Here is a 230,686-nt window from a genome sequence, read left to right as displayed (position 1 = left end):
CTAGAGGCTCCGATAAGAGTCCTTGACACACTCGACAGTGTTATGGAAAATGACCGTCTTTCTCGTCAAGTAGCAAACTCTGTTATTGAATCTAGTGCTTAAGAATAAAACCTTCATTTTATGCAAGCCTTTTTTGCTTGCATTTTTTTTAATTTTCTCGCTAATAGCCTCCCCATCTCATGCAAATGGGAAGCATGATTTTATTTTTGAAGTATCAAGTGGTGATGCGTTTTATAAATTTTTCTATAAAACAGGTCTGTCTGCAAAACTTCTTACAAAACTAATAGCTTCAGATAAAAGCGCTCAAAATTTAAACAAAATATACCCTGGTGATAAATTTAGAATAATTCTTAATGATAAACATGGCTTAGAGCAAATTATATTTAGTCCTGTAAACTCAAGCCCCCTTTATATCAGCTATGAAAATAACAAATTTCGCTTTAATAATGAAAATAATCAGCCTAAAGGTCGATTATCACACAAAACTATAATAATTGATAAATCGCTAAATTATGACGCCAAGAAAGCGGGCATAGACGCTGAGATTGTTAAATTAATGGTGGATAATTTTTCATGGGAGATTGACTTTAGCAGAGACCTAAGAAAAGGTGATAAGTTTATTTTATCTTGGGATGGCGAGAAAAAGCCACATGCAATGATTTATGTAAATAACAAAAAAATAATTGCTCTTTTTGGTTATAAAAACAACTTAGGACAAAAAATATACTACACAGCAGAAGGTTATACTTTAAATGATTCGTTCACTTTTGCACCAGTTAAATATAGTCGTATTAGCTCAAGATTTACTCTGCGTCGCTTACATCCAACACTTAAAGTTTATAGGCCTCACAGAGGAACTGATTTTGTGGCTCCTTCAGGCACCCCCATCTATGCGCCCGCAAAAGGAGTAATTAAATATACAAAAACGTTAAATGGCTATGGTAATGTGATCTACTTAAAACACGGGTCTGAACTTTTAACTGTCTATGCTCATCTATCTAATTTTGCTAAGGGCCTTAAGCCTGGAAAAAGAATTTCAAAAGGGGCGCTAATTGGATATGTTGGAAGTACTGGCGCATCAACTGGGCCTCATCTCCACTATGAAATACGAATCAATGGCGTTCATCAAGATGCTGAAAAAGTCAAGCTTCCCAGCAAGCTATTAGTGCCTAAAAGCGAGATGGCTGAGTTTCAATCTCAAGCAAAAGATACTCTTATAAGTCTTGGCATAAAACCTCGCTTTTAAAGTTAGCTTTTTAACAAGGCCCCATTAGCACAACATTCGATTAAAATTATAACTTTATATGGTTTTAGGAGGGCTATGTCGTCTCTAATGAAGGCCAAGCTAAGCTTGCCACTCCTTCATCGTGGAAAAGTTAGAGATATTTTTGATATCGATGAAAAACATATGCTTATAGTTACAACTGATAGGCTCTCGGCTTTTGATGTTGTTTTTGATGAGCCTATTCCAGAAAAAGGAAAAATTCTTACCTCCATTGCTAATTACTGGTTTAAAAAAACCAATCATATTATTCAAAACCACCTTACAGAAATCAACGTTAATGAGGTTTTATCTTATAAAGAGTCTGAGCTACTTAAAGATCGAGCAATTGTAGTTAAAAAACTAAAGCCCATTCCAATTGAAGCAGTTGTTCGAGGCTACCTAATAGGCTCTGGTTGGAAAGAATATGCAAATACAGGGGCAGTTTGTGGGATAAGACTGCCAAAGCAAATGAGGCTTGCTGAAAAACTTGACCAGGCTATTTTTACCCCTTCTTCTAAGGCAGACGTTGGAAAACATGATGAAAATATCTCATTTATTGAAACAAAAAATATAGTTGGAGAGGAGCTTGCAACTCAAATAAAAAATACTAGTATTAGGCTCTATGATTTTGCCTCAAAACATTCTATTAAGCGTGGCATTATAATTGCTGACACAAAGTTTGAATTTGGCCTAGACACTGAGGGCCAATTAACCTTAATGGATGAAGTGTTAACTCCTGACTCCTCAAGATTTTGGCCTTTACAGGACCACAAGCCTGGATTAAGCCCAAAAAGCTTTGACAAGCAAATTATTCGAGACTATCTAGAAACCTTAGGCTGGAATAAGGAGCCTCCAGCTCCCATTATTCCTGAATCAATTATGGCTCAAACTGCACAAAAGTATAAAGCCATTCAGTCTAAATTATGCAATTAAATGGCAATATTAAAATGATGGAAACCTCTCTAAATGAGGGTAATGCTTGTTATTATTTGCCAATTGGTGATGCCGCGGTAGACATGAATGCTTTAGTGGGTGAGAGCATTGAGCTTACTTTCAATCAGATTATTAACTGCGTAAATTGTGGCAAAAAAACTAATAAAAGTTACTCACAGGGATACTGTTATCTTTGTGGTGTAAACGAAGGCACAGCTCTTGCAAGATGTGACATGTGCATAATGAAACCTGAAACTTGTCATTATCATCTAGGAACCTGCAGAGAACCAGAGTGGGGGGTGGAAAACTGCTTTCAGCCAACTATAGTTTACCTAGCAAACTCATCTGGAATTAAGGTTGGAATCACTCGTAAAACTAATACTCCTAATAGGTGGATTGATCAAGGTGCGATTTCTGCCTTACCAATTCTTGAGGTTGGTTCTCGCATAAAATCTGGCCAAATTGAGGTCGCTCTAAAATCATTTATTGCAGATAAAACTAATTGGCGTAATATGTTAAAAAATGAAGTTGTAGTTTCAGACCTTAACTCTATGAAATCCTCTTTGTTGCAAAAAGTTACTAACGAAATTAATATGACTGAGGCAATAACTCTGGAAGACGATGTCGTTACTATTAATTACCCTGTGATAAAATACCCAACCAAAGTTGTATCCTTAAACTTTGATAAAACGCCTGTTATCTCTGGGGTTTTAGAAGGAATTAAGGGGCAATATTTATTACTTGATGTTGGTGTTCTTAACATAAGAAAGTTTAGCTCTTACAACCTAACACTTTCAACTTGAGGGTCTAAACTTTATAAAAAAATGGCTATTTCGCGCGAACAATTTAATAGTGAAAAGAATAAGCGTCTAACTCTGCTCGGTATGTCGGGTGTAGGAAAAACACATCTTGCAAAACTTCTTAATAAAGATGGGGGCTGGTTCCACTTTTCTGGCGATTATAGGATAGGAACCGCCCACCTAAAAGATGCCATTATAAACAATGTATCGCTTAAAATGAAAAAAGACCCTTGGCTTAAGCCCCTTTTAGAGAACAACTCTATAAGCATAAATAGTCAAGTTACTTTCGACAATCTAGAACCAATTGCTGCGTTTCTTGGTAAGGTAGGAAATCCAGAAGAAGGTGGTCTTCCTATTGACGAGTTTGTTCATCGACAAAGCCTTTTTTTGGCCGCAGAAAAGAATACTATGCAAGAGGTGCCTGATTTTATTCTTCGGTCTCAAGCTGAAGGTTATGCTCATTTTATAAATGATGCTGGAGGAAGCTTATGTGAGTTAGGAGACAAAAAGCTCTATGCGATGCTTGCAGATAAAACGCTTATTGTTTATATAAAATCAAGCAAAAAGCATGAACAAGCTCTTATTGATAGAGCCAAAAGCCAGCCTAAGCCAGTCTACTACCATCCAGTTTTCTTTGAAACTGCAATAAAGAACTATCTGAAAGACAATAACCTAAGCTATGCTGCTGAAGTTAATCCAGATGCTTTTGTCGGCTGGGTTTTTCCAAGGCTAATAGAAGATAGGCTTGCCAAGTACCAAACAATTGCTGACGAGTATGGCTGTACTATTAAGAGTGATGAGCTTCATGCGTGCAGTTCCGCTAAAGAAGTTATCTCCCTAATTGCAAAAGCCTTGAAATAATATGCCATTAATTGCTCACTCAAACCTGCCCTCATTCGATCGACTTAAACAACAAGGTGAAACAATTCTCTCAAATGATAAAGCTAAGCATCAGGATATTCGGGGGCTACATATTGGGCTGCTAAACATGATGCCAGACGCTGCACTCGAAGCAACTGAGAGACAATTTTTTAGGTTGGTTGGACACTCTAATCAAATATCTCAATTTTATATGCATCCTTTCTCCCTGCCCAGCATTGATAGAGGTGCAGTCGCAAAAGAGCATCTACAAAAGCACTATAAGACCTTTGAGGAAATTAAATCTCATGGCTTAGATGCCCTTATCATAAGTGGTGCCAACGTGACTCAGCCTGATCTCAAGCTTGCCCCATTTTATAAGGAGCTAAAAGAAGTTGTAAATTGGTCTTATGAAAACGTTACTTCAACTTTATGCTCTTGCCTCGCAACGCATGCAGTTTTGGAATTTAAATATGGGCAAAAGCGTCTTCCTGTCGGAAAAAAGCACTGGGGAGTGTTTCCTCATAAAGTCGTTAATAGGACTCATCCACTTGTTAAAGGTGTCAACACTCGGTTTGATGTTCCACACTCAAGATTTAATGAAATATCTATAGATCAATTTGCAGAGGCAGGTGTATCAGTTCTTGCTGAAAGCTCTATTGGCGCTCACTTAGCAGTTAGTGAAGACCTCTTTAGGCTTGTGTTTTTTCAAGGCCATCCTGAATATGATTCTATTAGCCTTCTAAAAGAATATAAACGAGAAATTTCTCTTTTCCTAGAAAATAATAAGCTTGGCTACCCGCCAACTCCATCCAACTACCTTTCTGAACAAAATATAGCAATACTTAATGAATTTCAAACAAAGTTGTTATCTAAGAAAGCCACTTTAAAGGATTTTCCTGAAAGCTTGATTTTAAAGACACTTGATAATACATGGCATGATAGCGCTAATGCAGTAATCAATAATTGGGTTGGTTGTGTATACCAAACAACTAATGAAAATATTACCAAGCCTTTTATGAGTGGCATTGACCCAACTGACCCTCTAAATATTAAGCAGTGACGAAACTGTCTGATGACCTATTAGATTGGTTTAAAAAACATGGTAGAAAAAACCTTCCCTGGCAATCAAGTCCAGTCAATGTTTATCATATTTGGGTTTCTGAAGTTATGCTTCAGCAAACTCAAGTAGCTACAGTTATTGAGTACTTTAAAAGATTTATATTTAATTTCCCAAATATAGCTGCTCTTGCTCAAGCACATGAGGATGATGTTTTGGCATTATGGGCTGGGTTAGGATATTACAGCCGTGCAAGGAATCTACATAAAAGTGCAAATATTATTGTTTCTAAATATGGTGGTGATTTCCCACAAAACTACCCTGAGGTTCTTGCTTTGCCTGGAGTTGGTGATTCAACTGCTGGAGCAATCTTGTCTCTGGCATACAACCAGCCGCTTCCAATTCTTGATGGAAATGTTAAGCGGGTTTTGTCAAGATATCATAGGGTCAATGGGCATTATAGCTCGAGTGATGTTTTAAAAAAATTATGGGCACTTGCAAGTCACCATACGCCTCAAAAGAATACAGCCAAATATACCCAAGCTATTATGGATCTTGGAGCAACTGTTTGCACTCAGAGATCTCCAAGCTGTATCAGCTGTCCAATATGTAAACACTGTGAGGCCTATATAACTGAAACTCAGTTGAACTATCCACACAAAAAATTAAAGAAGGTAAGGCCTGAAAAAACTATAGTATTCTTAATCTATCAGAATGAAAAAAATGAGGTTTACCTAGAGAAAAGGCCTAATAAAGGCATTTGGGGTGGCTTATGGAGCTTTGAAGAGTGCAATGAAAACGACCATGACATTAATGAAGCAATTAAAAATCATAATAAAGACGCAAAGATACTGGCATCATTAACAAGATTTAAACACAGCTTCAGCCATTATCATTTATGGATTAACCCTATTGTTGTGTTTTCTCCTGGAGGTTTAGATGGTTATTACCAAACAAAAAATCTTAGTTTAGGTGTGCCTGCGCCAGTTAAAAAAATAATGATATTGCTTGATTCAATAAACTAAAAACTTTGGCAATGAGTAAAATAAAACAATGCAATTAATTCGTGGCCTTCATAATCTTGATAATCAACCTGAGTGTGTCGTAACTATTGGAAACTTTGATGGTATCCATATAGGCCATCAAGAAATTATCTCAAAGCTTGTCTCTACCGCTCAAAAAAAAGGCATTCCCTCAATGGTTATTTCTTTTTCCGTAACGCCTGAATCTTTTTTTGGTCGTCCCAAGGCACGCCTAAGTAGCTTCAGAGACAAACATCTATTTTTGAAGTCAATGGGCATCAATAAACACCTACTTATAAAATTTAATAAGTCTTTTTCAGAAATAAGTGCCTCATCCTTTATTGAAGACATACTTGTAAAAAAAATTAATGTTAAGCACTGCTATATTGGAGATGACTTTCGTTTTGGAAAAGACCGAGCTGGTGACTTTAGCTTGCTTGAGAAATATGCGGTGGATTATAAATTTGTTATTGAAAAAGTTGATGGCATATACATAGATGACCAACGAGTAAGTAGCTCAGCAATCAGGGGGTTTTTGTCAACAGGCTCTTTTGAAATGTCTAAAAAGCTTCTTGGAAGGGCTTTTTCAATTAGTGGTCGAGTTGAACATGGTGATAAACAAGGTAGGACAATTGGCTTTCCTACAGCAAATATACCCATCAGAAGACAGCTTAGCCCTGTTCTGGGGGTATTCTGTGTAGTCGTTCGTAAAGATAATAAAAACTTCAATGGTGTCTGTAATGTTGGAAATAGACCAACAAGGGGAGGAACCAAGGTTCTTCTAGAGGTATACATTTTGGATTTTAACCAAGAAATCTATGGCGAATATGTAGAGGTTATTTTTAAGAAAAAAATTAGAGATGAGATAAAGTTTAGCTCATTTGAGGAACTAAAAAGCCAAATTAAAAAAGACACTCAAAGTGCGCTTCAATACTTTAGTTCTTCCAGTTAAAGAATATAAGACTCCTAGTCTAACAGCTTCCAGGATAGCTCTGAACCAGCAAAAAATGGAACAACCTTTGCTCCAGAAAAGTCATAGCTTTTAGGCACAGTCCAAGACAACTTTTCTAAAGTAATTTTTTCTGTATTGCGTGGTAAACCATAAAAGTCTGCGCCAAAGAATGATGAGAAGCCTTCTAGCATTTGCATTTGCTTGTGCTTATCAAAAACCTCAGCATAGAGCTCAATAGCTGCGTTGGCACTGAAAATACCAGCACATCCACATGCCGACTCTTTCTCGTTTTTATAGTGGGGAGCGGAGTCTGTTCCTAAAAAAAACTTATTGCTTCCTGATATTGCAGCTGCAACCAAAGCATCCTGATGCGGGTACTCTCTTTTTAAGATTGGCAGGCAATAAAAATGAGGCCTAATTCCTCCAGAGAGCATATGGTTTCTATTAGCCAAAAGGTGGTGTGGCGTTATAGTTGCCGCTATGTTTTTATCACTTCCCTTGACATAATCTACAGCATCTTTTGTTGTAATGTGCTCAAGCACAATCTTTAGTTCAGGAAAGTCTCTGACAACTTTGCTAAGTACTTTATCTATAAAAACAGCCTCTCTATCAAAGATATCAACAGAAGGATCAGTCACCTCTCCATGAATCAAAAGTGGAATTTTTTCTTTCTGCATAATTTCAAGTACTGAATAAATTTTTCTTATATTGGTTACACCATTACTCGAGTTTGTTGTTGCTCCAGCTGGGTAGAGCTTTGCAGCATATACTTCAGGCGTCTTGCTTGCTTCAAGCATTTCATTTTTGCTTGTTTCATCAGTCAAATAAAGAACCATTAGGGGCTTAAAAATTGTTTCTTTTGGTAAAGATTCAATAATACGATCATGGTAGTCTTTGGCCTGAGCTGCACTTGTTATTGGCGGAGAAAGGTTAGGCATAATAATTGCCCTTCCCATCTGCTTAGCGCTCATACCAACAACAGACTTCATGGCTTCACCATCCCTTAAATGAAGGTGCCAATCATCAGGCTTGGTTAAGGTTATTCTGTTCACTGATTATTAGCGTTTAGCAATTAACCATGACATTGCTTATATTTTTTTCCTGAGCCACATGGGCATGGATCATTTCTTCCTATCTTTTTTAATCTAGCTGATTTTTGGGCTCTAACTGGCCTCTGTGAAACAAGATTTTTTTTCTGAATATTGGTCTGTTGAACTGACTTGTTTTGTTCTTGTTGTTGATTATCATTTTGCTCTATATTGAGTGTACTAAGGGCTTTAACCATCTCAACATTAATAGTTTCTAAAAGGGTGGTAAACATTGAAAATGATTCTCTCTTAAATTCTTGGACTGGATTTTTCTGACCATAGCCTCTTAGATTAACACTTTGCCTGAGGTGGTCCATGACTGAAAGATGTTCTTTCCAGTGAACGTCCAAGGCTCTTAGCATAACAGCTTTTTCAAAGGTCCTCATGGTGTCAGAACCAATAGCTTGCTCCTTAGTTGAATGGGCTAAGGCAAAACCATCAAGAATTGTCTTTAATATTTCATCAACATCAAGCCCATTATCAACAAACTCTTGAATTGGAATATTAGAATTAAAATCTGAAATCAAGGCTTGGTGTAACCCCTCTACATCCCAATCCTCTTCGAGAACCGAAGGAGAAATAAATTCAGAAAAAAGATCGCTAATTACTGACTCTCTAATAATCTCATAGCGCTCCCTTACATCTTCTGTTCCCATTAATTCATCTCTGAGCTGATATATTACCTTTCTTTGATCATTGGCCACATCATCATACTCAAGAAGGTGTTTGCGCGCATCATAATGCATACCCTCTACTTTTTTCTGTGCGTTAGCTATTGTCTTATTTAGCCAGCTATGCTCTAAAGCCTCGCCCTCTTTCATGCCAAGCTTTTTCATCATACTAGCTGTTTTTTCTGAGGCAAAAATCTTCATTAAACTGTCCTCTAAGGACAGGTAAAACCTTGTTGATCCAACATCTCCCTGTCTACCTGAGCGGCCTCGTAATTGATTGTCTACTCTTCGTGACTCATTTCGCTCTGTTCCAATAATATGAAGACCACCTGACTTAATTACACCTTCATGCTTATCTTTCCATAGGCTTTTTTCAGCTTCAGATGCTTCTTCAGGCAATCGACCCCCCAAGACTATGTCTGTCCCCCTGCCAGCCATATTAGTAGATATCGTTACAGCCCCTGGCGCACCTGCATTTGCAATAATTTCAGCCTCTCTCTCGTGTTGTTTTGCATTGAGCACTTCGTGTTTAATATTATTTTTCTTGAGAAGAGACGACACCCCTTCAGAGCTTTCTATACTGCTAGTACCAACCAAAACTGGCTGCTCTAGCTTTTGACACTCCCTAATATCACTTACTACCGCCTCAAGTTTTTCATTCATTGTTCCATATATCAAGTCTGAATTGTCGGTACGCGTAGACTTTGTATTAGGAGGCACTACTACAACTTCTAGCCCATAAATATCTTGTAACTCTGAAGCCTCAGTCTCAGCCGTTCCAGTCATTCCAGCAAGTTTTGTATAAAGCCTAAAATAGTTTTGATAAGTTATGGAAGCAAGAGTTTGGTTTTCTTTTTTAATACTCACCCCTTCCTTTGCCTCTATTGCCTGATGCAACCCCTCTGACCACCTTCTTCCTTCCATAGTTCTGCCAGTAAACTCATCAACAATGACAACTTCATCATCTTTAACTAAATAATCGACATTTTTTTGAAACAGAAGATGTGCTCTTAGCCCAGATAATAAGTGGCCCATTAAAATGATATTTCCAGGATCATAAAGACTAGAGCCCTCTGCTAAGTGGCCTGACTTTATCAACATTTCTTCAGCCTTTATGTGGCCATCATCTGAAAGAAAGACTTGCTTATGCTTTTCATCAATAGTGTAGTCCCCTGGAATTTCCACAACCGTGTCTTTACCCTCACCAGATTCCGTTTGCAGTGTAAAGCTTGGAATCATCTTATCTATAGAGTTATAAACCTCTGCATGGTCTCCTGTTGGTCCAGAAATTACAAGTGGCGTTCTAGCCTCATCAATTAAAATTGAATCGACTTCGTCAATAATTGCATAACTTAGATCTTTTTGGCTTTTTTGTTCGTTAGAAAAAGCCATATTGTCCCTTAAATAGTCAAATCCAAGCTCATTATTAGTAGCGTAAGTTATGTCACAAGAATATGCTTGTTGTTTTTCTTCACCAGACATTCCTGAAATTGCTACACCAACCTCAAGCCCAAGAAAAGCGAACACTTTTCCCATCCACTCAGCATCTCGCTTTGCTAGATAGTCATTAACTGTGACGATGTGTACTCCTTTCCCAGTAAGTGCGTTAAGGTATGCGGGAAGTGTTGCAACTAAAGTTTTTCCTTCACCTGTACCCATTTCAGCAATACTGCCCTCATTCAAGACCATACCACCAATGAGTTGAACATCGTAGTGCCTGAGACCAAGGACTCTTTGACTAGCCTCTCGAACAACGGCAAAGGCTTCTGGCAAAACATCTATCAATGGCTCTTTATTAGCTACTCTTTCTTTTAGTTCGGTTGTTTTTAACGAAAGCTCAGAATCCTCAAGGCCTTGCAACTGAGACTCAAGGGAGTTAATTTTTTCAACAAGCCCCTTATACTTTTTGATTAGCCTCTCATTGTGAGAGCCAACCATTTTTGACAAAACATTATTTATAATACTCATGTGGCAAAAAATATAGTAATAAGAAACTGGGGTATTTTCTCATATATGGGGGTCAATGTTTGAAAAAGCAAGCAGCATCGTCGAGCTTTAAAGGTTTAAAGCCTCATAAAGACCTAGGCGCATTGCTTGAAAAGGCAAAATTACATAATCATTTGAATCTCCTGCTTCAGGAAAAGTTGCCGGCTCAATTTAAAGGGATAGCCCTGTGCCTAGTTGAAGATAAAAAAGTCACTTTAATTGCGGGAAACTCGTCTTTAGCCTTTCGTGCTGAAAAGCAAAAAAAAATGTTATTAGCCATTGTTCAGCAACTAGAAAGCCTTTCTCAAACTAAATTCATTTCGATCAAAGTTGATAAAAAAAAATACTAGGCTATGTGTGTAGTTTTTACTTTTAAATATCTGTCATATACTTTATAATAGTGCGGCTTTTCAACTAAAATCATTCGGAATTTTAATGTCAGAACAAACAATAGACCTAAATAAAAGACGCTTTTTAACAAAAGCAACAGGTGTTGTTGGTGCCGTTGGATTTGGTTTCGCTGCATGGCCTTTTTTATCAACTTGGAAGCCATCATCAAAAGCCAAAGCGGCTGGTGCTCCGGTTGATGTTGATATATCAAAGCTTGAGTCAGGGCAGCTTGTTCGTGTTTTATGGCGCAAAAAACCGATTTGGATATTTAAAAGAGATGAAAAAGCCCTTAAAGAACTGAATTCTGTCGAGGTAGTTGATAATTTAGCTGATCCTAATGGAACTGGTAATTCAAAAAATCAACAACCCTCTTATGTAACAAAAAAATTTAGGTCTATTGAAAATAAAGAAAGTGTTGCTGTAATTGTTGGCGTTTGCACTCATCTTGGCTGCTCGCCCACTTATCGTCCTGAGCCAGGTGCTGCAGACCTTGGTGGAAGCAGCTGGAAAGGTGGCTTTTATTGTCCTTGTCATGGTTCAAAATTTGACCTTGCCGGGAGAGTATATGCTGGAGTACCAGCGCCAACGAATCTTGTAATACCGCCATATAAATATATGACTGATACGCTTATTCGTATTGGTATTGACCCAGAAATAGTATAAAAAAATGAATAATAAACAAAGCTGGATAGACCAAAGATTTCCGTTGACTAAAGTTTTTAACGAACATTTAGCTGAATACTACACACCAAGAAACTTCAATATTTGGTATTTTTTTGGTGGACTTGCAATTTTAATGCTTGGCATGCAATTGCTTACTGGAATCTTCCTTACAATGCACTATAAGCCTGATGCTGAATACGCCTTTGCATCAGTTGAGTACATTATGCGTGATGTAGAATGGGGTTGGTTTATTCGTTATTTACACTCAACAGGGGCTTCCGCCTTTTTTATTATTATCTATCTACATATGATGCGAGCTCTTTTGTATGGTTCTTATAAAGGCCCAAGGGAATTAATATGGATTCTTGGGATGGTGCTATACATCCTATTATTAGCAGAGGCCTTCTTTGGCTATGTTTTACCATGGGGACAAATGTCGTTTTGGGGAGCTCAAGTAATTATCTCGCTTTTTGGCTCGGTTCCAGTTGTTGGTCCAGATTTATTAGTGTGGATCTTAGGTGACTATGCTGTTGGTGATGCAACCTTGAATCGCTTCTTCTCCTTGCATGTTGTTGTTCTTCCGCTTATTCTTGTTGTTTTAGTTTTTCTTCATATCGTAGCGCTTCATACAGTTGGCTCGAATAATCCTGATGGTATTGAGATAAAGAAGAACAAAGATAAGGATGGTATTCCTAAAGATGGTATTCCATTCCACCCCTATTTCACCGTGAAAGACGCTATGGGTGCTGTTGCATTTTTATGGATTTTTTGTGCTGTAGTCTTTTATGCCCCAGCTCTAAATGGCTACTTTCTTGAGGCTCCAAATTTTATTGAGGCTAACCCACTTAAGACTCCAGAACATATTGCACCTCTATGGTACCTAACCCCTTATTACTCTGTTTTAAGAGCAATACCTCCATTGTTTGGCTCTCAATTTCCAGGCGTATTAGCCATGTTTGCGGCCTTATTAGTATTTTTCTTCCTGCCGTGGTTAGATAGAAGTCCAGTTAAATCTATTCGCTATCGAAGCCCAATCTATAAATGGATTCTTGGAATTTTTGTAGTCAGTTTTATAATGTTAGGTTGGCTTGGAGTTCAACCAGTTACCCCTTTGTATGTATTACTAGCTCGAATTTTTACAGGCCTATATTTTGCATTTTTCCTCTTAATGCCTTGGTATAGCACTCTTGGAAAAACAAAAGAAGTTCCTGATAGGGTAACTGCCTAGTTATGGGAAAAAACTTTAAATTATTATTTGTTTTTTTTACTCTGCTGCTCTCTGCAAATATTTATGCTGCTAGCAAGGTTCAGTTAGATCATGCAAATACTGATATTTTTGATGAAGCCTCTTTACAAAATGGCGCAAAACTTTTTATGAACTATTGTTCAGGCTGTCATGCCATAAGTTTTATGCGCTATAACCGCATTGCTAAAGACCTTAATCTTACTGAAGAACAAGTTGCTACAAACCTAATGTTTGCTGGCAAAAAAGTAGGTGAGTCGGTCACAACGGCAATGCCAGAGGATGGAGCTTCAAAATGGTTTGGTGGAGTTCCTCCCGACCTCTCTTTGGTTGCAAGGTCAAAAGGAACTGATTGGATTTATACCTACCTTCGCAGCTTTTATACTGATGAGTCTAGGATATTTGGGGTAAACAATACGGTCCTTGTTAATGCCTCAATGCCTCATGTACTATGGCCACTTCAAGAGGGACAGTCTGAGGCTGGTTTCGATAATGATGTTAGAGATATCACTAACTTTCTAGATTATGTTGGTGAGCCTGCGAAACTAATTAGACTAACCCTTGGAAAATGGGTTTTACTTTTTTTAGGAATTCTCTTTATACTAACCTATATGCTTAAAAAAGAATATTGGAAAGATGTTAAGTATGGAGTTTGGCGCTCACGGGACTAGTCTCTGACAAATATCTTTTTTAATTGGCTCTTATTAATAGAATAGCCTTATTTTTTTTTAATTTTTTTTTGGTAAATACTTATGCTAACTAAACCTAATCCAGCTTCAACTACACTTTACTCTGCATCTCAAGAGCTAGAGTCTCATGCAGTGCGCTTTATAATGGCTCACAAATCTATTGAAAGGGAAGTCTTAGAAGTAAAACTAGACGAAATGCCAGAAGAAGTTTTAGAGCTTAATCCCTGTGAAACTCTTCCAACTCTTTTTGATAGGGGCATGGTCCTGTATGATCTTTCTGTAATTATGGAGTACTTAGATGAGCGCTTTCCTTTTCCTCCTTTACTCCCTGTGGATCCAATTGAAAAAGCTGCAAAAAGACTCTTGATCTATCGCTTTACAAGAGCTGAAGGCTGTTGGTATGAGCTAGTCGATACAATTCTTAACGGCAGCAAAAAGGAGTCTGATGCTGCCAGAAAAGCTCTTCACGGAAACCTTATAGAACTCTTACCATTCTTTTCTCATAAGCCTTATTTCAATAGCGAATCGATGACTTTAGTTGATGTCTGTATTGCCCCAATTCTTTGGCGTTTAGACCTTTTAGGAATTTCGTTGGATCAAAAGGCAAAACCAATTACTGCTTATGCAAACAGACTTTTTGAAAAAGAAGGTTTTCATGAAAGTCTTACTTTTGCAGAAAAGGATTTTAACTAAGGATTAGCTTATGCCTGGAGTCATTCCTTATCTAATCCGCGCCTATTGTAGTTGGATTGAAGACTCTAACCTCACACCTTATTTGTTAGTAGATTGTTCGGTAGATGGTGTTTTTGTTCCTAAAGGCTTTATTAAGAAAGGCAAGATTGTACTCAATATAGGCACATCTGCAGCTTCTGACAAACAAATAACAAATGAACAAATTACTTTTAGAGCAAGGTTTAATGGTAAGTCTGAAAAAATTATAGTGCCTTGTCACGCAGTGCTGTCAATCTATGCACAAGAAAATGGGGAGGGCATGGTTTTTGCAAATAAGACTGAAGATGACGCCAAAAAACCAGGCTTAAAAATCCTAGAATAAACCCTCAATATCAGAATAAAAACGCCCCATCCTCTTTTTAGAAAATGAAATAACAGGAACATTTGTATATTTAATAAGGCCTTTTTTATTAGAAAGACTATTGGGTATTATTTCATTTAATATTACGCAAGAAACCTCAAGATTATTTTTCTTAGCGGCATCGATTGACATAAGTGCTTGGCTAATGGCCCCTAACTCATCACGTATTACAATTACAATTGGCACCTTAAGTTGTATGGCTAAATCTGAATTTAAAGCGCCATCTGCTATTGGTGAATATAGTCCTCCTGCTCCTTCGATTACAACAAAACTACCTTTAACACCAGTGTGGCATGCATCTGATAACTGGTCTAGACTAATTGGCGTCCCCACATCTAAGCTCGCATCTTCTGGGCTCGCCTCGAGCTCAAAGCAAAAAGGGCATACTTTATTGAGTGGCTCCTGTTTAAAACAAGCATTATTAAGTGCTTCAGCATCTCTGGGTAAATAATTGCCATTAACTATTTGACAGTTTGTTTCAACAGGCTTTCGAGCCTTAACAGAGCGAGTCTTACTTAGGAACTTAATAATCTCAATGCCAACAATTGTTTTTCCAACATTTGTATTACTGCCAGTAATAAACACTCCATTCATAACAATATTTTAGCCGAAGTTAATGGATGCAAAGTCATCATAAAAGTATAATGGCGACAATGCAAAAAAATCTTCATACAAGTTTTTGTGGGATGTCGCTAAACTCGCCTATAGTTTTGCTTTCTGGTTGTGTTGGTTTTGGTGAAGAATACACAAGAATTAAAGGCTTTTCTAACTCAGATATTGGGGCTGTTTGCCTTAAAGGAACAACCCTTGATGCCCGCTTAGGAAACAAACTCCATAGAATAGCTGAAACCCCCAATGGAATGCTTAATGCTATCGGCCTTCAAAACCCTGGAACACAAGCGGTAATTGAGGAGATTATGCCTGGTCTAGATAAAACTGAAGCAAAGTTTATTATTAATATATCTGGCTCAAGCGTAGAGGAGTACGGGGAAATTGCCAGGCATTTTGATGATACTGATATCGACGCAATTGAAATTAATATTTCTTGCCCAAATGTAAAGGAGGGTGGCGTAGCATTTGGAAATGATCCAGAAATGTCTTTTAGAGTAGTTGAAATTTGCCGAAAAAACACCTCCAAGCCAATCATAACCAAACTCTCACCAAACCAAACTGATATTGCTCATAATGCTCTTCGCTGCATAGATGCTGGGAGTGATGGTCTTGCCGTTATAAATACCGTTATGGGTATGGCAATCGATATTAAAAGTAAAAAACCAATTATCGGAAACAATCGAGGAGGCTTGTCTGGGCCAGCAATAAAACCAATTGCTCTTCTGAAGGTTCATCAGGTTTATGAGGCAAGCAAGAAACACAATATTCCAATAATTGGCCAAGGTGGAATTATTAACTCAAAAGATGCAATCGAATTTATTATTGCCGGTGCTAATACGGTTGGTGTTGGAACTGCTTTGTTTTATGATCCCCTAGTTTGCAAAGAAATTAATAATGGTATCAGCCAATATCTAGATGATCATGGGTTGGAAAATGTAAGCTCTTTAGTTGGCTCTCTTAAACTTAATTAACTATTCTCAATAACTTAAATAATGCACGAATATAACGCCAAGAAAATAGAGAAAGATGCTCAAAATTATTGGGAGAAAAATGCTTCTTTCGTTGTTGTTGAAGATGCAACCAAAGAAAAGTACTACTGCCTTTCTATGCTGCCATATCCATCTGGCAAACTTCATATGGGACACGTAAGAAATTATAGTATTGGTGATGTCATTTCTAGATATCAGAAAATGCTTGGGAAAAATGTAATGCAACCAATTGGTTGGGATGCTTTTGGTCTACCAGCTGAAAATGCAGCAATGCAAAACAAGGTTCCTCCTGCTCAATGGACTTATAAGAATATCGAGCATATGAAAACCCAGCTGGTTCAACTGGGTTTTGGATATGACTGGTCAAGGGAACTAGCAACATGTCATCCAAAATACTATCGCTGGGAGCAATGGTTTTTTATTAAGCTATTTGAAAAGGGCTTGGTTTATAAGAAAAAAGCAGTTGTTAACTGGGATCCTGTTGATCAAACTGTTCTTGCGAATGAACAAGTTATTGATGGTTGTGGCTGGCGCTCAGGTGTCCCCGTCGAGAAAAAAGAGATTTCACAATGGTATATGAAGATAACCGATTATGCTGATGAGCTACTTACTGATATTGAAAAACTAGAAGGCTGGCCAGAAGCAGTTAAGATGATGCAAACAAACTGGATTGGTAAATCTGTTGGAGTAGATATTGACTTCAAACTTTTAAACAATGAGGCTTTAACTGTTTACACTACCCGACCAGATACTCTACTTGGGGTAACTTATCTTGCCATTGCCTCAGAACACCCACTTGCGATTCAAGCTAGCAAAAAAAATGACAAGATTAAGGCTTTCTTAGATGAATGTAAAAAGATGGAAACATCTGAGGCGGCGATGGAAACTATGGAAAAAAAGGGTGTTAATTCTGGTTTGGTTTGTACCCATCCAATAACTGGTGATGATGTTCCTATTTGGATTGCAAATTTTGTACTTATGGGTTATGGAACTGGAGCAGTAATGAGCGTACCAGCTCATGATCAAAGGGACTATGAGTTTGCAAAAAAATATGAAATTCCAGTTTATGAGGTTATAAAACCAGTAACTGGTGAGGCCGACATAACAAAAAATGCATTCGTTGAAAAAGGTCTTCTTATAAACTCTGGAGAGTTTAATGGCATGGACTTTAGTAAGGCTTTTAGTGCTATAAGCACCAAACTTGCTGAAAAAGGTCTTGGTAAACTAAAAACTAACTACCGCTTACGTGACTGGGGAGTTTCAAGACAGAGATACTGGGGCTGTCCAATACCAATAATCAACTGTCCATCATGTGGCTCTGTAGCATCAAGCACTGCCGATTTACCAATAAAACTTCCTGAAAATATTACAATTGATGGTGTTGGCTCTCCCCTAGAGAAGGTCCCTGAATTCTGTAAAACGACATGCCCCAAATGTGGCCTGCCTGCTAAGAGAGAAACTGATACCTTAGATACTTTTTTTGAATCTTCGTGGTACTACGCAAGATATGCTTGTGTTGATCAAGACCAAAGCATCTTAGATGAGAGGGCAAATTATTGGCTGCCTGTTGATCAATATATAGGAGGAATTGAACATGCCATTCTGCACCTTTTATACTCAAGATTCTTTACTAAACTCCTAAGAGACGCTGGAATAGTTTCAAGCAGTGAGCCTTTTACAAACCTTCTTACTCAGGGAATGGTCTTAAAGGATGGTGCAAAAATGAGTAAATCAAAAGGTAATACGGTCGATCCACAAGATATGATTGAAAAGTATGGGGCTGATACAGCTCGTTTGTTTATATTATTTGCTGCCCCACCAACCCAAGATCTAGAATGGTCAGACTCTGGAATTGAAGGTGCCCATAGATTTATAAGTAAATTTTATCGTCTTGTCATCAGCTTTATTGAAAAAAAGGATGCTGCAATAAGTTATAAGCTTGAAGCCTCTTCTTTAAACGAAGAACAAAAAGATATGAGACAAAAAACACATCAAGCACTTAAGAAAGTTGGCGATGACTTTGGTAGAAGACACTCTTTTAATACAGCAATCGCCACTATGATGGAACTCAACAATACTCTTTCCAAATTTAATGATAAGTCAAACCAGGGTATTGCTATTATGCAAGAAACTATTGAGATTATGGTGAAATCACTTAGTCCTGTTATCCCTCACCTATGTCACCATTTATGGTTTTTACTTGGAGGGACAGATGCTATTGTTAATGAGCTTTGGCCAACAGTTGATGAGTCGGCACTTATCCAAGATAGCGTCCAAATTATTGTTCAGGTAAATGGAAAGCTTAGGGCAAAAATAATGTCTCCACTAAATTCATCACAAGAACATGTTGAGAGTTTAGTTTTTTCTGATGAATCGATAACGAGATTTACCAATGGAAAAGAAATAGTGCGAGTTATTATGGTTCCTAACAAATTAGTTAATGTAGTTATAAAATAACTACTTAAATGAAGTCGCTGGTGGTTTAAATCCTAGAAATCTAAATTATCGACCTTTAGCGCATTATTTTCAATAAAGTTTCTCCTTGGCTCAACCTCGTCACCCATTAGTGTTGAGAAAACATCATTAGAAGCAATCGCATCCTCAATCTTAACACGAAGCATGGTTCGTGTTTCTGGATTCATGGTTGTATCCCATAATTGGTCTGGATTCATTTCACCAAGGCCCTTATAACGCTGGAAACCCTGCCCTTTTTTAGCCTCAACAAGCAGAAAGTCTAATACAGAAGAAAAACTATTAGCTTTTTGGTCTTTAGCACCCTTTTGCACATATGAGTCATCACTAAACATTCCCTCTACTTCATCAGAGTAGGTCTCAATCTTTTTATAGTCTGCTGAATTAAAAAAGCCTTCATCTAAACAAACACTAACAACCTCAACCCCATATGTTTTCATAACGTAGTAGACCGCGCCATTTTTAAACTCAACACTATGTGTTTCTGACATAGAGCTTATTCCATTCATTTTTTCTTGAAGATTCAAGCACCATTCAACCATTTTTTTTGCATCCTTAATTTCTACCTTTGGAAGGCCAAGAGTCGCCTGAATCAATATTTCGTTATATTTTTTTCCAAGTTTCTCAATGATATTCATTGTTTTTTGGTGTGAAGAGACTATTTTCTCTAGGGCTGCCCCTTCTATTGCTGGAGCATCTTTGCTTACAAATAAACTTGCATCATGAATTGCCTCTTGTAAAAGATATTCATTAAGCTCAGTATCGTCTTTAAGATAACGCTCTTGTTTTCCTTTCTTAATTTTGTATAGTGGTGGTTGTGCAATGAAAAGATAGCCGTTCTCAACAAGTTCAGGAAAGTGACGATAAAAAAATGTTAATAATAAGGTTCTAATATGGGCACCGTCAACATCGGCATCAGTCATGATAACAATTTTATGATATCTAAGTTTTTCAATGTCATACTCTTCCTTTCCAATTCCACACCCAAGGGCAGTAATAAGAGTCCCCACCTCTTGTGATGAAAGAATTTTCTCAAAACGTGCTTTTTCAACATTTAATATCTTTCCTTTAAGAGGTAAGATCGCTTGTGTCCTCCTGTCTCTTCCTTGTTTTGCTGAGCCTCCAGCAGAGTCACCCTCTACCAAGAAAATTTCTGATTCTGCTGGGTCTTTAGTCTGACAATCACTTAGCTTCCCAGGGAGCCCTGCAATATCAAGAGCGCCTTTTCTACGTGTCATTTCACGAGCCTTTCTCGCAGCATCTCTTGCTCTAGAAGCTTCAAATATTTTACTAATTATAATTTTTGCTTCTGCTGGGTTTTCTAACAAATACTCACCAAGTTTTTCATTAACAGAAGACTCAACTGGGGCCCTTACTTCGGAAGAGACAAGCTTGTCTTTAGTTTGTGATGAAAACTTCGGATCAGGAACCTTAATTGAGAGAATTGCAGTTAAGCCTTCCCTTGTATCCTCACCAGTTATTGCAGCCTTCTCTTTTTTAGCTAGGCCAGACGCATCAATAAAGTTATTTAGTGTTCGAGTTAATGCAGCCCTTAAACCAGCTAGGTGGGCCCCTCCATCTCTTTGTGGAATATTATTTGTAAAACAATAAACGCTTTCTTGATAAGAGTCACTCCACTGTAAAGCCACATCAACAACAATATCGTCTTTTTCTGATGACATCGTAATTATGTCATTATGGATTGGATTTTTAGATTTGTTTAAATGTTCTACAAAAGCTGATATGCCGCCTTCATAAACAAAAACATCTTTTTTGTCTGAGCGCAGATCATTTATTTCTATGTGAACCCCTGAATTTAAAAAAGAAAGCTCGCGTAAACGATTTGAGAGAGTCTCAAATTTATATACTGTTTCAGTAAATATTTCAGGGCTTGGTTTAAAATGAATTGTCGTTCCTGTTTTATCGGTTTTTCCAGTTGCTTTGATCTCTGCTACTGGGACGCCAAGAACATAATCTTGTTCATAAATCTCTCCAGACCTATGAATTTCAAGATGAAGGGATTCAGATAAAGCATTAACAACAGAAACACCAACACCGTGTAAGCCTCCAGAAACCTTATATGAATTATCATCAAACTTTCCACCAGCATGGAGAACTGTCATGATAACTTCGGCAGCAGAAATTTTTTCTTCTGGGTGAAGGTCTACGGGTATTCCCCTTCCGTCGTCGGTGACAGATATAGAATCATTCTCATGGATTACAACTTCTATTTTAGAACAGTGTCCTGCAAGTGCTTCGTCTATAGAGTTATCAACAACCTCAAATACCATGTGGTGTAAACCTGTGCCATCATCTGTGTCACCAATATACATTCCAGGGCGCTTTCTAACAGCGTCTAGCCCTTTTAAAACCTTAATATTGGAAGCTTGGTATTCTTCAGCCATAATGACCCCCTATAAATAAAATTATTATACCATGAATGGGCACTTTTCAGCCTACTGATAGGTTGGTATTTTTGTGTTTTCTTACAGTGCTTTCTTTCAAAAAGATCAGTGTTCCTTTCTTGTTATATGGCCATTATTTATTTCAAAAGTTGTTGCGTTTTTTTCATCAATAGAAATTAAAGTATTACCAATATCTGTTATAAATATTTGAACATCTAGGCCAACAAAAAAGTCGATAAGCAGATTAATTTTTTTTTGATCAAGCTCTGATGAAATGTCATCAATTAAAATAATTGGACTGTTGTTTTGTTCAACCAAAATTAAAACTTGGAGTATCCAGAAAACTATTGAAGCCGTTTTTTGCTCACCTCTTGAAAGAAAAACTTCGTCTTGTTTATTTAAAGAAAAATCTATGCTGGCCTTGTGAGGCCCATGGCTTAAATATTTTGTCTTAATATATAACGCTTTATTGTTAACAAGATGATCATAGACCTTCTCTTTTTCCAGACCATCTAGATCTTTTGTCCATCCTGACTGAAGCCTTAATTCAAATCTACTGTTTAAGTCCAGAAGCCCGCTTAGTTTTTTAAAATGGTTACTGTCGAGAATTTTTACAAGCTTATCAATATATTTTTTTCTTGCTATCGATATTTCAACAGACAGTGGTGCAATCTGTACAAACCAGTCTTCCAGGGCACTACTATTTTTTGAAAGCAAAATGTTTATATTTTTAAGGCCCTTGTTGTAGTCCCTATAAGTTTTTGAAATTTCAGTTTTTTCGTGATAAACACCCCAGTCTAGATAAGATCTCTTCAGCTTCGGGGTTCCACCAACTACAAAACCCCTATCTGGGGATATAATTTGGATTGGAAGGTGTTGAGTGAGCTTGCTATTTGTCGCAATTTTTTGATCATCTATTAATATAGAATTTGTAGTTTTTGATTTTTTAAGCACAACCTTTAAGCTGTCAACAAATGCACTTATTTGAATAAAATCTTCATTAAACGGAATCAACTCCCTTGTGTTTTTGGTTTTGAAAGACCTATTGTGGCTTAAATAATAAATTGACTCTATTAAATTTGTTTTACCCTGTCCATTTTCACCAAGAAATAGATTTATCTTTTTATTGGGCTCAAGGTACTGATCGTTTAAATTTCTGAATCGTAAAATATGTAGCTTTTCAATGCTCGCCATTAGAATGCGAACGTTATATTTTCATTGGCATAATTATATATTGATAACTTTCATCATCAGTAGCACTAATAAGGCAAGACTTGTTTTCTCCGCCAGGTATCACCATATTAATTTCCCTGGTTGTTAATTTTTCTAAGACTGAAATGAGGTAGTGAATATTAAAGGCTATTTCTAACTCTTTTTCTTGTTTGGTAACCTCAAGTTGCGTTTCAGCTCTTCCTCTTTCTGAGTGTGAGAAAATACTTAATTTGTCGTCTCTAAAAACAAGTTTAACGCCCTTTGTTCTTTCGTCTACAAATATAGACGCCTGCTGAAGGCTTGAGAGAAAATCGGTCCTATTAATAACAATAGTATTGCTAAAGTCGGTAGGCATCACTTGTTTGTAGTTTGGAAAATTACCATCAATTAACCGGCTAATTATTTTAGTATCTACGTCAATAAGTGAAAAGTAATTATCGGATAAATGTATTTCAGCATTACTTTGAGAGCTTTTGTTAAGAAGTTTTGTTAACTCTAAAACAGCTTTTCTAGGAAGAATTACAGTTTTTCTTTCCTCTAAATTATTGTCTTGTTTAACCTCTCCAATAGATAATCGGTGTCCATCAGTTGCAACAACTGTTAATGAATTTTGATCAAGCTCAAAAAATAAACCGTTTAAGTATGCCCTGATATCTTGGTTGCCCATAGAAAAACTTGTATTTTCAATTAGCTCTTTGAGCAGTTCTTGTTTTATGTTTATCACACTTGTATTCTGAGTCTTTGGAAGTGCAGGAAAGTCTAGATGATCAAATGTATTTAGTTCAAATGTATTCTTATTGGCATTTAGGTATATTTTCTTTTCTTCAATCTTGAACTTAATTAAAGTTTTTTCTGGCAGTTTTCTTACTATGTCAATTAAATCTTTTGCATATATTGTAAAGGTAACCTCGCTATCACTTTTAATCTTGCTTGAAGCGCTTATTTCTAGCTCCATATCTGTTGTAGTAAGCGTTAGTTTCTTTTCTTTTAGTTGAATTAAAACATGAGATAGAATTGGTAACGTTTGTTTTTTTTCGACAACACCAATCACTGTTTGTAATGGATCTAAAAGTTCTTCTACACTTAGTTCGGTATTCATATGCTTTCTTTAATTAATTATTATTATTATTAGTATGGCCTATTTCCGTTAACTATTCTCTATTTCTTAACAATATCAATAACTTATTATGTTTATATCTTGTTAGTATGCTATTTTAATTTCTTTAATAAGTTTTATTATTGTTCTAATTATAAGATGTTTTTAATGTTACTAACACCTCAACTTTTAACACGATGTTTATATGTTGGTTATTTTAATTTTTATGTTTTCAACATCGTTTCTTATTTCTTCATTTGTTTCCATAAGTTTATTAAGTTTCTCACAAGAATAAAGCACCGTGGAGTGATCTCTGTTTCCAAAGTTTTGGCCAATTTTTGCTAATGAAAGGGACGTAAGGCTGTGGCTTAAATACATTGCCATTTGTCTTGCTTTAACTAGGTGTTGTTTTCTGGAGTTAGAAACCAGATCTGAAACAGTAATACCATAATATTTACTTACAGTTTTCTGCACCTCATTTATCTCAATAAAAAGTTTTTTTGGCTTAATAAGATCTCCAAGCGCACCTTCAATGACATCTTTTGTTATAAAAGAGTGGTCAATCTTTGAGAAATCAACAAATGCCTTAAGTTTTAAAAGGGCTCCCTCCAGATCACGAACATTCGATACTACGTGGCTTGCAATAAAAAGCGCCATGTCTTCACTTAAATCAAGTGAAATTTTTGAGTTTTGAGATTTTTTTAAAAGTATAGCTGCACGCATCTCCAATTCGGGTGGAGAAAGCTGTAAATTAAGTCCTTGTGAAAATCTAGTTTTAAGCCTATTTTCTAGGTCTTTTATATTTTTTGGTGGCTGGTCACAAGTGAAAATAATTTGTTTTTTTGTGCTAAACAAAAAATTAAAAATATGAAAAAATTCTTCCTGAGACTTATCTTTCCCTGCAATTAAATGAATGTCATCAACTAACAATAAGTCTGCTGATTGATAAAAAAACTTAACACTTTCAATTGTATTATGTCTTAAGCTACTTGTAATATTTCTTACAAAGTCCATTAAAGGTACGTAGAGTATCTTTGCTTTTGGATTTTTCTTCAAAGCAAGGTGTCCTGCAGCTTGCATTAGGTGAGTTTTACCAAGACCAGATTCTCCATAAATAATAAAAGGGTTGTAAGGAGAGGCGCCTATTTTCTCTGCAATTTGCCTGCTGGCTAGAGCTGCCACTTGGTTTGCATTTCCTAGAACTAGGTTGTCAAATGTATACTCCGGAAATAAGGGAGTTGTTTGCTGTTTTTTTAAATCGACAGGTTTTTTGGTTTTGTCTTCAACACCAAAACTAACTTTAAGTTTTTTGTCAAAATCTGCAACGGCAAGAAGAACTGCAGACTCAATATTTTTATGATTATTAATATACTTAAGAGCTGATGCGCTCGGGGCAAAAAGATGAAGTGTTTCATTCCTTTCAACAGCCTTTAAGGGCTTTATCCAGACGCTGTACTCTCCTAGAGGAAGAGAGTTCTTAAGGGATTCTAAGCTACGCGCCCAGGTTTCAGACATACTAGTAAACACTAAAAATATAAATAATATAGTAATGATACATGCATATTACCAAGAGGTGTTTAAAGCATTTTGGAGAAAACAATATAAAATCCACTCAGGGAATTCAGGTTCTTTTAGAGGTTGCCAAACTATATAATTCATTTAAATTATTACGGAAAAAAAGGAAGCTGAGTAATGGAAAAATCTCCTTATGATATTTTATTTGAGCCAGTAAAAATCGGGCCTGTTGTTACAAAGAACCGTTTTTACCAAGTCCCACATTGTTGTGGAATGGGCCACTTGAGACCCCAAGCTCATGCAGCAATGCGAGGCGTTAAGGCAAAAGGAGGATGGGGTGTTGTCTCTACTGAGGAGGCAGAAATTCATCCTAGTTCTGATTTAGCACCATATGTTGAACAGAGGATTTGGGACAAAAGAGATATCCCAGCACTGCGATTAATGACAGAGGCTGTTCATGAACATGGAGCTTTGGCCGCAATTGAGTTAACGCATAGTGGACATAATGCTATAAATCTTTACTCAAGAATTCCAACGATGTCTGCAGTCGATCACCCAATTAATTTTCTGTATCCAAAACAAGCAAGAAAAATGAGCAAAAAAGATATTGCTAACTTTAGAATGTGGCATCGAAATGCGGCGCTTAATGCAAAAGAGGCGGGCTTTGACATTGTTTATGTTTATGCTGGACATGGAATGTCAGTTGCACAACAATTTATTCTACCAAATATGAATACACGTTCTGATGAATATGGAGGTAGCCTGGAGAATCGTATCCGATTGACAAGAGAGCTTCTTGAAGAAACTGTAGAAGCTATTGGAGACAGTTGTGGCGTTGCTTTTCGTTTTGCAGTTGATGAGTTAAAGGGTAAGGATGGTATGCAATTCCAGGAAGAAGGAAAGGCTGTCGTTGAGCTTCTTGCTGAACACCCTGATTTATGGGATGTTAATGTTTCAGATTGGGCAAATGATTCAAAAACATCAAGGTTTGAGCCAAATGAAGGCTATCAATTGCCTTATGTTGAGTTCGTAAAGGGCTTAACCTCTAAGCCAGTTGTTGGGGTGGGCAGACTCACCTCTCCAGACTTAATGGCCTCTCTTGTAAAAAAAGGAACGTTAGACCTTATTGGTGCTGCAAGACCCTCAATAGCAGACCCTTATCTTCCAAACAAAATTAAAAATGCACAAATTGACCAAATAAAGGAGTGTATAGGTTGTAATATTTGTGTATCGAGTGATAATTTTTCCGTTCCAATTCGATGTACTCAAAACCCAACTATGGGAGAAGAATGGAGGAGAGGTTGGGATCCAGAAACAACAAAACCAAAGATAAGCGAACAACAAGCTTTAGTAATTGGTTCTGGACCAGCAGGCCTAGAATGCAGCGTGCAGCTAGCTCGACGCGGTTATCAAGTAATCCTAGCAGAGTCTAAAAAGCAGCTTGGTGGGAGAGTTCTTTTTGAGTCTAGCCTTAAAGGGTTGTCTGCATGGAAGCGGGTTGTTGATAACAGACTTTATGAAATACAACAAAATAATAATATAGAACTTTATAAAGATAGCGAGCTTTCCCTTGCCCATATAAACGAGCTCGGAATTGAAAATATATTTTTAGCAACTGGCTCAAGCTGGCGGACTGATGGTGTTGGAAGAAGCACCAGAGCCCCAATTAATGGGCTTGATAAAATTAATGTTTTGTCACCAGATGATGCTATCAAAGACATTGATGCGCTTAAGGGGCCAATTGTTATTTATGATGATGAGCAAGGATACCTGGCTGGAGTTGTTGCTGACCATTTAAGTGCAGAAGGGGTAAAAGTCAACTTTGTTACTCCTGCCAGCATGGTTTCGCCGTGGACAGACTCCACCCTTGAGCAAGCAAGAGTTCAAAGAGCACTTTTGACACAAGGTGTTGAAGTAATTTGTAATAAAAGTATTGTAGGTGGAGAAGGCTATAACCTTATTGCCCAATGTGTTTTTACTGGAAGCAAAACAACTATTGCTTGTAAAACCATCATTATGGTTACAGAGAGAATTCCTAATTGTGGTTTGTATGATAAATTGATCGAGCAAGAAGAAGCGCTTGGTGAAAATTCAAAAAAACACATAAAATTAATTGGTGATGCAGAGGCGCCTGGACTTATTGCTGATGCTATTTTTTCTGGCCACCTTGCTGCAGAAAATTTTGAAGCACCTGCTGAGGAAATAGAGAAAGCTATATATATGCGTGAAATGCCAAGTCTTAAATAATTCTCGCATAAGAAAGCGCTAGAAAGGCCTCTGCAAATTGATTTTATGTTTATTTTAGAGTATCATTGCCCTCTTTTTGGTAAGTGTAAAAAGGATGCGTAAAACGATTGTAGCAGGCAACTGGAAAATGAATGCAAGCAAAGACTCAGTTGATAATCTAATAAAGGATCTTTTGACTGGGATGGATGGTATTACTAGTGAAGTCTTGGTCTGTGCGCCTTTTCCATATTTAGCCCAGGTTGAGCTTTTGATTCAAGGAAGCAAGGTTATGTTAGGAGCACAAAACCTTAATACAAATGCATCTGGAGCATATACTGGCGAGGTTAGTGCAGATATGATCAAAGACTTCGGAGCTCGACATGTTATAGTTGGCCATTCAGAAAGACGAAGCCTATATGGTGAGACAAGCGCCATGGTTGCTGAAAAAACTAAGGCAGCACTTAATGCGGGTTTGACACCACTCTTATGCATTGGTGAGTCCATTGAACAAAGAGATTCTGGTAATACAGAAGCGGTTATCGAAAAACAGTTGAGCGCAGTAATTGAGTTAGTTGGCATAGAGGCTTTCAACCAAATTATTATTGCATATGAGCCAGTATGGGCAATTGGAACAGGTGTGACGGCCACTCCAGAACAAGCTCAAGAGGCTCATTTATTTATCCGAAGCTTATTAGCAAAGAATGACGAAAGTGTCGCACAAAAAACACCAATACTTTATGGTGGCAGCATGAATGCTAGCAATGCTAGTGAGTTAATCTCTTGTGCTGACATTGATGGTGGACTGATTGGCGGTGCTGCTCTTAAGGCAGAAGATTTTTTACAAATTTGTAAGGTAGGTTAATATGACGTTTCAAATAATTTTAGTAATTCATGTTTTAATAGCTCTAGGTTTGGTTGGCTTGATTTTGATCCAACATGGTAAGGGAGCGGATGCAGGAGCGGCCTTTGGTTCTGGCGCAGCGGGCTCTGTCTTTGGTGCACGAGGTGCGCACTCTTTTTTATACAAACTAACAGCGGCTTTGGCCATAGCTTTTTTTGTAACAAGTATTAGTCTTGCTTATTTTGCAACCAGTGAGAGAGCTGCTTCAGATCCTGGGCAAAGCATTATGACACAAGAGCTTCCAAATGATGAGGGCCTAGGTTCAGATTCAAGCGAAATACCTAGTAGTTAAGAAAAAAGCCGTCGTGGTGAAATTGGTAGACACGCAGCCTTGAGGGGGCTGTAGCGCAAGCTGTGACGGTTCGACTCCGTCCGACGGCACCAAATTAATATATCTTGCTCTGCTGGTGTTGTACAATCGACACAGTTTCTTTGAGCTAACCTAATGAATCTTTCTAATAAAACTGTACTAAAAGGAATTGGTCTTATGCTTCTGGCAATGAGTACTGTGCCTTTTTTAGATATTTTTGCCAAACTTTTGAGCGAAGATTATTCAGTTATGCAGGTTACATGGACAAGATTTTTCTTCCATGCATTTTGGCTGCTTCCAATAATTTTTTGGCAGAAGGTTAGCATCAAAACCCTGCCAGAAAATCCTGGTCTCCAGTTTTTAAGAGGGGTAATGTTGACAATGGCAACACTATTCTTTTTTGCTGCAATTAAAGACAATCCTATTCCTAATGCACTGACACTTCTTTTTATTTCTCCATTTATTGTCGCTATTCTTTCACCATTTATATTGGGCGAGCGCTTTGACTTTTATATAGGAATCGGTGTTGTTATTGGATTTATGGGGGTTATAGTTGTGCTGCAACCAAACAGTGATGAGTTTCAGCCTAGTTTACTATTTGCTATTGTTGCAGGCGTCTGCTACGGGCTTTATATAATCCTTACAAAAAAGTTGTCATTTCGGGCGCCACCAGTACTTACGCTGTTTTACTCTGCAATGGTGGGCCTTCTTATATTGACGCCCCTAGTAATTCCATCATGGAAGGCGCCAGACCTAAGTGGAGTTTTGTTGGGGGCTGCAATGGGGTTTTCTGCAGCAGCGTCTCATTTTATGATAATAAAAGCTTTTGAATTTGCTAGTGCTTCTGAGCTTAGCCCATTTAATTATTTTGAAATTGTGGGAGCTATCTTATTAAGTTATTTGGTATTTGGTTTTATTCCAAACTTTCAAGCAATACTTGGCCTGGTTATTATTATTGGAAGTGGTCTTTACGTTTCTTGGAGGGTTATGAAAAAAAATCAAGACCAAGACAACCACCAAGACAATATTATAGAGCCATTGTAATTTTATTTAATCTAGCCATTTCTAAGTTTATAAACACAAGAAAGCCATTATTTTTTTGGTGGATTTTTACGTGAAAAAAACTGATTAATTACCATATAATAATTTGGCTTTAATTTCATTATTAAAGCCCATATATACTCTTCAAATTATAAATAAAAATTTTAAAATGAACTGGCGAATTAAAGCAGAAACTAAAATTGAGTCCTTCTCAGATTGGCTCTTTGAAAACTCAAATAAAACAATTCTTGTTGTCGTTCTTTTTGTAATTGCTATTGGATCGCAGCTTCCCTTTCTTAAGATAGATACAACTACAGAAGGCTTCTTACATAAGACAGACCCAATGCGAGTCGAATATGACTTGTTTAGGGATCAGTTTGGCAGGGATGAGAAGCTAATGATAGCAGTCAAAACTAAGAATATTTTTGATAAAGGATTTCTTAAAAAGCTTGATAGTTTTCATAGCACCCTAGAGAACGAACTTCCTAATATTAAAGGGGTTGATTCTTTAATAAATGCCAGAAATACATATGGGGTTGAGGGAGAGCTCATTGTTGAGCCCTTGATCATTAGTCTGCCTGAAACTGATGAAGAGTTATCGCAACTTAAAAAAACAGTCTCTAATAACAGTCTTTATGAAAACTCTTTGTATAGTGAAGATTTCACAATGACCACTGTCACTATTGATACACAGACCTATTCAAATGTAATTCTAAACAGTGAGCCAATTAGTCTTGGTTTTGATGATGGCCTAGAGTTTGATGATGGCCTAGAGTTTGATGATGGCCTAGAGTTTGATGATGGCCTAGAGTTTGATGATAATTCGGAAGGCGGTCAGCGAGTGTATCTAACTGATGCCGAAAATGACGAAATAATTCTAAAAACACAACAAATAATGGAGCGTTTTGATAGTGATGAATTCGAAATATATTTGTCAGGTTCTGCCGCTATAGCTGGTATTTTTAAGCAAGCACTATTGAATGACTCTGTAGTTTTTATCAGCCTAATGATGGTAGTTATTATGGTTGTTTTATTCGCCCTATTTAGAAGAGTATCAGGTGTAATATTGCCCCTAACCTGCGTGTTTTTGACTTTGCTGACGACAGTTTCTATGATGTCTATTTTTTCTGCACCCTTTACCATGGCAACTCAAATTATGCCAACATTTTTATTGGCTGTTGTAACCAGTGCATCGATACATTTATTAGCGGTTTTTTATAAAGACTTTTCTAAAACAAAAGATAAAAAAAGCTCATTAAGATACGCAATGGGACATTCTGGTTTAGCAATCATCATGACCTCTCTTACAACAGCTGTTGGGCTTTGGTCGTTTTCATTTTCTGGCGTAGCGCCAGTTGCTGATCTTGGTATTTTTGCAAGTAGTGGGGTAATGATTGGCTTGCTATTTACCCTTGTTCTTCTTCCAGCACTTATTTCATCAACAAACTTTGCTCACATAAAGAAAAAGAAAGATGTTGAGGGATACACCTTAATGGACAGGTCTTTACTGGGCATAAGTCGTGTTGCTACTGGTCGACCAAAGACCATAGTGGCAATTAGCTCAGTATTAATAATCTGTGCGGCAATAGTTGCAAGCCAGATAAAGTTTTCTCACTTCCCCCTTGAATGGCTTCCTGAAGATAACTTTGCAAGAATTGCAACAGAAGCAGTTGACGAAAACCTCAAGGGATCACTTACCCTGGAAGTAATTGTTGATACAGGCAAAATAAATGGATTATATAATCCTGAGCTTTTGAGAGTTATTGAAGATGTATCTGAAAATATAAATACAGTAAGTACTGGCAATATGTTTGTTGGAAAGGTCTTCAGTTACATTGATGTTATTAAAGAGACAAACAGGGCTTTAAATGAAAATCAAGAGGCTTTCTATGTCATTCCAGACGACCCAGACCTTATTGCTCAGGAATTTCTACTGTTTGAGAGTAGTGGTAATAATGATCTTGCTAGCTTAGTTGATGCCAACTACTCTAAAGCACGACTAACCTTGAAAACGCCATTTATAGATGCCCTTGAAGCTAATATTTTTATAGATGATGCACAAATATACCTTGATCAAAAGTTTGGAAATCTTGCTCAAGTTTCCTTCACTGGTATTGGAACTCTTATGACTGTGACCTTTGAGGAGGCAATATACAGCAGTGCAACAAGCTATGTGCTGGCATTTTCACTTATTACAGTTCTGATGGTGTTATTAATTGGCAATTTGAAAATTGGCCTTATAAGTATGATTCCAAACCTATTGCCAATTATTTTTCTATCAACAATCATGGTTATCTTTAAGATGCCACTGGACATGTTTACTCTTTTAATTGGGGCAATTGCGCTAGGACTAGCTGTTGATGATACGGTGCATTTTATGCATAATTTTAGAAGATATGAGCTGCAGTTTAACGATGTTGATAAAGCCGTAAGACTTACTCTAATGGGAACAGGAAGGGCAATTACACTTACATCAATCGTGCTTGCACTTGGATTTCTTGTGCTTACTTTCTCAGAGATGAATAATATGTTTGATTTTGGCGTGTTAACTGCTAGCGCAATTTTGGTTGCTCTCTTGGCTGATTTTTTCCTTATGCCTGCAATAATGAAGCTTATTATTAAGGAAAAAGAAAGCACCTAGCTATGACTCTGTGAAGTGCTTCTTACTAAGAAGTAATAGCTGTAAAAGAAGCTTTCCTTTCTATTTAACAATATTTTTGCTTCAATTACAGTACAAAGAGAAAAATCAAATAAAAGTAAAAAAAATTACATATTTTTCTTTGATGACTTTGCTTCGAACTCACGAGTCAGAATTAGCGTTTGAGCAAGATTCAATAAGTTAGAAAACTCAGGGTTTACAAGAAGTGCATTACAATAGTTGCTCCAAGATTCCAACATTGGTTTGGTTGGACGAAAGTCATTTCGACGGCGATCATTTATACTAGAAACTTCTTCAAGATAACCAAGACTTAATGCTTCATATACTGTTGAATTTACTGTTGGACGGCTAAATTCAGATACTTTTAAGAGGTCTGATATTGTAAAGCTACCTTTAGAAAAATAAAAATTCATCATGTAACGACGAAGCTCAAATGCAGTGAAGCTAGTATTGAAGAATCTGCGTACTTGGCCTGGTCCATGTTCACGCCTATACAATTGTCTAGAGCTTTCATAAGAAGCCTGCGCTGAGCAGAAGTGGTCGAATATTTCTTCAGATTTAGACATAAGAAGCCTCAATATTATATAAAAATAATTACATTTTATTATTAAAACGTGTATAAAACGTTCTTAATACTTATTATAAGAGTTAAAAAATATATATGACGATCTTTCATAAATTCCAATTTGGTAGAGGCTCATTCGAATGTTAAGTTTGCCAGAGCTAGAGTACTTTTCATACAAGGATGGTCGACTTGCATATCGTGAAAAAGGGGTTGGCCCTGCTTTATTTTTGCTGCATGGCATGAATGGTAGTAGCAAGAGTTGGACTTATTTGTTTCAGTCCCTAGCAACTTCTTTCCGTGTTGTTGCATGGGATGCACCAAGTTTTGGCGCATCTAATACTTTTGGCGACAGCATAGAAGATTATAAAAATGCAGCTAAAGCTCTGATGAACAATCTAGAGCTCAGAGATGCAGTAGTAGTAGGCCATTCAATGGGTGGTGTGGTAGCTTTAAACTTAGCCGCAGATCAAGATGCTTTAATTGCTGGTCTAATTCTTTCTTCAACCCATCTTGGATTTGGACAACCTAAAGGTAATCCACTTATTCCGCGTTACGCTCATCGTATTGAGCGTATGAACTCAGTGGGCGTGGATATCGACTATGGCATCAATCGTGCAAAGGGCATGACTCCTCAAGATACATCTGATAGCGTTATCCATTTTCTGGCTGAAATTGCCATGGGCTCAAGGATTGAAGGGGCCCGTGATGGAGGTCGAATGAGCCAAGAGACTAACAATGCGGATATTTGCTCGCAAGTAAGTGTCCCAGTTCTTATCTTGTCAGGTGAAAAAGATACTGTCATCTCAAATGAAATGCATATGGATCTTGTTGCTGCTCTGCCTGAAGCTAAGCAACACGTATTCCCCAACACTGGCCACGCCTCATACGCAGAATATCCTCACCTCTTCAATGATCATGTCAAAGATTTCGCAATGAAAGTCTGGCCTGGTGATAGAAACAAAACAATCAAAACATCTATAAAAGGAGTAAGACTATGAAAATTATAAGGAGTAAAACTATGAAAATATCGATATTAAAGCCTATTTTTATGACTATCTTGGCTTGTAGTCTTGGATTTTGGGGGGGTTCCGCCTCTGCAGAAAATCTCAAAGTAGCACTTGCAGCTGAACCTACATCTATGGACCCACATTATCAGAACCTGACAATAAATAACTCATTTGCCACACAGGTCTATAACGCTCTAGTCCTACAGGACGTTAACCAGAATTTGATCCCTGGCCTTGCGACATCTTGGGAGCCAATTGACAGTAATACTTGGGAGTTCAAGCTGCGTGCTGGTGTAAAGTTTCACAATGGTTCGACATTTAGCGCTGAAGACGTTGTGGCATCAATGCAACGTGCGGCAAATGTGCCTAATAGCCCATCCAGTTTTGCGACCTTTATCAAAGGCAAGAGCTTTGAAGTTGTTGATGACTTGACCTTGCATATCTCGACTGAGAAACCTAACCCCTTCATACCGAATGACATGTCGCGAGTTTCTATTATTGACTCAGCTTTTGTAGATGCAACTACCGAAGATTTCAATACTGGCGTTGCTTCTTTTGGAACAGGACCATTCACTCTTACCAAATGGCTGCCGGGAGACTTGCTCGAGATTAAGCGTAATGATAGCTATTGGGGTAATGCAGTGGAATGGGATAATATCATCATTCGTACTATCGGCGATGGAACAACTCGGACAGCGGCGCTTATAACAGGAGATGTAGATTTTATTGAGCGAGTATCGCCATCTGATCTACCAAACCTAGAAAGCCGGGAGGGAATTTCAGTCTTTAAATCAGTTTCTAACCGTCTGCTGTATTTAACGCTTCATATGACTGATAATCCTATTAAACCTTTTGTTACAGATAACAATGGAAACCCGATTACATCACCTTTCCAGGATATTAACATGCGCAAAGCGGTATCACTGGCGATAAATCGACAGGCTATCGCAGACCGTGTAATGGATGGGCTGTCCTCACCAGCAGGTCAGTTTTCGCCAGAAGGTTACATTGGATATTCGAATAATTTACAAGCGGATGCCTATGATCCGGAACGCGCAAAAGAGTTAATAGCTGCAGCAGGCTATGCGGATGGTTTTAAATTGACTATTCATGGCCCAGCTGGTCGCTATACAAACGATACACGCATACTAGAAGCCATCGCGCAGATGCTATCGCGTGTTGGTATCGATACGAGTGTAGAGACTATGCCCGCCTCTGTCTTTTTCAAGCGCTTTGCAAGTGGCGGAGTGGATAAAAAACCAGAGTTCACCGCTGCTGTATCAGGTTATGCCAATGGCTCTGGTGAACCATCACATCCTCTGCGGATATTCATTCATACAAAACAGAAAGAACGTGGTTATGGACCTGGAAACCGAAATGGGTATAGTAATGTTGATGTTGACAAGTTAATCGAAGATGGCCGGTCCTCAATGGATATTGCTAAAGGAGAAAAAGCCTTCATAGCGGCAACTGATATTGCGATGCAGGAATATGCTCTTGTTCCCATACATCATGAGATTGCCACTTGGGCAGCACGTGAGGGAATCACATATGAGCTTGGAGCATTAGATAGTACCTTTCTACACTTCATTCGATCGCAAGAATAAAATAAGGATGGCTCGCTTCGCATTTGTTGCGGGCCAACCAACGAAAGTATTTGTATAAAATAAGAATGGCCCGCTGCGCATTTGTTGAGGGCTAACCAATGGGAGTTTTCCAATGTTAACCTTTGCTATTAAACGTATTATGCAAAGTGTAGTCGTCCTATTTGTAATGTCTCTGATTGTATTTTCTATGGTCAATTTGATAGGCGACCCAGTTGATATGCTAGTCAACCCTGAAAGCCTACCTGAGGAAATTGACAGAGTTCGCCAAGACTTCGGCCTTGATCAACCAGTTCACATCCAATACTGGAAGTTTCTTGCAGGCGCGATGTCGGGAGACTTGGGAAATTCATTTATTTTCGGAAGACCTGCTTTGACTCTTATAATTGAACGTTTTCCTGCAACTCTTGAGCTTGCAACATCCGCACTCATTATTGCTATAATTGTGGGCCTTCCTTTGGGAATTTATGCTGGCTTAAACCCAGATGGATGGGGCGCACGCATCATTATGGGGGGCTCGGTATTAGGTATTTCCATCCCAACCTTCTGGCTCGGTTTGATGATGATAATAGTCTTCTCGGTCTTGTTAGGATGGCTACCAGTATCTGGTCGAGGTGAGACTGCCAATTTTCTAGGTATCGAAAGTAGTATATTTACGCTTGATGGTTTACGACATCTTATTATGCCTGCCTTTAATCTAGCACTTTTCAAGATTTCGGTAGTTATCCGCTTGGCGCGGGCTGGGGTAGAGGAGGTTATGGCGCTTGATTTCATCAAATTCGCTCGCGCAAGAGGGCTTTCGTCTCAACGCATAGTGCGCTCTCATCTTCTGCCTAATATTCTTATTCCAATAATCACTGTCTTAGCGATTGAGTTTGGTACCCTTATTGCTTTTGCAACTGTGACAGAATCAGTTTTTGCATGGCCCGGCCTTGGTAAACTCGTAATCGATGCTATTGTAAACCTAGACCGTCCTATCGTTGTTGCTTATTTACTGTTTGTAGTAACTTTGTTTTTAGTTCTAAATCTGATTGTGGACATAATTTATGCAGCACTTGATCCACGGGTACGTTTTCAGGGAGATGTTCTATGAAAAAGATACAGGCTACTCCTATGATAAAAAAAAATAACAGAAAATTTACAAATGTGATACTCAAAAACCTTTCACAGCCTGCAACTCTAGTTTCAGGTATTCTACTTTTATTAATTGCGTTATGCGCAATATTTGCACCACTCATTGCTCCAACTAATCCCTATGATCTGGCTGTTGTGAGCATTATGGATGGTAGGCTTGCGCCTGGTGAAACAATGTTTGATGGCACCGTTGCTTGGCTTGGCACAGATGGTGCGGGGCGAGATGTTTTAAGCGCTATTATCTATGGTCTGCGAACTAGTCTTACCGTTGCAGTGTGCAGCGCACTTATTGCCTTGACTATTGGACTATTAGTTGGAATGACCGCAGCTTTCTTTGGTGGGCGAGTAGATGCATTTTTAATGAGGATTGTTGATATTCAGTTGTCCTTTCCAGCTATTTTAGTCGCTCTTGTTCTATTAGCTTTGTTAGGAAAAGGTATTGATAAAGTTATAATTGCCCTCGCTATAGTCCAGTGGGCAATCTACGCTCGCACTGTTCGTGCTTCTGCGATAGTTGAACGTCGCAAAGAATATATAGAGGCTGCTAACTGCTTAGGGCTTAGTAGCTTCCGCATCATCTGGAAACATCTTTTACCTAATAGCATCTCACCGCTAATCGTGTTGGCGACTTTGCAAACAGCCCACTCTATTTCAATCGAAGCGACGCTCAGCTTCTTAGGCGTCGGGGTCCCTATAACAGAGCCTTCGCTAGGCTCATTAATTGCAAATGGCTTTGATTACATTTTATCAGGCGCATACTGGATCACCTTCTTTCCTGGCATTATGCTGCTGGCAACAGTAGCTGCTATTAATATCTTTGGAGATCATTTGAGGGTGCTTCTAAATCCAAGGCTTTCTAAATGATTAATAGGGCCAAGCTTTTAGAGATTAATGGGCTTGATGTAAGCTTTTCCAGTAGCCAAGAAACCATTTATGCTGTTCGTGATGTATCCATTACGCTTAATCCTGGCGAAGTTTTAGGGATTGTGGGTGAAAGTGGTGCTGGCAAATCTACCATTGGGAATGCAATTATTAATCTTATAGAACCGCCAGGAAAAATTATAAATGGTGAAATTTTATTTCAAGATCTAAACCTCAGGAATCTAAATGATCAGGAAATGCTCAATATCCGAGGTCATAAGATTGGAATGATTTTTCAGGACCCTCAGACCTCCCTCAATCCTCTAATGACAATAGGTGCGCAGCTCCTAGAAACAATCAACACGACAAAAAAACTTTTCGGTAAAGAAGCGCAGGAAAAATCAATTGAACTTCTTCAATCTGTAGGCATTGAGCAGCCTGAGACTCGAATGAAATCCTATCCACATCAGTTTTCTGGAGGTATGCGTCAGCGCGTTGTTATAGCTTTGGCACTTGCAGGAGATCCTGATCTCATAATTGCAGATGAACCGACTACTGCTCTTGATGTCTCTACTCAAGCTCAAATTCTTGATCTTATAAAGGCTATTTGCAGAAAACGAAAGCTTGGGGTAATAATCATAACGCATGACATTGGCGTGATTTCTAATATAGCACACCGCGTTGCAGTTATGTTTAACGGATCTGTCGTTGAGACTGGTGATGTAAAAAAAATTCTAAGTTCTCCAGACCATGAATATACAAAAAGTCTTATTGCAGCTGTGCCAAGTGGAAAAGTTAAGGTTGACCGGTTTACATCAATTGACTATATTGAAGGAGGCGCCAAGACACAAAAACGAATTGATGTTAAAGAACATTGGTTGGGAGAGAGGCTGGTTGATACAAAATCAGAAATAGCAATTTCTGTTGAAGATCTTAATAAGGAATTTGTTCTTAAAAAGGCTATGTTTAAAAGAAATCGCTCAAACCTTCATGCTGTTAAAGATGTTTCTTTTTCGATCAAGACAGGAGAGACATTTGGACTTGTTGGAGAGTCTGGTTCCGGCAAAAGTACAGTTGCAAGACTTATTGCAGGTTTGCTCCACATTGATAAAGGTACCGTGAAGCTTTTTGATAAAGACGTCACAAACAACTTTAAAGGTATGGAGGCTGTTGCTGCCCAACGCAGCTTGCAAATGATATTTCAGGATCCTTTCTCTTCTTTGAATGCAAGGATGTCAGTAGAAGACATTGTTGCAGAACCCATTCATTACTATAAAACAGCTACCTCTAATCGTCAAGTGAAACAAATTGTACGTGACCTTTTAGATCATGTTGGCTTAGGTACAAATGCCATGATTAAGTATCCTCATGAATTCTCTGGAGGTCAGCGGCAGAGGATTTCAATTGCACGAGCCCTTGCCTCTCGACCCAAAATTCTAATTTGTGATGAACCTACCTCTGCGCTTGATGTATCGGTGCAAGCGCATATTTTGAACCTGCTAAAAGATCTCCAAGATGAGCTGAACCTCACAATGCTTTTTATATCCCACGACTTACCAGTAATTCACCAAATGTGTGATCGTGTCGCTGTTATGCGCCAAGGTTCAATTTGCGAAATAGCTACAACCAATGATTTGTTTAATGCTCCAAATCATACCTACTCTAAACACCTAATTAAACTTATGCCCGCTTAAGGGCTTATATAGCTATAAAAAAAGGCACCAATGGTGCCTTTTGTTGTGTGCATAGTAATTAGCTTCCTTGGGCCTGAGCCATAACCTCTTCAACAAAGTTATCCTCTTTCTTTTCTATGCCCTCACCAACTTCATAGCGAACAAATGACTCAACCTCTGAGCTTTTAGACTTAACAAGAGCTCCAACTGTCATATCAGGATCTTTAACAAAAGACTGGCCATAAAGCGTAACTTCATTAACAAACTTTTTCATCCTGCCAACAATCATTTTTTCAATAATATCATCTGGCTTTCCACTTTCTTTTGCTTGCTCAATAAAAATAGCCTTCTCCCTCTCAAGCAGGTCTGCTGAAAGCTCATCTTCACTTACACATTCTGGTTTAGAGGCGGCAATATGCATTGCAATGTCTTTTGCTAGATCTTCATCAGAACCAGTTAAAACGGTAAGAACCGCAATACGATCACCGTGCTTGTAAGCACCCAAAACACCCTTTCCAGAGTTGATACTTTGAACCCTTCTTACTGATATATTTTCACCAATCTTAGCAATTATTCCTTCTCTAGCCTGATCAACAGTTTCACCTGAGTCTAAAGTTTGTGTTAAAAACTCCTCTACAGAGGCGGGCTTATTTTTTAACGCAAGCGCCCCGAGCTCATTAACAAAATCGATAAAGGCAGAGCCCTTAGTAACAAAGTCTGTTTCAGAATTAACTTCAAGGATAACTGCGTCTCTATTATCATCACTAGTTGTAACATTGACAAGGCCTTCTGAAGCTACTCGCCCCGCCTTTTTGGCTGCTTTTGCAGCACCTGAGGCTCGCATAAGATCTATGGCTGCTTCAAGATCAGCATTAGTTTCTACCAATGCCTTCTTGCAGTCCATCATTCCTGCACCAGTTCTTTCTCGTAATTCTTTGACTAAAGCGGCCGTAATTGCCATAATCTATCTCCTCTTATTGCGCTCTATATTGTTTATTTAGTATCAGCTTTCTTTGCAGCTGGTTTCTTTGCCGCAGGCTTCGTTGCAGCAGGCTTCTTTGCAGCAGGTTTTTTAGTATCAGCTTTCTTTGCAGCTGGTTTCTTTGCAGCAGCTTTCTTTGCAGCTGGTTTCTTTGCCGCAGGTTTCTTTGCCGCAGGCTCCTTAGTCTCAACAGGCTCTTTGGCTTCAGCGCCCACTTTTTGACTAGCAGGTTGCTTAGTATCATCATCTGCCTCTGCTTTGGAAGCCTCATCAGGCACCAAAGTAACATCCTCTGTTTTTTTAGCTACAGGCTTCTTTGCAGTCACGTCTTGTTTAGCATTTTTTTCAGAAGCTTTTGGCGTTGGCATTGAAGCTTTAGCTTCAAGGACTGCATTAGCAATCTCTCGAGCATAATAGCTAATAGCCCGAATTGAATCATCATTACCAGCTATGACATAGTCTATGCCTTCTGGGTTATGATTTGAATCAACAACACCAATAATTGGTAAGCGAAGTGTTTGAGCTTCTCTAACAGCATTTTTCTCATGTCCGATATCAACAACAAAAACAACATCAGGAATACTTCCCAAGTCCTTAATACCACCAAGACTTCTCTCAAGCTTTTCCATTTCACGACTCATCAGAAGGGCTTCTTTTTTTGTAAACTGAGAAAAGTTTTCTTCAGCTAAAAACTCAAGATCCTTAAGTCGTTTAATCGACGCTTTAATGGTCTTATAATTTGTCATCATGCCACCTAGCCAACGATGATTAACATAAGGCATACCGCAGCGGATCGCCTCTTCTTTAATAATATTACTAGCAGCCCTTTTTGTTCCAACAAAAAGAATTGATCCACCTTGCGCAGCAGTTTTGCTCGCAAAATTAAGCACATCGTTCATCTGTGGTAGGGTTTTTTCTAGGTTAATTATGTGAACACCATTACGTGTTCCATAGATAAATGGCTCCATTTTTGGATGCCAAAAACGAGAACGGTGACCAAAATGAACACCAGCCTCTAACATTTTTTTCATTGACGCTTTCGCCATAAAACTTCTCCTTGGGTTAAGACTTCCACGTCGCCTAACAATCAACCCCTCATGAAGGGCACCCTGACTGTTATTGGGGCTCCGTGTGATACATTAAATTACTTGCTGAATAGTTGTTCAGCAAATCCTGTTCCATACTTAATTTCTGGAAGCCGGTGATTATCCCATATTTTTTTTGATTTAGCAAAGACTATTTTTTGATAAAAGCCCCTAGATCTGGGGCTTAATAAAGCCTATGAATAAAAAACATGCATTGGATTAACACCCTATATAATTATGTCTTTTTAACTAAATCAACAGTAATTGTTGGTTATTATATGTTTCTAGCCTAAAAGGGAGGCGACAAACACAAAGCTGGCTGTAAAGAAATGAAAATTGCTATTATCGGAAGTGGAATATCAGGTCTAACTGTAGCCCATCTTTTATGTAAAGATTATGACGTAACTGTTTTTGAAGCCAATGACTATATAGGCGGACATACGCATACTCATGAGATAAAAATAGACAACAAGTCTTGGCATATAGATTCAGGATTTATTGTGTACAATGAGAGAACCTACCCTAATTTTATTAAGTTGCTTAATAAGCTAAAGGTTAAAACACAAAAAACATCTATGGGCTTTAGTGTGAAGTCACCATCTTCAGGGCTTGAATATTCTGGAGGCTCCTTAAACTCTCTTTTCGCCCAAAGACTTAATCTTTTAAAACCATCATTCTATGTGATGATTAAAGATATATTAAAGTTTAATCGTATTGCTGTTTCAGAGCTAGAGGGAATAAACAGAACGACTACGATAAATGATTTCTTAAAAAAACACAAGTTTAGTTCTCAATTTATTGATAACTATATTATCCCAATGGGGGCAGCAATATGGTCTACTTCAGCCTCAATGACGACAGAAATGCCAGCAGCTTTTTATATTAGGTTTTTTAAAAACCATGGCCTTCTGCAAATATTTAATCGCCCCCAATGGTTTGTTATAAGTGGTGGCTCAAAAAGCTATATTGAAAAAATAGTTAGGGGCTATAAAGAAAATATTAAGCTTTCAACTCCAGTTCAAAAGGTAAGGCGAAGTGATAAGGGCATAGAGGTTTTCTACGGAGATCACGGCTCTGCTGAGATCTTTGATAAAGTAGTTTTTGCAACACATAGTGACCAGGCGCTTGAGCTTTTAGAAGATCCAAGCCTAGAAGAAACTAATATTTTAGGGTCGCTCCCCTATCAAAAAAATGAGGCAGTATTGCATACCGACTCTAGAATACTGCCAAAGAAAAAGATAACGTGGTCTAGTTGGAATTTTTTGAACACCGACAAAAGTAAACCTGTGTCACTAACTTATAATATGAATATCTTACAGTCACTAGAAACAGAAATAGATTTCTTGGTAACACTTAATGGTGATGAACAAATTGACCCAAAAAAAATTATCAAGAGAATCTTATACCATCACCCTCTTTTCACAGTTGATGGAATAGAAGCGCAAAAGAAAAAACATCAAATAAGTGGGGTAAATAATACTTTTTATTGTGGGGCTTATTGGGGTAATGGCTTTCATGAAGATGGAGTCAATAGCGCCCTAGACGTTTGTAATTCTTTTAATAAAGCCCTATGAGCCTTTCAAAAAAACATCATTTATATTGGGGTACTATTTTTCATCGACGCCATACGCCGTTTACTAGGTTTTTTAAATACCCAATATTTATGGCATACATTGATATTACATCTTTGAGCACAACAATGAGCCCATCTTTACTATGGAATATAAATAAGCCTGCGATAGTTTCATTTAGAAGGAGTGATTATCATGGTGACCCCCAAGTTGATTTAGAAGATGCAGTTCGTTTAACTCTTTTAGAGAAAACTGGTAGAAGTTTTAATGGGCCAATTAGGCTTCTAACAAACCTGCGGTATTTTGGCTATTGTTTTAATCCAGTAAGTTTTTATTATTGCTTTAATGAGGCTGATGATAAAGTTGAGGCAATCATGGCTGAAGTTACGAATACGCCATGGAAAGAAAGATATGCATACGTAATTGAAAAACAGAATCAAACAAATAATAAGCCAAGATTGGTAGCATCACCAAAAAAACAACTCCATGTTAGCCCTTTCTGGGGAATGGACCATGACTATGATTGGTCTTTTTCTCAACCAGAAAGTAACTTGAGTGTCTACATGAGAAACTTTAAAGAAGATAAAATGGTCTTTGATGTCGCGCTTAACTTAAAGAGGAAGGTTTTTTCAAATAGGAGCCTTTTTAAGGCTATACTTCGTTTTCCATTTATTACCTTGATGGTAGTTTATAGAATACATTGGCAAGCCTTTATACTTTATATCAAGAGGGCGCCATTTTTCACACACCCAGATAAATTATGAGTTCAAATAAAAAAAATAGTTCAAAGTTATCAGTTGATGTCCTTGTTAAAGACATTCAAAAAATCCATAGAGCCACCTGGACAACTTCTATATTTAAAAACATACTTCTTAAAAAGCTCAAAGGGCTTAAGATTGGAGGCCTAACTATAATTGATGGCTCTACAGAACATAAATTTGGTGATCCAGATGCTAAGCTCCATGCTACTGTTAACGTACTATCACAAGAGTTTTATGTTTTCTTGGGAAGTGGAGGTATTAATGGTGCTGCAGAGGCTTATACCGCCGGTTACTGGTCATCAGACGACTTAGTTAAACTAGTTCAAGTGATTATAAAGAACAAAAAAATAATGGTAGGGCTTGAGTCTGGGCTTGCCCGGCTCACCAACCCTATAACTAAAATAATTCATAAGAAAAGGCAAAATACTTTGCAAGGTAGTAAGAATAATATCCTAGCTCACTATGATTTAAGTAATGACTTTTATAAGCTATGGCTTGATTCAACAATGACATACTCAAGTGGAATTTTTTTAAATAAAGGCTCTAGTATGAAAGATGCGTCCGTTGAAAAACTAGATAGGTTTTGCAGAAAACTCAAGCTTTCGAAAGAGGACAGTGTTCTTGAGATTGGAACTGGCTGGGGTAGCTTTGCAATACATGCAGCTAAAAACTATGGGTGTAATGTTACAACTACTACAATCTCAGATAGTCAGTTTAACTATGCTGCAGAATTGATCAAGAGAGAAGGGCTAGAGAATCAAATAACCCTTTTGAATAAGGACTATCGTGAACTTGAAGGGTCTTTTGATAAGGTAATATCAATAGAGATGATTGAGGCTGTAGGTTCAGAATATGTCCCAGGATTTTTTGAGAAGGCCTCTTCCTTATTAAAACAAAATGGCCTTATGGCGCTGCAGGGTATAACCTACAACGATCCTGATTTTGATGCCTATAAAAACTCAGTAGACTTTATTAGAAAATATATTTTCCCAGGCTCATGCCTTGTTTCAATGCCTCAGATTAAAGGTGCAATAAAAACAAAAACAGATTTAGCATTAGTGGATGTTGAGGATATTACAAGACACTATGCGCGAACTTTAGAGATTTGGAGAGAAGATTTTAAAAAGGTTTTGCCACAAGTAAAAGAACTTGGTTTTTCAGAATCTTTTATAAGAATTTGGGAGTTTTACCTTATATATTGTGAAGCAGGTTTTCTGGAAAACTTAATAGGCGACTTTCAATTTATTTTTGCAAAGCCAGACGCCAAAGACATTCAGATTTCATATTAAATATGATTAAGTTATTAATTAAACTTGCTGAAAAAGGAATATTGCCTGATTTTTTTATTAGGCTTGGAATAAGTAAACTTTGTGGGCAAAGACTTAAAGATGCAAATGACTTAAGCCTTAAAGCTAGGGAAGAAAAACACCAAAAATGGGTAGACATATTAATGGAAAGCCCTATTGCGCTGGTTCCTGAAAAGGCAAATGAGCAACACTATGAGGTCCCCCCAAGGTTGTTTGAGCTGGTTTTAGGCGCAAAACTAAAATATAGTTCTGGTTATTGGCCACAGGGGACTTCGACACTGGATGACTCAGAAGTTGAGATGTTAAAACTTACTAGTAAAAGGGCGGCTCTTTCTGATGGACAAGAGGTTTTGGAGCTAGGATGTGGTTGGGGCTCATTAACTTTTCATATGGCACTAACTTATCCTAATAGTAAAATAACTGCTGTAAGTAACTCAAATGATCAGAGGCAATTTATTGAAAAAAAATGTGATGAGCTTAAGATTAAAAATATTAAAGTTATCACTGCTGATATGAATGACTTTTCCTCTGAAAAGACCTTTGATCGAGTAGTTTCTATTGAAATGTTTGAACACATGCGCAACTATGATGAGCTTCTTAAGAGAGTAAGCGAGTGGTTAAAAAAAGATGGAAAGCTTTTTGTTCATATTTTCTCTCATAAGGAAATTGCCTATCCATTTGAAGACAAAGGTGAAGGTGACTGGATGGCCAGAGAATTTTTTAGTGGAGGACAAATGCCTTCTCATAAGCTTTTGACTTGCTTTTCTAATCGGATGAAAATTGAAAAAGACTGGAAGGTAGAGGGCACTCATTATGAAAAAACCTCTCTTGCCTGGCTTAATAAAATGGATGAAAATAAAAAGGAAGTGCTCAAACTATTTGAAAAGACTTACGGTAAAAATGAAGCAAGCACGTGGTTTCAAAGGTGGCGCATTTTTTTCATGTCATGTGAGGTTCTCTTTGGTTTTAATAAAGGCTCAGAGTGGGGCGTTTCCCACTATCTTTTTGAGAAGCCATAATGAAAGATAATACCAAGGATCTAATTGCCATTATTGCCTGTATTTTGACGGCCTACTTTGTTGCAAGCGCTGCAACAGTTGAGGGTGCAACTCTTTACGGAGTGCCAGTAATTCTTTTTTGTGCTGTGGTTAGTTTCGTTGTGCATTGGGTTGTTGCAATTCCCTCTCTTTTAACAAGCTCAGAAAAATATTTTGACTTTACAGGGATGATTGCAACCCTTCTAATAGTTTCTACAGCGATTCTTGCGATCTTTAGTTTGGGACAGCAAGCATCTATCCGCTCAATTATTGTGGCTATTTTTGTATCAATTTGGACACTTAGACTTGGAACTTTTCTCTATAAAAGAATAGTTAAGAGTGGAGAAGACAAAAGGTTTAGAGAGATCAAGAAGTCATTGTTAAAGTTTTTAATGACATGGACTTTATCTGCTTTATGGGTTTTCTTAACAACAGTAAACGCTGTTACCATTATTGTTTTAAATCACCAGGGGACGCTTGATTTATTTTTTATGGCAGGTTTTACTCTCTGGGTTCTAGGATTTGCTTTTGAGGCCATTGCTGATAAACAAAAAAAGAGCTTTAGTGAAATTCCTGAAAATAAGGATAAGTTTATAACAATTGGTCTTTGGTCTATATCTCGACATCCAAACTATTTTGGAGAGATTGTTCTTTGGATGGGGATTGCAATTATATCTTTACCACTTCTTTCTGGCTGGCAGCTCATAACGCTTGTATCACCAGTTTTTGTATATCTTCTTTTAACGAAAATAAGCGGACTACCATTTTTAGAAGAAAAAGCTGAAAAAAAATGGGGTAAGGATAAGGACTATCTTAAGTACAAGAGCATGACACCAATATTGATTCCTTTGCTTGGAAAAAAAAATACAGAATAAAAAATGGCCATTGAAACCCCTGAATATAAAATAATCTCTAAATATGAAGGCTTTGAAGTTCGTCATTATAGTGATATGGTTATTGCTACAACAAAAGTTCAGGCTGATTTCAAAAGCTCAACTTCTGCTGGGTTTAGAAGAGTTGCAAGCTATATTTTTGGTGGTAATGATAAAGGAATGAAAATCGCTATGACTGCCCCTGTAATTTCTGACTGCCCTGCTGAAGGACTAAATACTTTTAATATTTCTTTTGTTATGCCTAAAGCGCACTCTATGAGAGATCTTCCAGCGGCCAACACAAGTGAAGTATCAATTCAGAAAGAAAGTCTTGGTGAGGTTGCTGTACTATCTTTTGGTGGATGGGCTACGGAGTCACGAAGCATGAGCTATCAAAAAAAACTTTCAGAGCTTATTGCTGATAATAAGATTGAGATAAAAGGCGGTTATATGGTTGCTCAGTTTAATTCTCCTTGGGCACTTCCAATGTTTCGTAAAAACGAAATAATGGTTAGAATTAAAAGCTAAAAACTACTCAGAGGCAGCACATATTGTTGCGAAGTTAGCCAAATATCTCGGCAAGATAAAGTCTAAAAAGTGTTTTACAGTTTCGGTCTTTTCTTCTAAAAATTCAGAAGACACAGAGTTATTTTTAAAAGCATTTTTTGCTTTTTCTAGGCTTTTAATCATTTGCCATGCAGCTGCAATCGTGCCAAGCATCATTAGTGTATCAAAGGCAACTTTTCCAGAGTGATTGTTGTCTTCTGAGTTCTTAAGTATTAGTGAGGCTGCAGTCTCAAGATCGTCAAGAGACTTGTCAAACCTAGCTATCTGAGAACTTGAAATAAGATCTTCTAATATCTTGTTATTAGAGCACTCTTTCATCTCTGCGATTAGCTCGGTGAGTCCTTGCCCACCATCACTAATTAATTTTCTTCCAATTAGATCCATTGCTTGAATCCCATTTGTCCCTTCATAGATAGGGAGTATGCGCGCATCCCTTAAAATCTGGGCAATTCCAGTCTCTTCAACATAGCCCATTCCACCGTGACACTGAAGGCTGACAGAGGCAACCTCTTGAGCAGTTTCCGTACACCAGCCCTTTACAACAGGCGTTAAAATACCAAGCTTTCTTTTATGTTTTTCTAGCAATTCTTTTGGCATAGCGCCTCCAGAATAATCAACCTCTGCACATGCAGAATAAGCTAATGCTCTGGATGCTTCAGTTATTGATTTCATATTTGATAACATTCTTTTCACATCAGGGTGTCTAATGATTGGCCCAGGTTCTTGAAATCCTGGAGCAACGCCTTGAACTCTTTCATTGCAGAAGTTAAGTGCTTGCTGATATGCTCGTTCTGAAACCGATACTCCTTGAAGGCCAACTGTGAGCCTTGCATTATTCATCATAGTGAACATACACTGTATGCCTCTATTTTCCTCACCAACTAAATATCCAATTGCACCATCTTCTTCTCCATAGCTCATGACACATGTAGGGCAAGCATGAATTCCAATTTTATGCTCAATAGATAGTGCTTTTAAGTCGTTTGGTTGACCAAGAGACCCGTCATCATTGACAAGAATCTTTGGCACTAAAAATAAAGAGATGCCTTTAACTCCTTCAGGAGAGTCTGGCAATCGGGCTAATACTAAATGAATGATATTATCAGCCATATCGTGTTCACCCCATGTGATATAAATTTTTTGGCCACGAATTAAATAATGGTCATCTTTTGGAGTTGCACGAGTTTTAAGTGAGCCAACATCTGTTCCTGCATCTCCCTCAGTAAGATTCATCGTGCCACTCCACTCACCAGATATTAGCTTTGGAAGGTAGCGCTGTTTTAGCTCCTCATTTGCATTTAAAGTTATTGCTTCAACCGCACCTTGAGTTAGAAGTGGGCACAGACCCCATGACATATTTGCTGAATGCCACATCTCTTGAACACTGGCAGCAACAACAAATGGGACTCCCTGTCCACCATAATTAGGTGAGAATTGTAATGACCCCCAACCTCCTTCAACAAAATGCTGGTAAGCCTCTTTAAAGCCATTAGCGGTTGTGACTTTACCAGAGCTGTCAATTTTTAAACCTTCTGAATCACCAGTTTTGTTGATTGGCTCTATTTCTTCTTTTGCAAGCTTTCCTGCAGCATCTAAAACAGTATCAATTATTTCAACTGTTGAAGTATCAAGGCCAGTCTCATTGCAAAGTTTTTCAATCTCAACAACTTCCTTCAATACAAAGCTCATATCCTCAACAGGCGCTGTGTAGTTTGACATTATTTCTCCCCCAGGTTTTTAACCGATGCTCTAAGCTCGTGTTTTTGAATTTTCCCAGTCGCAGTTTTTGGGAGTGGACCAAAAACTACTTTTTTTGGTCTTTTAAATTTAGCCATATTATTCTTGCAAAATTCTATAAGCTCTTTTTCAGAAGCTTGTTGGTTAGACTTAAGCTCTACAAAGGCACATGGCACCTCTCCCCAGGTCTCATCTGGCATTGCTACTACTGCTGCTTCTCCAACTGCAGAGTGTTGATAAAGTACATTTTCAACTTCTACGGATGAAATATTTTCACCACCTGATATGATGATATCCTTCGACCTATCTTTGATTTGAATATAGCCATCAGCATAGATTACAGCTAAGTCGCCACTATGAAACCAGCCATCTGCAAAGGCTTCTTCTGTTGCCTCAGGGTTATTCCAATAACCCATCATGCAGGTGTTACACCTTATAACAATTTCACCAATTGCCTCACCATTATGAGGAACATGCCGTCCAGTTTCCTGATCAATTACACTTACATCTTCAGTCATTGGGAACCTTACGCCTTGCCTTGAACTAAGTTTGGCAAGTTCAGCTGGGTTCTTGTTAAGCCAAGAGGCCTGAGGCGCTGCTTGAAGAATATGCCCATAGGTTTCAGTCAGACCATATACATGCATAACATTGAATCCAAGCGACATCATTCCTTCTAGAACTTTGGCTGGGGGTGGTGCTCCAGCAGTCATAACCTTAACTTCTCTTGTAAAAGATTTTTGTATTTCTTTAGGGGCATTAGCAAGCATGTTTAGCATTATAGGAGCCCCTCCAAAATGAGTTACATTGTGCTGGTCAAGGAGACTAAAAACTTTTTCAGGGGCAAATGACCTAAGGCAAATAATAGTTCCAGCGAGCGCTGCCATTGTCCAGGCATGACCCCAGCCATTGCAGTGAAACAATGGAACAGAGTATAAATAAACAGGATGGTTTGGAAGGTTCCATCCAATTACGGTACCCATGCTCATTAGGTAGGAACCTCTATGATGATAGACAACACCTTTAGGCTTTCCAGTTGTTCCAGAGGTATAACTCAATGAAAGTGGGCTCCATTCATCATCTGGCATTTGCCAATCATATAGCGGGTCTCCATCCATAACAAGAGACTCATAGTCAGTTATATCTGAAGAAACATCAGGCTGTGATTCAGCAAAAGAGTCGTTAATTACTACAATTTTTGGGCTAACTGAGGCGATAGAGAGTGCTTCTGATGCAACACTAAAAAGCTCTCTATCAACAAAGAGCATCTTTGCATTGCTGTCGTCAAAAATATATGCAATTGTTGCAGCATCAAGTCTAATATTTATAGTATTTAAAATTGCTCCAGCCATTGGAATTGAAAAATGCGACTCAAACATTTCTGGAGTATTAAATGCAAGTACTGAGACAGTATCACCTGTTTTTATGCCATAATCTTTTAGGCTTGATGCAATACGCACACACCTTTCTCTTGACTCACTCCAGGTGTATGATCTGTCCTCATAAACAACCGATGGGTAGTCTGCATAAATGTCTGCTGTTCTATGTAAGAAAGAAATGGGGCTTAGTGGAACAAAATTAGCAGGATTTTTATTCATAGTCTTGACTGTTAATTTCTAAGAGTAATGCCATTATCTAGCATGGAAACAATTCTTGCTTGAGTTTCTTGAGTTTGAGCAAGAGTAATAAAGGAGGAACGCTCAGCATCTAGGATTCTTTGTTCAGAAAAAATAGTTCCAGCTTTACACTCACCACCCGACATAATTCTTCCAATTTCAGTTCCAACGGTAACATCGTGAGGAGTAAGCATGCCCTTTTTGTGGTTTACTTCAAGCCATTCAAGCATCTCTTGAAATTGCTCATTTCCAGATAGAGTAAGCGGCTCTCTTTTGGTAGCTTTTTTAGTGCTATCAATTGATGAAAGAGCAATATTCAATATCCTATCACGGTTCATATGAAAAACATCACCTGATCTTCGCATTGATAAGCCATCAGCCTCTTGTGGTGAGTTGGCTTTTCTTCCTAGACCAATATTCATAAAAGATTTCCAAGCACCCTTTTTAGAATCTTCTAGTTTTTCTGTCCAGCGATATAGCGTCTCTTTGCATCCTCCTCCAGCAGGCACAACACCTACAAAAGATTCGACCAGTCCCATGACTGAGTTTGCGTGACTGACTACATGGTCTGCATGCAGAACAACCTCAAATCCTCCACCAATAGACATACCAACAGGCGCTGCAATAACTGGAAGCTTTGAGTTTCTCATTTGCAGCATAGTGTTTTGAAAGTAAGTTAGAAAGGCATCAAGACCATCAAAGTCATTTTTTTCAAAGTAGTTTCTGACACTCCATAGACTGACTCCACACGAAAAATGCTGGAAGTCATTATGAATTATTACACCCCTAAGCCCTTTCTTTTCAGACTCAATAATGGCATCAGAGATCATATCTAAGCTTTCACTATCAAGTGCGTTAGCCTTTGAATGAAACTCAACAATTGCCGCACCTTCATACTCAAACCAACTACCAGACTCATTAGAGTTAACAGGCTTTAAGGTTTGCCTTGCCTCAGAAAATCTTAGAACACCTTTAGATCTTTGAATTGGATTCAAACGTCCAGAAGGCGAAAGGGCACTGAGTATTGAGTTTGGGCTGCTATAAAATTTTTTACTAGCGCTATTCATAAGGAATTCTGGAACCTCTTTTCCACTACTTTGAAGTCTGTTGATAAAGTATTCAATGCCTATTTCATCAATTAGCTCAAACGGACCTTTAATCCAATTATAGCCAAGCTTCATTGCATCATCAATTTGGGTAAGATCTTCTGTGACCTCTGGAACTAGAGAGGCAGCATAACAAAGAGTTTCAGAGAGTACATCCCAAATATAGAGACCATAACTACTTTTATCGTTAATAATTGCAGTTACTCCGAGCTTTTCTGCCTTATCAAGTAGGGGCATTTTTAACCGCTCATGGTTAATATAGTCACCGCTAGAAAGATCAATTACTTTCTTATCATCACCAACTTGCTTATAAAAACCCTGATCATTTTTATTTCCAGTTTGACCATTAGCAATCATTGCAGACACAAATGCAATTGGCGATGAATATCGATGAAAAGGGTCGTTCTGTGGAAGGATATTTTCAAGACTTTTAGCAACATCAGCCATGAGGTCGATACCAATTAAATCATAAAGACCAAAGACTCCAGTTTTAGGAAGGCCAAGTGGCCTTCCAAAAAAAGCGTCAGCTTCTGTTGGCGAAAGTTTGTATTCAAATGCTTTGTGAAGAGCGCACTGGATTGCAAAAACACCAACTCTATTTGCAAGAAATCCAGGAGTGTCAGAGCAAGAGACAACCCCTTTTCCAAGCATTGTTTCACAAAATGTATCAAGTGTCTCCATAACATCTTTCCTTGTTTGCTCTCCTCGAACTAGCTCTAAGAGCCTCATAAAGCGAACAGGATTGAAGAAGTGAGTAATTGCAAAGCGCTCACAAAAGCTTAGTGGCATTCCTTTTGTCAATAGGCTTATTGGAATTGTTGAGGTGTTAGAAGTAATGATCGTTGACTCTTTACAGTTATCATTGAGTTGCTTGTAAAGCGCCTGTTTAACATCCAGTCTTTCTACAACGGCCTCAGCAATCCAGTCACAATCTTTTAATTGATCAAAATGATCTCTAGTATTTCCCAATTTAATAAGTTGTTCAGCATGTTTGCTCATGAGTCCAGGCATATCTGGGTCTTTAAGTCTTTCTAGTCCTCTTTGTGAAAGCATGTTTACATTTTCACCATCACTGGGAAGATCTAAAAGCCAAACCTCAATTCCTGCGTTAGCAACTTGGCCTGCAATTCCAGCCCCCATTGTGCCGGCGCCAATAACGCCAACTTTTTTTATTTGATTTTTCATTCTGATTTTTTTAAGATAAATGATTTAATTGCATCAAGAGTATTCTTTGGAGCCTCTATCGGCAACATATGTCCTGCATTAGAAATAGTAGAGGTTTCAGCTTTTAATAAGTCTGCTAATTCTAGTCCAAATCGATAGGGCGTATTTTTGTCTTCAGTTGCAAGGATAACATGGGAAGGAATATTTACATTTTTCGCACAATTTATTCCATTTTCATATTTAGTACAGGCAATAAGGTCTTCAGCTAATGGATTTTTAGACATAATTTGTCGACCAATTCCAATAGGTTGCATCCCTGGAATGGCACTGACTCCTGCGTGTGACTTACTTCCAAATCCCCATTTGAGTAGCATATCAGCTGCATCAAGAGGTGTTTTTTTTGCTGCTTCAACCAAAGCTTCATTTACAGGTATAGAGGATGCACTTGCAACTGCAGTTAACGTTTTTAATTTATCCCCTAATACGCTAGCCGCTTCTAGAGCAACTAGAAACCCTTGTGAATGTCCCACAAGATGAATAGATTCACAGCCTGATACTTTTAATGCTTTTACAATCCACTTTCCCATGCCTTCAATAGATTTGATTGGTTCACCCTCTGAAAGACTATGACCTGGAAGGTCAGGTGCAAATACCGAGAACCCATGAAATGCAAACCATCTTGACTGGAGAGCCCATGATCTATGATCCAGACCACTTCCATGAATAAATACTACTGTTGGTTTTTTTGGATCAAAGGCACAGCCACCAGTCGCTACAAAGGCGTTGCTTCCATCTACAACAATATTCATTATGAAATAGCCTTGTCTACTGCTTTAAGACCAGCCTTAAAGTCATTAATGATATCTTCAATAGATTCAATTCCCACTGACACACGAATTAAGTCTGGGCTTGTACCAGAAGCCTTCATAGCTTCATCGTCAAGGCGCGAGTGAGTGGTTGTGGCTGGATGAAGAACTAGTGTTCTAGCGTCACCAACATTTGCTAAATTAGACGACAATTTAACTCCATTAATAAATGCCGCACCACCTTCTCTGCCTCCTTTAACTCCAAAGCACAACATTGAACCAGCACCATTTGGAAAAAGTTTTTTGGCAATTTCATAAGTTGGATTTTCTGGCAGATCTGGATGATTTACCCACATTACAGGTGACTGCTCTAAAAGCCACTTAGAGAGCTTAATAGCATTTTTTACATGTTGATTCATACGCAAAGCAAGGGTTTCAATGCCTTGAAGAAGTAAAAATGCACTATGTGGGCTCATAGCAGGACCAAAATCTCTCATAGATTCTGCTCTAATTTTCATAGATAGTGCGGAAGGACCAAACTCCTCCCAGAAGTTTATTCCGTGAAAAGGCTCATATGGCGTTGTCAGAGTAGGGTGTTTGTTGCTTGATCCCCAGTCAAAAGTTCCACCATCAACAATTACTCCTCCAACAGCAACACCATGTCCTCCAATCCATTTTGTTGCAGAGTGGATTACAATGTCAACGCCATGATCTATGGGTTTACAAAGAGCTGGAGTTGCAAAAGTAGCATCAATTACAAGCGGTAAATTATTTTTATGGGCTATTTTAGAAATCTTAGGAAGGTCTGATACCTCTAAGCCTGGATTTCCAATTGACTCACAAAAGACAAGTTTTGTATTTTCTTGAATTGCGTCTTTCAGTGCTTTTTCATCATTTATAGATATAAAAGTACAGTCAATATTAAATCTTTTAAGTGTATGTTTTAAGAGAGTAGCAGTTGATCCATATATCTGTGAAGCACTTACAATGTGATCACCAGCAGAGCAAAGAGTCATAAGCGTTACAAATATTGCACTCATCCCTGAAGCTGTACATATTGCTCCAACACCACCTTCAAGTGCAGCAATTCGTTGTTCTAAAACGGCTACAGTTGGATTCGTCATACGACTATATATATGGCCACCTTTTTCAATATTAAAAAGAGCAGCAGCCTCATCGACTGTTTCAAAAACATACGAGGTTGTTTGGTAAACAGGAACTGCACGACTTCCAAACGCTGGATCTGGCTCATAGCCAGTATGCAATGATATTGTTTCAGGACCAAAGAAAGACGACTTGCCCATAAACCCTCAGATTAAATCAAAGAGAATATTTTCTCATAATTGCTAGAAGAGTAGTCTTAAAATTTAGTATTAAGAGTTATTTTGCAAACGCTAATTCAGCTCGCATTTCATCAATCGTTGATTTGTAATTTTCGGTATTAAAGATTGCTGATCCGGCAACAAAGGTATCTGCACCAGCAGCAGAAATTTCTTGTATATTATTGATTTTAACACCTCCATCAATCTCCAGTCTAGTATGGAGGCCTCTATCATCAATCATCTTTCTAACTTCGCTAAGCTTTTGAAGTGAGGCAGGAATAAAAGATTGGCCACCAAATCCAGGATTCACTGACATTAATAAAACCATGTCAAGCTGATTAATAACATGATCAAGATAATGTAATGAAGTTGCGGGGTTAAAAACTAATCCTACCTTACAGCCATTATCTTTTATGAGTCCAATGGTTCTGTCAATGTGTTCAGAGGCTTCAGGATGAAAGGTAATATATGATGCACCTGCCTTCGCAAAATCTGGAATGATCCTATCTACAGGTTTAATCATTAAGTGAACATCAATTGGTGCTGTTACCCCATGACTTCTGAGGGCATCACAAACTAGAGGGCCTATTGTTAGGTTGGGGACATAGTGATTATCCATTACATCAAAATGAACAATATCAGCACCAGCAGCAAGAACAGCGTCTACCTCTTCACCTAGTTTTGCAAAGTTTGCAGAAAGTATAGAGGGCGCAATAAAATTTTGTTGCTTCATAGTGATCTCCGTTCTACTCTTTAATAAGGCTTTGGCCTGTCATTTCTTTAGGCTGTTCAATCTTCATAATTGCCAAGATTGTAGGCGCTATGTCTGCAAGTGTACCAAGATGTGGCTCTTGAAGCGAGACATTCTTATTTCCAATATAAATGAATGGAACTGGATTGGTAGTATGAGCAGTATGGTGATTGTGTGTCTCAGGGTTTATCATTTGCTCTACATTGCCATGATCAGCAGTTATAAGAATTTCAACACCACTTTTTTTGGCAGTTTGATAGATTTCACCTAGACACTTATCAACTGCTTCAACAGCTTTAATAGCTGCGCTGAGATTCCCTGAATGGCCAACCATATCGGTGTTTGCAAAATTACAGACGATGAGCTCATGTTTTTCTAGTTTTAATGCGGCAACTAAATTTTCAGTTAATTCAAAAGCACTCATTTCAGGCTTTAGATCATAAGTTTTAACATTAGGAGATTTGATTAATTTCCTTTCTTCTCCAGGAAGTTTTTCTTCTTCACCACCATTAAAAAAGAAGGTCACATGTGCATACTTTTCTGTTTCAGCAATTCTTAATTGTTTAAAGCCAAGGCTGGAAAGATAGAAGCCCAGAGTATTCTTAACTTTAACAGGAGGATAGGCGCTTTCTAGGCTAAAGTCTTTGTTGTATTCAGTAAGACAAATAAAATTGCTAGATTTAAAAGAGTCTCTCTCAAAGCCTTTAAATTTTGGTAAGGCCAGGGCTTGTGTTAGCTCTCTAGTTCTATCGGCTCGATAGTTCATAAAAATTATAGTATCACCCTCTTTAACAGATATGTGATCACCTATTGTTGTTGGGGCTATAAACTCATCAGTTTCACCTTCCGCATAAGCCATTTGAATTGCATTTTTTGCTGAAACTGCCTTTCTATCTCCTTTTCCAGAGGCAATTAATTTGTATGCTTTAGCCACCCTGTCCCATCGATTGTCTCTATCCATTGCATAGAATCTACCTACTATAGATACAATTCTGCCAGTTTGGAGCGTATTAATTTTTGATTCTAAAAGCTCAATAAATTCTATGGCACTATTTGGAGGAGTATCGCGCCCATCAGTAAAAACATGAACATAAACCTCCTTACACTCTTTTTGTTTTGCTAAGGCTAATACCGCATGAATATGATCCTGATGAGAGTGGACTCCACCATCCGATAAAAGCCCAAGTATATGAACAGCTTTAAGATTTTTATTGGCTTTATCAAGCGCATTACAGAGGGTGCTATTTTTATAAAATTCTCTACTTTTGATATCCTTTTCAACTCTAGTAAAGTCTTGTTCAATAATTCTGCCAGACCCAATTGTTAAATGCCCCACTTCTGAGTTACCCATTTGACCTTCTGGGAGTCCAACACTTGGGCCAGATGTTCCTAAAAGAGTGTTAGGATATTCACTAATAAAATAATCCCAGTTGGGAGTATGAGCCATTGCAATTGCATTATTTTCAGAAGATGGAGAGTAACCCCAGCCATCTAAAATCATTAGTAATTTTGTATTTTTCATTTTAAATCTAGTCGTTATACATTAAATAAAAAATGAACTACATCGCCGTCTTGCACAATATATTCTTTTCCTTCGGAGCGTAATTTTCCAGCATCTTTTGATCCTTTTTCACCCTTATAATCTATAAAGTCTTTGTATGAAATAGTTTCAGCTCTTATAAAGCCTTTTTCAAAGTCACCATGAATTTTACCTGCAGCAACTGGTGCAGAATCTCCAACATTAATTGTCCAAGCCCTAACTTCTTTTACACCAGCAGTAAAATATGTTTGAAGGCCAAGTAATCCATAACCCGCTTTAATTAGGCGATCAAGCCCAGATTCTTTCTGTCCCATTTCATCTAAAAAGCCTTGTTTATCATCATCATCTAGTTCTGCTATTTCTGCCTCAATATCAGCACATACTGCCACAACTTCACTATTTTGATTTTTTGCATAGTCCTTTAGCTCTTCTAAATGAGGATTATTGACAAAGCCTGAGTCGCTAACATTTGCAACATAAAGAACAGGTTTTGAGGTGAGTAGTTGTAAGCTCTTTATTAGTTTGTGTTCATCAGGATTAAATTCTACTGATCTAATTGCAATGCCTTCTTCAAGCTTTGGAAGAATTTTTTCAAGTAAATTTTTTAATGGCAAGCCTTCTTTTTGTCCAGCCTTAGAGTTTTTAATAGCCTTTTGATAAGACTTCTCAGCACTTAAAAGATCTGCTAAAGCAAGTTCTGTATTTATTGTATCTACATCATCAAGAGGATTAACCTTGCCTGATACATGAATAATATCTTCATCTTCAAAGCATCTAACTACGTGGAGAATTGCATCTGTTTCGCGAATATTTGAAAGAAACTGATTTCCAAGCCCCTCTCCTTTAGAGGCTCCTTCAACTAAGCCAGCAATATCGACAAACTCCATTGTAGTTGGCAATATTTTCTCAGGGGATACTATATTTGCAAGGCTTTGAAGTCGAGAATCATTCACTGGGACAATTCCAATATTAGGCTCAATTGTACAAAAAGGATAGTTTTCTGAATCTATTCCAGCTTTTGTGAGCGCATTAAAAAGTGTTGACTTTCCTACGTTAGGAAGCCCAACAATACCACATTTAAATCCCATTAAGGCTCCTCATTATTCGGTATGAAGACGAAGCATAGCATCTTCAAAATCACCATTAGCAAGTGAATCAACGACTTCAATTGCATTATTCATACTGCTTTCAATATGCTTCAATTCCGAAATGCCTGGAGAACTCAATACAAAGTCAACAACATCATCTTTAGTGCCTGGATGGCCAATTCCAATTCTTAGGCGATAAAAATTATTAGTATCAAGTGCCTTAATTGTATCTCTTAGTCCATTATGTCCACCATGACCGCCACTCATTTTTAATTTAACGGTTCCAATAGGAAGATCAAGCTCATCATGTGCAACCAAAATTTCATCAGATTTTATATTGTAATAGTTTGCGAGGCTTTTAATTGATCCACCTGAGTTATTCATGAAGGTCTTTGGCTTCAAAAGGTGAGTTAATTTATTCCCTAGAGTAATTGAACTGGACTCACCTAGAAATTTTGATTTAGCAGTAAATTGAACATCAAATTTGGTTGCTAATGAGTCAACGAACCAGAAGCCAGCGTTGTGACGATGTGTTTGATAATCCTTTCCTGGGTTACCCAGTCCAACAATTAATTTAATCATTACAACGCTTCGTTTTTATACTTATTGAGTCAATAAGAATAGTAACATTTTATTCCTCTTCTGCGTCACCATCTTTTGAATCACCTGAGTCTTCAGATTGGTCTTCACCACCCTCTGCCTCTGATTCATCTGTATCTATAATTTCTTCCTCTTCTTCTATAACCTTAGGCTCAGAAACAGAGCATATAGTTTGGTCATGAGCTTCAATATCATCATGTTGAAGTGCAGTCATAATAACGCCTTCTGGCATGATGAGGTTAGTTAAAGAGATGTGTTCACCTAGAGCAAGATTAGTTACATCAACATTAATTCCATTTGGTAGGTCTTTTGGTAGGCATGATATTTCAACAGAAACAACAAATTGATTTAGCATATTACCAAGCCTTAAAGCTTCATTTTCTTCCATACCCACAAAGTGTAATGGAGTATTAGTTACAAGAGCTTGTTTGGCATCAACACGTAAAAAGTCTACGTGATTAATAGTATTTTTAGCAGGATGACGTTGAACGTCTTTTAATACTACTGACTCTTCAAGTTTGTCAACCATTAAGTCTAAAACAGAGGTGAAAGTATGTTCATCTTCTAGAAGATGCGTAATTTCATGAATGTTAAGTGAAATCATTATCGGCTCTTTTTTCCCACCATAGATAATGCTTGGTACCATTTCTTTTTTTCTCAGGCGGCGGCTCGCACCTTTCCCCTGATCTTCACGCAAAATAGCGTTTACAGTTATACTCATTTTGAGATCTCCAATAAATAAAAAAACACCACATTAAGCGATGTAACAAATACAACTCGTCTTGCGACCAGACAAGCTGGAGGATGATTTTACCCGATATTTCCTCTTTTTGTAAGGCTTCCTTTTTAGCGTGACCTCAGCCATATAAGAAAACTTAAGCTTGAGCTAACCCCTGCAAAGAGCCACATTGACTGAGTTGCTAAAATTCCTGCAAGTATGACCAGAGACGCTGCGAATATTGCCGATCTTTGTTTTGACAAATTTGATTGGAGCTGAGAAATAATTGCTTCTGTCTGTTTTTTTGAATTTTCTTGTTTATGAGCCCCACTTTCAATTTGTTTTAAGGCGTTAATAACAAGCATTGGCAACTCTGGCAACTCGGAAACAAGTTCAGGAAGCTTATCTGAGATTTTTTTTAAAGAGCCCTTTATGCTATATTTATCTTTAGTAAGTTTCTCAAGATATGGTTTTGCAGTTGCCCATAAATCTAGATTTGGATACAAAGTTCTCCCTAGCCCTTCAATATTAAATAATGTTTTATACAGAAGAAGCAACTGAGGTTGTATTGTCATATCAAAGCGTCTTGCCTCCTTCGCAAGACTTAAAAGAACTTGCGCAAAAGAAATTTCATTTAGTGGCTTTTGAAATATTGGCTCACAAACGCTTCTAATGGCATTCTCAAACTCAAGAACATTTGTGCCTTCAGGTATCCATCCTGACTCAAGATGAACTTGGGCTACTCTTTTGTAGTCTTGGTTAAAAAATGCTAAAAAGTTTTGAGCAAGAAAATATTGATCCTCTTCACTCAATGTCCCCATAATTCCAAAGTCAACACCAGTATATTGATCATTTTTTCCAACAAAAATATTTCCTGGATGCATATCTGCATGGAAAAAATTATGATCGAAGACTTGGGTGAAGAAAATAATAACTCCATTTTCAGCAAGAACTTTAAGATCTGTCTTATTCTCTATAAGGGCCTCAATGTTATTTACTGGAGTTCCATAAATGCGTTCAGTAACTAATATATTGGAACGACAAAACTCCCAATGAACTTTTGGGACATACAGAAGGTCAGAGTCGCTAAAGTTTTTGCCAAGAAGTGAGGCGTTAGCTGCTTCAATCATCATGTTGAGCTCGTTATAAATAATCCCTTCAAATTCTTCAATTACTTCTTTTGGTCTAAGTCTTTTGCCTATTGGATGGCTTTCTGCCAAACTAGCAAATGCATACAGTAAACCTACATCACGCTTGATGAGCTTCTCAATGCCTGGCCTAACAACCTTAATAATTATTTCTTCATTGTTGTGTGTTGTGGCAGTATGGACTTGGGCAATTGATGCTGAAGCAAGTGGCTTATCATCAAAAGATTTAAATAGTTCACCAACACTGGAGCCTAGGTTTTTTTCGATAATTGATTTAGACTCTTTCTCAGAGAATGGTGGACAAGTATCTTGAAGTTTTGCTAGTTCATCACCAATGTCATCTGGAAGAAGATCCCGTCTCGTAGATAAAGTTTGACCAAATTTTATAAAGACAGGGCCTAGCTCTTCAAGTGCCAATCGAATTCTTTCACCACGCGAAAGTTTTTTACTTGGAAAATAATGCCATGGTGTAAGATATACCAAGGGCTTGAAGCTTTTTAAGAGCGAGCTTGATAAGATAAGATAATCTAGGCGATATTTTATAAGAGTCCTCAGGATGCGAAGGAATTGAAAAAAATTTCTCATTTAAAAGGCCTCTTTTTAAAAATACTTGATTTACCAGGCGCCACTAAAAGAGTGGTCAATTCATTCTTACAGCTTTCAATAATATCCAAATTGCCCTCTACTGACTTTTCTTTAATAGCTCGGAGAGTCTTGCCTAACTGGTGAGCAATAATATCACCCGTATATTGAGAAATAAGCTCCTCCATATCGATGGAAGAAAGGGCCATTAAATCAGCTAATTGTTGAGCTGTTTTAATGCTTCCATTAATTTCAATCTCATCAGTTTCAATCAGTTCTTCAAAGGAAATACCTTTAAATAAAGATAAAAAAGCTGTTTTGTTAAGTGAAATATCAACATCTACAGGTTCTTGTCCATTATTCTCAATTACAAAAACTCGAGAATTTGAAAACATAAAAAATAATTTCAAGTCAATATCATTAACCCTAATCCCAATAAGCTTGTTATTCATTCGATCAGTATTAATACTATTGGTATTAATCATATGGTTTAGCGCTTTTTCTATAGCAAGCTGAAACATTTTTAGGTTTTGATTGCTTTATGAAGTGCAACAATACCACCAGTTAGATTATGATATTCACAAAAGCCAAATCCAGCATCAAGCACCATTGCTTTAAGAGTTTCCTGGTCTGGGTGCTTACGTATGGATTCTGCAAGATATTGATAACTATCTTCATCATTTGCAAAAAATTCACCAAACTTAGGTATTAAATTAAATGAATAAAGATCATATATTTTTTCAAGCATTTCATTCTCAACTTTAGAAAATTCTAAAACTAGCAATGTCCCACCTTTTTTTAAAATGCGATACATCTGTTGAAGGGCTATATCTTTATTAGTCACATTCCTCAAGCCAAAAGCAATACTTACGCAATCAAAGGTATTATCTTCAAATGGAAGCATCTCAGCATTTGCTTGAACAAATTCGACATCAATGATGCCATGATTTATAAGATTTCTTCTGCCCTCATCTAGCATTGAGTTATTAATATCAGACAATATGACCTTACCTGAGGCCCCAACTTTCTTTCGAAACTTTATCGCTAGATCTCCAGTACCACCTGCAATATCAAGTACATGATCACCTTTAGTGACATTACTACTTGCTATTGTGTAATTCTTCCATAAGCGATGTGTTCCTAATGACATAACGTCATTCATAAGATCATATTTTCCAGCTACTGAGTCAAATACCTCTCTGACAAGGCCTTGTTTTTTTTCAACATCGACTTCTCTATAGCCAAAGTGAGTAGTCTTAGCCATTACTAACTTGAGGGGTAGTCTCTAAAGTCAGCACCAGTATATATCTGTGTTGGTCTAAAGATTCTATTATGGCTAACCTGCTCATGCCAATGAGCAACCCATCCAGCTGAACGAGCCATGGCAAAGATAGGAGTAAAGTGTTCTTTGGTAAAGTTAAATATCTCTGAATATAAGATGCCGGAATAAAAATCGACATTAGGGTAGACTCCTTTTTGTGATAATAACTCATCACAAATTTTTTCAACTTCAAGCGCTGTTTCGAAGCGGTTAGATAAGCTGAGGCCATTCTTCTTAATATAAGTTTTAATCATTTTCTCAAGAATTGTAGCTCTAGGATCTTTGGTTTTATATTCTCGATGACCCATTCCCCAAATAACTTGTTTATTCTTGAGTCTGTTTTCAATCCAACCACGGGCATTTTTTGCAGAACCAATTTCATCAAGCATTAGGAGTACATTTTCATTTGCATTGCCATGCAAAGGTCCAGCAAGAGTTCCAACTCCAGAGGCAATTGAAGAAAAAGGATTGGCAAGCGTAGACGCTGTTACCATAGTTGAAAACGTGGAAGCATTGATTGTATGTTCCGCATGTAAAATTAAACAAGCATCCAAAAGACGAACAATTTCTGGGTCAGATTCCTCTCCAAAACACATGTACATAAAATTTTCAGCATATGACATTTTGTTGCTTGGTGGAATTGGATCATATCCTCTACTGATGCGAGTCCACATTGCGACTAATGTGCTCATATTTGAAATTATCTTAATGAGTGCATTTTGGGTATAAGCAGAATCTGGATCTGCTGCACCAGCATCTGGGTAGAAAGTCGCCATCGCAGCCATTGCAGTTTGAAGCACATCCATTGAGTGCCCTGTTGGTGGAAGTGACCAAAGTAAATGACGTATTTTGCGTTTTACTTCGTTTCTTTTTTGTAAAATATTTTTAAAGTCTGAAAGTTCATTTGTTGAAGGAAGTTCACCATTCATTAATAATAAAGCAGTTTCTTCAAATGAAGAGTGTTTGACAAGGTCCTGAATAGAGTAGCCTCTGTATGCAAGTACCCCTTTTTCCCCATCAATCGAAGAGATTGCTGATTTAGTGGCTGGAACACCAGCTAGGCCTGGGATATATTCGGTCATAGTATTATTATTAAATTGAAAAAGAAGAGCCACAACCACAAGTGGTTTTAGCATTAGGATTGGTTACAACAAATCGAGCACCCTGAAGGTCTTCTAGGTAGTCAACAGTTGAACCCATAAGATATTGATAGCTCATTGGATCAATTACAAGCTCTACACCCTGCTTATTGACACCACTATCACCCTCTTTGAGGTTTTCATCAAAAGTAAAGCCATATGAAAATCCAGAGCAGCCACCGCCCGTAATATATACACGTAACCTTAAGGCCGGATTTTTCTCCTCTTTGATGAGCTGTGCAACTCTCGTTGCAGCACTATCACTAAAGACTATATCGGCTTCATCTTGAATTTCGACAGCTAGTGTAGACATTTCTCGTTAATTCCTATTTTTATAAATAACATTTAAGGCAGTAAGCCAACTTGTTTTAGGCCTTCCTGCTCATTAAGGCCAAACATAAGATTCATGTTCTGTATTGCTTGACCAGCAGCTCCTTTCACTAAGTTATCAATTACCGACATAATTACGAGTTTATTGCTGTGTTCAATATACTCGATTGAAATTTGGCAATAATTCGAGGACTTAACAGAGCGTGTTTCAGGATAAGCACCTTTTGGTAATATTTTAACAAATTCTTCATTTTTGTAGGCATTTTCGAAATAAGATTGAATATCAACATTCGAATCAAGTAAGTCGACATAAATTGTAGCCTCAATGCCCCGGATCATTGGAATGAGATGAGGGACAAATGTAAGTCCAATAGGACCTTTCGCAATAAGTTCAAGTTCTTGTTTAATCTCAGGAAAATGACGATGCCCACTAACTCCATAAGCCCTAAAATTTTCAGAGGCTTCGCTAAGAAGCATTTTTTGATTTGCGATACGACCAGCTCCACTGGCTCCAGATTTACAGTCAGCTATAATGTTTGATGGATCAATTAAATTATTCTCAAGAAGTGGCTTTAGTGCAAGAAGAACTGCAGTAGGGTAACAACCAGGATTAGCAATAAGTCGAGCCTCCTTGATTAGATTTCTTCTAATTTCAGGTTGACCATAGACGGCCTCTTTTAAAAGAGAGCTTTGAGTATGCTCCATGTTGTACCACTCAGACCATAGATCTGCATCATTAATTCTAAAATCAGCACCTAAATCAACAACCTTAATGCCTTTATTGATAAATGAGTTGGCGCTATTCATTGCAACCCCATGAGGTGTTGCAAAGAAAATTATATTACATTCATAAAGGGCTTTATCATCTGGCAATGAGTATTCTAAATCTGATATTCCTGACATACTTGGAAAAATTTCTGAAACTTTTTTACCTTCAAGTGCCCTTGAGGTAATTACAGCAACTTTGGCACTTTTATGAAGATGAAGGATGCGCAGAAGTTCGATGCCTGTATATCCTGAGCCACCAATAATCCCAACTTTAATATTCATGATTCATCTTCTCCAAGCATCTTTTCAAGATAGTGGATGTTCATTCCACCTTTTTTAAATGTTTTGTCATTCATAATTTTTCTTTGAAGTGGAATGTTTGTTTTAATTCCATTAATAACCATTTCATCAAGAGCATTTTGCATTTTAATAATTGTATTAGCTCTATTTTCACCAAAAGTAATCACTTTTCCAATCATCGAGTCATAGTGAGGCGGAACATTATAACCGTTATAAACATGTGAATCTATCCTAACGCCTAGTCCACCAGCTGCATGATACTGAGTAATTTTTCCCGGAGAAGGCATAAAGGTTTCTGGGTCTTCTGCATTAATTCTACATTCTATTGCATGGCCTTTAATCTCAACTTGCTCTTGGGTGAGCGATAATTTTTCGCCTCCTGCTATAAGAATTTGCTCACGGACAATATCAACTCCAGTAATCATTTCTGTTACAGGGTGTTCAACCTGAACTCTGGTATTCATTTCAATAAAATAAAACTTATTTTTATCAAAAAGAAACTCAAAAGTTCCAGCACCGCGATAGTTAATTTTTTTACATGCATCAGAACAAATTGTCCCAATCTGATTTCTTAATTTCATGCTAATTCCTGGGGCTGGTGCTTCCTCAACAACTTTTTGATGACGTCGTTGCATTGAGCAGTCTCTTTCACCAAGATGAATAGCATTGCCATGTTGGTCTGCTAGAACCTGCACCTCTACATGTCTTGGTGTAGTAAGAAATTTTTCCATGTAGACCTCTTCATTTCCAAAAAAACTTAGAGCCTCTGTTTTTGTTAATTCAATAGAGCCTTCCAATTCATCTTCAGACTCAACAATTCTCATACCACGACCACCCCCTCCACCTGAGGCTTTTATTATTATAGGAAATCCAATTTCCTTGGCAATCTTGACGCTTCTCTTGGTGTTTTTATCAAGAGCTCCATCCGAGCCTGGAACACAGGGAACACCTGAGCTTTGCATTGCTTCAATTGCCGCAACTTTATCACCCATAACTCTAATATTCTCAGGCCGAGGTCCAATAAAAATAAAACCACTTTCTTCCACCTGCTGAGCAAAATCAGCATTTTCAGAAAGAAATCCATAGCCTGGGTGAATAGCATCAGCATGAGTAAGTTCAGCTGCACTAATAATTGCTGGAATGTTAAGATAGCTCTTGACAGAAGGATGAGGGCCAATACAAACTGCTTCATCTGCTAATTTAACATGCTTTAAATCTTTATCAGCTGTTGAATATACAGCAACAGTTTGAATTTCAAGCTCTTTGCATGCCCTTAAAATACGCAATGCAATCTCACCACGATTGGCAATTAAGACTTTTTTAATTGAACTCATTCTATTACAATAAGAGGTTGTCCAAATTCAACGGCATCTCCATCCTTAACAAGGATATTAACAACAACTCCTGATTGATCTGCTTCAATTTGGTTCATTATTTTCATAGCCTCAATAATTCCTATAGTATCACCCTCTTTAACCTGTTGACCAATTGAAACAAAGGGCTTGGCAGTAGGTGATGGAGCTGAATAATAAGTGCCTACCATCGGTGAAGTTATAGAATTAATATTGAGTGATAAAGCTTCAGTAGTTGAGGAAGGGGGAGCAGCATTGGCTTGAGACGTTGGCAGTGGCTGTTGAATAAATGATTGAGGTTGTAATGGGGTATTGCCATATCTTGAAATTTTTACAGATTCCTCACCTTCTTTTATTTCAATTTCTGACATACCAGACTGCTCTAGAAGCTCCATCAATTTTTTTACTTTACGAATATCCATTTCCTCTCCCTTAAAATTTTTTGTAATGGGTAATTACAATAACAACAAATAATCACATCATCCTTTAAGGCATGAAATGACACCCAGTTTGTTTTTTAGCTTAGGATATTTGACTGCAAAAGGACCCTAAGGCAAGACTTTTTAATTTTAAATCAGTAAATGAATTTTACCAGCTATTTAGCTCAAAATAGACCCCATTCAATGCATTTAGAAGATATTAGTGCAAATTTATTTGATTTTCTCTAGATGGGTAATAAAATCTTTAGCACTCATTTCCCCAATAATCCTATAAGCCCTTAATTCCTCACCATTTTTAAAAAATAATAGTGCTGGAGGCCCAACAAGTGAGAACCGCGCTAACATTGATTGATTAAAGCGATTATTTTCAGTGACATCAAGTGTAGATCTTAAAGAGCCTTTTAAGACATCCTTAACTAGCTTATTTGAAAAGACAACTCTTTCAAGCTTATTACAAGCAATACACCAGTCAGCATAAAATTTAACGATCAGAAGCTTACTAGTATTTTTAGTTTTAGCTATTTCAGCATTTAGCTGAGCTTCATTTAAAACTGTTTCAAATTCGATACTTTTTGAAGAGCTGATATTTTCACCATAAATTATTGAGTCAATTGGTTGTTGAATATCACCACCCCCTTTTGCAACAAGCGCCCAAAGCAATATTCCATAAATAAATATAATTAAACCAGAAAGTTTAAATAGTAAATCCCATAGTTTAATTGACCTTGTTAGATTTTTAAAGATACCAAGTTTAATAGGAGCATAAGTTAATAAAAGAGCCCAAAAAATAAGTGATAAGAGTGGACTAAGAATTCGATCCAGAAGGAATAGGGCAACAGCTATCATTAGGAAACCAAAAATTCTTTTCACATTTTCCATCCATGGCCCAGCTTTAGGGATTGCATTAACCCCCCACCCACATATGATTATTAATGGAACACCCATCCCCAAGCCCATTGCAAAAAGACTTATTCCACCTTTTAAGGCGCTTCCACCAGCAATAACGTAGCTTAAGGCTGTAGCTAAAAATGGAGTTACACATGGCCCAACAATTAGGGCAGAGAGAAAACCCATGATGCTGACACCAACAAAATTTCCACCATTTTGATTATTGCTAATACTTGTAATTTTGTTTTGAAATTTAGAAGGTAGCTGAATATCATAAAAACCAAACATTGAAAAAGCAAGAACGATAAAAATTAAACTAAAAGTTACTAAAACCCAAGGCGTTTGCATTATTGCCTGAAGATTTATTCCTGCCCCAAAGAATCCTGCAGTAGCACCAATTAAACCATAAGCTACTGACATTGACAGAACAAACACTAATGACATTAAGATAGCTTTAAAATTACTAGGAGCATGCTTCTGCCCAATGATAATTCCAGATAATATTGGCACCATTGGATATACACATGGAGTCCAGGATAAGGCTAGTCCAGCTATAAATGCAGCAATAAATAAAGCTAACCCACCTTGCTGAAACTTTTCTTTAACACTAAGTTCACTAGTAGTTATCTGTTCTAATAAAGGACTGGGGTATGCCTTAGATCCAGTTAAATCAACCTTAATTTGATCACTCTGGGGAGGGTAGCAAACGCCACCATTCCAACAGCCCTGATGATTAATTATTAAATCAATAGGGTTGCTAGTTATATTTTTTAACAAAAGGGTTATTTCTACAGGCGTGTCATAAATATTAACTTCACCAAAAAATTCATCTTCTTTCAGCTTAGCTTTTGGAAAAACCGAACTTTCAATGCTAGCACCCTCTAATGTAAAAGATATTTTATCTCTATAAAGATAATAGTTAGGAGTTATAGCCCATGAGACGCTAATTGTCTTATTATCTAGTTGCCGTGCTTGGAGGTTAAATGCCTGTGAAACTGGGAGAGGATGATTAACATTCAATTGGGCATCATTGGCCAAAATCTGGCTAGAAGACATGGTTTGACTTAGACCCGATTCATCAATAATTATTGAAGTTTCGGCCCAAGTTTGAGAAAAAGGTGCAAGAAAAAAAAGCAGAATAATTGCAAAAAAATGCTTCATAAAATTATTTAAGATTTGATAACCTTAATTATAGTCTAACAACTGTTTGGCTCTTGTTGCGTTTCTTTATTGCCATAAGGGTATTTTGTATAAAATCTATTCTAAATTAACAAGAATATCTATTTTAATTAGTGATCCATTAAGTTAATGAATTTTTGGTGTTTTTTATGAAAAATCTTGCTTTAAGCGCGCGCCTTACGCCATGGTTATTTGTTTTAATTTGGAGTACAGGCTTTGTAGCTGCAAAATATGGCCTTCCATATGCTGAACCTTTTACTTTATTGACTTATCGTAATGGCCTTACATTGATAGTGCTGTTTATATTAATGCAAGCTAATAAGAGTATTTGGCCGAAGTCTGGTTGGGCCTTTATCCACTTAATGGTAACAGGTTTATTAATTCATGGGATTTATCTTGGTGGAGTTTTTCAAGCAATTAAGTGGGATATATCTATTGGCCTTACCGCAATGATCATTGGTCTTCAGCCCCTAGGAATGGCATTGATAGCAGGAGTAATTCTCCATGAGCGTGTTTCAAAGAAACAATGGATGGGTTTGATAATAGGGCTTATAGGGTTATATTTAATTTTATTTGAAAAGGTTGATTTTGCTATTACTGGACTATTTACCAATTATTCTTTTTGGGCGGTTTTAGCTGTTTTTGGATCTCTAGTTGGTATCTCTCTTGGTACTATATATCAAAAGCGATTTTGTAATGACATGGATTTAATTAGTGGGACTCTAGTCCAATATTTTGGTGCTTTTATACTGTGCATTGTTATGTCTTTTTATTTTGAGAATGGCGATATTAATTGGACTAATACATTTATTGTTACCTTAGCCTGGCAGGTGTTTGGGCTTTCAATTGGGGCAGTCCTTCTATTAATGACAATGATCAAGCAAGATGCATCAGCAAGAGTTGGGAGTTATTTTTATTTAGTGCCAGCACTTGTTGCTATACAAGCTTGGTATTTATTTGGGGAAACTATGAACCTTATTTCAATAATTGGAGTTTTATTAATAGCATTTGCAGTAGCTATGACTACCTCTAATAAATCGAGTTAAGACCTCTGCGCATATTAAATCTCTCCAGAATCTTCTAAAACCTTGCGGGCAATTTTGAAACACTCAACACCCTGAGGAACACCACAATATATTGCAATAACATGAAGTATTGATTTAATCTCATCTTTGCTGACACCATTTGTAAGTGCCCCTTTAAGATGTATCTCCCATTCATCCATTTTTCCTAGAGCAGCTATCATTGTTAAATTCATCATAGATCTTGTTTTTTCATTAATTGTATCATCACCCCAGCCAAATCCCCAGCACCATTCTGTCATTTGTTTTTGAAAATCTTCGTTAAAGTCATCAGCTGCTTCTAAATTTTTTTCAACATACTCACTTCCAAGAGTTGCCTTTCTTTTAGAAAGTCCAAGTTCAAATAATTTTTTATCCATTTGTTACTCCTATTAGTTTTGCTTATTTATTGTGCAGATTACCTTATTATAAAAGGGTTACTCATTGGTTCACTTGAGGTATTAATCCATGTTGTTTTAGTTCTAGTATATTCGTGGATTGCATCAACTCCTGCTTCACGACTCCCCCCACTTTGTTTAAATCCTCCAAATGGAGAGATTGGAGAAATCGCTCTATAAGTATTTATCCATACAATCCCAGAATGAATTTGTTGACTTACTCGATGAGCTCTCGCTAGATTTTCTGTAAAAACGCCGGCTCCAAGGCCATATTCAGAATCGTTTGCCATTTCAATTACATCATCTTCTGTATCAAAAGCAATGACACTAATAACTGGAGCAAAGAGCTCAGTTTTTACGCAGTCATATTCCTGACTATGACAATCAAGCATAGTAGGCTCAAAGTACCATCCTTGATGCATGTGTTTTGGAGTGCCCCCACCAAAAATAAGTGTTGCTCCTTGTTTAATAGAATTTTTTATAACAACTGAGGCTCTTTCAACTTGATGTTTTGTTGCTAGGGGGCCAACTTGTGTATTCTCATCCAGAGGATCACCTACGGTAATTAATCTTGCTCGATCTTTAATCTCATTAATGATTTTCTTGTGAATTGATCTCTGTATAAATACTCTTGAGCCAGCAACGCAACTTTGTCCAGATGCTCCAAAATTCCCTGCAATAATAGCATTTACTGCACCATCGATATTACAATCATCGAAAATTAACATTGGTGATTTACCACCAAGTTCAAGACTAACATGTGCAAAATTTTCTGCAGTATTTCTAACTATATGCCTTGCTACTTCGGTACCACCTGTAAAAGCAACCCTTGCAACTTTAGGGTGAGACGTAATGGTGCGACCACAAGGCTCTGCAAAACCGGTAATTATATTTATAACACCAGGTGGAAAGCCACTTTTTTGAACCAGTTCAGCAAATTTAAAAAGCGCTGCAGGAGCCTGTTCCGAAGCTTTAACAACAATAGTATTGCCAGCAGCCAAAGCAGGCGCTATCTTTGTTGCTGATAAAAAAAGTTGAGCGTTCCATGGAACGATTGCAACTACTACCCCAATGGGTTCACGAGTAGTAAAAACCCTCATATTTGGTTTATCTATTGGGAGAACCTCACCTTGAATTTTGTCTGCTAAGCCTGCATAATAATAATAATAATCTGCAACATAGCTGGATTGCGCTTTTGTTTCAGCAGCTAACTTTCCACTATCCATTGTTTCAAGTTCACCTAGCTCGCTTGCGTGTTCTGATATTAGGTCACCAAGTTTATAAATTATTTTGCCTCTTTCAGTTGCTGTAAATTCTGACCATGGGCCTTTATATAAAGCTTCATGCGCGGATTCAATAGCAAGGTTTGACTCTTCTTTAGAGGCAGCTGGAAAAGTTGCCCATGGTTGACCTGTGGCCGGGTTAAGGCTTTCAAAGTGGTTTGATCCAGCGCTAAACTTTCCATTAATATAATGCTTAAAGTGTTTCATTCAATTTCCTTTTAAGTAAATTCTGGCATCACTTTTTCAATAAAGAGCTCTAACGACTTCTTTTTCTTTTCAAAACTCATGCTACTATCAATCCAGTAACTATACTCATCATAGCCAAGATCTTCACAAAATTTAATTCTTTGAATAACTTCATCAGCAGTTCCAATAATGCTGTTTTTACGCATTTTTTCAGGAGAATACATTTCAAGTTTAGACATCTCTTCTTCAGTAAGTTTTTCGATAAGCCCTTGTTCAATTGGTCTTTCATTCTTGAACCATGCGCCAAAATAACAATAGAATCTTGATATATCTTTAGAGCCTTGCACGACCTCCTCTTCACTTTCACCCACAAACGTATGTCGAAGAACCATTATTTTTGGCCTCTGAATTTCTTTAAATTTTTTGCATGAATTATTAAATCTATCCATTAAAGATGAAACTTCATCATCACCAAGCCATAAAGGCGTCACTTGAACATTACATCCCTCTTCAACGGCAAAGTCATGAGAATGTTGGTCTCTTGCTGCAATCCAAATAGGTGGATTAGGTGATTGAAGGGGTTTTGGTGAGCTAGTAGTTTTTGGAAACGACCAATGCTCTCCATCCCCAGTATAGTCACCCTTCCATAAAGCCTTTATAGCGGGTACTATTTCTCTTAAAGCGCTACCAGCTGAAAAGGCATCCATGCCACCTGCAAGCCGATCATATTCGAAGGAGTAGGCTCCTCGAGCAATTCCTATTTCTAATCTTCCATCTGAAATAATATCTGTCATTGCAGCTTCTTCAGCAAGTTTTATTGGGTGCCAAAAAGGGGCAATAATTGTTCCAGTTCCAAGCCTGACATTATTTGTTTTATTTGCTAAATCGGCAATATTGACAAATGGATTAGGGGCAATAGTAAAGTTCATACCATGATGTTCGCCAGTCCATATTGTTTTGAAACCAGACTTATCAGCTATTTGACATAAATCAACAAACTCATCATACAAACGTTTCTGTGACTGTTCCTCATCGATCCTTTCCATTTGTATAAATAAAGAAAAATCCATATTAATAGCCCCTATATATTTTGATTAATTTTAGATATTGCTTCTACTTTGCCTTCACTTTCCTTACCTACAAATATTCCAAAAGCATCCAACTCTCTTTCTTTAATATAGCGTTTAAGCATTATTCTACTCGCTTCATCAGTCAACTGCTTAAAAGGAATTGAATCAAATTCAAAGAATTTACCTGAGGTAACTGAAGACCCATCTTCGACCTGAGCTCGATAATATATTAAACTGGTTTTATCATCACTGTTTTCAAATACTGAAAATAGATAATGGTCTGATATATTAATATTTAGGTTTTCAAGCTTACCAAGGAGGCTTTCATCATCACTTGCTTGACCAAGCCTAGTCGCAGTTGGAAAATATAGAAGGCTTGTTGCTTTATCTTCTAAAAGTAGTATTTTTTTACGCCACTCAATGAGAGCACCCACAAGTATCTTGGTATTCTTATTTTCCATTGCAAGTAACATCTTTTGCTCAAGACTAAGATTAACATAATTACCGCGTAAATAAACTAGTGGAGTTTGCTTGTTGCTATCAAACTCTGCTACTTTTCCAATGAGAATAAAATGATCACCAGCATCTATAAACTGATTTTTAATACAGTCAAACCAGGCAACAGAACCTGAAATAATTGGGCTTCCAGTAGTTTTTTTCTCCCATTTGATATTTTTAAAACGATCATCTTCAGGGCTTGCAAAAGTATTAGAGATGTGTTGTTGATTCTCTGATAGAACACTAACAGCAAAATTCTTCCCTGTAGAGAAAGATTCAATATTAAATGAGGCTTTATCAATACATATTAATATTAATTGAGGATCTAGTGATACTGATGTAAAGGAGTTTGCAGTAAAGCCTATTGGTTTGTCATTTTTGTCTAAAGAGGTAACAATTGTTACTCCAGTTGGAAACGAACCAAGCGCATGTCTTAAGTCTCTAGTTTCTTCTTTCTTCATTGCGTATTATTTTGAGTATTAATAAAAAATTGTTCTATTATTGGATTGACTTTATGCCCAGATATATATGCCATCATATGAGCCTCACCTTTAATAGACTTACTTAAACTGCCAGGTGTTTTTTTTGACATCTGATCAGACATTAGGGCTGTAGAATTTAAATCTTCGCTTCCTGTTAAGTATAGAACAGGAACTTGTATTTCTGAAAGATTATTAATAAAGATTTTGTCTGACAAAGCAAATATTCGATATGCTTCACCATAACCCTTAGGTGATGCATTTTTTAGAATATTTATCACTTTATCAATTTTAATAAGATCTTCAGAGCTAGTTTTATTTTTGAACCAGCGTACTAAAGTTTGATCAATATTAAGTATTTTTTTTGAATTTAAGATGCTTTCAGCTCTCTTTAAAACATCATTACGCGCTTTTTTAGTTCGATTAAATACAATATTTAAAGGAATAAGGGATAGTATTTTGCCAGGATACTTTAAAGAATATGCAATACTTATAATTGCACCCATTGAGTGACCAACTAAAAAAAACTTTGAGATATTAAGACTATTTACTAGATTGTTTAATTGTTCAACATAATCATTGAGTTGAGGCAAATTATTGTTGAGTTGAGTTTGGCCATGACCGAGAAGGTCATATGTCAACACCTGAAATTTTTCTGCAAAATATTCAACCTGAGGTTCCCATATATCAGCACACATTCCAACTCCATGTATAAAAATTAAAGAATGCCCGGAGGTACCATAAGTTTGATATGAAGTTCCATCTCTATTAAAAAGAGTAGGGACATTATTTTGGTGAGTTATTTCCAAGTGAGACACAAGTCAGTCCATTTATAATATCAAAAATCTTTCAGGGCACACACCTTTTTCTCTCACTGCCTGCCGACTTGAGTAATATGAAATATAAAGTATTAAATGTAGTATGTCAAGTTGTAAAAATAAGATATTTTAAGTATTTAAGGTTAAATTTTTATTTAAATATTCTAATTTATTAAAATAAACACCTAAATACGCAGAAAAATGATATTTTTTCGTAAAAATAAGGATTTTATATAGAATAAATAGTATTTTTAAGATAAAAAATAAAAAAATCAGCTTTTATTGTCAATAAATAGCTATTTATTGATAAAAATACCGTTTTATTATACTTTAAGTTAAATATTCAGCTCATGGAGTAAAGTTATGAAGCAGAGCCTTTAATTCATCATTTACAAAGCAGTCCACTACAAGATGATATCGGTCAACACTGCTTTTATTTCTTACTGAATGAGGCTTAGTAACGTCAAGATAGTAATAATGCCCTGTTTTTAAATTTATTTCTTCACCTACTTTATCTTCTTCATTATTGTATAAAGTAAAAATAACATCATTACTAGTTCTAATGGGTATGTGAAGTCGTACAACTTTTTTATTTTTTATATCATTATCAATATTATCAGTATGTTTTTTTAGGGCTTTGCCTGATAGTAGCTTCATAATGCGAATTCTCTCAAAATCACAGGGTAAATTAAAAACTATTTCACATAATGGTTTCATTACTGATTGGTTGCGAAGAGTTGTCCATTGTAATTTTGTATCAACTATTATTTTATTTTTTGTAAACCCTGGTTTGAAAATATCTGATGGGCATGCACCAAATCCATGCAGAGATACCGCTGTCCAAATATTATTATTTTTGTAGGGCTCAATCTGAGTCAATAGCTGAAAGTTCATTTCATCAAGATACATAGCAACACTTGATAAATCCTTCAAATAGGGCGCTATTGGAATTTCATACTTATTGATAGTTTTTTGGTTTGAATTAATTTGCATCTAAATTAAGATTAAAAACCATAGATAATTTATTTTATAATATTTAGTTATGACTCTAGCTAAATATAATACTAAAAATGGCTCTCCAAATGATAGACGAAAGAGAAGATTGGAAGAGCTTCGTGCTAAAAAAAATGATACTATTGAAGAATATTCAATGAGGTCTGATGATGAACTTGATTTTCTAGAAGATGAAGAGATTGAACAAGAATAATCTTTACTTTTCCATTTGGATACTATTTAACATTGTAACTAGTGTTATATTCTTAGCAATTGTAAATTAGGTATAGATTCCTCTTAAATTTTTTCACCTTTTTTATAGACTCTCTCTGATATTATTTGACCATTTTCATTCCATGTGATCCACTTTCCATCTTTTTTCTCTTTTTTAAATCTTCCTTGTTTCAATTTCTGACCATTTTCGTACCAGGAAACCCACATACCCTCATATTCACCGTTAACATCTCTGCTTTCTCTCATTTTTTGGCCACTCTCATACCAATAGGAGTGTTTGCCATGCCATATATTATCTTTAAAAGTTTCCTCTTTTTTTATCTGGCCATTTTCATACCACTCAATCCACTTTCCCTCTTTGTTACCATTAAAAGTACTCCCTTCTTGACGCTTAAGACCATTGTCAAAGTATTTTGTATGAAGTACATTTTTTAGTATTCCTTCTGACATTTATCTGAACTATATTAATTTGATTGTGCAGTTTTTATCAGCCTACCTAAAACTGAATTTGCAACGAAAGACAATTCAACTTTATTAACTTTTTCTAGATTATGAAAATCCTTACCAACAATAATTAGACCCAACATGCCCATATTTAGATGTGGTGTGCAACCATACAAATAAATTCCTGGAGTTTTAAAAAGAACAGAGTGAGACTCGTTCATCTTAGAATTATGTGGAAGAGCATTCATGTTAGGACCAACAAGAAATTCTACATTATGCCCCTCATTCTTTGGAAACCACTCTATAGTGTCTCCAACATCAATAAATGCTACTTCAATGCTATATGAGTCATCTTCGGTAAACTCAATTTTAATAGTTTCTGCTGCAGTAATTTTTGAAACTACTACTAAATTTATAAATATAAATAATGTAATTAAGATTCTCATAAAAGTACCCTTCCAGACTCACTAAAAAATGACCTAATTTAGTTTAAAATTATTCTTCAATCGATTTTAACCTTATTTGCATATGAATTTTTTTTCAGTTACTTATTACGTAGAAAACCAGGAAGAGGTCGATTTTATTACATATGATTTTAATGCAGAAGATTTAGAATCATTAGAGATTCAACTTCAACAAAGTGAAGGGATTTCAAAAAAATGGTGGAAGCATTTCTATACGCAACACTTATCACCCAATGAAACGACTAGCCTTGATGATATAACTGATTGGGGCTATTTTTATATTGAAGATAAAGATGGTAATGTTGTTTTTTGTAATAATGATCAGTATCTTGAGCTACTTCTTAAAGATAAACAAACATTTATTAATAAGTTAATAAAGAAGAATATAACAAATCCAGTAGTTGTTCATCAAAGCAAGAAGAGTTAAATCAAATTGTATTTTGACTAATAGAATCTAGATACAATAAGTACTCTGATGAACAGGATAAAAGTATTGTGCCTATTATTAACTTTGTTAATGTTTCCAATCATGAGTAATTCAAGTGTAAAAATAAATTTAGAAGAATATATTAATTCATTTTCATGGGACAAAAGAATAGTCCTCTTTATTACAAAAGATATTCATTTCATTAATGAAACTGACGATTTTTTTAAAACAAATAGTTGTGAAAATGAAGAAAGAAATTTGAAGTATATTAGAATTGTTGGAGATGATATTAACAAATATATTATTCCAGATAGGTATAAGAATAAATATGGACTTTGGTTAATTGGTTATGATGGTGGAGATAAATCATATTCAAATGACACCTCATTACTAAAAGAGATTCACAATATTATTGATACAATGACAATAAGAAAGATTGAAATGACTGAACAAAATGAAAAATGTAATTAAGGTTTTGTTATAGGATCACTCTTACATTTGCTTCAAACTCTTAAATATATTTAAAATCAATGACTTAAAAGAGTGAATCTACTGAACAACAATAACCATTGCAGGCCTTACTAGTCTTCCATTAAGCGTAAAACCAACCTGTATAACCTCAAGAACAGTATTAGAATCTTTATCAGGCATAGGAACCATTGTCACAGCTTCATGAAGTTCTGGATTAAATTTTTCATCTTTTGGATCTAGTGTTTCAACCCCAAATTTTTCAAGTGTTGAGTTAAAGACTTTATTAGTTAATTCTAGTCCTGTAATAGTATCTTCAAGGGTCGCATTTTCATCAGATGCTGATTTTAAACCCATTGAAAGAGAATCTCTAACCTCTAATAGGGCTTTTACAAAACCATCGAGTGCATATTTGTGAGCATTTTCTAGATCTTTTGAGGTTCGCCTTTTGAGATTTTCCATCTCAGCTTGTGAGCGTAATAATTTGTCCCAATTTTCTTTAACTGAATGTTGAGCTTCTTCTAGCTGAGACTTTAGATCTTCTAATTCTTCAGATCCACTCAATACTTCTTCATTAACCTCAGAAGTAGTATCTTTTTGCGATTTTTGTTCTTTCTTTTTTGTCATTGTTTAATTAAACTAATGTATATTTAAGATGATATTTAGTCACTCTTTAGGATATTTCAAGGCCTATGTTTAATACAATCGGCATTATCTGTAAACCAAATGATTTTACCAGTCAAAAAACTGGTTTGGAGCTTGGTGTGTTTCTTAAACATAAGAAGGTAGTTCTTTTAGAGGACTCCAATGATTTTGAAAAGCAAGCTGATTTAATAATTGTTGTTGGCGGTGATGGTACATTATTAAATACAGCTAGAACTTATGTGGACTTTAACATTCCCATTCTTGGTATTAATCTAGGGAGACTTGGGTTCTTAACTGATGTTTCAGTTGATTCAATGATTACCGTTGTTGGTAATATTTTAGATGGTGAGTTTATCAAGGAAAAAAGATCACTATTAAGTTGTCAAATTGAGCAAAACGGAAAGGTTTTATCAAAAAATTTAGCCTTTAATGAGGTTGTGATCCATCGGAATTTAGCTCCTAGAATGATAGAGTTTGAGCTGCATGTTGATGACGATTTTGTTAATAATCAGCGAGCTGATGGTCTAATCGTTACAACACCGACTGGTTCAACTGCTTATGCATTATCTAGCGGTGGCCCAATAATGCATCCTAGTGCTAATACGATTTGCCTTGTATCAATTAGCCCACATACAATGAGCCATAGGCCGTTTATTCTCCATGGTGAAAGTGAAGTTCTTATTACCCTATTGGATTGTGAGGAGAGTGCTACAGTTAGTTTTGATGCACAGTCCTCAGTAACTGTAACAGAGGGGGCATCAATAAGAGTAAAGCAACATGAAAATTTTGTCCATTTAATTCACCCTAAGGGATATGACTATTTTGAGATTATTCGCTCAAAGCTTCATTGGGGACAGAAGGTATAAAAATCTATGCTTGATCAATTGTCTGTTAAAAACCTAGTTGTTGTTGAAGACTTAAGTATCGAGTTTAATACTGGAATGACTGTTGTAACGGGTGAAACAGGTGCTGGAAAATCAATATTAATTCAAGCATTAAATCTTGTTACTGGAGGTCGCTCTGATTCTTTGCTGGTTAGAAAAGGTAAGGATAAAGCTGAAATAGTAGCAACATTTATTCTTGGTGGTAATAAAGCTCTTCAGACATTATTAGAGAGTCTTGACCTTGAAAGTGATGATGAGTGCATTCTAAGAAGAGTAATAAGCGCGGATGGTAAGTCTAGATCTTATGTAAATGGCTCTAATGTTCCATTATCGATTTTAAAAGACATTGGAAGCTATTTAATTGATATGCATGGTCAAAATGAGCATCAACTCTTACTTAGAAATAATCAGCATCGAATCTTACTAGATGATTACGCTGGAACTAAAAGCTTATGTCAAGAAATAAATATAATTGTCCATAATTTTAAAAAAATAAAAGATGAGATTTCTAACTTAAAAAACAATAATGAAAATTTGTCATCTAAAAAAGAATTTCTCAATCATCAACTAAATGAGCTAGAGCAGCTAGATATGACCCAAGAAGAGCTCGATAGCATTGAAGATGATTTTAAAGTTTCTCAGAATGCAAGTTTATTAGTGGAAAAAATCTCAAGGATTTTAGAATCTTTAGATCATGATTCTGGAGTGAATAATATTTTAATAGAAGGCGAAAGTGTTATTGGTGAATCTATGGAGTATGACAATCGTCTTGATTCAATTCAGTCTCTATTATCAAGCGCACAGGTTCAGATTCAAGAAAGTATTTATGACTTATCAGACTACCTCAGTAAGATAAGTAGCTCAGAAGATAATTCTTCAGAGCTTGCAATCAGAATTAATATTCTTCATGATCTTGGTCGAAAGCATAGTTGTCAAATTAAAGAGCTTCTTAAAATTAAGTCTAGCTTAGAAGAAAAACTTGATGGAATAGATTCTTCTTCAGAAATGCTAGATGAGTTAATTAATAAGCAGGATAAAATTGAAAAAGATTACTATAAAAAATCAAAAATATTAACTTCAAAAAGATCCACCGCAAGCAAATCTCTTTCAAAAAAAGTTACAGAGTTAATGCAAAATCTTGGCATGCCTGGCAGTGAGGTTCTTTTTCATCTTAGTTCACCTAGCCAATCAATTCAACTAAATGGTGAAGAAGAGATTGTAATAAAGGTTAAAACAAATACTGGACAAGATCTAAAGCCGCTAAATAAAGTTGCATCTGGAGGTGAGCTTTCAAGGATTTCACTAGCACTTTCAGTTGTTACTAGTAAGACTGAACTTACGCCTTCGATAGTCTTTGATGAGGTAGATGTTGGGATTAGTGGATCAGTTGCAGAAATTGTTGGGCAGATGCTGAAACAACTATCAGCAAGGTATCAGGTCATTTGTGTCACCCATCTTGCTCAAGTTGCAGCTCAAGGAAAGGAACATATGAAGGTAGTTAAAATTCAGAGAAATGGAGCAACATTCACAGAAGTTACAAATCTTAACCCGCTTCAAAGAACAGATGAAGTGGCCAGAATTCTCGGAGGCATTAAGGTTAGTGATAAGACAAAAATGGCTGCTGAAGAAATGATTAAATCAAGTGCTTAATTATTTTTTAAATTAGCGTTTCAGTTAATTTAATACCTTAAATATTGTTCTTTAGTTTATTTGGCTTTTAAGTAAATAATTTGTACTTAGATGACTTGACTATTTGTTAGTAAATTGTATAATATTGCCTTTGTATATAGTCAGGGTGGTTAGTGAAAAAGTGATACCAAAAAGCTCACTTATTCAATACACTCTACTCGCTCTAATTGTTTTAGCATATTCCATTTATGGTTTTGGATTTGCCGCTCTTTACGGAGCAATAGTTAGCTTGAGTAACACCTGGATTTTTGACTGGTATACAAATAAACAAAAAGCATTGGTTAACGCTGATGCCCAAAAGAGTTTTAGAATGGCAATTAATAGTAGTGTAATAAGAACACTTGCTTTAATCCTTCTTGCTTTAATTGGGCTTAGTTTATTAAAGCTTGAACCATCAGCTCTTTGTTTGAGCTTGGTTTTAGGACAAATTGGATTTATTTTAGATAGGTTAAGGCAAAAATAATGGCAAGTGGAGAGCTTACATCAAGTGCTTATATTAAGCACCATTTACAAAATTTAACATACGGAAAGTTTCCAGATGGTCATTGGGGCTTTGCTCATAGTGCTGCAGAAGCTAAAGAAATGGGCTTTATGGCGTTTCATGTTGATACTTTAGGAGTCTCTTTTGTTCTAGGCGCACTTTTTTTATTCTTTTTTGCTAGGGCTGCAAAGCGTGCTTCGATTGATGCACCCAGTGGATTTCAGAATTTTGTAGAAAGTATTGTTGATTTTATTGATGAGAATGTTCGTGGCTCTTTTAGTGGTAAAAATCCAATGGTTGCTCCCCTCGCCCTTACAACATTCATTTGGATAGTGCTAATGAACACAATGGATTTAGTCCCTGTTGATTGGCTACCTACACTTTTTGCTGCAATGGGTGTGGAGTATTTAAAGGTTGTTCCAACGACAGATCCTAATGCAACCTTTGGGATGTCGATAGGTATATTTATTTTAATCCTTTACTATAGTGTTAAGGAAAAAGGACTTGGTGGATTTGCTGGCGAACTGACTTTGCATCCTTTTGGAAAGTGGATGCTTCCAGCTAACTTATTTTTAGAAGGAGTGAATTTACTGGCTAAACCAGTTTCACTTGCATTACGTTTATTTGGAAATATGTATGCAGGTGAGATGATCTTCATTCTAATTGCACTGTTGCCGTTTTGGATACAGTGGAGCCTGTCTTTACCGTGGGCTATTTTTCATATCTTAATAGTTTTACTTCAGGCATTTATTTTTATGACCTTAGTAATTGTATATATGGATATGGCACACCAAAAAGAGCATTAATTTTTTTTATAAGTAGGAGTAAAAAATGGAACAAAGTATATTATTTTTAGCAGGATCTATTTTGATGGGTCTAGGTGCATTAGGCGCTGCTGTAGGTATCGGTATTCTTGGTGCTAGATTTATTGAAGGTGCTGCACGTCAACCGGAACTTATTCCAATGTTAAGAACGCAAATGTTTATCGTTATGGGCCTTGTTGATGCGGTACCTATGATTGCAGTAGGTATATCAATGTATATCTTATTTGCAGTTGCTGGATAAATTTGCATTCTTTTTAATTAACAAGGGTATTACGCTATGAATATTAACCTAACGCTGATTGGACAAACAATTATGTTCGCCATGTTTGTTTGGTTCTGTATGAAGTTTGTTTGGCCACCACTCGTTGAAGCAATGCAAGCTCGTAAAAAAGCAATTGAAGATGGATTAAAAGCTGCTGAGCTTGGAAAAGAAGAGCACGCACTTGCCCAAAAAAATGCTGAAGAGCTAATTGAAAGTACCAAAAATAAAGCGGCAGAAATTATTGCTAATGCTGACAAACAAGCAAATGTAATGATAGATACTGCTAAAGGTTTAGCTTCTGAAGAGGCAGAAAAAATCAAAGCTCATGCCAAGTCTGATCTAGATCAAGAGGTAGTGAAGGCGCGTAACGAGCTTAAAAATCAAGTGTCTAGTTTGGTCATGCAGGGAGTCAACTCCGTATTAGAAAAAGAGGTTGATTCTAAGGCCCATAAAGATATGCTTTCAAAGCTTTCTCAATCACTATAGGAAGCGGCGATGGAATTATCGACAATTGCCAAGCCATACGCTCAAGCGATTTTTGAAATTGCTGGTCAAAGTAATAATGTCTCAGATTGGAGTGGTTTTTTAGCCGCTGCTAGTGCTATTATGTCTGATAAAAATACAAAGGCATTTATAGCTTCTCCAGGCAAAAGTATGAGTCAAAAATTTGATTTGATTTCTGCTCTAATAGCTAAGACAAACGCACGTGTTCTAAGTCAACAAGAGGCTGCATTTATAAATCTTATCTTAAGCAATGATCGCTCAACTGCTCTTAGCAGTATTGCCGATGCTTTTGAGTCAGCTGTATCTAACGCTAACAAGAGTAAGAATTTCAAAGTTATTAGTGCATTTGAGTTAAGTGACGCAGAACAAAAGGCAATTGTTGAGAATTTGACAAGTAAACATAAAACAACTGTATCAGTTGAAACTGAAATTGATAAGACTCTTAAAGGTGGGGTTATTATCAAAGAAGGTGACAAAGTAATTGATACATCAATAAAGGCAAGGGTTGACGCTTTAGGCGTTTCTTTGTCTGTAAATTAATTTTATATAGAGAGGTTTGTTATGCAATTAAACGCTTCTGAAATCAGTGATTTAATTAAAAAAGAAATAGAGGGCTTTGATTTTTCAGCAGAAGCTCGTACAGAAGGCACAGTAATAAGTGTTAGTGATGGAATCGTTCGAATTCATGGTTTAGCAGATGCTCAATTTGGTGAGATGCTTGAGTTTCCAGGAAATACTTTTGGTTTGGCTCTTAACCTAGAACAGGATTCTGTTGGTGCAGTTGTATTGGGTGATTATCTTCACATTTCAGAAGGTGATACTGTTAAGTGTACAAATCGAATTATGGAAGTCCCAGTTGGTAATGAGTTACTTGGTCGTGTTGTTAACCCTCTTGGAGTTGATCTCGAAGGAAAAGGTGAGATCAAAACAGCTGTTACTCGCCCAATCGAAGTTGTTGCCCCAGGTGTAATTGAAAGACAATCAGTTGATCAGCCAATTCAAACAGGAATTAAGGCGATTGATGCAATGGTTCCAATTGGACGTGGTCAACGTGAACTTATTATTGGTGATCGTCAAACTGGAAAAACTGCTGTTGCAATTGATGCCATTATTAACCAAAAAGGGACCGGTGTTAAATGTATATATGTCGCTATTGGACAAAAGGCTTCTTCAATTGCTACTGTTGTTAGAAAACTAGAGGAACATGGCGCATTAGAGCATACTATTATTGTTGCAGCGTCAGCATCTGATTCAGCAGCCCTTCAATATATTGCTCCTTACGCTGGATGTGCAATGGGAGAGTATTTTAGAGATCGTGGTGAAGATGCACTAATTGTTTATGATGACTTAACTAAACAAGCATGGGCTTATCGCCAAGTATCACTTCTTTTAAAGCGCCCACCTGGACGTGAGGCTTATCCGGGAGATGTATTCTATCTGCACTCTCGTTTATTAGAGAGAGCATCACGAGTAAACGCTGAGTATGTTGAAAAAGTAACTAATGGTGAAGTAAAGGGAAAGACAGGTTCATTAACAGCTCTTCCTATCATTGAGACTCAAGCTGGAGATGTATCTGCATTTGTTCCAACAAATGTAATTTCTATTACAGATGGACAAATTTTCTTGGAGACAGACTTATTTAATTCAGGAATTCGCCCAGCTATTAATGCAGGTCTTTCAGTTTCTAGGGTTGGTGGTGCAGCGCAAACTAAAGCAATTAAAAAGCTTGGAGGTAGTATCCGTCTTGACTTAGCACAGTATCGTGAATTAGCAGCCTTTGCTCAGTTTGCATCTGACCTTGATGCAGAAACTAAAGCGCAGATTGATAGAGGAATTCGTGTGACTGAATTAATGAAACAGGCACAGTATTCACCTCTAAATGTTGCTGAAACGGCAACCTCACTTTTTGCAGCTAACTCTGGTGCACTTGATGATGTTGAGGCAAATAAGGTTGTTGCATTTGAAGCAGCACTTCTTGCTTATATGAACACAAGCCAGACAGAATTGATGACTACTATTAATGAATCTGGTGACTACAGTGATGATATAGCAGCAAAACTTCAGGCTGCTATAGATGACTTTAAAGCTAATAATACTTGGTAGAAAGATATGGCAGTAGGTAAGGAAATTAGAACACAAATCGCGAGTATTAAAAATACTCAGAAGATTACTTCGGCCATGGAAATGGTTGCAGCTTCTAAGATGAAAAAGGCACAAGATAGAATGCTTGCTTCTCGACCTTATGCTGAAAAAATTCTTAATGTTATTGGACATCTGACTCATGCTAACTCTGAGTTTAAGCATCCATATATGACATCTTCAGAAGAAAAAAAGCGTGTAGGAATTATTGTTATCTCTAGTGATAGAGGTCTTTGTGGTGGTTTAAATACTAACTTATTTAGAAGCCTTTTGAAAGATATAGCAACTTTGCAATCAGATAAAGTTGAGGTTGAACTTTGTACGATTGGTAAAAAAGCGACTTCATTTTTTAAAAATACTGGACTTAAAATTAACTCTATTCTTACTGATATTGGTGACAAGCCTCAATTTGATGATCTCTTAGGCACTATTAAAGTAATGCTTGATCGTTATGATTCAGGCGACATTGATCAGATTATGATTGCTTATAATAGTTTTGCAAGTGCAATGACGCAAGTGCCAACTGTTAAGCAAATTGTACCAATGGAAGTTACTGATGAAAAAAGTAAGGATCACCATTGGGATTACATATATGAACCAGATGCAGAGAGTGCGTTGAGCGCCCTGCTTGTGAGGTATATCGAAGCATTAGTGTATCAAGGAATTGTAGAAAATATTGCTTGTGAGCAATCTTCTAGAATGATTGCGATGCACAGCGCAACAGAAAATGCTGGTGATATGATTGATGACTTACAATTAATTTATAACAAGGCAAGGCAGGCAGCTATTACTCAAGAAATCTCTGAGATTGTAGCCGGTGCTGCTGCTGTTTAAAGATTTAAAATAAGGAAAAGCAAATGAGTATAGGCAAAATTACACAAATTATTGGAGCGGTTATTGATGTTGAGTTTCCATCTGATTCAATACCTAAAGTTTACAATGCACTTCATGTCACTAAAGCGAACCTTACATTGGAGGTTCAGCAACAGCTTGGTGATAATGTCGTTAGAACTATCGCTATGGGTGGATCTGAAGGACTTCAGCGAGGTCTAGAGGTAACTAACACTGGTAAGGCAATTACTGTCCCAGTTGGCACTAAGACACTTGGACGTATTATGAATGTCCTTGGAGAGCCAATTGATAATGCCGGTGAAATTGGTCAAGAAGCTGATTGGGAAATTCATCGTTCGGCCCCTGCATATGATGAGTTAGCTCCTGCAACAGAATTACTTGAAACAGGAATTAAGGTAATTGATTTAGTTTGCCCATTTGCAAAAGGCGGTAAGGTAGGACTTTTTGGTGGAGCTGGTGTTGGAAAGACAGTAAATATGATGGAGCTTATTAGAAATATTGCCATCGAGCACTCAGGCTATTCAGTATTTGCAGGCGTTGGTGAGAGAACCCGTGAAGGTAATGACTTCTATCATGAAATGAAGGACTCTAATGTATTAGACAAGGTGTCGCTAGTTTATGGACAGATGAATGAGCCTCCGGGAAACAGACTTCGTGTTGCACTTACTGGACTTACAATGGCTGAATATTTCCGTGATGAAGGACGTGACGTTCTTTTATTTATTGATAATATTTACCGTTATACGCTTGCTGGAACAGAAGTTTCTGCACTTTTAGGGCGTATGCCATCTGCGGTTGGTTATCAGCCTACACTTGCATCTGAAATGGGTGCACTTCAAGAAAGAATTACTTCCACTAAAACTGGCTCTATTACTTCGATTCAAGCGGTGTATGTTCCTGCAGATGACTTAACTGACCCTTCTCCAGCTACAACATTTGCTCACTTGGATGCGACTGTAGTTCTGTCTCGCCAAGTTGCTGAGCTTGGTATTTATCCTGCTGTAGACCCGCTTGATTCAACTTCTCGTCAGCTTGATCCTCTAGTTGTTGGACAAGAACACTATGATGTTGCTAGAGGAGTTCAGGGCGTACTTCAGCGTTATAAAGAATTGAAAGATATTATTGCGATTCTTGGTATGGATGAGCTATCTGAAGAAGATAAGCAAACCGTTTCTCGCGCTCGTAAGATCCAAAAATTCTTATCACAACCGTTCTTTGTTGCAGAGGTATTTACTGGATCTCCTGGAAAGTATGTATCTTTGAAGGACACTATTTCTGGTTTTAAAGCTATTCTTGATGGTGAGCATGACGCAATACCTGAACAAGCATTCTATATGACCGGATCTATCGAAGAAGTTAAAATAAAGGCGTCGGAGGCATCGTAAATGGCAGTAATACATGTTGATGTAGTTTGCGCAACTGAGGAGATATACTCAGGGGAGGCAAAGTGTGTGTTTGCGCCAGCTACAATGGGTGAGATCGGCGTGTACCCTATGCATGTTCCTTTGATAAGTACTCTTAAACCCGGTGAGGTGAGAGTAGAAACAGAGAATGGCGTTGAGTCTATTTTTGTTTCTGGAGGTATCATTGAGGTTCAGCCTGATACCGTTACAATATTTTCTGATACAGCAATTCGTGCAGATGACTTAGATGAGTCAAAGGCTCTTGAAGCGAAAAAGCGTGCTGAAGAAGCGATGTCTAATTCTCAGACGGAACAAGATATTTCAACTACTCAAGCGGCGCTCGCTGAGTCAATGATGCAGCTTCAAATGATCTCTAAGATGAGAGGGAAAAAGCGCTAAGGCGCTTTAAAGAGCACAGACTGAAAATTTACAATCCTGTTATTCGCAACTTCCACGCCTTCTTCATGAAGGCGTTTTATTTTGAGATGGATATCATCTGCAAAACCCCCAAGATCTCCATTTGATTTAACTACTCTGTGACAAGGTACTTTTGGAGCAAATGGATTTTTATTCATAGCATTTCCAACTGCTCGATGAGCTAAAGGTCGGCCTATCATTGTAGCAAGACCCCCATATGAAATTACTTTCCCTGGAGGAATTTTTTTTAAGGCCTCATAACACTGAGATTGAAAGGGTGTCATTTTATAAAAGTTTGTATTAAGTCATCATATTTATTTTGCGATTTCAGTATGAAGTTGCATACTTCTCGAACTGCTCCATCACCTCCCCTCTTTTCAGTAACTAGAAGCGCATAATCCTTTACGATATCTTGAGCATTTGAAACAGCAATCGGAAGCGCAATCTTTGTCATAACAGGAAGATCAATAATGTCATCTCCAACATATGCAGACTCACTTAAACCAATCGATAATTTTTCGGTTAAATCTTTTAGAGCAATGCTTTTATCAAGGACGCCATGATAATGATGTTTGACCCCCAAACCATCAAGTCTATGCGCTGCTGACTTTGTACTTCGTGCAGTAATTACTGCAACCTCAATTCCAGATAATTGGAGTAATTTAATACCAAGACCATCTTGTGAATCAAATTTTTTATGCTCTACTCCATCATCGTTAAAATAGATGCCGCCATCAGTTAAAACACCATCAACATCAAGTATTAAAAGTTTGATTCCTTTAGCAATACTTTCAGCTTTTTTATTTGATTTCATTAAGCGAAGTTATCCGTTAATTTTTTTGTTAATGTAAACTTGTTGAGCTATTGATAGAACATTATTTGTAACCCAATACAATACTAATCCTGAAGGGAACCATAAGAAAAATACAGTAAATACAACTGGTAACATCATCATTATTTTTGCTTGAATTGGATCTGCAGGTGGTGGGTTGAGTCTTTGTTGGAACCACATGGATGCACCCATAATTAATGGTAATATAAAGTATGGGTCTTTTGCAGCAAGGTCTGGTAAATATAAAAATGGAGTTTGTCTTAGCTCAACCATTTCAATTAGAACCCAATATACAGAAATGAAAACTGGAATTTGGACAAGAATAGGAAGGCAACCTGCAGCTGGATTAATTTTTTCTGTTTTGTAAAGCTCCATGGTTTTTTTACCAATTTTTTGTTTATCACCCTCATACGTTTCTTTGATTTTCTGAAGCCTTGGCGCCAGTTTTTTCATTCCTGCCATTGAGCGGAATGATTTCTCAGAGAGCTTATAAAAAGCAAGCTTAATAGCTAAGGTCAAGAGGACTATAGAAATAGCCCAGTTTTGAACAAAACTGTATATCCAATGGAGAAATACTGATAATGGTTTCGCTACAATAAATAGGAATCCATAGTCCACAGTTTTATCAAGGCCTGGAGCAAGTAACTCGAGACGAACATGTTCTTTTGGTCCAATATAGAGCTGATTTTTCCCAAGTGTTGAAGATGAGCCAGCCAGAATTCTTTGACTTGGATTAACCGTTGTTAGGAGATAATTATCTCTGCTAGTTTTAGTTGAATAAGTGTGTTTCTCATTTTCAGAAGGTATCCATGCTGCAAAAAAGTAATGCTGAATCATCGCTGCCCAACCACCTAATGAAGTTGTTTTAGGGTTAGAATCAAACTCATCAAAATCAATTTTTTCAAAAACCTCTTCATCATTGTATATTGCGCCACCATTAAAGTTTTGCATACCCATAGCAAAACCACTGGATTCTATTAAGTTCCCATGAGCTAGTTGCGTGTAACTACTTACTGTTTTATCTTCATTACTATTATTAGTGACATCATAATCAACTTCAATAATGTAGCTGTTAGGTTTAAAGTGATAATTTTTTGTAACCTGGATGCCATTATCTCCAGTCCAGCTTAGAGGAACAATCAATTCACTATCACCTTCTAGAAAATACTCTTTTCTGTTAGAGGTAAATTTAGATTGATGTGTTGGCATTTGATCAGCCGGTATTAGACCGCTCTGAGCATGAAAAATACTACCTGCAGAGTTGCTAAGTAATTGAAATCTTTCTTCCGAATTTAACTCATTTGGATAATCATTTAAATAAGCGTTAATTATAGTTCCGCCTTTATGAGAAATTTCGACAGTTAAAAGGTCAGTAACAACTGTGGTGAAAGCGCCTTGAATGTTACTACCACTTTCCATTATTGGAGCGTTATCTTCAATTGTAGATTCTGAAACAAGTGGAACATCGCTTGCCTTGGGAATATCAATTGCATCATCTTGAGAGTCAACACCAACTATAGCTGTCTTGGATACTACATTTCCATTGGCATCAACAGCTTGAGTAATCTCCCACTTATCCCATAGAATAAATATAGTTAAGAAAATTGCAACAAAGAGAAAGATTTTTTGAGTATTCATTAGTTTAACTATTAGTTATTCAAATTATTTTTTGGAACTGGATCAAATTTGGCTTCAGTCCAGGGGTGGCATTTACTTATTCTTTTTGCACCTAGCGCAACCCCTTTTATTGCCCCATGATATTTTATTGCATCAAAAGTATATTCTGAACATGAGGGAATATGACGGCAGTTATTGCCCAGTAATGGACTAATAAGCCACTGGTAAAGTTTAATAAATGGCAGAAGAATGTACTTCATTAAATTTTAGTTCTGCTTTTAGTATCTTTCATCAACTTAAGAAGATCTTTTGTTATTAATGCATTATTGATAGTCACTGTTTTTTTAACCATAATAATAAAGTCAAGCGCCTCCAATTCATTTCTACTCTTTCTAAAGGCTTCTCTTGCTAAACGCTTAAAAAGGTTTCTATCAACCGCTCTTTTGAAAATCTTTTTGGATATAGCAAGACCTAACCGAGAACTAGAGTTTCCTGAATCACTCACTATTAGTTTCCAATACTTACTTTGTGAATGTGTACCATTTTGAAAAATGTCAGCATAATCACTAGCTTTCGTTATGCGCACACATTTAGCGAGCGAGCTCGTCATGATATTAAGCGGCTAAGCGTTTGCGCCCTTTTTTTCTTCGAGCACTTAATATAGCGCGTCCAGAACGAGTCTTCATTCTAGCTCTGAAGCCATGGTTGCGCTTGCGTTTGAGTACGCTTGGTTGGAATGTTCTTTTCATATTGAATATCTACTAACAAAAAATTGGTGAAATTTTACCACAATTGGTCTAGCGAGGTTTATTTGTTAAATTTGTGTGTTTAAGTTTATTCCAGAGTTAATTAGCCCCAATCTTTATAAAGATGTGGATAATGTCAGATAAATAACTAACTAATTCATATACAGTTCAGTAGCAACTCAAAAAAAGTGGTTGAAAAAAAAATACTCGCCCACAAGTAGTAATTATTCTATCCCTCCCTTTTTATTGGGAGTACTGTATGGATTGTTTTGTGATAAATGTATTAATTTGAAGAGGCTATATGACTAATAATATTCTTGATGTTCTCACCTTTATGTTTGATTTCCTTTTTGAGTCTGCTGAGCAAGATTCATCTCAAGAGCTGGATGATGATCTTTTAAAGTCTCATTTATCAGACGCTGGCTTTGATTCTGATCGCATCGAAAAAGCCCTCGTTTGGTTGGAGAATATTGCAGCTCTCCAAGATGGCAAGATTGCAAGTTTTGATACGCTTCATAATTCAATGCGCATATATAGTCAACATGAAAAAAGTAAGCTTGATGCTAAGGCTAGGGGTTTTATAATGTTCATGGAAAACATGGGCCAACTTAATGCTAGCCAAAGAGAAATAGTAATTGACCAGGTGATGTCTCTTGAAGATTCCAAACTTACCATTGATGATTTGAAGTGGGTTGTTATGATGGTAATTGGAAATAGTGCTGAGGCTGGTGTGCCTTCACAGTGGATTGAATCTATTGTGTTTAATGATGATAACCCTACTTTTCAGTAGGATTTTTGATGTCAAAGAATCTTGTTATTGTCGAGTCCCCAGCGAAAGCAAAAACAATTGAAAAATTTCTAGGTCCTGACTATGTTGTTAAGTCAAGTATTGGCCATATTAGGGATATGCCTAAGAAGGATATGGGTGTTGATATTGAAAATAACTTTCAGCCAACATACGCAATTAGTGCCGACAAAAAGAAAGTAGTAGCAGATCTAAAGAAGTCAGTTAAGACAGCAACAAAAATATACCTAGCGACTGATGAGGATAGAGAGGGTGAGGCAATAGCTTGGCATTTACAGCAGGCCTTATCATTGGCAGAAGACACACCTCGTATTGTTTTTCATGAAATTACTAAGGGCGCTATCACTAAAGCAATTAGTAATCCAAGAACAATTAATACTGACTTAGTAAATGCTCAACAGGCAAGGCGAATTATAGATCGCTTGGTTGGCTTTGAGATATCACCAGTACTCTGGAGAAAGATTTCAGGGGCTCGTTCTGCTGGGAGAGTTCAATCACCAGTTGTTCGTTTAGTTGTTGAAAGAGAGCGTGAAATTTCAACTCATAAACCTACTAGTTCCCATAAAATTAAGGCTTCTCTAAGCAATCAAGATGGAGAGACTCTTGAGGTTCGACTTAGTGAAGATTTTAAATCAAAAGAAGATGCTCTGGCTTTCGTAGAAAGTATTCTAGATTCAACTATAAAGGTAAACTCGGTTGAAACTAAGCCATCTAAGAGATCTCCTAAAGCTCCTTTTATTACTTCTACATTGCAGCAAGAGGCTTCTCAAAAGTTAGGTTTTTCTGTCAAACAAACAATGTCAATAGCTCAGAATTTGTATCGTGAAGGAGCTATTACTTATATGAGGACTGACTCCTTAAACCTTTCAGAGTTGGCAATTGATGCTGCACAAGAAGTCATAATTTCAAAGTTTGGAAAAGATCATCATCAAGCTAGAAGATATAAAACAAATTCAACAGGTGCTCAAGAGGCGCATGAGGCAATTAGGCCAACTGACTTAACAAAGCCAACAATTCCAGGTTTAGATGATCAATCAACAAAGCTTTATTCTTTAATTTATAAAAGAACCCTTGCTTCTCAAATGAGTGATGCGCAATTACTTAAGACAAAAATTAATATTAATATATCAAATCGAAGTGAGCGGTTTATAGCTGAAGGTGAGATGCTAACTTTTGGTGGCTTCCTGGAGGTTTATGATTATATGGCTGCAGATGATAAGTTACTTCCAAAAATCGAAAAAGGTGCCGCTTTATCATTAATAGATTTAACTTCAAAAGAGTCTTTTTCAAGAGCTAAACCAAGATATACAGAAGCATCATTAGTTAAAGAGATTGAACAAATGGGCATTGGGAGACCATCGACTTTTGCCACTATGATCACTACAGTGCAAGATAGGAATTATGTAGTCAAGGACACTCGTGAAGGAATTCAGAGAGAGTATCAGCATATTGAAATTGTAGATGGTGTCATTTCAGAATCAATTCAAACAGAGACAACTGGTGCTGAAAAGAATAAATTATTCCCTACAAATGTTGCCTATTTATTAGTGGATTTTTTAGTAAAGAATTTTAGTAATATTATTGGTTATGAGTTCACTGCTAAACTTGAAAGTAACTTTGATTTGATTGCTGAAGAGTCTAAGCCATGGGCGGGAGTAATCAAAGACTTTTATGATCCATTTCATGATCAAATTGAACTCGCTAAGGATATCTCTAGAGATGAAACTCATGGGAAGAGAGATTTAGGTGAGGATCCTGTTTCTGGAAAAAATGTTAGTGTACGCTTTGGTCGTTATGGGGCTTTTGCTCAAATTGGACATAAGGATGATGAAGAAAAACCAACATTTGCGTCACTTCGAACTGGTCAAGATATAGAAAATATAACGCTTGTTGAAGCATTAGAGTTGTTTAAAATGCCACGCACAGTAGGAGAAACAGTTGATGGTGAGACTATTAAAGCTAACTATGGGCGGTTTGGCCCCTACATTCAGTATGGCAAGAAATATGTATCTCTAAAAGAGGTTTCTCCAGAGGAGGTTTCTCTTGAGACTGCATTAGAATTAATTGCTGCTAAAGAAAAGTTTGATGCTGAAAGAATTATCAAGGTTTTTGATGATTCCGAAATTCAAGTTTTAAATGGTCGCTTTGGTCCCTATATCTGGAATGGTAAGAAACGAGGCAAGGGACAAAAAAATGTTACTGTTCAGAAGGTTTTTGGAGATAAGGCACCTTCTGACTTGACTCTTGAAGAGTGTAAAAAAGCCATTGAAGGAAAAATTAAAGCTAAAGCTAAGGCGAAGGCAAAAAAATCTAAAAAGAAAGTTGCCACTAAGAGTAAAGAATCTAAATAAAATTAATTTACGATGTTAATTGCTTGGAAAACCTTTCTAGGCTGTGAGAAAATCTATATTCTAAGAATAAAATTTTGATCTAAATGACCAATGTAAAGATTTGTGGTTTTACAAATGCTATTAATGCTAAAGAGGCATCACTTCTTGGAGTTGATGCTGTTGGTATGGTTTTCTATGAGAAGTCACCACGAAATATTGATATTGAAAATGCTCTAGAAATTGTTTCATCTCTCCCTCCTTTTGTAAATAGAGTAGGTTTATTTGTAAATGCAAATCCAAGCTTTATTGATGAAATACTATGCGAAGTTCCAATCGATACCCTTCAGTTTCATGGCGATGAAACTGTAATTGATTGTACTCAATTCCAAATGCCCTTCATTAAGTCTGTTCGTGTATCCCAGGATACCAATGTGTCTCAAATAGCAGATGATTTTTCTATGGCAAGTGCCTTACTTCTCGATTCTTATAATCCTAGTAATTATGGTGGAACTGGAGAAGTTTTTGATTGGTCTTTAGCCTGTGTTGATATTGACTTGCCTATTATTCTTGCCGGTGGGCTTACTTCTGAAAATGTAAAAGATGCGATTAAACAGGTTAAACCTTTTGCTGTAGATGCTTCAAGTGGTGTTGAAAGTGAGCCAGGCATCAAAGATATTGATAAAATAAAGGCTTTTATTAAACAGATTCAATCATGAGTTATAACCTTCCAGATGAAAAAGGCCATTTTGATCAGTATGGCGGTGTTTTTGTAGCTGAAACTCTTATGACTGCTGTTACAGAGTTGAAAGATGCTTATGAAAAATTTAAGGACGATCCTGCATTTATTAAGGAGTTTGAGGATGACCTCAAGCACTACGTAGGTCGAGAAACTCCTCTTTATTATGCAAAAAACCTAACTGAAAAAGTTGGCGGTGCTAAGATTTATTTGAAACGTGAAGATTTAAACCATACTGGAGCTCATAAAATTAATAATACAATTGGTCAGGCTTTACTTGCGAAACGTATGGGAAAAACTCGCATTATTGCTGAAACTGGAGCTGGTCAACATGGTGTTGCGTCCGCAACAATTGCAGCTAGACTTGGTTTAGAGTGTGTTGTATATATGGGCGAACTTGATGTTCACAGACAAGCGCAAAACGTATACCGGATGAAACTTCTTGGGGCCAAGGTCGTTCCTGTTTCTGCGGGATCAAAAACACTTAAAGATGCTCTTAATGAGGCGATGCGTGACTGGGTAACTAATATTGATAATACTTACTATATTATTGGAACTGTTGCTGGACCTCATCCCTACCCAATGCTAGTTCGAGATTTTCAAAGTGTAATTGGTAAAGAGGCAAAAGAGCAATTCAATGAGCAGGTTGGTGGATTACCTGATGCAGTAATTGCCTGTGTTGGAGGTGGTTCAAATGCAATTGGACTTTTTTATCCATTTATTGAAGATAAATCAGTAAAAATTATTGGTGTTGAGGCTGGTGGGCGAGGTATTGATCTAGGCCCTGATGCACATGCAGCCCCTTTGACTGCAGGAAGTGTGGGAGTGCTTCATGGAAATAGAACTTACTTGATGGAAAATGAGGATGGTCAAATTATTGAAGGTCATTCAATATCAGCAGGTCTGGATTATCCAGGTGTCGGACCCGAACATGCCTATCTAAAAGATATTGGAAGAGCAGAGTATGTCGCTATAACGGATAAAGAAGCTTTAGAAGCCTTTCATATGCTTACCGAGGTTGAAGGAATTATCCCAGCGCTTGAACCTTCACACGCAATTGCTTATGCTGTTAAGTTAGCTAAAGAGTGGTCAAGTGATAAAACCATGATCATTAACTTATCTGGTAGAGGTGACAAGGATATGCAGACTATTGCAGAAGTTGAAGGCATAGAGTTCCAATAAGCAAATCAGATATTAAGTACTAATCCCTTAATAATTCTCTTATACTATTTATTATATAAATTAAGGTCTGGAGAGGTATGCAAGAAAATCAAGAGATTGATAAAGGTCGTGGACTTATATTTTCTATTTATTTGGTCGCAGTATTTCTAAACGCTTTTGTTGATTTAGGACACAAAATCATCATTCAAAATACAATCTTTATGATCTATGGTGAGCAGCAGCAGATTATCCTAACTGCTATTGTAAATGCGATGATCCTAGTTCCATTTATCTTATTATTTTCGGTCTCAGGATATCTTTCTGATAAATTTGCTAAGACTCGTATCATGCGTTATAGTGCGTTTTCTGCCGTCTTAATCACCTTGGCAATTACCTACTGTTACTACCATGGCTTGTACCAAATTGCATTTGGCTTTACCTTACTTTTAGCTACACAAAGCGCAATATATTCACCAGCAAAAATGGGCTATATTAAAGAATGTCTAAGTAAGGCTGGCTTGAGTAGGGGAAATGCCTTTCACTCTTCGGTTGTTCTGATAGCTATTCTTATGGGAACAGTATTTTTCTCATACTTATTTGAGGCTTATCTTGGTGCAATGCAGGCAACTACTCCTGAAGAGATATTAATGAAAATAGCTCCTGTAGGCTGGGTTTTGGTTGGACTTTCAATTGTTGAATTTTTAGCAACTCTGGGAACTCGCTTCTATCCTGCTAAATTAATAACCACCCAACTATCGTTCACTAAACTGGTTTCTTTTAAGTACTTAACAAACAACTTTAAAGCTATGAGAAGCAATGAAATTGTTTGGTATTCTATTTTAGGTACCGCAATATTTTGGGGTATGTCACAAAATCTAGTGGCAGTTATACCAGCGCATGCAAAAGTAAATTTTGGAGTTGAAAGCCCACTAATGGTAAATGCAATGCTAGCCTCTTCTGTAGTTGGAATAATGATTGGGGCCTTCTTATCTGGAAGAAAAAGTCTAAATTTTATCCGCATAAATAATATTTATACAGGCTCAATTATGATTACAGTTTGTGCAATTCTAGTTCCGGTAATTTCAAGTCTGAACTTTATTCCAAATTCAACTGCCCTAATTCTAGTAACCTCAGTTATTCTTTTGTTTGGCGTTGGGGCGGGGATGATGATTATTCCACTAAATGCATTGATGCAAGCCCATTCTCCTGAAGATAGGCTTGGAAGTATGTTGGCAGGTAAAAATTGGCTTCAAAATATTGCTATGATTTCCCTTTTAATATTTACCATGTTCCTTGCAAGTCAAAATTTTGGTAGTGAATTTATACTTTACTTTAATGCCTTTATTGCAGTCGTTGGTTTTGGTATTGTCCTTAAAAAACTCAAAACTATTCTTTAGACGTGAGACAACTGGTAGGTTTATTATTATTTGGGTGGCGCTATCGACTCAAAGTTTCTGGCCTGGATAATCTTCCAAAAAATGGGCCTGTACTGCTTCTGGGCAATCACATTAGCTTTATAGATTTTGCTTTAATTCAGTGGAGCACCCCAAGAACAATTCGCTTCGTTGTTCATGATGACTATTATAGAAAACCAGTTTTTAATTGGATTTTAAGAGGAGTCGGTGCTGTATCAATAAGGCCTGAGAGTAGTCGAAATGCAATGCAAAGTATTGTAACCCTGTTAAATGATGACTGTGTTGTTGGTTTGTTTCCTGAAGGCCATATCTCAACAACTGGTAAATTAAGTGATTTAAAAAGAGGCTTTGAAAAAATATTAGCCGAATCTAAAGACACCGTTTCAGTAGTTCCTTTTGCAGTTAATAATATGTGGGGCAGTTTTTTTTCTAAGGCTCCAAGGTCTATTAAAAAGAACAAAAAATTTAGCTTTCGCAGAGAGATTCATGTATGTATTGGAGAGAGCCTTAATTCCAAGACTAACAGAGTGGAGGTAAAAAAAGCTATTGGCAATTTACTTTTTTAATGCTAATATTAGGCCTAACTATTAATAAATATTAGGGATTTATAATGAAAAAAATTGTTGTAGTCGGTGCTACTGGAAAGTTAGGCACAGAGGTTGTTGAAGGACTTGAGGCTGATTATGAGGTTATTCGAGCTAGCCGCTCAGGCCCTGATTTGAAAATTGATGCTTTTGATTTTGAAAGTGTGAGTGATGTTTTTTCATCTATAGGTTCTTTTGATGGACTTGTCTCTTGTATTGGAACGGCACCCTTTAAGCCTTTTGATGAGTTATCAATGGAAGACTTTGCGAGTGGCTTATCAACTAAATGTTTAAGTCAGTTAAACCTTGCTAAAGCAGCAATCCCATTCTTAACTGAAAATGGATCAATCACATTGACAAGTGGCATTATTGGTGATGAGCCAATTTTGGGTGGGGCAGTTGCAGCAGCAGCTAATGGTGCCCTTAATATGTGTGTTTCAGTCCTTGCAGCAGAGTATGCAGGTAAGTTAAGAATTAATATTGTCTCCCCATCTATAATCGAAAACTCTGTCGAACACTACGGGATGCTATTTGATGGGTTTGAACCAACGTCAAAGGAAAGTATTATCCAAGCATATAGAAGAACAATTTCTGCCCCTATAAGTGGCCGCGTGCTATGTCAAACTAGATCCCTTTAAAATTTATCACCAACTGCACGATTAAGCCCATCTGGTTTTGGCAGTTCTTTGTGGGCCTCATAAACCATTGACATTCTTTTTAAAACATCGTCATTAGGTAAGCTAGCAGCTCGAGTATTAAGATCAACATGAATTAGCATATGTTCAGCTGTTGCTAGTAATCGATCACTCTCATGATAAAGCCAATGAAATAGGTGTAGTTTTTTATTTTCTCCAAAGATAACCTGTGTTTTTGAATAAATTTTTTCACCAATTAATACTTCATCTAAATGTCGAATATGAGTTTCTACTGTAAAGTAAGACCCAACACTAGAAATATAATCTTCGTTGGCACCAACAATAGCCATCATTTCTGTCGTTGCTTCTGAAAAGCATTCAAGGTAGCGAGACTCAGTCATATGCCCATTATAATCAACCCATTCTTTTGGAATTTTTGTTTCGAAAGTGAGTAAAGGTTGAGTTAAATCAAGTTTTGAGAATTCTATTTTCGATTTTGGATTTGATAGTCTCTCATCAAAATCTTTAAGGATATTTCCAGCTCCCCATCGATTATTTTTTAGCACTTTTAAAAAATCAACCAAGTTATCATCACGTTTTTGCATCAATTCATCAATGCTATATTGACCTGATTGCAAATCAGATTGATTGGATACCTTATCTATTAGTTCATCTGTAAATTCGGGAACATCGGTAAGATGAGTCCAAGGCCATTCAAGGCATGGACCAAATTGGGATATGAAATGACGCATGCCAGCATCTCCTCCAGCCAGCCTATAGGTTTCGAAAAGCCCCATCTGTGCCCAGCGAAGTCCAAATCCATAACGAATGGCATCATCAATTTCTTCAGTAGTAGCAACATTATCATTGACTAGCCATAGCGCCTCTCTCCATACTGACTCAAGAAGTCTATCTGCAATAAACGCCGGGATTTCTTTTTTAATATGGAGGGGGAACATGCCAATAACGCTAAGAATATTACTTGTTTCTTCAATTACTTTTTTAGAGGTTTTTTCACCACCAACCATCTCTACTAGTGGCAGAAGATAAACTGGATTAAAAGGATGGGCAACTAAGAGTCTATCAGGATGTGACATCTGAGCTTGTAAATCTGAAGGCAGAATTCCAGAGGTTGATGAGGCAATAATGACTTCACTATTGCTACTTGATTCAATTTCATCATAAACAGATTGCTTGGCAGAAAGTCTTTCTGGAACGGCTTCAATAATTAATTTTGCAGATCTTGCAACTTCTGAGACTGAGCTTGAGAATGAAAGAGTGCCCTTTTTAGGCAGATCAGATCTGAGCAATTTTTTATATGATCGCTCAGCATTTTTAACAACTTTGTCTACATTTGCAGGTGCTTCTGTAGATGGGTCATAGACATAAACATCAATTCCATTTAACAAAAATCTAGCTATCCATCCACTACCAATAACGCCTGCGCCAATAACGCCTGCAGACTTAATACTTTTCATAGCTATCCCCAGCGCTTAACCAACTTCAAATTATCACGAACTTGTTGTGGCCCCAAAATTGAACAACCCATACCTTCAGCAGTTTGCACTGCTTTTTTAACTAAATCAGCATTGCTAGCCAGGACCCCACGTTTAAGATAGATATTATCTTCAAGGCCTACACGAATATTTCCACCTGCTAAAACCGCGAGTGCTACATATGGAAGCTGATTTCTACTTATTGAGAATGCTGAAAAAGTCCAGTCCTCAGGAATACTTGAGGTCATTGCTAGAAATGTATGAAGATCATCTGGAGCTCCCCATGGTATTCCCATACATAATTGAATCATTACTGGGTCATCAATCAAACCTTGATTTTTTAACCAGATCGCAAGTTGCAGATGTCCTGTATCAAAACATTCTATTTCTGGCTTTACACCAAGTGCCTGAACTTGAGCAGCCATCTCCTTAAGAACAGCTGGAGTGTTAGTCATAACGTAACCACCTTCACCAAAATTCATTGTTCCACAATCAATCGTGCATATTTCTGGAAGAATATTTCTAACATGATCAAGTCGTTCAGATGCACCAACCATATCCGTGCCTTCTTCTTTAAGTGGAAGCGGTTCTTCTGCAGAACCAAAAACCAGATCTCCACCCATTCCTGCAGTAAAGTTGATTACCATATCAACTTTTGATTCACGAATAATGTCAACAACTTTAGCATACAATGCAGGGTCACGAGCTGGCACCCCAGTCTTAGGGTTGCGAACATGAATATGGACAATAGCTGCACCAGCTTCAGCTGCCTCAATGCATGAGTCAGCAATTTGTTGCGGGGTGATTGGTACTTTATCTGATTTACCTGTCGTGTCACCAGAACCGGTAACAGCACATGTAATAAACACTTCCCGTGTAGGTTGTAGGTTGGTCATATGATTTCTCCAAACATAGGTTTTTGTTATTTTAATTTATTTAATACTAAATTTAGATTGAAATAATATACGATTTATTGAACACTTTTTAAACATCAGTAACAAAAGAAAAAAGCATGTGCTATAATATTTTTGCAATCGTATGCATTTCAAAATTCGATGCAACTTTATCATAAATAGTATACATAAAAAAATATGGCTGAAATTGAACTAAAAAACCTCACAAAACGCTGGGGAGATTTCGTTGGGGTAGATAATTTTAATCTGACTATTCCTAATGAAGAATTCTTGGTATTACTTGGCCCTTCTGGGTGTGGCAAAACGACAACTATGAGAATGATCGCTGGCCTTGAAAGTGTTACAAATGGTGAGGTATCAATTAATGGTAAAGTTGTTAATGATTTAGAGCCAAAGGACCGTGATGTGGCGATGGTTTTTCAATCCTACGCGCTATATCCAAATATGACTGTATATGAAAATATAAGATTCCCTCTAAAGGTCAGGAATATTGATAAAGCTCTTCATAAAGAAAAGGTAATGAGGGCATCCGAGATGGTTGAACTTAATGATTTCCTTCATCGAAAGCCAGGAGAACTTTCTGGCGGGCAGAGACAAAGAGTTGCTTTAGCCAGAGCAATTGTTCGTGAACCAACAGTTTTTTTAATGGATGAGCCACTATCAAATCTTGATGCAAAATTAAGGGTCTCAACACGTGCACAAATTAAAAACCTGCAGCATAAGTTACGTGTAACAACTATTTATGTAACGCATGATCAGGTTGAGGCAATGACCCTTGCTGATCGTGTTGTTGTGATGAACAATGGACTTGTTCAGCAGGTTGGAACCCCCCAAGAAATATACAATAAACCTGCCAATAGTTTTGTGGCTAGTTTTATTGGCTCTCCTGCTATGAATCTGATGAATGGCGTAATTAAGGATGGCGTTTTTACATGTGATAACGTAAAGATTGAAGGCTTAAGTAAGAAACATTCTGGGAAGGTTCAGTTGGGGTTTCGTGCTGAAGATGCTACTATTGTTAAAAGTAAGGGCTCAATTTCAGCGCCAGCATTTTCTATGGAACTTTTAGGAGATATGACTATGGTTTCAATAAAGGCTGGTGGAGATCTTATATCAATTAAATCTGATAAAAATTTCCATGTAGAAATTGGCTCTAAAGTGATGGCAAATATTTCTGCAAACTTGTGCCTTCTTTTCAGTTCAAAAACTGGCAAGATGCTAGATGACTAAAATTGGAGATTTGGAATGAGTTATGATGAAAAATCCCAAAAAACCCTTGCAGTAGTTAAGGCAATGGAAGAAGCATTGGGAGCTAATTCAAACAGTATGGACAAGCACTTTCATAAAGATTTTCGCTGGATGGGCAATCAAGGTTGTGGTGTAAAAAAGAATCTTGAAGATTTTCGAAATAATTGGCAACTCCCCTTAAGGGCCGCTTTTTCTGATCGAATATATAATACTGATAAGTTTTTAGTAGATGGTAATTGGGCATCATGCTTTGGTCATATTGATGCAATCCATAGTGGAGAATTTATGGGTATAGCACCTACGAACAAACGTGTGAAAATTCACTATACAGATTTTTGGGAGGTCAAAGACGGTCTCATAATAGACAATTGGGTAACTGTAGATTTCCCAAGTATTTTATCCCAACTGGGTGTTGATATTTTTAACGGCTTAGGTTGGGAATCATATGATCGAGGTGAATTAATTCCCTCAAAGCCTAACTAATTGGAGACATTATGGCAATTAATTATTTAAAAAAAGGAAAGACTGATGCAGCCAAAGCTATAGATGATGCCCAGGTTAGTGAAATTGTTAAAAACACCTTAAAAGCTATTGAGGAAAGAGGTGATGAAGCTGTGAAAGAGTTTGCGAAAAAGTTTGATAACTACACTCCAGAATCTTTTAAATTAAGTCAAGCAGAAATCGATAACCTAATAAATCAGGTATCTAAGCAAGATCTTGAGGATATTAAATTCGCACAGGAGCAGGTCAGAAACTTTGCTCAAGCGCAACGTGACTCAATGCAAGATATTGAAGTTGAAACTATGCCAGGAGTTATTTTAGGACATAAAAATATTCCTGTTCAATCAGTTGGATGTTATATTCCAGCAGGTAAATTCCCAATGGTTGCCTCTGCACATATGTCGGTTGTTACAGCTAGTGTTGCAAAAGTTCCAAGGATAATTGCATGTACTCCTCCTTATCAAGGCTCACCAAATCCAGCAGTTATTGCAGCTATGCACTTTGGTGGTGCGCATGAAATATATGTCATAGGAGGTATTCAAGCTGTTGGTGCTATGGCTTTAGGAACTGAGACAATTGATCCAGTTGATATGCTTGTTGGGCCAGGAAATGCCTTTGTTGCCGAAGCTAAAAGGCAGTTATTTGGTAAGGTTGGGATTGATTTATTTGCTGGACCAACAGAGACTATGGTGATAGCTGATGATACTGTTGATGCAGAATTATGTGCAACAGACTTGTTGGGTCAAGCCGAACATGGATATAACTCTCCAGCTGTTCTAGTAACTAATAATAAAAGTCTAGCTGAAGAGACAATATCTGAAATCGAAAGAATTTTAACAATCCTTCCCACAGCGGATACTGCTTCAGTAAGTTGGAAAGAATATGGAGAAATTGTGCTGTGTGATACTTATGAAGAGATGCTAGATGTTGCAAACGAAATTGCATCTGAGCATGTCCAGGTAATGACAGATCGTGATGATTGGTTTTTAGAAAATATGCATTCTTATGGCGCATTATTCTTAGGACCAAGAACAAATGTTTCTAATGGTGATAAAGTAATTGGAACCAATCATACTTTACCAACAAAAAAAGCAGGTCGTTATACCGGGGGACTTTGGGTTGGTAAGTATCTTAAAACTCATAGCTATCAAAAAATTACTACAGATGAGGCGGCCGTTAAGATTGGTAGGTACTGTTCTCGACTCTGTATGCTTGAGTCATTTGTTGGTCATGCAGAGCAAGCTAATATAAGAGTAAGGCGTTATGGTGGAGAGGATGTGCCTTATGGTAAGGCAGCGCAGTAGTGCATAGAATAAATAATCTTAAGGATCTAATAAAGCCTCTAAGATTAAGTATGTACAGTTTTACTGAAGATGGGGTTCGAAAAAACCTTGACTCCTTATTTCATGAAGAAGCTATTATTCATCTTTCCCATCCTTTTGGGGATATATCAGGCTCAACTAATTTTTATAATCAGGCTCTGCAACCCTTGTTTGAGTCATTACCAGATCTAGAAAGGCGGGATTATATTGTTATTGCTGGAAAAACAGAAAGGGATATAGAGTGGGTAGGATGCGCTGGCTTTTATAATGGTACTTTCTTGAAGCCTTTTTTAGATATACCACCAACAGGCCATATAGCCCATATGAGATTTCATGAGTTTTATTGCTTTAAGGGTGACAAAATAATAGAAGTTCAGGCTTTATGGGATATACCAGAACTAATGATGCAATCAGATTCATGGCCAATGGCTCCATCACTTGGAAGAGAATGGTGTGTTCCAGGGCCAGCAACGATGGATGGAATTTCAGATAAGCCTTATGATCTAGAAAAAAGCAACTCTTCAATGGAGCACATTTTAGGAATGGCTGATGCTATGAAAAAGCATCCATCACAGGGTGGTCCTGAAATTATGAAAATGGATTACTATTGGCATCCAAAAATGAATTGGTATGGTCCATCTGCTATTGGCAGTGGAAGAGGAATTGAAGGTTTTAGAAATTGGCATCAGATTCCATTTCTCAATGCTATGCCTGATAGGGGCAAGGATACAACCTTCACTAATAAAGGTGGCTCGGGAGATAAAGTAGATTTCCACTTTTTTGGAGATGGAGACTATGTGGCGGTTACTGGGTGGCCAAATATGAAACAAACTCTGACCCATGATGGTTGGATGGGTATAGCCCCAAATAACAAAGAAGTAGTTCTTCGCTCACTTGATTTCTGGAGACTTGAAGAAGGAAAAATAAGGGAAAACTGGGTCATGATTGATATCCTTGATATATATGATCAAATGGGTGTCGATGTGCTAGGTAGAGTAAGAGAGTTTAATAAAGCAAGAAATATAAAGGTGCATTAATTGTGAAACTTCCAACTACACCATCATTTAGGCTAGAAAATAAGACTGCATTAATTACAGGGGCTTCGTCTGGTATTGGCCTAAGTTGTGCAGTGGCTCTAGCTGAAGCAGGTGCTCATGTTGTAGTATCAGCTCGCAGTATTGATAAACTTGATTCAATTGTTGATGCAATTAAGGCAAAAGGGTTAAGTGCTGAAGCAATGATGATGGATGTTGCTGATACAGATTTAATCAAAGAAATTATTGACAGAAATGGCCCATTTGATATTCTAGTTAATAGTGCAGGCTTAGGACGACATGCACCTTCTAAAGACACATCAGTAGAAGATTTTGACGCAGTAATGAATGTAAATCTCCGTGGCGCATATTTCCTTACTCAGGCGGTAGCAAATGGAATGTTAGCAGCAAAAAAACCTGGCTCTTTAATTAATATTTCTTCGCAGATGGGACATGTTGGTGGCATTGATCGAGCAGTTTATTCTGCATCAAAGCATGCTGTTGAGGGTTTTACTAAGGCGATGGCTATTGAGTGGGGACCTCATCAAATTAGAATCAATACAATCTGTCCAACATTTATAAGGACGCCTCTCACACAGTCTACTTTTGATAATCCTGAGCGGAAAGAGTGGATTGAAAGCAAAATTAAATTAGGCCGAATTGGAGAGGTTGAAGATATCATGGGTGCAGTTGTTTTTCTAGCTTCAGATGCCTCCTCAATGATTACTGGATCTGCACTTATGGTAGATGGGGGTTGGACAGCAGACTAATGTTAAATAAAAAAATAACATCAATAGAGGTTGCAAAACTTGCTGGTGTAAGCCAATCTGCGGTGTCTCGAGTTTTTACACCTGGAGCTTCATCATCTAAAAAGACTAATGCATTAGTTCGAAAAGCTGCTTTGGATCTTGGGTATAGGCCAAATGTATTGGCTCGATCATTAATCACTGGGAAGTCAAAAATTATAGGATTAGTTGTTGCCTACTTAGATAATTATTTTTATCCTGAGGCTTTAGAGCTACTTTCTGGAGCGCTTCAAAAAAATGGCTACCACGTGCTGGTCTTCATGGCGACAAATACCACAGGAAATATTGATAATGTTGTAGATGAAATTTTAGACTATCAAGTTGATGGAATAATTGCAGCCTCAGTAGGTATGTCTACTAATTTGGCAGCAAGATGTTCTGATGCGGGGGTTCCTGTTATTTTGTTTAACCGTACTCAAGATGATAAGAGATTATCAGCTGTTACTTCTGATAACGAGCTTGGAGGAAAAAAAGTTGCTCAACTTCTGTGTAAAAATGACCATAAGCGAATTGCTTATATTGCAGGATGGGAGGGAGCTTCTACTCAAAGAGATAGAGAAAAAGGCTTTATTGATGAACTTAAAAAAAATGGACAAAGTCTTTTCTCTAGAGAGGTAGGTAATTTTGATTTAGAACAAGCTCGACAAGCAGCACGAAATATGTTCTCTAAGGACGAAATACCAGATGCAGTTTTTGTTGCTAATGACCACATGGCATTTGCAGTAATGGACGTAATCCGTTTTGAACTTGGAATAAAAATACCTGAACAGGTTTCAGTGGTTGGTTATGATGATGTTCCAGTTGCTGCTTGGCCAGCTTATAGCCTTAGTACAGTTAGACAGCCTGCTAAGCGTATGGTAGCAGAAACAGTTTCAATCCTCATTGACTGTATTGAAAATAATTCGACTATCGCAAGACGGATTGAAATAGATGGGCCTCTTATTCAAAGAGGATCAGTAAAAATTTTAAAGAAATAAGGAGCTAATTAAATGAAAGATTTTGATCCAAAGTACAAAAATTTTCCAGACTGGATAAATGGAATTACTTACGAAATTTGGGAGGAGCGAGGAGTAGATAAGTTACTATACTTGTATTCAGATGATATTATTTTAAGATCACCCTCTGCACTTGTAATTGGTAACAAACCTGTTATCGATGCTACCAATGCTACATTAACAGAGTTTCCAGATCGTCAACTTTTAGGTGAAGATGTAATATGGTCAGGTACTCCTGAAACAGGAATGCTATCTTCGCATAGAATTATATCAACTGCAACACACTTAGGAGATGGCCAGTTTGGTAAGCCTACTGGCAAAAAAATTGTCTTTAGAACTATTGCAGATTGTCATGCGATTAATAACCAGGTCAATGATGAGTGGTTGATTCGTGATGTGGGTGCTATGGCAAGACAATTAGGTGACCATCCTAAGGACTTTGCTAGAAAACAGATAGATTTAGAGGGAGGTATGAGTAACTGTAATAGACCCTTTACAGATACCATAGATAAACCAGGACCATATTTAGGTAAGGGCAATAATAATGAGTGGGGCGAAAAGTATGTTGACATATTGAAACGGATAATGAATTCTGATCAATCAGTTATTCATTCCGAGTACGACAGGGGTTGCCACCTCGAGTATCCAGGAGGCGTATCAGCACATTCTTATCCTGATGCAGAGGAATTTTGGATGGGATTGCGCTCATCAATGCCAAGTGCTAAATTTTCTGTTGAACATCAAATTGGTCGTGAGGATAAAAAAATGTCTCCTCGAGCTGCAGTTCGATGGAGTCTAAAAGGAAAACATGAAGGTTCAGGTGTTTTTGGCGAGCCAACCGGTGCTGAGCTTTACGTAATGGGAGTTTCACATGCTGAATTTGGTCCATCGGGCTTGAGGAGAGAATACACCCTTTTTGATGAAACCGCATTATGGAAGCAAATACTAATTAAGATGGGCTGATAATGACATTAGAACAGATGGAAAAATGTATAGTTCGATATGCTGATTTAAAGCCTTGTAAAACAGCCTTTATTGATGCTCACACTCCCGGTTCAAATCAGAAAGAAAACTTTACCATTATTGGATCAGGGGTATCAGAAAGTCCTGATCAGCATGTTCATATTAAACAAACACCTGGCTTTAATATTGGTGCTGCTGGTCAACCACCAGGTTGTATTAACTCGCTTCATACGCACACAACAGCTGAAGTATTCTATGTATTTAAGGGTAAGTGGCGTTTTTTTTGGGGACAGTCTGGAAATGCTGGTGAAGTTATTGCTGAAGAGGGAGATCTTATAAATATCCCTACAGGTATATTTCGAGCATTTGAAAATGTTGGAAGCGACTATGGAATGTTAATGGCTATCCTTGGTGGAGATGATGCTGGAGGTGGAGTTACATGGGCTCCAAAGGTTATTAATGATGCTAAAGATTTTGGACTTATTCTTGGTGAAGATGGATTATTATACGACACTAAAAAAGGCCAGTCTTTGCCAAATAATATTAATCCAATGCCTGTACTTACTGATGAGGAATTGAAAAATTTTCCTGAAATAACAACTGAGGATTTTTTAAATAACTTTTTTGTAAGTTCTTCAGAATTACATCAAAAATCAAAAAATAAACCAGCAAAAGTTATTGGAAGAGAAGCAATATTAAAGGATCGTCCAGGTTTTGAAGTTGATTTTATTACTGATGATTCATTTTTAAACAAAACCTATTCAACTAATCATCATGTAGTTAATATGATTATGAATGGAGAGTGGGAATTACAGTGGGATAGCAAAAAAACTAATCTTGGGCCAGGTGATACTTGCTTAATTCCACCTAATTTAGATCATAAACTTGTGCCCAGAAAGATAGGCAATGCTAGTCTTTTTCGCGTTACTAATACTGATGATCCTGCAGGATCAACTTGGTTAAGGTAGTATTATAAAAATTATTATTAGGGGTTAATAAATGAGCAAAATTTTAACTAGTCACGTAGGTTCATTGCCACGATCACAAGATGTTGTGGATTATATTTTTGCTCGAGAGAATAATCAGCAATTTGATGAGCAAAAATTTGATGATTGTATGAAACTAAGTGTCAAAAATACAGTTGAAAAGCAAAAGAAAGCAGGCATTGATATCGTTAGTGATGGTGAAACATCAAAAATATCTTATGCAACCTATGTCAAAGATAGGTATGAAGGTTTCTCTGGAGATAGCTCTCGAAATGCACCAGAAGATTTGAAGCAGTTTCCTGGCTTTCTAAAAAGATTGGCTGATGAGGGAGGAACTCCTCAATATGCTCGCCCAATGTGTACTAGTGAGATTAAGTCAAAAGGTCAGGGGGAGTTGCAAAAAGATATCTCGAATTTGCAAGCTGCGATGAATGCAAATGGCATTGAAAGAGGCTTTATGAACGCAGCATCGCCAGGTGTTATTTCATTATTTTTGCAAAATGATTATTACCCTTCAAGAGATGCTTACCTTGCTGCACTTGCTGATGTAATGAGGGACGAGTATGAGACTATTGTTGCTTCAGGATTAGATCTTCAGTTGGACTGTCCAGATCTAGCACTTTCTAGACATATGCTTTTTAATGATTTGTCAGATTCAGAGTTTATTAAGATTGCTGATTCTCATGTTGAGGCTATGAATCATGCGCTTAAGAATGTACCAGAAGAGAAAGTCAGAATTCATATTTGTTGGGGCAACTACGAGGGCCCTCATTGCTGTGATATAGATATGAGTAAGGTCTTTGGTACATTAATGAAAGCGAAGGCTCGATATACATTGTTCGAAACTTCAAACCCACGCCATGCCCATGAATGGACTGTATTTAGGGATCGAAAGAATGACATACCTGATACTAAAATACTTGTTCCAGGAGTCGTTGATACTACGACTAATTTTATTGAGCATCCAGAGTTAGTCGCTGAGCGCATTGAAAAATTTGTTAATATAGTTGGCAAGGAGAGAGTAATTGCGGGTTCTGATTGCGGGTTTGGTACCTTTGCTGGATTTGGTGCAGTGGATCCAGACATTGCTTTTGCCAAACTAAAGTCGCTGTCTGAGGGTGCCGCACTTGCAACTAGTCGGCTATGACAGCCTTAGTTCTGATTCCTGGAATGATGTGTGATGAGCGTATTTTTAATCATCAAATAAAAGAGCTTGGTAAATATTATGAAGTTTCTATTGCAGATATATCTAAACATTCAAATATGACTGATTTGGCAGCATATGTCTTAAGTAAAGCGCCAAGAAATTTTTGCCTGGCTGGACATTCTATGGGTGGAATCGTTGCTATGGCTGTATGTGCACAAGCACCGGAACGTATTGAAAAATTAGCACTTATTGATACTAATCCTTATGCTGAATTAGAGGAAGTTAAGCTTAAGCGGGGGCCACAAATGAGCGAAGCACTTTCTGGTAAATTAATAAATGTTATTCGTGATGAAATGAAACCTAATTATTTAGCTGATAGTGAGAATCAAGATACTATCTTAAATACTTGTATGGAAATGGCGCTGTCTTTGGGTCCTAAAGTTTTTATTAATCAATCAAAAGCACTTCGAGATAGAATGGATTACCAAAAAACACTTAGATTACTTAATATGCCAGTGCTTATTATGTGTGGTTTAGAGGATAAATTATGTCCTTTAGATAGGCATGAGTTGATGCATAATATTATTAGTAATTCTAAATTAGAGGTAATTAAGAATGCTGGCCATATGCCAACATTAGAGCAACCTATAAAAACCACGGAGGTACTAAAGAAATGGCTAATGAATTGATAGATTCAGAGTTACTTGAACTTCTTAAATCAGTTGACACGCCTACAGTATGTAATGCAATTGAAGTAGCACAAGGTAAGCGTGGTTTTTCAGAATTTACTCATGGAACGATGATTTGCTCAGCACCAAAGGGTGGAGCAATGGTAGGTTTTGCTAAAACTGCAAAAATTGCTGCGCTGAGTCCTCCTCAAGAAGATCAAGAGATAACTAAAGAGCGAAGGATGAATTATTACCAATATATGTCAGAAGTCACTGGCCCTTCTGTTGCAGTAATTGAGGATGTTGATTATCCAAATTGTATTGGAGCTTATTGGGGTGAGGTTAATACTAAGGTCCACAAAGGGTTTGGCCTCTCTGGAGCGCTGACTAATGGGGTCATGAGAGATCTTGGTGATCTTGCAGTAGATTTTCCAGTTGTTGCAGGCTCTATCGGTCCAAGTCACGGGTTTGTTCACGTAAGAGAAATTGATACAAAAATTAGTGTTCTTGGTATGAGTGTGTCGCCAAATGATTTAATTCATGCCGATCTTCATGGTGCAGTTGTAATTCCTAAAGAAGTTATTAATGGTTTAAAGGATGCTATCAAAAAGTTATTTGCTTCAGAGCAGTTAATACTTGGTCCTGCTGAAAAGAAAGATTTCAATTTTGATAGCTTTAAAAGTGCATGGGAAGATTTCGAAAAATCAAGAACATAATTTTTTTAAGCTTGAGTAAGGTTAATAAGAAATTTCACATAGTATGTCTCGATCTAATTGATGCACTTAGTGGAGTGTATCGAATATCTTAATGAAGACAATCATTTTGCATAGTCAAGATTTAGCTTTAGCTCAAAATCTTTCATCCAATTTAAATGGAGAGCTAGAACAAAGAAAAAATCACTTCCGTATTCATACAAAGCTGTCATTCAATTTAGAGCAATTAAGACAATCAAATAGAGCTGACTTAAATCTATTTAAAGATAATTTTAACTACTCTGAAATAGGACTTTTTGTTAGCGATATGGATTCAACTTTGGTCACAATTGAGACCATTGATGAGATCGCTAAATTAGTAGGTATAGAAAATGAGGTGGCATCTATCACTAAAAAAACTATGCTAGGATACCAAGATTTTAGCTCTTCATTTAAAGCTAGAGTTTTAATGCTAAGAGGCACTAAAATTGAAATTTTAAAGCAAGTATATGATGAAAAATTAAATTACAGTGATGGAGCCATTGAACTAATTGATTTTTTAAAATCAATGAATATTAAAACTGCATTAGTTTCTGGTGGACTATCTTATTTTGCTCAGCAACTTCAAAATCAACTGGGGCTTGATTCATTTAAAGCTAATAATGTAGAGATTATAAATAATTATTTAACAGGAAGTGTTATTGGGACAGTTGTTGGTCCTCAAGAAAAAGCAAACTACATTAATGAGCTCTGCATGATTTATGGCCTTAAAAAAAACCAAGTTCTAGCCATTGGCGATGGTGCAAATGATCTAGAAATGATGAGAATTGTGGGATTATCCATTGCCTACAAAGCAAAACCTTTATTACAAAAAAATTGTGATGTTATTATTAACTTCACGAGTTTGGACTCAGTTATCGATTTTTTTGATTGACTTAATAGTATACAAAACCTCTTGCTAATTCTTAGAGAATTAGGACTATATCTAAATTAACCATAATGTTCATTAAGATATGAAAAAGTTATGTAGCGAATACCAGTCTATGATATACTTCATTTGCAATCGTATGCAAAACAAACACATTTGTTTTCCTATGATGTAAATTAAAGAATATTAAATAAGGAGTGTTATATGTTTTTAAGAAAAATCGCTACAGTAGTAGCAATTACAACACTAACTTCTAGTGCTTGGGCAGGATGTGGAATTGCTGAAGGCAGAGTTAGTATTGTTGGTAATGAGTTTCCAGCGATCCAAACTATTGGTGCTGGAGCAATGGAATGTGCAGGTGGTGGTGTTACAGTTGAAACAAATCTAACTGCTGATCATCAAAAAATTAATCTTCCAGGTATGACTGGTAACCCAGCTGAATTTACAGCAGCTATCGTTGCTAACTCATCAATTGTTGCACTTATGAACAATGATGTGATCAGACCTTTGAATGATCTAGTTGCTAAGCATGGACAGGGTCTTCAGAAAAGCCAGTTAGTTACAATTGATGGTAATATTATGGGTATTGCCTTTATGGCAAATGCTCAACATCTTACTTATAGATCAGATGTTTTGAAAGAGTTACGTATTGATGTTCCTTCGACTTATGAAGAAATGTTAGCAGCTGCTGAAACAATTCGTAACTATAATTTGATGCAGTACCCACTTGGTGGTGCTTATGCTTCAGGCTGGAACTTAGCAGAAGAGTTTGTTAATATGTATATTGGTCATGGTGGTGAGTTCTTTAAGCCAGGAACAGCTGAAATTGCTGTCAATAACCAACATGGTGTAGATGCACTAAATATGATGAAAGCTTTATCTGAGTATATGAACCCTGACTTCCTAACGCATGACTCAAACGCAACTAGTGCCGAATGGAAAGCTGGTAATGTTGCTCTGATGAATATGTGGGGATCACGTATCGGTGCTCTTAGAGGTGATGAGGTAGATGCAGCTGTAGTAGCTGCTACAGCTACTGCTGGTCCTATGACAGTTGGTGGTGGAACAACTGCAGCTTCAACTCTATGGTGGGATGGATTTACTGTAGCTAAGAATATTTCAGATGCAGATGCAGAGGCTACTTTTATGGCTTTGATGCATGCAATTCGTCCAGATATGTTGAACGAAACGACTTCGCCACAAGCTGTTTGGTTAATTGACGGTTATGAGCCTACTCCAGCTGCTGCAGGTGTATTTGCTGCTGCTGCAATGGGAACTAAGCCTTATCCAATGTTGCCATATGCAGGTCTAATGCATTCAGCCGCAGGTGCTGAATTAGTTGACTTCATGCAAGGCAAAGAAACTGCTGAGCAAGCTTTAGCTGGTTTAGAAGCGGCATACACAACTGCTGCGACAGAAAAAGGCTATTTATAAGCTTTTGTAAGTTGTTTGTCTCCTAAGATTAGGGCGTGTGTTGCACATGCCCTTTTCTTTTTTTGTATAATTAAGTTTCTCTAATCTTATTATTTCCATATGAAGCATAAGACTTTTTTTTGGTTTTTTTTACCTACAGCACTAGCAATGTTTTTGTTCATTGCCTTACCCTTAACTTCGATTGTAAGCCAATCACTTCATACACCTCATGACGCAGTTTTGATTGTTGTTGAATCATGTGATCCATTTGGTTGTAAATCTGAAACAACTATTGACCATCAGGCAAGTCAACAAATTAAGAAAGATAAGCCACAAGGGAAGTGGGTTGGATTTCAAATCTATACTGATAGAAATCACCTAGCCTTTAAAGAGGTTGGTGAGTTATGGGAGAATAAGACAAACTTCATTGATTTTTTTTCCAGTCTAAAGAATCTTCCATTTTATCGAGCAATGGGCTTTACTTTGACTTATACTGCTGTGGTAACCCCACTGGTTATATTATTTGGATTTATAATTGCACTAGCAGTTAACTCACTGCATCGTCACTTGAAAGGATTTATGGTGTTCTTTTCATTGTTGCCAATGATTGTTACCCCTTTGATCGGTTCGTTGATTCTGTTTTGGATGATTGATGCACGAGGTATTATTGGTTCAGGTCTCCAAGAATTATTTGCAGATCCAATGCTGTCATTAAAAGCATCAACTAACCTAACATGGATAACACTTATTGTTTACGGTGTTTGGCATTCTGCCCCTTTTGCATTCATTGTTTTTTATGCTGGACTTCAGACTGTTCCGCAAGAAACTATAGAAGCAGCAATGATTGATGGGGCCACACGTTTTCAGCAAACTATTCATGTTATTGTGCCTCATTTATCTCCACTAGTGGCATTTGTGGCTTTAATTCAGCTGATGGATAATTTTCGAGTATTTGAGCCGATAGTTGGTTTTAGTGCTTCGGCACATGCGACTTCTCTTTCATGGATTATATGGAATGATATTGGCCAAGAGATAAGACTTCTTTCTTCGGCGGCAACCACATCAGTGTTGACAATAATTGGCGTCGTCATACTTCTTATGCCTGTTTTGATAAGAACATGGCGTGAATTTAACCCGGAGAAATAATATGACTTCAAATCAAATAAAAAGACCATTAGGACTCCAACTACTTATATATGGCTTTGTATTATTCTGGTTAATTTTGGCAGCCTTTCCATTTATTTGGACTATGTGGGGCTCATTTAAAGTAGAGCTGGATTTTTTCTCAAAAGCAGACTGGACTAATGTATTTTCTGGAGTAAGAACTCAAGCAGTATATGGAGAATCTTTTACAGGCGCTGGTTATGAGGGCGCATGGATCCAAGAAGAGTTTTGGCGCGCTTTTCTTAATACAGCGATAGTTTGTTTTTTCACAGTACTCATATCATTAACTCTTGCAACTTTAGGTGGTTATGCGCTTTCAAGGTCTGGCTTTCGTTATTCTTTTTGGCTGCTAATAATCGCACTTGTTTTTCGTGCTCTGCCTCCAATCACTCTTGTTTCTGGGTATTTACAACCCTTCTACGATTGGAATGTTTGGGGAACACTTCCGACTACTATTATTGTTTTAGTGGCAATTAACCAGCCTTTTACATTATGGATGCTGCACTCATTTTTTCAAACAATTCCGAAAGAGCTTGATGAGAGTGCAAAAGTTGATGGCTGTACTCAGTTCCAAGCATTTCGACATGTAATAATTCCAGTGATGTGGCCAGGTGTTATTACTGCTGGACTCTTCTCATTTCTTTTGGCATATAATGATTTTGCTGTTACAGCAATTCTGCTATCCCAGGAAAACCAAACTATGGTCCCTAAAATTGCTAGCTTTATGGGTACTACTCAAACAGAAGGTAATATTATGTTTGCAGTTGCAGCAGTTGTATCTGCCATAATTCCATTGTTTATTCTGGTTATGTTTTTTCAAAGACAGCTTGTTAGTGGATTAACAGCCGGCGCTGTCAAGGGTTAATCATTGTCCTCGTTTGATTATATTATCATTGGTGCAGGCTCTGCTGGATGTGTTTTAGCGAATCGACTCAGCGCAAATCCCAAAACCACTGTCTGTTTGATTGAGGGAGGTGGAAGTGATAAGAGTCCATTGGTTCAAATTCCTGCTGGCCTTTCATTTGCGTACGGACATAAAAAGCTTGACTATGCCTATAAGGGAGCGCCACAAAAAAAATTAAACAATCGTGTAATTACTGTTAATCGAGGTAGGTGTCTTGGTGGGTCTAGTTCAATCAATGGAATGATTTATATTCGTGGAAATAAAAAGGATTATGATAATTGGAAGGCTCTTGGTTGTGATGGATGGTCTTATAATGATGTATTGCCGATATTTAAAAAACTTGAGAAAGATCAAACAGGTGCAGACCCTAAGTATCATTCAACCTCTGGTGAGTGGCCAGTTGTCATGCCACAAGATGTCAATAAGACGGCTATGCGTTTTATTGAGGCTGGTTCTCATATAGGGCTACCAAATAATCCTGACTTTAATGACGAGTCTCAACTGGGCTTGGGAATTTATAAGGTTAATCAAGATAAAGGAGCTCGAGTAAACTCCTATAAAGCTTTTATTGCTCCAATTTCTTCAAGAGCAAACCTTACAATAATGACAAATTCCAGGGTTCAGTCAATAGAGATTGAGGGTGATAGTGCCCAATCTATTAAGCTTCAAGTCAATGGCATAGATAACCAATTGCTTTGTAATAAAGAGGTTGTTCTATCTGCTGGGGCAATTGAATCACCAAGAATACTTTTATCATCTGGAGTTGGTGATAGAGAAGAGCTTAAAAAAGTAGGCGTAACTTGTAAACATAATGTTCCAGGGGTTGGTGAAAATCTCCAAGACCATTTAGACACAATGGTCACTGTTCGTTCAAAAAAAACAGAATCAATTGGAGTTTCTTGGAAGACTTTATTTCCACAAGTCGTTACATCTCCTTTTAACTACTTATTTAGGAGAATGGGCTGGTGGACCAGTAATTTTGTTGAGGCAGGAGGTTTTGCATATACAAAACTTGGAAGCCCTGAATATCCTGATGTTCAGTTTCACTTTACACCTATTTACCGAAGTCATCGTGGAAGAAGGTTTGAATTTGGGCATGGGTATTCTCTATTCACATGTCTATTGAGACCCCATAGTAAAGGGTCAGTTAAGATAAAGAAGGATGGTGACAAGCATAAGGTTATTGTTGACCATAATTTCTTGTCTGATTCTAGGGATGAAAAAAGCATTGTTGAGGCAATTAAAAAAGCGAGAGATATATTATCGTCCAAAGAGTTTGATGTGGTTAGGGGAGAAGAAATAGCTCCAGGAAATTCTATCCAATCAGATGAAGATTTATTGGCATATATTCGTAAGACTGCAGTCACTGTCTACCATCCTGTGGGGACCTGCAAAATGGGAGTTGATGATATGTCAGTCGTTTCACCTGATAATTTAAAGGTTAAAGGGATGCGTAATCTTCGAGTTATAGATGCTTCAATTATGCCAAGCATTATAAGTGGAAATACCTCTGCCCCAACGATGATGATTGCAGAGCGAGGCGCAAGAATAATTTTGGAAAATAAATAGAAGTATGGATAACTTAAAACTGCCACATATATTAAATAGGATGAACGATTATGAATAACTTTCAACAAGAAAAAAAAATTGTATTGGATTACTACAAATCATTAGACTCTGCACATGGTAATGATATTACAAAGGTTTTAAACAAATATATTAGTGATGACTATATTTGGAGAGGATTCCATCCTTTTAATGAGATTACAGATGCTAAAGAAGTTTCAGAAATTTTCTGGCAGCCATTTCGTCATGCATTTAAAAATATTCAAAGACGTATGGATATTTTTATTGCAGGAAAAAATCAAATTGATGGATTTGAATCTGTCTGGGTAGTTTCTATGGGTCATCTTATGGGTCTATTTGATAATGAATGGCTTGGAATTGCTCCATCAAGAAAGATGGCTTTATTACGTTACTGCGAATTTAATAAGGTTGTAAATGGAAAGATAACTGAAACTGCAATGTTTTTTGATATTCCCCATGTCATGCTGCAGGTTGGATTAAACCCCTTTCCACCTCAAACAGGCGCCCATCTTGTTCAGCCTGGGCCAATGACTCATGAGGGTTTGTTGTTCGAAGAGCAAAATATAGAGGAAGGTGAAAAGACACTAGCTTCAATAAACTTTATGATTGAAGATATTAAGGATTGGAAGCATTCAGGAAAAATATCACTTGTTGATGAACTTAGAGCTAGCTGGAATGAAGATATGATCTGGTGGGGCCCTGCTGGTATTGGTTCAAGTTATACAATTGAAAGGTATGCTGAGCAGCACTCCGGCCCATTTAGGGCTAGTTTTAAAGACCGTATCTCTAATGGCCATCTTTGTAAACTTGCAGAAGGTAATTTTGGAGGTTTTTTTGGATGGCCTAACCTTACTCTTACTCCAACAGGTGGTTTTATGGGAATGCCTGCTTCTGAAAAACCTGGAGATATGAGGGTAATAGACATGTATCGACGTGAAGGTGATAAACTCTCTGAAAACTGGATTTTCATTGATCTTTTGCATTTTTGGAATCAACAGGGCGTTGATATTTTAGATCGAATCAAAAAAACTCCAAGAACTTAAAAATTTCTAAGTGAGCTGAATACAGCTCACTATTTTTATTAAATATTTTTAACTTGAGTTTAATGCTTTTTTAAATTAACATCAGTTCTACAGTAATAAATTTAGAGCTAAAAAAATGAGAAGAGGTAGAGCTAAAGTTTCTAGAGAGGTAGTAGACTTCAAGCAGGCTCCTTATAGCCAAAAAAAGAATCCTTTTCAGCCAATGACTATATTTTCAGAGGATGAGATTGAGTCAATTCATCAAGCTTCATTAAAAGTTTTATGTGATACTGGTTTGGATTTCCAATCCCCTCGTGCAGTAGAAATTCTAAAAAAAGCTGGAGCTAATATTGCTAGTGATGGAAAGCGCGTAAGGTTTGAGCCTGGTTTTGTTATGGAAAAAATAGCAACAACTCCAAGTGAGTTTACTCTTCATGGAAGATATAAAGAAAGACATGTCCATATTGGTGGAAATTCTGTAGTTAATACTTTGGTTTCAAGTGCACCTAATGTTTCAGATTTAGAGAGAGGGAGAATTCTAGGTAACTTTGAAGATTATTCAAATTTAATTAAACTTGGAGAGATTTTAAATACTGTTCATGCCCTTGGTGGCTATCCTGTTGAGCCTTGTGACATTGATGTAAGAGTTCGTCATCTTCACGCTATATCTGCAGCATCTCGGCTTTCAACTAAACCCCTTTTTGGCTATGCAATTGGAAGTGAAAGAATGCTTGATGCAATTGAAATTGTTAGAATTGGGAGAGGTATTGATAAAGAAACTTTGTTAAAAGAGCCTTCTATTACAACAGTGGTAAATGCAAATTCTCCACTAGTTTATGACAGGGCTCTTTTAGAAGGCGCTATTGAAATGGCTGAAAATAACCAGCCAGTTATCTATACCCCATTTACTCTTGCCGGAGCTATGGCACCTATTACTATAGCAGGGGCACTAGTGCAACAAAATGCAGAAGCTTTAGCAGGACTGGCCTTTCATCAGTGTGTGAACCCTGGAGCTCCAGCTATTTATGGTAGCTTCACATCTAATGTTGATATGAAATCTGGCTCGCCAGCTTTTGGAACTCCTGAATATACAAAAGCTACAATTGCAAGTGGCCAGTTAGCTCGGAAATATAAGATTCCCCTTAGAGCGTCAAATGCTAATGCTTCAAACGCTCCTGATGAGCAGTCAGTTTATGAGTCTCAGATGTCATTATGGGCTTGTTTATTGGGCCAAGTAAACTTCATTTTGCATGGTCATGGATGGATTGAAGGAGGGCTTTGTGCATCCTATGAAAAAATAATCTTAGATGCTGAAATGAATCAAATGATGGAGGCTTTTATGCAGCCTTCACCTGCTAACAAAGACACTTTAGGGGTTGAAGCAATTGCTGAAGTAGGTCCTGCAAATCATTTTTTTGCTGCTCAACAAACATTGGAACGTTATGAGACTGAGCACTACAATCCACTACTTTCAGATTGGAGAAATTTTGAGTCTTGGAGAGACAGTGGATCAGTTACCGCTTCTCAAAGAGCAAACAAAATATGGAAGCAACTTTTAGATGATTATGAAGAGCCAAAGCTTAAGATGGAAGTTGAAGAAGAGCTCAAAAGTTTTGTTGATAGGAGGGTCTCAGAGGGTGGAGCACCAGCCTTATAAGGGTTTAATTTCTCCACTTGAATTTTGTTAATTTTTGAATTAACATCTATTTTTAGTAACACATTAAGGTTTGTTATATGAAAGATCAGGCTCGGGTTGTAGTAATTGGAGGTGGAGTAGTTGGGTGCTCTATCCTATTTCATCTTGCAAAAATGGGTTGGAAAGATGTCATCTTGCTTGAAAGGGATGAACTTACTTCAGGTTCTAGTTGGCATGCAGCTGGCTCGTTCCACACTATTAGTTCTGATCCTAATGTTTCAAAATTACAAGATTACACAATTAATCTTTATAAAGAAATTGAAGAGACTTCAGGTCATTCAATCAGTATGCATAAAACTGGAGGCTATTACTTAGCATCTAATCAAAATTGGCATGATTATCTCAAGCGAGAGCGCTCGAATGCTAGATCTTTAGGTTTAAATCAAGAATTTGTTTCTTTAGATGAAGTCATAGAAAAACACCCATTAATTAATCCTGATCATTATGTTGCAGCACTTTGGGATCCTTCTGATGGTGATATTGATCCTTCAGGAGTTGTATATGCATACGCAAAATCAGCACGAGTTCATGGTGCAGAATTCTATACTCATACGCCTGTTATAGAGACTAATCAGCGATCTGATGGTTCTTGGGATGTTGTAACTGAAAAAGGAAATATTCATGCTGAATATATAGTTAATGCTGGTGGTCTGTGGGCTAGAGAGCTTGGTCGTATGTCTGGAATTCATTTACCTGTAGTTCCAATGGAACATCATTATTTAATTACTGAAGAAATTGAACAAGTCGCGAACTTGAAGGATGGGCAAAGACTGCCAAGTTGTATTGACTTTGAGGCTAATATTTATACCCGACAAGAAGGTACGGGCATGTTGTTGGGAACATATGAGCCTCGCTCAACCCCTTGGTCTTTAGATGGAACACCACAAACATTTGGTCATGATCTACTGGAGCCAGACTTGGATCGTATTGCGGATCGATTAGAGCTTGCTTTTGAGCGAATTCCAGTACTAGGAACTACAGGTATAAAGAATATAATTAATGGCCCATTTGTTTTTTCACCCGATGGGAATCCAATGATAGGACCTGTTCCAGGAATGAAAAACTACTGGACTGCAGTTGGGGTAATGGCAGGCTTCTGTCAAGCAGGAGGTGTTGGGAAAACTTTGGCAGAATGGATGATTGATGGAGAGCCTTCTGTCGATGTTTGGGCAATGGATATTGCCCGCTTTGGAGATTTTGCAACACCTGAATGGGGTGTGATTAAGTCCTCAGAAAATTATGAACGTCGCTTTGTGATGACTTTTCCAAATGAGACACTACCAAAAGGCAGGCTTCAGAAAACAACATCAATTTATGACCGCCTTACCCAGAAAGGAGCTGTATGGCAAGATACTTTTGGACTTGAAAATGCACTTTGGTTTGCCAACTCTCCAGATGATGCTTATGAAGAGCCAACATTTCACAGATCAAGATCTCATGATTACGTAGCTAAGGAAGTCGAAGCTGTGAGGGGGTCTGTTGGAGCAAGTGAGGTTGCTAACTTCGCCAATCACAAGTTTACTGGTAAGGGTGCTAAAGCATTTTTGAATAGGTTATTGGCAGGTAGGATTCCAGGCCCCGGAAGAGTGAATTTGACACCTATGCTTTTGGAGAGTGGTAAGCTCAATGGCGACCTCACAGTTGCCTGTATTGACGAAGAAACATTCTACTTATTCGGTTCAAGCGTTGCACAAAATATGCATCTTCGCTGGTTTGAGATGCATCTTGAGGGTGTTCAAGATGTTTTCTATCAGAATATGACAGATGATTTTCATGGCATTGCGATATCGGGTCCAAACTCTCGAGAACTGTTATCAAGGCTTACTCGGGAAGATGTGAGTTTAGAGACATTTAAATTCAGAGATATCAGAGATACATTTATTGGGGGCGTGCCGGCACTCTGCACCCGAATTTCATTTACTGGAGAGCTTGGCTATGAGATTTATGTGGCGCCTCAGTACCAACTGAAACTCTTTGAGGCTATAGAAGAGTTAGGGGTAGATCTTAACCTCAAGTGGTTTGGAGGAAGAGCTTTGATGTCTATGAGGCTTGAGAAAAGTTGGGGTGCATGGACTATGGACTTCAGGCCAGACTTTACAATAATGGAGTCAGGACTTGATTTCTTTGTGGACTGGGATAAAGACTTTATAGGAAAAAAAGCAGCATTAATTGAGAAAAAGAATGGACCAAGCAAAAAGCTTTCAGTAATACATATCGATACTGAAACCGATGTCAGTGGTGACGAGGCAGTGATGCATAATGGGGAGTGTGTTTCCTATATTACTTCAGGGGGCTATGGACATTCGGTTAAAAAATCACTTGCGATGACCTATCTTCCAGTTGAATTAATTGACTCCAATGCAAAACTTGAAGTAGAGATATTGGGAGAGTTCAAAGAGGCATCCATTGTCATGGAGCCCCTTTATGATCCGTCTGGATCTAAAATGAGATGACCATTGAGGATTATTAAATGAGTTTTACATCAGCTAAAAGACACCATGCAAAAATAGGCTCTCACCTAAAAGGTGAAGAGGATATCTATAGTCTAAATAAACATGCATTAGGCCCCGGAGAGCTTGCTGAGTCTGAATGGCTAGAGGCTGGTTTGGCAAACCCAGATATGACAAAAATAAGACAATATAGATTAAAAAGAGTACGAGAGAAACTTGTTGAGCATGACTATGCTGGCATTCTTCTCTACGATCCATTAAATATTCGTTACGCAACAGACAGTACAAATATGTCTTTGTGGACCTCCCATAACGCTGCTCGTTACGCACTTGTAATGACGGATGGTCCTGTCATTATTTTTGAGTTTGATGCCCATGATTTTCTATCAAACCACAATCCTTTAATTACTGAAGTCAGACATGCAGTCACCTATTTATACTTTACTGCTGGAGATAAAAGCAAAGAGAGGGCTAAGATATGGGCATCTGAAATTGTTGATATAGTTAATGAATATGGTAAAGGAAACAAAAACTTAGCAATAGATCATTGTGCTCCCGAGGGCATTCATGAACTTCAAATAAATGGCCTTAAGTTGAAAAATGGAGAGGAAGTGATGGAGCTTGCTAGGCTTATTAAATCAGAAGATGAGATAAAAGCTATGAAGCGGTCTATTTTTGCATGTGAAAAGTCAATTGAGCTTATGCGAAATCACTTTAAGCCTGGAATTACTGAACAAGAGCTTTGGAGTCGTTTTCAGATGGAGGCTGTCTCTAGAGGTGCAGAATGGATTGAAACTAGATTACTTGCCTCAGGACCCAGAGCAAACCCTTGGTATCAAGAGTGCTCATCACGCCCCATTTTAAGTGGAGAGTTAATGGGTTTTGATACTGACTTGGTTGGCTCATATGGATACTGCACAGACATGTCTCGAACTTGGTTGTGTGGTGATGGGAAGCCGACTGATGAGCAAAAAGAAATTTACACTATGGGTTATGAACAAATACAAAATAATATGGAGTTATTAAAACCAGGTACAACTTTTAAGGAATTAACTTTAAATTCTAAGGAGTATTTAAAGGATGAATTTCGACATTACTCAGTACTTTTTCATGGTGTAGGCTTATGTGATGAATTTCCTGCTATACCATTTAGCTGGGAGTTAAATGAGAACAGTTTTGATGGAATCTTAAAGCCTGGCATGGTTATGTGTGTTGAGACCTATGTTGGTCGCTATGATGGAGGTCCAGGTGTTAAGCTTGAGGAGCAGGTTTTAGTCACTGATAATGGTTATGAATTATTAACTAACTACCCTTTTGAGTCTGAATTACTCCTCTAAATATTATGAATACAATTCCAAATACAATGAGTGCAGTTATAACAACTGGTCATGGAGGATTTGAAGTACTTGAGTTTCGAAATGATATTGAAATTCCTCATCCAAAGTCTGATCAAGTATTAATAAAAGTCCTAGGTGCTGGGTTAAATAATACCGACATAAATACTCGTACTGCTTGGTATTCAAAGTCAGTTTCAGGCGAAACTAATTTAAATGATTCCTATGGCCATTATAAGGATGGTGGTTGGGAGGGCGTGCCTCTTAATTTTCCTATTATTCAAGGCGCTGATTGTTGTGGTGAAATTGTTTTGGTTGGTGATCAGGTTGATGCTCATAGAGTTGGTGAGAGAGTTTTAGTTAGAACTATGCAACAATATGCAGTTGACTATAGGCCATATGAATGTTGGACAATGGGTTCAGAGTGTGATGGAGCCTTTGCACAATATATGGTTGCTTTTAGCAAAGAGACTTTCAAGATTGATAGTGATTGGAGTGATCTAGAGTTAGCAACAATTCCTTGTGCATACTCGACTGCAGAGAATCTCTTGGAGCGCTCTAATGTTAAAAAGGATGAAGTTGTATTAATTACAGGAGCCTCTGGAGGTGTTGGATCTGCTGCGATTCAATTAGCAAAAAGAAGAGGTGCTAAGGTAATTGCAATTGCAAGCAAAGAAAAATCTCTTGAAGTCCAAAAAATAGGCGCAGATATTGTTATAAACCGAGGTGAGAGTATTACTGGAGCTCTGGAGGCTGAAAGTATTGATGTGGTTCTTGATTTAGTTGCTGGAAGTCAATGGAGTGAGCTGCTTGAAGTTCTCAAAAGGGGTTCTAGGTATGCTACTGCTGGTGCTATAGCTGGTCCAATCGTAGAGCTTGATATTAGAACACTATATTTAAAAGATCTTACCTTAATGGGTTGTACTGTTCAAGATGAACAGGTTTTCAAAAATTTAATTGGATATATCGAAAGAAATGAGATTAAACCACTAGTTGCAAAAAGCTACTTGCTTAAAGATATTGTTAATGCCCAAAAAGACTTTATATCAAAAAAATATACTGGAAAACTTGTTCTTATCCCTTAATTTCTTATAAGATTATTTTTCTTTACCTGCCATAAATTCTTTCCAGAGGACATAGCTACTAACTCCAACCCACATAAGAGGTTTTGGCATTAGTTTTTTTGGAGATTCTTCATCTTTAAAGTTTGGAATAAGGCTATTTTTTTCATCACTTATTTTTTCAGCTGTAATAATTCCAATAGCGGTTCCTTTAGCAGTTCCAAGACCATTTTGGCAGCAAGCTGAATAAACTCCTTCATCAACTTCACCTTGAGCAAAGACATTATTAAGGCTAAGGCAAAGTCTTCCTCCCCAGGAGTATTCCATAGACATTTTTTTGAGAATTGGAAAGCGTGCTTTGAATGATTCATTATGACTATTAGCTGCTGCGCTCATAAATGAATCTTTAGCCTCCATACTTGGATTATATGACCACCTATTTCTTACCAAAATTCTATCACCACCAATTCCAGAGATGCGCCTCACAGAAGAACCCATAGCATCTGCTGAAGTTAATCCCCATTCAGGAGAGCCTCCTAGGGAATTAGATTCATCCAAGGTTAATTCTCTTGTTAATGAGGAGTATGTAAAAATTGTCATTAAGCTATTTTTAAAATAACCAAAACGCTCAACGATGCCGTTAACTGCTAATATAATTTTTGGACTTGAAATTGACCCATAGTTGGTTTTCGCTTTCCAAATCTTTAGTCCATCATGACGCCCTTCATCCTCTAGTGCAATGACTGGTGAGTTTTCATAGATGACTACATTTGATTTTTTAGAAATACCATCTGCTAATGATTGGATATAAAGTGCAGGCTGAAGCATTGCTGTACCTGGAGTCCATAGTCCATTTATATAGTAGTCGGTGCCGGTTAGACTTTTCATTTCTTGTGCATCGAGCATTTTGTAAGCTTCACTCGTTTTGTCTAGATGTTTTGCATAATCAGTATTGAATTTCATACCCTTTTTTGATGCTGCTGCGTTCGTTTTACCGACAAGTTGTATCGCTTCAGCTGGCATTTCATATTCCTCTGAAGCTCTCTTAGCGAATTCAATTGCAGAGCGATTAATCAGGGTTTGTTCGCGATCTTTTTCGAGGCTTCCTAGATAATCATCAGAGGCTAAGTTGTGAGGAAGATCAATCATGAATCCAGAGTTTCTTCCTGCAGGCCCCTCTCCAATTTCACAGGCTTCAACTAAAACAATTTTTGCACTTGCATCTATTTGATTTAGTCTTCGAGCGGCTGACAAGCCAGCAAACCCACCTCCAATAATTAAATAATCTGCATTGATATTATCCAAAAGATTTTGGTTAACTGTTCTGGTTGGAAGGATTTCTTTCCAGCCAGTTCTTCCAGGATTTATAGGAATCTTAATATTACTAGCCATTGTTAATTATTTGGTAAGGTAATTTTTGACATGCGCCCCCCATCAATGGTATAAACCTCTCCAGTTATGAAGCTTGACTCATTGGAAGCAAGCCATGAGACTAAAGCGGCTACCTCTTCGACTTTTCCAGTTCTATTAAGTGGGTGTATCGAAGCTATATTATCTTTAAAAGAACTTGGATCTGGCATTGAATTAATAAAATCTTCATTGAGTTTAGTATCAATCCATCCAGGTGCAACTGCATTACAGCGAACACCATCAATTCCATGATCGATTGCAACTGCTCTTGTAAGGCCATGAAGACCAGCCTTACTTGCACAATAAGCAGCATGCTTTGGATTAGCTCCAATGCCCTCGATAGAGCCAATATTAACTATGCAACCCTTTGACCTAATAAGATGTGGCATAGCAAATTTGCTCATTAAAAAAGGCGCAGTTAGATTTAAAGAGAGGGTGTTATTCCAACTATCAATTGATGTATCTTGGATTAATGCTTCCTCCATCATCCCTGCATTATTAACCAGAACATCAATATATCCATATTTTTTATAAATTGTACTAATACTCTCTAAACATTCTTGTTCATGTTTTAAGTTAAATTCATATGAGTCAAATAATTTAGATTTACTGCGCTGAATAGTGCAAACTTTTGCCCCCTCCATCTCAAAGCGTTTTGCACAAGCCAAACCAATACCTCTAGAGGCCCCTGTAATGACGATAACTTTATCAGTAAACCGCTTTTCCACCATTAATCTCCACTAGAGAACCACATATATATCTTGCTTCATTTGAAGTTAAAAATGTAATAACATCTGCAATTTCTTCAGGCTCCGCTATATGACCAATAGGAACTGATTGGTTTAATTCATTAATTGCATCATTAGAATCCAGACCACGTATTTCGAAACCAGTTCTGAGCATAGGAGTATTAACCTCATTAGGACAAACGGCATTAATACGTATATTTTGATGAGCATGATCCCGTCCCAAACATTTCGTCATAGTGGCTAAAGCAGCTTTTGTAGTACAGTAAATTAGGTGGTTAGGACCTGGATTTATACCCCAGCATGATGAGACATTTACAATTGAACCACCACCAGCATTTGACATCAACGGAATTATAGATCGAACAATACGAAATGGAGCCTCAACATTAATAGCCATTGACATCTCGTAATCATCATCAGATGTATTAGTAATGTCACCTCGTCTCATTAAGCCAGCATTATTTACTAATATGTCTATTTTTTTAAATTCCATCATAACGTTATTAACTAAATTATCACAATAATTCTTGTCACTAAGATCACCTGGAAAAGCAACAGCTGTTCCACCATTTTTTTGGATCTCTTTTACAAGTTTATCGAGTTGATCTTGAGACTTATCTGCAAGAGCAAGAGTAATATTTTGACTAGCATATTTATGAACAAGCGCTTTACCAATGCCACCACATGCTCCAGTAATCAAGGCAATTTTAGAATCTTTAATTTTTTTCATGTTTTAATATTCTTGATTTAGAGCCTCCATTGTTGGAATTGAAATTTCTCTTCTGGCTATATAGTCTAGAAGCTCTTCATCTTTATCCTCACTTAGTTTTGGCTCTTGGTAGTCATCTAATAATTTCTTAGCAGTTTCAAGACCTCTTTGAATTGTGTCTTTGCTGCCATCAGCTTGCCACTGTTCAATAGAGTTATTGTCAAATAATTTAGGCATAAAGAAGGCTCTTTGAAAATTTTCCATTGTATGTTCATGTCCAAGATAATGCCCTCCTGGACCAACATCCCTAATTGCAGCCAAGCCTTCATTAAAATCATCCCAACGAATTCCCTCAGCCATTCTGTATCCCATTTCACATTGCTCTGCATCAACAACAAATTTAGCCATTGAGCAATGCATTCCAGCTTCATTCCATCCTGCAGAATGCCAAATATAGTTTGCTCCTGATAAAAGAACTGCCATCATTGTTGAGGCACTCTCATAACCTGATTGGGCATCAAAAAGTTTTGAGCCACCCAGTGTATTTGAACTTCTCCAAGGGACTTTATAATGTCGTGCCATTTGTCCAATCATAAAATTCATTAATGAAATTTCAGGTGTTCCAGCCATTGGTGCTCCAGATTGCATTGATACAGTTGCCAAGTAATGTCCATATATTGCGGGTGCACCTTTACGAATCACCTGAGTATAGGCAAGTGCTGAAAGTGCTTCAGCATTAACTTGAGCTACTGTTGGAGCAACACTTGCAGGTGTATTGGCTCCACCAAGAACAAATGGGGAGCATAAAACAGGCTGATTGTGTGCTGAAAATACTCTTAGTGCTGAGAGCATAGTTTGATCCCAAACGAGTGGTGAATTTCCATTTATATTTCCTGTAACTACTGGATTTGAGTCTATGTATTTTTCTCCAAAAAGAATCTTGCACATTTCGATAACATCTTCAGCATTTTTTCCACTACTTGTCATGCCCATAAAAGTTTTATCAGAGTGTTTCATTGATGAATAGGTAATACGAAGGTGTCTGTGTGATATGGCGTGATCCATGGGCTCAACAATATGATGAGCACTTGAGTGAATTGCTGGAAGCATATGAGAAAGCTTATGAAAATTAGCAAGATCATCCAGTGTTGGCATGCGTCTTTTATTTTCTAGATCGGTAAGAAAGGGCGCACCAGTCATTGGAACAAAAATGGAGTTGTTGCCCCCTATTTCAAGAGATTTTTTTGAATCGCGAGCATTCATTGTAATACTTTCAGGAATTGTCGCAATCAGTTCGCGTATTAGACCTCTATCAAAGCGAACACGCTCACCATCTACATCTGCTCCAGCTTCTTTCCAATGCTCTAGAGCAATAGGATCATGAAATTCAACCCCAACATCCTCTAGAATTGACAAGGAAGCATCATCCATCTTTTCTATTTGCTCTTCACTCATTGGTTCAGTTAGAGGTAGGTTTCGCTTCAATGTTGGAAGCATATTAATTTTGACTTTTAATCTATCTGATCTTCTAGCATCCCTACCAAGGCGTTCATTATTGTGTGCCATAAAATTTATCCTTACTACTCCCTTAATATAACTATTCTATGACAGTTACTCGATAAGGTCAACTTAAATAATGAGCAGCTAAAACCTTGATAAATAGCTATTAAAGAGTAAAATTAATATTTTTCTTAAATTGTTATTAATACATGTCAAACCAATCAAATAATTTTATAGCTGGTGACTGGGTGCAGGGCACTAGTTCGATAGCAAACATTAATCCTTCGGATACTAATGATATTATCGGACAGTTTGCTCAAGCAAGTAATGCACATTTAGATGATGCACTAAATGCTGCTCAAATAGCTCAAAAAGAGTGGGCAACTACAGGCTTAGAACAGCGTCAAGCAGTATTGATGAAGATTGGTGAGGAGATGATGTCTCGAAGCTCTGAGCTAGGCGAATTATTATCTCGAGAGGAGGGAAAACCACTTGCAGAAGGTAAAGGAGAGGTTTATCGAGCTGGACAGTTTTTCACGTATTTTGCTGCAGAAGTCTTGCGTCAAACCGGTGATACTGCTGATTCAGTCAGACCAGGAATCGAGATTGATATTCGAAGAGAGCCGATGGGAACTGTTGCAATTATTTCACCCTGGAATTTTCCTACAGCTACAGCAAGTTGGAAAATTGCCCCAGCATTAGCTTTTGGAAATGCTGTAATTTGGAAGCCTGCAAACTTGACACCTGCAAGTGCAGTTGCTTTGACTGAAATAATTTCAAGACAGGACATACCTAAGGGTCTATTTAATCTAGTAATGGGATCTGGTCCCTCTATTGGCCAAACTTTAGCTGAAAGTCCTAAGGTTCATGCAATAAGTTTTACAGGCTCCTATAATGTTGGCCTCCAGATTGCTAATGCAGCAGCAAAAAATTTGACTAAGTTTCAATTAGAGTTAGGCTCAAAAAATCCATTAGTTGTTATGGATGATGCTGATATTGAGGTGGCAGTTAGTGTTGCCTCTGCTGGAGCATTTGGAAGTACTGGGCAAAAATGCACAGCTTCTTCTAGGCTTGTTGTCCACGAGGCAATTCATGATGAGTTTGTGGAGCGCATGCATCAATCCACCTCAGCTCTTAAAGTTGGTCATGCTCTTGAGGAAGGTACTCAAATAGGACCAGCAGTGAGTCAGCAGCAATTAGACTCAAATCTAAATTATATGAGCCTGGCAAAAGAAGAAGGATGCGAGATCGTTTGTGGTGGACACCAGCTGGAGCTTGAAAAGCCTGGATTTTACATGCAGCCCTCCTTATTAATTGGTGGCAATAACTCTATGCGCGTAAACCGCGAAGAGTTATTTGCACCTATGGCTTGCGTTATCAAAGTTGCAGATTATGATGAGGCACTAACGGTTGCTAATGATACGGACTTTGGCCTGGTTTCAGGAATTGTAACAAAGTCTTTATCAAGAGCTAATCACTTTAGAAGAAATGCTGAAAGTGGATGTGTTATGGTTAATCTCCCAACTGCAGGGACTGACTATCATGTTCCATTTGGCGGTAGAAAAAATTCAAGTTTTGGTCCTAGAGAGCAAGGCTCATATGCTAAAGAGCTTTATACTCAAGTTAAAACTTCTTATATTTCTGGCGGCAATCCTTAATGGCGCATCAATCTCTTTTTATTGACGCTCTTCAATACAATAATTGGAGTGAGGAGGTTTTTAAGCAAATTCAGGAAGGTGGTCTGAGTGCAATTCATGTCACCATTTGCTATCATGAAGATTTTCAGGAAATGGTTCAGAATGTAATTGATTGGAATCGGTATTTTGAAAATTATTCAAATATGATTTTTCATGGAAGAACAGCAAGTGATGTTGAAAAAGCTCAAAAAGAGGGTAGAACTGCAATATTTTTTGGTTTTCAAAATTGCTCTCCTATTGAGGATAATATTGGACTAGTAGAAATATGTCATCAGCTAGGTGTCAGGTTTATGCAATTAACTTATAACAATCAGAGCTTGTTAGGAACTGGATGTTATGAAGATAATGATCCTGGCATCACACGAATGGGTAAGCAGGTTATCAAAGAGATGAATAGAGTTGGACTGGTTGTTGATATGAGTCATTCAGCAGAGAAATCCACACTTGAAGCTATTGAAATTTCTGAAAGACCTATTGCTATTACTCATGCAAATCCAACTTTTTGGCATCCTGCATTAAGAAATAAATCTAATAAGGTTCTTGAGGCTTTGGGAGAAAGTGGCAGTATGCTTGGCTTCTCAGTTTATGCTCACCACCTTAAAGATGGTACTAACTGTTCACTAGAAAGTTTCTGCAATATGGTTGCCGAAACTGCTGAAATTATGGGTGTTACAAATATTGGCATAGGTACTGATTTATGCCAGAATCAGCCTGATAGTATTGTTGAATGGATGAGAAATGGAACTTGGACAAATGAGCGAGATTATGGAGAGGGATCTGCTAGTTTTGCAGGTTTTCCTGACCAGCCTCAATGGTTCCGTGATAACCGCGATTTTATTAATATTGCTAATGGTCTAGTGAGTGTTGGTTTTAATAATAGTGATGTAGATCTCATAATGGGTAAAAACTGGCTAAACTTTTTTGAGGCATCATTTAAACCTTTATAATAATAATTATGACTACAGAAACTTTAACTATTGATAATGAATCTGATTTTATGAGATCCCCTGAAAAGGTCATGCGTCTCGATAGAATGGGTTCTTCATTCCCTACTCGCTTAAGTTTTATGCGAACTCTGATTAGGCGTATGGCTCGGGAAAATTGGAAGTTTGAAAGAACCCGTCGTGAAGTTGATAAAGATGGTTATGGCTTAAGTATTTATGCAGTTACTACACCTCATAGGACATATTCATTAGTAGGGTTTACTCAAAAAATACCTGATGAAATGAGAACGGATCGAGTTATTGCAGAAGTTTGGGATGCAACCTTTAATCTCTTTGATGGCGTGCCAACACAAGATGATATTGATTATTTAGCAATCAACACTCCTAAACAGGAGGGGGGTCGGTATAGACCAAGTGAGCTTGCTTTGGCAAGAGCAAATAAAAGTTTAAGAGTTTTTAAAAATGCAGTTGATTCATTATCAAAAGGTCAGCAACCTGATTTTGATTTATTAAAATCTGTTGGTTATTTGATGAGAACTTCTGCAGTTTATGGAAGTGGTAAATTTGGCTGCGCTGATAGAGCAAAAATTGCTGATCGAGAAGAGTGCAAAGCTCCATTTCAAATGGAGTTATTAACTGTTTACTTAATTCGCTGGTTTACAATTGACTCAGTTGAAGAGCTTGCAAAGGAAAGGGGTGGTAAAAAAGCAGTTAAACTTAATAAAACTTCAAGGCAATTTATTGGTGTGGGAAATGCTACGGGACTTGGAATGGCCCCATTTTTACTTAAACACCCAGCATTAATTCATAACTGGGTTGTTGCTAAAGAGACTGCATTAGCTAGGGTAAGGTCAATTGAAACACCTCTTGAGGGGACTCTTGAAGCTTTCCATAAATCCCTACTTCAAGTTAGTCAACATATCGATGAGTGGAATGTTGATGATGCTCTTCAGTCTGATAGAATTTTATGCCTAACTGACGAAATACAAGCTCTAAGAATTTGGTGTGAGGATGAGTTAAATATATCCAGACCATATCCTTGGAATGGAATTTATCATTTTGTAGAGGATAATTTCTCATTAGAGTGTCAAGAGATGATAGTTTCCTTAATAATTGAGCCTCATGGTTTGTTAGTGGACGATCTTGCTGAGACAATGTCAACTAACATGATTCCAAAATTTGACGCAGATATGTCATTAGCCCAGTTAAAAGAGGTTGTTGAAGATTCATACCAATGGGCTACTAATATTGATTTTTCTTTGAAAGAATCACAACATCATTTTTGGTATTATTCAGAGGATAAATTGGAGCCTAGATTTGGCTCTAAAGGCGTTGATGATGGTGTTGAGCAAGAGATGCCATTAGCTATTGGAAGAGACGTGAGCGAACTTAACAACTTACTATCAGTCACATCTAATGATATTTCAATCAGTGAATTTGTAATGATGTACCCAGAATTTAGACATATTATTCGAAGAATTCAGAACACTTTTTTAAGACCTTATTCTGAAGTTCAAGATAACTTACTGAGTGAATCTATGCGACCAATAGATCTTTTGCGTTTTAAATTAGCATTTTTTGGTGCCTCAAAGTTTGATCCAAAGTCGGACTTATGGACCAGGGTTTCAATGTATCAAGGCGCCCCAATGCCTGATCAGTTGTCACAGCCAAACTATGACTCTTGGTCTTTTCCAATTGCGGAAAGACCAAATCATATTCTTAAATAACTTTTAAATGTCAAAAAGTTATTTAAAGATTTCATTAAATGAGATTCTTTTTTATTTCACGAGAGCAGCATCTGGGGTAGATGTGCCGATTGGTTTGTCTGAAGACTTTGCTAGAAGTAATATCTGGATTTCAGAAAATGGTTTTGATCCTTCTTTAGTAAGTCTTCAAGCGCTTGATAATCTTGATTCTAAAACAAGCAGTCTGTCAATTAAGTTTGAAAAAGCAAATGAAGATCCACATTTATTTTGTCCTGAGAATAAATTATTATCAGCCCTTAAAGCTTCTGTAAGTTGTGTTGATTGGTTTGAAGTTAAAGGCTCCTCTAGTCAACTAAAAATTAGTAATGTTGACTCTCCATTTCTGGTCATATCAGCTTTAGGAGCAAATAAACTTATAGGCCTAAAAGTATTATGGATTGATCAAGACAAGAATAATTATCAAGTTAACTTTATCGATAGTGAAGAATGGGAAATTGTAAGTTCGTCAACAAATCCAATAGAGTTAAGTTCTAATGCTGATATATTTATTTCACCTATAGAGTCAGATCATATAATTCATAAAGATAATTCAATTAAAAAATTTAATATAACTGAAAAAAAATTAGAAATACTTAATAATGGTGTTGAGGTCAAAGAGAATTGGCAAGAAATTTATGATTATTTTTCACGCTGTCTCGTTAAGTCAAGCGCTGAGTCAAGAGCTTCAGGCGCAGGTGCAGGATTAGTTGACTCGGACTAGATTAGCACTCAATAAAGCTAACAGCTAAACCACCTAAAGATGTCTCTTTATATTTATTTGACATATCTAGGCCTGTCTTTCGCATTGCTTCGATGCACTGGTCAAGTGAAATTAAGTGTTCACCACTCTCCCTAAGAGATAGTGAGCTAGCAGTATATGCTTTAACAGCACCAAAACCATTTCTTTCAATACATGGGACTTGGACAAGCCCTTTTACTGGATCACAAGTCATTCCTATGTGATGTTCTAAAGCCATTTCTGCAGCATTTTCGATTTGAGCAGAAGAACCACCTCTTGAGGCACATAGTCCAGCAGCAGCCATAGAAGATGCTGAGCCAACTTCCCCTTGACAGCCAACTTCTGCACCTGATATTGAGCTATTATGCTTAATTAGTCCACCAATTGCAGAGGCTGATAAAAGGAATTGACGAATTTGTTCGGGAGTTGCTGATTTATGTTTATAGTAATAATATAAGGTAGCTGGAACCACTCCTGCTGCACCATTAGTAGGGGCTGTTACAACCATATGCCCTGCTGCATTCTCTTCGTTAACTGCCATTGCATAGGCACAAAGCCAATCACTAGTATTTGCATTTTCTAAATCATTTTGTAAACTTTGATGTAACCTCATTGCCCGCCTCTTTGTATTTAATCCACCTGGAAGAATGCCTTCTGTTGAAAGACCATGTTCAACACAACTTTTCATTGCATCCCATATCTCATCAAGTTTCTTATTAAGAATTTCTTCAGGCATATTTTCTAGTTCATTTGCAAGCTTCATCTCCCAGATTTTTTTGTTACTTTTTTTAGACATTTCTAGCATTTGATCTGAGTTGTCAAAAGGATAGGGATATGCCGAACTTGGTTCTGATGCTATCGGAGCTTCAATATTTTCTATTTCATTAAGCGTTGATATAAATCCTCCACCTATTGAGAAATAGGTATGGGAAATAAGTATCTTATCTGATTTATCCAGAAGGTCAAAAACTAGGCCATTAGGATTTTGTTTCAATGAGTTTCTGGTATCAAAAATAATATCTTCTTCAGAAAAAAATGCTGCTTTTTGGCCCTCATTTATATCAAGACTTTTGGAGTTCCAAGTGTAATCAATAACTTCATCCATATTTTCTTTAATTATGGTGTGTGGAAGGTATCCATGAAGACCAAGTGTTACAGCCCTATCAGTTGCATGACCTACTCCTGTATATGCTAAAGAGTCTTTTAAGGTGCACCTAATATGATATTTATCAATCTTAGTGTTTGTTTCTACAAAGAACCTAACATGCTTCATAAATTCATTAGCTGCGATCATAGGTCCCATCGTATGTGAGCTTGATGGTCCAACACCAACTTTAAAGAGGTCTAATACACTGATAAACATAAGAAAGCAAAACGGCTAAAAGAATATATTCTACATTATTGATTGATTTGACGCTATTAATAAATTTCATCGAATAATGAATTGTTTTACATCTATTCAAATATATAATTAATTATTTACAGTCATATTTTATTTAGGAGATTTGAATGAATGCTTTGTTTGCATCAGATAACGTTACTAGCGCATGTCCTGAGGTTATGGATGCTTTAATTGCAGCAAATTCTGGCATTGCAGAATCCTATGGAGATGATGAATGGTCTAAAGCTTTAAAAACTAAATTATCTGAAATTTTTGAAACTGAAGTTGAGGTTTTTCTCGCAGTTTCTGGAACTGCCTCTAACGCATTAGCGCTCTCAGCATTAGCGCCAGTTTTTGGTAAAATTTATTGCCACGAATTGTCACATATTAATACTGATGAGTGTGGAGCTCCTGAGCTTTTTACAGGTGGAGCAAAGCTAATTCCTATGCAAAGTAGTGATGGAAGAATTAAGCCTAAAGATCTTTCAGAAATGATAAGAGGATCAGGGAATGTTCATGTTACTCAGCCTTCAGTAGTTAGTGTTACTATGTCATGTGAAACTGGAACAGTGTATCAATTAGATGAGATAAAAGCTATTTCTAAAATAGCACAGGAACATAAAATGAGCGTGCATATGGATGGAGCCCGGTTTGCAAATGCTCTTGTTTCTCTTAATGTCAGTCCAGCAGAAATGACTTGGAAATCTGGTGTTGATGTTCTAACATTAGGTGGCACAAAAAATGGTTGTCTTGCAGCTGAAGCAATTGTATTTTTTAAACCAGAAATGGTTGGTAATTTTCCGTATTTGCACAAAAGATCTGGCCAACTTCTTTCAAAAATGCGCTTTGTTTCTTCTCAGCTAAAAGCCTATTTGACAGATGATTTATGGATTAGAAATGCACGTCATGCAAACTTAATGGCAAAAAAACTGAGTGAGGGTTTGAACGCCTTTTCTAGTATTGAGCTAGCTTATCCAACTCAGTCTAATGAGGTTTTTATCCATCTTCCACGAGAGCTTATAGATTATTTAAATAATGCTGGCTATAATATAAATGAAGAAGAGCTCGATGGAAAAGCTGTTAGATTTGTAACTGCTTGGAACACTGAGTTGAAAGATGTTGATCAATTACTGGATGTTATAAAAGAGCATTCAAAATAAATTTATTAGACAGGAGTAATTAACATGGAAAATCTTGACTTTTATAAGTCCATTGCAAGCACCATAAAATATCCATCACAGGCCTATATTAATGGCAAATATCAAGATGCAATTTCAGGAAATGTGTTTGAAAATATTAATCCTGCAACAGCTGAAGTTTTGGGTACTGTTTCTCATTGTGACCATCTTGATGTTGATATTGCTGTTAAAGCAGCTCGTAAATCCTTCGATAATGGGGAATGGTCAAGGTGTGCACCAGAAAAACGAAAAGAAGTCTTAATGAAACTTGCAGATCTTATCCGTCAAAATGCTGATGAGCTGGCTGTTATAGAAAGTTTGGATAGTGGGAAAACTATTACGGATTGTTTAGATGAAATTGGTGGAGAGGTGCCTGATTTTTTCCAGTGGTATGGTGAACTTATTGATAAGACTTTTGGTAAAGTTGTTCCAACTGGTGAAGATGCTGCAGCTTTTATTGTTAAAGAGCCTGTAGGTGTTGTTGGTTTGGTTGTTCCATGGAATTTCCCACTACTTATGGCAGCATGGAAGATGGCTCCCGCATTAGCCGCAGGGTGTTCAGTTATTGTTAAACCAGCTGAGCAAACACCATTGACAGCAATTCGTCTTGCTCAGTTGGCTGAGGATGCTGGAGTTCCACCAGGGGTAATTAATATTTTGCCAGGGTTTGGTGAAACGGCTGGAGAAGCATTAGGGCGACATTCAGATGTTGATGTTATGTCTTTTACTGGCTCTACAGAAGTTGGCGGATATTTCCTAAAATATTCTAGTGAAAGTAACTTGAAAACAGTTGGGTTAGAGATGGGTGGTAAGAGTCCATTTATAATTCTTGATGATGCAGAAATAACTGACGATTTAATAGAAAATGCAGTCTCTTCTGCATTTTGGAATGGTGGTCAAAATTGCTCTGCAAACATGCGACAAATAGTTGATAAACGCTTAAAAGATGATTATCTTCATCGCATTATTAAACTTACTGAATCATATAAGGTTGGAGAACCACTTGATCCAAATACTGATTTAGGATCGATGATTACACAAGAGCATCAACAACGTGTTTTAAGTTATATTGCTAAGGGCTGCGATGAGGGCGCAAACCTGATAGCAGGAAAAAATGGTGCAATGGATCGAGAGGGTTATTTTATCCAGCCTACAATTTTTGATAATGTTGATCCCCAATCAACTATTGCCAAAGAGGAAATATTTGGCCCTGTTTTGGGAGTTGTTACCGTTGATGGAATGGATGAGGCTCTTCGAATTGCACGTGATACAGAATATGGTTTACATGCAACTGTTTTTACCAAAGACATTGGCAGAGCATTTCATATGGCTCGGCACTTGCCTGTTGGTACAGTTGGTATTAATGGTTTTACAGAGGGAGATATTAAAACACCTTTTGGTGGATTTAAAAAATCGGGATCTTTGGCACGTGATAATGGTACTGAAGCTATGGATCAATATCTGCAAACTAAAACAATTTGGTTTAATCTTTAGAAGGCCTTTTAGGTCTTTCAAAGTTAATTACAACCTAAATAAAGGTTAAATTATGTCAATAATATTAGCATCCACTGATTTTTGGGAGGACATGGATGTATGGTCAAATAGTCTTCGAATGGCAATGCCTGAGATGGATATAAATGTTTATCCTGATGAAGGTGACATTAATAAAGTTGAATATGCTGTAGTTTGGAAGCATCCAAAAGGAATACTAAAAAAATATCCAAACTTAAAAGCAATTCTATCCTTAGGTGCTGGAGTTGATCATATTATTAGTGATCCTGACCTCCCTAAAGGGTTGCCGATAATTCGTTTAGTTGATAAAAAATTAACTCATGAAATGTGTCTTCATGCATTACACTGGGTTTTGCATTTTCATAGTGATCAATATTTATATAGAATCCAACAATTTAACCATGAGTGGAATCAGAAAAGTTCTATCCAGAGTGAAGATCGAACAATTGGTATTATGGGGCTCGGGAATATTGGAAAAAGTATTGGTGACTTGTTAGTTAATTTAGATTTTAAAGTTATTGGTTGGGGCGCTAGAAAAAAAGAGGCTCTTGGATTAATAGATTATTCATTTGGTAAAGACAAACTTTCTAGTTTCCTTAGTAGAGCAGATATTCTAATTAATGTTCTTCCAAAAACTCAGAATACTGCTAATCTCCTTTCAAAAAAAGAGCTTGAATGTTTACCCAAAGGTTCTTTTATTATTAATATTGGTAGAGGTGGAATTATTGATGAATCAGATTTATTAATACTATTAGATAATAACCATATTGCGGCAGCTGCTTTAGATGTCTTTACAGAGGAGCCTTTGCCAGAAAATAATTCACTTTGGAGCCATCCTTCAGTATATATTACACCCCATATAGCAGGGCAAAGTAATCCTAAATCTGCTGCAAAAACTATTGCTGAAAATATACATAATATTCAAAAGGGAAAATTACCATATCCTATATATAGCAATGAAAACGGATATTAATTAGGCCAACTTTCTAGAAAGTAATCACGAGTTAAATTGTAGATCAATAAACGTTAAAAGTAATATTTAATTAATAAATATTATTTATATGATTTCAAACCTAATTGAATTCAACTAAAGAAACTATTCTTATATAATATTATTCTTTAAGATAAATCTTATGTCAAAGGTATATAAATGTTAACTACTTCTTTGCATCAAATGCATCTTGATGCAGGCGCTAAGATGGTGCCTTTTGCAGGTTATGAAATGCCTGTTAATTATCCCCTTGGAATAAAAAAAGAACATCTTCACACTCGTAATAATGCTGGTCTTTTTGATGTCTCACATATGGGCCAAATTAAACTTACAGGGAGTGGTGTAAAAGAGGCTCTAGAATCTCTGGTACCAGTTGATATCATTGATCTGCCTTTAATGAGACTTAGGTATGCCCTTTTCACTAATGAACATGGAGGAGTGATAGATGATCTCATGGTTACAAACCTTGGTGACAACAGTTTATTTTTAGTTGTAAATGCTGCTTGCAAAGATGTCGATTTTAAGCACCTTAAAAAAGAGATAGGTACCGATTGTAATGTGGAGTATCTTGATGATATGGATTTATTAGCACTCCAAGGCCCAAAAGCATTTACTGTATTAGAAAGACTTACGCCAGAAGTTGATGATATGAAATTTATGACTGCTAAATATATAGATATTAATGGAATTAAATGTATGGTTAGTAGATCAGGCTATACAGGAGAAGATGGCTTTGAAATTTCTCTTCCATCAAAGCATGCTGAAGAGTTAGCTCGACTTCTTATATCTGATGATGCAGTTGAGTGGGTTGGTCTTGGAGCGCGTGATTCACTTCGTTTAGAAGCTGGATTGTCTTTATATGGTCATGAACTAGATCCGTATCATAGTCCTGTCGAGTCCTCGTTAACTTGGGCATTATCAAGCGTTAGAAGGACGGGAGGTATCCGTCATGGCGGCTATCTTGGAGATAAAGTGATTATGAATCATCTAGATAAAGGAGTAAAAAATAAAGTTGTAGGCATAAAACCTGATGGCAGAATGCCTGTTAGAGACGGTGCTTTGATTGAAGATGAATCAGGTACTGAAGTAGGAAAAGTTACTAGTGGAGGTTTCGGACCTAGTCTTGAGAAGCCAATAGCTATCGCAAGAGTGAGAATAAAATCTATTGACAATAAATCCAAACTCTTTGCTTTAGTCCGCGGAAAAAAAATTCCAATTGAGATTGTCAAACTTCCATTTGTTAAGCAGAATTATTTTAGAGGATAAAAATTAAAAAAAGGAGAAGTCATGAGTATTAAATTTTCAGAAGACCATGAGTGGGTTGAGCCAAAAGGTGATGATATGGTTGTAATAGGAATTACTGATTTTGCTCAAGAGCAATTAGGTGACTTAGTTTATGTTGAGCTTCCTGAGGCTGGAGATGAGTGTAGTCGTGGGGAAAATATTTCCGTTATTGAATCGGTCAAAGCGGCTTCAGACTTAGTTGCACCAGTATCTGGCACTATTGTTGAGGTTAATGGCCGGTTGGAAGATGAACCTGAGCTTGTTACAGAGGATTCAATGGGTGAAGGTTGGTTTATTAAAGTGAAATTATCGAGTCCTGAAGAGTTAGATGACTTGATGGATGAAAGTGCATACAAAAATTTTATTGAGGAATAAGGGTAGAGTCCAATGGCTAAAAAGATAGAAGATTTGCTAAATAATGATGCCTTTACAACTAGGCATATTGGTTCTTCAAGTGAGCAAAAAAAGAAGATGCTCGATTATCTTGGTTTTGAGAACTTAGATAAGTTAATAGATGCCATTGTGCCAGATGTTATTCGCCGTAAAAGCCCAATGAAAATTGCTAAGGGCAAGTCAGAATTGGCTGCTCTTAAAGAGTTAAGAAATTTAGCTAGAATGAATATTCGTTATAAATCATTTATAGGTCAGGGCTATTACAATACAATTACACCCCCAGTAATTCAGCGTAATATTCAAGAAAATCCAGCTTGGTACACTGCTTACACGCCTTATCAGCCTGAAATATCTCAAGGTCGTTTAGAAGCATTAATGAATTTTCAAACAATGATTTCTGATCTAACTGGTATGGATTTAGCAAATGCATCAATGCTTGATGAGGCAACTGCTTGTGCAGAGGCAATGACATTGTGCCATAGAGTAAGCAAGTCTAAGAGTAATGTTTTTTTTGTAGCAAATGACTGTTTTTCTCAAAATATTCAAGTTATAAAAACTAGAGCGGAGCCATTAGATATTGAAGTTGTTGTTGGTGATCCATTTGTTGAATTAAAGGATCTAGATTGTTTTGGGGTGTTATTACAATATCCTAATACATATGGTGGCTATAGTGATTATTCAGATTTAATAGAATTAGTCCATGATAAAAAAGCTCTAGTTGCTGTCTCTGCAGATTTATTATCCTTAATGCTTTTAAAGCCACCTGGTGAAATGGGAGCAGACATTGTAGTTGGCAACTCGCAAAGATTTGGTGTTCCAATTGGATATGGAGGACCACATGCTGCTTTTATGTCTATTAATGAAAAGTATAAGAGGTCAATGCCTGGGAGAATAATAGGTGCCTCAATTGATACAAAGGGGAGATTGGCATATCGTCTTGCTTTGCAAACCCGTGAGCAGCATATTAGACGTGAAAAAGCGACAAGTAATATTTGTACAGCACAAGCACTTCTTGCAATAATGGCAAGCATGTATGCAGTTTATCACGGACCTGAAGGTCTTAAAAATATTGCAGGACGGGTTTTTCGATATGCATCTGTTTTTGCTGATGGTATAACTGAAATGGGATTCAAAATATCAAATGAATCTTTTTTTGATACATTAACAATTGAGGTTGAAAACTCTGATGCTATTGTAATGCAAGCTGAAAAAAATGGCTACAATATAAATGTATTTAGTAAAACACTTGTTTCAGTTTCTTTTGATGAACTTAGTACTCCTGAAGATATTGAGTTTTTATGGAAAATATTTAATAAAGAATCAGATCTTAATACGCAAAATATATTTGAGAAAAATAAGACAAAAATAAATAAGAATTTAAAAAGAAAATCAAGTTTTTTAACACATGAGGTTTTTAATACCTATCGATCAGAAACTAATATGATGAGATATATTCGTTATTTGGGAGATAAGGATATTGCACTTGATCGTTCTATGATCCCTCTAGGCTCGTGCACAATGAAGCTAAATGCAGCAGCAGAGTTGATACCTGTATCGTGGCCTGAATTTTCTCAAATACATCCAGCCGTTCCGATGAATCAAGTTATAGGTTATCAGCAAATGATTAGTGAGCTTGAAGAAATGCTATGCGAGGCAACTGGTTATTCAGCTATTTCATTGCAACCTAACTCAGGCGCACAGGGAGAGTATGCAGGTCTTATCGCAATCCGTGCATATCATAAAAGTAGAGGTGATGAAAACAGAAATATCTGTCTCATTCCTTCTTCAGCGCATGGAACTAATCCTGCTTCTGCTCAGATGGCAGGAATGGAAGTAGTAGTGATTGATAGTGCAGCCGATGGGAATATTGATATTGTGGATTTGAAATTAAAGGCGAAAGAATATGCTGATAATCTAGCGGCAATTATGATTACTTATCCATCAACTCATGGAGTATTTGAGAAGGATGTAAAAGAGGTCTGCGACATTATTCATAATGCGGGTGGACAAGTTTATATTGATGGGGCAAATATGAATGCTATGGTTGGAGTTTCAGCTCCAGGTGAATTTGGAGGAGACGTTTCACACCTTAATCTTCACAAAACTTTTGCTATTCCCCATGGCGGTGGAGGGCCAGGTGTTGGACCTATTGGTGTTAAAGAGCATTTGGTTCATTTTTTACCAACAACACCATTAAATAATACTGATGTTGGAAGTATTTCTGGTGCGCCTTGGGGTTCTGGCAGTATTCTCCCAATTAGTTGGATGTATATTGCAATGCTAGGAAAGAATGGGCTTTATGAAGCTACATGTAATGCAATCCTAAATGCAAACTATATTGCTAAGAGGTTAGAAGAGCATTACCCAATACTTTATAGTGATGAAAATGGTAGGATTGCTCATGAATGTATCATTGACATTCGACCAATCAAAGACTCAGTGGGCATAAGTGTGGATGATGTTGCAAAACGTTTAATTGATTATGGTTTTCATGCTCCTACCATGTCTTTTCCAGTAGCAGGAACCCTAATGATTGAGCCAACAGAGTCTGAATCCTTAGATGAGCTTGATCGATTTTGTGATGCAATGATACAAATTAGAAAAGAAATAATAAAGGTTGAATCTGGTGAGTATTCAACTGAAGATAATCCATTAATTAATTCGCCCCATACTCTAGAAATGGTAACATCTACTGCATGGGATTTTTCCTATAGTAGAGAAGATGCTGCGTACCCTTTGGAAAGTTTACGAAGAGTAAAGTATTGGCCACCGGTCTCTCGAGTTGATAATGTATATGGTGACAAGAATCTAATTTGTTCTTGTCCAAGTATTGAAGATTATAAATAAGTTCTTATGAAATCATTTTTGATTAGCGTTTTAGGAGATGACAAACCTGGCTTAGTTGATGGCTTGTCAGAAATCATTTTAGGCAATAATGGTGATTGGATTGAGAGCCGTATGTCTAGTTTTGAGGGAAAATTTGCAGGCATCTTAAAGGTAAATGTACCATCTAATAATGCTGCAAAATTGAAGAAAGAGTTAGTGTCTTCTTCTTTAGGCTTGCAGATAGCATGTGAAGAAACATCACCATCACAGCAAGGTGATTTTAAGAGTTATAACATCGAGCTCATAGGCCAAAATCATGTTGGTATTATCAATAAACTCACTCATGTTTTAGCAGATGAATTGCAATCAAATGTTGAAGAGTTAAAAACTGAAATCATTGATGCATCAATGTCAGGTGAGGAGCTTTTTAAAGCTCAGATCACTCTTCATTTGCCAATCACTATGGATGAAAATTTAGTTCGAGATAAGCTTGAGCAAATTGCGGACGAGATGATGGTTGAAATTTATTCCTATGAGAGTGATAACTAAATAAATATTACTAAAAGCTGATATATTTTTCTAGAAGCTACCATGAGCTATAAATGAATCATTTCTGTAGTTATCTTTTCCATACATAAAAGGTTCATTATTTGGAAGTCTTACTGATCCTCCAGCACATCTTAGAATAGCATCTCCTGCTGCAGTATCCCATTCCATTGTTGGACCAAATCGTGGATACACATCAGCCTCACCACAAGCAACTAAGCAAAATTTTAATGAAGAACCGATAGAGGTTGTTTGTTTTATATTATTATTTTTTAGCCATTTATTTGTTGCTTCATCTCTATGAGAAACACTTGCAACAGCTATAACACCTGTTTTTGGTAATTCTCTAATAGAGATAGGTCTAACCAAGTCATTAGAGTGTTCAAATGCTCCTGTTAAAGTTGAGGCAAAAAACATTCGATTAAGTGCCGGAGCATATACCACACCAAGAGTTGGAATGTTGTTTTCTATAAGTCCAATATTAACTGTAAAAGAACCAAGACCATCTTTTTTGAGGAATTCCCTAGTTCCATCTAGAGGGTCAATCAAAAAAAATTGATCAGTTGCAGTTAAATTATGACTAGTAAAATTTTCTTCAGAGATTATTGGTATTTTTGGTGCAATAACTTTAAGCTTATCAAGAATTACAACCTCTGCTGCTTGATCAGCAAGAGTAACTGGTGAACCATCCTCTTTAAAATTAACTTCTGTTGACTTGGCATAGATCTTCATTATTTTATCGCCAGCATCTCGAGCAGTTAATTGCAGATCTATCAATAATTTTGAATAGTCAATAGTTTGCATTTTTCTTTTTTTTGTAATAAAACTAAGTAATAATATTATGTTCTGGCCCAAAAGGGAATTTAGTAATATCATATGCACTGCCTTCAGTTATTACCATAATATCATGTTCTCTATAGCCTCCAGCCCCAGGTTGCCCATGAGGAATCATAATCATTGGTTCCATCGAGACCACCATATTTTTTTGAAGGACAGTATCTATATCCTCTCGTAACTCTACTCCAGCTTCTCTTCCATAATAGTGAGAAAGAACACCAAATGAATGTCCATAACCAAAAGTTCGACTTTCTAGTAAGCCATATTCTTCAAAAATTTTATTAAGCTCTAATGCAATTTCCTTGCAAGCAACACCAGGCCTAATTAGTTTCATTCCTTCTTCATGAACTTTAACATTAACTTCCCACAGTTTCAGAGAAGCATCATCAACATGGTCATAAAATAATGTTCTTTCGAGTGCAACATAATAACCTGCAATCATTGAAAAACAGTTAAGGCTAAGAATATCACCCTTTTGAACTTGCCTAGAAGTAACAGGGTTATGCGCACCATCAGTATTTATACCCGACTGAAACCAAGTCCAAGTATCCATCAACTCTGAATGTGGATAGCGTTTAGCGATTTCTCTAACCATAGCTTGAGTCGAGTGGAGGGCTACTTCATGTTCTGGAACACCTTCTTTCACTGCTTCAACAAGAGCTGCACCGCCAATATCGCATACATTTGCACCATTAATAATATGGGCTATTTCTTCATCTGATTTAATTGAACGCATTCTCATGCAGTCAACTGAAATATCAATAAATGCCGCATTATTAAAGGCATCTTGAAGTTTATCTAGACGCTCTTTAGTAATATGATCATATTCAATACCAATCTTGCTACTATTTTTTACTAACTGTTGAAGTGCATAAAAGAAGCTGTCTTTCTGCCAGTCTGTATAAACCAAGTTTTCACCAAAAGTTCGGCGCCATGGCTGCCCACCATCTATATTAGCAGTTACAGTTGTTACTTTATCTTGTGTAATAACCAATGCATATGGGCGACCAAATGAACAATATAGAAAGTCACTATAGTAATTAATGCCATGAATAGAAGTAAATATGACTGCATCAATATTACTACTAGCCATATGTTTTCTAAGGCTATCTTGCCTATTTTGGTATTCTTTATCACTAAAGGTATGAACTATATTGTCACCATTAGGTATTAGTTTTGTTCTTGGCATATTCATAGCGATTCCTTAATAAGTTAATGTTGCGGATGTTAGTCAATTTCTTTAAGTATAGCAAGCTTTTAAATCACCATATTAAATATAGATAAGTCGAATTAAAACAGATAGTAATAAATACTTTAGGCTTTAATTACTTTTTTTGAGAAGATTTTCACGAACAAACGTATACATGCCAGAAAGTACAATGATTGCTGCCCCAATTAACGTGAAGCTATCAGGCCTCTCTCCTAAGATAATAATTGCTAATAACATTGCAAATACGATTCTTGAATACCTGAATGGGGATATTACTGACATTTCTCCAATACGTGAAGAAATAACAAGTGAGTAATAAGCAAATACTCCAAAAGTTGATGCACCTATAAAATACATAATCTGATTTAATGATGGAATTACCATCGGCGAGTTAAATGGAATAATTAAGATGCCTGAGATTCCAAAAGCTATAAAGGCATACAAAGCAATTGTTACGGAAGGAAGATCAACCTTCATTGCTCGTGTTGATAAATCTCTTGCTGCTAAAAATACTGAACCAAGGAGTGCAAATATTGATGCAGGCATAAATCCTCCAAAGCCAGGACGTAAAATCAATAACACACCCATAAAACCAACAAATACTGCACTCCAACGCCTCCAACCTACTTTTTCTCTAAAAAATATTACTGCTCCAATAGTGACTAATAATGGCGTTATTTGAAGAATAGCTGAAGCTGATGATAGAGGTGTTAAGGCAATTGCTGTAACAAAAAAAACTGCCCCTAAAAGCTCACAGATTGTTCGCATTATTACATACTTATCTAGAAGATCTTTATGAATGATTGGAGCATTTTGAAATATAGCAATAATTAGAAAAACGATACTTCCAGTAAAGCCAAGAATCATTATTACTTCAGATATCGGGAAATAAGCTGAGAGCATTTTGATAAATAAATCTTCAAATGCAAAACCAGCCATAGCAAGAATCATGAATAAAATTCCCCTCAAGTTTTCCATGATTTTTTTAGATCCATTGGATTAAAGTTGAATTTTAACTGTAACTATGATTTTTAAATACTTATTTTAATAATAGATTTATTTGGTAGATTAAATGTTTCAACATGAGACCTAAAATAATGATTGACAGATATATATTTTAGGAACAAAATGCGGAAATAAATACATCTTTCTTTATGTATTTCGAGGGGTAGATATGCAGAATAAATACTTACTAGGCTTTATCCTAGTTGTTTTTAGTGGGGTTATTTGGAGTTTTGGTGCTCCACTTGTTCGTCTATTAGAAGATGCAGAGAGTTATAGACTTCAATATCTTCTTTATAGAGGGCTGATAATTACATTAGTAATACTTATCTATATTGCATTTAGAGAAGGTAAAGATTTTTTCAATACATTTAAGCGAATTGATTCTTGGAGCTTAGTTGGAAGTATAGTAATGTCATTTACTTTTTTTGGTTGGATTTATGCTTTAACAACAACAACTGTTGCCATAACTCTTCTGATGTTAGCCTTATCACCTGTTCTTTCGGCATTTTTAGGTTATTTAATTCTTGGTGAGAGATTAAGTCGTGTGACTTTCATCAATATGATAATTGTTGGAGCTGGAATAACAGTGATGGTTTGGGATGCTGAAAAATCAACTACATTATTAGGAGTTATATATGGTTTCTTTGTTGCTTTAGGTTTTGCAATATATACCATTACACTTAGAAAGAATCCTGAAATACCCAAATTATTGACACCTGCACTTGCTGGCTTTTTTTGCATGTTATGGGCAATAATATTAATTGTCATAAGTGGTAATAGTTTTGAAATGCCAACACTAAATATAGGTATTAGTATGATGCATGGTTTAGTAGTTGGACTTGGTTTATTACTGTATGGCTTAGGTGCAAAATATTTACCTAGCGGTGAACTTGTTATGCTATCTTTGTTAGAGGTTGTTTTAGGTATTTACTGGGCATGGCTACCAATTTTGGGTATCAATGAGGTCCCTAGTAGTAATACTTTAGTTGGTGGTTTTGCTATTATTTTAGCAATAATGCTGCAGGGATTCTATGCTAGAAAGAAACACATTATCCCAATGCCGTAAGTTCTTGGAATTTATTTGTTTTTGTTTTAAACCAAAGGTGTTGCACTGGGTATTTTTTATTGATAAAATTCTCAACCTTCGGTGTCTTTCAGTCTTGTTCAGAAGAAACAATATTTGTAATTAACAATTACAAGTAATTTTTATTGTAATTTGTTATATTTAACTAGTCTAATGCTACAATTGATTGTTTTAACAGTTTAAATTAAATGAATGAATTAGTTTTTCCTAATATTAATATTGAAAATCTTGATCGATGGGTTGGTGACTATTCTCCTCTTGAATGCGTTGAAATAAAAGATGAAACACATAATGTTAAGAGTTTTACTTTTAAATCAAAGAAAGATGCTTGGTTTCAGTTTTTGCCAGGCCAACATACTACTTTATTCTTGAATATAGATGGCAATGAAGTCATGAGAACTTATACGATTGCATCAAGTCCAACTCGACCCCATACAATTACAATTACTAATAAAAGAATGCAGGATGGAGTTGTCACAAACTGGATGCATGATAATTTAAAGATTGGTGATTGTGTTGATGCGCTTGATATTGGTGGTTCATTCAGTGTAGCTCTTGATCAGCCAAAATCTAAAATATTGCTTATGTCAGGGGGGAGTGGAATAACACCAATGCTTTCCATGACAAGATATTTTGTTGATCTTTCTTTAGATGTAGATATAGTTTTTATCCATAACGCACAATCACCCAACGATCTAATTTCTAAGGATGAGCTTGAGTTCTACCAACTAAATCAGTCAAATTTTAAAAGACATTTTATATGTGATGTTGGAGGTAATGATTGGGTTGGACCTAGCGGTTTTTTAAGTTCAGAAATGCTTTTAGAATTAGTACCTGATTTTAAAAATAGAGAGATATATTGTTGTGGGCCAGAACCATATATGCAAAATGTTAAAAAAATTCTGGGCTCCTATGAATTTGTTATGTCCTCATACCACCAAGAAAGCTTTGATATTGAGAGCTCAACTGCTCAGAATAATATGGCTATTGATATTGAATTGCCCGAGCATAATGTTACAGATACCAATATTAACGAATATAATGTGACCCTATCAAAGAGTGGTGAATCTTTAGTTTGTGGAAGTAATACCAATATATTGGTTTCAATTCAAAAGCAAGGCATTACAGTACCCTTTGCATGTTCAGCAGGTATGTGTGGAACCTGTCGTACAAAATTGATAGAAGGTACAGTAGAAATGGATTCACAAGGTGGGCTATTAAAGTCACATGAGGAAGAAGGTTTTATACTTACTTGTTGTTCTTATCCAACAAGTGATGTTGTTCTTGACTTATAATTTTATTGTTCAAGTTTAAATTATTATGCAAAAAAAATACTCCTGGTACTCGCTATTAAAAGCCGGCTTAAGTGGACAAGACTGGGCTCAAGCAATCCCTATGGTAGAGCCTAAGTCTAAGTATGATGTCATCATAATTGGAGGTGGTGGCCATGGTTTAGCAACTGCTTATTACCTGGCGAAAGAGTGTGGTATTACAAATGTTGCTGTTCTTGAAAAAGGCTACATAGGCGGGGGAAATACTGGAAGGAATACTACCATTATCCGCTCAAATTATCTGAGGGATGAGGCTTCCAGTCTTTATGAGCACTCTATGAGTCTATGGGAAGGGCTAAGTGAAGATTTAAATTTTAATGTTATGTTTAGTCAAAGAGGGGTCTACAATCTTGGCCATACTCTTCAAGATATGAGAGATATTGAGAGAAGAGTAAATGCAAACGTTCTTAATGGTGTTGATGCTGTAGTAGTTGACTCTAGGGAAATTAAAGAACAAATACCAATAATTAATACTTCAAGAAATGCAAGGTACCCAATTATGGGAGCTTCATTTCAGTCTCGTGCTGGAGTTGCACGTCATGATGGGGTTGCTTGGGGTTTCGCTAGAGCAGCTTCAATCCTTGGTGTTGATATTATTCAAAATTGCGAAGTAATAGATATTGAGGTTGAGTCAGGACGAGTAAAGGGAGTTAAAACGACAAAGGGTGATATTATTGCTGATCGAATTGGTTGTGTCAGTGCAGGACATTCTTCAGTAATAGCAAAAATGGCAGGTTTAAGACTTCCAGTTGAGAGCCATCCATTACAAGCTTTTGTCTCTGAAGCGATGAAACCAATTCTGCATACTGTTGTGATGTCTAATGCAGTCCATGGTTATGTCAGTCAGAGTGACAAAGGAGATTTGGTTATTGGTGCAGGAATTGATGGCTATAACTCCTATGCTCAAAGAGGAAGTGCCAAAATTGTAGAGCATTGTGCTGCTGCTATTTTAGAACTATTTCCAATATTTTCACGAGTTCGTATGAATAGGCAATGGGGAGGTATAGTTGATGTTTGTCCTGATGCTTGCCCTGTTATTAGTCCAACAAAGGTCGAAGGTCTTTATTTTAATTGTGGTTGGGGAACTGGAGGATTCAAGGCCACGCCAGGATCTGGCAATGTTTTTGCTCATACTATAGCACAGGATAAGCAACATGAATTGGCTATCCCTTTTCATATCAATCGCTTTACAAGTGGAGCACTTATTGATGAACATGGAGCTGCAGGCGTAGCTCATTAATTGTCTAATTAGGTAATATTATGTTTTTAATTGATTGTCCATATTGTAAAGAAGCGAGAGATCAAAACGAGTTTTCTCCAGCTGGTGAAGCTTTTATTGCTAGACCAAAGAATCCAGAACAATTGAGTGATGATGAGTGGGCTGATTATGTTTTTTATAGGACTAACCATAAGGGTGATCATTGGGAGCAATGGGTCCACACTAATGGTTGCCGAAAATATCTTTTAGTTAAGCGCTCAACAATTAGTCATGAGGTTATTAAAGTTGCAGCTTTTGGTGATGTTATGAGTGAGGACGAATTATGAGGTTAAAGAATCATAAAAGTCACCAAATAGACTATTCAGAACCTCTAACTTTTGTATTCGATAACAAAACCTATAAGGGCTTTAAGGGTGATACCTTGGCTTCAGCATTAATAGCAAATGACGTATTATTTTTTGCTAGAAGTTTTAAATATGGTCGTAAACGTGGTCTTATGGGTGCAGGTGTTGAAGAGCCTAATGCTCTTGTATCTTTGGAAATAGGAAGACGTTATACTCCAAACCTTAAGGCTACTGAAGTTCTGCTCTATAACGGTTTAAGTGCAATTAGCGCAAGCAATCCTCATGCATTAGATTTACGAGCTTTAATTAAGCCATTGCATCGTTTTATGCCTGTTGGTTTCTATTATAAAACTTTCATTAAGCAAAAAGTATGGGCAATGGTTGAGGGTAGTTTAAGAGCACTTGCAGGCTTTTCTAAATCACCTACAGAAGTTGATGAAGATGTTTATGATCATGTCTTCCAACACACTGAAGTACTTGTTATAGGAGGAGGTGTAGGTGGAATTGCCGCTGCATTAGAAGTACTTAAAAATTCTAAAGATCAACGTGTTATTCTAGTTGATGAGCGTAAAAATTTAGGTGGAGAGTTGTTTAATGAGTTTTCATCTGATGATTCTGCAGTCAAGTGGCATAATGAAGGCTTAGATGAGCTCTTAGCATTTAAAAATGAAGAAAATAGTCGTCTTACCCTTCTTACTCAGTCGACAGCATATGCTTGGTATGATCATAATTATATTGAAGTATTGCAGGCTAATACGAGTGGTGAGTCAATGATTTCAAGTGGAATTCAGTCTGCTAGAAAAATATTACATAAGATAAGAGCAAAGGAAGTTATCTTGGCAACAGGTGCACATGAGCGCCCTATGTTATTTGAAACAAATGACTTGGCAAATATTATGCTTAGTCAATCTGTTAGAAGGTACTTAAATGAGTATGGAGTAGTATCAGGGAAGAATGTTATTTTATATGGCAATAATGATAGTATTTATAGCACTGCAATAGATCTGAATAATCAAAAAATTAATTGTAGTGTTGTAGACGTCAGACCTTCTGGAAATGAGAGTGAAGTTGTCATAAATGCAAAAAATTCTGGAGTTAAAGTATTTCAAGGCTATGCAGTAATAAAAGCAAATGGAACAAATTTTGTTAAAGGAATTGAGATCTCTCAAGTTGAGATGAAAGCTAAGCCACCTAAGTGGGAATCAAACTGGAAACTTACTGGTATTATAAAAAAATTAAAATGTGATTTATTAGCAACATCTGGTGGCTTTAATCCTGTTGTTCATCTCGATTGCCATTGTGGTGCTAAAACTTTTTTTGATGAAGATGCTCAAGCTTTTCTACCTCAAAAAGAGCGAAATAATAGACAGATTTGTGGATCTGTTAATGGATTAGGAAAATGGCAAGATGTTGTTATTGATGCTAAAAATAAAGCTCAGTTAACTTTAAATTCACTTGGAATTATTGAAGAAGTAAATCACACAAAATTGAGTACAAATTACTTAAACTTTTTTAATGCTAGTAAATTTTTCATGCCGCGAGAAATTCTCAACAGGCCAAAAGTATTTATAGATATGCAGAATGATGTAACTACTTTAGACGTTGCCCTTGCTATTAAAGAAGGTTATCGCTCAATTGAGCATATTAAACGATACACTGCAATGGGTTTTGGAACTGATCAAGGTAAGACAGGTAATATAAATGGCATTGCTGTTGCTGCTGAATTTTTAGGAGTGCCAATGTCAGAAGTTGGGACTACGACATTTCGTCCCGCTTATACTGGAGTTGATTTCGGTGCCATGGCAGGAAGAGAGATTGGAGATTTCTTTGATCCTCAGAGGTTTACGACTATTCATGATTCTCATATTGAAAGTGGTGCAGAATTTGAATTAGTTGGGCAATGGTATCGTCCATGGTTTTACCCACAGGATGGTGAAAATATGGAGCAAGCTGTAAATAGGGAGTGCCTTGCTGTCAGAACTTCTATTGGGATGATGGATGCATCGACACTTGGAAAAATTGATGTTCAGGGAGCAGATGCAAGAGAGTTTTTGTCTAGAGTTTATACTAATGCATGGATGAAGCTTGCTCCTGGGAGTTGTAGATATGGCTTAATGTGTAATGAAAAAGGAATGGTTATTGATGATGGTGTGTCAACTTGCATCGATGATAATCATTTTATTATGACAACTACTACTGGTGGCGCTGCTAGTGTTTTTTCTACTTTAGAGATGTGGCTTCAAACGGAATGGAGTGAATTAGATGTTCATTTAAGTAGTGTTACAGATCAATACTCAACAGTTGCAGTAGTTGGCCCTAATGCGCGACATTTAATGAAACTATTGTGCCAAGATATTGACTTTGAGCGAGAGAATTTTAAATTTATGCAATGGAGGCCTGGAACAGTATCTGGAGTAAATGCCCGTATTATGAGGATAAGTTTTTCTGGTGAACTAGCATATGAAATCAATATAGAAGCTAACTATGGTCGTTATATATGGGACAAAGTTTTACTTGCAGGTAAACAATGGAATATAACACCTTATGGTACAGAGACTATGCATGTTCTTCGTGCTGAAAAAGGCTTTATTATTGTTGGTCAAGATACTGATGGATCGATGACTCCATCAGATGTTAATATGGATTGGATTCTAGCTAAAAATAAACCTTTTTCTTATATTGGTCAAAGATCTTTTAGCATCTCTGCACTTAATTCCAACGAAAGGCTGCAATTAGTTGGGCTTTTGACAAAGGATCAGCTTGTTGTTCTTCCAGAAGGTTCTCATATTATTAATAATAAGGGTAAATCTGTTGGTTATGTGACCTCTAGTTATTATAGCCCTATCCTTGGAAGGTCAATTGCATTGGCTCAACTGAAATCAGGATTGTCGCAAATTGGCCAAATAGTTTTAGTTAAGATTGTTCAAGAAAAACGGGGATTAAAAGAAATACCTTGCGAAGTTTCAAGAAGTGTTTTCTATGATATTGAAGGTGAAAAGGTGGATGGAAATGAGTAGCTTATTAGAAAATAGTCAAACTGAATTCAGATCAACTTTTCAGCCTCTTATCGATCAGGATGGATTTCTTATTAACCAAGATAATCTAGTTTGTCGAGAGATTAAAGATTTATCTTTAATGGTTTTAAGAATATCAAAAAATAATAATAAAAATACTAAAACCCTTAAGGATATTTTTAATGCAGAGCTGCCAAAAACTTTGTCTGTTAGTTCAAATAATAAAGGGGATTCCTTTCTATGGATTAGTCCAGATGAAATTTGGTTGCTCCACAATAGGGATAAGAAGGATAATTTTCTTAAAAAGTTTAAATCGCTTCCTAAAGGCATGTCAATGACAGATAGTTCTGGAGCTTATGGTATTCTTGAGTTAACAGGCAGTAATGTGGAAGCTTTATTGTCTAGATGGATGAGCTATGATTTAAATGGCTTATTGACAATAGGAAAAGTTGTGTCAACAACTTGTGGTCAGGCGCCAGTATGTGTTTATCGAAATAGTAATGGAAACATATTGATGATGGTTAGACACTCATTTTCACATTATGTTTCTGGGTTATTAAAAGATAGCGCGCAAAGAATATAAGGAAGAAGCCACATACAAATTAATTTATTATGAAAAAAGTTAGCTTTAAAAGTATGGAAAATGGGACTGCTGAGGAGTACGCCTTTCTAAATGGCCTTGAAAGTGAATTTAATTTAGAACTTCCTAGCCGCTTAATTGCTTCGCTTAGGGGTCTCAATTCAAGTTTTTCTGGTTATCAAATTAGTCGACTAGAGCATAGTTTACAAGGCGCTACAAGAGCTCACTATGCTGGTGAAGATTTGGAAATGGTAATTGCAATTTTATTTCACGATATTGGAGATGGCCTAGCTCCCTACTCCCATTCAGAAATGGCAGCTGCAATACTTCGACCTTTTGTATCAGAAAAAATTTATTGGATTGTAAAACATCATGGTATTTTTCAGATGTACTATTATGCCCATCATTCTGGTGGAGATAGAAATGCTAGAGAATTATTTATTGACAGTCCATGGTATCAAGATGCAATAAAATTCTGTCATGAATATGATCAGAATTGTTTTGATCCAAGTTACAAATCAAAGACCCTCGAATTTTTTGTTCCTATGATTAATGATTTTTTTTCAAGACCAAAGTTCAAGGAACCAGAAAAACTTGTATGATATCTTATGGATAAATTAACTTACTAAAAATGATTAATTTTTTACTTCAGCTTTTACCAAGACAAATACACTTAATTATTTTTATACTAGTTGGCTCTCTTCTTGGCTATGCCGCTTATAGTATGAAAATTTTGGGTTTAGAAGCTTGTACTCTCTGTATAACCCAACAATTCTTCTATTGTGTAATTGGCATTTCAGCTTTTATTGCCTTTCTAAATAACCCAAAGCCTTCATATAGTCGTTTTTATTCAGTATTTATTTCATTAGCTGCAGTTGCAGGAATATGGATTTCAGGTCGTCAAGTTTGGCTCCAGGGATTGCCTGAAGATGAGGTGCCATTATGTGGTCCACCACTTGAATACATCATTGATGTTTTTCCATTTGCTGATGTTCTTAATGCTTTATTTATGGGTGATGGGAACTGTGCTGAAATTCCTTGGAAGTTTCTAGGCCTTAGTATGGCGGGTTGGTCATTAATATGGTTTGTGGTAATTTTTATATTAAGCATTTTAGCTATTAGAAAGTCTAGCACAATTTCTTAAATCTAAAAAATTAGGACGATTTCCAAAATAATTACTTATGTGGTAAGATTATTTACCAATTGGGTAGAGTAATTTTTAAGATTTGGCTAATTTTAAAGAAACTGTAAAAAAACTATTTGATTCTGTTGACATCAATATCAATGGTTCGCGTCCATGTGATCCACAAATTCATAACGAGTTTTTTTATGCACGGGCAATTAGTGGGGGTTCATTAGCTTTAGGTGAAAGTTATATGGATGGTTGGTGGGATTGTCAAGCACTAGATCAGTTCAGTGACAAGTTATTAAGTGGCCAGATAGATAAACAAGTTAAAGTAAAAAATCCTGCATTTTTCTCTCACGTTATTAAAGCCTACATTTTTAATGCGCAATCTAAAAAAAGAGCCTATATCGTAGGTAAAGAGCATTATGACATTGGCAATGATTTATTTTCACTTATGCTTGACGAAAGGATGAATTATTCCTGTGGTTATTGGAGAAATGCCAGCAGTTTAGAGCAAGCTCAAATAAATAAGCTGGATTTAGTTTGTAGGAAACTTCACCTTGAGCCTGGAATGAATGTCCTCGAAATTGGATGTGGATGGGGTGGATTTGCAAAGTTTGCTGCTGAAAAATATGGTGTTACTGTTCATGGTGTTACTGTATCAAAACAGCAAATGAATTTTGCGAAGAAATCTTGTGAAGGGTTGAAAACATCGTTTGAGTTAAAGGATTATCGAGATCTAGATGCAAAATATGATGCAATAGTTTCTATAGGTATGTTTGAACATGTGGGATATAAAAATTACAAAACATTTATGAATGTTGCAAATCGATGCTTAACAGATGATGGGTTATTTTTGTTGCATACAATAGGGAGAAATACACCAGGTTTCTCAACTGACCCATGGACTAATAAATATATTTTTCCTAATGGGATGACGCCCTCCTCAAGTCAGATTAGTGAAGCTTTACAAGGTTTTTTTGTTGTTGAAGATTGGCATAATTTTGGACAGGACTATGACACAACATTAATGTCTTGGAATGAGAATTTTCAAAAAAATTTCGATAGTTTAACGGGAAACTACGATGAAAGGTTTAAGCGAATGTGGGAATATTATCTGTTGATGTGTGCAGGAACTTTTCGCTCAAGAAGAAATCAATTATGGCAACTCGTAATGTCAAAAAATGGTGTGAAGGGAGGTTATAACTATAAAAATAATCCTAGATTTAATAATTAAAGAGACCCTCAAGCATTGCTACAGAATCACAACCAGCAGCATAAGCATATTTTTGATTTTCAAATGTAATACCTCCAATTCCAACAATAGGTATATTTATTTCATTTTTAATATTTTCAATTATTGAAAGTGAACAATGAGGGGCACTTGGCTTGGTTTTAGAGTTAAAAATTGATCCAAAAGCAACATAATTAGCACCAATATCTTGAGCCTCTATTGCTCGTTCTGGATTATTATAGCAAGATACTCCAATTATAAATTTTTCACCAAGTTGTTTTCTTGCAAGGCTTATTTCAATATCATTTTTACCTAAGTGAACTCCATCAGCTCCAACTTTCTCGCATAGGTTAATATCATCATTGACAAGAAATAAAGTATTATGTTCTTTGCATAGTGTAAGCAAATATTTTGCTTCTTCTAGCTTTATTTTTTCATCTTGAGTTTTATGTCGATATTGAAGTATATTGACTTTATGTTTTTTGATTACATTTTTAATAAGACTAATATTCAAATCTTTATTAGGTGTAATTCCATATAAACCTTGTATTTTTTGATTTAACATAATATGACATTTTTTAAATCTAAGAAGATTCAATCATTAATAATAGCTATTATAGTCTTGGTAGTTAGTATATGGTTATTTCAAAATAATTATTTAAAGCTTTTAGTTTTTCAAAAAAAAATAGATCAATCATCTAGCACTAATCTGATGGATAAAGAGATTGCATATCTTGAAAAAATTGATAACTTTATAATTAAAGAGTATTCTGAAAAGCTAATTTTATTACGTACCATTAAAGCAGAAACTTACTATAGTTATAAAAACTCTCCAATTCAGCTCCTTAATGTTGAAGTTAAAACATTTAATGAATCTGGACAAGAGGGGATTGTATTAAAATCAAATCAGGCTGAGATGCTCGAATCACGAGTGATATCTTTTAATGGTGAGGTTAATATTAAAACTAAAAGTGGTATTTCTCATGAGCTTGATACTGAGTCATTAATTGTGTTTTCAAATAATGGTAAAATTAAGAGTAATAAAAAGATAACTTATTTAGGTGAAAATTCAAAAATTAATGCTCAAGAGATGGAGATGGACATTGATAGTAATACAATGTTTCTAAAGGGAGAGGTTCAGATCTTGCAAACGTCAGATACAAGAGTTGACACAACAGATCTCTATATTAGTCATACTAATGGTCAAAAGAAATATAATAGTAAGGGTAAAACTAGTTTTCAATCAACTGGTAATAGAGTAAATTCTGAAAAAGGCTTTGATATGGATGCGAATCAAAATTTAATGAACTTTTTGGGCCAAGTAGAAATCCTAAATCCCTCCTCAGGTAGTAAAATTAAGACATCAAACCTTGTAGTAGATCGCTCAAATGGTGGTGAATTTTTTAAATCTAACGAGCCAAGTCATTTCCAATCAGGTAATAGTGAAATAAAATCTAAACAAATGTATTATGATGCTGCTTCAAAAAGACTCGAATTAACGGGAAAGGTTTTTGCTGTTTATGAATAAAATTATTTTATTGTTTGCCTTGTTTTTTACAACCTTTGCAATTGCTTTACCTGAAGATGCCAAACAACCTATAGAAATTGAAGCAAATTCAGTAATAGTTGATGAAACTTCAGGCTTTAATGAGTTTTTAGGAGCTGCTGAAGTAAGACAAGGATCACTATTGATTACAGCAGAGCTTATTCAAGTTCAAAATAATAGTGATGGAGTTGAAACAGTGATTGCAAAAGGCGCTCCTGATAAGCCAGCGAAATTTATTCAAAGTCAAGAGACTCAAGCTCGTTTTATTGAGGCTACTGCAGATTTAATTACGTACGATGTTAATGAAGGGATGGTTTTTTTGGTTGGTAATGCATACTTGATCCAAGGTTTTGATTCATTTAGTGGTGACTCATTAAGTTATGATATAAATAATGATAAGGTGATTGTTAAAGGCTCTGAGGATGGTACTGAAAGAGTGAAATTTAAAATTGCTCTATAGTACTTTAGGGTAATTAACTTGCAAGTGCAGAGGTAATGCGCTCTTTAACTTCATTAAGAGTGCCCACTCCATCTAAAGCAATAAATTTTGTAACTGTTTTATCATCATTAGCATCATTGCTGTAATACTTTACTAAAGGCTCAGTTTGCTTATGATAGATTTTTAAGCGTCCCCTGACAATATCCTCACTATCATCAACTCTCTGAATTAAGTCTTCACCTGTTAAATCATCTTTCCCTATTTCATTTGGTGGATTAAAAACGATATGATAAGTTCTTCCAGAAGCTAAATGAACTCGTCGACCTGACATTCTTATAACAATATCATCGTCTGGGACTTTAACTTCAACTACATAATTAATGTGAATGCCCTCTAATTTAAGAGAGTCAGCCTGTGGGATAGTTCTTGGAAAACCATCAAGTAAGTAGCCATTTTTGCAGTCAGGCGACTGAATTCTGTCTTTAACTAATGCAATAATAATTTCATCAGAAACAAGATTCCCTGCATCAATAATCTTCTTAGCCTTAATACCAATAGGTGAACCCTCATTTACAGCTGCTCGTAGCATATCACCAGTGGATATTTGAGGAATGTTAAATTTTTCACAAATATGGGATGCTTGAGTGCCCTTTCCTGCACCAGGTGGACCTAATAAAATAACGTTCATAAAAGGGACTAACTCCTAAATTTTAAAGGGCGGTAATTTTTTATTTACTTTTGATTTCTTTAAAACAACATACTCAGGCAATCCATTATTATACGGTGGATAATTCTCACCTTCAATAAGTGGAAGTAAATATTCACGACATTCATTTGTAATTGAAAAACCATCCTTTGAAATGTAATTCTCAGGCATCATTTTTTCAACATTTGCAATATCTTTTAATTCTCCATAACCAATTTCCCATTCATATGGATTATTAGAAGTTCTAATAATTGCTGGCATAATAGCATTCTTGCCTTCAATAGCCATTTCAACAGCAGCCTTCCCAAGGGCGTATGCTTGCTTAACATCTTCATTAGAAGCTAGATGTCTTGCAGAACGTTGTAAATAGTCAGCAACAGCCCAATGAAACTTATAACCTAAAGATTTTTTAACTATATTGGCAACAACAGGTGCAGCTCCACCAAGTTGAGCATGACCAAAATCATCTCTAGTTTCTTGTTCTGCTAAGAATTTTCCATTAGGCCATTTTGTTCCCTCAGACACAACAATAGTACAATAGCCATAATCCTTAACATTTTTATCTACCTTTGCAAGGAATGCTTTTTCGTTAAATTCAATTTCAGGGAATAGAATAACAATAGGAATAGTTGAGTCAACAAGGCCTCCAGCTGCAGCAATCCATCCCGCATGGCGTCCCATCACCTCAAGAACAAATATTTTAGTAGATGAAGCAGCCATCGATGCAACATCAAGACTTGCCTCCAAAGTCGATACGGCAATATATTTTGCAACAGAACCAAATCCAGGACAATTATCTGTCACTGGGAGGTCATTATCTACAGTTTTAGGAATATGTATTGCCTGAATTGGGAACCCCATACTTTCTGATAGTTGAGAAATTTTTAAGCATGTATCAGCTGAATCTCCACCACCATTATAAAAAAAATATCCAATATCATGTGCTTTAAAAACATCAATTAGACGCTCATATTCCCTTCTATTTGACTCTAGAGATTTCATTTTATATCGACAAGAACCAAACGCACCAGATGGAGTGTGATTTAAAGCAGTTATATCTGCTGCAGATTCAAGAGACGTATCAATAAGATTTTCTGTTAAAGCACCTATAATTCCATTTTCACCAGCTAACACTTTACTAATTTTGTCTGGATATTTTCGAGCTGTTTCTATGACAGCACATGCTGAAGCATTTATTACAGCAGTTACACCTCCAGATTGAGCATAAAAAGCATTTTTCATAATATGTAAGTGTTTATTATTAAGAGATTTAAGACTAAATATTATAACATTTGACGATAAAAGTCCTTTAGAAATATTCTAAAGCTTAGTTTAATTAAATTAATTTTTTTAAGACTAAATAAAATTTTTATTTTAATTTATACCAATCATTTGTCAAAATGCATCAAGAATCTATACTTTTAGTTAATTAGTAATTGAATTAAAAGTCATAACCTCAGAGAAATTTTCAATATTTATAAATCCAGGGATATTCTTTTTATCTAGTTTAGTACTGGGTTTATTTATTGCAACTATGTTTTTAATCCTAAATTTAGAGGCAGCCTCAAGAACATCAAGTGAATCATCAAAAAATATACTTCTATCTTTATCAAAATCAATAGTATTAGCTAGCTCTATCCAAAATTTCTGATCTTGTTTTGGAGAACCAAAGTCATGTGAAGAAATAATTTTATCAAAGTAGCTCTGAAGGCCAGAGGCCTCCATCTTTAAATCAATTCCTTTTCGATGAGCATTAGTAACTAAGAAGATTTGTTTTTTGTTTTCTTTAGCTGCATTTAAAAAATCTAAGACATATTTATGAACTTGAATAAGATATGAAATATCTTTTTTTAATTTCATAATATCGAGTTCAAGATTCTCCTCCCAGAAGTCTAGGCAATACCAGGTTAGTTTGCCTTCTTGAGACTCAATCCTTGAAACTATTATTTTTTTTGCATCTTGAAAACTAATATTATGTTTTTCGGAGTAGACTTTTGGAATGTATTCTAGCCAAAAATGAAGATCAAAATTTAAATCTAAGAGAGTTCCATCCAAATCAAGTAGGATAGATTCAATTTTATTCCAATTCACATTAGAGCTCATTTATCTTCTGCGCCAAGTAGTTCCATCTACAGTATCCTCAAGGATAATTCCAAACTCCAGAAGTTCATCTCGTACTTGATCTGACATAGCAAAATCTTTTGATAATCTTGCTTGTTCTCTTTTACTGATCTTATTTAAGATTTCATTTTCTGATAACTCTGATCCTTGTTTTAAGTACTCATCAGCATCATATTCAAGAATACCTAGAAAGTTTGCTAATTTTTTCAGAAGTTGGGATAAGGCATTGGCTTTTTTAAGATTATTTAAGCGTTCAACATTAATTTGTTTAGCTATTTCGAATAAGATACTTATCGCAATAGGAGTATTAAAATCATCATTCAACGCTGAGTTAAATCTATCTTCATAATCCAAATTATTATTTGAAACATAATTAATACCAACATTATCTGAAAGACCTCTTGTAGCTGTATAAAGCCTTTTTAAAGCAGATTTTGCACTATCAATATTAGTACTACTAAAATTTAATGGAGAACGGTAATGACTACTAATTAAAAAATATCGAAGAGTTTCACCATCATACTTTCCAAGAATATCACGAATAGTAAAAAAATTATTAAGAGATTTACTCATTTTCTCATCATTAATATTTACAAAGCCAACATGCATCCAAGTGTTAACAAATTTACATCCAGTAGCACCTTCAGACTGGGCTATCTCATTTTCATGATGAGGAAATGTGAGATCCATTCCACCACCATGAATATCAAAATGATCATCTATAAAATGGGTTGACATTGCTGAGCATTCAATATGCCATCCAGGTCTGCCATCTCCCCATGGAGAGGGCCATTTAGGTTCATTAGGCTTAGCCATTTTCCATAAAACAAAGTCGAGAGGATCCTCTTTATTGCTTTCAATATCGACACGCGCACCTGATTCTAAATCATCTAAATTTTTACCTGATAGCTTGCCATAATTTTTAAACTTTCTAACAGAATAGAATACATCACCATTTTTGCCTTGGTAAGCAAGCCTATTCTTTATAAGTAGTTCAATCATATTAATCATTTGTTCTATTGAATCTGTTGCTTTTGGTTCAATATCTGGACTAATAACACCAAGGGCAATTTCATCTTCATGCATGGCATCAATGAATCGCTTTGTAAGTGAAAAGATATCTTCGTTATTTTCAATCGCTCTACTAATTATCTTGTCATCTATATCAGTAATATTTCTTATATATTTAACATCTTTAAAGTTTCGTCTAAGATGTCTGGTTATAACATCAAACATAACCAATACTCTGGCATGACCCATATGACAAAAATCATAAACAGTCATTCCACATACATAAATTCCAACCTTACTAGGATCAATGGGTTTGAATACTTCTTTCTGGTTAGTAAGTGTGTTATAAATTTTTAGCATGACAATATTTTATACTGGTTTGTCTTAATTAATATTTAATAGAAATGATTTTGATAAAGTTCAATTGAGTAAGTTTGGTCTTTGTTTAATATATACAAATTGTATAATATATGTTTAATGAAACTAGAATACCAATAATTAGATGTCAAAAATATTAATACTTCCTGGTGATGGGATTGGTAAGGAAATCGTTGCTCAGGCCATTAAGGTAATTAATTCATTGAATGATAATAATGATATGGGCATGAGTCTTGAAGATGGACTTATTGGGGGAGCTGCTTATGATGAAACTGGATCACCCTTACCTGATGAAACTATTAAGCTAGCTAAGAACTGCGACTCAATTTTATTAGGTGCCGTTGGAGGCCCAAAATGGGAGTCATTGGAGCGTAATTTACGACCAGAACGAGGACTTCTAGGTATAAGATCTGAGCTCGATTTATTTTCTAATTTAAGGCCAGCCATTCTTTATCCTCAGCTAGCAAATGCGTCAAGTCTTAAAAGTGAAATTGTATCAGGTTTAGATTTAATGATAGTCCGGGAGCTTGTTGGAGGTATTTATTTTGGTAAACCTAGAGGGGTTGAAATAAAAGATGGTGAGCGTTTTGGCATTAATTCTGCAACTTATTATGAATCAGAAATTGCCCGTATTGGACATTCGGCTTTTCAAATAGCTCAAAAAAGAGGAAAACATGTTTGTTCCGTTGATAAGGCTAACGTTCTTGAGGTTTGTGAACTTTGGAGAGAAGTTATGGAGGAGGTTTCAAAAGACTATCCTGATGTCACTCTGTCTCACTTGTACGTTGATAATGCAGCGATGCAACTAGTAAAAGATCCAAAGCAATTTGATGTTATTGTAACTAGTAATCTTTTTGGTGACGTATTATCTGATTGTGCAGCAATGCTAACTGGCTCAATTGGCATGTTGCCATCGGCCTCTTTAAACAAAAATAATTATGGAATGTATGAGCCTATTCATGGCTCAGCTCCAGATATTTCTGGCAAAGATATTGCAAATCCTTTAGCAACAATTCTATCAGTCTCCATGATGTTAAGATATTCACTGAATCAAGAAGAGTTAGCTAAAAAAATAGATATAGCAGTTATTAAAGTGCTTGATAAAGGATATAGAACAGCAGATATTGCCTTTGAGGGCGACAAGGTTGTTGGAACTATGGAAATGGGTGACTTGATAGTAGAGGCATTGGAGAGCTAGTAAGAAACCTCTTCGCCATCTATTGATCTCCATAAAAACCAACAAGCTACTGATCTATAGGGTTTCCATTTATCTGCAATCTTGATAATTTCATTTAAATCTAATGCTTCACCCTCATTTCCATACACTTGATTCATTGCTCTAATGATTCCTATGTCTTTAATTGGAAAAATATCTTTCTCTAATAAGTAAAACATACCAAACATTTCTGCAGTCCACGGACCAATCCCTTTGATAGTGATAAGTTCATCATATATGGTTTGGTAGGAGCGCTCATCCCAATATGAGTGATTAGTAATTTTCTTAGTTTTAAAATGTTCTGCAATATTTATAATATATTGAGTTTTTTGTTTAGATAGTCCACAGGACTTTAAGTCTTCAAAGCTCGCAGAAAGAACCTTATCTGGATTAATATTTCCAATTAGTTTAGCTAATTTACTCCAGACGCTTGCGGCTGCTTGGATTGATATTTGCTGACCAACAATAGAGCGCATAAGAGTCTCTAGTGCCTCACCTCGGGATGAGATACCATACTCACTATATTCTTTGAAAATTTTGCTAAGTTGAGGATCAATCTTAGTTAAATAATCTATAGATTCTTGCCAATAATAAGGATTAGACATTTTAAAAAAAAGAATAAAATTATGAAAATGGAGAAAAAATATGTTTAATTTGCTTTCCAGCAAACTAGTATAGAAGACATTCTCGTATAATCACTATTAATTTTATTAACAATAATTCAGGAAATATTATGAGTACTAAAAAAAATGTAACCTTTATTGGACTAGGAACAATGGGATACCCAATGGCTGGCCATTTATCTAAGTCAGGGCTTTTTAATGTTTGTGTTTTCAATCGTTCTTCAGAAAAATCCTCTAAATGGGCAGATGAGTATGAGGGAGTTATTGCAAGTTCAATGAAGGATGCTGTAAAAAATGCCGATGTAGTCCTTACTTGCACTGGAAGAGATGAAGACATGATGGAAATTGTTTTTTCTGATGAGGGTATGTTCCAATATCTTAAAAAAGGATCAATCTTTATTGATCATACTACTACATCTTTTAAATTAGCCCAGCATTTAAATGAATCCCTTAAATCTAAAGATATTGCTTTTATTGATGCTCCAGTGAGTGGAGGGGAGGCTGGAGCTATAAATGGTGCTTTAAGTGTTATGGTAGGAGGAGATGCTGATATCCTTGAATCATGTGACTCAATTATTAAGACCTATTCTAAGAGCATAACTTTAATGGGTAATTCTGGATCTGGTCAATTAGCAAAGATGGTAAACCAAATTTGCATTGCTGGCATATTGCAAGGTTTATCAGAAGGCCTTCTTTTTGCTGAATCTGAAAATCTTGATATAGATAAGCTACTTTCAGCTATATCTGGGGGAGCTGCACAATCATGGCAAATGGTTAATAGAGGTTCAACAATGCACAAAAGAGAGTTTGATTTTGGTTTTGCTATTAAGTGGATGGTAAAAGATCTGGGATATTGCATAGATCAAGCAAAGGGCAACAAAACTAATTTATCATTGACTCAAGACGTTTATGATAGATATGTTAATTTAATGGATAAAGGACATACTTATAGTGATACTTCTGCTCTAATGATGTTTGAAGAGACTAATAAATAAATCATATTTAACATATGGAGACTATTAATCCTAAAATTATAAACATCTCTCTTAATGAAGATCTTGTAGAGAGTTTCAATAAAAATGGTTTTTTAACTCTAGATAAATTTATTGATTTAGAATATTTAGAAGAACTAAGAAAGAGAATTGAACCTCTTTTTAAAGGTGAGTTTGAAACTGGTATTGAGCCAGATGAATGGAACTGGAAGTTTGGAAAGGATGCAAATGATGTAACTCGTCAAATATGTAATGCTTGGAAATCAGATAATCTTATTAAGCAATTGGTATGTAACCCTATTATTGGTGAATGTGTTTCAAAACTAATGGGATGGAAGGGTGCAAGATTATTGCAAGACAATGTTTTATGGAAGCCTCCCAAAGGAAAGTCACTTTTATTTCATCAAGATGCATCTTATGATGACTGGATAATTCCTCAGACAATGGTTACATGCTGGATTCCATTAGATGATACTAATTTGGAAAATGGTACTCTAGAATTTGTAAATGGTTCCCATAAATGGGATTTATGCCCCCCCTCAGAATCTTTTAATGCTCCAGATGACTATAAAAAAGAATTAAAAACTTATGCAAAAAATAATAATAAAACATTAGATATTACTCCAGTAGCTATTGCTGCTGGAGGAGTTTCATTTCATCATGGTTTAACTTGGCATGGTTCTGGTTTAAATAATTCTCAGAATCATAGAAGAGCAATAGTAGCTCACTGTGTTCCAGATGATGCTAAATTTCATCCAAGTAACTTTGGGGGAACTGGACGAATATATCGCAAGTATAAAATGAATAATACTGATGAGCTAAATGAAAGTTTTTTCCCAATCTTGTGGAAGAATTACAAGTAGATTTATTTTCTTAATATATTATTTTTTAGAATAATATCCATACCTTTTTTCCAAGATGATAATGCCTCTTGTTTATCTAATTGATTTACCAAGGTTTCAGTAATACCCCCAGGAGTTGAAACTTTACTAATAATTTCACTTAAATCCTCATCACTTTCTAATGCAATATCAATATTACCTCGAAGAGTCTCTAAAAGAAGCTTTTGAGAAAATTTTGATGATAAATTATTATCTGCAAACCATTTAGATAGGGTTTCAAAAAGAACGAAACTAGCTCCTGAAACTGCTCCAATAACTGCTGCAACATTAAATTCTTTTTCATTTTCACACTGAAAAACAGGGCCTAAAAAAGATAAAAATTTTTGCCATTCAGGATCTTTAGGAAACAAAAGACTGGGGCCCTTATTAGATGCATTAGCATAACCTGGCATCATTGAAGTATGGACAAACTTAGAATTAGTTATTTTAAGAAGTTCTTCTCTAGTAATTCCTGCCATAGCAGACAAAATGGTATTTTCTTTTCTAAAACTTAGATCACTTAAGATCAAAAGTGAATTTTTTGCTGGTAAGCAAATAAATACCATCTCACACTTGTCTAATAAATCCTGATTACTTTCTGCAATCTCTAAATCAAATAGATTTTTTAATTTTAATGTTCTGTCATATGATCTTGGTGACAATATGAAATTATATGGAGCATTTACCTTATTAATTCCAGTGATAATAAATTGAGCAAGCTGGCCAGTCCCTAGTATTCCAATTACCTTTTTTTCTTGAATCATTTTTATGGCATTTCATCAAGTGTTTCAGCTATTGCTCTAGCAGTTACCTCAATATCTTTTTCATTATGAATAATTGAAGAGAGAGAATGCAAGGTAGCTGAAGGATTCATATAAATACCTTTATCAAAAAGTTTTAACGCAAAATCACGAAATTTTACCCTGTCAACACTTCTGCAAAAGTCACGGTAATTAGATATTTCCTTTTGGTCTGTAAAAAATATTTGAAACATAGAGTTTACGCCCTGACATACCATCTTATGTTTAGTATTTTTTCTAGAAATAGACTGGATTTCTTCTGTAAGTTTAATACCAAGATCTTTGATTTTTACAAAACCTGCTTGATTATCTTCCAACATAGTTGTAAGCATAGTTTTACATATATGGAGTGCTAATCGCCCTGCATTATGTGTTCCAAAATGTAAAACTTTCCCCCATTCTAGTCCTGACATTATTTCATGAGACCCACCTATAGCAGCCATTGGAACCCCTCCACCTAAAGCTTTACCATAGGTAACAATATCAGGCTTTAAACCATAAAGTTCAGCACAGCCTCCCGCAGCTACTCTGAATCCAGTAACAGTTTCATCTAAATAAAATAAAGCACCATGCTTATTACAAAGCTCTTCAATTCTATTAAGATATCCTGGTTTTGGTGCTATGACTCCCATATTAGACATAACTCCTTCAGTTACAACACAAGCAGTATCATGACCATGTAATGCCATTGCTCTTTCTAATGTATCTAAGTCATTCCATGGAACAACAATGGTATCCATCCAGCTTTCTTCTGTCATTCCAGAACTATCTGGAATTCTTATTGGAGAGTTAGGGTGTCCCAATGCAGTAATTGGCTGAGGGTTACTATTAATTAATACAGCGTCCCACCATCCATGATAATGACCCTCAAATTTTATGATTTTTCTTCGACCAGTATGGCCTCGTGCAAGTCTAATAGCTGCCATTGCAGCCTCTGTTCCTGTGTTGGCAAATCTTACTTTGTCAACATGAGGAAGTAAATTTACTAAAATTTCGGCAACTTCTACCTCTACTTCTAATGCGGTTGCAAAATGACTACCCCGCGCAATTTCTTTTGTAACAGTTTCAATAATTTTTGGATGTGCATGACCTAATGGAAGGGCTCCAAATGCCATCATCCAATCTATGTACTCCCTTCCATCTACGTCGTATAATCTAGAGCCTTCTCCATGTGACATATATCTAGGGGTTGTACCAAATGCAGCGGGACCTCTAGATGCAGATGAAACACCTTCTACTAGAACTTTTGATCCTCTTTCAAAGAGGCTTTCTGATGTATTTTTTGACATTTATATAAACTCCTAAAGGAAATATATTTTATGATTAATGTGTTTTTATATCTTTAAAAAAGTCTATTTAGAGATTTTTTAATGACTGTTAAAATATATTAACTATATGTTAACATTTCCAATCTTATTGCAAGATTAATAATTATTTAAATTAATTTTACTTTAAGAGAGCCTAATCCAATGACATAATATTATTATGCGAAAAAAACCAAAACTTAAAAATATACATACTGTTGCTCAGAGTCGCATTTTTAATCTTGAATCAATGGATGTTGAATTTTCAAATGGCTCTACTAGAGTTTATGAAAGGCTAGTTTCAAGGGGCAATGGCGCTGTTTTAGTAATTCCAATGCTAAATGATGATACTGTTTTAATGATATATGAATACTCTGGGGGTACTGATCGTTATGAATTAGGACTTACTAAAGGAAAGATTGATAAGGGCGAAACACCTATAGAGGCTGCTGGAAGAGAATTGAAAGAAGAGATTGGCTACGGTGCTAAAACATTAACCTTCCTAAAAACTATTACTCTTGCTCCTGGGTATCAATCAAGTGAAACTCATATTGTTCTTGCTGAAGACTTATATGAAGAGCAGGCAGATGGTGATGAGCCTGAACCACTTGAAGTTGTTGAGCACAAACTTTCTGATCTTGAAGAGCTCACTTATAAACAGGACCTTACTGAAGCTAGAAGCATACTTGCTTTGTATATGGTAAGAGATATTATTCAAAGCCGAAAAGGGTGATTGAAATACCATCTAATTTTTGGCTGAATAAAGCTGACTCTCCATTCCCAAACGTAAATTCAGCCTTAAATGAGCCAAATGGTTTAATAGCCATAGGGGGTGATTTATCAATTGATAGAATGTTGCTTGCATATGAAAATGGTATATTTCCTTGGTATGGAGAAGGGGAGCCTATTCTTTGGTATTCTCCTAATCCAAGAATGGTAATAACACCAGATAAGCTTCATGTATCCAAAAGCCTAAAAAAAATACTTCTTTCTTCTCAATTTCGAGTGTGCATAGATATGGCTTTTAAAGATGTAATTTTACAATGCCGAACAGTTAAAAGGCCAGGCCAGTCTGGAACATGGATTGATGACGAAATGGTGAAGTCATATTGTCAGCTCCACGAGTTAGGATATGCCCACTCATATGAGGTTTATAAGAATGATGAGCTAGTAGGAGGGCTTTATGGGGTAGCTTTAGGGAGAGTTTTTTTTGGTGAATCAATGTTCTCGTTAGAAAGTAATGCTTCCAAAGTAGCTTTTGCCCATCTTCTTCAAAAATCTAAATATTGCTTAATTGATTGTCAAATTGAAAGTCAACATTTAGAGAGTTTAGGGGCATTCAAAATGCCTCGAGATTTGTTTATACAACAGCTTAAATCCTTTGTGTAAAATGAGTCCTATGTAAAGGCTACTTAAGACAATATGAAAAATCTTTTTAAATTAACTATAATCGCATCAATTTTGTTCACTCTGGCTGCTTGTGGAAGAATGGGCCCTTTAATTCCTTGGGAAGGTTATGTCCCATGTTATGATGAGATAGTGCCTTCAAAGAGAAGCCTTTCAAAACTTTCTGATAAAGAATTAATACTAAAGGCTGTGAGTTCTGGGCATTATACTGACATTGAATTTGGTGGCAGTGATGCACTTAATCCTGATATACCAAGTTATGATAAGGATCTTGCAAACAAAGAAGAATTGATAGAGATTCTTATAGCGCCTGATTCAGACAGTTGCCCAGATTCTGGAGAATCAACGGCTAGTTCCAACTAGCCATATAATTAATTGAATTCATTTTATTTTCATAACAAAGTATTACATGCTGAGTCTGTATCTGTTTCAGACTTAATGGAAGCGTATGGGTCACCGCTTTATATTTATTCTAAAAACCAAATAGAATTTAACTGGTATCAACTTGAAAAAGCTTTTGGCTCGCATCCACATCTAATTTGCTATGCAGTAAAAGCAAATTCAAATTTAGCAGTGCTAAATGTTTTAGCAAATCTGGGATCTGGTTTTGATGTTGTCTCAATTGGAGAGCTTGAAAGAGTTATTGCAGTTGGTGGAAAGCCAAGTCTTTGTGTTTTTTCTGGAGTAGCCAAAACAAAGGGCGCTATACAAAAGGCTCTTGAATATGGTATCTATTGTTTTAATGTAGAGTCTGCTTCAGAGTTAAACTTAATTGAATCAGTTGCTAATGATATTGGCATTAAAGCACCTATTTCAATTCGTGTAAATCCTAATGTTGATGCCAAGACACATCCATATATTTCTACAGGATTAACGGAAAATAAGTTTGGAGTTGGAGCTGACATAGCCCTATCTTTATATAAAAAAGCAAGCAATTCTCCACATCTTGATATATGTGGTCTTGATTATCATATTGGTTCACAAATTACTGATGTCATACCTTTTATTGAGGCTTTAGATAAAGCGTTAGAGTTAATTGAAGAGCTTAAAGTTGAAAAAATCAATTTAAGGCATATTGATATTGGTGGTGGTGTTGGAGTTAAATATAATGATGAGAAAACTATCAACATTGAAAAATATATTCAATCAGTTCTAGATAAGGTTGGTGGATTACAGGTATTGATAGAGCCAGGCCGGTCAATAATTGGTAATGCAGGTATTTTTGTGACAAAAATTGAGCATTTAAAGCAAAACAATTCAAAGTCATTTGCTATTGTAGATGGTGCAATGAATGATCTGCTTCGTCCTGCGCTTTATGGGTCGTATCATCACGCAGTTAAGGTTAGTGAGAATAAAAAAGGCATTAAAGCCATATGGGATATAGTTGGACCAGTATGCGAGACAACTGATTTTTTAGCAAAAGATAGAGATCTTAATCTTGAGGAGGGGGACTATATTGCAATATTGACTGCTGGTGCTTACGGTTTCGTTTTGAGCTCTAACTATAACTCAAGGCCAAGAGTTGCTGAGGTAATGGTTGATAAAAGTAGTCACGCTATTGTGCGTAAACGAGAAACTATTGAGTCACTTTTTGAAAACGAATTAATATTTAAAAATGAAATTAACTAATAATCAGAAAAAATATTTACGCTCAATGGCTCATGATCTAAAGCCATTTGTGATGATTGGGCAGCATGGTTTAAGTGAATCAGTTTTAAGTGAGTTAGCGTCAACATTGCTTAAGCATGAGTTACTTAAGATTAAACTTAGAGTTAGTAATCGAGAAGAGAAGCAAAATATAGTTGATAAAATTTTAGTACTTTCAAAGGCTGAATTAGTTCAAGTAATAGGTGGAGTATTAGTTATTTATAGACCTTTTGAAGATAATCCTGATATTATTTTGCCAAGAAAATAAAAAATAAAGTTATAAACCAAACATTATTAATGCCTATATAAAATGAAAATTGTGATTAGTGCTGCAGAAACCTCTGGTGATCTTATCGCTGCATCACTAGTCAAATCATTAAAGGCACATCAACCTGAGTATGAAATAGAGGGCTTGGCTGGAGATAAGATGATAGAGGCTGGCTGCAAGAGTCTATGGCATAGTGATGAGGTTAATGTTATGGGGTTAAGTGAAGTAATAAAAAAACTTCCTCAAGTCTTACGTCTTAGAAAATCAATGATTAGTCATTACTCATCAAATAGGCCGGATATTTTTATTGGTGTTGACTCTCCCGATTTTAACTTTAAGGTAGAGCGAGAGTTAAGACGGCTAGGTATTAAAACAATGCATCTTGTGAGTCCTTCTATTTGGGCTTGGCGAGCGAATCGAATCAAAAAAATTAAAGCTTCTACCGACTTAATGCTATGTTTATTTCCATTTGAGGTAGATTTTTATAGAAAACATAATCAAAAAGCTTTATTCATTGGACATCCATTAACAGAAAGATTAAGTCCTCGTAAAAATTATAAGGCAAATAAACAAGTATTACTAATGCCTGGATCAAGAGAGGCTGAAATTAAAACATTATTGCCTGAGCTAGTTTCAACTGTTGTTTTAATGAGACAAAATGATCCAGAAATAAAATTCAGTATATCACTTGCTAATGATCATCATAAGGAATGGGTAGAAAGAAAAATTCTTGATTTTAATATTGATTTAAGTGTGGGTGATGCTCATGAAAAAATAAAAAAAGCTGACCTTGTAATCGTTGCTTCTGGAACAGCAACTTTGGAGGTTGCGTTAATTGGTGTTCCAATGATTGTAATTTATAAACTATCATTTATTAGTTATCAGATTGTTAAACGTCTTTTAAATACCGAATTTATATCTCTACCAAATAAAATTTTAGGAAAGGGAGTTGTTCCAGAACTTATTCAGGATAAAGTAAATGGTCAAAAAATTTCTACTATTGCTATGCAGTTAATTACCTCTGATAATCAACCTATAGTTTCTGAACTAAGAAAAATTCATAGTCTTTTAAATCAAAACTCAAGCGCAAAGTCTGTTGATGCAGTTATTAAGATTATAAATGAATAACGAACTTAAGCAAATAGTTAAAAGCGCACTTCATGAAGATATCGGTAGTGGGGACTTATCAGCTAACCTTCTTGCAAATAATACTATAAGTGCAGAAGTAATTTGTAGAGATAAAGCAATCATATGTGGGCGTGAATATTTTGATTTATGCTTCTCATCTCTTGATTCTAATATAAGGATAGATTGGAAGGTAAAAGATGGCTCTAATGTAAGTCCAGGAGGAGTCATTTGTGCTATTTATGGCAACTCTCAGGCAATAATTACCGCTGAGAGAACGGCTCTTAATTTTTTGCAATTACTTAGTGCTGTTGCAACTAAAACAAGTTTTCTCGTAAAGAAAATAAGTAATACAAATGCAAAATTATTAGATACTCGTAAGACAATACCAGGCCTCAGACAAGCACAGAAATATGCTGTTAAATGTGGTGGTGGCCTAAATCATAGAATGGGACTATATGATTGTGTTATGTTGAAAGAAAATCATATCTTAGCATTTGGATCTCTTGAAAAGTGCTTAAAAAAAGCTACTTCACAATATCCTAACAAACCAATCATTATTGAAGTTGAAACACTTGAGCAGCTCCAAACTGCTCTTTCAGTAAATGGAATCATGAGAATACTTTGTGATAACTTTTCTATTACTGAACTAAGCCAGGCAGTTAAGCTTTCAAGGGGATTCTATCCCTTAGAGGCCTCTGGGGGTATAAATGAGAATAATATCGTTGACTATGCTGAAACTGGTGTTGATTATATTTCAATTGGCTCAATAACAAAAGATATTAATTCAATTGATTTATCATTAAATTTTACATTTTAAGAAAAAGCCATAAAGGATGGGCTAAGTGTATCTTCATTCGAGTTGTATGTTAAAGGTTTATTATTTAGATCAATAACTTTACCACCTGCTCCCTCTAAAATATAAACACCAGCTGCAGTGTCCCACTCTGAACACCTTCCAAACTTTGGATAGTAATGATAAAGGCCTTCTGCAATTAAACAAAATTTAAGTGCACTTCCTAATTTAAAAGTTTCAAAATTTGTTCTAAGTTTAAGGTGATCTTTAAGACCCTTATTATTATTGGAGTATCTTCCAACTACAATATTTTCCCATCGCTTTGGTTTTTTTGTGACTAGTTCCTGACAAACATTATTAAATTTTTTAATAGATTTTTCACCTGTTAAGCGATAGTAAAGTACTTTATTAAATGGAGAGTAAATCAGGCCAAAGCTTGGATAGTTCTTTTTAATTAGTGCAATGCTAATACAAAAATCAGGAGAACCATCAATAAAATCTCGAGTTCCATCTAAAGGGTCAATCAGCCAATATTCTTTCCATTTTTTTCTAACAGAGAAAGGAATTTCAGCTGACTCCTCAGAAAGTATTGGAATATTTGGTGTGAGTTTTTCCAGAGCTGAAGATATTATTTGATTTGAGGCTTTATCTGCTTCAGTTACAGGAGTGTTGTCAGATTTAATTTCAAAATTAGAGGGTTTTTTATGAATATCCATGATGGCTTCACCTGCATTATTAGCAATGCTTATAAGGTGAGAAAGAAGTTTCGAATCCATTAATTAATTATATCATTTATAAGGATTTTTTTTTAATCAACTAACATCATGAGTAAAATATATGAAAATAAAAATTACTTTAATAAAAAAATGAAAAAACAAATTTTGGCTATGGGTGGTGGTGGTTTTACAATGAAACCAGAAAACCTTAAACTTGATCGTTATTTACTTTCAATGAGTGATAAAAAAAATCCTAAAGTTTGTTTTATTCCAACAGCAAGTGGTGATGATGAAAGCTATAGGAGGCGATTCTATTCTGCATATAAAAAACTAAATTGTGAGACCAGTCATCTATCTCTATTTTGGCCACCTGAAGGCGATTTGAGAGAGTTTGTCTTAGATAAGGATATTTTTTATGTTGGTGGAGGGAATACACGTAACCTGATGGTTCTTTGGAAAGAGTGGGGACTTGATAAATATCTATATGAGGCATGGAATAATGGGGCTATTATGGCAGGTCTAAGTGCTGGTTCAATTTGTTGGTTTGATAAAGGATTAACTGACTCAGTTACTGGAAAGTTATTGCCATTAGATTGCTTAGGTTTTTTACCAAATAGTAATTGCCCTCATTTCGATAGTGAGTTGCAAAGAAGGCCAGAATATCATAAGGCTATTTTGAATGGTTCAATGATGGAAGGTATTGCATGTGATGATGGTGTTGCCGCTCACTTTGTTGATCAAGAACTTAAGTGTTGTGTTTCATCTTTACCCAGCGCTAAAGCATATTACGTTAGTGAAAATAACGGTTCTATTGATGAGTCAATAATTGAACCAAAATATCTATAAAGGATTGTATTGAGTTAAAAAAACCTAGCTAAGGCTAGGTTTTTTAATATTTGGTGGGCCTACTTGGACTTGAACCAAGGACCAATCGATTATGAGTCGACTGCTCTAACCAGCTGAGCTATAGGCCCTAGTAGGATTATTCCAAAAAGCTTTGTAACTTATGAGCACGAGATGGATGACGTAACTTTCGTAAAGCTTTAGCTTCAATTTGACGAATTCTTTCTCGAGTAACATCAAATTGTCGTCCAACTTCTTCCAATGTATGATCAGTACTCATATCAATTCCAAAACGCATTTTTAAAACTTTTGCCTCTCTAGGGGATAAGTTTGCTAAAAGATCACCGGTAGTTTCTTTAAGACTTTCACGAGTTGTTACTTCAACTGGAGAAGAGAGTTTTTCATCTTCAATAAAGTCACCAATTGTAGAATCTTCATCATCACCTACAGGATTCTCCATAGAGAGTGGCTCTTTAGCAATTTTAAGAATTTTATTAATTTTGTATTCTGGTAATTCCATTTCAACAGCAAGCTCTTCCGGAGTAGCCTCCCTTCCAAATCTTTGAAGAAGTTGACGTCTAACTCGGTTTAACTTATTAATAGTTTCAATCATATGAACTGGAATTCGAATTGTGCGAGCTTGATCAGCAATTGATCTAGTAATTGCTTGACGTATCCACCAAGTTGCGTATGTAGAGAATTTATAACCTCTTCGGTATTCAAATTTATCAACTGCTTTCATTAAACCAACATTACCTTCTTGAATTAAGTCAAGAAATTGCAAGCCTCTATTTGCATATTTTTTTGCGATTGAAATAACTAACCTTAAATTAGCTTCAATCATCTGACTTTTAGCAGTTTTAGCTTTTCTATCTCCCTTACGTAGCTTTTTATTAATTTCTTTGAGTTCAGAAATAGATATTTGCATTTCCTCTTGATTCTCTAGGAGAGATTTTTGAGAGTAATAGATTATATCTTTATAATCCTCAATTGATTTTTTCGTGGCTTTATCTAATTCAACAGAATTAAGCCATTTGAAGTTAGTTTCGTTACCAAGAAATGATTCATAAAAAAGTTCTTGAGACATTCCTGCATCTAAGCAAGCTTTTCTTATCAAGTTTTCCTCTTTTTTGATTTTTTTTACTCTACTTTGAACAAGCTCCATCATAGTGCTTACAAGTTTTGGTGCAAGTCTAAGTTCTGAAATATTTTTAGAAAATTTCTGCCTAGCTTTTATTGTTTTGTCGTCAAGGTAGCCATTTTTTTTACAAGAATTAACATAAGTAGTAAAAGATTTTTTGATTTTATCAAAACGTTCGTATACTTCGCCTTCATCTGGGCCAGTATATTCTAATTCATCAAATTCATCTTCTTCTAATTCATCTTCTAATTCATCTGTAATCTCTTCTGGATCCATTGCATCTAGAATAGCTTGTTTTTCATCAATTAAAGCCTGTTTTTCAACAATAAGAGCTTGTTTTTCCTCAAATTCTTCAGCATCTCCTTGATAGCCTATGACAACATCAGTCATTTTACATTTGCCTTCTTCAAGTCTTGTATAGGCTTTAAAGAAGTAGTCAGAAATTTCAGGATAAAGTGAAATTGCTTGCATGATTTGGTATACACCCGCTTCAATTTCTTTAGCAATACGGACTTCATCTTTTTGTTCTAAGAGTTCAACCACACCCATTTCACGCATATACATTCGCACAGGATCAGTAGTTCTTCCAAATTCAGAATCAAGAGCAGCTAGAGCAGCAACAGCAACTTCAGCTGAATTTGCTTCTGCTTTTCCACCTTCTTGCATTACTAAAGTATCAGCATCGGGAGCTTCATCAGCAACTACTATATCAAGCTCTTCTAAAATAGTAACAATTGGTTCGACTTGTTCAGGCGTTAATAAATCTTCTGGTAAGAGATCGTTAATCTCTGAATAAGTTAAGTAGCCCTGTTCCTTTCCTATAGTAATAAGACTATTTAAGGCTACCTTGTGAGCTTCAGTTGTAGTTTTCATAAATTTTGTTTTTTAAAAAACAGAGGTGGGAATTATACCTAATTCACGTGTAAATTTTTATCAATAATCGTGCGTTAAATATGCACAGAAATAGATTTATTCAGCGAATATTGTACTTATAGATTGTTCGTCACTTATTCTTCTGATGACGTTAGCAAGAGTTTCAGCAATTGAGAGTTGTCTAATTTTAAAGCACTCAGAAGCTTTCTCATTAAGAGGAATAGTATTGGTAGTTACCAACTCATCCAGTTGAGAATTAGCAATATTATCAACAGCTGCTCCTGAGAGGACTGCATGAGTAGCATATGCTACTACTTTGATTGCACCTTTCTCTTTTAATATTTCTGCAGCCTGACAAAGAGTGCCAGCAGTATCAACCATATCATCTATCATAATACAAGTTCGTCCCGAAACATCTCCAATAACATTCATGATCTTAACTAAATTAGGCGCAGGACGTCTTTTATCAATAATCGCTAAATCTGCATCATTTAGTCTTTTTGCTGCTGCTCGAGCCCTTGCTACTCCACCAATATCTGGGGAAACTACAACAATATCTTTATAATTATGTTCTAAGATATCATTTACTAAAACTGGTTGAGCGTAAATATTATCAATTGGAATATTAAAAAATCCTTGAATTTGATCTGCATGCAAATCCATTGTTAAAATTCTATCAACACCAGATGTTTCAATCATCTGAGCAACTAGTTTTGCAGAAATTGGCACTCTAGTTAATCGAGATCGACGGTCTTGTCTTGAATATCCTAGATATGGAACAACTGCGGTAATCCTTCCAGCTGAGGATCTTTTAAGAGCGTCAACCATTATTAATAATTCCATTAAAGTAGATGCTGGTGAGGGCCCACAAGTTGGTTGAATGACAAAAACATCACAGCCACGAACATTATCAAGTATTTCAACCTGTGATTCACCATCACTAAATTTTCCAACAAAGGCTTTACTTTGGGTAATTTCTAGATTATGAATTATTTCAGAAGAAAGATTAGGGTTGGCATTTCCACTAAAGATTTTTATTCTTTCTAAGGACATCTATTTTGGTCTCATTGATGTATGTACTAATTATACAAAGAAATTATCTATTTAAATATAATAGTTCGAGATAATTAGAAATTAAATGATCGAACTAAATAAGATTATCAATAAAAGGCTTTATATCTTCAGGTTCAACAGTTGAACTAAAGCGTTGAGATGGCTCACCATTCTTATTAATTAAAAATTTAGTAAAATTCCATTTGACGCTATCATTAAGCTTGCCTTTCAGTTCTTTTTTTAAATACTTATACAAAGGATGAGCGCCATTTCCATTGACTTCAATTTTTTCTGATAAAGGGAATGTGACCTTATAGTTGCTGTCACAAAAATCTTGTATTTCTTCTGAAGTACCTGGCTCCTGTTTGCCAAATTGATTACAAGGAAAGCCTATTATAATAAGTCCTCTATCCTTATATTCTTTATAAAGCTTTTCAAGACCAGTGTAGTGGTAAGTTAGGCCGCAATTACTTGCAGTGTTGACAATTAAGATGACTTTACCTTTAAATTCATTTAAAGATACTTCTTCACCATTAATTTGCTTATAGCTAAACTGATAAAAATCTTCATTCATTATATGTCTCCGATAACATTTAAATAAATCTTTATAAAATTAAAATTTGGCTGGGATGGCAGGATTCGAACCTGCGAATGACGGGATCAAAACCCGTTGCCTTACCACTTGGCGACATCCCAATTTTATAATGGTGATTTATTAATCGCTTGAGCGACAAAACCAGTCCATTTTGACGGTAACTCTTGCTTAGCTTTTAACGCATCTTTTTCTTTTTCAAAAGCTACGAAGACACAACATCCAGTACCTGTCATTCTTGCTAAACCAAGATGATTGGCAGTTCTGTCTAGATAGAGTAAAGCAAACTCTATCTCTCCCTCTATGTCTATCGCAGCATCTAAACAGTCGTTATGAAGGTTAGAGACATCTGAAAAGTCTGTCATTTTCCTTTGTACAGGAGACATTGTCAATGCTTTGTGGGTGAAAACTTCTTGAGTTGAGATTTGTTTATTAATTGATACCACTAAATAAAAGTATTTGGGTAGGGTAATTGGTATCAACAGTTCACCAGTGCCCTCTGCCCAAGAAGTCTTTCCACTTAAAAAAACTGGCACATCTGAGCCTAAAGTTTTTCCTATTTCAGTGAGCTTTTCTTTTGAATAATTAAGTTTCCATAATTTATTTAGAGCAATTAAAGTTGTTGCAGCATTGGAGCTTCCTCCACCAAGACCTCCACCAATTGGAATTTTTTTTATTAAACTTATATCGACCCCTTTTTTTGTTCCACTTAGCTCTTTTAATAGATAGGCACTCTTAAGGACTAGATCTTTATTTGAAGGGATAGCTTTATTACTATAATTACGATTAACTAATCCATCTTCTCTAGATTTAAATTCCATTTCATCACCATAATTTAAAAGCTGAAAAATAGTTTGAAGATTATGATAACCATCATTTCTTTTAGAAACGACATGTAAAAAAAGATTAATTTTAGCTAGGGATAAATAAGTCACTTTATAATTTAATAAAGTGTTCTCTGTAATGTTTTAGCTCGTCAATAGAGTCGTAGATATCAGAAAGAGCAAGGTGTTGAGACTTTTTATACGTTGTAGAAATAATATCTGGATTCCAACGCACTGCTAGTTCTTTAAGTGTTGAGACATCAATATGACGGTAATGGAAAAATTTTTCAAGGTCAGGCATATAATTAGCTAAAAACCTTCTGTCTTGGCAAATTGAGTTTCCACACATTGGTGAGACACCATAGTCAACATATTTATTGAGAAAATCAATGGTTTGTTGTTCTGCCTCAGAAGTAGAAATTTTACTTTCTTGAACTCTTTGAACTAATCCAGAATGATTATGTTGATTGGTATTCCATTCATCCATGCTATCGAGATAATTATTATCTTGATGTATTGCAAGAGAGGGTCCTTCATCTATAACATTAAGATCTGCATCAGTTACAACTGTAGCAATCTCAATGATCACATCATTTTCTGGGCTTAATCCTGTCATCTCAAGGTCAATCCAGATAAGGTTTGTTTTTTTATTCATAGTTTATAACTATTGCTAATTTTAATATACTCTTTAAGTTTTTGGCTTGCACTTCCATCAGCTAATATCTCTTTTGCTTTATCAATTCCATTTTGAAGGGATGAGGTTAATCCACTGACATAAATTGCAGCTCCTGCATTAAAAGCAACAATATTCATTGCAGTTTTATTTGTTCCAGAAAACGCTTCATAAATAAGTTTAAGTGATTCATCAGAATTATCAGCACTAATTTCATTAAGATCACCTAATCTTAGGCCAAACTGTTCAGGATGTAAAGAATATGTAGAGATCTGTCCATCTTTTAATTCAGCAACAAAAGTTTCATCAGCAATTGAAAATTCATCAAGACCATCTGCTGAATGAACTACCATTACATGCCGAGATCCAAGTCCTTTGAGCGTATAGGCGATAGGTTCAATTAATTTCTTTTCATAAACTCCCATTACCTGATTGGGGGCTTTAGCAGGGTTAGTTAGTGGCCCTAAGACATTAAATATTGTTCTGATTGCTAGTTCTTTTCTTGGTCCAATAGCATGCTTCATGGCACTATGGTGAGCTGGAGCAAACATAAAGCCAACACCAATATCTTCTATACATTTACTAATAAATTCTGGATTTAAATCAAGATTAATTCCTGCTGACTCTAAAACATCTGCACTTCCAGATTTTGAAGAGATCGAGCGGTTACCATGTTTGGCAACCTTAGCTCCAGCAGCTGCAACAACAAAAGCAGAGGCTGTTGAAATATTAAAAAGTCCTAGGCCATCTCCTCCAGTTCCACAAGTATCAACAAGATACTTATCACTCTTGATTTGTACAGATTTTGCTAGTGAACGCATAACTTTAGCACTTGCTGTAATTTCTTCAATGGTCTCCCCTTTCATGGAAAGCCCAACTAGGAAGGCACCAATCTGTGCATCTGTTGTTTGACCAGTCATAATGCTATTCATGACATCATGCATATCATGTTCATTTAAATTTTCTCTAGCAACTACTGCTTTGATGGCTTGATTTATATCCATAGTTATTATTGACTCATTAATTGTTCAATATCTTCTAGCTCTTTAATGGCTGCTTTAGAGAGAATATGGTGTCCATCTTCAGTAACTAAGACATCATCTTCGATCCTAATACCGATATTCCAGTATTTTGAATCAACTTTATCACTTTTACGAATATATATACCTGGCTCAACAGTAGTTACCATCCCTACTTTAAATTTTCGAATAGTGTTATTAATTTCTTTGGTACCAACATCATGAACATCCAAACCAAGCCAATGGCCGGTTCCATGCATATAAAAATCTCTTAAGCTAGAAGCATCATCCATTATTCCTAGTTTAATAAGTCCTTGTGTAATAACATCACATGCAACTTCATGAGGTTTATTAACTGCTTCACCAGGAACAATAGAGGCAATTGCAGATTTTTGAGCTTTTAAAACAATTTCATATATTTCTTTTTGCGGCTCACTAAATTTTCCATTAATTGGAAATGTTCTTGTAATATCTGATGCATAACCTAATATTTCACAGCCTGCATCAATCAGAAGAAGCTCCCCATCATTTAGTAATTTATTATTTTCATTGTAATGGAGGATGCATGCATTTTCTCCACCAGCTACAATTGGTGGATATGAGTGTTCTGAGTCTTCTTTTCGAAATAATGTATCAAATTCAGCAGTAATATGGTATTCATAAAGCCCTGGCCTTGTCCTTATCATTGCTTGCATATGAGCCTTTGAAGCCAAGTCAGCAGCAGTTTGCATATGTTGAATTTCAGTAGAGTCTTTTATGAGTCGCATTTCAGATAAATATGGATCTAAGAGTTGAGTTCTATTTCTAAATTTTAATGCGATTGACTGATTCAGCTTATTTGTACTTGATACGTCTTTCCAGCCAATATTCCCTGGAGCATCAAAATATAAGGATGATTCTGAAGTAAGGAGTGATTCAATTTTATCTAAAAAAGTATCAATATCATAAGCATTATTAGCCAATAAGGTTTTAGGGGCCATTTCAACTCCAAGTCTAAGCCCATTCCAAATTTCTTTAGTTATGTCTTTCGGTTTTAAGAATATAGTGTAATTATTTTTGGAAAAAACAGCTATGGCATCAGGCTCTATAAAGCCTGTTAAATACCAAAAGCTACTATCTGGTCGAAAAGGATAATTAACATCACTGTTTCTTTTTTGCTCACTATTTGTGCTAACAATAACAACTGCATTGTCATCTAATTTGCTTAATAACTCTTTTCTTCTATTTTGATGTATCATTTTCTTAAGGCTTTTTGTCTTTGTTGGCTAATTACAAAAACGATACCATGAAAAAGATACGACTTTATCAAAATACTATCTTCAATGTCGGTGATAAGGTGGAACTTAATAAAGATAATGACCATCATCTTAGTAAGGTGCTTAGATTCCCAATTGGTAAGGATATTATTTTATTTAATGGTAATGGAGTTGATTACATTGCAAAAGTCCTTGATTCAAAAAAAATGACCCATCTTGAAATCATTTCAGAACAAAAAAACGATAATGAATCTAAGTTAGAATTAACTCTTGCACAAGGAATTGCTAAGGGTGAAAAGATGGATTTTTTAATTCAAAAAGCTATAGAACTTGGCGTCACTAATATTATTCCTATGCAGATGGAGCGATGTGTTGTTAGACTAAAGCCAGATAAGATTCAAAAAAAAATTAATCACTGGCAGAAGATAGCAAACCATGCTTGTGAGCAATCAGGTCGTTCAGTATTAGTTAACATTACACTACCAAAAACACTTAAAGAATTATTAGATATACCTAATCAAAATGGCTTTGTTCTCGATCATAAAGCTACTGCAAGTCTTACTCAAATGAAAAAAGAATCAAAAGCAACAATTCTTATTGGACCAGAGGGTGGCTTGACTGACTTAGAAATTATTGATTCTACTAATGCTGGTTATAAACAACTTTTACTTGGTAAAAGAGTATTGAGGACGGAAACAGCATCGCTTGTAGCAATAGCTAATATGCAACTTTTATGGGGTAGTTAAAATTAAAAGCAATCAATTTATTATTAAATTACTGCTTTTATTCAATTTCACCTAGTTCATTGCTCAGCTCACGTGCTCTATCATAAGCAGCCCGGGTTGCACTAGCGACAATACCTTCAAAGTTTTGATCTTGAAAGCTTTCAATAGCTGCCTGGGTAGTACCATTAGGTGATGTAACTTCAGCACGAAGAGTTTTTGCATCCTTACCACTTTTACTTGCCATTAAACTAGCGCCATAGCTAGTTTGTATGCTAAGGGAATTCGCAGTTTTTTCATCTAAACCAAGTGCCATAGCTGCTTGAGACATAGATTGAATAAGTAGGAAAAAATATGCAGGACCACTCCCTGAAATAGCGGTTATTGCATCTATTAATTTTTCATCGTTGACCCAAAAACACTCACCCACGGATGAGAGAATCGATGTCACTAATATTTTTTGTTCGTTATTTACAAGCTCATTAGCAAAAAGCCCTGTAACACCGTGTTGAAAAAGTGCTGGAGTATTTGGCATAGTTCTAACAAGAGAAAAACTACCACCTAACCAGCGATTAATATCACTTCCCTTAATACCAGCAACTATTGATACAAAGAGATGATTAGACTTAACATTTTCTTTTAATTCAAGACAAACACTTGATAGCTTTTGAGGCTTTACAGCAAAAATGATAATATCACTGCTGCTTAATAAGGCCATATTATTAGAAAAGGTTCTAACTTTCAACTCAGATTGACGTTCATTTAGAAGTTCTTCATTTGGATCACTTATATTAATACATTCTGCATCAAAACCATTATCTAAAAGGCCTTTAATAAGTGCATAAGCCATATTCCCTGCACCAATAAATCCAATGATTGATTTGTTTTCCATATAAAATATCTCTCAAGTTATGCTGATCTTAATTCTACCGAAATTGATATAAATAAAGAGCATTAATGAAAATATTTGATCCAAAATTAATAATGATTGATGTTGATGGGACGCTTGTAGATAGTGTTCCAGATCTTGCTTTTTGTGTTGATCAAATGATGATAGAGCTAGGTTTGCAGCTTTGTGGTGAAGAGAGGGTTAGGAATTGGGTTGGTAATGGTATTCCAAAGCTTATTCAACGTGCTTTGATTGATAAGCTTGATAAGGAATCTATTTCAAAAGTTTATGAAGTAGCTTATCCAATTTTTTTAAAGCTATATTCTGATAACTCTGCAATTAGATCAGGTCTTTATGATGGTGTCAAGGAGGGCTTGGATTATCTAAAATCAAAAGGCTATTTATTGGGCTGTGTAACTAATAAAGCAGAACAATTTACAAATCCACTTTTAAAAAAGATGGGTATTTATCATGATTTTAGATTAATAATATCTGGCGATACTTTGGATAAGAAAAAGCCTGATCCATTGCCACTTTTGCATGGTGCTAATTTTTTTAACATGCAACCAAATGAGTGCCTCATGTTGGGGGATTCAGTCAGCGATGTGAGAGCTGCTAGAGCTGCTGGTTTTGATATAATCTGCATGTCATACGGCTATAATCATGGAAATAATATTGAAGACGAGAACCCTGATTTAGTTATTGATTCAATGGACCAACTTAAAGAACATTTATAATGAATATTGATAAAAATCATATTTGGCATCCATACGCTAAAATTCCAAATAAAGTTCCAACATATCATGTTGAGTCTGCAGATGGAGTCTATCTTAGCCTAAAAAATGGAAATCGTGTTATCGATGGAATGAGTTCATGGTGGTCAATGATTCATGGCTACAATAATTCTTTCATAAATAATGCAATGAAAAAACAAATAGATTCGGTCTCACATGTTATGTTTGGTGGTTTGACTCATCAGCCTGCAATTGAGCTTTGTGAAAAACTTATCAAAATAACACCACAAGGCCTCGATAAGGTTTTTTTTGCAGATTCTGGATCTGTATCAGTAGAAGTTTCTCTGAAAATGGCCTTACAGTATTGGCAAAATAATGGGCAAAAGAATAAAACACATTTTATAACTCCTAGAGGTGGATACCATGGAGATACTTTTGGGGCAATGAGTGTTTGTGATCCAAAAAAAGGAATGCATCATTTATTTAATAGTGTTTTAGCTAAAAATTATTTTGTGACTCAACCAAAAACTGGAAATACAGTTCAAGCTCTTGCTGATTTTGAAAAAAGATTGGAAACTAGTCATAGTAAGATAGCAGCAATGATTCTTGAGCCAATTGTGCAGGGTGCAGGAGGCATGAATATCTATGATCCAAAATATCTTAAAGGTGTTAGATCACTATGTGATAAATTTGATGTCCTTCTAATCGTTGATGAAATAGCAACAGGTTTTGGCCGAACTGGTGAGCTTTTTGGCTGCAATCATGCAAATATTTCGCCTGATATTCTTTGTATTGGTAAAGCACTTACAGGTGGCTATATGACTATGGCAGCTGCAATAACAAATTCAAAGATTTCTGACACTGTAGGTGTTCTAATGCATGGACCTACTTTTATGGCTAACCCATTATCTTGTTCTGCAGCGAATGCAAGTATTGAATTACTTTTAAAAAGTAATTGGCAAAAACGAATTGGAGATATTCAAAGCCAACTTATTAATGAATTGGAGCCACTGAAGGATGAAAAGTCAGTATATGATGTCCGAGTAATTGGCGCAATAGGAGTAGTTGAGTTAAAAGAGCCACTAGATATGCAGATATCCCAAGAGCAGCTTATAAAGTGCGGTGTTTGGCTGAGGCCTTATGGAAAGTTACTTTATACAATGCCTCCTTTTATAATAAATGATAAGGAATTATCTAAGATTACTTATGCAATGAAAGAGGTTGTTATTAATCAATAAAACTTATTTTATTCAATTGGATCAATGTCAATAAACCACCTTACTGAAGAACTGACTTTTATTTTCTCCAAGTGTTTATAAAAAGTTTTAATAATTTGGTGAAGCTTATTTCTGTTGCTGGATTGAAGATACAAATTGAAGTAATAGTAATCAGATTTTTTTTCTATTACTCCAGGAACTGGACCCCAAATCTCAACTGAGTCAATATCAATACTATTAAGAAGAGCCACAACTTCATTTAAAAATTTTTCAGGCGCATCTTTATTTTTAGAGTTTGCACAAAGTAATGCTTGATGAGCATATGGTGGTAATTGTGCCTCCTCTCTTTCGAGTAATAATGTATTTGCATATTTTAGATATTCTGAACTTCTAATAAAGTTAAATATTGGATGATTAGGATACCGAGTTTGAATATTTACTTCACCCTTGTAATCTCCTCTTCCACATCTCCCAGATACTTGAACTAATAGTTGGGCTAAATGTTCAGTGGCCCTATAATCAAGTGACATCAAACCAATATCAACATCTAGAACTCCTACAAATGCTAAATTTGAAAAGTCATGACCTTTTGCTAGCATCTGAGTTCCAACAATAATACATGGCGCACCTGAGTTAATTTTTTCCAGATGCGCAGAAAAGGATTTTTTGCGTCTGGTCGTATCTCTATCAATTCTAATGACTGTAGCATCTGGAAAATATGATTCAAGATTTTCTTCAAGTCTTTCTGTTCCATAACCAAGAATTTTTAGGTTTTGATTTTTACAAGAAGGACATGATGATTCTGGAACTTTTTCAATTCCACAATGATGACATTTAAGGCGATTGACGTTGCGATGGAAGACAAGTGTGGAGTCACAGCTGCTGCATTCAGAGCGCCAACCACAGTCTGTGCAGAAAAATATGGGCGCATAACCACGACGATTTATAAATAACATTACTTGTTTATCTTCTTTAAGATAATGTTTTATCTTGGCAACAAGAGGGTTAGACAAAGCCTCGACTGGCTGGCTTCTCATATCAATCAAATTCACATCAGGCATGATTGCGTTTCCTGGTCGATTGTTTAATACAAGTTTAGTCAGTTTTTTATCAGCAACATTTTTCAAGGTCTCCAGTGATGGTGTAGCTGTACCCAAAATTAAAGGAATATTTGCAAGTTTTGCTCTTATAAAGCTGAGATCTCTTGCAGAGTAACGAAAGTTTGATTGTTGCTTAAATGAGCCATCATGTTCCTCATCAACAATAATCAATCCGAGATTTGGCAGGGAAGTAAAAATAGCAGAACGAGTTCCAAGGACTACTTTGGCTTCTCCACTTTTAGCCATCAAATAAGCATCTTGTTTTTGCGTTTCATTAAGTTGTGAGTGAACAGCCACAACCCTGCCATTAACTCTTTTTCCAAAGCGGTCAATCATTTGTGGAGTAAGTCCAATTTCAGGGACCAAAACAAGCACCTGTTTTCCTTCTTCAAGTAATTTTTCAGTTACACGAAGATAGACTTCAGTTTTGCCACTCCCTGTTACTCCATGAAGTAAAAAGCCATTAAAGCTATCTTTGTAATTAATAATCTCTGCAACTGCATCTTCTTGCTCAGACGTAAGAGACAAAATAGTTGGAGAAATACTATTTTTAATTTCAGATAGTTTTTTTATAACTGCTGGTTTTCCAAGTCTCAAGTTTTTTGGAATTGCATTACTTAAAACCTCACCGATTGGATGATGGTAGTAGTTTGAAGACCAAAATAAAAAATCCAGCACACTTTCTGATAACAAAGCCTCTGAATCAATTACCTCTTCAACAGAGCGTAATTTTTCAAATTTACTTTTATTTTTATGCGAAAGAACAATGCCAATAACTTTTTTTTGACCAAATGGAACTTTTACTCTTGCTCCAATAACGACTTTTTGATTACATAAATAATCAAAAGTGTTATGGAGTGGTACTGCAATAGCAACTTCTATGATCGACGTCAAAGCAAAATGTTTTAGGGATAAAATAAGTATTTTAGCAATATTAACTTGTCATGGTAGTTATTCAAAATATCATTAACGATTCAAATATAGATTTAGATAATCTTAGCCTTGTTTGTCAGAAATTCATGAATGAGTCTGATATTGGTGAAAGTGAGTTATTAATCCGCTTGGTATCACCATTAGAAATTCAGGTTTTAAATAAAGAATACCGATCTAAAAACCAGGTAACCAATGTTCTTTCTTTTCAAAGTGACGTCCCTGAAGAAGTTGGTGAACAAATTTTGGGAGATGTAGTTATTTGTGTTGATGTTGTTCGAGAAGAGGCACTAGTTGGCGGTAAGGTATTTTTAGACCACCTAATACATATGGCGATTCATGGCATCCTTCATCTATTAGGACATGATCATTCAGATCTTACTTCTGCAGATAAAATGGAATTAATTGAGATTAATTTTCTGGATAAAATTGGAATTAAAAATCCTTACCAGTAGGTAAAGCATTATTTTTTGATTAACAATTGTGCTAGTTTCTTAATATTTTCTTCTTGTTGGTTATTTTTTCTATAGATAACACCTATATCCCTTTTTGATTTCGTTGATTTCAAATCAACTGTTATATTTGGATAGTCTTTAAGAATTCCAAAATCAACAGCCATTTTTGGCAAAAAACTTACTCCAATATCTGTATCTACCATGGCAACAAGTGTTGAAATACTTGTACAGGAGAAATTAGAAATATGCTGATTTTCTATTTTATTATTTTGCAAGATATGTGACCTTAGGCAGTGTCCCTGTTCAAGCATTAATAGAGATTTATTTTCAAGTTCTGTGGTTTCACGTTGTTTGTGTTTTATAAAGTGAATAGAGTCTGAAAATACTTGATAATTATCAATAAAATTAGGCAATTCATATGGAAAAGCAAATATTGCAAAGTCAATTTTCGCTTGCTCAAGTTGCTTTAGTAAATTATCACTTGTATCTTCTTTAAAGGAAATCTTTAACTTAGGATAGTGTTTATTTAAATTTGATAGAAAGTTAGGCAGAATAAAAGTTGAGATTGTAGGTATGACTCCAATTGAGACCTCTGATTCAAAAAAATCTAACTTAGCAGTACCCAACAAAATATTAATTTCTGTCATAACTGACATAGCCTGAGTTACAACTCTCTTTCCAACAGGAGTAAACATAATATTTTTATTATCTCTTTCTACAAGTAGTAAATTTAAATCCCTTTCTAATTTTGATATTCCCGCACTAAATGTTGAAGGGCTGACAAAACATTCACTAGCAGCTTTTCCAAAGTGATTAGTTTTGTTTAATGCAATGAGGTACTGTAGGTTTTTTAGTGAGGGCGTCATTTTTATATTCGTTTTTTACGAATATTATATACAGTTTTATTCAATTTAATTTAATATAAATGAATGGTATCATGATGACTCGTTTAACCTATCGGAGGAAATTATGTCATTAAACGGAAGTAAGACTGAACAAAGTTTAAAGGATGCATTCGCTGGAGAATCTCAAGCGAATAGGAGATATTTATATTTTGCAAATCAATGCGATGTACTAGGTGAGCCAGATATGGCTGCTCTATTTAGATCAACTGCTGAAGGTGAGACAGGCCATGCTCATGGTCATATGGAGCATCTTATTGAGGGTGGTGTTGGTGATCCAGGAACAGATATGCCTGCTAAGGAAGTAAAAGAGATGCTTGAAAGTGCAGTTCATGGGGAAACTCATGAATATACTGATATGTATCCAGGTATGGCAAAAACAGCAAGAGAAGAAGGTTTTGATGAAATTGCTGACTGGTTTGAGACTTTAGCTAAAGCTGAGCGTTCTCATGCTAACCGTTACCAAAAAGCACTAGATAGTTTGTAAAAAAATCTGTTGCCATGGGCTCAGCTCATGGCAATAAATCCTAGGTATATATGTCTAAATTTAAAGAAGGAAATTTAGAGGCTCCAACTCGTCACCCACTTAATTGGAATGATGAAGATTTTTATAATGAAGAGTCTCTCAATACTGAGCTAGAAAGAGTATTTGATATCTGTCATGGTTGCAGGCGATGTGTAAGTCTATGCAAGTCTTTCCCTACGCTATTTGACTTAATTGATGAATCTCAAACATTTGAAGTTGATGGAGTTGATAAGGCTGATTATAAAAAAGTAGTAGATCAATGCTACTTATGTGATCTATGTTATATAGCAAAATGCCCTTATGTTCCTCCACATGACTTTAATGTTGACTTTCCTCATCTTATGCTTCGAGCAAAAGCTATCCAGTATAAAAAAGGCGAAACAAAATTGTCTCATAAAGTATTAACGTCGCCCCAAAAAGTGGGTGCTATTGCATCAAAACCAATCATCTCTCCAATTGTTAACTGGTCTAATACAAATAAATCTATCAGAAAGATTACAGAAAAAGTTTTGGGTGTGCATGTTGATGCTGTTGTCCCAAAATATCATACAAAGAGACTTTCAAAAATTTTTATAGAAGAGAATTCCAAAAGTAAATTTAAAGTGGCAATCTTTGGAACTTGCTATGGTGAATATAATGACCCTCAAACTGTTATTGATTTGGTTGATGTCCTAAGACATAACAATGTTGAGGTTAAGCTAATTAAAAAAACTCAGTGTTGTGGAATGCCTAAGATGGAACTTGGAGATCTTGAGACTGTAGTTAAATATGCCAATGAAAATATTGCACCACTTAAAAAGTTAGTTGATGATGGCTATAAATTAATTGCCCCAATTCCTTCTTGTGTTTTAATGTTTAAAAATGAACTACCAATGATAATTTCAGATAATGAAGATATTAAGTCTATTTCTCAAGCATTTTATGATCCTTTTGAATACCTATCATTTTTGAAAGAGAGTGATAATTTTGATATTAATTTTAAGGCAATAGATAAAGAAGTGCTTTATCAAATTGCTTGTCATCAAAGAGTTCAAAATATTGGATCACATACTAAAAGAATTTTAGGACTAATCCCAGATCTAGATGTAAGTATTGCTGAAAGATGCTCTGGACATGATGGAACATATGGTGTCAGAAAAGATACCCATACCTATTCTGTAAAAATAGGAATGCCAGTTGCGAAAAAAATTACAGATACTACTGATTTAGTCGTGAGTGATTGTGTTATGGCTGGGAATCATATAGCACATATTGCTAAACAAAATATTGAAGCTATTCATCCAATTAGTTTGGTGAAAATGGCTTATGAACTATAATTAAAAATGAGGTTATTGATATGCTAAAAAAACAAGATTTATTTTCTCTGGAAGAGTATGCAGAGAAGCGCATAGATATTCGTAAGGAAGCTATTGCAGTAAAAAAAAATAGAGAGGTTAATCTTGGAGAACATATTAGACTTATGTTTGAAAATAAGCAGACTGTTCAGTATCAAATTCAAGAAATGCTTAGAATTGAGAAAATTTTTGAGTCTGAAGGAATTCAAGATGAGCTAGATGTATACAACTCACTAGTGCCTGAGGGATCAAACTTGAAGGCGACCATGATGATAGAGTATACAAATGTAGAAGAGAGGATGGTTGCATTATCAAACTTAATTGGTGTTGAAAAAAGCATCTATTTTCAAGTTGGTGATCATGAAAAAGTATTTGCTATTTGTAATGAAGATATGGACAGAGAGACAGAGGTTAAAACTTCAGCAGTTCATTTTATGCGCTTTGAGTTTGATAAAACTATGGTTATTGATTTTGGTTCAAAAGCCTCAGTAAAAGTTGGTGTTTCTCATCCTAACTATAATTATGAAATTACTTTGAATTCTGAATCTCAAGAGGTGCTAAGCCAAGACTTTAATAATAAATAGTTTAGTTTTAGATCTCTGAAGCCTCTCCAAGAATTTCTATGGCTCGTAAAGAGCCATCTACATAGTACATTCTTAATTTCTCTCTTTCCCAGGGAGGGATTTGTAATTCTTGTAATAATTTTTTAAGAGATTTTGAGTGACTTTTACCTTTGAGTTTGATTCTTTGTCCTTCTAGTCGAAATCTGATTTCAAAATTTGGAAGATCCTTTAAGGCTTTATAGTATGGACAATCTTTAATAGGCGAGGTTTGAAGTTTTTCAAAAAAATAGAGTTCTTTATTGTAACGCCTTACTTCATTGGTATGCCATTTTACAGTTGGATTTGCATCCACTTTTGCGCTTAAAAGAGAAATGATTTCATTAAGAACTTTTGTTGAGGGCAGTAGCATATTATTCTTACTTATAAAATAACGAATTACATTTACAGCTCTTCTTTTTGGAATTTTATTAAGGGGGATAACCTGAAGTTTTCCAGTAATAATTAGTTCATAATTAATAATGTCAAGCATAGCTAGGTCTTGCAAAAGTTGTAATGCTTCACCCTGATGTTTGGCACTTCTTGCAATATTATTAGTAAGGCCATGAAAGATATTTGAGAGTTTAGGTAAGAATTCTATACGTAATAAATTTCTTCTAAAACTGGTATCTTTATTGCTTTCATCCTCAACCCAATCAAGCCTATGCTCAGATGCATATTCAATAATTTGCTCTTTTGGTATGTTTAAAAATGGACGATATAGCTCTGAGTTATAAAGATTTTTATTTTTAGAAATTGCTGCTAATCCTGCGACACCAGACCCTCTAAAAAGTTGCAATAAAAAAGTTTCAGCTTGATCTTCTTGATGATGACCAGTACATAGAACTTCATTTTTCTTCATATCAGAAGTGAGGGCAATATAACGTTTTTTTCGCGCAGTTTCTTCTATATTAGAGGACTTTTCGATATGAATATTAATGTTCTTAAACTCAATGTTGTGTTCACTACAGAGGCTCTCACAAAACACACTCCAATCGTGACTATTATCAGAGAGATTATGATTAATATGAATTGCTCTAAGATTATGATGATGATATTTATTTAAGAAATGAAGCAGTACAACAGAGTCTATTCCTCCGCTAAGGGCAACAACAATTTTCTTGCCATCAAAAAATGGGTCTTTATTCGCTAAATTTACCAAAGCCTAGTAGTTTTTCATGTCTATCTTCAATTAGTTTGTCAATTGGTACCTCGAGTAGATTTTTAAGTTCTTTAACAAGTGCTTTTCTCAGAAACATAGAGGCTGTATCTGGATCTCTATGAATTCCACCAAGAGGTTCAGGAATAACTTTTTCAATTAATTTGTGTTTTTTTAAATGCTTGCTAGTTAACTTCAAGGACTCTGCAGCAATTGGGGCTTTGGATGCATCTTTATATAGTATTGAGGCGCAGCCTTCAGGTGAGATTACAGAGTAGATACTATATTCAAACATCATCATGACATCTGAAAGACCAATTGCAAGAGCTCCACCAGATCCACCTTCACCAATAACTACTGAGAGAATTGGAGTCTTTAAGGTTGACATTTCAAAAAGATTTCTTGCTATTGCTTCACTTTGACCGCGCTCTTCAGCACCAATTCCTGGATAGGCTCCAGGTGTATCGATAAAAGTTATAACAGGTAATGAAAATTTTTCAGCTAACTTCATGAGCCTTAAAGCTTTTCGGTAGCCCTCTGGCCTAGTCATGCCAAAATTATGATAAATTTTTTCTTTTGTAGAACGTCCTTTCTGTTGCCCAATAAACATAAATGTAAGTTCATCTATCTTGGCAATACCTCCAATCAAGGATTTATCATTTGCAAATGCACGATCACCACAGAGTTCAGTAAACTCATCAAAGATACTATCGATATAATCTAAAGTGTAAAGTCTTTGAGGATGCCTAGCAAGTTGAGAAATTTGCCAATCAGAGAGTGAGGAAAAGATCTTTTTTGTTAAGAGTTCACTCTTTAATTTGAGTGAATCCATCTCTTTTGCAATATCAGCATCATCTTTAATACTCTCAAGGGCATCAATTTTCTCCTCAAGTTCAGCAATTGGTTGTTCAAAGTCAAGGTAATTTAAGTTCATTTTTATATGCTAAATTGCTAAGAATAATTTAATGATAATTATAGCAGAAGCAGTGTTTATAATCTTGCAATGGATTTGTTGACCCTTCTTTCACTGGCGTTTGCCACCTTTGTCTATGCAATTTCTCCAGGACCTGGTCTTTTTGCAGTCTTGGCAACATCTACGAGATTTGGGCCCATTCCAGCAATGTGGCTTTCGTTTGGACATACGCTAGGGGATATTATTTATGTTGCAATTGCAATGTTGACCTTAAGTGCTCTTGCAGGAGTTATTAGTGAGAGCATGGTTTATGTAAAGATATTAGGTGCATCATATTTAATATATATTGGCTTTCAGCAGTGGCGATCCAAAGGCGTAAAATTTGAAGAGTCAACAAAAAAAAGCTCAATACTAAAGCTTTTAATTGCAGGCTTTGTTGTTGGTGTTACAAATCCAAAAACAATTATTTTTTACTTATCTTTCTTACCAATCTTTGTAGATTTAGATAACTTGACAGTAATTACTGAAATTAAAGTAATAACAGTTATTGGTCTTACAGTATTCTTTGTTCTGAGTCTGGCAAACATTTTAGGCCTTCGATTAAGAAAACATGTTGAAAATCCAGCAATCATAAAGCGTGTAAATGAAACAACTGGAATTACGATGATTTTAGTTGGTTTTTTTGTGGCACTCTACTAATATTACTTAGGGAAATAATGTTTCAATCTGAAAAAAATATGACATTTCTAATGATTCTTGTTCCATTTGTGTGGGCATTATCAGGTATTTCAGCAAAATATCTTTCCTTTTATATTGGTGAGAATGAGATTGTCGTTTATAGGTTTTTCTTATCTGTTCTTTCAACTATTCCACTTTTGATATGGATGAAAATACCTATCAAAATTAGTTTATTTAACCTTGCTTTATCGCTGATTATTGCAATCTTTATGATCAGTAACTACAGATTTTATTTTATGGGAATGCAAAGGGGTGCTGCTGGCTTAGGGGCTGCTTTGGTTACTGTTTTGATTCCAATATTTGTCTACATCTTTATGATATTTTCAAAAAAATCTAAGCCACTTATTAAGGACTGGGCTGCATTATTAGTAGGCACAATTGGGGTTCTTCTAATGATGAATTTTGATCAATATAACCTGCCACTATTAATCAGTGGAGGTAATCTTTATTTTGTTTTGGCGGCTTTGGCTTATGCAGCTGTAACTATTATTGGAGCCTATATGAAGAATATGCATGTACTGGCTTTTAACTTTTATATAAGCCTATTTGGATTTCTTATTGATTGGGTTTATTCCTATGATACAAGTCTCCTTGTAACTTTAATTGATATGGATTATATTTTTTGGATTAATATTCTTTTTGTTTCAGTTATAGCTGGTACAGCTATTACCGCAGTTTACTATACTGGTATAAGAGTTATAGGATCTAAAAAAACCTCGGTATTTAGTTTGCTCTCACCATTTTTTGCTATTGCTTTTGGAGCAATATTTTTTCAAGAAGCACTGAACTTACAAAATATTATTGGGATTATTTTAGCCGTATCCGCTTTATTTGTTTTAATTGACCTCAAGATAAATATTACTTATCCATTTAAATAGCTATGAGTAATAATATATTATGGAAATAAATATTTTTATAGTTCTTGGCTTTACCCTTTTTATTTTTGCAGTAACCCCCGGTCCAGGGACTCTTGCACTTCTCTCTATTTCTACTTCAAAAGGCCTAACTTCAGCAATATTCTTTTCAATTGGCATGACTTTAGGCGATTTGTCTTATCTAACAATCGTCATTTTTTCTTTAAATGCAATTGCTAACTTGATTACTCCTATTACAAATGCTGTCCAGTATTTTGGAGCCTGCTATTTATTTTATTTGGGCTACTCCCAATGGACTGCTGGCAAATTCACTATGGATAATGATATTTCAGCTCAATCCCATTTGAGAGAATTATTGACTGGTTTCCTTTTAGCAGGAACTAATCCAAAGGTGATGATTTTCTACCTATCAGTCCTTCCATCTTTGATTGATCTTAATCAAGTAAGCTTATCTTATGGACTGAAAATTATAGCTACAGTTGCGATTTCACTATTATTTGGTTTAGTTTTTATTGGCGTTCTTGGAAAAAAATTAAGGCAACTAATAAGTAGTCCAAAAATGGCCTTGAGGGTGAATAGGATTTTTGGAATAATAATGATTGGTGTTGGTTTAAGTCTATTCTATTTCTAAATTTTTGATTACTAAGGCTTAGTATCAATATCTCGACTTTCTAAATCTTTCATAATAGCAGTTCTCATATCATCAGTAAAATCAAACCAATCAAATATTTCATTCATGTGTCTTTTGCAACCGATACAGAAGTTATTCTTATTGTATTTGCAAATACTTATGCAAGGGCTCTTCATTTGCTTTAGTCGGGTTTGTTCATTCATTAGAAATATTTAGATTTGCAATATAATTTTGTAGAGTATTTTAGTGCAGTTGTAAAATTATGAGCGAAGTTTTTCATTAGTCTTATCATAAGCAGGATCGATACTTACATGACAATTTCGACTTCCAAGTGAAGTTTCAACTCTAAGTTTAGAGCCTTCTATGCATAGATTTGGCTTTAAGTACGCGAAAGCAATACTGTGGCCAACTCTATATCCATAGGCACCACTAGTTATAATGCCACTTAAATTATCACCGTCAAATACTGCTTCATTGCCAAAGCATTCTGCTGGAATTTGATCATCAAAAATAAGGAAAGCTAACTTAGTTTTGACTCCCATAGAGAGGCGCTCTCGAATATTATCAGCACCAATAAAGTTTCTATCAAGGTCGAGGAATCTTTCCATTCCAGCTTCAAGTGCAGAAATTTCTTCTGTAAATTCCGCTCCATAAGCTCTGTACATTTTTTCTAAACGCATACTATTAAATGCCAGGCCACCAAAATCTTTTAACCCAAATTCCTCACCCATCTCCATTAAAGACTCATATATTGAGATAAGTTGCCATGTTGGCATGTGAAGCTCCCAACCAAGCTCACCAGCGTAGGATACTCTCATGGCAAAAACAGAGGCTGAATCTATTTTAATTGTTTTACAGCTTAGCCATGAAAATGCACTATTACTAAGATCCTCTTGCGTGCATTGACTTAAAATTTTTCGAGCATTTGGCCCAGTTAAAAGGAGACCACCCCAACTTTCAGTTAAGTTTTCTATCACGACATCATAATCATCTGAATGCCATTCAAGCCACTGATAATCTTTTACTTCTGATCCAATTGCACCCATTAATAGAAAATTTTCTTTATCAATTCTACTAATAGTTTGTTCAGCCATAATGCCTCCATTTGGAGCATGGAAAAGAGTCAAGCCTATTCTTCCATCCTTGGAGGGAAGCTTATTACAAGATAAATGATCTAAAAATTTAAATGCATCTTTCCCTGTGATACGAAATTTAGCTGTTCCACTAATATCAGTAATGCCACATGATTTTTGAACAGCAGCACATTCTTGAGCAACTACCTCATGTGCTTCACTATGACCCCAAGTTAGAGTTTCATTTCTAGTACCATCTGTTGCAAACCAAGAGGGTTTTTCAAAGCCAGTATTGACAGTATGAATGGCGCCTTTTTGACTTAATAATGTATGCAGTGCACTAACTCTAATGGGTCTTCCATGAGGACGATTTTCATTTGGAGCTGCCATTGAGTACATTCTTTCATAAGATTCAATTGCTCTGGTTGTGCAGTAAGTTTTATCAGCCCAATGATCAAATCGACGGCTATCAAGTGAAGCCATATTAAGTTCTGTTTGCCCATGGACCATCCATTGTGCTAAATACTTACCAATACCACCCTGGGCAATTCCAATACTTGCACCACAGAGATTCCAAAAATTTCTTAACCCTTTGGCAGGACCCACTAAGAGATTATCATCAGGCGTATGAGTAATTAGTCCGTTTATTACAGTACTAATCCCAACTTCTTTAAATAAGGGAAAAATGTCCATGCATCTTTCTAACCAAGGCATTAGTCTATCTAAATCACCTTCAAATAGTTCTCTGTCAAATGACCAATCAACTCCGTCTAGTCCCCATGGTTTAGAGCCTCTGGTTTCATATGGGCCAATTAATATCCCACTCCCTTCCTGTCGAATATATGAGGCTGCAATAGAGTCTCTGGTTACAGGAAGTTCTTTTGTAAGAGCAGCAATATCAGGATGGCTATCAGTAATTAAATATTGATGTTGAAGATTCACTAATGGAACATATGAGCCTACCATAGCTCCAACTTGAGGTGAGAAGCAGCCACCAGCATTAACAACATGCTGAGCAATGATATTACCTAATTCAGTAATAACTTCATATTCCCCAGTTGGAAGAATATTAATATCAATTACTCGATTAAAGTTACTAACTTCAGCGCCTGCTTTTTTACTAAGTTGTGCAAGCTGAGTTACAACAGTTGTTGGGTCAACATGACCATCATTTGGCGTGTATAAAATGCTTTTTGCATTATCAAAATTCATCATTGGATTAATGACCGAAGCCTCTTCCTTTGATACAAAGTGCATTTCACAACCAATATGGTTTGCTCTACTAAGAATATTGGTAAACCATTGATGTTCAACTTCATCATGTCCAACTCTTAGTGAACCTGTTTTGTGAAAAGAAGAAGATAGTCCAGTTTCTTTAGGTAGGATTTCATCATACAATTTAATTGTATATTCATGAATACTAGATAAGGTGTGATTACCATTAAAATTTGGACATAACCCAGCAGCATGCCAAGTAGAGCCACTAGTAAGCTCACCTTTTTCTACAAGAACAATATCTGTCCATCCTTCTTGGGTAAGGTGATACATAAGGTTTACACCAAGTGAGCCTCCACCAATAATTACTACTTGAGCATGTGATTTCATATTAATTTTTCTTTAAAGAGGTTTTCTTCCAATATCTTTTCTGCTTAATTTAATATTAAATTTTTCGCGTATTTTTTTATCAATATCATCACTAACATGATCTGGAAAGTGTTCAGAAAGAATCTCTTTTTTTTGTTGAATTGCTTTTTCAAGTATTATAGGCTTACCCATATCTGCCCAATCATTAGGGCTATCTCTATCACTCAAGTCAGGGTATATATATTCACTTTGCATAACATTAATTGTCTGGTCTGAACCTAAGTAGTGAGCTTTATCATTTAAACAAACATCTTTAATTGTTTCAAAACAAAGAGACTCTTCGCTATCATCACTAAAGCCCTTAGTCATTCTCATAGATGCACCTAATAAATCATTATCTAGTAACAAACTTTCTGGACATGTGCCTAAAAGGCTTGCGTACATCCCTGCAGATTCATATACTATATTTGCACCCGCTATTGCAGTTACTGTGTGAGTTGACGCTCTTTCAGAGCCAGCCTGAAAATCAGGGAATTTAGAATCTGTCATACCTGCAGGTGTTCCAGTTGGAAGGTCTAAGAAGTTACCCATTTGCGCACAAGCGGCAGAAATTAATCCTTGTTCTGGAGAGCCACCACACATAGAACCAGTTCGAAGGTCAGATACAAAAGGCCAAGTTCCAAGAATCGCAGGCGCCCCAGGTTTAATTGCATTGACATAGACCAGACCACCAAGACATTCAGCCCATGCTTGTGATACAACTCCTGGTAGAAGTGGCGGTGCAGTTGCACCTGCCTGACCTGCTGATAGAAGTAATATTGGCATACCACCCTCAACACCTACACGAACACATTCTAAAGATTCCTCTGCAAATTTCATTGGAGGAACAACATGACAATTACTCATACTTAAAAAAGGTCTTTCACGCCATTTTTCTTCACTACCAGCAATAATATGAAGCATCTCAAGCGCATCAGTAACATGATCTGACTCTGTAAAGCTTGCACCAACATGTTTTTCAGTCCCCATTGCAATACAATAAACTGAGTTTTGATCCATTTCACGAGGACTAGCAATATCTCTTAGTACACAAGTTCTTTGAAACATATGAATATGTTCACATTTGTCAGCAATTCTTGCCATATCAAATAGGTCTTGACTTTCAGATTCTCTGTACTCATTATTTTCAGGGTCAGCAATAAGCACTGCAGCCCCCGCCGTTGAAAAGTGAACCCTTGATCCACTAAGGTCTAAATCATATTTTGGATTTTGAGCATGAAGAGTAAGACTTTGTTGAGAAAGACCCATGGCTTTCTCTACAACTTCTCTTGGCATTCTTAATCTTCCATCATCACCAAGAATAGCTCCAAACGCAACACACTTCTCAATACAATGAGGAGTAGCATCACCAAAACCAATTTCTTCTAATATACGATAAATATTAGCTTCTATTGATAAAACTTGCTTATCACTTAGCGGCTTATATCTTCCACCAATCTCACCTGGTTTAACTGGTTTTTCTTCTTCCTTAAGGGGCGCACTTCTTTCAGCTATTCTTGCTTCCCTACCACCAGATTTTCTTCTAGACATAACAATGATTTGAGTTTAACTATAAGCCACATTTTGATACTAAATCAAATCACTGTCAATTATTTTTTTGTAAGAGGTTTAAAGCAGCTATATAAAGGTAATTTTATAGTTCTTAATTAGACATCCATTCCGCTTTTAAAGTGAAATTGAGCCCCTTTTATAATTCCAGATGGCCACCTTGAAGTTCTTGACTATTAATCTTATAAATTTGTTGCTAAGATTAAGGTGAAGATATTTTTTGAGCTAATTTTTTGATTATTTTTTGAGTTTCTTCCCAATCTATGCACCCATCTGTAACAGAAACACCATAATCCATATCATCTTGATTTTCCAATATTTTTTGCTTACCAGAAAAAAGATTACTTTCTAACATTAGCCCAAAAATTGATTTATTGCCTGACACTAATTGTTTAGTAATCTCTTCAATAACTTTTCCTTGGTTTCTATAATCTTGATTTGAATTGTCATGAGAGCAATCAACCATTATCCTTTCAGCTAGTCCATTTTTTTTCAGGAGTACTTCACATTCTTTAATGTCATCAATATGATAGTTAGGTTTTTTTCCACCTCTAAGTATTAGATGAGAGGATTTATTTCCTTTTGCTTTAAATGTTGCAATCTGCCCCTTATCATTAATACCTAAAAAACTTTGAGGCGATGAGCAAGCTTTAATGGCATTAATTGCCATATCTATATTTCCATCAGTGCCATTTTTAAAGCCAACTGTCATTGAAAGCCCACTCGACATTTCTCGATGAGTCTGAGACTCTGTTGTTCTTGCACCAATTGCACACCAAGAAATTAAATCAGCCAAATATTGAGGAGTAATAGGATTGAGTGCTTCTGTTGCAGCTGGTATTTCATTTTCAGCTAGCCAAACTAGAAGCTCTCGACCTTGATGAAGACCCTTGTCAACATCAAGAGAGTTATCCATATCAGGATCACTAATTAAACCTTTCCAGCCAACTGTTGTTCTTGGCTTTTCAAAATAAACCCTCATTACTAAATAAATGGAGTTCTTGACTTCATTTTGTAGAGACTTTAGTTTAAGTGCATATTCTTTTGCAGCTCCAATATGATGAATTGAGCATGGACCAACAATCACAATCAATCTAGAGTCTTTTTTTAAAAAAATATCATCTATAGTTTTACGACTCGTTAAAATATTGTCAGCACCATCGTCACTGAGAGGAATTTTCCCCCTTAAGTTAATAGGGGTTGTAATAGTTACTTCTTCTTCAATGTTTTTATTGTGAATTTGGTTCTTCATTTAAATTGGTTAATTAGTCTATATAAGTATTAATTTAAACATAGTTTTATTTATTTATACCCTCTATGTAGAAAGTAATAGAATTTAGGCTTTTAAAAAAGTTTTATTGATATTCAATTATATTTGACGTAATTATGAAAAAATTAGCTTTAATTGCCTTATTATTCCTAACTGGATGTTCCTCAACAACATTTGTCTATAATCGGATTGATTTTTTATTGCCATGGTATCTAGCAAGTTATGTCGATTTTACTAGTGAACAAAAACAAAGCTTAAATGAGCGTTTAATTCCTTTTTTTAAATGGCACCGTACTCAAGAGTTACCAAAGTATGTAGAAATAATTTACAGTTTAGAGGGTCTTCTAGATAATGAAGTAAAAGCTGAAGATATTGCCTTAATTACCCAAGATATTGAAAATTCATGGTTTCGAACTGAACAGCAAATTCTATCATGGTTAACTCCATTAGCTAAGGATCTATCAGATGAACAGATTAAACAATTCCTTAATGTAATGAAACGAAAAACAATTGAAAATGAAAATAAATATCTAAACCGAAATGATCAAACCTATCAAAAAGATGTTGTAAATAGATTTCGAAAAAACTTAGGTAGGTTTATGGGCTCATTAAATAAAGATCAGTTAGTTCTTTTAAGAACTGCTAGTGAAAATATGTATAGATCAGATAATGAATGGTTAGAAAATCGTAAGGCTCTTATTAATAATCTTTCCTTAATACTTCAGAGAGAAAATGACTGGGAGGAAAGGTTAAATGGGATAACAAATAGAGATAATTTAGAATCACAAAATTATCGAATCAAATATTCTCATAATATTAATATAACGCATCAGTTAATTGCTGAAATATTAAACTCTCGTTCAGAGAAACAAAATAAAAAACTTCGTGATCAACTAGTGCGATATAGAACTGATATTAGTAATTTGATTGAACAAATATAGTTATTTCCAGGTTCTTTTCATACGACCTTTAAATATTGCAGAGCCCCAACTTAAGAAAAGGCCAATTAATGCAGCACCTAATAACCAAGTAAAAGGAAGGTTGCCATCAGAGCCAAAGATAACCGCTCTATAGGCTCCACCTATTGCATCAAAAGGCACTGAGTTACCAATTAATTCTAACCATTCTGGTGCGGCACTTACAGGCATCATCGAGCCACTAAGTACTGACTGATACTGAACTACAGGAAGAATAATTAATAAAGCCGCAAGACCAATAATTTCAAAGACGCCAAGAAATAACCATGACAAACAAACACTGACTAGCCATACGCTAAGCCAGGCCATTAAAAACGACTCCCATTGAAGTGTTGTTAAAGTAATAACAATAGCTAAAACTAGGCTTGCAGAACCCATAACCATTATTGGAATTAAGGTTCTCAAATATGCGCGATTTAATAGGGGCATCTGTTTCGTTGCAAGGAATAGAAGAATTGAACCTACCATTGAAGCGAGCCAACTTGTAAAACTCATAACAAAGGGCGAGGGAACAGAAGCTAAACTCTTCGCGGAATAAAGCGTTTCTATATTAGTATTGACCAACATTCCTGAAACAGGCGCCTGATTATTGGATTTTGCTAATCTTAGGTTAGCTATAAAAGTAGAAAGAGCCATCTGAATAGTACCTGGGAGCTGACTAGATATCTGAGTCTCAGATATTGTTAGGTGCTGTGAATTTAAGATTTCAATATTTAATTTTTCGTCACTAAGTGCAAGCTGAGAAAAGTTCTTTGGAAAGGTAATTACTGAAGCAATCTCTCCTCTTGAAAGAGCCTCTCTTGCAGTCTCAGAATCTTTAATAATAGTTAGCTTAAAAGGAAGTGATTTAGATAAGGTTTTAATTGCTTGATTAGAAACTAGAGGTAATGAAGGGCCGATATCCTTATTGACAACTCCTAACTCAAAGGCATATGCAATTCTGGCTGGATCTGAAGGTGCCGTCAAATTAAATATTGAGAAAAATAGCATAATTACGATGGGTACTATAATTGCAGGTTTGAAGAGTTCACTGCGACGAAATTGCGAAATTGAGGAGGGCATTAAATTGAATTTAAAATAGAATTAACAATACACAAATACGTCTACTTAGTCAAACTTAGATCGTAATCAGCAAGAATCATTTCTGAAGCTTTTTCTGCAATCATCATAGTAGGTGCATTCGTATTTCCTGAAACAAGTTCAGGCATTATTGAAGCATCTACAACTCTTAGACCAGAGACCCCATGAACCTTAAGTTTTTCATCAACTACACTATCAATATCATTACCCATTTTGCAGGTTCCAACAGGGTGATAAATGCTTTGACTATTATTTTTAGCAGCTTCAAGAAGTTCTTCGTCAGATTCAAAAGCTGGGCCAGGAACATATTCTTCTAGAATATATTTCTTTAATGAGTCCGCATCAGCAATTTTTCTGGCTACCTTTATGGAGTCAATTGCAATTTTTTTGTCACTATCAGTAGAAAGATAGTTAGGAATAATCTTTGGCAGTTGAGTTGGATCAGAAGAGTTGATCTTTACCTCACCTCTGCTTTCAGGACGAAGGTTACAAATAGACATTGTGAATGCTGAAAAGGGGTGAACACCATCACCCGGCTTATCAGCACTTAATGGCTGCATGTGGAATTGGATATTGGGCCTTGAGCCGTCTAAAGAAGTATTAGTAAATGCATAGACTTGGCTCGCACTGAGCGTTAATGGACCTGTTCTAAAGAGCATATACTGTAAGCCAATTAAAGCTTTTTTCCACCAAGTATTTAATTCATCATTAAGTGTCCTTGTATTTGTTTTAAAAACCATTCGAACTTGTAAATGGTCCTGAAGATTCTTTCCAACAGCTGGATTATTATGGATAACATTTATTCCAAGCCGTTTTAAATGCTGTTCGTCGCCAATCCCAGAGAGTTGAAGTATTTGTGGAGAGCTAATAGAGCCTGCAGAAATAATTACTTCAGAGTTTGCATAAATATTTCGATCTTTATTAGTATTACTTTCAATACACTGAACCCCAATAGCTTTTTTATTTTTAAAAAGGACTTTACTAACTTGAGTATTGGTAATTATTGTTAGATTTTTTCTATTCCTTATTTTCTTATTTAAAAATGACCGATAAGAGCTCCTTCTAAAACCTTTGAATGATGTTTGCTGAAAGTAACCAACACCTTCCTGATTTTCTCCATTGCAGTCTGGATTATTTGGGATACCTATTTCTTCCGATGCTTTTATAAAAAGATCAGCTATCTTTCTTTTAAGTCTTAAATTTGAAACCTTTAGCTCACCATCAACACCATGGTATTCATTACTACCATTCTCCTGACATTCAAATTTTTTAAAGTAAGGTAATACATCTTTATAACTCCAGCCTTCATTACCTAAATCTTTCCAGTTATCATAGTCATGCCTGTCACCTCTTATGTAGAGTAAGCCATTAAGTGCACTTGACCCTCCTAAGACTTTACCTCTTGGCCAATCGATTCGTCGATTATTTACACCTTTATCTTTTTCGAGCTTGAACATCCAATCAAATTTTGGATTATTCATAGTTTTAAAATAACCCACTGGAATATGTAGCCAAAGATTATTATCTTTTCTTCCAGCTTCAATTAACAAAACACTATTACTAGGATTCTCAGAAAGTCTATTGGCTATTAGGCAGCCAGCTGATCCTGCACCAATTATGATGAAGTCGTATGTCCTACTCATTTTATTTTTAGCAAATTATTAAATTTAAAGGAATATCAAAAGGGGATATCTATGTGTCAGATTATATATCTTAATAGCCTTCTTTTTTTTATAAATAGATATAAACATATATATCAATTGATGTATACTGGATTTTGATTAATTGCTTAGTTTGGTGTTTACTGCTCTCTATTGCAATATCAAAAAAAGAAATATTTGTTCGATAATTAAAGGAGATTTTATGTTTAAAAATAAAGTTGTTTTTTTGACATCTATAGCATTACTTGCTGCTAGCTCAAGTGCTATGGCTGTTAATTTAAAAATTCAATCTGTATTAAACTCTACTGGTAGTGAAGTTGGCTATGTTAGAGATTTTGCAGAAGATGTTGCTGCATTGACTGATGGTAGAGTAACGATGGAAGTCCTCCCTGGAGGTTCTGTTGTGCCAAACTCTGACCTTATCGATGCTGTAGACGCTGGTCTAATTGATGGTGGATTTGCATGGACTCACTACTGGTCTGGTAAGCACCCAGCGGCAATGCTGTTTGGTTCACCAATTGCTGGAGCTGGCCTTGGTATTGATAATATCGCTTGGCTTTCTTGGTTCCACAGTGCTGGTGGTAAAGAGTTATATGATCAGCTATGGGATGAGATGGATTTGAATGTTCATGGTTTGATGCTTCAACCAGTTGGTCCAGAAGCACTAGGTTGGTTTAAAGAGCCTATCAACAGTATGGATGACTTCCGTAAACTTAGATTCCGTGCTCCTCCAGGAATCCCAGGTCAAACCTATATTGATATTGGTGTCGCAGCTGTAGCTATGGGTGGCCCTGATATTTTGCCTGCACTTGAAAAAGGAGTTATTGACGCAGCAGAGTGGTGCTGTCCAGAGCCTGATAGAGACTTTGGCTTCCAAAAAGTTCTTAAGTACTACTACTTGCAAGGACTTCATCAGAATGTTGTGAATGCTGATATGTATATCAATGGTGACGTTTGGGATAAGATCTCTGCTCGTGACCAGCATGCTATCCATGTTGCTGCAAGAGCGGCAAGACTTGATTCTATGTCTAACCGTATCTACGCAAATGGAATTGCTATGGCTGATTTGCTAGAGCAGGGTGTTCAACTAATGGATACTCCTGATGACTACTTCGTAGAGTTTATGGCTGCTGCGAATGCAACTCTTCAAAAGAACGCTGACGATAATGCATTCTTTGCTGAGGTTTGGGCATCACAGAGAGATTTTGCTGAAAAAGCAGTACCTTTCTGGTCAGGAGCTCAATCGTCTAACGCTAAGTTAGGCCTTGCTTTTGCTAAGACTTTGAAGTAAAGATAAATCGTAAGACTTGTAAACTTAAGTTGCCAATAGTGAAAACTGTTGGCAACTTTTTTTTGACAATAAGAGAGCTTTATAGAACTCAATATTGTCTTTTCTTATTGAATTATTAATATTCTTCTATTGAGTATTTTTTTGACTCTTTAGTTTTGTTACAATGATTTAAGATTTTTAATAATTTTTTTAGGTACATATTATGTCGGATAAGGAAGAGGTTGGTGAATTAGATATTACTGACGAAATGATTGCTGAAGGCAGATCCTATACTGGAGTTATGCCTGATGATATGCCAAAAATTATGGCAAAAACTATTCTAGGTATTGATCTTTTTAGCCTTAGAATAGGACAGGTTGCATGTTGGCTAACTGTTCCAGTATTTGTTGCCATGTTTATTGAAGTAGTTGGAAGACATTTTTTTGGCTCTCCAACTGTCTGGGCATATGACATAAGTAGAATGGGTGCTGGAGCAATGTTTATGCTCGGTGCAGGTTATGCACTATCAAAAGGTGTCCATATTCGAGCAGACTTTATGTATCGAAATTGGTCTGTTAAAACTCAAGCAACAATAGACTTAACGCTTTACATATTATTTTATTTTCCTGGACTTATTGGTGCTTCATGGGCATGTTATAAATATGCTTACAAGTCTTGGTCGATAATGGAAAGGGGTATGGATACTTCATGGATGCCAATCATGTATCCAATCAAGAGTATTCTATTTATAGGCCTTGTTTTACTAATAATTCAAGGTATTTCAGAGACACTTAAATGCATCTATGCAGTTAGAAATAGGAGATGGCCATGACTCCAGAAATTCTAGGCATAATACTAATTCTAACAATGCTATTTGCCATATTTATTGGTTTTCCAATTTCATTTACCCTTATTTTCTTAGGTGTTGTTTTTGGCTATCTTGGCTTTGGTGATCTTGTTTTCTATTTAATGACCTTTCAGTTTTCTGGCAGTATGCTTGAACAGGCCCTGGCAGCAATCCCATTATTTACCTTTATGGGAATACTCATGGAGAAGGCTAACCTGATGGAAAGATTATTTACATCTGTCCAGATGGCGCTTGCTCGAACTAAAGGATCTTTATTTGTTGCTGTTCTTTTCGTTTCGGTAATTTTTGGAGCTGCAACAGGTATTGTTGGAGCATCGGTTACTATTCTGGGGATTATGTCTGCTAAGACAATGAATAGAGCGGGATATGATGTCCAGTTAGCTGCAGGTACAATTACAGCTGGAGGAACGTTAGGAATATTAATACCCCCAAGTATTATGTTGGTTGTTATGGGTCCTATCCTGAATGTCCCAGTGACTGATTTATTTGCAGCTGCGATTGTTCCAGGTCTAATGTTGGCTGCACTTTATACAGGGTATACACTGATTAGATGTCATTTAAACCCATCATTGGGTCCTGTTGTTCCTGAGGAACTAATACCTGATTCTATGAAAGAAGTTTGGATTGAGTTTGCTAAGGGACTCGTTCCCCCTGTTCTTTTGGTTGGCTCTTCATTAGGAAGTATATTATTTGGGCTTGCTACCCCTACGGAAGGAGCTGGAATGGGAGCAGTTGGTGCAATATTTTTAACATTAGCTTACCGAAAATTAAATTTTAAAGTTTTTCAGCAGGCCTTATTAAAGACGCTTGAAATTACTACATTAATTATGGTTTTAGTTTGTGCTTCAAACTTTTTTGGCGCAGTGTTTTCACGTTTGGGAACACCAACTATGATCACAGAGGCATTGATGTTGTTAGATCTTCCACCAACAGCAATACTTCTTATAGTTATGGCTTTAATATTCTTATTAGCCTGGCCATTGGAGTGGGTACCAATCGTGCTTATTATTATTCCAATTATTTTGCCTCTAATTGAACAATTAGGATTCAACTTAACTTGGTTTGGTATTCTTGTCGCTGTGAATCTTCAGACGGCTTGGCTTTCGCCGCCTGTTGCATTGTCTGCCTACTTTCTCAAGGGGGTTGCACCAGATTGGGATTTATCAGATATCTATAGAGGTATGATGCAATTTATGGCTATTCAAGTTGTTGGGTTAGCCCTAATTATTATCTTCCCACAAATTGTACTATGGTTACCAACCTACCTTTATGGGAATATAAATTAGTTTCATAAAAACTACAATATATCTAAAAGGTTGACAGCTAAAGATAAATTTTTTTAGCTAGATTGTTTCACCAAAAGTACTATTTTGAGATTGTATGTACTCGATATCACTTGTATGTACATATGATGTTCGGAGTTCAATGATCTCATTATGGTAAGTGTGACCAATACGATTTATTTTGAGAATCGGTGAATTTAAATCAATATTCAAAAGTCCAGAAATTTTTTCATTTGAAGAAATAGCTTTGATTTTTTCAGAACAGTTTGTAATAAAAATATTAAATTTATTTTGATAAAGGTTATAGACTGTATTAGTTCTATTCTTAAACATCTCCTCTGTTAATGAGGGAAATTTAGCTTGAGAAATGACAATTTTATCAACAATATAAAACTTATTATTAAGCCCTAGTTTGTTGTAGATTTGAAGAACATGGCCACCTGAAGAGATTTTTAGAGCTTCAGATTCAGCTTTATTTGCTTTTTTAACACCAAAAGAAATCATTTCAACATCAGGACTCTTTTTTTCCTCACTTCCATTTAATCCAAAATGAAAATATTCAAAAAGAAAGCTATTATTATCATGCTGAAAAACAAAGGTACCAAGCCCTTGTTTACGAATCAGAATACCTTCCTTTTCTAAAACCCCAATTGCTTTTCTAATAGTTCCAATTGAGACATTAAAAAGTTCTACTAAAGTTTTTTCATTTGGAATAAGTTGCCCCGGCCTGAGTTCATCTCGATAAAGGCAATTAAATAATTCATTTCTAATTTGAAGCCACATAGGAGTCTTACTGTCTCTATCTATGTCAAATTTAAGATCAGTAATACTCATATTTGATTTATTTAAAATTAAAAATGTGGCTTAAGGATAACCTTTGCTGAGGCCATTGTACCATTATGAAGACTTTTAAAAGCTGCATCCGTTTCTGATAATGGCATCTCTTCAATCCACGATAGATCTCCAAAAGATCCATTTTCTATAAAAGTTAAAGCAGACTTAAAGTCCTCCATATTATATGTGTAACAACCCACTAATTTTACCTCTTGAAGAGTTATTTTTCGGATGTCAATGCTGCTTGTCCAACTCAAAAGTCCTACATTAACAACTGTGCCACCTGCCTTAACAGATGAAATAGATAGTGCGTTAGTTTTTTCACTTCCAACGCAATCTATTACTACATCAAAAGCATTTTCATCAATTGTCTCAGCTAGGGGGTTGACAGCTTTTACTCCAACATGATCTTGAACACATGGATGACGAGCTAAATTTGTTTCTAAAACTTTCATTTTGACACCATAAGATTTTAATAATAGGGCAGTTAAAAGTCCAATTGCTCCAGCACCAATGACTAAAGTATGGCATTCACTTATTGGCTTAAAGGAGTTTTCAATTGCAAGGTTAACAGCATGCACAACAGTTGCAGCTGGTTCAGTTAGGGCAACATGATTTGAATTCATTGTATTAGGTGCATGAACTAAACACTGTTTTGGGATTGTCATATATTGAGCAAACGCACCTTGTCTGCTCATACCAATCATATCTCTATCACTGCATAAGTTATCTCTTCCTTGAAGACAATACTCACACTTACCACAGGTAATTAAGGGATTACCTGTTACTTTTTGACCTTTATCTGGACCATCAACTATTTCCCCACAAAATTCATGCCCTAATATAAGTCCAGGATTTCTTCGAGGGTCTTTTCCATGATAGGCATGCATATCTGAGCCACAAATACCAACAGCTTGAATACTTAATAACACATCATCATCACGATCAACTTGATTAGAGTGATAGTCATTAATAAAAGTCATTTCTTGGGGTGCAGTATAAACCACCGCCTGCATCTTATCTATCATGCCGCTGAAAATCCTCCATCAAGAAAAATAGTTTGACCAGTTACATATGAATTAGCTTCACTACATAAAAAAACGCTAATTCCAAATATATCTTTTTCTTCCCCATTACGACCCATCATTGTTTTATCCGCTAGAGTTTTTAATTTATCAGGGTCTTGAAATAATGATTCTGTTAAGTTAGTTCTAAAGAATCCTGGAGCAATAGCATTTACTAATATTCCATCTTTAGAATAAGCTTGAGCTAATGCACGTGTAAGTTGCATTATTCCCCCTTTACTTGCACCATAAGGAATGCTGTTATCAAATGCTCTTAGAGACTGAAGAGAGGCAATGTTTATGATTCTACCCCAATTATTTTTTTTCATGGATTTGGCCACAAGCTGACTTAGATGAAAAGGCGCTGTTAAATTAATATCTATTGTTTTTTGCCATTCATCAAGCGTGAGATCTTGGGCTGGAGTTCTCAAGTTAATTCCTGCAGCATTTACTAAAATATCAATTTGATCAGATTCTCGGTTAATAAGAGAAACAATATCTTTAAGAGCCTCACTTGAAGTGACATCAGCCTGAATGAATCGCCCATCAGAGCCTTGATCTTTTAACTCTTGAAGTGTTTCATCAGCATTATCCCTGCTGCTAGCAATCCAGACAAATGCCCCTGCTTTTGCAAGTGCAAGTGCCATCATTTTACCTATCCCACTAGAACCACCAGTTATCAGAGCTACTTTATTTTCAAGAGAAAATTCTGATAAGTTCATGATTTACTCCAATACTGGGGCACCAAGATCAAAAGATTCATCAGGGAAGTATTTAGAAAGTCTGACATCAGAGGCTCTTGCATGACCCTCCATTCCCTCCAATCTTGAAATTCTAGATGATGCTTGAGCAATTTGACGTGTTGATTCACGGTCCATGCGTTGCCAAGTTAAAACTTTCAAGAACTTGTGAGCTGACAGTCCACCTGAATATCGCCCTGCTGCCTTTGTTGGCAGAATATGGTTTGGCCCTGAGGCTTTATCACCAAAGGTAACAGTAGTTTCCTCTCCTAAAAACAAAGAACCATAGCAAGTTAAGTTCTCTAGCCACCAATCAAGATCCTTACATTGGACCTCAAGATGTTCGGCTGCATATTCATCAGAAATCTTAACTACTTCTTCTTTAGAATCACAAAGGATGACTTCCCCATAATCTCTCCAAGCGCAGAAAGCTGCATCTTGGGCTGTTGGAGGAAGTTTTTCAATATACTCTGGAATAAGATCCATTACTTTTTCAGCAAGTGCTTCTGAAGTTGTGAAAAGCCAGCCAGGAGATTCGTGTCCATGCTCCATTTGACCAACTAAATCAATAGCAACGACATCTGGATCTGCGTTTTCATCTGCAATAACTGCAACTTCTGATGGTCCTGCAAAAACATCAATTCCAACCTCACCAAATAAAGTTCTTTTGGCTTCAGCAACAAACTTGTTTCCAGGTCCAACTATAATGTCTGCTTTCTTGCCAGTAAATAAACCATAAGCCATGCTAGCAATTGCCTGAACTCCACCAAGAGTCATCATGTAATCAGCACCAGCAGCTTTCATTGCGTATAAAACATATGGATGGATACTCTTACCTTTGAAAGGGGTCGAGCAAGCAATAATACATGGCACACCAGCAGCTTTAGCAGTAGCAATACTCATGTATGCCGAAGCAATATGAGCGTACCTTCCAGTTGGAACATAGCACCCAGCTACGTTAACAGGTAATAATCTTTGGCCAGCTTCAACGCCATTATTTTTAGTATGGAACTCCTCTATTGAATCGCGCTGAGCTTTTGCAAATGTGTATACCTGCTGACATGCAAAATCAATATCATCTTTAACATTTTGTGGGACATCAGATATGATTTCATCAATTTCAGAATCTGTTAGAAGTATACCACCCGTCCATGAATCTAATTTTTCAGCGTAATCTCTAACAGCTTGCTCACCATTTTTATTGATGTTAGCCAGCATATCATGGACTACCTTTTGTGCTTCAAGTACATTTGATTCAGCTGTTTTATCAGCCTTTTTTAAGTATTTCATATAATGTATTTATTTAGTAAAATTTTAAATTTATGCGCTTTCATAAAGGCGCGTCAAAACGAACTCTTGATGTCCCAATATTTCTGCTGCAGTCATTCTGCCATTAGAGGTGTGGATAAGTGACTCAAGAAGCATATCACCAGCTTGGTCCATATTGATATCACGCTTTAATAAAGCAGTAACATCTACATCAACATGCTCTGACATAGTTCTCACAGTCCTTGGATTCGCACACACCTTAATAACAGGCAAGATTGGATTTCCAATAATGTTTCCTTGGCCAGTAGGGAATAAGTGAGCCACATAACCGGAGGCTGCACATAATGTAACCATTTCTGCAGCTGCAGAAGAAGAATCCATAAACCATAAACCCTTACTCGTTGGCATCTCCGCCTTATCTAGCACACCATCAACGAGACATTTTTTACCAATTTTTGTAATGTTGCCTAACGCCTTTTCTTCGATTGTTGTTAACCCCCCTTCAATATTACCTTTGGTTGGCTGCGAATCAGATAAGTCATCAGTTTTAAAACGTTCAATCATATCTTGGTAACGATTAAACATAAACATAAACTGATCAGCAACAGCATCATTTGCGCATCTTGCTTTAACTAAATGTTCACCACCTGTAATCTCTGAGGTTTCACCAAATAGAAGCGTGCTATCTTTTTCATAGAGTTTATCAAATGCATTACCCACTGTTGGGTTTGCTCCAAATCCTGAAGTCGTATCTGACTCACCACATTTCGTTGATACCCATATCTCATTTATATCACAAGGCTCTCTTTGAAGTCCAGTTGCGTAATGGACCATATCATAAGCAGCTTTAGAGGCATCAGCAATCGTTTGAATATCTCCTTTCTTTTCAATAGAGAAGCCTTGAACTGGTTTACCAGTTGTTGCAATGCCATCAACAATTTTTTGAGTCCAATCTGGCTCAATACCTATTACAACAACAGCAGCAACATTGGGATTGGATCCTGTTCCAATCATGGTTCTAAAATGAAGATCAAGATCTTCACCAAACTGAAGTCTTCCGTATGGATGAGGAAGGGCAATTGTTCCTTTGATGTTATTACTTACTGCTTCACAGGCAGCATTTGAAATATCATCAACTGGGAGAATTACGACATAATTACGAATCCCAACCCTATTATTATCACGCCTATAACCATATATTTTTTGATTTAAATCTATCATTACCACCTCTTTGTTTTAACATTATGGACATGCAGATGATCACCAATAGCAATCTTTGAAATTGTTCTTCCAATATCTACACCATACTTGATGACAGTATCATCTTCATTTAGATCCTTAATAGCTAATTTATGACCAATAGGAATATCTTGATTAATTTTGATATCTATCAAAACATCCTGATCCATTATCCAGCCACTAAGAGTATCGTTTGCCTTTACACCTTCAACAGTAACAACTCCAACGGAATCATCTTCATCATGAACAATAAATTGAATCATTTGCTCTCCTCTTTCGTAATTTTTAAAAAATTCTGAATAAATCTTAAAATAAGATTTAATAAGACATATATTATATCATATATATGAATTTTAATTCTTCAAAATAATGAAAAATAACGTTATTTAGTTCATCTTTGTAGGCATATTTTATCTATGCTCTATTAAAAAAAGATAATTGGCACTCAACTTAAAATAACCTTAATATAGACATTATATTTATATCAAAAAAAAATTATGAAAAAAATAATACTAGCTTTTTTATTTAGTTTCTTCTCTTTGTCAACTTTAGCTGCAGTTGGAGACCTCTATTATTGCGAGATGACTCAAGCTGTAGAAATTAAGGAAGGCAGACTTATAAAATATATTCCTCAAAAGTTTAAATTCAGAATAGTAGAAGATAATCTTATCGAATTTGGCGAAGATGCCAACTATTTCAATGGACTGGAATTAGAAATTATTGAATTTAGAAACGATTATGAACAATTTTATGGTGATAATTTTGAGTATTCCTATGGTAGTTTTTATTTTGCAGACGTTATTAGATGGCCAGCAGATGATTATGATAAGTTAACCGCTACAGCTGTGAGTGCTCAATGTTCAATAGTTGATGACTACTCTGTTTAATATATTTATTTAATATCTTTTATAATAGTAATCTATATTAATAATGCTTTTAATTTAAACCTTTATGCCTTCAAGAGAGATTAAAACAAATCGACTTATTCGACAGTTTGGTATATTCAAAGTTCCAATGATTTGGTACTGTAGGCCTAAGGTAATTGAACATACTGATGAAAAGATTGAGATAAAGATTGCCTTAAGGCGTCGAACTAAGAATCATTTTGGCAGTATGTATTTTGGTGTTTTAGCTGTTGGTGCTGATATTACTGGCGGTTTCCTTGCAATGGAGCCTATTAAAGAAAGTGGGCGAAATATTACGCTTATTTTTAAAGATTTTAAGGCAGATTTCTTGAAACGTCCTGAGGGTGATGTGCACTTTACATGTCATGATGGATTAGCAATTAGAGACCTAGTAAAGCAAGCTTCAGGTTCAGGAGTGCGACACAATTACAAATTAAACATAGATGCAACTGTGCCTTCTTTGTCTAAGGATGTTGTTGCAAGGTTTGAACTGACTTTATCGTTGAAAGATAAAACATAATAAAATGAGTCAAAACTTATCTCAAATTGAATTTCAAAATCAAGAAAGAGTTAAAATTAAATCAATTAGGAGCAAACAAAAAATACTAATTCTTGCCATTTCTTTTGTATTTATTTTTTTGTTTATAATGCAGCCAAATTTAATGAATTTCTTGCTTAGATCATCTCCCATGTTCTGGGAGTGTATTTAGAAATAATTTAATTTAAATATATTTTATTTTGTTTGATATTTTTCCTTTTTTTTATGTGATAATTCCTTTTTTGGAGCAAAGGAAGGTAGCGTTTTGATTTACAATAATTTAACGTCTAGTGAGTTGATTAAAAAATCATTAAGTTTAAACGAAGGAGCTCTTACAGATACAGGCGCTCTTCTTATTATCACTGGTAAGCGAACTGGAAGAAGTCCTAATGATCGTTTTATTGTTGATGAGTCTGCAACATCTAAATCAATTGATTGGGGTGAAGTGAACAGACCTTTTCCAGAGGAAAAATTTAACATTCTTTGGGATAAAGTAAATCATCATTTGTCATTAAAAGACCACTTTCTTTCTCATCTTCATGTTGGTGCTCATTCTGAGCATTACCTTCCAGTCGAAGTAAATACTGAGACTGCTTGGCAGGGATTATTTGCTCACAATATGTTTATTAAGCCTAATTCTTTCAATCCTAATAATAAAGATATATGGAAAATATTAAATGTAGCTTCTTTTGAGTGCTTACCGGAAAGAGATGGAACCAACTCTGATGGTGTTGTTATTATAAATTTTGCCCAAAGAAAAGTTTTAATAGCAGGTATGCGTTATGCTGGTGAAATGAAGAAGGCAATGTTTTCTGTTCAAAACTTTTTATTACCTGAAAAAGATGTTTTACCTATGCATTGCTCAGCGAATGTTGGTGAGAATGGAGAGACAGCTTTATTTTTTGGACTTTCAGGTACAGGGAAAACAACTCTTTCAGCTGATCCTGAAAGATACTTAATTGGCGATGATGAGCATGGTTGGGCAAAGGGCTCAGTATTTAATATTGAGGGCGGTTGTTATGCAAAAACAATCAATCTTTCAAAAAAGAATGAGCCAATTATTTGGGACGCAATCCATCATGGATCAATTGTTGAGAATGTTAAAGTTGATGAAGATGGCCATGCAGATTATGATGATACAACGATCTCTGAGAATGGCAGATGTTCATACCCACTTGAGCATGTTGAAAAGCGTGTTGTTAAGAATGCTGCAGGTGAACCCAAGGTAGTTATTTTCTTGACATGTGATGTTTCAGGTGTTTTGCCTCCTGTTTCAATTTTAAGTAATGAAGCAGCAGCTTATCACTTTCTATCTGGATACACAGCTCGAGTTGGCTCTACAGAGTTAGGTGCAGAAGCTGGTATCAATCCAGCATTTTCATCTTGTTTTGGAGCGCCATTCATGCCTCGTTCTGCGGGTAGTTATGCAAACTTATTAATTAAGCGCCTAAGCGAATTTGATACAAAAGTATATCTGGTTAACACTGGCTGGACTGGCGGCTCTGGAGCACCAGATGGTGCCGGTTCAAGGTTTCCAATTCCCGTAACAAGGGCTATTGTTTCTGCTTGCCAAGATGGCTCTTTATACGACTCAAAAATCCAGCATCTTGACTACTTAAATCTTGATATTCCTTCCAAGGTTCCAGGAGTTGATAGTTTTTATCTTAATCCAAGGGACACTTGGTCAGATAAACTAAATTATGATGATGAAGCAAAAAAACTAGCTAATTTATTTGTTCAAAATTTTAAAAAGTTTGATGTTGATAGCGCTATTATTGAGGCTGGGCCAACTGCTTCTAATACATAAAAAAGTACTGCACAATTAAAACAACTATCGCAACAGCTATTGCGACTTTTACTACAGGTGGTGTATTTTTCATATAGAAATTTTTTAGAGTTTATATAAAAGATTATAGTTCAAGTAACAAAAGAAATATTTGCAAAGTAGTATTTTTTGTATACTATTTCTCTTTTTATTTAGAAAAAAGCTATATTAATGGCTATGACTACAAAAATTTTTACCAGACCTTTCACTCAGCAAGAGCCAATCAGTGATGATGCAATAAATGCAGCAACTGAAGTTCTTAAATCAGGCAGGCTCCATCGATACAATTCAATTAGTAATGAGCTTTCTGAGGCATCACTGCTAGAACAGGAATATGCCAGTTTTCAAGGAAGCCGTTTTTGTCTTGCCTGCGCATCTGGAGGTTATGCAATGAGCGTTGCCCTTAAGGCCGCAGGACTCATAGCTGATGAAAAGGTTTTGACTAATATGTATACCCTTGCACCAGTACCTGGTTCAATCTCAAATGCAGGTGGAGAGCCCATTTTTATAGAAATTAATGAAAATCTTGTTCTTGATTTAGATGATCTGTCAAAAAAAGTGGTATCTAGTAAAGCACGTTTTTTACTAATATCTCATATGCGTGGACATCTCGTTGATATGGATAAATTGATGCAAATTGTTAAGGAAAATAATTTGATATTAATTGAGGATTGTGCTCATACAATGGGCGCTAAATGGAATGACGAGAGGAGTGGTAATTTTGGTCTGGCTGGTTGTTTTAGTACTCAAACTTATAAGCATTTAAATTCAGGAGAAGGTGGTTTACTTACTTCTGATGATCCGGAATTTATGGCACGAGCTATTATTCTTTCAGGGTCCTATATGCTTTATGAAAGACATGGCGCTGCACCTAATAAAGAAGTATTTGCTGATATTCGATTAGAAACTCCAAACTATTCGGGCAGAATGGATAATCTTAGGGCTGCTATTCTTAGGCCTCAGTTAAAATCTCTTGATAAAAATATTAAGCGTTGGAATGAGCGCTATCAATTAGTTGAGAAAAAACTTAAGGAGGTTAAAGGTATTAAGCTTCCTAAACGCACTGCTAAGGAGAGTTATGTTGGAAGTTCAATTCAGTTTAGAATACCGGGTATTTCTCCAAGTGATGCTGCTAAATTTCTTGAAATTAATAAAGAACATGGGGTTGAGATAAAATGGTTTGGTAGTGATGATCCAAACGGATTCACAAGTAACCATAAGAGTTGGAAGTATGTAAAGCAACAAAGATTGGAATATTCAGACAAGATTCTTTCTGGCCTTTTTGATCTCAGACTACCACTTACATTTTCTTTAGATGATTGTTCTTTATTAGCCGATATTATCAGTGAATGTGCACAATCTTTTGTATCAAAAACTAATTAGAATTGAACGGCATATGACTTCCAGCAATCCAACCTGCTGTCCATGCACTTTGAAAATTAAATCCACCAGTAATTCCATCAATATCAATCACTTCTCCTGAAAAATATAGCCCAGGACAGACTTTACTTTCCATGGTTTTAAAATTAATTTCCTTGAGATCTACGCCGCCACATTCAACAAACTCTTCCTTAAAGCGACTTTTACCAATCACCTCAAGCTCACACTTAAATAAATTATTAAGAATTCTATTCAATTGATTTTTGCTAACTTCTGACCAGTTTATTTCTTTTTGAATTTCACATTTGATTAAAAGTTGATGCCAAAATCTTTTGGTTAATTCTTTAGGGTAAGCTTTTCCAATATTAGTTTTTGTATTACTATTCTTAATAGTTGCTAGTAACTTTTCAACATCATCTTGTCTTTCCAAGCCAAGCCAATTTACAATAATTTTTGCTTTATAGTTGGTATGCATCATCTCACGTGCAGCCCATGCCGATAGTTTTAGAAGTGCAGGTCCACTCAATCCCCAGTGAGTAATTAATAGAGGCCCCTTTTCATAAAAAGATCTTTCTCCATAAATTTTAAGAGTCAAGGCAGCATTGGAAAATGAAGTCCCAGGTAAATTTTCTAAAATTGTATCTGTAATTTTAAATGTAAAAAGTGAGGGCGCAATTTCAGTAATTGAATGTCCAAGATTCTTAGCAAGTTCATAACCTTTTGGCATGCTTCCTGTTGCAATTAATACTGAATCAGTAATAAAAGTTTCACTATCATTAATAGACAGTGATAATTTTCCATTCTCTAACTTATTTATATTCTTGACATTCTTTTTGTTCAATAATTGAATCCCATACTTTTCAGCTTCTTCCATAAAGCAACTGATAATCGTTTCTGAACTATCAGAAATAGGAAACATTCGACCATCATTTTCATGTTTAAGTTTTACGCCTCTTTGCTTAAACCATTCAACGGTATCAGCAGCTTGAAACTTTTGAAAAGGAGAGAGTAGTTCTTTTCTACCCCGAGGATAATTTAAACAAAAATCATTTACTTCAAATATATTATGAGTGACATTGCAACGTCCACCACCAGAAATGCGAACCTTTTTTAGGAATTTAGAGGAAGCCTCAAAAACTTTAATATTAATATCAATATTTTTTTCTTTTGCAATTTCAGCGCAGCGTAGAGAAGCAAAAATTCCACTAGCCCCTCCTCCGATAATAGCAATAATTTTTTGTTTATATTCCTTCAATGAGATTTAACCTCAGAACCTCTTAGTCAGCTAGAGGTCAGTAAATATATCTATATTTAAATTCTCTGTAAGATGCGCAGCACCAGTGAAATTATTATCTTGTGCAAATTCTCCAGGGAAGGCAATACATTGGATAGATGCTGCTAAAGCAGACTTCATACTAATTTCTGTATCTTCTATAGCAATACAATCTTTTGCGTCTAAATTTAATTCAGAAAGTGCTTTTAGGTATATATCTGGATTTGGTTTTAGTTTAGAAACCATCTTATCATTACCAATGAAACTGAAATCACTTCGCTTTAATTGGTCTTTGATCGCAAGAAAAACTGCATTAATATTTGCTTCTGTTGTACTTGTCACGAATGCTATTTCTAAATTATTATCTTTTGCATGACGAATTAGGTTGGCAACACCAGGGCGAAGTTCAATATTTTCTGTAGCCATAAAACTATCAAAAATTTTAGTTTTTTGCTCATATAAATGCTTTGAATCTATATCAATGCCACATGCTATTGCAAAGTTTTTAATCCTAGCATAACCTCCAGAATTTGAAAGGAGATCTCTATACTCTTCAGGTTTCCAGTTCCAATCAAGACCCCCCTCAGAAAATGCCTGATTAAAAGCTCGGCGTTGAAACTCTGAAGTTTCAATAAGTGTACCAATTGATCCAAATAGAATTGCTTTGAAATTCATTATCATATGTTTTTTTTATAAAAGTCGATATTATATCTTCTTGTAATTAAGATATGTGGAGGAGATTGTGGGGATTGAACCAACCATCGCCCTTCACCAAAGCCATCTACGAAAGGTAAAATGATTTTCTATTCTCTTCCTTATAGTCAACTTTAATATTGCATGCGGGGAATAGTTTGAGAGTTGAATAACTCATTTATTATGTTTTGCCCATTTATCAGTCCTATTTCTATGCATTATAAAAAATTAAAGCCTATGGCTAGATTTTGATAAAATTGTTTGCATTTATCCAGCTTTACTGGCCTTACTTTTTTTGGTAACTTAATACTTATGTCTGTTATATCTGTTCCTCCATCAAGATTTAGCCCTTCTGAAGCTCAACAAATTGCAAAAACTTTATACGGTTTTGAAGTCTCAGTTAAAGTCTTGGATAGTGAGAGAGATCAAAATTTTTATTTGAAACGCGAAGATGGTAAGGAATTTGTATTAAAGATTTCAAATCCAGCAGAGGATGTTGAGCTCATTAATTTACAAGTAGCTAGTTTGAAGCATATCGCTAACTTTGACTCTTCTATGCAAGTACCAAGAACGATTAAGACTTTAGAAGGTAAATTTATTAGTCAGAATAATGGCTGTTTTATTCGCCTACAATCTTTTTTAGCAGGACGTTTTATAAAGGACGTTGAGAATCCTGAGCCTTTCTTGTTGGAAGAATTTGGTGCATTTCTGGGTAAGTTGGATGTTGCTTTTCGAGAGTTTAGTTATCCAGATTTAAAGCGTAAATGGATATGGGATGTTAGAAATATTGACTTTTTGAAGAACCATTTAGACTATATTGAGAGTGAGTCAGATAAGGCTGTAGTGAGTCATTTTATTGCAAATTATCATTTAAAAATTGTGCCAAATGAAAAATATTTACGTACCCAGTATATTCATAATGATGGCAATGATCATAATGTACTTATAAAAGACAATGGGCACATTTCTGGTGTTATTGATTTTGGTGATATGGCGTATACTTTTTTAGCAAGCGAATTAGCGGTTGCCATTACTTATCTTATTCTGGAAGAAGCAGAGCCTGAAACGAAAATTAAGTCAGTTGTCCAAGGATTTCAATCAGTTTATCCATTAAGAGATGAAGAAATTGACTCACTCATTCATCTTGCTCTCATTCGAGCGTGTTTTACTGTCGTAACAGCGAACTACCGAAAAAAACTATTTCCTGAAAATAAGTATATTTCAGTTACTGAGCCATACGCATGGAAATTTTTGAAAAATTTTGCTGACAAAGTATTAAGTAATTTTAAAATATATTAAAAAGTGAAATCCAAAAAAAATACATTGAAGTTGAGAAAAAAACATCTGGGTCCATCTCTGTCTCTGTCTTATTCAGACCCACTAAAAATACTCAGGGGGAAGGGGCAATATTTGTATGATGAAAAAGGTAAGGAGTATTTAGATTGTGTCAATAACATCAGTCATGTTGGCCATTGCCATCCTGATGTTATAAAGGCAGCTCACAAGCAGAATCAACTATTAAATACAAACACTCGTTATCTGCATGATAATATTGTTGAGTTGGCTGAGAAGCTTTGCAGAAAATTACCTAAACCCTTGTCCATTTGTTATTTTGTGAATTCGGGTAGTGAGGCGAACGAGCTGGCTTTAAGAATGGCCAGAGCATATACGGGTAATGATAGTACAATTGTCATAGATCACGCCTACCACGGAAACACTGACTCTCTAATCAATATCAGTCCTTATAAATTTAATAGTAAGGGTGGGCAGGGTAAGCCAAAACATGTTGAAGTTGTTCCAATACCAGATTTATTCAGGGGTGAATTTAATAACCCAAAAATTGCGGGAAAACAATATGCCCAAGCGGTTAAGGAGGCAATTAATAAGCAGGGTGGGAGTTCAACCTTTATTGCTGAACCAATCCTAGGTTGTGGTGGGCAAATCCCATTACCAAATGATTTTTTAGCGGAGTCGTATAAATGGATAAGGGCTTCCTCTGGAGTTTGTATCAGTGATGAGGTTCAAGTGGGTTTGGGCAGAGTAGGCTCTGCCTATTGGGGGTTTGAGACACAAGAAGTCATCCCAGACATCGTCACAATTGGCAAACCGCTGGGTAACGGCCATCCTATTGCAGCTGTTGTAACCACAGCTGAAATAGCAAGCGTTTTTAATAATGGTATGGAGTATTTCAACTCTTTTGGTGGCAACCCAGTTTCTTGTGCAATTGGACTCTCTGTTCTCAATGTAATTGAACAGGAGGGGTTGCAGCACAATGCCCAATATGTAGGAAATTATTTGCTCTCAGAGTTGTGTTTATTAAAAGATAAATTTTCATTGATTGGCGATGTTCGAGGTGCTGGATTATTTATTGGAATTGAATTGGTTGAAGAAAGAAAAACCCTAAAACCTGCAACAAAAAAGGCAAAGTTGATTACTGATAAAATGAAAGAACTTGGCATACTCCTCAGTACTGATGGACCATATAATAATGTTATTAAAATTAAACCTCCTCTGGTCTTTACCCAAGATAATGCAAAGTTATTGGTGGATTCATTGTCAAAATTATTAGTCTAATCTAGCATTATTCAGGTACATATTATCGACACATAAAATCAAGAATGCTTTCGCATTTTGATTTAAGTGGTGGAGATGGGGGGAATTGAACCCCCGTCCGAAAACCTTCAAACAAGAAATCTACATGCTTAGTATAGGTCTATTGAGTTAACTTTTTACCACCCGACCAACAGGGATGTAGAAAGCGATTTTAGTTTAGGTTTTAACCCTATTATCCTAAAATAATAATAGTGGCGAGTCTGTAAGCGACCGTTATCCCAAAAGTACAGACAACTTCTAAGTAACGGTTAGCATTATGCTGCTAAAGCGTAGTTGTCTTCGTTTGCAACTATTATTTAAAGAACATTTTTACGAGTAATCTTTATCCTCGACATGCATCCTTGAAATCCAACTCCTCGTCGAAGCCATGTCATCCCCAGATAGCTATATTATACTCTTGATTATCTAGATTTAGCTAATTGTAATTCTCGCAAATTTTCTCTTACCAACTTGATAAACTGACGTGCCTTTATTAGGAATTAAATCTTTATCATTAATTTTTTCACCGTCGATCTTAGCAGCACCCTGCTTTATCATACGAAAGGCTTCAGAAGTTGAGCTAACTAGATTCGAGTCTTTAAGAAGATTTGCAATCTTCATGCCCTGATCAAAGGTAAATTCATCCATCTCATCTGGGGTTTGATTTTTAGCAAATCGATCTATAAAGTTTTGCTGAGCTTTTTTGGCCTGTTCATTGTTATGAAAGCGCGTAATAATTTCTTCAGCTAAGCGGAATTTAATATTTCTTGGATTCTCACCATCTTTAACCTCCTTCTTCCAGGATTCAAGGGTCTCAAGTGATTCGAAGCTAAGAAGCTCAAGATAACGCCACATCAACTCATCTGAAATTGACATTATCTTTCCAAACATACTATCAGGAGTCTCATCAATACCAATATAGTTATCAAGAGACTTACTCATCTTTTGAACGCCATCGAGACCTTCCAGAAGAGGCATAGTTAGAATTACTTGAGGCTCCATTCCAGATTGCTTTTGAAGATCTCTACCAACTAAAAGATTAAATTTTTGATCTGTGCCTCCAAGCTCCATGTCAGCCTGAAGAGCAACCGAATCAAAGCCTTGAACTAATGGGTATAAAAACTCATGTATCGAAATTGCTTGATTAGATTTATACCGCTTTGAGAAATCATCACGTTCCAGCATTCTTGCAACCGTATGCTTTGATGCTAGAGAAATCATTTCAGTAGAACTCATCTTGCCCATCCATTCAGAATTAAAAGCAATTTTAGTTTTATCTTTATCTAATATTTTGAATACTTGTTCTTCATAACTCTTAGCATTTTCGATTACTTCTTCTTTAGTTAGTGGCTTACGAGTAACATTCTTTCCAGTTGGATCTCCAATCATTCCTGTGAAATCTCCAATCAAGAAAATAATTTCATGACCAAGATCTTGAAGCTGCTTTAGTTTATTAATAACAACAGTATGCCCAAGATGAAGATCTGGCGCCGTTGGATCGAGACCTAATTTAATTCGCAAAGGTTTGTTTTTTTCTAGTTTAGTCTTGAGTTCATTAAGAGGGAGAATTTCATCCGTTCCTCGTTGGATGATAGCTAGTGTTTCTTTAATTGTCATTTTATATGCTCTCTTTATGGCCTTGTTTGTCCATCACCCATGATGATATATTTTTGTGATGTCAATCCTTCAAGACCAACAGGGCCTCTGACATGAAATTTTCCAGTACTAATCCCAATTTCTGCACCAAGTCCATATTCAAAACCATCAGCAAAACCCGTTGAAGCATTAACCATAACAGAAGAAGAGTCGACTTCTGCCAGGAATTTATCTGAATGAGCTTTGTTTTCAGTAACTATTGCATCAGTATGTGAAGAGCCATATTTCTCAATATGAGAGATGGCCTCATCAACTGAGTTGACCATTTTAATTGAAAGAATTGGAGCAAGATATTCTTCACTCCAGTCCTCTTCTGTGGCGCCAAGAATATTGTTTGAAAGTTTTTGTGATACCTCACATCCCCTAAGCTCCACTCCTTTATCAAAATAAAGTTTTATTAATTGATCAAGTGCTTTGTTATCAAAATTCTTATGGACAAGAAGAGTCTCTGTTGCGTTACAGACTCCGTAGCGACGAGTTTTACCATTGAAGGCAATATCGATCCCTTTTTGTGGATCAGCGTCTTCATCGAGGTAGGTATGACAAACACCATCAAGATGTTTGATTACTGGAACTCTAGCATGATTACTTACATTTTTAATAAGTCCCTTGCCACCCCTAGGGATAATAGCATCTACATAGTCACTAGCCTTAACAAGTTCTATTACTGCCTCACGATCAGTTATCTCAATAAGTTGAACTGAGTTCTGGTCAAGGCCTGCATTAATGAGTCCATTTTTTATGCAATCATAAAAAGCCATATTTGAATTAATTGCTTCAGAGCCACCTCTTAGAATGACAGCATTACCCGACTTTATGCATAATGCTGCTGCATCAATAGTAACATTTGGCCGAGACTCATAGATCATCCCAATGACTCCAAGAGGAACGCTCATTTTGCCAATTTCAATACCACTTGGTCTTTTAACTAATTCTGAAACATCTCCAATGGGATCATCAAGAGATACAATCTGTTCAAGACCCTCTATAACCCCTAAAAGTCTTTCTTCATTGAGCATTAGGCGATCTAATAGTGCATCATCAATATTATTATTTTTTGCGATAAGTAAATCTTTATTATTGGCATCAAGGATAGCACCTTGGTTCTTTTTAATTTCCTTAGCAATATTAACTAAAGCATTATTCTTGGCAGAAGTGCTTGCAACACGTAACGAGTTAGAGGCTTTTTTTGCCTTTTGTCCAATGCTTGCTATTAGTTGACTTATTGAGTCCATTGATTTTTACCCGATAAAGTAATTACGACACTTCGTAATTCATCATAAACATTAAGATTATCCATGCCTTTTACAGAGCGGTCAATACGTCCAAGCGTTAAAAGTAATTTTTGAAGTTTTTGGTAACTATGCATTTTTAAAGCATTTGAGACTAATGGCTTTCTTTTTTGCCAAACTCTATGATTATTAAAGATTGCATCAATTTTTTGATTTTGTTTGAGTTCGATTGACATTGTAGCTAATGACTTTATTTCGCGGTAGAGTGATGAAATGATTATTACTGGTGGTGATGCATCATCCTCAAGAAAGTTAAAAATTTTATTAACTTTAATAGAATCACCCTTAAGAGCAGCATCAATTAGGCCAAAGACTGAGTATTGTGACTGCTGATCAATTTGATTTAGATATTGATCGGCAGCAATATTACCATCTGGATAAGCAATTTGAAGTTTTTGAATTTCTTGCATTGCTGCTAAAAGATTTCCTTCGGTAGCATAAGCTATTGCATTTGCAACATCATTATTCTGATTTAAGCCTAGCTGTCTCATTTGATTAAGAAGCCACCCTACAAGTTGATCACTTTGAACTTCCCAGTGCTGAATGGTAACCCCATTTTTGTCTAATGCCTTAAACCACTTACTTTTTTGCTGAGCTATATCTAGTTTGCCTGTAGAAATTATTAGCAAAATATCATCTGGCAGAATTTCAGTTAGCTCAGCGAGAGCTTTAGATCCTTTAATACCAATTTTCCCAGTTGTGAGTCGGCACTCAATGATTCGTTTTTCAGCAAAAAGTGATGGACTTGCAATTAGGCCAAAGATTGCATCCCAAGAAAAATTACCATCAATATCAAATCGAGTGCGTTCACTAAAGCCTTGTTCTTTTGCAAAATCTTTAATTAATGTTAAGGATTGTTCAACTAATAGTATTTCTGCTCCAAACACAAAATAAATTGGCTTAATACCGCTTGCAAGGTTATTTGAGAGTTGTTCAGGTTTTATGTTCATGGTTTTATATAGCTGTATGTTGAGTAAAAATGATACAAAACAAGATTTAACCTAGTCCTAGTCATTATGTCATAATTATAAAAATAATTTCATTAAACCTTGAAAAATGCTATCAAACACTATATATAAGAAATCTATAGGGTATATTTACCTTTCTAATTTAGGATAAATTTAAAAGTATGTATAAAAATATATTATTGTGGTTAGTCTTAGGAAGCGTTCTAGCTTCTCTTTTTGGGCAGTTCAATGGAACTAGTGAAACTAATGAGGTAAGTTACTCAAAATTTATTCAAAACGTTAAACAGGGCAATGTTTCTAGCGTTAAGATTGCTGGTAGTAATATTACTGGTGTTACTGCATTAGGCGAGAAATTTGAAACTTATAGTCCAGGTGATCTAGGTTTAATGGGAGATCTTCTTAATAATGGAGTTTCTGTCCAAGCAACCCCCCCTGCTAAAGAGAGTTTTGTAAAGCAATTAATAATTTCACTTGCTCCAATACTGCTCTTAATTGGTGTTATTTTGTACACTATGAAGGGTGCTGGTGGTGCCATGGGCGGAAAGAATCCAATGTCATTTGGAAAATCAAAAGCCAGATTAATCTCTAAAGATGAATCTCATGTTACATTTGAAGATGTTGCTGGCGTCGACGAGGCTAAAGAAGAGGTTGGTGAGCTTGTAGACTTCCTTTCAGATCCTTCTAAATTTACTAAGGTCGGTGGAAAAATTCCAAAAGGTGTTCTTATGGTTGGACCTCCTGGAACTGGAAAAACTTTATTAGCTAAAGCAGTTGCTGGAGAAGCGGATGTTCCGTTCTTTTTCATCTCTGGATCAGACTTCGTTGAAATGTTTGTTGGAGTAGGTGCTTCGAGAGTTCGTGATATGTTTGAACAGGCCAAGAAACATGCGCCTTGTATTATTTTTATTGATGAGATTGATGCCGTTGGTCGCCAGCGTGGAGCTGGAATGGGTGGTGGGCATGATGAGCGTGAACAAACACTAAACCAAATGCTAGTTGAAATGGATGGATTTGAAGGTTCAGAAGGGATTATTGTTGTTGCAGCGACTAATCGACCTGATGTTCTAGACCCAGCTTTACTAAGGCCAGGAAGATTTGATAGAACGGTTACTGTTGGTTTACCTGATATTAATGGTCGTGATGCTATCTTAAAAGTACATATGAGAAAACTTCCAATTGCTAAAAATGTTAAATCTATGGATATTGCAAGAGGAACCCCAGGTTTTTCTGGCGCAGACTTAGCTAATCTGGCTAATGAGGCAGCTTTAATTGCAGCACGCTTTAGTAAAGAGCTAGTTGGAATGCGTGAATTTGAAAAAGCAAAAGACAAGATTATGATGGGTGCAGAGCGCAAAGGCATGGTGATGGATGCCTCAGAAAAAGAAATGACTGCATACCATGAGGCTGGTCATGCAATAGTTGGAAGATTAATGCCAGAACATGACCCAGTATACAAAGTCAGTATTATTCCTAGAGGAAGAGCCTTAGGTGTAACTATGTTTCTACCTGAAAAAGATAGTTATAGTATTTCTAAGCGCAAGCTTAATTCTCAAGTAGCCTCACTTTTTGGTGGTCGTATTGCCGAGGAAGTTGTTTACGGAGAAGATGCTGTAACAACTGGAGCCAGTAACGATATTGAGCGAGCGACTGAAATTGCTCATAAGATGGTTAAGCTTTGGGGCATGTCAACAGTTATGGGTCCTATGGCTTATGGTGAAGATGAAGGTGAGGTTTTTTTAGGTCGCCAAGTTACAAAACATAAGCATATTTCTGATGAGACCTTTACTAAGGTTGATAGTGAGATTCGCAAGATTATTGATACAAATTACTCATTAGCCTATAAGATCATTGAAGAAAATAGAGATATATTAGATGCAATGGCTGCTGCACTTGTTGAGTATGAAACTATTGATACTAATCAAATAGATGATTTGATGGCAAGAGTCCCTATTAGAGAAGCGGCTGATATTGTAGACTCTGATCAAGTTTCCTCTGATCT

221 protein-coding genes, 3 tRNA genes and 1 other RNA gene (2 of these 225 only partly in view) are annotated in these 230,686 nt (G+C 36.2%); 130 read left to right on the top strand and 95 right to left on the bottom strand.

Translation table 11 applies throughout. The features are described 5' to 3' along the window. The 8 genes from dxr to ribF all read left to right on the top strand — a co-directional run. Positions 1–102, top strand: partial view of a 1-deoxy-D-xylulose-5-phosphate reductoisomerase gene (dxr, locus tag CRN91_RS01490; RefSeq protein WP_114114690.1) — the final stretch only. Its footprint begins 1,050 nt before the window's first position; the window shows 102 of its 1,152 coding nt (coding positions 1,051–1,152); its start codon lies beyond the left edge, outside the window; it ends in the stop codon at positions 100–102. 31 nt (positions 103–133) lie between these two features. Beyond that, the gene (locus CRN91_RS01485) at positions 134–1,246 is read left to right on the top strand and encodes a M23 family metallopeptidase (RefSeq protein WP_114116045.1); all 1,113 of its coding nucleotides are present in this window, start codon (positions 134–136) and stop codon (positions 1,244–1,246) included. Between the two features lie 75 nt (positions 1,247–1,321). Beyond that, on the top strand, positions 1,322–2,197 hold the full coding sequence (locus CRN91_RS01480; RefSeq protein ID WP_114114689.1) for a phosphoribosylaminoimidazolesuccinocarboxamide synthase: 876 nt from the start codon (positions 1,322–1,324) through the stop codon (positions 2,195–2,197). Continuing rightward, the gene (locus tag CRN91_RS01475) at positions 2,188–3,000 is read left to right on the top strand and encodes a DUF2797 domain-containing protein (RefSeq protein ID WP_114114688.1); all 813 of its coding nucleotides are present in this window, start codon (positions 2,188–2,190) and stop codon (positions 2,998–3,000) included. The genes CRN91_RS01480 and CRN91_RS01475 overlap by 10 nt, the downstream gene beginning before the upstream one ends. Before the next feature lie 21 nt (positions 3,001–3,021). Beyond that, complete coding sequence (locus CRN91_RS01470) at positions 3,022–3,858, top strand: ATPase (protein WP_114114687.1); 837 nt, start codon at positions 3,022–3,024, stop codon at positions 3,856–3,858. Position 3,859: 1 nt separating this feature from the next. Beyond that, a complete protein-coding gene (locus CRN91_RS01465) occupies positions 3,860–4,918 on the top strand; it encodes a homoserine O-succinyltransferase MetA (RefSeq protein ID WP_114114686.1) in 1,059 nt (352 codons plus the stop codon). Continuing rightward, positions 4,915–5,940: an A/G-specific adenine glycosylase gene (gene mutY / locus CRN91_RS01460; protein ID WP_114114685.1), complete on the top strand. Its 1,026-nt coding sequence runs from the start codon at positions 4,915–4,917 to the stop codon at positions 5,938–5,940. The genes CRN91_RS01465 and mutY overlap by 4 nt, the downstream gene beginning before the upstream one ends. Positions 5,941–5,968: 28 nt before the next feature. Then, positions 5,969–6,889 carry a bifunctional riboflavin kinase/FAD synthetase gene (gene ribF / locus CRN91_RS01455; protein WP_114114684.1) on the top strand — a complete coding sequence of 307 codons (921 nt, stop codon included), beginning with the start codon at positions 5,969–5,971 and terminating at the stop codon, positions 6,887–6,889. A 14-nt stretch (positions 6,890–6,903) separates the two neighbouring features. Here ribF and pyrC read toward each other — a convergent pair whose 3' ends face one another. Continuing rightward, positions 6,904–7,941, bottom strand: coding sequence for a dihydroorotase (pyrC, locus tag CRN91_RS01450; RefSeq protein WP_114114683.1), 1,038 nt, complete (start codon positions 7,939–7,941; stop codon positions 6,904–6,906). 20 nt (positions 7,942–7,961) lie between these two features. Continuing rightward, entirely contained in the window at positions 7,962–10,616 is a 2,655-nt protein-coding gene (gene secA, locus CRN91_RS01445) for a preprotein translocase subunit SecA (RefSeq protein ID WP_114114682.1), read from the bottom strand. A 59-nt stretch (positions 10,617–10,675) separates the two neighbouring features. On the opposite strand from secA, the gene CRN91_RS01440 reads away from it, so the two are divergent. From CRN91_RS01440 to CRN91_RS01415, 6 genes are all read left to right on the top strand, one after another. Next, a complete protein-coding gene (locus tag CRN91_RS01440; RefSeq protein WP_114114681.1) occupies positions 10,676–10,984 on the top strand; it encodes a hypothetical protein in 309 nt (102 codons plus the stop codon). A gap of 85 nt (positions 10,985–11,069) precedes the next feature. Continuing rightward, positions 11,070–11,687 carry a ubiquinol-cytochrome c reductase iron-sulfur subunit gene (gene petA, locus CRN91_RS01435; RefSeq protein WP_114114680.1) on the top strand — a complete coding sequence of 206 codons (618 nt, stop codon included), beginning with the start codon at positions 11,070–11,072 and terminating at the stop codon, positions 11,685–11,687. 4 nt (positions 11,688–11,691) lie between these two features. Beyond that, a complete protein-coding gene (locus tag CRN91_RS01430) occupies positions 11,692–12,915 on the top strand; it encodes a cytochrome b (protein ID WP_114114679.1) in 1,224 nt (407 codons plus the stop codon). Positions 12,916–12,917: 2 nt separating this feature from the next. Beyond that, positions 12,918–13,601: a cytochrome c1 gene (locus tag CRN91_RS01425; protein WP_114114678.1), complete on the top strand. Its 684-nt coding sequence runs from the start codon at positions 12,918–12,920 to the stop codon at positions 13,599–13,601. Between the two features lie 81 nt (positions 13,602–13,682). Next, positions 13,683–14,312 carry a glutathione S-transferase N-terminal domain-containing protein gene (locus tag CRN91_RS01420; protein ID WP_114114677.1) on the top strand — a complete coding sequence of 210 codons (630 nt, stop codon included), beginning with the start codon at positions 13,683–13,685 and terminating at the stop codon, positions 14,310–14,312. A gap of 10 nt (positions 14,313–14,322) precedes the next feature. Further along, entirely contained in the window at positions 14,323–14,673 is a 351-nt protein-coding gene (locus CRN91_RS01415) for a stringent starvation protein B (protein WP_114114676.1), read from the top strand. On the opposite strand, the gene bioD is transcribed toward CRN91_RS01415, so the two are convergent. After that, a complete protein-coding gene (gene bioD / locus CRN91_RS01410) occupies positions 14,665–15,306 on the bottom strand; it encodes a dethiobiotin synthase (protein WP_114114675.1) in 642 nt (213 codons plus the stop codon). The two genes, CRN91_RS01415 and bioD, sit on opposite strands and share 9 nt — an antisense overlap. 50 nt (positions 15,307–15,356) lie before the next feature. On the opposite strand from bioD, the gene CRN91_RS01405 reads away from it, so the two are divergent. Both CRN91_RS01405 and leuS read left to right on the top strand, forming a co-directional pair. Beyond that, the gene (locus CRN91_RS01405; RefSeq protein WP_114116044.1) at positions 15,357–16,295 is read left to right on the top strand and encodes a dihydroorotate dehydrogenase; all 939 of its coding nucleotides are present in this window, start codon (positions 15,357–15,359) and stop codon (positions 16,293–16,295) included. A gap of 18 nt (positions 16,296–16,313) precedes the next feature. Continuing rightward, on the top strand, positions 16,314–18,770 hold the full coding sequence (gene leuS / locus CRN91_RS01400) for a leucine--tRNA ligase (RefSeq protein WP_114114674.1): 2,457 nt from the start codon (positions 16,314–16,316) through the stop codon (positions 18,768–18,770). Between the two features lie 32 nt (positions 18,771–18,802). Here leuS and gyrB read toward each other — a convergent pair whose 3' ends face one another. The 4 genes from gyrB to dnaA form a co-directional block, all read right to left on the bottom strand. Further along, entirely contained in the window at positions 18,803–21,190 is a 2,388-nt protein-coding gene (gene gyrB / locus CRN91_RS01395) for a DNA topoisomerase (ATP-hydrolyzing) subunit B (protein WP_114114673.1), read from the bottom strand. 105 nt (positions 21,191–21,295) lie between these two features. Continuing rightward, positions 21,296–22,384, bottom strand: a complete 1,089-nt coding sequence (locus CRN91_RS01390; protein WP_114114672.1) for a DNA replication/repair protein RecF — start codon at positions 22,382–22,384, stop codon at positions 21,296–21,298. A 13-nt stretch (positions 22,385–22,397) separates the two neighbouring features. Further along, positions 22,398–23,501 (bottom strand): DNA polymerase III subunit beta, encoded by a 1,104-nt coding sequence (dnaN, locus tag CRN91_RS01385; RefSeq protein WP_114114671.1) that lies wholly within the window; start codon positions 23,499–23,501, stop codon positions 22,398–22,400. 198 nt (positions 23,502–23,699) lie between these two features. After that, complete coding sequence (gene dnaA / locus CRN91_RS01380) at positions 23,700–25,013, bottom strand: chromosomal replication initiator protein DnaA (protein ID WP_114114670.1); 1,314 nt, start codon at positions 25,011–25,013, stop codon at positions 23,700–23,702. 177 nt (positions 25,014–25,190) lie between these two features. Between dnaA and CRN91_RS01375 the strand changes: the two genes are divergently transcribed. The 6 genes from CRN91_RS01375 to CRN91_RS01350 all read left to right on the top strand — a co-directional run bounded on the left by CRN91_RS01375 (position 25,191) and on the right by CRN91_RS01350 (position 32,132). Then, entirely contained in the window at positions 25,191–27,260 is a 2,070-nt protein-coding gene (locus tag CRN91_RS01375) for an oxidoreductase (protein WP_114114669.1), read from the top strand. 94 nt (positions 27,261–27,354) lie between these two features. After that, positions 27,355–28,101 carry a triose-phosphate isomerase gene (gene tpiA, locus CRN91_RS01370; RefSeq protein ID WP_114114668.1) on the top strand — a complete coding sequence of 249 codons (747 nt, stop codon included), beginning with the start codon at positions 27,355–27,357 and terminating at the stop codon, positions 28,099–28,101. A 1-nt stretch (position 28,102) separates the two neighbouring features. Continuing rightward, positions 28,103–28,432, top strand: coding sequence for a preprotein translocase subunit SecG (gene secG, locus CRN91_RS01365; RefSeq protein ID WP_114114667.1), 330 nt, complete (start codon positions 28,103–28,105; stop codon positions 28,430–28,432). 7 nt (positions 28,433–28,439) lie between these two features. Further along, positions 28,440–28,524 (top strand) — tRNA-Leu (locus CRN91_RS01360). A 61-nt stretch (positions 28,525–28,585) separates the two neighbouring features. Further along, entirely contained in the window at positions 28,586–29,494 is a 909-nt protein-coding gene (locus CRN91_RS01355) for a DMT family transporter (protein WP_114114666.1), read from the top strand. A gap of 166 nt (positions 29,495–29,660) precedes the next feature. Continuing rightward, positions 29,661–32,132: an efflux RND transporter permease subunit gene (locus CRN91_RS01350; protein WP_114116043.1), complete on the top strand. Its 2,472-nt coding sequence runs from the start codon at positions 29,661–29,663 to the stop codon at positions 32,130–32,132. Positions 32,133–32,257: 125 nt separating this feature from the next. On the opposite strand, the gene CRN91_RS01345 is transcribed toward CRN91_RS01350, so the two are convergent. Beyond that, on the bottom strand, positions 32,258–32,716 hold the full coding sequence (locus CRN91_RS01345) for a MarR family transcriptional regulator (protein ID WP_114114665.1): 459 nt from the start codon (positions 32,714–32,716) through the stop codon (positions 32,258–32,260). A 139-nt stretch (positions 32,717–32,855) separates the two neighbouring features. Between CRN91_RS01345 and CRN91_RS01340 the strand changes: the two genes are divergently transcribed. The 5 genes from CRN91_RS01340 to CRN91_RS01320 all read left to right on the top strand — a co-directional run bounded on the left by CRN91_RS01340 (position 32,856) and on the right by CRN91_RS01320 (position 39,015). Continuing rightward, entirely contained in the window at positions 32,856–33,713 is an 858-nt protein-coding gene (locus CRN91_RS01340) for an alpha/beta fold hydrolase (protein WP_114114664.1), read from the top strand. Between the two features lie 20 nt (positions 33,714–33,733). Next, positions 33,734–35,329 carry an ABC transporter substrate-binding protein gene (locus CRN91_RS01335; protein WP_254424952.1) on the top strand — a complete coding sequence of 532 codons (1,596 nt, stop codon included), beginning with the start codon at positions 33,734–33,736 and terminating at the stop codon, positions 35,327–35,329. A gap of 112 nt (positions 35,330–35,441) precedes the next feature. After that, positions 35,442–36,419: an ABC transporter permease gene (locus tag CRN91_RS01330; protein ID WP_114114662.1), complete on the top strand. Its 978-nt coding sequence runs from the start codon at positions 35,442–35,444 to the stop codon at positions 36,417–36,419. Then, the gene (locus CRN91_RS01325) at positions 36,416–37,324 is read left to right on the top strand and encodes an ABC transporter permease (protein ID WP_114114661.1); all 909 of its coding nucleotides are present in this window, start codon (positions 36,416–36,418) and stop codon (positions 37,322–37,324) included. The genes CRN91_RS01330 and CRN91_RS01325 overlap by 4 nt, the downstream gene beginning before the upstream one ends. Beyond that, a complete protein-coding gene (locus CRN91_RS01320) occupies positions 37,321–39,015 on the top strand; it encodes a dipeptide ABC transporter ATP-binding protein (protein ID WP_114114660.1) in 1,695 nt (564 codons plus the stop codon). The genes CRN91_RS01325 and CRN91_RS01320 overlap by 4 nt, the downstream gene beginning before the upstream one ends. A 58-nt stretch (positions 39,016–39,073) precedes the next feature. Here the strand turns inward: CRN91_RS01320 and tsf are convergent, their stop codons facing one another. Next, a complete protein-coding gene (gene tsf, locus CRN91_RS01315; protein ID WP_114114659.1) occupies positions 39,074–39,955 on the bottom strand; it encodes a translation elongation factor Ts in 882 nt (293 codons plus the stop codon). A 32-nt stretch (positions 39,956–39,987) separates the two neighbouring features. Then, positions 39,988–41,022 (bottom strand): 30S ribosomal protein S2, encoded by a 1,035-nt coding sequence (gene rpsB, locus CRN91_RS01310; RefSeq protein ID WP_114114658.1) that lies wholly within the window; start codon positions 41,020–41,022, stop codon positions 39,988–39,990. 368 nt (positions 41,023–41,390) lie between these two features. Between rpsB and CRN91_RS01305 the strand changes: the two genes are divergently transcribed. From CRN91_RS01305 to CRN91_RS01280, 6 genes are read left to right on the top strand one after another with little or no spacing between them, the layout of a single operon-like run. Continuing rightward, the gene (locus tag CRN91_RS01305; protein ID WP_114114657.1) at positions 41,391–42,635 is read left to right on the top strand and encodes an NAD(P)/FAD-dependent oxidoreductase; all 1,245 of its coding nucleotides are present in this window, start codon (positions 41,391–41,393) and stop codon (positions 42,633–42,635) included. Further along, positions 42,632–43,396: a DUF1365 domain-containing protein gene (locus tag CRN91_RS01300; RefSeq protein ID WP_114114656.1), complete on the top strand. Its 765-nt coding sequence runs from the start codon at positions 42,632–42,634 to the stop codon at positions 43,394–43,396. Before CRN91_RS01305 ends, CRN91_RS01300 begins: the two co-directional genes overlap by 4 nt. After that, positions 43,393–44,682, top strand: a complete 1,290-nt coding sequence (locus CRN91_RS01295; RefSeq protein WP_114114655.1) for an SAM-dependent methyltransferase — start codon at positions 43,393–43,395, stop codon at positions 44,680–44,682. Before CRN91_RS01300 ends, CRN91_RS01295 begins: the two co-directional genes overlap by 4 nt. A gap of 2 nt (positions 44,683–44,684) precedes the next feature. After that, the gene (locus CRN91_RS01290) at positions 44,685–45,719 is read left to right on the top strand and encodes an SAM-dependent methyltransferase (RefSeq protein WP_114114654.1); all 1,035 of its coding nucleotides are present in this window, start codon (positions 44,685–44,687) and stop codon (positions 45,717–45,719) included. Further along, positions 45,719–46,612: a DUF1295 domain-containing protein gene (locus tag CRN91_RS01285; RefSeq protein WP_114114653.1), complete on the top strand. Its 894-nt coding sequence runs from the start codon at positions 45,719–45,721 to the stop codon at positions 46,610–46,612. The genes CRN91_RS01290 and CRN91_RS01285 overlap by 1 nt, the downstream gene beginning before the upstream one ends. A 3-nt stretch (positions 46,613–46,615) precedes the next feature. Continuing rightward, positions 46,616–47,137: an SOUL family heme-binding protein gene (locus tag CRN91_RS01280; RefSeq protein WP_114114652.1), complete on the top strand. Its 522-nt coding sequence runs from the start codon at positions 46,616–46,618 to the stop codon at positions 47,135–47,137. A 3-nt stretch (positions 47,138–47,140) separates the two neighbouring features. Here the strand turns inward: CRN91_RS01280 and CRN91_RS01275 are convergent, their stop codons facing one another. The 19 genes from CRN91_RS01275 to dsbD form a co-directional block, all read right to left on the bottom strand. Continuing rightward, positions 47,141–48,895, bottom strand: coding sequence for an acyl-CoA dehydrogenase family protein (locus CRN91_RS01275; RefSeq protein WP_114114651.1), 1,755 nt, complete (start codon positions 48,893–48,895; stop codon positions 47,141–47,143). Continuing rightward, entirely contained in the window at positions 48,895–50,508 is a 1,614-nt protein-coding gene (locus CRN91_RS01270) for an AMP-binding protein (RefSeq protein ID WP_114114650.1), read from the bottom strand. The genes CRN91_RS01275 and CRN91_RS01270 overlap by 1 nt, the downstream gene beginning before the upstream one ends. Before the next feature lie 11 nt (positions 50,509–50,519). Continuing rightward, positions 50,520–52,817: a 3-hydroxyacyl-CoA dehydrogenase/enoyl-CoA hydratase family protein gene (locus CRN91_RS01265; RefSeq protein ID WP_114114649.1), complete on the bottom strand. Its 2,298-nt coding sequence runs from the start codon at positions 52,815–52,817 to the stop codon at positions 50,520–50,522. Beyond that, a complete protein-coding gene (locus CRN91_RS01260; protein ID WP_114114648.1) occupies positions 52,814–53,605 on the bottom strand; it encodes an alpha/beta fold hydrolase in 792 nt (263 codons plus the stop codon). Before CRN91_RS01260 ends, CRN91_RS01265 begins: the two co-directional genes overlap by 4 nt. Continuing rightward, positions 53,605–54,906 carry an O-acetylhomoserine aminocarboxypropyltransferase/cysteine synthase family protein gene (locus CRN91_RS01255; protein ID WP_114114647.1) on the bottom strand — a complete coding sequence of 434 codons (1,302 nt, stop codon included), beginning with the start codon at positions 54,904–54,906 and terminating at the stop codon, positions 53,605–53,607. Before CRN91_RS01255 ends, CRN91_RS01260 begins: the two co-directional genes overlap by 1 nt. 76 nt (positions 54,907–54,982) lie before the next feature. Next, on the bottom strand, positions 54,983–55,657 hold the full coding sequence (rpe, locus tag CRN91_RS01250; RefSeq protein WP_114114646.1) for a ribulose-phosphate 3-epimerase: 675 nt from the start codon (positions 55,655–55,657) through the stop codon (positions 54,983–54,985). Between the two features lie 13 nt (positions 55,658–55,670). Continuing rightward, the gene (gene gpmI / locus CRN91_RS01245; protein ID WP_114114645.1) at positions 55,671–57,197 is read right to left on the bottom strand and encodes a 2,3-bisphosphoglycerate-independent phosphoglycerate mutase; all 1,527 of its coding nucleotides are present in this window, start codon (positions 57,195–57,197) and stop codon (positions 55,671–55,673) included. 14 nt (positions 57,198–57,211) lie between these two features. Further along, entirely contained in the window at positions 57,212–58,303 is a 1,092-nt protein-coding gene (gene ychF / locus CRN91_RS01240) for a redox-regulated ATPase YchF (RefSeq protein WP_114114644.1), read from the bottom strand. 12 nt (positions 58,304–58,315) lie between these two features. Further along, positions 58,316–58,885, bottom strand: coding sequence for an aminoacyl-tRNA hydrolase (gene pth, locus CRN91_RS01235; RefSeq protein ID WP_114114643.1), 570 nt, complete (start codon positions 58,883–58,885; stop codon positions 58,316–58,318). A gap of 49 nt (positions 58,886–58,934) precedes the next feature. Next, positions 58,935–59,624 (bottom strand): 50S ribosomal protein L25/general stress protein Ctc, encoded by a 690-nt coding sequence (locus tag CRN91_RS01230; protein ID WP_114114642.1) that lies wholly within the window; start codon positions 59,622–59,624, stop codon positions 58,935–58,937. A 125-nt stretch (positions 59,625–59,749) separates the two neighbouring features. Further along, positions 59,750–61,354, bottom strand: a complete 1,605-nt coding sequence (gene ubiB / locus CRN91_RS01225; RefSeq protein WP_114114641.1) for a ubiquinone biosynthesis regulatory protein kinase UbiB — start codon at positions 61,352–61,354, stop codon at positions 59,750–59,752. After that, positions 61,351–61,872, bottom strand: a complete 522-nt coding sequence (locus CRN91_RS01220) for an SCP2 sterol-binding domain-containing protein (RefSeq protein WP_114114640.1) — start codon at positions 61,870–61,872, stop codon at positions 61,351–61,353. The genes ubiB and CRN91_RS01220 overlap by 4 nt, the downstream gene beginning before the upstream one ends. A gap of 2 nt (positions 61,873–61,874) precedes the next feature. Further along, positions 61,875–62,615 carry a bifunctional demethylmenaquinone methyltransferase/2-methoxy-6-polyprenyl-1,4-benzoquinol methylase UbiE gene (ubiE, locus tag CRN91_RS01215; RefSeq protein ID WP_114114639.1) on the bottom strand — a complete coding sequence of 247 codons (741 nt, stop codon included), beginning with the start codon at positions 62,613–62,615 and terminating at the stop codon, positions 61,875–61,877. 2 nt (positions 62,616–62,617) lie between these two features. After that, positions 62,618–63,754 (bottom strand): citrate synthase, encoded by a 1,137-nt coding sequence (locus CRN91_RS01210; RefSeq protein WP_114116042.1) that lies wholly within the window; start codon positions 63,752–63,754, stop codon positions 62,618–62,620. A gap of 10 nt (positions 63,755–63,764) precedes the next feature. Continuing rightward, entirely contained in the window at positions 63,765–64,124 is a 360-nt protein-coding gene (gene erpA / locus CRN91_RS01205) for an iron-sulfur cluster insertion protein ErpA (RefSeq protein ID WP_114114638.1), read from the bottom strand. Positions 64,125–64,156: 32 nt separating this feature from the next. Continuing rightward, entirely contained in the window at positions 64,157–65,191 is a 1,035-nt protein-coding gene (gene argC, locus CRN91_RS01200) for an N-acetyl-gamma-glutamyl-phosphate reductase (protein ID WP_114114637.1), read from the bottom strand. Further along, positions 65,188–66,543, bottom strand: a complete 1,356-nt coding sequence (gene accC, locus CRN91_RS01195; RefSeq protein ID WP_114114636.1) for an acetyl-CoA carboxylase biotin carboxylase subunit — start codon at positions 66,541–66,543, stop codon at positions 65,188–65,190. The genes argC and accC overlap by 4 nt, the downstream gene beginning before the upstream one ends. Next, positions 66,540–66,983, bottom strand: coding sequence for an acetyl-CoA carboxylase biotin carboxyl carrier protein (gene accB, locus CRN91_RS01190; RefSeq protein WP_114114635.1), 444 nt, complete (start codon positions 66,981–66,983; stop codon positions 66,540–66,542). The genes accC and accB overlap by 4 nt, the downstream gene beginning before the upstream one ends. A gap of 228 nt (positions 66,984–67,211) precedes the next feature. Then, positions 67,212–69,050, bottom strand: a complete 1,839-nt coding sequence (gene dsbD, locus CRN91_RS01185; RefSeq protein WP_114114634.1) for a protein-disulfide reductase DsbD — start codon at positions 69,048–69,050, stop codon at positions 67,212–67,214. Between the two features lie 167 nt (positions 69,051–69,217). Between dsbD and CRN91_RS01180 the strand changes: the two genes are divergently transcribed. Continuing rightward, on the top strand, positions 69,218–70,114 hold the full coding sequence (locus tag CRN91_RS01180; RefSeq protein WP_114114633.1) for a DMT family transporter: 897 nt from the start codon (positions 69,218–69,220) through the stop codon (positions 70,112–70,114). Positions 70,115–70,128: 14 nt separating this feature from the next. On the opposite strand, the gene CRN91_RS01175 is transcribed toward CRN91_RS01180, so the two are convergent. The 6 genes from CRN91_RS01175 to CRN91_RS01150 all read right to left on the bottom strand — a co-directional run bounded on the left by CRN91_RS01175 (position 70,129) and on the right by CRN91_RS01150 (position 75,854). Beyond that, positions 70,129–70,509, bottom strand: coding sequence for a carboxymuconolactone decarboxylase family protein (locus CRN91_RS01175; protein ID WP_114114632.1), 381 nt, complete (start codon positions 70,507–70,509; stop codon positions 70,129–70,131). Between the two features lie 38 nt (positions 70,510–70,547). Next, positions 70,548–72,017: an aldehyde dehydrogenase gene (locus tag CRN91_RS01170; protein WP_114114631.1), complete on the bottom strand. Its 1,470-nt coding sequence runs from the start codon at positions 72,015–72,017 to the stop codon at positions 70,548–70,550. Positions 72,018–72,028: 11 nt separating this feature from the next. Continuing rightward, positions 72,029–73,066, bottom strand: coding sequence for an LLM class flavin-dependent oxidoreductase (locus tag CRN91_RS01165; protein WP_114114630.1), 1,038 nt, complete (start codon positions 73,064–73,066; stop codon positions 72,029–72,031). An 11-nt stretch (positions 73,067–73,077) separates the two neighbouring features. Further along, positions 73,078–74,025, bottom strand: coding sequence for a flavin reductase family protein (locus CRN91_RS01160; RefSeq protein WP_114114629.1), 948 nt, complete (start codon positions 74,023–74,025; stop codon positions 73,078–73,080). Then, positions 74,022–74,861 carry an alpha/beta fold hydrolase gene (locus CRN91_RS01155; protein ID WP_254424951.1) on the bottom strand — a complete coding sequence of 280 codons (840 nt, stop codon included), beginning with the start codon at positions 74,859–74,861 and terminating at the stop codon, positions 74,022–74,024. Before CRN91_RS01155 ends, CRN91_RS01160 begins: the two co-directional genes overlap by 4 nt. Before the next feature lie 348 nt (positions 74,862–75,209). Beyond that, entirely contained in the window at positions 75,210–75,854 is a 645-nt protein-coding gene (locus CRN91_RS01150) for an aspartyl/asparaginyl beta-hydroxylase domain-containing protein (RefSeq protein ID WP_114114628.1), read from the bottom strand. Between the two features lie 49 nt (positions 75,855–75,903). Here CRN91_RS01150 and CRN91_RS08645 point away from each other — a divergent pair, with 49 nt between their 5' ends. Next, positions 75,904–76,068 (top strand): hypothetical protein, encoded by a 165-nt coding sequence (locus CRN91_RS08645; protein WP_168177002.1) that lies wholly within the window; start codon positions 75,904–75,906, stop codon positions 76,066–76,068. Between the two features lie 83 nt (positions 76,069–76,151). Here CRN91_RS08645 and CRN91_RS01145 read toward each other — a convergent pair whose 3' ends face one another. Together CRN91_RS01145 and CRN91_RS01140 are read right to left on the bottom strand one after the other, a co-directional pair. Next, positions 76,152–76,538, bottom strand: coding sequence for a toxin-antitoxin system YwqK family antitoxin (locus tag CRN91_RS01145; RefSeq protein ID WP_114114627.1), 387 nt, complete (start codon positions 76,536–76,538; stop codon positions 76,152–76,154). 14 nt (positions 76,539–76,552) lie between these two features. Then, the gene (locus tag CRN91_RS01140) at positions 76,553–76,978 is read right to left on the bottom strand and encodes a plastocyanin/azurin family copper-binding protein (RefSeq protein WP_114114626.1); all 426 of its coding nucleotides are present in this window, start codon (positions 76,976–76,978) and stop codon (positions 76,553–76,555) included. A gap of 82 nt (positions 76,979–77,060) precedes the next feature. Between CRN91_RS01140 and CRN91_RS01135 the strand changes: the two genes are divergently transcribed. Next, positions 77,061–77,423, top strand: coding sequence for a hypothetical protein (locus tag CRN91_RS01135; protein WP_114114625.1), 363 nt, complete (start codon positions 77,061–77,063; stop codon positions 77,421–77,423). Between the two features lie 102 nt (positions 77,424–77,525). After that, entirely contained in the window at positions 77,526–77,894 is a 369-nt protein-coding gene (locus CRN91_RS01130) for a DUF4174 domain-containing protein (RefSeq protein WP_114116040.1), read from the top strand. 78 nt (positions 77,895–77,972) lie between these two features. On the opposite strand, the gene grpE is transcribed toward CRN91_RS01130, so the two are convergent. Continuing rightward, entirely contained in the window at positions 77,973–78,518 is a 546-nt protein-coding gene (gene grpE / locus CRN91_RS01125; RefSeq protein ID WP_114114624.1) for a nucleotide exchange factor GrpE, read from the bottom strand. A 65-nt stretch (positions 78,519–78,583) separates the two neighbouring features. On the opposite strand from grpE, the gene CRN91_RS01120 reads away from it, so the two are divergent. The 11 genes from CRN91_RS01120 (at position 78,584) to CRN91_RS01070 (ending at position 87,973) form a co-directional block, all read left to right on the top strand. Beyond that, positions 78,584–79,402, top strand: coding sequence for an NAD(+)/NADH kinase (locus CRN91_RS01120; protein ID WP_114114623.1), 819 nt, complete (start codon positions 78,584–78,586; stop codon positions 79,400–79,402). Positions 79,403–79,408: 6 nt separating this feature from the next. Beyond that, positions 79,409–81,070: a DNA repair protein RecN gene (recN, locus tag CRN91_RS01115; protein ID WP_114114622.1), complete on the top strand. Its 1,662-nt coding sequence runs from the start codon at positions 79,409–79,411 to the stop codon at positions 81,068–81,070. Between the two features lie 160 nt (positions 81,071–81,230). Further along, complete coding sequence (locus tag CRN91_RS01110; RefSeq protein ID WP_114114621.1) at positions 81,231–81,572, top strand: ATP synthase subunit I; 342 nt, start codon at positions 81,231–81,233, stop codon at positions 81,570–81,572. Beyond that, positions 81,572–82,396 carry a F0F1 ATP synthase subunit A gene (gene atpB, locus CRN91_RS01105; RefSeq protein WP_114114620.1) on the top strand — a complete coding sequence of 275 codons (825 nt, stop codon included), beginning with the start codon at positions 81,572–81,574 and terminating at the stop codon, positions 82,394–82,396. Before CRN91_RS01110 ends, atpB begins: the two co-directional genes overlap by 1 nt. Before the next feature lie 25 nt (positions 82,397–82,421). Further along, entirely contained in the window at positions 82,422–82,655 is a 234-nt protein-coding gene (gene atpE / locus CRN91_RS01100) for a F0F1 ATP synthase subunit C (protein ID WP_020023684.1), read from the top strand. A 36-nt stretch (positions 82,656–82,691) separates the two neighbouring features. Further along, positions 82,692–83,162: a F0F1 ATP synthase subunit B gene (locus CRN91_RS01095; protein ID WP_114114619.1), complete on the top strand. Its 471-nt coding sequence runs from the start codon at positions 82,692–82,694 to the stop codon at positions 83,160–83,162. A 9-nt stretch (positions 83,163–83,171) separates the two neighbouring features. Further along, positions 83,172–83,720 carry a F0F1 ATP synthase subunit delta gene (locus CRN91_RS01090; protein WP_114114618.1) on the top strand — a complete coding sequence of 183 codons (549 nt, stop codon included), beginning with the start codon at positions 83,172–83,174 and terminating at the stop codon, positions 83,718–83,720. 21 nt (positions 83,721–83,741) lie between these two features. Beyond that, the gene (gene atpA / locus CRN91_RS01085; protein WP_114114617.1) at positions 83,742–85,283 is read left to right on the top strand and encodes a F0F1 ATP synthase subunit alpha; all 1,542 of its coding nucleotides are present in this window, start codon (positions 83,742–83,744) and stop codon (positions 85,281–85,283) included. Positions 85,284–85,289: 6 nt separating this feature from the next. After that, positions 85,290–86,153, top strand: coding sequence for a F0F1 ATP synthase subunit gamma (gene atpG / locus CRN91_RS01080; RefSeq protein ID WP_114114616.1), 864 nt, complete (start codon positions 85,290–85,292; stop codon positions 86,151–86,153). Positions 86,154–86,176: 23 nt separating this feature from the next. After that, positions 86,177–87,556, top strand: a complete 1,380-nt coding sequence (gene atpD / locus CRN91_RS01075) for a F0F1 ATP synthase subunit beta (RefSeq protein ID WP_114114615.1) — start codon at positions 86,177–86,179, stop codon at positions 87,554–87,556. After that, complete coding sequence (locus tag CRN91_RS01070; RefSeq protein WP_114114614.1) at positions 87,557–87,973, top strand: F0F1 ATP synthase subunit epsilon; 417 nt, start codon at positions 87,557–87,559, stop codon at positions 87,971–87,973. It begins immediately after the preceding gene. On the opposite strand, the gene CRN91_RS01065 is transcribed toward CRN91_RS01070, so the two are convergent. From CRN91_RS01065 to rpmH, 6 genes are read right to left on the bottom strand one after another with little or no spacing between them, the layout of a single operon-like run. Next, positions 87,970–88,275 (bottom strand): MGMT family protein, encoded by a 306-nt coding sequence (locus CRN91_RS01065; RefSeq protein WP_114114613.1) that lies wholly within the window; start codon positions 88,273–88,275, stop codon positions 87,970–87,972. The genes CRN91_RS01070 and CRN91_RS01065 overlap by 4 nt on opposite strands. After that, positions 88,272–88,805: a KdsC family phosphatase gene (locus CRN91_RS01060; protein ID WP_114114612.1), complete on the bottom strand. Its 534-nt coding sequence runs from the start codon at positions 88,803–88,805 to the stop codon at positions 88,272–88,274. Before CRN91_RS01060 ends, CRN91_RS01065 begins: the two co-directional genes overlap by 4 nt. A gap of 9 nt (positions 88,806–88,814) precedes the next feature. Next, on the bottom strand, positions 88,815–90,461 hold the full coding sequence (yidC, locus tag CRN91_RS01055) for a membrane protein insertase YidC (protein ID WP_114114611.1): 1,647 nt from the start codon (positions 90,459–90,461) through the stop codon (positions 88,815–88,817). Positions 90,462–90,472: 11 nt separating this feature from the next. Further along, a complete protein-coding gene (gene yidD / locus CRN91_RS01050) occupies positions 90,473–90,700 on the bottom strand; it encodes a membrane protein insertion efficiency factor YidD (protein ID WP_114114610.1) in 228 nt (75 codons plus the stop codon). Beyond that, positions 90,700–91,026, bottom strand: coding sequence for a ribonuclease P protein component (gene rnpA, locus CRN91_RS01045; RefSeq protein WP_254424950.1), 327 nt, complete (start codon positions 91,024–91,026; stop codon positions 90,700–90,702). The genes yidD and rnpA overlap by 1 nt, the downstream gene beginning before the upstream one ends. A 28-nt stretch (positions 91,027–91,054) precedes the next feature. Beyond that, on the bottom strand, positions 91,055–91,189 hold the full coding sequence (rpmH, locus tag CRN91_RS01040; protein WP_082344989.1) for a 50S ribosomal protein L34: 135 nt from the start codon (positions 91,187–91,189) through the stop codon (positions 91,055–91,057). 298 nt (positions 91,190–91,487) lie between these two features. Between rpmH and CRN91_RS01035 the strand changes: the two genes are divergently transcribed. The 7 genes from CRN91_RS01035 (at position 91,488) to CRN91_RS01005 (ending at position 98,855) form a co-directional block, all read left to right on the top strand. Next, on the top strand, positions 91,488–91,976 hold the full coding sequence (locus CRN91_RS01035) for a Smg family protein (RefSeq protein ID WP_114114608.1): 489 nt from the start codon (positions 91,488–91,490) through the stop codon (positions 91,974–91,976). Between the two features lie 8 nt (positions 91,977–91,984). Beyond that, a complete protein-coding gene (gene topA / locus CRN91_RS01030; protein WP_114114607.1) occupies positions 91,985–94,342 on the top strand; it encodes a type I DNA topoisomerase in 2,358 nt (785 codons plus the stop codon). Between the two features lie 83 nt (positions 94,343–94,425). Continuing rightward, positions 94,426–95,037: a phosphoribosylanthranilate isomerase gene (locus CRN91_RS01025; protein WP_114114606.1), complete on the top strand. Its 612-nt coding sequence runs from the start codon at positions 94,426–94,428 to the stop codon at positions 95,035–95,037. Beyond that, on the top strand, positions 95,031–96,239 hold the full coding sequence (trpB, locus tag CRN91_RS01020; RefSeq protein ID WP_174688443.1) for a tryptophan synthase subunit beta: 1,209 nt from the start codon (positions 95,031–95,033) through the stop codon (positions 96,237–96,239). Before CRN91_RS01025 ends, trpB begins: the two co-directional genes overlap by 7 nt. A gap of 77 nt (positions 96,240–96,316) precedes the next feature. Beyond that, entirely contained in the window at positions 96,317–97,615 is a 1,299-nt protein-coding gene (locus CRN91_RS01015; protein WP_114114604.1) for an MFS transporter, read from the top strand. A gap of 2 nt (positions 97,616–97,617) precedes the next feature. Next, on the top strand, positions 97,618–98,199 hold the full coding sequence (locus tag CRN91_RS01010; RefSeq protein ID WP_114114603.1) for a 1-acyl-sn-glycerol-3-phosphate acyltransferase: 582 nt from the start codon (positions 97,618–97,620) through the stop codon (positions 98,197–98,199). A 44-nt stretch (positions 98,200–98,243) separates the two neighbouring features. After that, a complete protein-coding gene (locus CRN91_RS01005; protein WP_114114602.1) occupies positions 98,244–98,855 on the top strand; it encodes a short chain dehydrogenase in 612 nt (203 codons plus the stop codon). Here the strand turns inward: CRN91_RS01005 and CRN91_RS01000 are convergent. Beyond that, positions 98,852–100,330 (bottom strand): carnitine 3-dehydrogenase, encoded by a 1,479-nt coding sequence (locus CRN91_RS01000; protein WP_114114601.1) that lies wholly within the window; start codon positions 100,328–100,330, stop codon positions 98,852–98,854. The two genes, CRN91_RS01005 and CRN91_RS01000, sit on opposite strands and share 4 nt — an antisense overlap. A gap of 2 nt (positions 100,331–100,332) precedes the next feature. Then, on the bottom strand, positions 100,333–101,244 hold the full coding sequence (locus tag CRN91_RS00995; RefSeq protein ID WP_114114600.1) for a beta-keto acid cleavage family enzyme: 912 nt from the start codon (positions 101,242–101,244) through the stop codon (positions 100,333–100,335). A gap of 195 nt (positions 101,245–101,439) precedes the next feature. Between CRN91_RS00995 and CRN91_RS00990 the strand changes: the two genes are divergently transcribed. The 21 genes from CRN91_RS00990 to CRN91_RS00890 all read left to right on the top strand — a co-directional run bounded on the left by CRN91_RS00990 (position 101,440) and on the right by CRN91_RS00890 (position 125,207). Further along, positions 101,440–102,492: an ABC transporter ATP-binding protein gene (locus CRN91_RS00990; protein WP_114114599.1), complete on the top strand. Its 1,053-nt coding sequence runs from the start codon at positions 101,440–101,442 to the stop codon at positions 102,490–102,492. A 15-nt stretch (positions 102,493–102,507) separates the two neighbouring features. Next, entirely contained in the window at positions 102,508–102,993 is a 486-nt protein-coding gene (locus CRN91_RS00985; protein ID WP_114114598.1) for an ester cyclase, read from the top strand. An 11-nt stretch (positions 102,994–103,004) separates the two neighbouring features. Beyond that, positions 103,005–104,315 carry a histidinol dehydrogenase gene (gene hisD, locus CRN91_RS00980; RefSeq protein ID WP_114114597.1) on the top strand — a complete coding sequence of 437 codons (1,311 nt, stop codon included), beginning with the start codon at positions 103,005–103,007 and terminating at the stop codon, positions 104,313–104,315. Between the two features lie 50 nt (positions 104,316–104,365). After that, a complete protein-coding gene (locus tag CRN91_RS00975) occupies positions 104,366–105,370 on the top strand; it encodes an ester cyclase (protein WP_114116039.1) in 1,005 nt (334 codons plus the stop codon). 2 nt (positions 105,371–105,372) lie between these two features. After that, positions 105,373–106,137, top strand: coding sequence for an SDR family NAD(P)-dependent oxidoreductase (locus CRN91_RS00970; RefSeq protein ID WP_114114596.1), 765 nt, complete (start codon positions 105,373–105,375; stop codon positions 106,135–106,137). Continuing rightward, entirely contained in the window at positions 106,137–107,150 is a 1,014-nt protein-coding gene (locus CRN91_RS00965; RefSeq protein WP_114114595.1) for a LacI family DNA-binding transcriptional regulator, read from the top strand. The genes CRN91_RS00970 and CRN91_RS00965 overlap by 1 nt, the downstream gene beginning before the upstream one ends. Positions 107,151–107,162: 12 nt before the next feature. Next, positions 107,163–108,131, top strand: coding sequence for a nuclear transport factor 2 family protein (locus CRN91_RS00960; RefSeq protein ID WP_114114594.1), 969 nt, complete (start codon positions 107,163–107,165; stop codon positions 108,129–108,131). A 2-nt stretch (positions 108,132–108,133) separates the two neighbouring features. Next, positions 108,134–109,099: a cupin domain-containing protein gene (locus CRN91_RS00955; RefSeq protein ID WP_114114593.1), complete on the top strand. Its 966-nt coding sequence runs from the start codon at positions 108,134–108,136 to the stop codon at positions 109,097–109,099. A 31-nt stretch (positions 109,100–109,130) separates the two neighbouring features. Continuing rightward, positions 109,131–110,264: a cobalamin-independent methionine synthase II family protein gene (locus tag CRN91_RS00950; protein WP_114114592.1), complete on the top strand. Its 1,134-nt coding sequence runs from the start codon at positions 109,131–109,133 to the stop codon at positions 110,262–110,264. Beyond that, positions 110,261–110,953, top strand: coding sequence for an alpha/beta fold hydrolase (locus CRN91_RS00945; RefSeq protein WP_114114591.1), 693 nt, complete (start codon positions 110,261–110,263; stop codon positions 110,951–110,953). Before CRN91_RS00950 ends, CRN91_RS00945 begins: the two co-directional genes overlap by 4 nt. Then, positions 110,938–111,648, top strand: a complete 711-nt coding sequence (locus CRN91_RS00940) for an RraA family protein (protein WP_114114590.1) — start codon at positions 110,938–110,940, stop codon at positions 111,646–111,648. Before CRN91_RS00945 ends, CRN91_RS00940 begins: the two co-directional genes overlap by 16 nt. A 91-nt stretch (positions 111,649–111,739) precedes the next feature. Then, positions 111,740–112,558, top strand: coding sequence for a phosphoserine phosphatase SerB (gene serB / locus CRN91_RS00935; RefSeq protein WP_114114589.1), 819 nt, complete (start codon positions 111,740–111,742; stop codon positions 112,556–112,558). A 198-nt stretch (positions 112,559–112,756) separates the two neighbouring features. Beyond that, positions 112,757–113,986, top strand: a complete 1,230-nt coding sequence (locus CRN91_RS00930; RefSeq protein ID WP_114114588.1) for an ABC transporter substrate-binding protein — start codon at positions 112,757–112,759, stop codon at positions 113,984–113,986. 99 nt (positions 113,987–114,085) lie between these two features. Next, positions 114,086–115,111 carry a carbohydrate ABC transporter permease gene (locus tag CRN91_RS00925; RefSeq protein WP_114114587.1) on the top strand — a complete coding sequence of 342 codons (1,026 nt, stop codon included), beginning with the start codon at positions 114,086–114,088 and terminating at the stop codon, positions 115,109–115,111. 1 nt (position 115,112) lies between these two features. Beyond that, positions 115,113–115,994, top strand: a complete 882-nt coding sequence (locus CRN91_RS00920) for a carbohydrate ABC transporter permease (protein WP_114114586.1) — start codon at positions 115,113–115,115, stop codon at positions 115,992–115,994. Positions 115,995–115,997: 3 nt separating this feature from the next. Continuing rightward, entirely contained in the window at positions 115,998–117,602 is a 1,605-nt protein-coding gene (locus CRN91_RS00915; RefSeq protein WP_114114585.1) for a GMC family oxidoreductase, read from the top strand. A 47-nt stretch (positions 117,603–117,649) separates the two neighbouring features. After that, positions 117,650–118,663, top strand: coding sequence for an ester cyclase (locus tag CRN91_RS00910; RefSeq protein WP_114114584.1), 1,014 nt, complete (start codon positions 117,650–117,652; stop codon positions 118,661–118,663). A 115-nt stretch (positions 118,664–118,778) separates the two neighbouring features. After that, entirely contained in the window at positions 118,779–120,299 is a 1,521-nt protein-coding gene (locus CRN91_RS00905; RefSeq protein WP_114114583.1) for a trimethylamine methyltransferase family protein, read from the top strand. 77 nt (positions 120,300–120,376) lie between these two features. Next, positions 120,377–122,791 carry a GcvT family protein gene (locus tag CRN91_RS00900; protein ID WP_114114582.1) on the top strand — a complete coding sequence of 805 codons (2,415 nt, stop codon included), beginning with the start codon at positions 120,377–120,379 and terminating at the stop codon, positions 122,789–122,791. 17 nt (positions 122,792–122,808) lie between these two features. Then, positions 122,809–124,125, top strand: coding sequence for a M24 family metallopeptidase (locus CRN91_RS00895; protein ID WP_114114581.1), 1,317 nt, complete (start codon positions 122,809–122,811; stop codon positions 124,123–124,125). A 26-nt stretch (positions 124,126–124,151) separates the two neighbouring features. Further along, positions 124,152–125,207 carry an alcohol dehydrogenase family protein gene (locus CRN91_RS00890; RefSeq protein ID WP_114116038.1) on the top strand — a complete coding sequence of 352 codons (1,056 nt, stop codon included), beginning with the start codon at positions 124,152–124,154 and terminating at the stop codon, positions 125,205–125,207. Between the two features lie 12 nt (positions 125,208–125,219). On the opposite strand, the gene CRN91_RS00885 is transcribed toward CRN91_RS00890, so the two are convergent. Genes CRN91_RS00885 through CRN91_RS00870 form a run of 4 tightly spaced genes read right to left on the bottom strand, consistent with a single transcriptional unit; the run spans position 125,220 to position 129,617 of the window. Continuing rightward, positions 125,220–126,575 (bottom strand): NAD(P)/FAD-dependent oxidoreductase, encoded by a 1,356-nt coding sequence (locus CRN91_RS00885; protein WP_114114580.1) that lies wholly within the window; start codon positions 126,573–126,575, stop codon positions 125,220–125,222. A 2-nt stretch (positions 126,576–126,577) separates the two neighbouring features. Beyond that, positions 126,578–127,324, bottom strand: a complete 747-nt coding sequence (locus CRN91_RS00880; protein WP_114114579.1) for an SDR family NAD(P)-dependent oxidoreductase — start codon at positions 127,322–127,324, stop codon at positions 126,578–126,580. Further along, positions 127,302–128,072, bottom strand: a complete 771-nt coding sequence (locus tag CRN91_RS00875; protein WP_114114578.1) for an SDR family NAD(P)-dependent oxidoreductase — start codon at positions 128,070–128,072, stop codon at positions 127,302–127,304. Before CRN91_RS00875 ends, CRN91_RS00880 begins: the two co-directional genes overlap by 23 nt. Before the next feature lie 3 nt (positions 128,073–128,075). Continuing rightward, positions 128,076–129,617, bottom strand: a complete 1,542-nt coding sequence (locus CRN91_RS00870; protein ID WP_114114577.1) for a trimethylamine methyltransferase family protein — start codon at positions 129,615–129,617, stop codon at positions 128,076–128,078. Positions 129,618–129,760: 143 nt separating this feature from the next. Between CRN91_RS00870 and CRN91_RS00865 the strand changes: the two genes are divergently transcribed. From CRN91_RS00865 to CRN91_RS00850, 4 genes are read left to right on the top strand one after another with little or no spacing between them, the layout of a single operon-like run. Then, entirely contained in the window at positions 129,761–131,209 is a 1,449-nt protein-coding gene (locus CRN91_RS00865; protein ID WP_114114576.1) for an aldehyde dehydrogenase family protein, read from the top strand. After that, a complete protein-coding gene (locus tag CRN91_RS00860; protein ID WP_114114575.1) occupies positions 131,209–132,195 on the top strand; it encodes a membrane dipeptidase in 987 nt (328 codons plus the stop codon). The genes CRN91_RS00865 and CRN91_RS00860 overlap by 1 nt, the downstream gene beginning before the upstream one ends. 8 nt (positions 132,196–132,203) lie before the next feature. Further along, positions 132,204–133,919, top strand: a complete 1,716-nt coding sequence (locus CRN91_RS00855; protein WP_114114574.1) for a hypothetical protein — start codon at positions 132,204–132,206, stop codon at positions 133,917–133,919. A 7-nt stretch (positions 133,920–133,926) separates the two neighbouring features. Next, on the top strand, positions 133,927–134,658 hold the full coding sequence (locus CRN91_RS00850; RefSeq protein WP_114114573.1) for a hypothetical protein: 732 nt from the start codon (positions 133,927–133,929) through the stop codon (positions 134,656–134,658). A gap of 1 nt (position 134,659) precedes the next feature. On the opposite strand, the gene CRN91_RS00845 is transcribed toward CRN91_RS00850, so the two are convergent. Beyond that, complete coding sequence (locus tag CRN91_RS00845) at positions 134,660–136,039, bottom strand: L-serine ammonia-lyase (RefSeq protein WP_114114572.1); 1,380 nt, start codon at positions 136,037–136,039, stop codon at positions 134,660–134,662. A 146-nt stretch (positions 136,040–136,185) separates the two neighbouring features. On the opposite strand from CRN91_RS00845, the gene CRN91_RS00840 reads away from it, so the two are divergent. From CRN91_RS00840 to CRN91_RS00810, 7 genes are all read left to right on the top strand, one after another. Further along, on the top strand, positions 136,186–137,217 hold the full coding sequence (locus CRN91_RS00840) for a threonine aldolase family protein (RefSeq protein ID WP_114114571.1): 1,032 nt from the start codon (positions 136,186–136,188) through the stop codon (positions 137,215–137,217). A 24-nt stretch (positions 137,218–137,241) separates the two neighbouring features. Next, positions 137,242–138,729 (top strand): aldehyde dehydrogenase, encoded by a 1,488-nt coding sequence (locus tag CRN91_RS00835; RefSeq protein WP_114114570.1) that lies wholly within the window; start codon positions 137,242–137,244, stop codon positions 138,727–138,729. 52 nt (positions 138,730–138,781) lie between these two features. Continuing rightward, the gene (locus tag CRN91_RS00830) at positions 138,782–139,720 is read left to right on the top strand and encodes a 2-hydroxyacid dehydrogenase (protein WP_254424949.1); all 939 of its coding nucleotides are present in this window, start codon (positions 138,782–138,784) and stop codon (positions 139,718–139,720) included. Between the two features lie 177 nt (positions 139,721–139,897). Continuing rightward, complete coding sequence (gcvT, locus tag CRN91_RS00825) at positions 139,898–141,004, top strand: glycine cleavage system aminomethyltransferase GcvT (protein ID WP_114114569.1); 1,107 nt, start codon at positions 139,898–139,900, stop codon at positions 141,002–141,004. Between the two features lie 21 nt (positions 141,005–141,025). Next, entirely contained in the window at positions 141,026–141,397 is a 372-nt protein-coding gene (gene gcvH / locus CRN91_RS00820; protein ID WP_114114568.1) for a glycine cleavage system protein GcvH, read from the top strand. 12 nt (positions 141,398–141,409) lie between these two features. Further along, on the top strand, positions 141,410–144,262 hold the full coding sequence (gene gcvP / locus CRN91_RS00815) for an aminomethyl-transferring glycine dehydrogenase (protein WP_114114567.1): 2,853 nt from the start codon (positions 141,410–141,412) through the stop codon (positions 144,260–144,262). A gap of 6 nt (positions 144,263–144,268) precedes the next feature. Continuing rightward, positions 144,269–144,790: a glycine cleavage system transcriptional repressor gene (locus tag CRN91_RS00810; RefSeq protein WP_114114566.1), complete on the top strand. Its 522-nt coding sequence runs from the start codon at positions 144,269–144,271 to the stop codon at positions 144,788–144,790. Positions 144,791–144,820: 30 nt separating this feature from the next. Here CRN91_RS00810 and cysQ (CRN91_RS00805) read toward each other — a convergent pair whose 3' ends face one another. The 3 genes from cysQ (CRN91_RS00805) to CRN91_RS00795 all read right to left on the bottom strand — a co-directional run bounded on the left by cysQ (CRN91_RS00805) (position 144,821) and on the right by CRN91_RS00795 (position 147,812). After that, positions 144,821–145,591, bottom strand: coding sequence for a 3'(2'),5'-bisphosphate nucleotidase CysQ (cysQ, locus tag CRN91_RS00805; protein WP_114116036.1), 771 nt, complete (start codon positions 145,589–145,591; stop codon positions 144,821–144,823). Between the two features lie 22 nt (positions 145,592–145,613). Continuing rightward, a complete protein-coding gene (locus tag CRN91_RS00800; protein WP_114114565.1) occupies positions 145,614–146,819 on the bottom strand; it encodes a M24 family metallopeptidase in 1,206 nt (401 codons plus the stop codon). Between the two features lie 126 nt (positions 146,820–146,945). Further along, positions 146,946–147,812: a DMT family transporter gene (locus CRN91_RS00795; RefSeq protein ID WP_114114564.1), complete on the bottom strand. Its 867-nt coding sequence runs from the start codon at positions 147,810–147,812 to the stop codon at positions 146,946–146,948. Positions 147,813–148,008: 196 nt separating this feature from the next. Here CRN91_RS00795 and CRN91_RS00790 point away from each other — a divergent pair, with 196 nt between their 5' ends. The 9 genes from CRN91_RS00790 to cfa all read left to right on the top strand — a co-directional run bounded on the left by CRN91_RS00790 (position 148,009) and on the right by cfa (position 157,774). Further along, the gene (locus CRN91_RS00790) at positions 148,009–148,905 is read left to right on the top strand and encodes a DMT family transporter (protein WP_114114563.1); all 897 of its coding nucleotides are present in this window, start codon (positions 148,009–148,011) and stop codon (positions 148,903–148,905) included. A gap of 206 nt (positions 148,906–149,111) precedes the next feature. Continuing rightward, entirely contained in the window at positions 149,112–150,218 is a 1,107-nt protein-coding gene (locus CRN91_RS00785; RefSeq protein WP_114114562.1) for an FAD-binding oxidoreductase, read from the top strand. Between the two features lie 25 nt (positions 150,219–150,243). Continuing rightward, a complete protein-coding gene (locus tag CRN91_RS00780; RefSeq protein ID WP_114114561.1) occupies positions 150,244–151,494 on the top strand; it encodes a sarcosine oxidase subunit beta family protein in 1,251 nt (416 codons plus the stop codon). Between the two features lie 20 nt (positions 151,495–151,514). Then, the gene (locus CRN91_RS00775) at positions 151,515–151,799 is read left to right on the top strand and encodes a sarcosine oxidase subunit delta (protein ID WP_114114560.1); all 285 of its coding nucleotides are present in this window, start codon (positions 151,515–151,517) and stop codon (positions 151,797–151,799) included. Next, the gene (locus CRN91_RS00770) at positions 151,796–154,834 is read left to right on the top strand and encodes a glycine cleavage T C-terminal barrel domain-containing protein (protein WP_114114559.1); all 3,039 of its coding nucleotides are present in this window, start codon (positions 151,796–151,798) and stop codon (positions 154,832–154,834) included. Before CRN91_RS00775 ends, CRN91_RS00770 begins: the two co-directional genes overlap by 4 nt. Then, a complete protein-coding gene (locus tag CRN91_RS00765) occupies positions 154,827–155,414 on the top strand; it encodes a sarcosine oxidase subunit gamma (protein WP_254424948.1) in 588 nt (195 codons plus the stop codon). Before CRN91_RS00770 ends, CRN91_RS00765 begins: the two co-directional genes overlap by 8 nt. A gap of 29 nt (positions 155,415–155,443) precedes the next feature. Next, complete coding sequence (locus CRN91_RS00760; protein WP_114114557.1) at positions 155,444–156,013, top strand: HD domain-containing protein; 570 nt, start codon at positions 155,444–155,446, stop codon at positions 156,011–156,013. Positions 156,014–156,042: 29 nt separating this feature from the next. Further along, positions 156,043–156,555 (top strand): disulfide bond formation protein B, encoded by a 513-nt coding sequence (locus CRN91_RS00755; RefSeq protein ID WP_114114556.1) that lies wholly within the window; start codon positions 156,043–156,045, stop codon positions 156,553–156,555. An 82-nt stretch (positions 156,556–156,637) separates the two neighbouring features. Further along, a complete protein-coding gene (gene cfa, locus CRN91_RS00750) occupies positions 156,638–157,774 on the top strand; it encodes a cyclopropane fatty acyl phospholipid synthase (protein WP_114114555.1) in 1,137 nt (378 codons plus the stop codon). Here the strand turns inward: cfa and thiE are convergent. Further along, on the bottom strand, positions 157,764–158,336 hold the full coding sequence (thiE, locus tag CRN91_RS00745) for a thiamine phosphate synthase (RefSeq protein ID WP_114116035.1): 573 nt from the start codon (positions 158,334–158,336) through the stop codon (positions 157,764–157,766). The genes cfa and thiE overlap by 11 nt on opposite strands. A 3-nt stretch (positions 158,337–158,339) precedes the next feature. Here thiE and lptC point away from each other — a divergent pair, with 3 nt between their 5' ends. Both lptC and lptA read left to right on the top strand, forming a co-directional pair. Beyond that, entirely contained in the window at positions 158,340–159,299 is a 960-nt protein-coding gene (gene lptC / locus CRN91_RS00740; protein WP_114114554.1) for an LPS export ABC transporter periplasmic protein LptC, read from the top strand. Continuing rightward, the gene (gene lptA, locus CRN91_RS00735) at positions 159,292–159,777 is read left to right on the top strand and encodes a lipopolysaccharide transport periplasmic protein LptA (protein WP_114114553.1); all 486 of its coding nucleotides are present in this window, start codon (positions 159,292–159,294) and stop codon (positions 159,775–159,777) included. The genes lptC and lptA overlap by 8 nt, the downstream gene beginning before the upstream one ends. Positions 159,778–159,790: 13 nt before the next feature. Here the strand turns inward: lptA and adk are convergent, their stop codons facing one another. From adk to cysS, 4 genes are all read right to left on the bottom strand, one after another. After that, on the bottom strand, positions 159,791–160,444 hold the full coding sequence (adk, locus tag CRN91_RS00730; protein WP_114114552.1) for an adenylate kinase: 654 nt from the start codon (positions 160,442–160,444) through the stop codon (positions 159,791–159,793). 15 nt (positions 160,445–160,459) lie between these two features. Then, positions 160,460–161,704 (bottom strand): 6-phosphofructokinase, encoded by a 1,245-nt coding sequence (locus tag CRN91_RS00725; protein ID WP_114114551.1) that lies wholly within the window; start codon positions 161,702–161,704, stop codon positions 160,460–160,462. A 183-nt stretch (positions 161,705–161,887) separates the two neighbouring features. Further along, the gene (gene yrfG / locus CRN91_RS00720; protein ID WP_254424947.1) at positions 161,888–162,553 is read right to left on the bottom strand and encodes a GMP/IMP nucleotidase; all 666 of its coding nucleotides are present in this window, start codon (positions 162,551–162,553) and stop codon (positions 161,888–161,890) included. 12 nt (positions 162,554–162,565) lie between these two features. After that, a complete protein-coding gene (cysS, locus tag CRN91_RS00715; RefSeq protein WP_114114549.1) occupies positions 162,566–163,954 on the bottom strand; it encodes a cysteine--tRNA ligase in 1,389 nt (462 codons plus the stop codon). A 142-nt stretch (positions 163,955–164,096) separates the two neighbouring features. Here cysS and leuB point away from each other — a divergent pair, with 142 nt between their 5' ends. Further along, positions 164,097–165,170: a 3-isopropylmalate dehydrogenase gene (gene leuB / locus CRN91_RS00710; protein ID WP_114114548.1), complete on the top strand. Its 1,074-nt coding sequence runs from the start codon at positions 164,097–164,099 to the stop codon at positions 165,168–165,170. Here the strand turns inward: leuB and CRN91_RS00705 are convergent. Further along, positions 165,167–165,793, bottom strand: a complete 627-nt coding sequence (locus tag CRN91_RS00705; protein WP_114114547.1) for a DNA-3-methyladenine glycosylase family protein — start codon at positions 165,791–165,793, stop codon at positions 165,167–165,169. The genes leuB and CRN91_RS00705 overlap by 4 nt on opposite strands. 128 nt (positions 165,794–165,921) lie before the next feature. Here CRN91_RS00705 and CRN91_RS00700 point away from each other — a divergent pair, with 128 nt between their 5' ends. Continuing rightward, complete coding sequence (locus CRN91_RS00700; protein WP_114114546.1) at positions 165,922–166,806, top strand: NAD(P)-dependent oxidoreductase; 885 nt, start codon at positions 165,922–165,924, stop codon at positions 166,804–166,806. Positions 166,807–166,820: 14 nt separating this feature from the next. Continuing rightward, positions 166,821–167,666, top strand: a complete 846-nt coding sequence (locus tag CRN91_RS00695) for a phytanoyl-CoA dioxygenase family protein (protein ID WP_114114545.1) — start codon at positions 166,821–166,823, stop codon at positions 167,664–167,666. A 2-nt stretch (positions 167,667–167,668) separates the two neighbouring features. Here the strand turns inward: CRN91_RS00695 and CRN91_RS00690 are convergent, their stop codons facing one another. Together CRN91_RS00690 and CRN91_RS00685 are read right to left on the bottom strand one after the other, a co-directional pair. Then, a complete protein-coding gene (locus CRN91_RS00690; protein ID WP_114114544.1) occupies positions 167,669–168,448 on the bottom strand; it encodes an NAD(P)-binding domain-containing protein in 780 nt (259 codons plus the stop codon). Between the two features lie 2 nt (positions 168,449–168,450). Further along, positions 168,451–169,773, bottom strand: a complete 1,323-nt coding sequence (locus CRN91_RS00685; protein WP_114114543.1) for an aspartate aminotransferase family protein — start codon at positions 169,771–169,773, stop codon at positions 168,451–168,453. Positions 169,774–169,969: 196 nt separating this feature from the next. Here CRN91_RS00685 and nudE point away from each other — a divergent pair, with 196 nt between their 5' ends. Genes nudE through nadC form a run of 7 tightly spaced genes read left to right on the top strand, consistent with a single transcriptional unit; the run spans position 169,970 to position 175,055 of the window. After that, positions 169,970–170,521: an ADP compounds hydrolase NudE gene (gene nudE, locus CRN91_RS00680; RefSeq protein WP_114114542.1), complete on the top strand. Its 552-nt coding sequence runs from the start codon at positions 169,970–169,972 to the stop codon at positions 170,519–170,521. Continuing rightward, positions 170,518–171,177 carry a leucyl/phenylalanyl-tRNA--protein transferase gene (gene aat, locus CRN91_RS00675; RefSeq protein WP_114114541.1) on the top strand — a complete coding sequence of 220 codons (660 nt, stop codon included), beginning with the start codon at positions 170,518–170,520 and terminating at the stop codon, positions 171,175–171,177. The genes nudE and aat overlap by 4 nt, the downstream gene beginning before the upstream one ends. Positions 171,178–171,210: 33 nt before the next feature. Continuing rightward, a complete protein-coding gene (locus tag CRN91_RS00670) occupies positions 171,211–171,558 on the top strand; it encodes an LptM family lipoprotein (protein ID WP_114114540.1) in 348 nt (115 codons plus the stop codon). A gap of 12 nt (positions 171,559–171,570) precedes the next feature. Continuing rightward, the gene (gene lysA / locus CRN91_RS00665; protein WP_114114539.1) at positions 171,571–172,824 is read left to right on the top strand and encodes a diaminopimelate decarboxylase; all 1,254 of its coding nucleotides are present in this window, start codon (positions 171,571–171,573) and stop codon (positions 172,822–172,824) included. Continuing rightward, on the top strand, positions 172,811–173,110 hold the full coding sequence (gene yhbY, locus CRN91_RS00660; protein ID WP_114114538.1) for a ribosome assembly RNA-binding protein YhbY: 300 nt from the start codon (positions 172,811–172,813) through the stop codon (positions 173,108–173,110). The genes lysA and yhbY overlap by 14 nt, the downstream gene beginning before the upstream one ends. Positions 173,111–173,152: 42 nt before the next feature. After that, positions 173,153–174,238: a lipid-A-disaccharide synthase gene (gene lpxB / locus CRN91_RS00655; protein ID WP_114114537.1), complete on the top strand. Its 1,086-nt coding sequence runs from the start codon at positions 173,153–173,155 to the stop codon at positions 174,236–174,238. Continuing rightward, entirely contained in the window at positions 174,231–175,055 is an 825-nt protein-coding gene (nadC, locus tag CRN91_RS00650; RefSeq protein WP_114114536.1) for a carboxylating nicotinate-nucleotide diphosphorylase, read from the top strand. The genes lpxB and nadC overlap by 8 nt, the downstream gene beginning before the upstream one ends. On the opposite strand, the gene cysQ (CRN91_RS00645) is transcribed toward nadC, so the two are convergent. Beyond that, complete coding sequence (gene cysQ / locus CRN91_RS00645; RefSeq protein ID WP_114114535.1) at positions 175,052–175,807, bottom strand: 3'(2'),5'-bisphosphate nucleotidase CysQ; 756 nt, start codon at positions 175,805–175,807, stop codon at positions 175,052–175,054. The two genes, nadC and cysQ (CRN91_RS00645), sit on opposite strands and share 4 nt — an antisense overlap. A 90-nt stretch (positions 175,808–175,897) precedes the next feature. Between cysQ (CRN91_RS00645) and CRN91_RS00640 the strand changes: the two genes are divergently transcribed. Next, positions 175,898–176,593, top strand: coding sequence for a Type 1 glutamine amidotransferase-like domain-containing protein (locus tag CRN91_RS00640; protein WP_114116034.1), 696 nt, complete (start codon positions 175,898–175,900; stop codon positions 176,591–176,593). A 51-nt stretch (positions 176,594–176,644) separates the two neighbouring features. Here CRN91_RS00640 and CRN91_RS00635 read toward each other — a convergent pair. The 9 genes from CRN91_RS00635 to CRN91_RS00595 form a co-directional block, all read right to left on the bottom strand. Then, a tRNA-Ile gene (locus tag CRN91_RS00635) sits at positions 176,645–176,721 on the bottom strand. Positions 176,722–176,729: 8 nt separating this feature from the next. Next, positions 176,730–178,604: an RNA polymerase sigma factor RpoD gene (gene rpoD, locus CRN91_RS00630; protein WP_114114534.1), complete on the bottom strand. Its 1,875-nt coding sequence runs from the start codon at positions 178,602–178,604 to the stop codon at positions 176,730–176,732. 96 nt (positions 178,605–178,700) lie between these two features. Beyond that, complete coding sequence (locus tag CRN91_RS00625; RefSeq protein WP_114114533.1) at positions 178,701–179,657, bottom strand: ribose-phosphate pyrophosphokinase; 957 nt, start codon at positions 179,655–179,657, stop codon at positions 178,701–178,703. Positions 179,658–179,751: 94 nt separating this feature from the next. Continuing rightward, a complete protein-coding gene (locus CRN91_RS00620; RefSeq protein ID WP_114114532.1) occupies positions 179,752–180,231 on the bottom strand; it encodes a glutathione peroxidase in 480 nt (159 codons plus the stop codon). A gap of 47 nt (positions 180,232–180,278) precedes the next feature. Further along, positions 180,279–180,353 (bottom strand) — tRNA-Gln (locus tag CRN91_RS00615). A gap of 3 nt (positions 180,354–180,356) precedes the next feature. Next, positions 180,357–181,184 carry a 4-(cytidine 5'-diphospho)-2-C-methyl-D-erythritol kinase gene (gene ispE / locus CRN91_RS00610; protein WP_254424946.1) on the bottom strand — a complete coding sequence of 276 codons (828 nt, stop codon included), beginning with the start codon at positions 181,182–181,184 and terminating at the stop codon, positions 180,357–180,359. Position 181,185: 1 nt separating this feature from the next. Next, complete coding sequence (gene orn / locus CRN91_RS00605; RefSeq protein WP_114114530.1) at positions 181,186–181,728, bottom strand: oligoribonuclease; 543 nt, start codon at positions 181,726–181,728, stop codon at positions 181,186–181,188. Beyond that, on the bottom strand, positions 181,725–182,750 hold the full coding sequence (gene trpD, locus CRN91_RS00600) for an anthranilate phosphoribosyltransferase (RefSeq protein ID WP_114114529.1): 1,026 nt from the start codon (positions 182,748–182,750) through the stop codon (positions 181,725–181,727). Before trpD ends, orn begins: the two co-directional genes overlap by 4 nt. A 5-nt stretch (positions 182,751–182,755) precedes the next feature. Continuing rightward, complete coding sequence (locus tag CRN91_RS00595) at positions 182,756–184,003, bottom strand: aminopeptidase P N-terminal domain-containing protein (RefSeq protein ID WP_114114528.1); 1,248 nt, start codon at positions 184,001–184,003, stop codon at positions 182,756–182,758. Between the two features lie 47 nt (positions 184,004–184,050). Between CRN91_RS00595 and CRN91_RS00590 the strand changes: the two genes are divergently transcribed. After that, a complete protein-coding gene (locus tag CRN91_RS00590; protein ID WP_114114527.1) occupies positions 184,051–184,767 on the top strand; it encodes a 16S rRNA (uracil(1498)-N(3))-methyltransferase in 717 nt (238 codons plus the stop codon). A gap of 37 nt (positions 184,768–184,804) precedes the next feature. Here CRN91_RS00590 and proC read toward each other — a convergent pair whose 3' ends face one another. Further along, positions 184,805–185,635 (bottom strand): pyrroline-5-carboxylate reductase, encoded by an 831-nt coding sequence (gene proC / locus CRN91_RS00585; RefSeq protein ID WP_114114526.1) that lies wholly within the window; start codon positions 185,633–185,635, stop codon positions 184,805–184,807. 65 nt (positions 185,636–185,700) lie between these two features. Here proC and CRN91_RS00580 point away from each other — a divergent pair, with 65 nt between their 5' ends. Beyond that, the gene (locus CRN91_RS00580) at positions 185,701–186,369 is read left to right on the top strand and encodes a phosphoglycolate phosphatase (RefSeq protein ID WP_114114525.1); all 669 of its coding nucleotides are present in this window, start codon (positions 185,701–185,703) and stop codon (positions 186,367–186,369) included. Then, positions 186,369–187,604 (top strand): adenosylmethionine--8-amino-7-oxononanoate transaminase, encoded by a 1,236-nt coding sequence (gene bioA, locus CRN91_RS00575; RefSeq protein WP_114114524.1) that lies wholly within the window; start codon positions 186,369–186,371, stop codon positions 187,602–187,604. Before CRN91_RS00580 ends, bioA begins: the two co-directional genes overlap by 1 nt. An 8-nt stretch (positions 187,605–187,612) precedes the next feature. On the opposite strand, the gene priA is transcribed toward bioA, so the two are convergent. After that, entirely contained in the window at positions 187,613–189,577 is a 1,965-nt protein-coding gene (priA, locus tag CRN91_RS00570; RefSeq protein ID WP_114114523.1) for a replication restart helicase PriA, read from the bottom strand. Between the two features lie 50 nt (positions 189,578–189,627). On the opposite strand from priA, the gene ybeY reads away from it, so the two are divergent. Next, the gene (gene ybeY / locus CRN91_RS00565) at positions 189,628–190,068 is read left to right on the top strand and encodes an rRNA maturation RNase YbeY (RefSeq protein ID WP_114114522.1); all 441 of its coding nucleotides are present in this window, start codon (positions 189,628–189,630) and stop codon (positions 190,066–190,068) included. Positions 190,069–190,076: 8 nt separating this feature from the next. Here the strand turns inward: ybeY and CRN91_RS00560 are convergent, their stop codons facing one another. Then, positions 190,077–190,934: a LysR substrate-binding domain-containing protein gene (locus tag CRN91_RS00560; protein WP_114114521.1), complete on the bottom strand. Its 858-nt coding sequence runs from the start codon at positions 190,932–190,934 to the stop codon at positions 190,077–190,079. Between the two features lie 103 nt (positions 190,935–191,037). Here CRN91_RS00560 and CRN91_RS00555 point away from each other — a divergent pair, with 103 nt between their 5' ends. The 3 genes from CRN91_RS00555 to CRN91_RS00545 are packed head-to-tail and all read left to right on the top strand — an operon-like array spanning position 191,038 to position 193,414. Continuing rightward, positions 191,038–191,457 carry a rubrerythrin family protein gene (locus CRN91_RS00555; protein ID WP_114114520.1) on the top strand — a complete coding sequence of 140 codons (420 nt, stop codon included), beginning with the start codon at positions 191,038–191,040 and terminating at the stop codon, positions 191,455–191,457. Between the two features lie 50 nt (positions 191,458–191,507). Next, positions 191,508–192,812 (top strand): (Fe-S)-binding protein, encoded by a 1,305-nt coding sequence (locus tag CRN91_RS00550; protein WP_114114519.1) that lies wholly within the window; start codon positions 191,508–191,510, stop codon positions 192,810–192,812. A 20-nt stretch (positions 192,813–192,832) separates the two neighbouring features. Next, positions 192,833–193,414, top strand: a complete 582-nt coding sequence (locus tag CRN91_RS00545; protein WP_114114518.1) for a DUF3501 family protein — start codon at positions 192,833–192,835, stop codon at positions 193,412–193,414. Between the two features lie 7 nt (positions 193,415–193,421). Here CRN91_RS00545 and tilS read toward each other — a convergent pair whose 3' ends face one another. Then, positions 193,422–194,591: a tRNA lysidine(34) synthetase TilS gene (gene tilS / locus CRN91_RS00540; protein WP_114114517.1), complete on the bottom strand. Its 1,170-nt coding sequence runs from the start codon at positions 194,589–194,591 to the stop codon at positions 193,422–193,424. After that, on the bottom strand, positions 194,572–195,522 hold the full coding sequence (locus CRN91_RS00535; RefSeq protein WP_114114516.1) for an acetyl-CoA carboxylase carboxyltransferase subunit alpha: 951 nt from the start codon (positions 195,520–195,522) through the stop codon (positions 194,572–194,574). Before CRN91_RS00535 ends, tilS begins: the two co-directional genes overlap by 20 nt. A gap of 69 nt (positions 195,523–195,591) precedes the next feature. On the opposite strand from CRN91_RS00535, the gene CRN91_RS00530 reads away from it, so the two are divergent. From CRN91_RS00530 to CRN91_RS00520, 3 genes are read left to right on the top strand one after another with little or no spacing between them, the layout of a single operon-like run. Further along, positions 195,592–196,200 carry a LysE family translocator gene (locus CRN91_RS00530; RefSeq protein ID WP_114114515.1) on the top strand — a complete coding sequence of 203 codons (609 nt, stop codon included), beginning with the start codon at positions 195,592–195,594 and terminating at the stop codon, positions 196,198–196,200. Positions 196,201–196,217: 17 nt separating this feature from the next. Next, complete coding sequence (locus tag CRN91_RS00525) at positions 196,218–197,117, top strand: DMT family transporter (protein WP_114114514.1); 900 nt, start codon at positions 196,218–196,220, stop codon at positions 197,115–197,117. 19 nt (positions 197,118–197,136) lie between these two features. Then, positions 197,137–197,745, top strand: a complete 609-nt coding sequence (locus tag CRN91_RS00520; protein WP_114114513.1) for a LysE family translocator — start codon at positions 197,137–197,139, stop codon at positions 197,743–197,745. Between the two features lie 11 nt (positions 197,746–197,756). On the opposite strand, the gene CRN91_RS00515 is transcribed toward CRN91_RS00520, so the two are convergent. From CRN91_RS00515 to CRN91_RS00500, 4 genes are all read right to left on the bottom strand, one after another. Further along, positions 197,757–197,948, bottom strand: a complete 192-nt coding sequence (locus tag CRN91_RS00515) for a DUF1289 domain-containing protein (protein WP_114114512.1) — start codon at positions 197,946–197,948, stop codon at positions 197,757–197,759. Between the two features lie 57 nt (positions 197,949–198,005). Further along, the gene (locus tag CRN91_RS00510; protein ID WP_114114511.1) at positions 198,006–200,423 is read right to left on the bottom strand and encodes a GcvT family protein; all 2,418 of its coding nucleotides are present in this window, start codon (positions 200,421–200,423) and stop codon (positions 198,006–198,008) included. Positions 200,424–200,435: 12 nt separating this feature from the next. Next, the gene (locus CRN91_RS00505) at positions 200,436–201,992 is read right to left on the bottom strand and encodes a trimethylamine methyltransferase family protein (protein ID WP_114114510.1); all 1,557 of its coding nucleotides are present in this window, start codon (positions 201,990–201,992) and stop codon (positions 200,436–200,438) included. Positions 201,993–202,212: 220 nt separating this feature from the next. Further along, positions 202,213–203,262, bottom strand: a complete 1,050-nt coding sequence (locus CRN91_RS00500) for a 3-deoxy-7-phosphoheptulonate synthase (RefSeq protein WP_114114509.1) — start codon at positions 203,260–203,262, stop codon at positions 202,213–202,215. Positions 203,263–203,396: 134 nt separating this feature from the next. On the opposite strand from CRN91_RS00500, the gene CRN91_RS00495 reads away from it, so the two are divergent. Continuing rightward, positions 203,397–204,221 (top strand): DUF6279 family lipoprotein, encoded by an 825-nt coding sequence (locus CRN91_RS00495; protein WP_114114508.1) that lies wholly within the window; start codon positions 203,397–203,399, stop codon positions 204,219–204,221. Here CRN91_RS00495 and CRN91_RS00490 read toward each other — a convergent pair whose 3' ends face one another. Together CRN91_RS00490 and CRN91_RS00485 are read right to left on the bottom strand one after the other, a co-directional pair. Next, the gene (locus tag CRN91_RS00490; protein ID WP_114114507.1) at positions 204,222–205,319 is read right to left on the bottom strand and encodes a YhgE/Pip domain-containing protein; all 1,098 of its coding nucleotides are present in this window, start codon (positions 205,317–205,319) and stop codon (positions 204,222–204,224) included. 41 nt (positions 205,320–205,360) lie between these two features. Continuing rightward, the gene (locus CRN91_RS00485) at positions 205,361–206,980 is read right to left on the bottom strand and encodes a GMC family oxidoreductase (RefSeq protein WP_114114506.1); all 1,620 of its coding nucleotides are present in this window, start codon (positions 206,978–206,980) and stop codon (positions 205,361–205,363) included. A 220-nt stretch (positions 206,981–207,200) separates the two neighbouring features. Between CRN91_RS00485 and CRN91_RS00480 the strand changes: the two genes are divergently transcribed. The 3 genes from CRN91_RS00480 to CRN91_RS00470 all read left to right on the top strand — a co-directional run bounded on the left by CRN91_RS00480 (position 207,201) and on the right by CRN91_RS00470 (position 210,422). Beyond that, positions 207,201–208,289, top strand: a complete 1,089-nt coding sequence (locus CRN91_RS00480; RefSeq protein WP_114114505.1) for a TRAP transporter substrate-binding protein — start codon at positions 207,201–207,203, stop codon at positions 208,287–208,289. Between the two features lie 202 nt (positions 208,290–208,491). Next, complete coding sequence (locus CRN91_RS00475) at positions 208,492–209,100, top strand: TRAP transporter small permease subunit (RefSeq protein ID WP_114114504.1); 609 nt, start codon at positions 208,492–208,494, stop codon at positions 209,098–209,100. Beyond that, entirely contained in the window at positions 209,097–210,422 is a 1,326-nt protein-coding gene (locus CRN91_RS00470; protein WP_114114503.1) for a TRAP transporter large permease, read from the top strand. Before CRN91_RS00475 ends, CRN91_RS00470 begins: the two co-directional genes overlap by 4 nt. A 57-nt stretch (positions 210,423–210,479) precedes the next feature. Here CRN91_RS00470 and CRN91_RS00465 read toward each other — a convergent pair whose 3' ends face one another. The 6 genes from CRN91_RS00465 to CRN91_RS00440 are packed head-to-tail and all read right to left on the bottom strand — an operon-like array spanning position 210,480 to position 215,828. Then, positions 210,480–211,253: a GntR family transcriptional regulator gene (locus tag CRN91_RS00465; protein WP_114114502.1), complete on the bottom strand. Its 774-nt coding sequence runs from the start codon at positions 211,251–211,253 to the stop codon at positions 210,480–210,482. A gap of 17 nt (positions 211,254–211,270) precedes the next feature. Continuing rightward, the gene (locus CRN91_RS00460) at positions 211,271–212,281 is read right to left on the bottom strand and encodes an alcohol dehydrogenase catalytic domain-containing protein (protein WP_114114501.1); all 1,011 of its coding nucleotides are present in this window, start codon (positions 212,279–212,281) and stop codon (positions 211,271–211,273) included. Then, entirely contained in the window at positions 212,278–213,039 is a 762-nt protein-coding gene (locus CRN91_RS00455; RefSeq protein ID WP_114114500.1) for an SDR family NAD(P)-dependent oxidoreductase, read from the bottom strand. Before CRN91_RS00455 ends, CRN91_RS00460 begins: the two co-directional genes overlap by 4 nt. Before the next feature lie 3 nt (positions 213,040–213,042). Next, entirely contained in the window at positions 213,043–214,347 is a 1,305-nt protein-coding gene (gene hisD, locus CRN91_RS00450; protein WP_114114499.1) for a histidinol dehydrogenase, read from the bottom strand. 30 nt (positions 214,348–214,377) lie between these two features. Further along, positions 214,378–215,547 carry a UxaA family hydrolase gene (locus tag CRN91_RS00445; protein WP_114114498.1) on the bottom strand — a complete coding sequence of 390 codons (1,170 nt, stop codon included), beginning with the start codon at positions 215,545–215,547 and terminating at the stop codon, positions 214,378–214,380. Beyond that, positions 215,547–215,828, bottom strand: a complete 282-nt coding sequence (locus CRN91_RS00440) for a UxaA family hydrolase (protein WP_114114497.1) — start codon at positions 215,826–215,828, stop codon at positions 215,547–215,549. The genes CRN91_RS00445 and CRN91_RS00440 overlap by 1 nt, the downstream gene beginning before the upstream one ends. 276 nt (positions 215,829–216,104) lie before the next feature. Here CRN91_RS00440 and CRN91_RS00435 point away from each other — a divergent pair, with 276 nt between their 5' ends. From CRN91_RS00435 to CRN91_RS00415, 4 genes are all read left to right on the top strand, one after another. Beyond that, positions 216,105–216,452: a hypothetical protein gene (locus tag CRN91_RS00435; protein ID WP_254424945.1), complete on the top strand. Its 348-nt coding sequence runs from the start codon at positions 216,105–216,107 to the stop codon at positions 216,450–216,452. A 64-nt stretch (positions 216,453–216,516) separates the two neighbouring features. After that, entirely contained in the window at positions 216,517–216,990 is a 474-nt protein-coding gene (locus CRN91_RS00430; protein WP_114114495.1) for a PaaI family thioesterase, read from the top strand. Positions 216,991–217,273: 283 nt separating this feature from the next. After that, complete coding sequence (locus CRN91_RS00420; RefSeq protein WP_114114493.1) at positions 217,274–218,815, top strand: phosphoenolpyruvate carboxykinase; 1,542 nt, start codon at positions 217,274–217,276, stop codon at positions 218,813–218,815. Positions 218,816–219,010: 195 nt separating this feature from the next. Beyond that, entirely contained in the window at positions 219,011–220,216 is a 1,206-nt protein-coding gene (locus tag CRN91_RS00415; protein ID WP_114116033.1) for a DegT/DnrJ/EryC1/StrS family aminotransferase, read from the top strand. Here the strand turns inward: CRN91_RS00415 and CRN91_RS00410 are convergent. Together CRN91_RS00410 and CRN91_RS00405 are read right to left on the bottom strand one after the other, a co-directional pair. Continuing rightward, positions 220,209–221,468: a BaiN/RdsA family NAD(P)/FAD-dependent oxidoreductase gene (locus tag CRN91_RS00410; RefSeq protein ID WP_114114492.1), complete on the bottom strand. Its 1,260-nt coding sequence runs from the start codon at positions 221,466–221,468 to the stop codon at positions 220,209–220,211. The two genes, CRN91_RS00415 and CRN91_RS00410, sit on opposite strands and share 8 nt — an antisense overlap. 30 nt (positions 221,469–221,498) lie before the next feature. Further along, positions 221,499–222,161, bottom strand: coding sequence for an HAD family hydrolase (locus CRN91_RS00405; RefSeq protein WP_114114491.1), 663 nt, complete (start codon positions 222,159–222,161; stop codon positions 221,499–221,501). A 330-nt stretch (positions 222,162–222,491) separates the two neighbouring features. Here CRN91_RS00405 and CRN91_RS00400 point away from each other — a divergent pair, with 330 nt between their 5' ends. Further along, entirely contained in the window at positions 222,492–223,478 is a 987-nt protein-coding gene (locus CRN91_RS00400) for a phosphotransferase (protein WP_114114490.1), read from the top strand. A gap of 111 nt (positions 223,479–223,589) precedes the next feature. Further along, on the top strand, positions 223,590–224,753 hold the full coding sequence (locus CRN91_RS00395) for an aminotransferase class III-fold pyridoxal phosphate-dependent enzyme (RefSeq protein WP_254424944.1): 1,164 nt from the start codon (positions 223,590–223,592) through the stop codon (positions 224,751–224,753). Between the two features lie 67 nt (positions 224,754–224,820). Here the strand turns inward: CRN91_RS00395 and ssrA are convergent. The 4 genes from ssrA to holA all read right to left on the bottom strand — a co-directional run bounded on the left by ssrA (position 224,821) and on the right by holA (position 228,669). After that, positions 224,821–225,170: a transfer-messenger RNA gene (gene ssrA / locus CRN91_RS00390) on the bottom strand. A 33-nt stretch (positions 225,171–225,203) separates the two neighbouring features. After that, positions 225,204–226,388 carry a tyrosine--tRNA ligase gene (gene tyrS / locus CRN91_RS00385; RefSeq protein WP_114114488.1) on the bottom strand — a complete coding sequence of 395 codons (1,185 nt, stop codon included), beginning with the start codon at positions 226,386–226,388 and terminating at the stop codon, positions 225,204–225,206. 14 nt (positions 226,389–226,402) lie between these two features. After that, a complete protein-coding gene (locus tag CRN91_RS00380) occupies positions 226,403–227,662 on the bottom strand; it encodes a glutamate-5-semialdehyde dehydrogenase (protein WP_114114487.1) in 1,260 nt (419 codons plus the stop codon). Continuing rightward, the gene (holA, locus tag CRN91_RS00375; RefSeq protein ID WP_114114486.1) at positions 227,650–228,669 is read right to left on the bottom strand and encodes a DNA polymerase III subunit delta; all 1,020 of its coding nucleotides are present in this window, start codon (positions 228,667–228,669) and stop codon (positions 227,650–227,652) included. Before holA ends, CRN91_RS00380 begins: the two co-directional genes overlap by 13 nt. A gap of 179 nt (positions 228,670–228,848) precedes the next feature. Between holA and ftsH the strand changes: the two genes are divergently transcribed. Then, on the top strand, positions 228,849–230,686 hold the 5' portion of the coding sequence (gene ftsH / locus CRN91_RS00370; protein ID WP_114114485.1) for an ATP-dependent zinc metalloprotease FtsH. 88 nt of this gene lie beyond the right edge of the window; 1,838 of the gene's 1,926 nt are visible here — the first part of the coding sequence; the start codon lies at positions 228,849–228,851; the stop codon falls past the right edge of the window.

Source organism: Candidatus Thioglobus sp. NP1, assembly GCF_003326015.1.
GTDB classification, from domain to species: domain Bacteria; phylum Pseudomonadota; class Gammaproteobacteria; order PS1; family Pseudothioglobaceae; genus Pseudothioglobus; species Pseudothioglobus singularis_A.
Note: the sequence above shows the minus strand (reverse complement) of the source record. Positions and strands in the feature narration are given on the sequence as shown.

Coding starts and splice junctions, on each gene's coding strand:
- CRN91_RS01480 (WP_114114689.1), top strand. CDS start 1,322: ATGTCGTCTCTAATGAAGGCCAAGCTAAGCTTGCCACTCCTTCATCGT.
- CRN91_RS01475 (WP_114114688.1), top strand. CDS start 2,188: ATGCAATTAAATGGCAATATTAAAATGATGGAAACCTCTCTAAATGAG.
- CRN91_RS01470 (WP_114114687.1), top strand. CDS start 3,022: ATGGCTATTTCGCGCGAACAATTTAATAGTGAAAAGAATAAGCGTCTA.
- CRN91_RS01465 (WP_114114686.1), top strand. CDS start 3,860: ATGCCATTAATTGCTCACTCAAACCTGCCCTCATTCGATCGACTTAAA.
- ribF (WP_114114684.1), top strand. CDS start 5,969: ATGCAATTAATTCGTGGCCTTCATAATCTTGATAATCAACCTGAGTGT.
- secA (WP_114114682.1), bottom strand. CDS start 10,616: ATGAGTATTATAAATAATGTTTTGTCAAAAATGGTTGGCTCTCACAAT.
- petA (WP_114114680.1), top strand. CDS start 11,070: ATGTCAGAACAAACAATAGACCTAAATAAAAGACGCTTTTTAACAAAA.
- CRN91_RS01430 (WP_114114679.1), top strand. CDS start 11,692: ATGAATAATAAACAAAGCTGGATAGACCAAAGATTTCCGTTGACTAAA.
- CRN91_RS01425 (WP_114114678.1), top strand. CDS start 12,918: ATGGGAAAAAACTTTAAATTATTATTTGTTTTTTTTACTCTGCTGCTC.
- CRN91_RS01420 (WP_114114677.1), top strand. CDS start 13,683: ATGCTAACTAAACCTAATCCAGCTTCAACTACACTTTACTCTGCATCT.
- CRN91_RS01415 (WP_114114676.1), top strand. CDS start 14,323: ATGCCTGGAGTCATTCCTTATCTAATCCGCGCCTATTGTAGTTGGATT.
- bioD (WP_114114675.1), bottom strand. CDS start 15,306: ATGAATGGAGTGTTTATTACTGGCAGTAATACAAATGTTGGAAAAACA.
- CRN91_RS01405 (WP_114116044.1), top strand. CDS start 15,357: ATGGCGACAATGCAAAAAAATCTTCATACAAGTTTTTGTGGGATGTCG.
- gyrB (WP_114114673.1), bottom strand. CDS start 21,190: ATGGCTGAAGAATACCAAGCTTCCAATATTAAGGTTTTAAAAGGGCTA.
- CRN91_RS01390 (WP_114114672.1), bottom strand. CDS start 22,384: ATGGCGAGCATTGAAAAGCTACATATTTTACGATTCAGAAATTTAAAC.
- dnaN (WP_114114671.1), bottom strand. CDS start 23,501: ATGAATACCGAACTAAGTGTAGAAGAACTTTTAGATCCATTACAAACA.
- dnaA (WP_114114670.1), bottom strand. CDS start 25,013: ATGTCTGAAACCTGGGCGCGTAGCTTAGAATCCCTTAAGAACTCTCTT.
- CRN91_RS01375 (WP_114114669.1), top strand. CDS start 25,191: ATGGAAAAATCTCCTTATGATATTTTATTTGAGCCAGTAAAAATCGGG.
- tpiA (WP_114114668.1), top strand. CDS start 27,355: ATGCGTAAAACGATTGTAGCAGGCAACTGGAAAATGAATGCAAGCAAA.
- secG (WP_114114667.1), top strand. CDS start 28,103: ATGACGTTTCAAATAATTTTAGTAATTCATGTTTTAATAGCTCTAGGT.
- CRN91_RS01355 (WP_114114666.1), top strand. CDS start 28,586: ATGAATCTTTCTAATAAAACTGTACTAAAAGGAATTGGTCTTATGCTT.
- CRN91_RS01350 (WP_114116043.1), top strand. CDS start 29,661: ATGAACTGGCGAATTAAAGCAGAAACTAAAATTGAGTCCTTCTCAGAT.
- CRN91_RS01345 (WP_114114665.1), bottom strand. CDS start 32,716: ATGTCTAAATCTGAAGAAATATTCGACCACTTCTGCTCAGCGCAGGCT.
- CRN91_RS01340 (WP_114114664.1), top strand. CDS start 32,856: ATGTTAAGTTTGCCAGAGCTAGAGTACTTTTCATACAAGGATGGTCGA.
- CRN91_RS01335 (WP_254424952.1), top strand. CDS start 33,734: ATGAAAATATCGATATTAAAGCCTATTTTTATGACTATCTTGGCTTGT.
- CRN91_RS01330 (WP_114114662.1), top strand. CDS start 35,442: ATGTTAACCTTTGCTATTAAACGTATTATGCAAAGTGTAGTCGTCCTA.
- CRN91_RS01325 (WP_114114661.1), top strand. CDS start 36,416: ATGAAAAAGATACAGGCTACTCCTATGATAAAAAAAAATAACAGAAAA.
- CRN91_RS01320 (WP_114114660.1), top strand. CDS start 37,321: ATGATTAATAGGGCCAAGCTTTTAGAGATTAATGGGCTTGATGTAAGC.
- tsf (WP_114114659.1), bottom strand. CDS start 39,955: ATGGCAATTACGGCCGCTTTAGTCAAAGAATTACGAGAAAGAACTGGT.
- rpsB (WP_114114658.1), bottom strand. CDS start 41,022: ATGGCGAAAGCGTCAATGAAAAAAATGTTAGAGGCTGGTGTTCATTTT.
- CRN91_RS01305 (WP_114114657.1), top strand. CDS start 41,391: ATGAAAATTGCTATTATCGGAAGTGGAATATCAGGTCTAACTGTAGCC.
- CRN91_RS01300 (WP_114114656.1), top strand. CDS start 42,632: ATGAGCCTTTCAAAAAAACATCATTTATATTGGGGTACTATTTTTCAT.
- CRN91_RS01295 (WP_114114655.1), top strand. CDS start 43,393: ATGAGTTCAAATAAAAAAAATAGTTCAAAGTTATCAGTTGATGTCCTT.
- CRN91_RS01290 (WP_114114654.1), top strand. CDS start 44,685: ATGATTAAGTTATTAATTAAACTTGCTGAAAAAGGAATATTGCCTGAT.
- CRN91_RS01285 (WP_114114653.1), top strand. CDS start 45,719: ATGAAAGATAATACCAAGGATCTAATTGCCATTATTGCCTGTATTTTG.
- CRN91_RS01280 (WP_114114652.1), top strand. CDS start 46,616: ATGGCCATTGAAACCCCTGAATATAAAATAATCTCTAAATATGAAGGC.
- CRN91_RS01275 (WP_114114651.1), bottom strand. CDS start 48,895: ATGTCAAACTACACAGCGCCTGTTGAGGATATGAGCTTTGTATTGAAG.
- CRN91_RS01270 (WP_114114650.1), bottom strand. CDS start 50,508: ATGAATAAAAATCCTGCTAATTTTGTTCCACTAAGCCCCATTTCTTTC.
- CRN91_RS01265 (WP_114114649.1), bottom strand. CDS start 52,817: ATGAAAAATCAAATAAAAAAAGTTGGCGTTATTGGCGCCGGCACAATG.
- CRN91_RS01260 (WP_114114648.1), bottom strand. CDS start 53,605: ATGAATATTGTTGTAGATGGAAGCAACGCCTTTGTAGCGACTGGTGGC.
- CRN91_RS01255 (WP_114114647.1), bottom strand. CDS start 54,906: ATGGGCAAGTCGTCTTTCTTTGGTCCTGAAACAATATCATTGCATACT.
- rpe (WP_114114646.1), bottom strand. CDS start 55,657: ATGAAGCAACAAAATTTTATTGCGCCCTCTATACTTTCTGCAAACTTT.
- gpmI (WP_114114645.1), bottom strand. CDS start 57,197: ATGAAAAATACAAAATTACTAATGATTTTAGATGGCTGGGGTTACTCT.
- ychF (WP_114114644.1), bottom strand. CDS start 58,303: ATGGGATTTAAATGTGGTATTGTTGGGCTTCCTAACGTAGGAAAGTCA.
- pth (WP_114114643.1), bottom strand. CDS start 58,885: ATGATTAAATTAATTGTTGGACTGGGTAACCCAGGAAAGGATTATCAA.
- CRN91_RS01230 (WP_114114642.1), bottom strand. CDS start 59,624: ATGAGTATAACTGTAAACGCTATTTTGCGTGAAGATCAGGGGAAAGGT.
- ubiB (WP_114114641.1), bottom strand. CDS start 61,354: ATGAGAAATTTTTTTCAATTCCTTCGCATCCTGAGGACTCTTATAAAA.
- CRN91_RS01220 (WP_114114640.1), bottom strand. CDS start 61,872: ATGTTTCAGCTTGCTATAGAAAAAGCGCTAAACCATATGATTAATACC.
- ubiE (WP_114114639.1), bottom strand. CDS start 62,615: ATGGCTAAGACTACTCACTTTGGCTATAGAGAAGTCGATGTTGAAAAA.
- CRN91_RS01210 (WP_114116042.1), bottom strand. CDS start 63,754: ATGACCGAATATATCCCAGGCCTAGCTGGTGTTCCAGCCACTAAATCA.
- erpA (WP_114114638.1), bottom strand. CDS start 64,124: ATGTCTACACTAGCTGTCGAAATTCAAGATGAAGCCGATATAGTCTTT.
- argC (WP_114114637.1), bottom strand. CDS start 65,191: ATGAATATTAAAGTTGGGATTATTGGTGGCTCAGGATATACAGGCATC.
- accC (WP_114114636.1), bottom strand. CDS start 66,543: ATGAGTTCAATTAAAAAAGTCTTAATTGCCAATCGTGGTGAGATTGCA.
- accB (WP_114114635.1), bottom strand. CDS start 66,983: ATGGATATTCGTAAAGTAAAAAAATTGATGGAGCTTCTAGAGCAGTCT.
- dsbD (WP_114114634.1), bottom strand. CDS start 69,050: ATGAAGCATTTTTTTGCAATTATTCTGCTTTTTTTTCTTGCACCTTTT.
- CRN91_RS01180 (WP_114114633.1), top strand. CDS start 69,218: ATGAAAAATCTTGCTTTAAGCGCGCGCCTTACGCCATGGTTATTTGTT.
- CRN91_RS01175 (WP_114114632.1), bottom strand. CDS start 70,509: ATGGATAAAAAATTATTTGAACTTGGACTTTCTAAAAGAAAGGCAACT.
- CRN91_RS01170 (WP_114114631.1), bottom strand. CDS start 72,017: ATGAAACACTTTAAGCATTATATTAATGGAAAGTTTAGCGCTGGATCA.
- CRN91_RS01165 (WP_114114630.1), bottom strand. CDS start 73,066: ATGGATTTTTCTTTATTTATACAAATGGAAAGGATCGATGAGGAACAG.
- CRN91_RS01160 (WP_114114629.1), bottom strand. CDS start 74,025: ATGAAGAAAGAAGAAACTAGAGACTTAAGACATGCGCTTGGTTCGTTT.
- CRN91_RS01150 (WP_114114628.1), bottom strand. CDS start 75,854: ATGCAAATTAATTCAAACCAAAAAACTATCAATAAGTATGAAATTCCA.
- CRN91_RS08645 (WP_168177002.1), top strand. CDS start 75,904: ATGACTCTAGCTAAATATAATACTAAAAATGGCTCTCCAAATGATAGA.
- CRN91_RS01145 (WP_114114627.1), bottom strand. CDS start 76,538: ATGTCAGAAGGAATACTAAAAAATGTACTTCATACAAAATACTTTGAC.
- CRN91_RS01140 (WP_114114626.1), bottom strand. CDS start 76,978: ATGAGAATCTTAATTACATTATTTATATTTATAAATTTAGTAGTAGTT.
- CRN91_RS01135 (WP_114114625.1), top strand. CDS start 77,061: ATGAATTTTTTTTCAGTTACTTATTACGTAGAAAACCAGGAAGAGGTC.
- CRN91_RS01130 (WP_114116040.1), top strand. CDS start 77,526: ATGAGTAATTCAAGTGTAAAAATAAATTTAGAAGAATATATTAATTCA.
- grpE (WP_114114624.1), bottom strand. CDS start 78,518: ATGACAAAAAAGAAAGAACAAAAATCGCAAAAAGATACTACTTCTGAG.
- CRN91_RS01120 (WP_114114623.1), top strand. CDS start 78,584: ATGTTTAATACAATCGGCATTATCTGTAAACCAAATGATTTTACCAGT.
- recN (WP_114114622.1), top strand. CDS start 79,409: ATGCTTGATCAATTGTCTGTTAAAAACCTAGTTGTTGTTGAAGACTTA.
- atpB (WP_114114620.1), top strand. CDS start 81,572: ATGGCAAGTGGAGAGCTTACATCAAGTGCTTATATTAAGCACCATTTA.
- atpE (WP_020023684.1), top strand. CDS start 82,422: ATGGAACAAAGTATATTATTTTTAGCAGGATCTATTTTGATGGGTCTA.
- CRN91_RS01095 (WP_114114619.1), top strand. CDS start 82,692: ATGAATATTAACCTAACGCTGATTGGACAAACAATTATGTTCGCCATG.
- CRN91_RS01090 (WP_114114618.1), top strand. CDS start 83,172: ATGGAATTATCGACAATTGCCAAGCCATACGCTCAAGCGATTTTTGAA.
- atpA (WP_114114617.1), top strand. CDS start 83,742: ATGCAATTAAACGCTTCTGAAATCAGTGATTTAATTAAAAAAGAAATA.
- atpG (WP_114114616.1), top strand. CDS start 85,290: ATGGCAGTAGGTAAGGAAATTAGAACACAAATCGCGAGTATTAAAAAT.
- atpD (WP_114114615.1), top strand. CDS start 86,177: ATGAGTATAGGCAAAATTACACAAATTATTGGAGCGGTTATTGATGTT.
- CRN91_RS01070 (WP_114114614.1), top strand. CDS start 87,557: ATGGCAGTAATACATGTTGATGTAGTTTGCGCAACTGAGGAGATATAC.
- CRN91_RS01065 (WP_114114613.1), bottom strand. CDS start 88,275: ATGACACCCTTTCAATCTCAGTGTTATGAGGCCTTAAAAAAAATTCCT.
- CRN91_RS01060 (WP_114114612.1), bottom strand. CDS start 88,805: ATGAAATCAAATAAAAAAGCTGAAAGTATTGCTAAAGGAATCAAACTT.
- yidC (WP_114114611.1), bottom strand. CDS start 90,461: ATGAATACTCAAAAAATCTTTCTCTTTGTTGCAATTTTCTTAACTATA.
- yidD (WP_114114610.1), bottom strand. CDS start 90,700: ATGAAGTACATTCTTCTGCCATTTATTAAACTTTACCAGTGGCTTATT.
- rpmH (WP_082344989.1), bottom strand. CDS start 91,189: ATGAAAAGAACATTCCAACCAAGCGTACTCAAACGCAAGCGCAACCAT.
- CRN91_RS01035 (WP_114114608.1), top strand. CDS start 91,488: ATGACTAATAATATTCTTGATGTTCTCACCTTTATGTTTGATTTCCTT.
- topA (WP_114114607.1), top strand. CDS start 91,985: ATGTCAAAGAATCTTGTTATTGTCGAGTCCCCAGCGAAAGCAAAAACA.
- CRN91_RS01025 (WP_114114606.1), top strand. CDS start 94,426: ATGACCAATGTAAAGATTTGTGGTTTTACAAATGCTATTAATGCTAAA.
- CRN91_RS01015 (WP_114114604.1), top strand. CDS start 96,317: ATGCAAGAAAATCAAGAGATTGATAAAGGTCGTGGACTTATATTTTCT.
- CRN91_RS01005 (WP_114114602.1), top strand. CDS start 98,244: ATGAAAAAAATTGTTGTAGTCGGTGCTACTGGAAAGTTAGGCACAGAG.
- CRN91_RS01000 (WP_114114601.1), bottom strand. CDS start 100,330: ATGAAAAGTATTAAGTCTGCAGGCGTTATTGGCGCAGGCGTTATTGGT.
- CRN91_RS00995 (WP_114114600.1), bottom strand. CDS start 101,244: ATGACCAACCTACAACCTACACGGGAAGTGTTTATTACATGTGCTGTT.
- CRN91_RS00990 (WP_114114599.1), top strand. CDS start 101,440: ATGGCTGAAATTGAACTAAAAAACCTCACAAAACGCTGGGGAGATTTC.
- CRN91_RS00985 (WP_114114598.1), top strand. CDS start 102,508: ATGAGTTATGATGAAAAATCCCAAAAAACCCTTGCAGTAGTTAAGGCA.
- hisD (WP_114114597.1), top strand. CDS start 103,005: ATGGCAATTAATTATTTAAAAAAAGGAAAGACTGATGCAGCCAAAGCT.
- CRN91_RS00975 (WP_114116039.1), top strand. CDS start 104,366: ATGTACAGTTTTACTGAAGATGGGGTTCGAAAAAACCTTGACTCCTTA.
- CRN91_RS00965 (WP_114114595.1), top strand. CDS start 106,137: ATGTTAAATAAAAAAATAACATCAATAGAGGTTGCAAAACTTGCTGGT.
- CRN91_RS00960 (WP_114114594.1), top strand. CDS start 107,163: ATGAAAGATTTTGATCCAAAGTACAAAAATTTTCCAGACTGGATAAAT.
- CRN91_RS00955 (WP_114114593.1), top strand. CDS start 108,134: ATGACATTAGAACAGATGGAAAAATGTATAGTTCGATATGCTGATTTA.
- CRN91_RS00950 (WP_114114592.1), top strand. CDS start 109,131: ATGAGCAAAATTTTAACTAGTCACGTAGGTTCATTGCCACGATCACAA.
- CRN91_RS00945 (WP_114114591.1), top strand. CDS start 110,261: ATGACAGCCTTAGTTCTGATTCCTGGAATGATGTGTGATGAGCGTATT.
- CRN91_RS00940 (WP_114114590.1), top strand. CDS start 110,938: ATGGCTAATGAATTGATAGATTCAGAGTTACTTGAACTTCTTAAATCA.
- serB (WP_114114589.1), top strand. CDS start 111,740: ATGAAGACAATCATTTTGCATAGTCAAGATTTAGCTTTAGCTCAAAAT.
- CRN91_RS00930 (WP_114114588.1), top strand. CDS start 112,757: ATGTTTTTAAGAAAAATCGCTACAGTAGTAGCAATTACAACACTAACT.
- CRN91_RS00925 (WP_114114587.1), top strand. CDS start 114,086: ATGAAGCATAAGACTTTTTTTTGGTTTTTTTTACCTACAGCACTAGCA.
- CRN91_RS00920 (WP_114114586.1), top strand. CDS start 115,113: ATGACTTCAAATCAAATAAAAAGACCATTAGGACTCCAACTACTTATA.
- CRN91_RS00905 (WP_114114583.1), top strand. CDS start 118,779: ATGAGAAGAGGTAGAGCTAAAGTTTCTAGAGAGGTAGTAGACTTCAAG.
- CRN91_RS00900 (WP_114114582.1), top strand. CDS start 120,377: ATGAAAGATCAGGCTCGGGTTGTAGTAATTGGAGGTGGAGTAGTTGGG.
- CRN91_RS00895 (WP_114114581.1), top strand. CDS start 122,809: ATGAGTTTTACATCAGCTAAAAGACACCATGCAAAAATAGGCTCTCAC.
- CRN91_RS00890 (WP_114116038.1), top strand. CDS start 124,152: ATGAGTGCAGTTATAACAACTGGTCATGGAGGATTTGAAGTACTTGAG.
- CRN91_RS00885 (WP_114114580.1), bottom strand. CDS start 126,575: ATGGCTAGTAATATTAAGATTCCTATAAATCCTGGAAGAACTGGCTGG.
- CRN91_RS00880 (WP_114114579.1), bottom strand. CDS start 127,324: ATGGTGGAAAAGCGGTTTACTGATAAAGTTATCGTCATTACAGGGGCC.
- CRN91_RS00875 (WP_114114578.1), bottom strand. CDS start 128,072: ATGAAAAAAATTAAAGATTCTAAAATTGCCTTGATTACTGGAGCATGT.
- CRN91_RS00870 (WP_114114577.1), bottom strand. CDS start 129,617: ATGGCACACAATAATGAACGCCTTGGTAGGGATGCTAGAAGATCAGAT.
- CRN91_RS00865 (WP_114114576.1), top strand. CDS start 129,761: ATGTCAAACCAATCAAATAATTTTATAGCTGGTGACTGGGTGCAGGGC.
- CRN91_RS00860 (WP_114114575.1), top strand. CDS start 131,209: ATGGCGCATCAATCTCTTTTTATTGACGCTCTTCAATACAATAATTGG.
- CRN91_RS00855 (WP_114114574.1), top strand. CDS start 132,204: ATGACTACAGAAACTTTAACTATTGATAATGAATCTGATTTTATGAGA.
- CRN91_RS00850 (WP_114114573.1), top strand. CDS start 133,927: ATGTCAAAAAGTTATTTAAAGATTTCATTAAATGAGATTCTTTTTTAT.
- CRN91_RS00845 (WP_114114572.1), bottom strand. CDS start 136,039: ATGTTTATCAGTGTATTAGACCTCTTTAAAGTTGGTGTTGGACCATCA.
- CRN91_RS00840 (WP_114114571.1), top strand. CDS start 136,186: ATGAATGCTTTGTTTGCATCAGATAACGTTACTAGCGCATGTCCTGAG.
- CRN91_RS00835 (WP_114114570.1), top strand. CDS start 137,242: ATGGAAAATCTTGACTTTTATAAGTCCATTGCAAGCACCATAAAATAT.
- CRN91_RS00830 (WP_254424949.1), top strand. CDS start 138,782: ATGTCAATAATATTAGCATCCACTGATTTTTGGGAGGACATGGATGTA.
- gcvT (WP_114114569.1), top strand. CDS start 139,898: ATGTTAACTACTTCTTTGCATCAAATGCATCTTGATGCAGGCGCTAAG.
- gcvH (WP_114114568.1), top strand. CDS start 141,026: ATGAGTATTAAATTTTCAGAAGACCATGAGTGGGTTGAGCCAAAAGGT.
- gcvP (WP_114114567.1), top strand. CDS start 141,410: ATGGCTAAAAAGATAGAAGATTTGCTAAATAATGATGCCTTTACAACT.
- CRN91_RS00810 (WP_114114566.1), top strand. CDS start 144,269: ATGAAATCATTTTTGATTAGCGTTTTAGGAGATGACAAACCTGGCTTA.
- cysQ (WP_114116036.1), bottom strand. CDS start 145,591: ATGCAAACTATTGACTATTCAAAATTATTGATAGATCTGCAATTAACT.
- CRN91_RS00800 (WP_114114565.1), bottom strand. CDS start 146,819: ATGAATATGCCAAGAACAAAACTAATACCTAATGGTGACAATATAGTT.
- CRN91_RS00795 (WP_114114564.1), bottom strand. CDS start 147,812: ATGGAAAACTTGAGGGGAATTTTATTCATGATTCTTGCTATGGCTGGT.
- CRN91_RS00790 (WP_114114563.1), top strand. CDS start 148,009: ATGCAGAATAAATACTTACTAGGCTTTATCCTAGTTGTTTTTAGTGGG.
- CRN91_RS00785 (WP_114114562.1), top strand. CDS start 149,112: ATGAATGAATTAGTTTTTCCTAATATTAATATTGAAAATCTTGATCGA.
- CRN91_RS00780 (WP_114114561.1), top strand. CDS start 150,244: ATGCAAAAAAAATACTCCTGGTACTCGCTATTAAAAGCCGGCTTAAGT.
- CRN91_RS00775 (WP_114114560.1), top strand. CDS start 151,515: ATGTTTTTAATTGATTGTCCATATTGTAAAGAAGCGAGAGATCAAAAC.
- CRN91_RS00770 (WP_114114559.1), top strand. CDS start 151,796: ATGAGGTTAAAGAATCATAAAAGTCACCAAATAGACTATTCAGAACCT.
- CRN91_RS00765 (WP_254424948.1), top strand. CDS start 154,827: ATGAGTAGCTTATTAGAAAATAGTCAAACTGAATTCAGATCAACTTTT.
- CRN91_RS00760 (WP_114114557.1), top strand. CDS start 155,444: ATGAAAAAAGTTAGCTTTAAAAGTATGGAAAATGGGACTGCTGAGGAG.
- CRN91_RS00755 (WP_114114556.1), top strand. CDS start 156,043: ATGATTAATTTTTTACTTCAGCTTTTACCAAGACAAATACACTTAATT.
- thiE (WP_114116035.1), bottom strand. CDS start 158,336: ATGTTAAATCAAAAAATACAAGGTTTATATGGAATTACACCTAATAAA.
- lptC (WP_114114554.1), top strand. CDS start 158,340: ATGACATTTTTTAAATCTAAGAAGATTCAATCATTAATAATAGCTATT.
- lptA (WP_114114553.1), top strand. CDS start 159,292: ATGAATAAAATTATTTTATTGTTTGCCTTGTTTTTTACAACCTTTGCA.
- adk (WP_114114552.1), bottom strand. CDS start 160,444: ATGAACGTTATTTTATTAGGTCCACCTGGTGCAGGAAAGGGCACTCAA.
- CRN91_RS00725 (WP_114114551.1), bottom strand. CDS start 161,704: ATGAAAAATGCTTTTTATGCTCAATCTGGAGGTGTAACTGCTGTAATA.
- cysS (WP_114114549.1), bottom strand. CDS start 163,954: ATGCTAAAAATTTATAACACACTTACTAACCAGAAAGAAGTATTCAAA.
- leuB (WP_114114548.1), top strand. CDS start 164,097: ATGTCAAAAATATTAATACTTCCTGGTGATGGGATTGGTAAGGAAATC.
- CRN91_RS00705 (WP_114114547.1), bottom strand. CDS start 165,793: ATGTCTAATCCTTATTATTGGCAAGAATCTATAGATTATTTAACTAAG.
- CRN91_RS00700 (WP_114114546.1), top strand. CDS start 165,922: ATGAGTACTAAAAAAAATGTAACCTTTATTGGACTAGGAACAATGGGA.
- CRN91_RS00695 (WP_114114545.1), top strand. CDS start 166,821: ATGGAGACTATTAATCCTAAAATTATAAACATCTCTCTTAATGAAGAT.
- CRN91_RS00690 (WP_114114544.1), bottom strand. CDS start 168,448: ATGATTCAAGAAAAAAAGGTAATTGGAATACTAGGGACTGGCCAGCTT.
- CRN91_RS00685 (WP_114114543.1), bottom strand. CDS start 169,773: ATGTCAAAAAATACATCAGAAAGCCTCTTTGAAAGAGGATCAAAAGTT.
- nudE (WP_114114542.1), top strand. CDS start 169,970: ATGCGAAAAAAACCAAAACTTAAAAATATACATACTGTTGCTCAGAGT.
- CRN91_RS00670 (WP_114114540.1), top strand. CDS start 171,211: ATGAAAAATCTTTTTAAATTAACTATAATCGCATCAATTTTGTTCACT.
- yhbY (WP_114114538.1), top strand. CDS start 172,811: ATGAAATTAACTAATAATCAGAAAAAATATTTACGCTCAATGGCTCAT.
- lpxB (WP_114114537.1), top strand. CDS start 173,153: ATGAAAATTGTGATTAGTGCTGCAGAAACCTCTGGTGATCTTATCGCT.
- nadC (WP_114114536.1), top strand. CDS start 174,231: ATGAATAACGAACTTAAGCAAATAGTTAAAAGCGCACTTCATGAAGAT.
- cysQ (WP_114114535.1), bottom strand. CDS start 175,807: ATGGATTCGAAACTTCTTTCTCACCTTATAAGCATTGCTAATAATGCA.
- CRN91_RS00640 (WP_114116034.1), top strand. CDS start 175,898: ATGAAAAAACAAATTTTGGCTATGGGTGGTGGTGGTTTTACAATGAAA.
- rpoD (WP_114114534.1), bottom strand. CDS start 178,604: ATGAAAACTACAACTGAAGCTCACAAGGTAGCCTTAAATAGTCTTATT.
- CRN91_RS00625 (WP_114114533.1), bottom strand. CDS start 179,657: ATGTCCTTAGAAAGAATAAAAATCTTTAGTGGAAATGCCAACCCTAAT.
- CRN91_RS00620 (WP_114114532.1), bottom strand. CDS start 180,231: ATGAATGAAGATTTTTATCAGTTTAGCTATAAGCAAATTAATGGTGAA.
- orn (WP_114114530.1), bottom strand. CDS start 181,728: ATGAATAAAAAAACAAACCTTATCTGGATTGACCTTGAGATGACAGGA.
- trpD (WP_114114529.1), bottom strand. CDS start 182,750: ATGGATATAAATCAAGCCATCAAAGCAGTAGTTGCTAGAGAAAATTTA.
- CRN91_RS00595 (WP_114114528.1), bottom strand. CDS start 184,003: ATGATACATCAAAATAGAAGAAAAGAGTTATTAAGCAAATTAGATGAC.
- CRN91_RS00590 (WP_114114527.1), top strand. CDS start 184,051: ATGAAAAAGATACGACTTTATCAAAATACTATCTTCAATGTCGGTGAT.
- proC (WP_114114526.1), bottom strand. CDS start 185,635: ATGGAAAACAAATCAATCATTGGATTTATTGGTGCAGGGAATATGGCT.
- CRN91_RS00580 (WP_114114525.1), top strand. CDS start 185,701: ATGAAAATATTTGATCCAAAATTAATAATGATTGATGTTGATGGGACG.
- bioA (WP_114114524.1), top strand. CDS start 186,369: ATGAATATTGATAAAAATCATATTTGGCATCCATACGCTAAAATTCCA.
- ybeY (WP_114114522.1), top strand. CDS start 189,628: ATGGTAGTTATTCAAAATATCATTAACGATTCAAATATAGATTTAGAT.
- CRN91_RS00560 (WP_114114521.1), bottom strand. CDS start 190,934: ATGACGCCCTCACTAAAAAACCTACAGTACCTCATTGCATTAAACAAA.
- CRN91_RS00555 (WP_114114520.1), top strand. CDS start 191,038: ATGTCATTAAACGGAAGTAAGACTGAACAAAGTTTAAAGGATGCATTC.
- CRN91_RS00550 (WP_114114519.1), top strand. CDS start 191,508: ATGTCTAAATTTAAAGAAGGAAATTTAGAGGCTCCAACTCGTCACCCA.
- CRN91_RS00545 (WP_114114518.1), top strand. CDS start 192,833: ATGCTAAAAAAACAAGATTTATTTTCTCTGGAAGAGTATGCAGAGAAG.
- CRN91_RS00535 (WP_114114516.1), bottom strand. CDS start 195,522: ATGAACTTAAATTACCTTGACTTTGAACAACCAATTGCTGAACTTGAG.
- CRN91_RS00530 (WP_114114515.1), top strand. CDS start 195,592: ATGGATTTGTTGACCCTTCTTTCACTGGCGTTTGCCACCTTTGTCTAT.
- CRN91_RS00525 (WP_114114514.1), top strand. CDS start 196,218: ATGTTTCAATCTGAAAAAAATATGACATTTCTAATGATTCTTGTTCCA.
- CRN91_RS00520 (WP_114114513.1), top strand. CDS start 197,137: ATGGAAATAAATATTTTTATAGTTCTTGGCTTTACCCTTTTTATTTTT.
- CRN91_RS00515 (WP_114114512.1), bottom strand. CDS start 197,948: ATGAATGAACAAACCCGACTAAAGCAAATGAAGAGCCCTTGCATAAGT.
- CRN91_RS00510 (WP_114114511.1), bottom strand. CDS start 200,423: ATGAAATCACATGCTCAAGTAGTAATTATTGGTGGAGGCTCACTTGGT.
- CRN91_RS00505 (WP_114114510.1), bottom strand. CDS start 201,992: ATGTCTAGAAGAAAATCTGGTGGTAGGGAAGCAAGAATAGCTGAAAGA.
- CRN91_RS00500 (WP_114114509.1), bottom strand. CDS start 203,262: ATGAAGAACCAAATTCACAATAAAAACATTGAAGAAGAAGTAACTATT.
- CRN91_RS00495 (WP_114114508.1), top strand. CDS start 203,397: ATGAAAAAATTAGCTTTAATTGCCTTATTATTCCTAACTGGATGTTCC.
- CRN91_RS00490 (WP_114114507.1), bottom strand. CDS start 205,319: ATGCCCTCCTCAATTTCGCAATTTCGTCGCAGTGAACTCTTCAAACCT.
- CRN91_RS00485 (WP_114114506.1), bottom strand. CDS start 206,980: ATGAGTAGGACATACGACTTCATCATAATTGGTGCAGGATCAGCTGGC.
- CRN91_RS00480 (WP_114114505.1), top strand. CDS start 207,201: ATGTTTAAAAATAAAGTTGTTTTTTTGACATCTATAGCATTACTTGCT.
- CRN91_RS00475 (WP_114114504.1), top strand. CDS start 208,492: ATGTCGGATAAGGAAGAGGTTGGTGAATTAGATATTACTGACGAAATG.
- CRN91_RS00470 (WP_114114503.1), top strand. CDS start 209,097: ATGACTCCAGAAATTCTAGGCATAATACTAATTCTAACAATGCTATTT.
- CRN91_RS00465 (WP_114114502.1), bottom strand. CDS start 211,253: ATGAGTATTACTGATCTTAAATTTGACATAGATAGAGACAGTAAGACT.
- CRN91_RS00460 (WP_114114501.1), bottom strand. CDS start 212,281: ATGATAGATAAGATGCAGGCGGTGGTTTATACTGCACCCCAAGAAATG.
- CRN91_RS00455 (WP_114114500.1), bottom strand. CDS start 213,039: ATGAACTTATCAGAATTTTCTCTTGAAAATAAAGTAGCTCTGATAACT.
- hisD (WP_114114499.1), bottom strand. CDS start 214,347: ATGAAATACTTAAAAAAGGCTGATAAAACAGCTGAATCAAATGTACTT.
- CRN91_RS00445 (WP_114114498.1), bottom strand. CDS start 215,547: ATGATAGATTTAAATCAAAAAATATATGGTTATAGGCGTGATAATAAT.
- CRN91_RS00440 (WP_114114497.1), bottom strand. CDS start 215,828: ATGATTCAATTTATTGTTCATGATGAAGATGATTCCGTTGGAGTTGTT.
- CRN91_RS00430 (WP_114114495.1), top strand. CDS start 216,517: ATGCCTTCAAGAGAGATTAAAACAAATCGACTTATTCGACAGTTTGGT.
- CRN91_RS00415 (WP_114116033.1), top strand. CDS start 219,011: ATGACTACAAAAATTTTTACCAGACCTTTCACTCAGCAAGAGCCAATC.
- CRN91_RS00405 (WP_114114491.1), bottom strand. CDS start 222,161: ATGAATTTCAAAGCAATTCTATTTGGATCAATTGGTACACTTATTGAA.
- CRN91_RS00400 (WP_114114490.1), top strand. CDS start 222,492: ATGTCTGTTATATCTGTTCCTCCATCAAGATTTAGCCCTTCTGAAGCT.
- tyrS (WP_114114488.1), bottom strand. CDS start 226,388: ATGACAATTAAAGAAACACTAGCTATCATCCAACGAGGAACGGATGAA.
- CRN91_RS00380 (WP_114114487.1), bottom strand. CDS start 227,662: ATGGACTCAATAAGTCAACTAATAGCAAGCATTGGACAAAAGGCAAAA.
- holA (WP_114114486.1), bottom strand. CDS start 228,669: ATGAACATAAAACCTGAACAACTCTCAAATAACCTTGCAAGCGGTATT.